General features: G+C 64.1%; 215 protein-coding genes and 1 tRNA gene (2 of these 216 running past the window's edge). 108 read left to right on the forward strand and 108 right to left on the reverse strand.

Going from position 1 to position 225472, the window contains the following annotated elements:
- Positions 1–1536, forward strand: the 3' portion of a protein-coding gene (locus MesoLj_RS03760) for a vWA domain-containing protein (protein WP_202325118.1). It extends 24 nt beyond the left edge of the window; only the last 1536 of its 1560 coding nucleotides appear in the window; its start codon lies beyond the left edge, outside the window; its stop codon occupies positions 1534–1536.
- A 1103-nt stretch (positions 1537–2639) separates the two neighbouring features.
- The gene (locus MesoLj_RS03765) at positions 2640–4043 is read left to right on the forward strand and encodes an RtcB family protein (protein ID WP_202325119.1); all 1404 of its coding nucleotides are present in this window, start codon (positions 2640–2642) and stop codon (positions 4041–4043) included.
- Positions 4044–4140: 97 nt separating this feature from the next.
- On the opposite strand, the gene hpaR is transcribed toward MesoLj_RS03765, so the two are convergent.
- Both hpaR and MesoLj_RS03775 read right to left on the reverse strand, forming a co-directional pair.
- Positions 4141–4536, reverse strand: coding sequence for a homoprotocatechuate degradation operon regulator HpaR (hpaR, locus tag MesoLj_RS03770; RefSeq protein ID WP_244735508.1), 396 nt, complete (start codon positions 4534–4536; stop codon positions 4141–4143).
- A 200-nt stretch (positions 4537–4736) separates the two neighbouring features.
- On the reverse strand, positions 4737–5012 hold the full coding sequence (locus MesoLj_RS03775; protein ID WP_140770834.1) for a hypothetical protein: 276 nt from the start codon (positions 5010–5012) through the stop codon (positions 4737–4739).
- Between MesoLj_RS03775 and MesoLj_RS03780 the strand changes: the two genes are divergently transcribed.
- The 3 genes from MesoLj_RS03780 (at position 5011) to MesoLj_RS03790 (ending at position 7689) form a co-directional block, all read left to right on the forward strand.
- Positions 5011–5865: a MetQ/NlpA family lipoprotein gene (locus MesoLj_RS03780; protein WP_202325120.1), complete on the forward strand. Its 855-nt coding sequence runs from the start codon at positions 5011–5013 to the stop codon at positions 5863–5865. The genes MesoLj_RS03775 and MesoLj_RS03780 overlap by 2 nt on opposite strands.
- Before the next feature lie 89 nt (positions 5866–5954).
- Positions 5955–7052 (forward strand): methionine ABC transporter ATP-binding protein, encoded by a 1098-nt coding sequence (locus MesoLj_RS03785; RefSeq protein ID WP_202325121.1) that lies wholly within the window; start codon positions 5955–5957, stop codon positions 7050–7052.
- Positions 7033–7689: a methionine ABC transporter permease gene (locus MesoLj_RS03790; RefSeq protein ID WP_202325122.1), complete on the forward strand. Its 657-nt coding sequence runs from the start codon at positions 7033–7035 to the stop codon at positions 7687–7689. Before MesoLj_RS03785 ends, MesoLj_RS03790 begins: the two co-directional genes overlap by 20 nt.
- A gap of 268 nt (positions 7690–7957) precedes the next feature.
- Here the strand turns inward: MesoLj_RS03790 and MesoLj_RS03795 are convergent, their stop codons facing one another.
- From MesoLj_RS03795 to MesoLj_RS03810, 4 genes are all read right to left on the reverse strand, one after another.
- Positions 7958–9073: an aminomethyltransferase family protein gene (locus MesoLj_RS03795; protein ID WP_244735286.1), complete on the reverse strand. Its 1116-nt coding sequence runs from the start codon at positions 9071–9073 to the stop codon at positions 7958–7960.
- Positions 9074–9142: 69 nt separating this feature from the next.
- Positions 9143–9919 (reverse strand): ABC transporter substrate-binding protein, encoded by a 777-nt coding sequence (locus tag MesoLj_RS03800; RefSeq protein WP_202325124.1) that lies wholly within the window; start codon positions 9917–9919, stop codon positions 9143–9145.
- 123 nt (positions 9920–10042) lie between these two features.
- Complete coding sequence (locus MesoLj_RS03805; RefSeq protein ID WP_202327163.1) at positions 10043–11785, reverse strand: hydantoinase B/oxoprolinase family protein; 1743 nt, start codon at positions 11783–11785, stop codon at positions 10043–10045.
- A 16-nt stretch (positions 11786–11801) separates the two neighbouring features.
- Complete coding sequence (locus MesoLj_RS03810; protein ID WP_202325125.1) at positions 11802–13886, reverse strand: hydantoinase/oxoprolinase family protein; 2085 nt, start codon at positions 13884–13886, stop codon at positions 11802–11804.
- A 220-nt stretch (positions 13887–14106) separates the two neighbouring features.
- On the opposite strand from MesoLj_RS03810, the gene MesoLj_RS03815 reads away from it, so the two are divergent.
- The 7 genes from MesoLj_RS03815 (at position 14107) to MesoLj_RS03845 (ending at position 25333) form a co-directional block, all read left to right on the forward strand.
- A complete protein-coding gene (locus MesoLj_RS03815) occupies positions 14107–14934 on the forward strand; it encodes a ferredoxin--NADP reductase (protein WP_056573788.1) in 828 nt (275 codons plus the stop codon).
- Positions 14935–15453: 519 nt separating this feature from the next.
- A complete protein-coding gene (locus tag MesoLj_RS03820; RefSeq protein WP_244735287.1) occupies positions 15454–16602 on the forward strand; it encodes an efflux RND transporter periplasmic adaptor subunit in 1149 nt (382 codons plus the stop codon).
- Complete coding sequence (locus MesoLj_RS03825) at positions 16602–19760, forward strand: efflux RND transporter permease subunit (protein WP_202325127.1); 3159 nt, start codon at positions 16602–16604, stop codon at positions 19758–19760. The genes MesoLj_RS03820 and MesoLj_RS03825 overlap by 1 nt, the downstream gene beginning before the upstream one ends.
- A gap of 88 nt (positions 19761–19848) precedes the next feature.
- Complete coding sequence (gene deoC / locus MesoLj_RS03830) at positions 19849–20904, forward strand: deoxyribose-phosphate aldolase (RefSeq protein ID WP_056573791.1); 1056 nt, start codon at positions 19849–19851, stop codon at positions 20902–20904.
- A gap of 76 nt (positions 20905–20980) precedes the next feature.
- Entirely contained in the window at positions 20981–23353 is a 2373-nt protein-coding gene (locus MesoLj_RS03835; protein WP_202325128.1) for an aldehyde dehydrogenase family protein, read from the forward strand.
- Between the two features lie 189 nt (positions 23354–23542).
- Positions 23543–24274, forward strand: coding sequence for an SDR family oxidoreductase (locus MesoLj_RS03840; RefSeq protein WP_140770858.1), 732 nt, complete (start codon positions 23543–23545; stop codon positions 24272–24274).
- 213 nt (positions 24275–24487) lie between these two features.
- Positions 24488–25333 carry a fumarylacetoacetate hydrolase family protein gene (locus tag MesoLj_RS03845; RefSeq protein ID WP_202325129.1) on the forward strand — a complete coding sequence of 282 codons (846 nt, stop codon included), beginning with the start codon at positions 24488–24490 and terminating at the stop codon, positions 25331–25333.
- 223 nt (positions 25334–25556) lie between these two features.
- On the opposite strand, the gene MesoLj_RS03850 is transcribed toward MesoLj_RS03845, so the two are convergent.
- From MesoLj_RS03850 to MesoLj_RS03880, 7 genes are all read right to left on the reverse strand, one after another.
- Positions 25557–26555 carry an ABC transporter ATP-binding protein gene (locus tag MesoLj_RS03850; RefSeq protein ID WP_056573804.1) on the reverse strand — a complete coding sequence of 333 codons (999 nt, stop codon included), beginning with the start codon at positions 26553–26555 and terminating at the stop codon, positions 25557–25559.
- Between the two features lie 16 nt (positions 26556–26571).
- Positions 26572–27627 (reverse strand): Gfo/Idh/MocA family protein, encoded by a 1056-nt coding sequence (locus MesoLj_RS03855; RefSeq protein WP_202325130.1) that lies wholly within the window; start codon positions 27625–27627, stop codon positions 26572–26574.
- A 1-nt stretch (position 27628) separates the two neighbouring features.
- Positions 27629–28096 (reverse strand): DUF4304 domain-containing protein, encoded by a 468-nt coding sequence (locus MesoLj_RS03860; RefSeq protein WP_202325131.1) that lies wholly within the window; start codon positions 28094–28096, stop codon positions 27629–27631.
- Positions 28093–28932: a carbohydrate ABC transporter permease gene (locus MesoLj_RS03865; RefSeq protein ID WP_010912697.1), complete on the reverse strand. Its 840-nt coding sequence runs from the start codon at positions 28930–28932 to the stop codon at positions 28093–28095. The genes MesoLj_RS03860 and MesoLj_RS03865 overlap by 4 nt, the downstream gene beginning before the upstream one ends.
- A gap of 10 nt (positions 28933–28942) precedes the next feature.
- A complete protein-coding gene (locus MesoLj_RS03870; protein WP_202325132.1) occupies positions 28943–29872 on the reverse strand; it encodes a carbohydrate ABC transporter permease in 930 nt (309 codons plus the stop codon).
- Between the two features lie 352 nt (positions 29873–30224).
- Positions 30225–31484, reverse strand: a complete 1260-nt coding sequence (locus MesoLj_RS03875) for an ABC transporter substrate-binding protein (RefSeq protein ID WP_202325133.1) — start codon at positions 31482–31484, stop codon at positions 30225–30227.
- A gap of 117 nt (positions 31485–31601) precedes the next feature.
- The gene (locus tag MesoLj_RS03880; protein WP_202325134.1) at positions 31602–32552 is read right to left on the reverse strand and encodes an N-acetylmuramic acid 6-phosphate etherase; all 951 of its coding nucleotides are present in this window, start codon (positions 32550–32552) and stop codon (positions 31602–31604) included.
- A gap of 198 nt (positions 32553–32750) precedes the next feature.
- Here MesoLj_RS03880 and MesoLj_RS03885 point away from each other — a divergent pair, with 198 nt between their 5' ends.
- The 6 genes from MesoLj_RS03885 (at position 32751) to MesoLj_RS03910 (ending at position 39873) form a co-directional block, all read left to right on the forward strand.
- Entirely contained in the window at positions 32751–33632 is an 882-nt protein-coding gene (locus MesoLj_RS03885; protein WP_140770867.1) for an N-acetylglucosamine kinase, read from the forward strand.
- A complete protein-coding gene (locus MesoLj_RS03890; protein WP_202325135.1) occupies positions 33629–34411 on the forward strand; it encodes a GntR family transcriptional regulator in 783 nt (260 codons plus the stop codon). The genes MesoLj_RS03885 and MesoLj_RS03890 overlap by 4 nt, the downstream gene beginning before the upstream one ends.
- Positions 34408–35442 carry an SIS domain-containing protein gene (locus MesoLj_RS03895; RefSeq protein WP_202325136.1) on the forward strand — a complete coding sequence of 345 codons (1035 nt, stop codon included), beginning with the start codon at positions 34408–34410 and terminating at the stop codon, positions 35440–35442. The genes MesoLj_RS03890 and MesoLj_RS03895 overlap by 4 nt, the downstream gene beginning before the upstream one ends.
- Positions 35439–36611 (forward strand): N-acetylglucosamine-6-phosphate deacetylase, encoded by a 1173-nt coding sequence (gene nagA / locus MesoLj_RS03900; protein WP_202325137.1) that lies wholly within the window; start codon positions 35439–35441, stop codon positions 36609–36611. Before MesoLj_RS03895 ends, nagA begins: the two co-directional genes overlap by 4 nt.
- Before the next feature lie 10 nt (positions 36612–36621).
- Positions 36622–37737, forward strand: coding sequence for an NAD(P)/FAD-dependent oxidoreductase (locus MesoLj_RS03905; RefSeq protein ID WP_202325138.1), 1116 nt, complete (start codon positions 36622–36624; stop codon positions 37735–37737).
- A gap of 72 nt (positions 37738–37809) precedes the next feature.
- Positions 37810–39873 (forward strand): ABC transporter ATP-binding protein/permease, encoded by a 2064-nt coding sequence (locus tag MesoLj_RS03910; RefSeq protein WP_202325139.1) that lies wholly within the window; start codon positions 37810–37812, stop codon positions 39871–39873.
- A gap of 16 nt (positions 39874–39889) precedes the next feature.
- Here the strand turns inward: MesoLj_RS03910 and MesoLj_RS03915 are convergent, their stop codons facing one another.
- The 5 genes from MesoLj_RS03915 to MesoLj_RS03935 form a co-directional block, all read right to left on the reverse strand.
- Positions 39890–41404, reverse strand: coding sequence for a malonate--CoA ligase (locus MesoLj_RS03915; RefSeq protein ID WP_202325140.1), 1515 nt, complete (start codon positions 41402–41404; stop codon positions 39890–39892).
- A gap of 168 nt (positions 41405–41572) precedes the next feature.
- Positions 41573–42316, reverse strand: a complete 744-nt coding sequence (locus MesoLj_RS03920) for a GntR family transcriptional regulator (protein ID WP_202325141.1) — start codon at positions 42314–42316, stop codon at positions 41573–41575.
- Between the two features lie 454 nt (positions 42317–42770).
- Complete coding sequence (rpe, locus tag MesoLj_RS03925; protein ID WP_140770885.1) at positions 42771–43448, reverse strand: ribulose-phosphate 3-epimerase; 678 nt, start codon at positions 43446–43448, stop codon at positions 42771–42773.
- A 210-nt stretch (positions 43449–43658) separates the two neighbouring features.
- Positions 43659–47513, reverse strand: coding sequence for a DUF7929 domain-containing protein (locus tag MesoLj_RS03930; RefSeq protein WP_202325142.1), 3855 nt, complete (start codon positions 47511–47513; stop codon positions 43659–43661).
- Between the two features lie 10 nt (positions 47514–47523).
- The gene (locus MesoLj_RS03935) at positions 47524–49761 is read right to left on the reverse strand and encodes a hypothetical protein (RefSeq protein ID WP_202325143.1); all 2238 of its coding nucleotides are present in this window, start codon (positions 49759–49761) and stop codon (positions 47524–47526) included.
- A gap of 212 nt (positions 49762–49973) precedes the next feature.
- On the opposite strand from MesoLj_RS03935, the gene dnaK reads away from it, so the two are divergent.
- The 9 genes from dnaK (at position 49974) to MesoLj_RS03980 (ending at position 57616) form a co-directional block, all read left to right on the forward strand.
- Positions 49974–51890 carry a molecular chaperone DnaK gene (gene dnaK / locus MesoLj_RS03940; RefSeq protein WP_056573851.1) on the forward strand — a complete coding sequence of 639 codons (1917 nt, stop codon included), beginning with the start codon at positions 49974–49976 and terminating at the stop codon, positions 51888–51890.
- A 225-nt stretch (positions 51891–52115) separates the two neighbouring features.
- Positions 52116–53246, forward strand: coding sequence for a molecular chaperone DnaJ (dnaJ, locus tag MesoLj_RS03945; RefSeq protein WP_202325144.1), 1131 nt, complete (start codon positions 52116–52118; stop codon positions 53244–53246).
- Between the two features lie 149 nt (positions 53247–53395).
- Positions 53396–54001: a phospholipid N-methyltransferase PmtA gene (pmtA, locus tag MesoLj_RS03950; RefSeq protein ID WP_140770892.1), complete on the forward strand. Its 606-nt coding sequence runs from the start codon at positions 53396–53398 to the stop codon at positions 53999–54001.
- A gap of 382 nt (positions 54002–54383) precedes the next feature.
- Complete coding sequence (locus MesoLj_RS03955; protein WP_140770896.1) at positions 54384–54980, forward strand: NADPH-dependent FMN reductase; 597 nt, start codon at positions 54384–54386, stop codon at positions 54978–54980.
- A gap of 11 nt (positions 54981–54991) precedes the next feature.
- Complete coding sequence (pyrF, locus tag MesoLj_RS03960) at positions 54992–55675, forward strand: orotidine-5'-phosphate decarboxylase (RefSeq protein WP_202327164.1); 684 nt, start codon at positions 54992–54994, stop codon at positions 55673–55675.
- A gap of 172 nt (positions 55676–55847) precedes the next feature.
- Positions 55848–56135, forward strand: a complete 288-nt coding sequence (locus MesoLj_RS03965) for a DUF1330 domain-containing protein (RefSeq protein ID WP_056573865.1) — start codon at positions 55848–55850, stop codon at positions 56133–56135.
- 240 nt (positions 56136–56375) lie between these two features.
- Positions 56376–56696 carry an ArsR/SmtB family transcription factor gene (locus MesoLj_RS03970; RefSeq protein WP_202325145.1) on the forward strand — a complete coding sequence of 107 codons (321 nt, stop codon included), beginning with the start codon at positions 56376–56378 and terminating at the stop codon, positions 56694–56696.
- Complete coding sequence (locus MesoLj_RS03975; RefSeq protein WP_202325146.1) at positions 56693–57157, forward strand: SRPBCC family protein; 465 nt, start codon at positions 56693–56695, stop codon at positions 57155–57157. The genes MesoLj_RS03970 and MesoLj_RS03975 overlap by 4 nt, the downstream gene beginning before the upstream one ends.
- A 42-nt stretch (positions 57158–57199) precedes the next feature.
- On the forward strand, positions 57200–57616 hold the full coding sequence (locus MesoLj_RS03980; RefSeq protein ID WP_202325147.1) for a GFA family protein: 417 nt from the start codon (positions 57200–57202) through the stop codon (positions 57614–57616).
- 117 nt (positions 57617–57733) lie between these two features.
- Here MesoLj_RS03980 and MesoLj_RS03985 read toward each other — a convergent pair whose 3' ends face one another.
- The 10 genes from MesoLj_RS03985 to MesoLj_RS04030 all read right to left on the reverse strand — a co-directional run bounded on the left by MesoLj_RS03985 (position 57734) and on the right by MesoLj_RS04030 (position 69103).
- Positions 57734–59002, reverse strand: a complete 1269-nt coding sequence (locus tag MesoLj_RS03985) for a low temperature requirement protein A (protein ID WP_202325148.1) — start codon at positions 59000–59002, stop codon at positions 57734–57736.
- Between the two features lie 97 nt (positions 59003–59099).
- Positions 59100–60542, reverse strand: coding sequence for a class III lanthionine synthetase LanKC N-terminal domain-containing protein (locus MesoLj_RS03990; protein ID WP_202325149.1), 1443 nt, complete (start codon positions 60540–60542; stop codon positions 59100–59102).
- A 40-nt stretch (positions 60543–60582) separates the two neighbouring features.
- Positions 60583–60876 (reverse strand): hypothetical protein, encoded by a 294-nt coding sequence (locus MesoLj_RS03995; protein WP_140770904.1) that lies wholly within the window; start codon positions 60874–60876, stop codon positions 60583–60585.
- A gap of 214 nt (positions 60877–61090) precedes the next feature.
- Complete coding sequence (locus tag MesoLj_RS04000; protein ID WP_202325150.1) at positions 61091–62167, reverse strand: D-alanine:D-lactate ligase-like protein; 1077 nt, start codon at positions 62165–62167, stop codon at positions 61091–61093.
- Positions 62168–62259: 92 nt separating this feature from the next.
- Positions 62260–63141 (reverse strand): SMP-30/gluconolactonase/LRE family protein, encoded by an 882-nt coding sequence (locus MesoLj_RS04005; protein WP_202325151.1) that lies wholly within the window; start codon positions 63139–63141, stop codon positions 62260–62262.
- Positions 63141–63779, reverse strand: coding sequence for a 2-dehydro-3-deoxy-6-phosphogalactonate aldolase (locus MesoLj_RS04010; protein ID WP_140770910.1), 639 nt, complete (start codon positions 63777–63779; stop codon positions 63141–63143). The genes MesoLj_RS04005 and MesoLj_RS04010 overlap by 1 nt, the downstream gene beginning before the upstream one ends.
- The gene (locus tag MesoLj_RS04015; RefSeq protein WP_202325152.1) at positions 63776–64729 is read right to left on the reverse strand and encodes a 2-dehydro-3-deoxygalactonokinase; all 954 of its coding nucleotides are present in this window, start codon (positions 64727–64729) and stop codon (positions 63776–63778) included. The genes MesoLj_RS04010 and MesoLj_RS04015 overlap by 4 nt, the downstream gene beginning before the upstream one ends.
- Positions 64726–65493 (reverse strand): SDR family NAD(P)-dependent oxidoreductase, encoded by a 768-nt coding sequence (locus MesoLj_RS04020; RefSeq protein ID WP_202325153.1) that lies wholly within the window; start codon positions 65491–65493, stop codon positions 64726–64728. Before MesoLj_RS04020 ends, MesoLj_RS04015 begins: the two co-directional genes overlap by 4 nt.
- 256 nt (positions 65494–65749) lie before the next feature.
- Complete coding sequence (locus MesoLj_RS04025) at positions 65750–67099, reverse strand: putative bifunctional diguanylate cyclase/phosphodiesterase (protein WP_140770915.1); 1350 nt, start codon at positions 67097–67099, stop codon at positions 65750–65752.
- Between the two features lie 210 nt (positions 67100–67309).
- The gene (locus MesoLj_RS04030) at positions 67310–69103 is read right to left on the reverse strand and encodes a GtrA family protein (RefSeq protein ID WP_202325154.1); all 1794 of its coding nucleotides are present in this window, start codon (positions 69101–69103) and stop codon (positions 67310–67312) included.
- Positions 69104–69267: 164 nt separating this feature from the next.
- Between MesoLj_RS04030 and MesoLj_RS04035 the strand changes: the two genes are divergently transcribed.
- From MesoLj_RS04035 to gshB, 3 genes are all read left to right on the forward strand, one after another.
- Positions 69268–70272 (forward strand): glycosyltransferase, encoded by a 1005-nt coding sequence (locus MesoLj_RS04035; protein WP_202325155.1) that lies wholly within the window; start codon positions 69268–69270, stop codon positions 70270–70272.
- A 4-nt stretch (positions 70273–70276) separates the two neighbouring features.
- Positions 70277–70651, forward strand: a complete 375-nt coding sequence (locus tag MesoLj_RS04040) for a GtrA family protein (protein WP_202325156.1) — start codon at positions 70277–70279, stop codon at positions 70649–70651.
- Between the two features lie 157 nt (positions 70652–70808).
- A complete protein-coding gene (gshB, locus tag MesoLj_RS04045; protein WP_140770924.1) occupies positions 70809–71762 on the forward strand; it encodes a glutathione synthase in 954 nt (317 codons plus the stop codon).
- A gap of 90 nt (positions 71763–71852) precedes the next feature.
- On the opposite strand, the gene MesoLj_RS04050 is transcribed toward gshB, so the two are convergent.
- On the reverse strand, positions 71853–72926 hold the full coding sequence (locus MesoLj_RS04050) for a glycosyltransferase family 2 protein (protein WP_202325157.1): 1074 nt from the start codon (positions 72924–72926) through the stop codon (positions 71853–71855).
- A gap of 169 nt (positions 72927–73095) precedes the next feature.
- Between MesoLj_RS04050 and MesoLj_RS04055 the strand changes: the two genes are divergently transcribed.
- The 7 genes from MesoLj_RS04055 to efeO (MesoLj_RS04085) all read left to right on the forward strand — a co-directional run bounded on the left by MesoLj_RS04055 (position 73096) and on the right by efeO (MesoLj_RS04085) (position 82082).
- Entirely contained in the window at positions 73096–74214 is a 1119-nt protein-coding gene (locus tag MesoLj_RS04055; RefSeq protein ID WP_202325158.1) for a glycosyltransferase, read from the forward strand.
- A 196-nt stretch (positions 74215–74410) separates the two neighbouring features.
- Entirely contained in the window at positions 74411–75943 is a 1533-nt protein-coding gene (locus MesoLj_RS04060; RefSeq protein ID WP_202325159.1) for a YifB family Mg chelatase-like AAA ATPase, read from the forward strand.
- Between the two features lie 338 nt (positions 75944–76281).
- The gene (locus MesoLj_RS04065; RefSeq protein WP_202325160.1) at positions 76282–77700 is read left to right on the forward strand and encodes an aldehyde dehydrogenase family protein; all 1419 of its coding nucleotides are present in this window, start codon (positions 76282–76284) and stop codon (positions 77698–77700) included.
- A gap of 215 nt (positions 77701–77915) precedes the next feature.
- Positions 77916–78761, forward strand: a complete 846-nt coding sequence (efeU, locus tag MesoLj_RS04070; protein ID WP_202325161.1) for an iron uptake transporter permease EfeU — start codon at positions 77916–77918, stop codon at positions 78759–78761.
- Complete coding sequence (gene efeO, locus MesoLj_RS04075) at positions 78758–79933, forward strand: iron uptake system protein EfeO (protein WP_202325162.1); 1176 nt, start codon at positions 78758–78760, stop codon at positions 79931–79933. Before efeU ends, efeO (MesoLj_RS04075) begins: the two co-directional genes overlap by 4 nt.
- A complete protein-coding gene (gene efeB / locus MesoLj_RS04080) occupies positions 79930–81228 on the forward strand; it encodes an iron uptake transporter deferrochelatase/peroxidase subunit (protein WP_202325163.1) in 1299 nt (432 codons plus the stop codon). The genes efeO (MesoLj_RS04075) and efeB overlap by 4 nt, the downstream gene beginning before the upstream one ends.
- 38 nt (positions 81229–81266) lie before the next feature.
- Entirely contained in the window at positions 81267–82082 is an 816-nt protein-coding gene (gene efeO / locus MesoLj_RS04085) for an iron uptake system protein EfeO (protein ID WP_202325164.1), read from the forward strand.
- 90 nt (positions 82083–82172) lie between these two features.
- Here the strand turns inward: efeO (MesoLj_RS04085) and MesoLj_RS04090 are convergent, their stop codons facing one another.
- Positions 82173–82826: an outer membrane protein gene (locus MesoLj_RS04090; RefSeq protein WP_140770941.1), complete on the reverse strand. Its 654-nt coding sequence runs from the start codon at positions 82824–82826 to the stop codon at positions 82173–82175.
- Positions 82827–83012: 186 nt separating this feature from the next.
- On the opposite strand from MesoLj_RS04090, the gene MesoLj_RS04095 reads away from it, so the two are divergent.
- Positions 83013–83528: a GNAT family N-acetyltransferase gene (locus tag MesoLj_RS04095; RefSeq protein ID WP_244735288.1), complete on the forward strand. Its 516-nt coding sequence runs from the start codon at positions 83013–83015 to the stop codon at positions 83526–83528.
- Between the two features lie 68 nt (positions 83529–83596).
- On the opposite strand, the gene MesoLj_RS04100 is transcribed toward MesoLj_RS04095, so the two are convergent.
- The 5 genes from MesoLj_RS04100 to MesoLj_RS04120 form a co-directional block, all read right to left on the reverse strand.
- Positions 83597–85768 carry a malate synthase G gene (locus MesoLj_RS04100; RefSeq protein ID WP_202325165.1) on the reverse strand — a complete coding sequence of 724 codons (2172 nt, stop codon included), beginning with the start codon at positions 85766–85768 and terminating at the stop codon, positions 83597–83599.
- A gap of 268 nt (positions 85769–86036) precedes the next feature.
- The gene (locus tag MesoLj_RS04105) at positions 86037–88079 is read right to left on the reverse strand and encodes a hydantoinase/oxoprolinase family protein (RefSeq protein ID WP_202325166.1); all 2043 of its coding nucleotides are present in this window, start codon (positions 88077–88079) and stop codon (positions 86037–86039) included.
- A 288-nt stretch (positions 88080–88367) separates the two neighbouring features.
- On the reverse strand, positions 88368–88994 hold the full coding sequence (locus MesoLj_RS04110; RefSeq protein WP_140770946.1) for a CDGSH iron-sulfur domain-containing protein: 627 nt from the start codon (positions 88992–88994) through the stop codon (positions 88368–88370).
- 121 nt (positions 88995–89115) lie between these two features.
- Positions 89116–89487, reverse strand: a complete 372-nt coding sequence (locus tag MesoLj_RS04115) for a hypothetical protein (protein ID WP_140770948.1) — start codon at positions 89485–89487, stop codon at positions 89116–89118.
- A gap of 124 nt (positions 89488–89611) precedes the next feature.
- On the reverse strand, positions 89612–89860 hold the full coding sequence (locus MesoLj_RS04120; protein ID WP_244735289.1) for a DUF1127 domain-containing protein: 249 nt from the start codon (positions 89858–89860) through the stop codon (positions 89612–89614).
- Between the two features lie 228 nt (positions 89861–90088).
- Here MesoLj_RS04120 and MesoLj_RS04125 point away from each other — a divergent pair, with 228 nt between their 5' ends.
- Complete coding sequence (locus MesoLj_RS04125) at positions 90089–91606, forward strand: winged helix-turn-helix domain-containing tetratricopeptide repeat protein (protein ID WP_202325168.1); 1518 nt, start codon at positions 90089–90091, stop codon at positions 91604–91606.
- 12 nt (positions 91607–91618) lie between these two features.
- On the opposite strand, the gene MesoLj_RS04130 is transcribed toward MesoLj_RS04125, so the two are convergent.
- The 3 genes from MesoLj_RS04130 to cysK (MesoLj_RS04140) all read right to left on the reverse strand — a co-directional run bounded on the left by MesoLj_RS04130 (position 91619) and on the right by cysK (MesoLj_RS04140) (position 94633).
- Positions 91619–91975 (reverse strand): hypothetical protein, encoded by a 357-nt coding sequence (locus MesoLj_RS04130; RefSeq protein WP_140770954.1) that lies wholly within the window; start codon positions 91973–91975, stop codon positions 91619–91621.
- A gap of 68 nt (positions 91976–92043) precedes the next feature.
- Entirely contained in the window at positions 92044–93531 is a 1488-nt protein-coding gene (locus tag MesoLj_RS04135) for a pyridoxal phosphate-dependent decarboxylase family protein (RefSeq protein WP_202325169.1), read from the reverse strand.
- Positions 93532–93544: 13 nt separating this feature from the next.
- Positions 93545–94633 (reverse strand): cysteine synthase A, encoded by a 1089-nt coding sequence (gene cysK / locus MesoLj_RS04140; protein WP_202325170.1) that lies wholly within the window; start codon positions 94631–94633, stop codon positions 93545–93547.
- 249 nt (positions 94634–94882) lie between these two features.
- Here cysK (MesoLj_RS04140) and MesoLj_RS04145 point away from each other — a divergent pair, with 249 nt between their 5' ends.
- The 5 genes from MesoLj_RS04145 (at position 94883) to MesoLj_RS04165 (ending at position 98439) form a co-directional block, all read left to right on the forward strand.
- Positions 94883–96865, forward strand: a complete 1983-nt coding sequence (locus tag MesoLj_RS04145) for a transcriptional regulator (protein WP_202327166.1) — start codon at positions 94883–94885, stop codon at positions 96863–96865.
- A 100-nt stretch (positions 96866–96965) separates the two neighbouring features.
- On the forward strand, positions 96966–97145 hold the full coding sequence (locus MesoLj_RS04150) for a hypothetical protein (protein ID WP_056576321.1): 180 nt from the start codon (positions 96966–96968) through the stop codon (positions 97143–97145).
- 77 nt (positions 97146–97222) lie between these two features.
- The gene (locus MesoLj_RS04155; protein ID WP_202325171.1) at positions 97223–97603 is read left to right on the forward strand and encodes a YkvA family protein; all 381 of its coding nucleotides are present in this window, start codon (positions 97223–97225) and stop codon (positions 97601–97603) included.
- A 118-nt stretch (positions 97604–97721) separates the two neighbouring features.
- Positions 97722–98195 (forward strand): DUF2127 domain-containing protein, encoded by a 474-nt coding sequence (locus tag MesoLj_RS04160; protein WP_202327167.1) that lies wholly within the window; start codon positions 97722–97724, stop codon positions 98193–98195.
- Between the two features lie 70 nt (positions 98196–98265).
- Positions 98266–98439 carry a hypothetical protein gene (locus tag MesoLj_RS04165; protein ID WP_202327628.1) on the forward strand — a complete coding sequence of 58 codons (174 nt, stop codon included), beginning with the start codon at positions 98266–98268 and terminating at the stop codon, positions 98437–98439.
- A 24-nt stretch (positions 98440–98463) separates the two neighbouring features.
- Here MesoLj_RS04165 and MesoLj_RS04170 read toward each other — a convergent pair whose 3' ends face one another.
- From MesoLj_RS04170 to MesoLj_RS04225, 12 genes are all read right to left on the reverse strand, one after another.
- Positions 98464–99003 (reverse strand): cytochrome b, encoded by a 540-nt coding sequence (locus MesoLj_RS04170; RefSeq protein ID WP_202325172.1) that lies wholly within the window; start codon positions 99001–99003, stop codon positions 98464–98466.
- A 188-nt stretch (positions 99004–99191) separates the two neighbouring features.
- Entirely contained in the window at positions 99192–99500 is a 309-nt protein-coding gene (locus tag MesoLj_RS04175; protein WP_023777710.1) for a UBP-type zinc finger domain-containing protein, read from the reverse strand.
- A gap of 63 nt (positions 99501–99563) precedes the next feature.
- A complete protein-coding gene (locus MesoLj_RS04180; protein ID WP_202325173.1) occupies positions 99564–101261 on the reverse strand; it encodes an FAD-dependent oxidoreductase in 1698 nt (565 codons plus the stop codon).
- A 150-nt stretch (positions 101262–101411) separates the two neighbouring features.
- Positions 101412–101496, reverse strand: a tRNA-Leu gene (locus MesoLj_RS04185).
- A gap of 140 nt (positions 101497–101636) precedes the next feature.
- Positions 101637–102257, reverse strand: a complete 621-nt coding sequence (locus tag MesoLj_RS04190; protein WP_140770970.1) for a 2,3-bisphosphoglycerate-dependent phosphoglycerate mutase — start codon at positions 102255–102257, stop codon at positions 101637–101639.
- 41 nt (positions 102258–102298) lie between these two features.
- Positions 102299–103120 (reverse strand): 4-hydroxy-tetrahydrodipicolinate reductase, encoded by an 822-nt coding sequence (dapB, locus tag MesoLj_RS04195; RefSeq protein WP_202325174.1) that lies wholly within the window; start codon positions 103118–103120, stop codon positions 102299–102301.
- A complete protein-coding gene (locus tag MesoLj_RS04200) occupies positions 103117–104973 on the reverse strand; it encodes an ABC transporter ATP-binding protein (RefSeq protein WP_140770973.1) in 1857 nt (618 codons plus the stop codon). The genes dapB and MesoLj_RS04200 overlap by 4 nt, the downstream gene beginning before the upstream one ends.
- Before the next feature lie 162 nt (positions 104974–105135).
- Positions 105136–106161 (reverse strand): glucokinase, encoded by a 1026-nt coding sequence (locus tag MesoLj_RS04205; protein WP_202325175.1) that lies wholly within the window; start codon positions 106159–106161, stop codon positions 105136–105138.
- 188 nt (positions 106162–106349) lie between these two features.
- Positions 106350–107444 (reverse strand): penicillin-insensitive murein endopeptidase, encoded by a 1095-nt coding sequence (gene mepA, locus MesoLj_RS04210; RefSeq protein WP_202325176.1) that lies wholly within the window; start codon positions 107442–107444, stop codon positions 106350–106352.
- Between the two features lie 62 nt (positions 107445–107506).
- Positions 107507–108409 carry an SDR family oxidoreductase gene (locus MesoLj_RS04215; RefSeq protein ID WP_202325177.1) on the reverse strand — a complete coding sequence of 301 codons (903 nt, stop codon included), beginning with the start codon at positions 108407–108409 and terminating at the stop codon, positions 107507–107509.
- Positions 108406–109560 carry a tRNA epoxyqueuosine(34) reductase QueG gene (gene queG, locus MesoLj_RS04220; RefSeq protein ID WP_202325178.1) on the reverse strand — a complete coding sequence of 385 codons (1155 nt, stop codon included), beginning with the start codon at positions 109558–109560 and terminating at the stop codon, positions 108406–108408. Before queG ends, MesoLj_RS04215 begins: the two co-directional genes overlap by 4 nt.
- The gene (locus MesoLj_RS04225; protein ID WP_202325179.1) at positions 109541–110233 is read right to left on the reverse strand and encodes a glutathione S-transferase family protein; all 693 of its coding nucleotides are present in this window, start codon (positions 110231–110233) and stop codon (positions 109541–109543) included. Before MesoLj_RS04225 ends, queG begins: the two co-directional genes overlap by 20 nt.
- Before the next feature lie 160 nt (positions 110234–110393).
- Here MesoLj_RS04225 and MesoLj_RS04230 point away from each other — a divergent pair, with 160 nt between their 5' ends.
- A complete protein-coding gene (locus MesoLj_RS04230; RefSeq protein WP_056573971.1) occupies positions 110394–111200 on the forward strand; it encodes an undecaprenyl-diphosphate phosphatase in 807 nt (268 codons plus the stop codon).
- A gap of 100 nt (positions 111201–111300) precedes the next feature.
- Here the strand turns inward: MesoLj_RS04230 and MesoLj_RS04235 are convergent, their stop codons facing one another.
- Both MesoLj_RS04235 and rsmI read right to left on the reverse strand, forming a co-directional pair.
- The gene (locus MesoLj_RS04235) at positions 111301–111678 is read right to left on the reverse strand and encodes a YraN family protein (RefSeq protein WP_172347700.1); all 378 of its coding nucleotides are present in this window, start codon (positions 111676–111678) and stop codon (positions 111301–111303) included.
- On the reverse strand, positions 111671–112573 hold the full coding sequence (rsmI, locus tag MesoLj_RS04240; protein WP_202325180.1) for a 16S rRNA (cytidine(1402)-2'-O)-methyltransferase: 903 nt from the start codon (positions 112571–112573) through the stop codon (positions 111671–111673). The genes MesoLj_RS04235 and rsmI overlap by 8 nt, the downstream gene beginning before the upstream one ends.
- A gap of 167 nt (positions 112574–112740) precedes the next feature.
- Between rsmI and MesoLj_RS04245 the strand changes: the two genes are divergently transcribed.
- Genes MesoLj_RS04245 through MesoLj_RS04255 form a run of 3 tightly spaced genes read left to right on the forward strand, consistent with a single transcriptional unit; the run spans position 112741 to position 113805 of the window.
- Positions 112741–112926 (forward strand): hypothetical protein, encoded by a 186-nt coding sequence (locus MesoLj_RS04245; protein ID WP_140770986.1) that lies wholly within the window; start codon positions 112741–112743, stop codon positions 112924–112926.
- A 7-nt stretch (positions 112927–112933) separates the two neighbouring features.
- The gene (locus MesoLj_RS04250) at positions 112934–113122 is read left to right on the forward strand and encodes a hypothetical protein (protein ID WP_202325181.1); all 189 of its coding nucleotides are present in this window, start codon (positions 112934–112936) and stop codon (positions 113120–113122) included.
- Between the two features lie 17 nt (positions 113123–113139).
- The gene (locus MesoLj_RS04255; RefSeq protein ID WP_202325182.1) at positions 113140–113805 is read left to right on the forward strand and encodes a hypothetical protein; all 666 of its coding nucleotides are present in this window, start codon (positions 113140–113142) and stop codon (positions 113803–113805) included.
- On the opposite strand, the gene MesoLj_RS04260 is transcribed toward MesoLj_RS04255, so the two are convergent.
- From MesoLj_RS04260 to rph, 5 genes are read right to left on the reverse strand one after another with little or no spacing between them, the layout of a single operon-like run.
- Complete coding sequence (locus tag MesoLj_RS04260) at positions 113747–114070, reverse strand: low molecular weight protein tyrosine phosphatase family protein (RefSeq protein WP_202325183.1); 324 nt, start codon at positions 114068–114070, stop codon at positions 113747–113749. The genes MesoLj_RS04255 and MesoLj_RS04260 overlap by 59 nt on opposite strands.
- A gap of 3 nt (positions 114071–114073) precedes the next feature.
- Positions 114074–115252: a radical SAM family heme chaperone HemW gene (hemW, locus tag MesoLj_RS04265; protein WP_202325184.1), complete on the reverse strand. Its 1179-nt coding sequence runs from the start codon at positions 115250–115252 to the stop codon at positions 114074–114076.
- Entirely contained in the window at positions 115249–115911 is a 663-nt protein-coding gene (gene rdgB / locus MesoLj_RS04270) for an RdgB/HAM1 family non-canonical purine NTP pyrophosphatase (protein WP_140770994.1), read from the reverse strand. Before rdgB ends, hemW begins: the two co-directional genes overlap by 4 nt.
- A complete protein-coding gene (locus MesoLj_RS04275) occupies positions 115911–116321 on the reverse strand; it encodes a VOC family protein (protein ID WP_202325185.1) in 411 nt (136 codons plus the stop codon). The genes rdgB and MesoLj_RS04275 overlap by 1 nt, the downstream gene beginning before the upstream one ends.
- Positions 116322–116336: 15 nt before the next feature.
- Positions 116337–117053 (reverse strand): ribonuclease PH, encoded by a 717-nt coding sequence (gene rph / locus MesoLj_RS04280; RefSeq protein WP_140770998.1) that lies wholly within the window; start codon positions 117051–117053, stop codon positions 116337–116339.
- 179 nt (positions 117054–117232) lie between these two features.
- Between rph and hrcA the strand changes: the two genes are divergently transcribed.
- From hrcA to MesoLj_RS04310, 6 genes are all read left to right on the forward strand, one after another.
- Positions 117233–118315 (forward strand): heat-inducible transcriptional repressor HrcA, encoded by a 1083-nt coding sequence (gene hrcA / locus MesoLj_RS04285; protein ID WP_140770999.1) that lies wholly within the window; start codon positions 117233–117235, stop codon positions 118313–118315.
- A gap of 39 nt (positions 118316–118354) precedes the next feature.
- Positions 118355–118552, forward strand: a complete 198-nt coding sequence (locus tag MesoLj_RS04290) for a hypothetical protein (protein WP_013892036.1) — start codon at positions 118355–118357, stop codon at positions 118550–118552.
- A 98-nt stretch (positions 118553–118650) separates the two neighbouring features.
- On the forward strand, positions 118651–120018 hold the full coding sequence (locus tag MesoLj_RS04295) for a PQQ-dependent sugar dehydrogenase (RefSeq protein WP_202325186.1): 1368 nt from the start codon (positions 118651–118653) through the stop codon (positions 120016–120018).
- A 135-nt stretch (positions 120019–120153) separates the two neighbouring features.
- Complete coding sequence (locus MesoLj_RS04300; RefSeq protein ID WP_202325187.1) at positions 120154–120771, forward strand: LysE family translocator; 618 nt, start codon at positions 120154–120156, stop codon at positions 120769–120771.
- Positions 120772–120950: 179 nt separating this feature from the next.
- Positions 120951–121931 (forward strand): cysteine synthase A, encoded by a 981-nt coding sequence (gene cysK / locus MesoLj_RS04305; protein ID WP_140771005.1) that lies wholly within the window; start codon positions 120951–120953, stop codon positions 121929–121931.
- 340 nt (positions 121932–122271) lie between these two features.
- Positions 122272–122898, forward strand: a complete 627-nt coding sequence (locus tag MesoLj_RS04310) for a glutathione S-transferase family protein (protein ID WP_202325188.1) — start codon at positions 122272–122274, stop codon at positions 122896–122898.
- Between the two features lie 104 nt (positions 122899–123002).
- Here MesoLj_RS04310 and MesoLj_RS04315 read toward each other — a convergent pair whose 3' ends face one another.
- The 6 genes from MesoLj_RS04315 to MesoLj_RS04340 form a co-directional block, all read right to left on the reverse strand.
- Positions 123003–124247 carry an RNA polymerase sigma factor gene (locus tag MesoLj_RS04315; protein WP_202325189.1) on the reverse strand — a complete coding sequence of 415 codons (1245 nt, stop codon included), beginning with the start codon at positions 124245–124247 and terminating at the stop codon, positions 123003–123005.
- A gap of 7 nt (positions 124248–124254) precedes the next feature.
- Positions 124255–124623 carry a YciI family protein gene (locus MesoLj_RS04320; protein WP_140771022.1) on the reverse strand — a complete coding sequence of 123 codons (369 nt, stop codon included), beginning with the start codon at positions 124621–124623 and terminating at the stop codon, positions 124255–124257.
- A 346-nt stretch (positions 124624–124969) separates the two neighbouring features.
- Positions 124970–126682 carry an SDR family oxidoreductase gene (locus MesoLj_RS04325; protein WP_202325190.1) on the reverse strand — a complete coding sequence of 571 codons (1713 nt, stop codon included), beginning with the start codon at positions 126680–126682 and terminating at the stop codon, positions 124970–124972.
- Positions 126683–126762: 80 nt separating this feature from the next.
- Positions 126763–127236 (reverse strand): thiol-disulfide oxidoreductase DCC family protein, encoded by a 474-nt coding sequence (locus MesoLj_RS04330; RefSeq protein ID WP_202325191.1) that lies wholly within the window; start codon positions 127234–127236, stop codon positions 126763–126765.
- 179 nt (positions 127237–127415) lie between these two features.
- Positions 127416–127556, reverse strand: coding sequence for a hypothetical protein (locus MesoLj_RS04335; RefSeq protein ID WP_013892047.1), 141 nt, complete (start codon positions 127554–127556; stop codon positions 127416–127418).
- Positions 127553–127915, reverse strand: coding sequence for a hypothetical protein (locus MesoLj_RS04340; protein WP_202325192.1), 363 nt, complete (start codon positions 127913–127915; stop codon positions 127553–127555). Before MesoLj_RS04340 ends, MesoLj_RS04335 begins: the two co-directional genes overlap by 4 nt.
- On the opposite strand from MesoLj_RS04340, the gene ku reads away from it, so the two are divergent.
- Together ku and ligD are read left to right on the forward strand one after the other, a co-directional pair.
- A complete protein-coding gene (gene ku / locus MesoLj_RS04345; protein ID WP_202325193.1) occupies positions 127914–128783 on the forward strand; it encodes a non-homologous end joining protein Ku in 870 nt (289 codons plus the stop codon). The genes MesoLj_RS04340 and ku overlap by 2 nt on opposite strands.
- A gap of 8 nt (positions 128784–128791) precedes the next feature.
- On the forward strand, positions 128792–131290 hold the full coding sequence (gene ligD / locus MesoLj_RS04350; RefSeq protein WP_202325194.1) for a DNA ligase D: 2499 nt from the start codon (positions 128792–128794) through the stop codon (positions 131288–131290).
- A gap of 11 nt (positions 131291–131301) precedes the next feature.
- Here ligD and MesoLj_RS04355 read toward each other — a convergent pair whose 3' ends face one another.
- Positions 131302–131976 carry an ArsR/SmtB family transcription factor gene (locus MesoLj_RS04355; RefSeq protein WP_140771032.1) on the reverse strand — a complete coding sequence of 225 codons (675 nt, stop codon included), beginning with the start codon at positions 131974–131976 and terminating at the stop codon, positions 131302–131304.
- A 172-nt stretch (positions 131977–132148) separates the two neighbouring features.
- On the opposite strand from MesoLj_RS04355, the gene MesoLj_RS04360 reads away from it, so the two are divergent.
- Positions 132149–132481 (forward strand): NIPSNAP family protein, encoded by a 333-nt coding sequence (locus MesoLj_RS04360; RefSeq protein ID WP_140771034.1) that lies wholly within the window; start codon positions 132149–132151, stop codon positions 132479–132481.
- The gene (locus MesoLj_RS04365; protein ID WP_202325195.1) at positions 132478–132822 is read left to right on the forward strand and encodes an antibiotic biosynthesis monooxygenase family protein; all 345 of its coding nucleotides are present in this window, start codon (positions 132478–132480) and stop codon (positions 132820–132822) included. Before MesoLj_RS04360 ends, MesoLj_RS04365 begins: the two co-directional genes overlap by 4 nt.
- A 20-nt stretch (positions 132823–132842) precedes the next feature.
- On the opposite strand, the gene mbfA is transcribed toward MesoLj_RS04365, so the two are convergent.
- The gene (gene mbfA, locus MesoLj_RS04370; protein WP_140771036.1) at positions 132843–133826 is read right to left on the reverse strand and encodes an iron exporter MbfA; all 984 of its coding nucleotides are present in this window, start codon (positions 133824–133826) and stop codon (positions 132843–132845) included.
- A 177-nt stretch (positions 133827–134003) separates the two neighbouring features.
- Between mbfA and MesoLj_RS04375 the strand changes: the two genes are divergently transcribed.
- Both MesoLj_RS04375 and MesoLj_RS04380 read left to right on the forward strand, forming a co-directional pair.
- Positions 134004–134324 (forward strand): hypothetical protein, encoded by a 321-nt coding sequence (locus MesoLj_RS04375; protein WP_056576330.1) that lies wholly within the window; start codon positions 134004–134006, stop codon positions 134322–134324.
- 313 nt (positions 134325–134637) lie between these two features.
- Positions 134638–135615 (forward strand): threonine/serine dehydratase, encoded by a 978-nt coding sequence (locus tag MesoLj_RS04380; RefSeq protein ID WP_202325196.1) that lies wholly within the window; start codon positions 134638–134640, stop codon positions 135613–135615.
- A gap of 423 nt (positions 135616–136038) precedes the next feature.
- On the opposite strand, the gene MesoLj_RS04385 is transcribed toward MesoLj_RS04380, so the two are convergent.
- The 4 genes from MesoLj_RS04385 to MesoLj_RS04400 are packed head-to-tail and all read right to left on the reverse strand — an operon-like array spanning position 136039 to position 139752.
- On the reverse strand, positions 136039–137175 hold the full coding sequence (locus MesoLj_RS04385; protein WP_140771042.1) for an ABC transporter permease: 1137 nt from the start codon (positions 137173–137175) through the stop codon (positions 136039–136041).
- On the reverse strand, positions 137172–138092 hold the full coding sequence (locus MesoLj_RS04390; protein ID WP_202325197.1) for an ABC transporter ATP-binding protein: 921 nt from the start codon (positions 138090–138092) through the stop codon (positions 137172–137174). Before MesoLj_RS04390 ends, MesoLj_RS04385 begins: the two co-directional genes overlap by 4 nt.
- Positions 138089–139042 carry an HlyD family secretion protein gene (locus tag MesoLj_RS04395; RefSeq protein WP_202325198.1) on the reverse strand — a complete coding sequence of 318 codons (954 nt, stop codon included), beginning with the start codon at positions 139040–139042 and terminating at the stop codon, positions 138089–138091. The genes MesoLj_RS04390 and MesoLj_RS04395 overlap by 4 nt, the downstream gene beginning before the upstream one ends.
- A complete protein-coding gene (locus tag MesoLj_RS04400; RefSeq protein WP_202325199.1) occupies positions 139039–139752 on the reverse strand; it encodes a CerR family C-terminal domain-containing protein in 714 nt (237 codons plus the stop codon). Before MesoLj_RS04400 ends, MesoLj_RS04395 begins: the two co-directional genes overlap by 4 nt.
- A gap of 90 nt (positions 139753–139842) precedes the next feature.
- Between MesoLj_RS04400 and MesoLj_RS04405 the strand changes: the two genes are divergently transcribed.
- Genes MesoLj_RS04405 through MesoLj_RS04415 form a run of 3 tightly spaced genes read left to right on the forward strand, consistent with a single transcriptional unit; the run spans position 139843 to position 142119 of the window.
- Entirely contained in the window at positions 139843–140316 is a 474-nt protein-coding gene (locus MesoLj_RS04405; RefSeq protein WP_140771049.1) for a CYTH domain-containing protein, read from the forward strand.
- Complete coding sequence (locus MesoLj_RS04410) at positions 140313–141257, forward strand: CHAD domain-containing protein (RefSeq protein WP_202325200.1); 945 nt, start codon at positions 140313–140315, stop codon at positions 141255–141257. Before MesoLj_RS04405 ends, MesoLj_RS04410 begins: the two co-directional genes overlap by 4 nt.
- A gap of 55 nt (positions 141258–141312) precedes the next feature.
- On the forward strand, positions 141313–142119 hold the full coding sequence (locus MesoLj_RS04415; protein WP_202325201.1) for a YiiX/YebB-like N1pC/P60 family cysteine hydrolase: 807 nt from the start codon (positions 141313–141315) through the stop codon (positions 142117–142119).
- Positions 142120–142138: 19 nt separating this feature from the next.
- Here MesoLj_RS04415 and MesoLj_RS04420 read toward each other — a convergent pair whose 3' ends face one another.
- Entirely contained in the window at positions 142139–142939 is an 801-nt protein-coding gene (locus MesoLj_RS04420; protein WP_202325202.1) for a helix-turn-helix domain-containing protein, read from the reverse strand.
- Between the two features lie 114 nt (positions 142940–143053).
- On the opposite strand from MesoLj_RS04420, the gene MesoLj_RS04425 reads away from it, so the two are divergent.
- From MesoLj_RS04425 to MesoLj_RS04435, 3 genes are all read left to right on the forward strand, one after another.
- On the forward strand, positions 143054–143914 hold the full coding sequence (locus MesoLj_RS04425) for an SMP-30/gluconolactonase/LRE family protein (RefSeq protein ID WP_202325203.1): 861 nt from the start codon (positions 143054–143056) through the stop codon (positions 143912–143914).
- A gap of 109 nt (positions 143915–144023) precedes the next feature.
- The gene (locus MesoLj_RS04430; protein ID WP_202327168.1) at positions 144024–144404 is read left to right on the forward strand and encodes a nuclear transport factor 2 family protein; all 381 of its coding nucleotides are present in this window, start codon (positions 144024–144026) and stop codon (positions 144402–144404) included.
- Positions 144383–145009 carry a DNA-3-methyladenine glycosylase gene (locus tag MesoLj_RS04435; protein WP_202325204.1) on the forward strand — a complete coding sequence of 209 codons (627 nt, stop codon included), beginning with the start codon at positions 144383–144385 and terminating at the stop codon, positions 145007–145009. Before MesoLj_RS04430 ends, MesoLj_RS04435 begins: the two co-directional genes overlap by 22 nt.
- Positions 145010–145119: 110 nt before the next feature.
- Here the strand turns inward: MesoLj_RS04435 and MesoLj_RS04440 are convergent, their stop codons facing one another.
- The 3 genes from MesoLj_RS04440 to MesoLj_RS04450 form a co-directional block, all read right to left on the reverse strand.
- Complete coding sequence (locus tag MesoLj_RS04440) at positions 145120–145395, reverse strand: helix-turn-helix domain-containing protein (RefSeq protein WP_202325205.1); 276 nt, start codon at positions 145393–145395, stop codon at positions 145120–145122.
- A 292-nt stretch (positions 145396–145687) separates the two neighbouring features.
- The gene (locus MesoLj_RS04445) at positions 145688–146389 is read right to left on the reverse strand and encodes a phosphatase PAP2 family protein (RefSeq protein WP_202325206.1); all 702 of its coding nucleotides are present in this window, start codon (positions 146387–146389) and stop codon (positions 145688–145690) included.
- Between the two features lie 27 nt (positions 146390–146416).
- Positions 146417–146755 (reverse strand): hypothetical protein, encoded by a 339-nt coding sequence (locus tag MesoLj_RS04450; protein ID WP_140771065.1) that lies wholly within the window; start codon positions 146753–146755, stop codon positions 146417–146419.
- Between the two features lie 171 nt (positions 146756–146926).
- On the opposite strand from MesoLj_RS04450, the gene MesoLj_RS04455 reads away from it, so the two are divergent.
- On the forward strand, positions 146927–148318 hold the full coding sequence (locus tag MesoLj_RS04455) for a sensor histidine kinase (RefSeq protein ID WP_202325207.1): 1392 nt from the start codon (positions 146927–146929) through the stop codon (positions 148316–148318).
- Entirely contained in the window at positions 148315–148977 is a 663-nt protein-coding gene (locus tag MesoLj_RS04460; RefSeq protein ID WP_140771069.1) for a response regulator, read from the forward strand. Before MesoLj_RS04455 ends, MesoLj_RS04460 begins: the two co-directional genes overlap by 4 nt.
- Positions 148978–149163: 186 nt before the next feature.
- Here the strand turns inward: MesoLj_RS04460 and MesoLj_RS04465 are convergent, their stop codons facing one another.
- On the reverse strand, positions 149164–149820 hold the full coding sequence (locus MesoLj_RS04465) for a hypothetical protein (protein WP_202325208.1): 657 nt from the start codon (positions 149818–149820) through the stop codon (positions 149164–149166).
- 271 nt (positions 149821–150091) lie between these two features.
- On the opposite strand from MesoLj_RS04465, the gene MesoLj_RS04470 reads away from it, so the two are divergent.
- Positions 150092–152095, forward strand: a complete 2004-nt coding sequence (locus MesoLj_RS04470; RefSeq protein WP_202325209.1) for a PhoX family protein — start codon at positions 150092–150094, stop codon at positions 152093–152095.
- Between the two features lie 218 nt (positions 152096–152313).
- Complete coding sequence (locus MesoLj_RS04475; protein WP_172347739.1) at positions 152314–152538, forward strand: hypothetical protein; 225 nt, start codon at positions 152314–152316, stop codon at positions 152536–152538.
- 21 nt (positions 152539–152559) lie between these two features.
- Here the strand turns inward: MesoLj_RS04475 and MesoLj_RS04480 are convergent, their stop codons facing one another.
- The 3 genes from MesoLj_RS04480 to MesoLj_RS04490 all read right to left on the reverse strand — a co-directional run bounded on the left by MesoLj_RS04480 (position 152560) and on the right by MesoLj_RS04490 (position 155001).
- Complete coding sequence (locus MesoLj_RS04480; RefSeq protein ID WP_202325210.1) at positions 152560–153240, reverse strand: GNAT family N-acetyltransferase; 681 nt, start codon at positions 153238–153240, stop codon at positions 152560–152562.
- Entirely contained in the window at positions 153237–153725 is a 489-nt protein-coding gene (locus MesoLj_RS04485; protein ID WP_202325211.1) for a MarR family winged helix-turn-helix transcriptional regulator, read from the reverse strand. Before MesoLj_RS04485 ends, MesoLj_RS04480 begins: the two co-directional genes overlap by 4 nt.
- Positions 153726–153813: 88 nt before the next feature.
- Positions 153814–155001 (reverse strand): flavin-containing monooxygenase, encoded by a 1188-nt coding sequence (locus MesoLj_RS04490; RefSeq protein WP_202325212.1) that lies wholly within the window; start codon positions 154999–155001, stop codon positions 153814–153816.
- Between the two features lie 434 nt (positions 155002–155435).
- Here MesoLj_RS04490 and MesoLj_RS04495 point away from each other — a divergent pair, with 434 nt between their 5' ends.
- Complete coding sequence (locus tag MesoLj_RS04495; protein ID WP_202325213.1) at positions 155436–156473, forward strand: phosphatidylglycerol lysyltransferase domain-containing protein; 1038 nt, start codon at positions 155436–155438, stop codon at positions 156471–156473.
- Between the two features lie 231 nt (positions 156474–156704).
- Here the strand turns inward: MesoLj_RS04495 and MesoLj_RS04500 are convergent, their stop codons facing one another.
- From MesoLj_RS04500 to MesoLj_RS04510, 3 genes are all read right to left on the reverse strand, one after another.
- Positions 156705–157484: an ABC transporter permease gene (locus MesoLj_RS04500; protein WP_140771084.1), complete on the reverse strand. Its 780-nt coding sequence runs from the start codon at positions 157482–157484 to the stop codon at positions 156705–156707.
- The gene (locus MesoLj_RS04505; RefSeq protein WP_140771086.1) at positions 157481–158407 is read right to left on the reverse strand and encodes an ABC transporter ATP-binding protein; all 927 of its coding nucleotides are present in this window, start codon (positions 158405–158407) and stop codon (positions 157481–157483) included. Before MesoLj_RS04505 ends, MesoLj_RS04500 begins: the two co-directional genes overlap by 4 nt.
- A 172-nt stretch (positions 158408–158579) precedes the next feature.
- A complete protein-coding gene (locus tag MesoLj_RS04510; RefSeq protein WP_202325214.1) occupies positions 158580–159536 on the reverse strand; it encodes a quinone oxidoreductase family protein in 957 nt (318 codons plus the stop codon).
- Between the two features lie 60 nt (positions 159537–159596).
- Between MesoLj_RS04510 and MesoLj_RS04515 the strand changes: the two genes are divergently transcribed.
- The 3 genes from MesoLj_RS04515 to MesoLj_RS04525 all read left to right on the forward strand — a co-directional run bounded on the left by MesoLj_RS04515 (position 159597) and on the right by MesoLj_RS04525 (position 162572).
- Entirely contained in the window at positions 159597–160085 is a 489-nt protein-coding gene (locus MesoLj_RS04515; protein WP_202325215.1) for a MarR family winged helix-turn-helix transcriptional regulator, read from the forward strand.
- Positions 160086–160204: 119 nt separating this feature from the next.
- Complete coding sequence (locus MesoLj_RS04520; protein WP_202325216.1) at positions 160205–161566, forward strand: cytochrome ubiquinol oxidase subunit I; 1362 nt, start codon at positions 160205–160207, stop codon at positions 161564–161566.
- A gap of 1 nt (position 161567) precedes the next feature.
- A complete protein-coding gene (locus MesoLj_RS04525) occupies positions 161568–162572 on the forward strand; it encodes a cytochrome d ubiquinol oxidase subunit II (protein WP_202325217.1) in 1005 nt (334 codons plus the stop codon).
- A 38-nt stretch (positions 162573–162610) separates the two neighbouring features.
- Here MesoLj_RS04525 and MesoLj_RS04530 read toward each other — a convergent pair whose 3' ends face one another.
- On the reverse strand, positions 162611–165199 hold the full coding sequence (locus MesoLj_RS04530) for an ATP-binding protein (RefSeq protein ID WP_202327169.1): 2589 nt from the start codon (positions 165197–165199) through the stop codon (positions 162611–162613).
- A gap of 246 nt (positions 165200–165445) precedes the next feature.
- On the opposite strand from MesoLj_RS04530, the gene MesoLj_RS04535 reads away from it, so the two are divergent.
- From MesoLj_RS04535 to MesoLj_RS04545, 3 genes are all read left to right on the forward strand, one after another.
- Positions 165446–165718, forward strand: a complete 273-nt coding sequence (locus MesoLj_RS04535; RefSeq protein WP_095775628.1) for a DUF4242 domain-containing protein — start codon at positions 165446–165448, stop codon at positions 165716–165718.
- A gap of 43 nt (positions 165719–165761) precedes the next feature.
- Positions 165762–165986, forward strand: coding sequence for a hypothetical protein (locus MesoLj_RS04540; RefSeq protein ID WP_244735290.1), 225 nt, complete (start codon positions 165762–165764; stop codon positions 165984–165986).
- A 72-nt stretch (positions 165987–166058) separates the two neighbouring features.
- The gene (locus tag MesoLj_RS04545; protein ID WP_140771098.1) at positions 166059–166559 is read left to right on the forward strand and encodes a hypothetical protein; all 501 of its coding nucleotides are present in this window, start codon (positions 166059–166061) and stop codon (positions 166557–166559) included.
- A 265-nt stretch (positions 166560–166824) separates the two neighbouring features.
- Here MesoLj_RS04545 and msrA read toward each other — a convergent pair whose 3' ends face one another.
- The 4 genes from msrA to MesoLj_RS04565 form a co-directional block, all read right to left on the reverse strand.
- Positions 166825–167550 carry a peptide-methionine (S)-S-oxide reductase MsrA gene (gene msrA / locus MesoLj_RS04550; RefSeq protein WP_140776422.1) on the reverse strand — a complete coding sequence of 242 codons (726 nt, stop codon included), beginning with the start codon at positions 167548–167550 and terminating at the stop codon, positions 166825–166827.
- A gap of 427 nt (positions 167551–167977) precedes the next feature.
- Positions 167978–168277 carry a hypothetical protein gene (locus MesoLj_RS04555; protein WP_202325219.1) on the reverse strand — a complete coding sequence of 100 codons (300 nt, stop codon included), beginning with the start codon at positions 168275–168277 and terminating at the stop codon, positions 167978–167980.
- 84 nt (positions 168278–168361) lie between these two features.
- Complete coding sequence (locus tag MesoLj_RS04560; RefSeq protein ID WP_202325220.1) at positions 168362–169066, reverse strand: DUF1223 domain-containing protein; 705 nt, start codon at positions 169064–169066, stop codon at positions 168362–168364.
- A 142-nt stretch (positions 169067–169208) separates the two neighbouring features.
- Positions 169209–170333 carry a TadE/TadG family type IV pilus assembly protein gene (locus MesoLj_RS04565; RefSeq protein WP_202325221.1) on the reverse strand — a complete coding sequence of 375 codons (1125 nt, stop codon included), beginning with the start codon at positions 170331–170333 and terminating at the stop codon, positions 169209–169211.
- 207 nt (positions 170334–170540) lie between these two features.
- Between MesoLj_RS04565 and lepA the strand changes: the two genes are divergently transcribed.
- The 5 genes from lepA to MesoLj_RS04590 all read left to right on the forward strand — a co-directional run bounded on the left by lepA (position 170541) and on the right by MesoLj_RS04590 (position 176035).
- Positions 170541–172346 carry a translation elongation factor 4 gene (gene lepA / locus MesoLj_RS04570; RefSeq protein WP_056574126.1) on the forward strand — a complete coding sequence of 602 codons (1806 nt, stop codon included), beginning with the start codon at positions 170541–170543 and terminating at the stop codon, positions 172344–172346.
- Between the two features lie 509 nt (positions 172347–172855).
- Entirely contained in the window at positions 172856–173656 is an 801-nt protein-coding gene (locus MesoLj_RS04575) for a hypothetical protein (protein ID WP_202325222.1), read from the forward strand.
- Positions 173653–174861, forward strand: a complete 1209-nt coding sequence (locus MesoLj_RS04580; RefSeq protein WP_202325223.1) for a hypothetical protein — start codon at positions 173653–173655, stop codon at positions 174859–174861. The genes MesoLj_RS04575 and MesoLj_RS04580 overlap by 4 nt, the downstream gene beginning before the upstream one ends.
- Positions 174862–174891: 30 nt before the next feature.
- The gene (locus MesoLj_RS04585) at positions 174892–175188 is read left to right on the forward strand and encodes a hypothetical protein (protein ID WP_244735291.1); all 297 of its coding nucleotides are present in this window, start codon (positions 174892–174894) and stop codon (positions 175186–175188) included.
- Between the two features lie 331 nt (positions 175189–175519).
- A complete protein-coding gene (locus MesoLj_RS04590; protein ID WP_202325224.1) occupies positions 175520–176035 on the forward strand; it encodes a hypothetical protein in 516 nt (171 codons plus the stop codon).
- A 336-nt stretch (positions 176036–176371) separates the two neighbouring features.
- On the opposite strand, the gene MesoLj_RS04595 is transcribed toward MesoLj_RS04590, so the two are convergent.
- From MesoLj_RS04595 to MesoLj_RS04605, 3 genes are all read right to left on the reverse strand, one after another.
- Positions 176372–178012 carry an ABC transporter substrate-binding protein gene (locus MesoLj_RS04595; RefSeq protein ID WP_202325225.1) on the reverse strand — a complete coding sequence of 547 codons (1641 nt, stop codon included), beginning with the start codon at positions 178010–178012 and terminating at the stop codon, positions 176372–176374.
- Between the two features lie 429 nt (positions 178013–178441).
- Positions 178442–178945 (reverse strand): protein-export chaperone SecB, encoded by a 504-nt coding sequence (secB, locus tag MesoLj_RS04600; protein WP_140776400.1) that lies wholly within the window; start codon positions 178943–178945, stop codon positions 178442–178444.
- A 283-nt stretch (positions 178946–179228) separates the two neighbouring features.
- Positions 179229–179729, reverse strand: coding sequence for an FxsA family protein (locus MesoLj_RS04605; RefSeq protein ID WP_202327170.1), 501 nt, complete (start codon positions 179727–179729; stop codon positions 179229–179231).
- 198 nt (positions 179730–179927) lie between these two features.
- On the opposite strand from MesoLj_RS04605, the gene MesoLj_RS04610 reads away from it, so the two are divergent.
- From MesoLj_RS04610 to MesoLj_RS04625, 4 genes are all read left to right on the forward strand, one after another.
- Positions 179928–180635 carry a Tim44/TimA family putative adaptor protein gene (locus tag MesoLj_RS04610; RefSeq protein ID WP_140776454.1) on the forward strand — a complete coding sequence of 236 codons (708 nt, stop codon included), beginning with the start codon at positions 179928–179930 and terminating at the stop codon, positions 180633–180635.
- Between the two features lie 126 nt (positions 180636–180761).
- On the forward strand, positions 180762–181862 hold the full coding sequence (mltA, locus tag MesoLj_RS04615; RefSeq protein WP_202325226.1) for a murein transglycosylase A: 1101 nt from the start codon (positions 180762–180764) through the stop codon (positions 181860–181862).
- Positions 181859–182389, forward strand: a complete 531-nt coding sequence (locus tag MesoLj_RS04620; protein WP_202325227.1) for a Smr/MutS family protein — start codon at positions 181859–181861, stop codon at positions 182387–182389. Before mltA ends, MesoLj_RS04620 begins: the two co-directional genes overlap by 4 nt.
- Before the next feature lie 25 nt (positions 182390–182414).
- Complete coding sequence (locus MesoLj_RS04625) at positions 182415–182783, forward strand: helix-turn-helix domain-containing protein (RefSeq protein WP_172347765.1); 369 nt, start codon at positions 182415–182417, stop codon at positions 182781–182783.
- 91 nt (positions 182784–182874) lie between these two features.
- Here MesoLj_RS04625 and MesoLj_RS04630 read toward each other — a convergent pair whose 3' ends face one another.
- The 4 genes from MesoLj_RS04630 to MesoLj_RS04645 form a co-directional block, all read right to left on the reverse strand.
- The gene (locus MesoLj_RS04630) at positions 182875–183120 is read right to left on the reverse strand and encodes a hypothetical protein (protein ID WP_202325228.1); all 246 of its coding nucleotides are present in this window, start codon (positions 183118–183120) and stop codon (positions 182875–182877) included.
- Positions 183121–183554: 434 nt separating this feature from the next.
- Positions 183555–184175 carry a transglutaminase-like cysteine peptidase gene (locus MesoLj_RS04635; protein ID WP_202325229.1) on the reverse strand — a complete coding sequence of 207 codons (621 nt, stop codon included), beginning with the start codon at positions 184173–184175 and terminating at the stop codon, positions 183555–183557.
- A 159-nt stretch (positions 184176–184334) separates the two neighbouring features.
- Positions 184335–185612 carry a polyhydroxyalkanoate depolymerase gene (locus tag MesoLj_RS04640; protein WP_202325230.1) on the reverse strand — a complete coding sequence of 426 codons (1278 nt, stop codon included), beginning with the start codon at positions 185610–185612 and terminating at the stop codon, positions 184335–184337.
- Between the two features lie 283 nt (positions 185613–185895).
- Positions 185896–186264 (reverse strand): septal ring lytic transglycosylase RlpA family protein, encoded by a 369-nt coding sequence (locus MesoLj_RS04645; protein ID WP_056574162.1) that lies wholly within the window; start codon positions 186262–186264, stop codon positions 185896–185898.
- 309 nt (positions 186265–186573) lie between these two features.
- On the opposite strand from MesoLj_RS04645, the gene MesoLj_RS36600 reads away from it, so the two are divergent.
- Positions 186574–186708, forward strand: coding sequence for a hypothetical protein (locus tag MesoLj_RS36600; RefSeq protein ID WP_274609171.1), 135 nt, complete (start codon positions 186574–186576; stop codon positions 186706–186708).
- Between the two features lie 353 nt (positions 186709–187061).
- On the opposite strand, the gene MesoLj_RS04650 is transcribed toward MesoLj_RS36600, so the two are convergent.
- From MesoLj_RS04650 to tauA, 8 genes are all read right to left on the reverse strand, one after another.
- Positions 187062–187859 (reverse strand): ATP-binding cassette domain-containing protein, encoded by a 798-nt coding sequence (locus MesoLj_RS04650; RefSeq protein WP_202325231.1) that lies wholly within the window; start codon positions 187857–187859, stop codon positions 187062–187064.
- 10 nt (positions 187860–187869) lie between these two features.
- Positions 187870–188646: an ABC transporter permease subunit gene (locus MesoLj_RS04655; RefSeq protein ID WP_202325232.1), complete on the reverse strand. Its 777-nt coding sequence runs from the start codon at positions 188644–188646 to the stop codon at positions 187870–187872.
- Positions 188643–189803 (reverse strand): FMNH2-dependent alkanesulfonate monooxygenase, encoded by a 1161-nt coding sequence (gene ssuD / locus MesoLj_RS04660; protein WP_202327171.1) that lies wholly within the window; start codon positions 189801–189803, stop codon positions 188643–188645. The genes MesoLj_RS04655 and ssuD overlap by 4 nt, the downstream gene beginning before the upstream one ends.
- A gap of 89 nt (positions 189804–189892) precedes the next feature.
- Positions 189893–190846 carry a sulfonate ABC transporter substrate-binding protein gene (locus MesoLj_RS04665; protein WP_202325233.1) on the reverse strand — a complete coding sequence of 318 codons (954 nt, stop codon included), beginning with the start codon at positions 190844–190846 and terminating at the stop codon, positions 189893–189895.
- A gap of 233 nt (positions 190847–191079) precedes the next feature.
- Positions 191080–191268, reverse strand: a complete 189-nt coding sequence (locus tag MesoLj_RS04670; RefSeq protein WP_202325234.1) for a hypothetical protein — start codon at positions 191266–191268, stop codon at positions 191080–191082.
- Between the two features lie 28 nt (positions 191269–191296).
- A complete protein-coding gene (locus MesoLj_RS04675; RefSeq protein ID WP_202325235.1) occupies positions 191297–192157 on the reverse strand; it encodes an ABC transporter permease subunit in 861 nt (286 codons plus the stop codon).
- Entirely contained in the window at positions 192154–192927 is a 774-nt protein-coding gene (locus tag MesoLj_RS04680; RefSeq protein ID WP_202325236.1) for a taurine ABC transporter ATP-binding protein, read from the reverse strand. The genes MesoLj_RS04675 and MesoLj_RS04680 overlap by 4 nt, the downstream gene beginning before the upstream one ends.
- Positions 192928–193159: 232 nt before the next feature.
- Complete coding sequence (gene tauA, locus MesoLj_RS04685) at positions 193160–194173, reverse strand: taurine ABC transporter substrate-binding protein (protein WP_202325237.1); 1014 nt, start codon at positions 194171–194173, stop codon at positions 193160–193162.
- 586 nt (positions 194174–194759) lie between these two features.
- Between tauA and MesoLj_RS04690 the strand changes: the two genes are divergently transcribed.
- The 6 genes from MesoLj_RS04690 to MesoLj_RS04715 all read left to right on the forward strand — a co-directional run bounded on the left by MesoLj_RS04690 (position 194760) and on the right by MesoLj_RS04715 (position 200915).
- Complete coding sequence (locus MesoLj_RS04690; RefSeq protein WP_202325238.1) at positions 194760–194915, forward strand: hypothetical protein; 156 nt, start codon at positions 194760–194762, stop codon at positions 194913–194915.
- Between the two features lie 169 nt (positions 194916–195084).
- Positions 195085–195561 carry an RrF2 family transcriptional regulator gene (locus MesoLj_RS04695; RefSeq protein WP_202325239.1) on the forward strand — a complete coding sequence of 159 codons (477 nt, stop codon included), beginning with the start codon at positions 195085–195087 and terminating at the stop codon, positions 195559–195561.
- A gap of 25 nt (positions 195562–195586) precedes the next feature.
- The gene (locus tag MesoLj_RS04700) at positions 195587–196945 is read left to right on the forward strand and encodes an FAD/NAD(P)-binding protein (protein WP_202325240.1); all 1359 of its coding nucleotides are present in this window, start codon (positions 195587–195589) and stop codon (positions 196943–196945) included.
- 253 nt (positions 196946–197198) lie between these two features.
- Positions 197199–198638 (forward strand): pyridoxal-phosphate dependent enzyme, encoded by a 1440-nt coding sequence (locus tag MesoLj_RS04705; RefSeq protein ID WP_140776365.1) that lies wholly within the window; start codon positions 197199–197201, stop codon positions 198636–198638.
- Positions 198635–199816 (forward strand): trans-sulfuration enzyme family protein, encoded by a 1182-nt coding sequence (locus MesoLj_RS04710; RefSeq protein ID WP_202325241.1) that lies wholly within the window; start codon positions 198635–198637, stop codon positions 199814–199816. The genes MesoLj_RS04705 and MesoLj_RS04710 overlap by 4 nt, the downstream gene beginning before the upstream one ends.
- A 130-nt stretch (positions 199817–199946) precedes the next feature.
- Positions 199947–200915 carry a GlxA family transcriptional regulator gene (locus tag MesoLj_RS04715; protein WP_202325242.1) on the forward strand — a complete coding sequence of 323 codons (969 nt, stop codon included), beginning with the start codon at positions 199947–199949 and terminating at the stop codon, positions 200913–200915.
- A gap of 42 nt (positions 200916–200957) precedes the next feature.
- Here the strand turns inward: MesoLj_RS04715 and MesoLj_RS04720 are convergent, their stop codons facing one another.
- Entirely contained in the window at positions 200958–201422 is a 465-nt protein-coding gene (locus MesoLj_RS04720; RefSeq protein ID WP_202325243.1) for a DUF6678 family protein, read from the reverse strand.
- Positions 201423–201610: 188 nt separating this feature from the next.
- On the opposite strand from MesoLj_RS04720, the gene MesoLj_RS04725 reads away from it, so the two are divergent.
- The 3 genes from MesoLj_RS04725 to MesoLj_RS04735 are packed head-to-tail and all read left to right on the forward strand — an operon-like array spanning position 201611 to position 204552.
- Positions 201611–202906, forward strand: coding sequence for a M24 family metallopeptidase (locus tag MesoLj_RS04725; RefSeq protein WP_202325244.1), 1296 nt, complete (start codon positions 201611–201613; stop codon positions 202904–202906).
- Positions 202903–203583: an isochorismatase family protein gene (locus tag MesoLj_RS04730; protein ID WP_140776353.1), complete on the forward strand. Its 681-nt coding sequence runs from the start codon at positions 202903–202905 to the stop codon at positions 203581–203583. The genes MesoLj_RS04725 and MesoLj_RS04730 overlap by 4 nt, the downstream gene beginning before the upstream one ends.
- An 18-nt stretch (positions 203584–203601) precedes the next feature.
- On the forward strand, positions 203602–204552 hold the full coding sequence (locus MesoLj_RS04735) for an alpha/beta hydrolase (protein ID WP_202325245.1): 951 nt from the start codon (positions 203602–203604) through the stop codon (positions 204550–204552).
- A gap of 3 nt (positions 204553–204555) precedes the next feature.
- Here the strand turns inward: MesoLj_RS04735 and dnaQ are convergent, their stop codons facing one another.
- From dnaQ to MesoLj_RS04760, 5 genes are all read right to left on the reverse strand, one after another.
- On the reverse strand, positions 204556–205284 hold the full coding sequence (gene dnaQ, locus MesoLj_RS04740; protein ID WP_202325246.1) for a DNA polymerase III subunit epsilon: 729 nt from the start codon (positions 205282–205284) through the stop codon (positions 204556–204558).
- Between the two features lie 217 nt (positions 205285–205501).
- Positions 205502–206089, reverse strand: coding sequence for a dephospho-CoA kinase (coaE, locus tag MesoLj_RS04745; RefSeq protein WP_202325247.1), 588 nt, complete (start codon positions 206087–206089; stop codon positions 205502–205504).
- On the reverse strand, positions 206086–206928 hold the full coding sequence (locus MesoLj_RS04750) for a shikimate dehydrogenase (RefSeq protein ID WP_202325248.1): 843 nt from the start codon (positions 206926–206928) through the stop codon (positions 206086–206088). The genes coaE and MesoLj_RS04750 overlap by 4 nt, the downstream gene beginning before the upstream one ends.
- Positions 206921–207520 carry a Maf-like protein gene (locus tag MesoLj_RS04755; RefSeq protein WP_202325249.1) on the reverse strand — a complete coding sequence of 200 codons (600 nt, stop codon included), beginning with the start codon at positions 207518–207520 and terminating at the stop codon, positions 206921–206923. Before MesoLj_RS04755 ends, MesoLj_RS04750 begins: the two co-directional genes overlap by 8 nt.
- A 142-nt stretch (positions 207521–207662) precedes the next feature.
- A complete protein-coding gene (locus tag MesoLj_RS04760; protein ID WP_140776340.1) occupies positions 207663–208484 on the reverse strand; it encodes a pyruvate, water dikinase regulatory protein in 822 nt (273 codons plus the stop codon).
- 403 nt (positions 208485–208887) lie between these two features.
- Between MesoLj_RS04760 and hemE the strand changes: the two genes are divergently transcribed.
- The 3 genes from hemE (at position 208888) to rho (ending at position 211937) form a co-directional block, all read left to right on the forward strand.
- Positions 208888–209919: a uroporphyrinogen decarboxylase gene (gene hemE / locus MesoLj_RS04765; RefSeq protein ID WP_140776338.1), complete on the forward strand. Its 1032-nt coding sequence runs from the start codon at positions 208888–208890 to the stop codon at positions 209917–209919.
- Positions 209919–210455, forward strand: coding sequence for a protoporphyrinogen oxidase HemJ (hemJ, locus tag MesoLj_RS04770; protein WP_140776336.1), 537 nt, complete (start codon positions 209919–209921; stop codon positions 210453–210455). Before hemE ends, hemJ begins: the two co-directional genes overlap by 1 nt.
- 216 nt (positions 210456–210671) lie before the next feature.
- Positions 210672–211937, forward strand: coding sequence for a transcription termination factor Rho (rho, locus tag MesoLj_RS04775; RefSeq protein ID WP_081294988.1), 1266 nt, complete (start codon positions 210672–210674; stop codon positions 211935–211937).
- Between the two features lie 71 nt (positions 211938–212008).
- Here rho and MesoLj_RS04780 read toward each other — a convergent pair whose 3' ends face one another.
- Positions 212009–214027, reverse strand: a complete 2019-nt coding sequence (locus tag MesoLj_RS04780; protein WP_202325250.1) for a thioredoxin domain-containing protein — start codon at positions 214025–214027, stop codon at positions 212009–212011.
- 65 nt (positions 214028–214092) lie between these two features.
- Here MesoLj_RS04780 and mnmE point away from each other — a divergent pair, with 65 nt between their 5' ends.
- The 7 genes from mnmE (at position 214093) to MesoLj_RS04815 (ending at position 222177) form a co-directional block, all read left to right on the forward strand.
- Positions 214093–215424 (forward strand): tRNA uridine-5-carboxymethylaminomethyl(34) synthesis GTPase MnmE, encoded by a 1332-nt coding sequence (gene mnmE, locus MesoLj_RS04785; RefSeq protein ID WP_202325251.1) that lies wholly within the window; start codon positions 214093–214095, stop codon positions 215422–215424.
- Positions 215425–215897: 473 nt separating this feature from the next.
- Positions 215898–217787, forward strand: coding sequence for a tRNA uridine-5-carboxymethylaminomethyl(34) synthesis enzyme MnmG (gene mnmG / locus MesoLj_RS04790; RefSeq protein WP_202325252.1), 1890 nt, complete (start codon positions 215898–215900; stop codon positions 217785–217787).
- A complete protein-coding gene (gene rsmG, locus MesoLj_RS04795) occupies positions 217784–218416 on the forward strand; it encodes a 16S rRNA (guanine(527)-N(7))-methyltransferase RsmG (RefSeq protein WP_202325253.1) in 633 nt (210 codons plus the stop codon). Before mnmG ends, rsmG begins: the two co-directional genes overlap by 4 nt.
- 54 nt (positions 218417–218470) lie before the next feature.
- Complete coding sequence (locus MesoLj_RS04800) at positions 218471–219271, forward strand: ParA family protein (protein ID WP_080680503.1); 801 nt, start codon at positions 218471–218473, stop codon at positions 219269–219271.
- Positions 219272–219350: 79 nt separating this feature from the next.
- Complete coding sequence (locus MesoLj_RS04805; RefSeq protein WP_140776326.1) at positions 219351–220238, forward strand: ParB/RepB/Spo0J family partition protein; 888 nt, start codon at positions 219351–219353, stop codon at positions 220236–220238.
- Between the two features lie 490 nt (positions 220239–220728).
- A complete protein-coding gene (locus tag MesoLj_RS04810; RefSeq protein ID WP_202325254.1) occupies positions 220729–221355 on the forward strand; it encodes a DUF1326 domain-containing protein in 627 nt (208 codons plus the stop codon).
- Positions 221356–221388: 33 nt separating this feature from the next.
- Complete coding sequence (locus MesoLj_RS04815) at positions 221389–222177, forward strand: DUF2182 domain-containing protein (protein ID WP_202325255.1); 789 nt, start codon at positions 221389–221391, stop codon at positions 222175–222177.
- A gap of 26 nt (positions 222178–222203) precedes the next feature.
- On the opposite strand, the gene holA is transcribed toward MesoLj_RS04815, so the two are convergent.
- Positions 222204–223247, reverse strand: a complete 1044-nt coding sequence (gene holA, locus MesoLj_RS04820; protein ID WP_202325256.1) for a DNA polymerase III subunit delta — start codon at positions 223245–223247, stop codon at positions 222204–222206.
- Between the two features lie 427 nt (positions 223248–223674).
- On the opposite strand from holA, the gene MesoLj_RS04825 reads away from it, so the two are divergent.
- On the forward strand, positions 223675–224907 hold the full coding sequence (locus tag MesoLj_RS04825) for a 3-methyl-2-oxobutanoate dehydrogenase (2-methylpropanoyl-transferring) subunit alpha (protein WP_172347792.1): 1233 nt from the start codon (positions 223675–223677) through the stop codon (positions 224905–224907).
- Between the two features lie 3 nt (positions 224908–224910).
- Positions 224911–225472: the 5' portion of an alpha-ketoacid dehydrogenase subunit beta gene (locus tag MesoLj_RS04830; RefSeq protein WP_202325257.1), read on the forward strand. It continues 452 nt past the right edge of the window; 562 of the gene's 1014 nt are visible here — the first part of the coding sequence; its start codon is at positions 224911–224913; its stop codon lies beyond the right edge, outside the window.

Here is a 225472-nt window from a genome sequence, read left to right on the forward strand (position 1 = left end):
ACGAGTGCAGGAAAGCTGCTCCCGCCGGCTGACGCCAGAAACCATGAGGGTGCCCGGGCTTACCGCCTGTCGCCGCATCAGGCTCTGGCGCAGCTGGCGGCGACGGGCACGTTCAACGCGACCTTCTATGCCGAGCCGCGCGAGCAGCTGGACGAGGTGCTGAAGCTCGCCTGGCAGGTCGAGCCGGGGTTCCTGGCGCGCACCGCCGTCCATGCTTTCGAGCAGGGCTACATGAAGGATATGCCGGCATTGCTGCTGGCCGTCCTTTCCGCGATGCAGGGTGACGAGTTCAACCGGGCATTCGGGCGTATCGTCAGGAACGGCAAGATGCTGCGCAACTTCGTGCAGGTCATGCGTTCGGGCGCCACCGGGCGCAAGTCGCTCGGCACGCGGCCGAAGCGGCTTGTCCAGGCGTGGCTCGAGCAGGCGGCCGACTTCGAGATCATGCGGGCCGCGGTCGGCAATGATCCGTCGCTGGCCGATGTCGTCAAGATGGTTCACCCGAAGCCGAAATCGGCCTCGCGTGAGGCGCTTTATGGCTATCTGATCGGCAAGCCGCATGACGTGGCCATGCTGCCGGACGTGGTGAAGGCGTTCGAAGCGTTCAAGCGCGATCCGTCGCTGCCTGTGCCGGACGTGCCGTTCCAGATGCTGACCTCGATGCCGCTGTCGCGCGAGCATTGGGTGCAGATCGCGGCGACGGCCGGATGGCAGATGCTGCGCCAGAACCTGAACACCTTCGCCCGCAACGGCGTGTTCGAAGTGGACGGGTTCGGCGAGACGCTGGCGGCGCGTCTTCGTGATCCCGAGGAGATCCGGCGCGCCCGAGTGTTCCCGTATCAGCTGATGGTGGCGTTCACCATGGCCGGTACTGACGTGCCTAGCGTGGTCGGGGACGCGCTGCAGGATGCGATGGAAATCGCGCTCGGCAACGTGCCCCGGATCAAGGGCAAGGTGGTCGTGTGTCCGGACGTTTCGGGCTCGATGAGCTCGCCGGCGACCGGCTACCGCAAGGGCGCGACGTCGGCCGTGCGTTGCATCGACGTGGCTGCCCTGGTGGCCGCCGCCATGCTGCGACGCAACCCGACGGCGAGGGTCCTGCCGTTCGAGAACGATGTGGTTGATATCAGCCTCAACGCTCGCGATACGGTGATGACCAACGCCGCCAAACTTGCCGCCATCGGTGGCGGCGGAACCAACTGTTCGGCTCCGCTGGCACGGCTGGTGCGTGAGAAGGCTGATGTCGACCTGGTGGTATTCGTGTCGGACAACCAGTCCTGGGTGGACGCCTCGGCGCATGCGCATCAGGGGACGGCGACGATGCAGGAATGGCAGAAGCTCAAGGGGTTGAACCCTGGAGCCAAGCTGGTCTGCATCGACATCCAGCCCTATGCGACGACGCAGGCCAAGCCGCAGGCCGACATCTTGAATGTCGGTGGCTTCTCCGACCGCGTCTTCGACGTGGTGGGCACGATGCTGTCCTCGGGCGGCGACCCGGACCATTGGGTGCGCACGATCGAGGCGGTTGAGATCTAGACAATGGTCCCGGCGGTGCGTCTGCCGGGACCGACTGAACACGTATCAGGGCATGACGAATGCCGATGGAACTACAGGCTATTCACCTCCAGGTCGCGGGTTCGAATCCCGTCGGGTCCGCCACTATGGACCCGTAGCTCAGCGGATAGAGCGGGACGTTTCGTCAAACCTTGTCGTCATGCCCGACGACTTTTTTACGCGACTTCGGTCGCAACTGGACAGAAAGGAACCGAGCACAAGGCGTGACGAATGCCTGTGGAACTACATCCTAACTTTCGGGTCGCGGGTTCGATTCCCGCCGGAGCTGCCAATCGGCTCCGTAGCTCAGTCGGTAAAGCAGAAAGGCAGTTTCACAACAGACTTGTCGTTACACCTTGCAAGAAACAGCCGCGGCGAATGCCCGATGGAACTACAGCAACACGAAACGGGATGCTCCGTGAGGTTCGACTCCTCACCTTGCAGGCGCTCTCTGGCACGAGCGGGACTCCCGAGGTTTCATCATCTTTTTGTCGCCGCGGCGACGCGAATACATGGCGAATGCAGGCAGGACTACAGGTAGCGCGCCCGCCGAAAGGCGGGAGGTCGGGTGTTCAAATCACTCTCCCGCTCTGCGGAGCGGGGTGGCGCAGTCACCGTCTTGCCAACTCTTGTCGCCAGCCGATTGAACAGGGCGAATGCCTGCGGGAATATTTTGGTATCTGGCGGTTCGAATCCGCCCGTCGATCATCGATCGATCGGTTTCCCGCATCGACTTGTCGCCGACCTAGAGAAGAAAGATGAATGGCGAATGCAGGCAGGACTACAGGGATAGAGCGTCCACGGCGAAAGTCGTGGAAGGTCGGATGTTCAAACCATCCCTTCCATCCCAGGATGGATGTAGCTCAGTCATTGTCTTGCCGACTCTTGTCGCCAGCCAATTGAACAGGACGAATGCCTGCGAGACTACAGGTAGACGCAGCTCGCTTCAGACAAGCGGGTGCCGAAAGGCGTGAGGGTTCGTGTCCCTCCTTCGCAGCTTCGCGAAGTGGCGGAAAAGATGTCTCGTATTCCCTTGTCGTCCGTCCGCAATACGCAGTGCTTGATATGGACCGAAAGTGAAAGACATGACCGAGATTTTGAGTGGACAGGATTTGATCAACGCCGGCATGCCGCAGGGCAAGTGGTTCGGCAAGGCGCTGGCCGCCGCCAATGCGGTGCTGGAAAGCGGCGGATCGCAGGGCGATGCGCTGGAGGCCGCGCGCGCTTTCGCGCCGCCGCCGGCGCTGCCGTTGCAGTCGGCTGCCGCCATGCCGCTGCATCTGAACATCGAGGCCGAAACGCCTGACGAGGCTGCAAATGTCGAGGCGGTGACGCGCTCGATGGCCGAGTTGATGCGCACGCCGGTGATCCGCGCCGGCGCCATCATGCCGGATGCCTGCCCGGCCGGTCCGTCGGGCACGATTCCCGTTGGCGGCGTCGCGGTGTCGGAGGCGATCCACCCCGGCATGCATTCGGCCGACATCTGCTGCTCGATGGCGATCTCGGTATTTCCCGGTGTGGCGCCAGCCGCCTTGCTCGATGCCGTTCATGGGGTCACCCATTTCGGACCGGGCGGGCGTCCGCGTGGCCAGCAGATCCGGCCGGCCAAGGAGGTCTTCGAGCGTTTCGAGGCCAACCCCTTGCTGCGCGACCTGACCAGTGCGGCGATCGAGCATTTCGGCACGCAGGGTGACGGCAACCATTTCGCCTATGTCGGCACGCTGAAGTCGAGCGGCGAGACGGCGCTGGTCACCCATCACGGCTCCCGCTCGCCGGGCGCGCGGCTCTACAGCAAGGGCATGAGGATCGCCGAAGGTGTCCGCAAGATGCTGTCGCCGGAAACCTTGCCGCAGAACGCCTGGATTCCCGCCGACACGCGGGAAGGCGATGAGTATTGGGAGGCCCTGCAGACGATCCGCGCATGGACCAAGGGCAACCATGTGCTCGTCCACGATCTAGCGGCCGAAAAGCTGTCGGCGAAGGTGTCGGACCGATTCTGGAACGAGCACAACTTCGTCTTCCGCCGTTCGGATGGGCTGTTCTACCACGGTAAGGGCGCCACGCCGGCCTTCGACAACTGGGCCGACGACGCGACCGACCTGACGCTGATCCCGCTCAACATGGCGGAACCGGTGTTGATCGTGCGCGGCAAGAACGCCGCGCATGGGCTTGGCTTCTCGCCGCACGGCGCCGGGCGCAACTTTTCGCGCACCCAGCACCGGCGCATGCAGGCGGGACGCAGCGATGAGGATATCTTCGCGGAGGAGACGAAGGGCATCGATGCCCGTTTCTTCTCCGGTGTGACGGATATTTCGGAACTGCCGAGCGCCTACAAGAACGCGGCCTCGATGCGCCGCCAGATCGAGTATTTCGGCCTGGCGGAGATCGTCGACGAAGTGTTGCCCTATGGCTGCATCATGGCCGGCGATTGGGAAGCCAACGCGCCCTGGCGCAAGAAGCGGGAAGCGCGCCAACAGCAGGGCCGCTAGCAGGAAAATGGATGCGGGCTGAAAGGCCCGCATCCGCCGTCCTCCATCGTGTTTCGATGAAACAGATCGCCGACTTCCGCTATTTCCTTAAACGGCCTCAGCTCTCGGCTTCGATCAGCGTATCCAGCAGATCAAGCAGCTGCTGCAGACGCTCGTGACCAAAGCGGTGCTCGATGTCGTCGTAGATGACGCGGCGCTCGGGCGACAGAGCGCGGATCAGGGCGGAACCGGCAGGCGCGATGGTCAGCACCACGCGGCGGCCATCGCCTTCAGCCTTGTTGCGGGTAATGAATTTTCGGCCCTCGAGCGCCTTGATGATACGGGTCAGGCTGGGCGGCAGCACCGAGGCGCGATCGGCAAGCTCGGTCGCCTCGACCGGGCCAGCCTCGCTCAGCACGCGCAGCACACGCCATTGCTGTTCGGTCACGTCATGCGCCGCAAGCATTGGACGAAACCGCGCCATCACCGCTTCGCGGGCGTGCAGAAGCGCCATCGGCAAGGAACGACGGGAGTTTTCCGGCAGCAAGTGACGTTTTCTCCAATGCTGACTGCGACCAGCGGCAGGCTTTGCCAGCAGGCTGTTCTCAAAGCCCGTCACCGTCATCCCGTATCGTCGCCTTAGGCAGGATGCAAGGTTTGACTTCGGCGACTTCACTTGTACTTAATGCGTTAATTACAGCAAGTGAAGCTCCCCTACATGCGCCGACGCTTTTCGAGATTGTGCGTGCCGTCGATGCGGGCGTCGTCCACATCAACACCTATGCCCACAGGATCGCAGCGCGGTACCGCCGCGGTCGGTTCGGTGGTGTCCTGTGCTCCCTTCCCTGGAATTTTTGAGAGAATATTCCCGGCTTCGCCGAGAACAGCGAAACACGTTCTTTGATAAAACCGATAGAATTTCTGAGGATGTGACCAAGCTTGGGTAATCCGCCTTGGCACCATGACTTCACAACCGCAGAGATCAATCATGCCCGATGTCAACAACACTTTGCCATCTTCCCTTTGGTCAATCATCAACCGGCGCGGTGGCCTGGCTCTGCTGTTCGCATCGGCCGTCGCGGTCGGCAGCCTGATGGCGCCGCATGCGGCCTTCGCCGAAGACAAGAAATCGATCAAGGTCGGCATCATCAGCGGCGAGGATGAGGATGTCTGGCGCGTCGTGGTCGCCCAGGCGGCCGAAAAGGGCCTGACCGTCGAGACCGTGGTGTTCAACGACTACACCCAGCCCAACGAAGCGCTGGAGCGCGGCGAAATCGACGCCAACGCCTTCCAGCACCAGCCCTATCTCGACAACCAGATCAAGACGCAAGGCTATCATATCGTGCGTGTCGGCTACACCGGCGTCTGGCCGATCGGCCTCTATTCGAAGAAGTATACGAAAGTCGCCGACCTGCCCGAGGGCGCGGTCATCGGCGTACCGAACGACCCGTCCAACGAAGGCCGGGCACTGCGCGTTCTGCAGAACGAGGGCGTGATCAAGCTGAAGGACGGCACCGGCATCCTGGCCACCACCGCCGACATCGCGGAGAACCCCAGGAAGGTCGAGATCAAGGAGCTTGACGCCGGCATCGTCGGCCGCTCGGTCGAGGATCTCGATGCCGCCGTGGTCAACACCGACTGGGCGCTGAAAAGCGGCCTGACGCCGGAAAACCGCATCGCCCAGGAGCCGATATCCGACAATCCGTACCGCAACTTCATCGCGGTCAAGGTCGGCAATGAGAACGAAGCCTGGGTGAAGACACTGGTGGCTTCCTACCAGAACGACGCGGTCAAGGCCGAATTCGACAAGGTCTACAAGGGCACCGGCCTCAGCGCCTATTGATCGCCGGACGTCCAGTTCGAGAGCAAAAGCGGTCCGCGCTTGAGCGCGGGCCGCAATTGCGTTTTGCGATGGCGAGAACAGGGAACCGCATGAACCAGCATATCACGGCGTCCGGGGAGATCGCCGATCCGACCCACGCCCGACCCGACGCGCCACAGGACGTGGTGCGCCTTGTCGATTTGAAGCGCCGCTTTGGCGCCACCGCGGCGCTCGACGGTATCTCGCTGACGGTGCGCAAGGGCGAGATCCTCGGCATTATCGGCCGCAGCGGCGCCGGCAAATCGACGCTGATCCGCTGCCTGAACGGGCTGGAGCGGCCGGACTCCGGCGAGGTGTTCATCGAGGGCCGCGAAATCAGCCGGCTCGGCGAACGCGACCTGCAGCCGCTGCGGCGGCGTATCGGCATGATCTTCCAGCATTTCAACCTGCTGTCGGCCAAGACCGTGGAGGACAATGTGGCGCTGCCGCTGAAGATCGAGGGCCGGCCGAAGGCCGAGCGTCTGGCACGGGCGGCGGAGCTGCTCGAGCTCGTCGGCCTGTCGGACAAGGCCAAGGCCTATCCAGCATCGCTGTCGGGCGGCCAGAAGCAGCGCGTCGGCATTGCCCGGGCGCTGGCCGCGCGGCCGGCGCTGTTGTTGTCGGATGAAGCGACCTCGGCCCTCGACCCGGAGACGACGCGCTCCATTCTCGCGCTGCTGAAAGATATCAACCGGAAACTTGGCCTGACCATCCTGTTGATCACCCACGAGATGGAGGTGATCCGCTCCATCGCCGACCGCGTGGCGGTGATCGATGCCGGGCGCATCGTCGAGGACGGGCCGGTGTGGTCGGTGTTCGCCGAGCCGCGGTCCAACGTCACACGCAGCCTCCTTGGCGCCATTCGGCCGCAACTGCCGGCCGAGTTGTCGGCGCGCCTGCTGCCGGCGGCCGGCGCGGAGACGATCCTGCGTGTCGATGTGGCTGGCGAGGTCGCGCGTGGACCATTGCTGTCCGACCTTGCCACTTCTGTTCCGGGCTCCTTCCGCCTCGTCCATGGCGGCATCGACCATATCCAGCAGCAGCCCGTCGGCACGCTGTTCCTCTCTGTTCCCGGCAGCGACGCAAGCCACCTCGCTGAAATCATCACATTCCTGAAATCCCGCCAGGCGCGGGTGGAGGTGCTTGGGCATGTCGCCGATCCTGTTTGAGCTTCTGCTGCGATCGATCTGGGAAACGGTGCTGATGACGGCCGCCTCCGGCCTTATCTCGCTGGTCTTCGGCCTGCCGCTCGGGCTGGCGCTGATCGCCACCGAACGCGGCGGCATCGCCGAAAGCCTGTGGGTCAATCGCGTGCTCGGCGCCGTCATCAACGGCTTCCGCTCGGTGCCATTCATCATCCTCCTGGTGGCGCTGATCCCGCTGACGCGGCTGATCGTCGGCACTTCGATCGGCACCTGGGCGGCCATCGTGCCGCTGTCGATCGCCGCCACACCCTATTATGCGCGCATCGCCGAAGTGTCGCTGCGCGAGGTCGATCACGGCCTGATCGAGGCGGCGCGCGCCATGGGCGGCAACCGCTGGACGATCATCCGCGAGGTGCTGGTGCCCGAGGCGCTCCCCGGCATCGTCGCCGGCTTCACGGTGACGCTGGTGACGCTGATCGGCGCCTCGGCCATGGCCGGCGCCATCGGCGCCGGGGGCCTCGGCGACCTCGCCATCCGCTACGGCTATCAGCGCTTCGAGACGTCGGTGATGATCGCCGTGGTCATCGTGCTGATCATCCTGGTGTGCGGCATCCAGTGGGCGGGGGATCGTCTGGTGGCGCGGCTGGATCGACGGGGGTGATGATTCGGCAAAACACTTGGGAGCCTTCCCCAACTTCGTCATCCACGGGCGGAGCAGCCGCGAAGCGGCGTCGCGGAGACCCGAGGATCCATGCCGCGACCTGTGCCGAGGGTGCAACGGAGCAGAATTCCGCACCGTAGTGACGCGTGGTAGTCCCGGCATGGATCCTAGGGTCTACGCCGCGTCGCTTCGCTCCTTGCTTCGCCCCAGGATGACGAAGCATCGGCGTTTCGCCTAATCGCCGAGGCAACAGCCGAGGCGACCGAGGCTAGCCCCGCAACCTCGTCCCCTCAGGGTCGAAGAACGGGATCGGCGCCACTACCGCGCGAGTCCGCACACCATCGATATCGACGCTGAGTTCGGTGCCGATGGCCGTGAAGGGTAGCCGCAGATGCGCCGTCGCCAGTACCTTGCCAAGGGAATAGCCGTGGTCGCTGTAGGTGACGATGCCGGCATCCTCGCCTTCGGCCAGTACACGCGCATCTGTCGCGGCCGGTCTGTCGCCGTCCAGGATCAGGCCGGTCCAGCGTTCGTCGAGGCCCTTGTCGCGGATTTTGAGCAGCGCCTCGCGGCCGATGAAATCGCCCTTGTCGAACTTGATCCAGCGGTCGAGGCCGACATGGAACGGTGTGCGGCTCTCATCCATGTCGATGCCATGCGCCGGATAGGCCTTTTCCAGGCCAAGCGTGAACATCGCCAGCACGCCATAGGGTTGCAGGCCGAAGTCGGCTCCTGTCCGCATCAGCACGTCCCAGACAGAGACCGCCTCGTCGGCCGGGACAAACAATTCGAAGCCGAGTTCACCGGTCACGCCGGTGCGCGAGATCAGCACCTTTGTCTCGCCGACGCGCCCCGAGGTGAACGCCCAGCGCTTCAGGCCGTCCAGATCGGCATCGGAGACCAGCGCCTTCAACAATTCGCGCGAGCGTGGACCCTGGATGGTCGGGAAGGCGATCGCGGCGGTGATGTCGGTGACATAGGCCTTGCGCCCCTGGGCATGGTGCTGCAGCCAGGGCAGCATCTTCAGGCGGTTGACCGAGCCGGTGACCAGCATGAAATGCTCCGGTCCCAGCCTGAACACGGTGAGGTCGTCCATGATGCCGCCATCCTCGCGGCAGACCGTGGAGTAACGGACCTGGCCCGGTTTCATCGCCGCGGCGTCGTTGACGATGACATGGTTGACCAGCGCCTCGGCGTCCGGCCCCTTGATATCCATCTTGCCCATGGTGCTGAGGTCTTGCACGCCGACATTCTTGCGGGTGTTCAAATGCTCGTCGGCGATGCCGGAATAATATTTGGCCGAGATGAAATCACCGCCGACCCGGCCCATGGTCGCGCCCAGCCCGACGATGCTGCTGTAGAAAGGGGAACGCCGCTCAGCCAAGGATATCTCCATCGTTCATAAAAAATCGGCAGCGCCGGGTGGCGCCGCCGAGGTCGATTGGTGCCGGGATTAACTCCCGTAGACGTCGAACGAAAAGTACTTGTCGTTGATTTCCTTGTACTTTCCGTTGGCGCGCAGCGCGTCGATGGCGGCATTGAACTTGTCGGCCAGTTCCTTGTTGCCCTTCTGCAGCGCGATGCCGACGCCGGGTCCGTGAATGGCCGGATCGGCCGTCAGCGTGCCGAGCAGCTTGCAGCAGGCGCCGTCCGGTTTCTTCAGCCATTCGGTCAGGATGATCGAGCCGTCCATCATCGCATCAAGCCGGCCATTGGCCATGTCGGTGCGGGCATCGTCGCCGGTCGGGTAGGCCTTGACGGTCGAGCCCGAATATTTCTGCTCGGCGAATTTCTGGTGGATGGTCGCGGTCTGAACGCCGAGCGCCTTGCCTTTCAGATCGTCCGGCGAGGTGCCCGCAATGGTGGAATCCTTCGGCACGGCGATGGCCGGCGGCGTCTGGTAGTATTTGTGGGTGAACTCGACCTTCTCGGCCCGTTCCGGCGTGATGGTGATGTTGATGATGGCATCGAACTTGCCGGCTTGCAGCGCGGGAATAGAGCCGTCGAAATCCTGCACGGTGAATTCGCACTCGACCTTCATTTCGGCGCACAGCGCCTTGCCGAGATCGATGTCGAAGCCGCCCAGCGTGCCGTCGGCGCTGGCGTAGTTGAAGGGCGGATAGGCGCCCTCGGTGCCGATCCTGAGCTTCTTGTCCTGGGCGGAAGCAGCACCAGCAGCAAGGGTAAGGGCGACGGAAGCGGCAAGCACGAAACGACCGAAAAGACGCATGTTCCAGATCTCCGTTGACTGCAGAAGTCTACGGGCTTTCGTGCAACCGGCGGTGACGGAAACGACATGTGCTGCGGCGATCACGGCGCTGTGACCGCTCTGCGCCATGGCGTATGGCGGTGTTTAGCCGGCGCGCTGCCTGTCCGTGGCCTTGCGGTCAATTGTCAGACCGTCCGCCGACAGGACCACGCCGAATTTTTGGGCAGCTTCCTCAGAGGTGTAGTACCCCAGCGCCACGTCGCGCTGCACCTGCTCGGCGTCACGCTCGCGCGGATCACCATAACCGCCACCGCCCGGGGTGCCGACGCGCACGCGGTCGCCGGCCTTGAGCGGGATGTCCTGCTCCTTGGAGAGATGCGGCGGCACATGTTCCTCGCCATTGCGGAAGACGGTCACCGTGTTGACCGCGCCATCCCCGCCGCCGAGCGCGCCTTGCGGGCCGAAGCGGCCGTGATCCATGACGAAGGAGGCGCGCGCGTCACCACGAAGGATCTCGACCTCGTAGGCGAGGCCGAAACCGCCGCGATGCCTGCCGGCGCCGCCCGAGCCTTCGCGCAAGGCATAGTGGCGATAGAGCAAGGGAAAAGCCTGCTCCATGATCTCGACCGGCGGCGATTTGGAAATGCCGATGGTCGAGCAGCCATTGGTCAGGCCGTCATGGCTCGCATTGCCGCCATAGCCGCCGCCGGAGATCTGGTACATGACGTAATCGCGGCCACGCACGGGATCGTTGCCGCCAAGCGCGAAATTGCCGCTGGAGCCGGCGGGCGCCGCCGTCACCTTGTCCGGCAGCGCCTGCACCATGGCCGCGAACACCGCCTCGGCGATCCGCTGCGAGACTTCCGCCGCACAGCCAGAGACCGGGCGCGGGTATCTCGCGTCGAGGAAGGTGCCTTCCGGCCGCTTGACGATCAAGGGTTCGAAGGCCCCGGCGCTGATCGGCACATCCGGGAAGATGTGACGCATGGCGAGATAGACCGAGGACAGTGTCGTCGCCAGCACGCTGTTCATCGGCCCGGCGCAGGGCTTTGACGAACCGGCGAAATCGAAGGTCAGCGTATCGCGCTGCTTTTCGACGGCGAGCGCGATGGTCAGCGGTTCGTTGACCACCCCGTCGGAATCGACAAAGGCTTGGGAATGATAGGTGCCATCCGGAATGGCCGCTATGTTGGCGCGCATCTGCTCGGCGGCGCGGCGGCGCAGTTCGGCAATCGCCTCGACAACCGTTTCGTCCCCGTAACGATCTAGGATTCCATTGAGCCGGTCCTGGCCGATCAGCAGCGCCGCGGCCTGCGCCCTGATATCGCCGATGCGCTGGTCGGCGACGCGGATGTTGGAGCAGATGATGGCGTAGATCTCGGGATCGAGCACGCCCTTCTTGAACAGTTTGACCGGCGGCAGCCGCAGGCCTTCCTGCTCGACCGCGGTGGCGGAGGCGGAAAACCCGCCCGGCACCGAGCCGCCAATATCGGGCCAATGGCCGGTGTTGGACAGCCAGCAGAAGATTTTCCCGCCCCGGTAGACCGGCATGGCGAAGCGCACATCCATCAGGTGCGTGCCGCCGAGATAGGGGTCGTTGACGATGTAGATGTCGCCTGGCTCCGGCGCCAGGCAGCGGCCATCGGCGATCATCTCGATCACCGTTTTGGTCGAATATTGCATGACGCCGACGAACACCGGCAGGCCCTGGCTGCCCTGTGCGATCAGCGAACCGTCGACCGCCGAATAGATGCCGTCGGAGCGGTCATTGGCCTCGGCGATGACCGGCGAGAAGGCGGCGCGGGAAAAAGTCAGGTCCATCTCGTCGCAGACCTGCTGCAAGGCGGCCTGGAGAACCGAAAGCGTGATGGCGTCGAGCTTTGCCATATCAATGTCAGGCATCTCAGGCCTCGCCAATGTCGATGATGATGTTGCCATCGGCATCCGAGCGCGCTCGGTCGCCGGGCTCAAGCACGGTCGTGGCATCCATCTGTTCGAGGATCGCCGGTCCTTCGATGGTGGCATCGAGCGGCAGTTTTTCCCTGATATAGACCGGCGTGTCGTGCCAGCGCCCGGCATACCAGACCGGGCGGATCTCTCGCCGTGCCTCGTCCAGTGTTTTCGCGCGCCCGGCCGGATCGATCAGCCGCGACAGGTCGATCGCCGGCCGCACGCCTGTCACCGAGGTGTTGAGGTTGACAAGGTTGGCACGGATCTCCGGCAACTCGACCTTGAAGCGGGCGAAATAGGCTTTGTCGAATAGGGCCTGCAGTTCGTTGCGGCTGACTGTCGAGGACGGCAGCGGCACGTTGATGATGTGGGTCTGGCCGACGAACTGCATGTCGGCGGAGTGGGTGACGCGGATCGTCTCCGGCTTGACCGCTTCCTTGCCGATCAGCTCCTCGCCTTCGTTTCGGTGCCGTTCCAATACAGCGTAAAGTTGGGTTTCATCAAGCACGGCCACGGGCTGGTTGACGGTGTTGACGAAGTCGTGGCGCAGGTCCGCGACGACGCAGCCGAGCGCGTTGGTGATGCCGGGGCGCGCCGGCACCAGCACCTTGGGCAGGCCGAGTTCGCGCGCCAGCGCCGTGGCGTGCAGCGGACCGGCGCCGCCGAAAGCGAACAGCGCGAAATCGCGCGGGTCATGGCCGCGCGACACCGAGACCATGCGGATGGCGCCGGCCATCTTCATGTTGCCGAGCCTGAGCACCGCGCCCGCCGCCTCGACGCCGGACAGGCCCGTCGCCTTGCCGATCCTGTCTTCGAAGATGCCGGTGACGCGCTCCACGGTGACCGGGTTTTCGACGGCCAGCAGCTTCTTCGGCGCCAGCCGGCCAAGCACGAGATTGGCGTCGGTGATGGTCGGCTCCAGGCCCCCGCGCCCGTAACAGATCGGGCCGGGATTGGCGCCGGCACTTTCCGGGCCGATCTGGATCAGGCCAGCGGCATCGACGCGCGCGATCGAACCGCCGCCGGCTCCCACCGTGTGCACCGCCACCATCGGCACGTGGATCGGCATGGCATATTCGATCTCGATCTCGTTCGAGACCGCCGGCTCGGCGTTGCGGATCAGCGCCACGTCGGTCGAGGTGCCGCCCATGTCGTAGGTGACAAGGTTTTCGAAGCCGGCGCGCTTGCCCGTATAGGCAGCGGCAATCACCCCGGAGGCCGGACCTGACATGACGGTCTTGGCCGATTCACGTGTGACGAAGCGGGCCGAGATCATGCCGCCATTGCCGTTCATGATCAGGAAGTCTCTGATATAGCCCCTCGCGGCCAATTCCTTGCGCAGCCGCTCGACATAGCGCTCGAGGATCGGCTGCACCGAGGCGTTCACGGAGGCGGTGACGCCGCGCTCGAATTCGCGTGCTTCCGACAGCAGCGCATGGCCCGTGGTGATGTAGCCGTTCGGCCAGAGCTCGGCGGCGATCTCGGCGGCGCGCCGCTCGTGCGAAGGGTTGGCGTAGGCGTGCAGGAAATGGATGACAAGGGATTCGCAGCCGGCCGCGATCAGCGTCTTCACCGCTTCACGCATCCCGGCCTCGTCGAGCGGCGTGCGCACCATACCCGAAGCCTCGACGCGCTCCGACACTTCGAGCCTGAGATTGCGCGGGATGACGGGAACGAAGGTGCCGGTCATGCCATAGGGTTGCGGCCGTGTGCGCCGGCCAAGCTCGATCACGTCGCGAAAACCGCGCGTGGTGATCATGCCGGTCCTGGCCAGCCGGCGTTCGAGCACCGCATTGGTGGTGGTGGTGGTGCCATGCACGATGAGGTCGATGCCGCCGATCGGAAATCCGGTGGCGCCGAGTGCCGAAACCACGCCGAACGCCTGGTTGTCGACCGTGGTCGGGGTCTTGGCGATGTGCACCTTGCCGCCGTGCTTGCCGTCGATCAGAAGCAGGTCGGTGAAGGTTCCGCCGACATCGATGCCGGCCACGACGCTGCCCAGGGAATCCGGCGGCTGCACCGAAAAATTCTCTTTCATTGTCGAAACCCGAAATGCTGGGACTACGGATACGGCACAGTTTGGAAAGGTGTTTCGCGACGGTATCTTGACGCAAATATCGTTTGTATACTAATAAATTCCGGACACAAGAGCTTACCGCCTTGGAGTGTGCGAGCAGCACGCCGGAACCTGAACGGTTCGGGCGCGCAGGAAAAGGTTTGGCGCCCGCGTCCCCGGTTGGGCCAGAAAGTTGGATTTGATGAACACCACATCCGCCTTCAACACCGCCGGCGCCCGCCCGCTTCAGTTTCCGATTCCGGCCAATGTCTATGCCGAAACCGTCGTCTCGGTGAAACACTACACCGACCGGCTGTTCTCGTTCCGCATCACCCGTCCGCAGTCGCTGCGCTTCCGTTCCGGCGAGTTCGTCATGATCGGCCTGCCCAATGCCGAGAAGCCGGTGTTCCGCGCCTATTCGGTGGCAAGCCCGGCCTGGGACGAAGAGCTGGAGTTCTTCTCGATTAAGGTGCCGGACGGCCCGCTGACCTCGGAACTGCAGAAGATCCAGGTCGGCGATACCGTCATCATGCGCCAGAAGTCGACCGGCACGCTGGTGGTCGATGCGCTGACGCCCGCCAAGCGGCTGTTCATGATCTCGACCGGCACCGGCATCGCGCCCTTCGCCAGCCTGCTGCGCGATCCCGACACCTACGAGAAATTCGATCAGCTGATCCTGACCCACACCTGCCGCGACAATGCCGAACTCACCTACGGCCAGGAGTTGGTCGCGGCGCTGGAAAGCGATCCGCTGATCGGCGAACTGACCGCCGGGCGCGTGACGCTCTACAATTCGACGACCCGCGAGGAGTCGGCCTGCATGGGCCGCATCACCGCGCTGATCGGCTCCGGCAAATTCTACGCCGACCTCGGCATCGAGAAGCTCAATCCCGAGACCGACCGCATCATGATCTGCGGCTCGATGCATATGCTGAAGGACGTCAAGGAACTTGCCGAAAGCCTCGGCTTCCAGGAAGGTTCGCTCAGCCATCCTGCGACTTTCGTCGTCGAGCGCGCCTTCGTCGGCTGAGGCCTGCTGCCCCCTTTAGGACGTGCTGCCTTCCAGGCTAATGCCTGATGTGGGATAGCCTGCTGCAACAGGTCGGACCGCTCGATCCCGACCGAAAGCACTGCCAGAGCGCGCCTGTCGGCGCATACCGTCATATCTGATTTCAGGCCAGGCACGGTCGTGCCCGGAACGGCAATGTCGACCGCCTGCCGCGTCGCCCGGGCCGGCATGGCCGTGGGCGATTGAGACGCTCCTCGAGCCCTGGCTCGGACGAACCATGGAAGTCACTTTATTGCGATGCAGCATTCAAGGCGGCCTCACGCATCCTTGAATGCCGCAGCGCAACATGACCGACTTGTAACCTGACAGGGCCGGGCCATCGGGACTACTGTCCCGGTGATCGACGCGGTCGATCCTAACCACCCAACCATCCTGAAAAGGCTTGATATTCTTGCCAGCCAGGTGGACGGCACCATGAGCATTTCATCAGCACAGCAAACCAGTCGCAAACGGCCGAAACGCTCCCGGAGCATCGTCCTGTTGACCACACTCCTCCTGCTCGCCGGCGGCTACGGCCTATGGCGCAGCCACGCCGACGGCGTAGCAAGAGCAGCCACCCAAACGGCGCAACCCTCGCCCAAGGTCCCGGTCACCGTGGCCACGGCAGAGAAGACCGATTTCCCGCTTTATCTCTATGGGCTCGGCACGGTGACGCCGCTGAACAACGTCAACATCTCGAGCCGCGTCGCCGGCGTCGTCAACCAGGTTCCGGTCGAGCAGGGGCAGATGGTCAAGCAGGGCGACCTGCTCGCCGAGATCGACCCTCGTCCCTATCAGGCGATGCTCGACCAAGCGAAGGCCAAGGAGGCGGAGGACGAAGCGACGCTTAAGAATGCGCAGGTCGTCCTCGATCGCCTGTCCACGCTCCTGAAAAAGACGTTCGAAACCCAGCAGGATGTCGATAACCAGCAGGCTGTCGTCACCACGACCGCCGCCACGATCGAGGGCGACAAGGCAGCGATCGAGGCTGCACAGCTCAACCTCGATTTCACCCGGATCACGGCGCCGCTGACCGGCAAGACAAGCTTCCGCACCATCGATCCGGGCAACATCGTGCAGGCCGGCCAGAGCCCCGGGCTTTTCACGGTCGTGCAGCTGCAGCCCATCTATGTGTCGTTCACGCAGCCGCAGGACGAGGTTTCGACCATCAACAAGGTTTTCGCGGCCGGCCCGGTTGCGATCGATACGCTTGGCGCGGACATGAAGACCGTGCTGGCGAGCGGCAGACTGGAAGCGATCCAGAACGCGGTCGACCAGGCTTCCGGCACGATTTCGCTCAAGGCGACGTTCACGAACCAGGACAATGCGCTGTGGCCGGGCCTGTCCGTCAACACGCGCATACGCATCGGCACGATGGTAGGCGCGATCGTGGTGCCGGACGAAGCCGTCCAGCACGGCCCTGACGGGCTCTTCGCCTATGCCGTCGGCGACGACGGCAAGGTCCGTCGGCAAGCCGTCAAGACGGGTCCTTCGGACGGCGGGCAAACGGTCGTCACCGACGGCCTCGCCGCCGGACAGCGTGTCGTGGTTGCCGGCCAATACCGGGTGGTCGATGGTGCAAACGTCGATCCAACGCCGGCTCCAGGCGGCGGACAGGCGCACAACGGCGCTGCCGGAGGTGCAAGCTGATGGCACAGATCGGTGTTTCCACGCCTTTCATCCGCTATCCCGTCGCCACGTCGCTGTTGATGATCGGCGTGCTGTTCGTCGGCGTGGTCGCCTATATCAACCTGCCCGTCGCGGCGATGCCGAACGTCGATTTCCCGACGATCCAGGTGTCTACCAGCCTGCCGGGCGCCGACCCGATCACAATCGCATCGTCGGTGACCCAGCCCCTCGAGACGCAGTTCGCGCAGATACCGGGCATTGCCGAAATGACATCGAGCAGCCTGTCCGGTTCGAGCCAGGTCACCCTGCAATTCGCGCTGGACGTCGATATCGCATCGGCCGCCGGGCTGGTGCAGTCGGCCATCAACGCCGCCGGCGGACAGCTGCCGAAGAACCTCCCCAATCCACCCACCTACAGGGAGGTCAATCCGACCGATTCGCCGATCATGCTGATCGGCGCAAGTTCGACCGACTTGCCACTGACGACGTTGAGCGACGACGTCTACACCAAGCTGGCGCAAGTGATCAGCCATGTCGACGGCGTCGGCCAGGTGCTGGTCGGCGGCCAGCAGACGCCTTCGATCCGTGTCCAGCTCGATCCGGCCAAGCTGGCGGCAAGGGGCCTGTCGCTGGAAGCGGTGCGCACGCCGCTGTCGATCGGCACGGTGGACCTGCCCAAGGGCAACATCCAGGGCGAGGTGCGCTCCTTCACCATCTTCTCCAACGACCAGATGACGGCGGCCGATGACTGGAACAACGCCATCATCGCCTATCGCGATGGGGCGCCGGTGCGGGTCAAGGATGTCGGCCGGGCCGTGCTCGACGCGCAGGACTACACCCAGGCGGGCTGGACCGACACGACACGCGGCGTCGTGCTCGTCATTTTCAAGGAGCCGGGCGCCAACATCATCGACACGGTCGACAAGATCAAGGCGGAGCTGCCGATGCTGACCGCCTCGATGCCGGCCTCGCTGAAGCTGCAGGTGCTTTCCGACCGCACCCAGACCATCCGCGCCTCGGTGGCGGACGTGCAGTTCACGCTGATGCTCACCATCGGGATGGTGGTGATGGTGATCTTCCTGTTCCTGCGCAATGTCTGGGCGACCGCCATCCCGGCCTTCACCGTGCCGCTGGCGCTGCTTGGCGCATGCGCCCTGATGTGGTCCGCCGGCTACAGCATCGACAATCTGTCGCTGATGGCGTTGACGATCTCGATCGGCTTTGTCGTCGACGACGCCATCGTCATGCTGGAGAACATCGTCCGCTATATCGAGCACGGCGAGAAACCGATGGATGCCGCGATCCGCGGTGCCAGCGAGATCGGCTTCACCATCATGTCGATCTCGATTTCGCTGGTGGCGGTGCTGATCCCGCTGCTCCTGATGAGCGGCATTATCGGCCGCCTGTTCAAGGAGTTCGCGGTGACGCTGGCCATGACCATTCTGGTCTCGGCCTGTGTCTCGCTGACGCTGACGCCGATGCTGGCTTCGCGCTTCATCAAGCCCGCCAACGAGGAACATCACGGCAGGCTCTACCGGTGGAGCGAAAGCGTCTTCGACGGCATGCTGCGCGCCTATGAGCGCGGCCTCGACCGGGCGCTCGGGCATCGTTTCATCACGCTGCTGGTGTTCCTGACCTGCGTGGGCCTTACCGGCTATTTCTTCACGCTGGTTCCAAGCGGCTTCTTCCCGCAGCAGGACACCGGCCTGATTTTCGGCCAGGTGATCGCGGGCCAGGACGTCTCCACCGGCCAGATGCAATCCTACATGGCGCAATTTGCCGGGATCGTCTCTAGGGATTCGGCGGTGGCGCATTTCGCGGCATCGACGGGCGGCAATGGCAACACGCAGAACACCGGCCGCATGTTCATCCAGCTGAAGCCGCGTGACGAGCGCGACGTTTCGGCCGACCAGATCATCCGGCGGCTGCAGCCGAAGCTGTCGGCCGTCCAGGGCGCGCGCCTGTTCATGCAGGCCTCGCAGGACGTGCGCGTCGGCGGCAAGCTGTCGGCCTCGCAATACCAGTATGTGCTGGAAAGCAGCGACCTCGACTCGCTCGATGACTGGGCGCCCAAACTGTTGACGGCCTTGCAGCGCCTGCCCGAATTGCGCGACGTCTCGACCGACCAGATGAGTTCCGGCACGACGCTGACGCTTCAGGTCGATCGCGACCAGGCCGCCCGCTACGGCTTGACGGCGAACGATGTCGACAACACGCTCAACGACGCCTTCGGCCAGCGCCAGATCGCCCAGTACTTCACGCAGCTTTCGACCTACGACGTGATCCTGGAGGTGCTGCCGTCGCTGCGCGGCAACCTCAAGGCGCTCGACCAGATCTATCTGACGACATCGAGCGGGTCGCAGGTGCCGCTCTCGGCCATCGCCAAATGGACGACGAAACCGGTGCAGCCGCTGGTGATAAATCACGAAGGCCAGTTCCCGTCGGTGACGATCAGCTTCAACCTGGCGCCCAATGTCGCGCTCGGCCAGGCCACCGCGGCGATCGACAGGGCCGCCGCCGAGATGCGGCTGCCGGCGACCATCCAGACCAACTACACGGGAACGGCACAGGCCTTCCAGCAGTCGCTGTCTTCAGTGCCGGTGCTCATCCTCGGCGCGCTGGTGGTGGTCTATTTGATCCTCGGCATCCTCTATGAAAGCTACGTCCATCCGCTGACCATTCTCTCCACCCTGCCCTCCGCCGGGCTTGGCGCGCTGGGCACGCTGCTCGTCTTCCATATGGAGTTCAACCTGATCGGGCTGATCGGCGTCATCCTGCTCATCGGCATCGTCAAGAAGAACGGCATCATGATGGTGGACTTCGCCATCGCGGCGGAAAGGGACCAGAACCTCAGTTCCCTGGAATCGATCCGCCAGGCCTGCCTGCTGCGCTTCCGGCCGATCATGATGACCACCATGGTCTCGATGCTGGGCGCCCTGCCGCTGATGCTGGAGAATGGCACCGGGGCGGAGATCCGCCAGCCGCTCGGTTATACAATGTTCGGCGGACTGCTTGTCAGCCAGGCGCTGACGCTCTTCACCACGCCGGTGATCTATCTCTACCTCGACGACCTTTCCCATTGGCTCACCTCATTCGGCAAGCATGAGCCGGAGCATGCCGAACCTGAACTTATCGAGGCTGAAATCGGCATGGCGGCGCGCAAGCTGGCGGCCGAGTAGGCTTGCGTCGGCGCGCGGGCCGACATCAGCTTGTGGCCTCGGTCCAAACGATCGTGTAAGTATCGCCCTAAACGAGAAAGGGCAGGAAATGAGCAACACGATCCGCGAAGCCGAGCCCGGCACCAGCGCGTCGAAAGTGACGCCACTGCCGGCCCGCGCCGCCGCCAACACCCCGATACCGCCGGATCATCGCATCGCGCGCAATCCCGGCATGAAGCTCGATCTCGGCTTCATGGAATCGGTTCGCAGCGTCAATCGCTCGGCACTCGAACGGCGCGTCGCCAGCCTGACCAAGCGGCGCTCGATCAAGGCCGACAACCAAGCGGCGTGGCTGCTGCGCGCCATTGCCTGCATGGACCTGACGACGCTGAATTCCAATGACACCGAGGAGCGGGTGCGGCGGCTCTGCGCCAAGGCGATCAACCCGCTGCGCCGCGACATCGTCGAGGGCCTCGGCATTTCGGGCGAAACCATCCGGCCTGCGGCTGTCTGCGTCTACCATCCCTTTGTCGCCACCGCCGTCGACGCCGTGCGCGGCACCGGCATCCATGTCGCCGCCGTCTCCACGGCCTTTCCGCATGGCCTTGCGCCGCTGTCGACGCGCCTGCAGGAAATCGAGGCTTCGGTGCGCGACGGCGCCGACGAGATCGACGTCGTCATTCCGCGCGGGCTGGTGTTCGGTGCCAAATGGCGGGAGCTCTACAACGAGATCGTCTCGATGCGCGCCGCCTGCGGTGACGCGCATCTGAAGGTCATTCTCGGCACCGGCGACCTCGCCACGCTGCGCAATGTCATGCTGGCCTCGATGGTGGCGATGATGGCGGGCGCCGATTTCATCAAGACCTCGACCGGCAAGGAAAGCGTCAATGCGACGCTGCCTGTCGGGCTGGCCATGGTGCGCGCCATCAGGGCCTATTTCGAGGAGACCGGCTATCTCATCGGCTTCAAGCCGGCCGGCGGCATCTCCACCGCGAAAGCCTCGCTCGACTGGCTGGTGCTGATGAAGGAAGAACTCGGCCGGCCGTGGCTCGAACCCGAGCTGTTCCGCTTCGGCGCGTCGAGCCTGCTGACCGACATCGAGCGCCAGCTGGAGCACCATTTGACCGGGCATTATTCGGCCAATCACCGCCACGCGATGGCTTGAGCACCCAACTACCCCCACCCCGATCGGCTTCGCCGATCGACCCTCCCCACAAGGGGGAGGGTAAAGGAGGCACCGCATGAACATTCTCGACCGCTATCACGCCATGGACTACGGCCCGGCGCCTGAAGCCCGCAACGAGGCCGATGCGTGGCTTGCCGCGCGCGATTTCGGCAAGGCGCTGTTCATCGACGGTGCCTGGAAGGCCGCGTCCGGCGGCAAGACTTTCGAGACCAGCGAGCCGTCTTCCGGCAAGCTGCTGGCCAAGATTTCGGACGCCAGTGCGGCCGATATCGACGCGGCGGTCGCGGCAGCCACCAAGGCATTGCCGAAATGGAGCGCCAGTTCAGGCTACCAGCGCGCCAAGGTGCTCTACGCGATCGGCCGCGCCATGCAGCGCCACCAGCGCCTGTTCGCCGTGCTGGAGACAATCGACAATGGCAAGCCGATCCGCGAAAGCCGTGACATAGACGTGCCGCTAGCGATCCGCCATTTCATCCATCATGCCGGCTGGGCGCAGGCGCTGGACAAGGATTTTCCAGGCCATAAGGGCGTCGGTGTCGTCGGCCAGATCATCCCGTGGAATTTCCCTCTGCTGATGCTGGCGTGGAAGATTGCACCCGCACTTGCCGCCGGCTGCACCGTGGTGCTGAAGCCGGCCGAGTTCACGCCGCTCACCGCAATCCTGTTCGCCGAGATCTGCGAACGCGCCGGCGTGCCGAAAGGTGTCGTCAACATCGTGCAAGGCGGACCCGAAGCGGGGGCTGCCATCGTCAATCATCCCGGCATCCAGAAGATCGCCTTCACCGGCTCCTCGGAGGTCGGCAAGATCATCCGCAAAGCCACGGCGGGATCGGGGAAAAAGCTGTCGCTGGAGCTCGGCGGCAAATCGGCCTTCATCGTCTTCGAGGATGCCGATCTCGACAGCGCCGTGGAAGGTCTGGTCGACGGCATCTGGTTCAACCAGGGCCAGGTCTGCTGCGCCGGTTCGCGGCTGCTGGTGCAGGAGGGCATTGCCGAAGCCCTGATCGCCAAGGTCAAGACGCGGATGAGCAGGTTGCGCGTCGGCAGTCCGCTCGACAAGAACACCGATATCGGCCCGCTGATCGACATCACACAGCTCGACCGCGTCAAGGGACTGGTCGCCGAAGGGGCGAAACAGGGCGCCGTCTGCTGGCAGCCGGACGCGGCGCTGCCGTCCTCCGGCTATTACCATCTGCCGACGCTCGCGACTGGTGTTTCGCCGGCTAATATCCTTGCCCAGGAAGAGGTGTTCGGGCCGGTTCTGGCGACCATGACCTTCCGCAACACCGAGGAAGCGATCGAACTCGCCAACAACACGCGCTATGGACTGGCGGCCTCGGTTTGGAGTGAGAATGTCAATCTGGCTTTGCACGTGGCGCCGCAACTGAAGGCCGGCGTCGTCTGGGTCAACGGCACCAACATGTTCGACGCTGCCTGCGGCTTTGGCGGCTACCGCGAGAGCGGCTTTGGCCGCGAGGGCGGGCGCGAAGGCATGTTCGAGTATCTCGCGGCAAAGCTGCCGCTCGGTCCGGTCATCAAGGCCGCGACTGTCTCGGCGCAACCGGTCGAGCAAGCCGACGGCTTGGCGATAGACCGCACGGCGAAGCTGTTCATCGGCGGCAAGCAGGTACGGCCGGACGGCAATTATTCGCTGGCTGTCGCCACCGCCAAGGGCAAGCTGGCCGGCGAGGTCGGGCTCGGCAGCCGCAAGGACATTCGTGACGCCGTTTCGGCCGCACGCGGTGCCAAGGCCTGGCCGGAGGCGACCGCCTATAACCGCTCCCAGGTGCTTTACTATCTTGCCGAGAACCTGTCCGGCCGCACCGATGAGTTCGCCGCACGCCTCGTGCAGCTCACAGGCGTGACGGCCAAGGCGGCGCGCGAGGAGGTCGAGCAGTCGATCGAGCGGTTGTTCCTTTATGCCGGCCTTGCCGACAAGTTCGAGGGCCGCGTCCACCAGCCGCCGGCTCGCGCCGTGACGCTGGCCCTGCACGAGCCGGTCGGCGTCGTCGGCATCGTAGCACCCGATGCCTCGCCGCTGCTTGGCCTGATCTCGCTCATCGCCCCGGCGCTCGCGATGGGCAACACCGTGGTCGCCGTGCCGTCCGAACGCTATCCGCTGCTCGCCACCGACCTCTATCAGGTGATCGAATATTCCGATGTTCCGGCCGGCGCCATCAACATCGTCACCGGACGCAGCGCCGAGCTTGCCGGCGTCCTGGCCAAGCATGACGATGTCGACGGGCTCTGGGTGTTCGCCGATGCCGAGACCTGCGCCAGGGCGGAAGCCGAGTCCATCGGCAATCTCAAGCGCGTCTGGAGCGGCAATGGCCGCAGCCTGGACTGGGCATCCGACGAAGCGGCCGGCGATGCTTTCCTGCGCCGCGCCATCGAGGTGAAGAACGTCTGGGTGCCTTACGGCGACTGACATTTCCGTGCTGTCGCAATGGTGATCGCGTTCGGGCTTGACGCCCGAACACATGTTCTTTAACGAGAAAAAACATCTTTATCTGTAAACTGACGGCGGCCCAGGCTGCATGGTGATGCCTTACTGGCACACGACGCCGTGGCAGGACGCCGGTAAATCCGGATGATCCAGAGGAGCGAGGAGAAAAGCATGGCGGATCTGGCAGGCAAGGTCGTTGTCATCACGGCGGCGGCACAAGGCATCGGCAAGGCGAGCGCACTGGCCTTCGCCAAGGCTGGAGCCACCGTCCATGCCACCGACATCAACGAGGTGCTGCTCGCCGAACTCGCCAAGACGTCCGGGATCAAGACCCGCAAGCTGGATGTGCTGAACGACGAGGCCGTCAATACGGCCTTTGCCGAGATCGGCCGCGTCGACGTGCTGTTCAACTGCGCCGGCTTCGTCCATTCCGGATCGATCCTCGAGATGAAGGATGGCGATCTCGATTTCGCGCTGAACCTCAATGTCCGCGCCATGGTTCGCACCATCCGCGCCGTGCTGCCCGGCATGCTGGAGCGCGGCGATGGCGCCATCATCAACATGGCCTCGCTGGCGAGCTCGACCAAGGGCGTGCCGAACCGGTTCGTCTACGGCCTGAGCAAGGCCGCGGTCATCGGCCTGACCAAGGCGGTCGCCGCCGATTATGTCGGCAAGGGCATACGCTGCAACGCCATCTGCCCCGGCACGGTCGAAAGCCCGTCGCTGCAGGACCGCATGCATGCGCAGGGCGACTATGAGGCCGCCCGCGCCGCCTTCATCGCCCGCCAGCCGATGGGCCGGCTCGGCACGCCGGAGGAAATCGCCGACCTCGCCGTTTACCTGGCCGGCGCGACCTATACGTCCGGGCAGGCCTACAATATCGACGGCGGCTGGTCGATCTAGCGCGATCAAGCAGGCGGTCGGCAAGCGGAGAATCGCGGCGCTTATCGAAGATCGGGAAGTCTGAAAATCCGGCTCGCGGGCCCGTTCAACAGATGTCCGCGCTTGCCGGTTCTCAGGTCGATGGCTAGGGTCCGCCGGGCTCCTCAAGGAAGCCATCGCCTCGGCGGAGAATTTGCAAAAGGCCGCGAGGCCGCAACCAGGAGAAGGATTTAGATGAAACTGCTGCGCTATGGCGAGGTGGGGAGCGAACGTCCCGGCCTGCTCGATGCGGATGGGATGATCCGCGATCTCTCCGCCCATGTCGCCGACATTGCCGGCACGGTGCTGCATCCGGCCTCGCTGGAGATGCTGGGCAAGCTCGATGCAAAGTCGCTGCCGGCGGTTTCCGGCAAGCCGCGCCTCGGGGCCTGCGTCGCCGGCACCGGCAAGTTCATCTGCATCGGCCTCAACTATTCCGACCACGCCGCCGAAACCGGCGCCACGGTACCGCCGGAACCGATCATCTTCATGAAGGCAAGCTCGGCCATTGTCGGGCCGGACGACGACGTGCTGATCCCGCGCGGTTCGGTGAAGACCGACTGGGAAGTCGAACTCGCCGTGGTGATCGGCAAAACGGCAAAATATGTCAGCGAAGCCGATGCGCTGGATTATGTCGCCGGCTATTGCGTCGCCCACGACGTCTCCGAGCGCGCCTTCCAGGCCGAACGCCAGGGCCAGTGGACCAAGGGCAAGAGCTGCGACACGTTCGGTCCGACCGGCCCGTGGCTGGTGACCAAGGACGAAGTCGCGGACCCGCAGAACCTCAAAATGTGGCTGACCGTCAACGGCAAGACCATGCAGGACGGCTCGACCAAGACCATGGTCTATGGCGTCAAATATCTGGTGTCCTACCTCAGCCAGTTCATGTCGCTGCATCCCGGCGACATCATTTCGACAGGCACGCCGCCCGGCGTCGGCCTCGGCATGAAGCCGCCGGTGTTCCTGAAGGCGGGCGATGTGGTGGAACTGGGCATCGAGGGCCTGGGCCAGCAGAAGCAGACGTTCAAGGCTGATTTGTAGCCGCGGCAGTTCTTCCCCTTCTCCCCTTGTGGGAGAAGGTGGCCTCGCGAAGCGAGGTCGGATGAGGGGTGCGCGAAGGATCTCTGCTTGCAGAAGTCAAGCGCCTGAAGTCTTTCGGCCTTTTCACGCCTCACTCCGCTGGAACACCCCTCATCCGTCTCGGCGCTACGCGCCGATCCACCTTCTCCCACAAGGGGAGAAGGTAAGAGGCGTTGGCGCCAGATTACTTCAGCACCTTCCCATCAGCGCCAAACCGATAGGTCTTGGCCGGATCCGGCGTCGCATAGAGCGTCGCGCCCGGTTCGGCGTCATAGACGCCGAAAATGCGCACCGTGATCAGCCCGGCCTTCTCGCAGTCGAGATAGAGATTGGTGTCGGCACCGAGATGCTCGGCATGCACCACCGTGCCCTTCCAGGCGCCCGATTTCGGATCGACGGTCAGATGCTCCGGCCGAACGCCGATGGTCTTTGCGGTTTCGCCGAGGCGGGCGCCGTCGATGAAATTCATCTTCGGCGAGCCGATGAAGCCGGCGACGAACTCATTTGCCGGCGCATTGTAGAGTTCCATCGGACCACCGATCTGCTCGATCCTGCCGGCGTTCAGCACCACGATCTTGTCGGCCAACGTCATTGCCTCGACCTGGTCGTGAGTGACGTAGATCATCGTCGCCTTCAGCCTGCGGTGCAGTTGCGCGATCTCCAGCCGCGTGTTGACGCGCAGCGCGGCATCGAGGTTCGACAGCGGCTCGTCGAAGAGGAACAGCTTGGGCTCGCGCACCACGGCGCGGCCGATGGCGACGCGCTGGCGCTGCCCGCCGGAGAGTTCGGCCGGCCGCCGCTCCAGATAGGGCTCCAGCGACAGCATCGATGAGGCGATGCCGATGCGGCGGTCGATCTCGGCCGCGGGTGTGCCGGCCTGCTTGAGGCCAAGGCCCATATTGTTCTTCACCGTCAGATGCGGGTAGAGCGCATAGGTCTGGAACACCATGGCGATGCCGCGCTTGGCCGGTGGCGTGACCGACACATCCTCGCCGTCGATCAACACCCGGCCGGAGGTCGAATCCTCCAGCCCGGCGATGACCCGAAGCAAGGTCGACTTGCCGCAGCCCGACGGGCCGACAAAGACGACGAATTCGCCATCGGTCACTTCGAGGTCGATGCCTTTCAGCACCTCGACCGGCCCGAAGGCCTTCTTCACATTCTCGATCTTCAGCGAGCCCACGGCTTCGTTCCTGTCGTTAGAGTTTGACGGCTATGCCGCTGCCCACGCTCTCGTCGGCGGCAAGGCAGACGGCGAGCGACTTCACCGCGTCGTCCATGTGTTTGGTGAGATCCAGATCCTCGCGGATCGCCTTCAGCACGAAGGCCTGTTCGAGATCGCAGAGGTCCTGGTGGCCGGGTTCGCCTTCCATCGACAGCATCTCGTCGGCTTTGGCGAACTTGCCGTCCGGGCCGGTCGCCGCACTGTGCAGGCGAATGGTCGAGGTCTTGGTGTGGGTGTCGATGTCGTCCGACTTCACACCTTCCTTCATGACGATCGACACACAGCCCTTCGGCGAAATGACGTCCTTCACGAAGAAGGCGGTCTCCGAAATCATCGGGCCCCAGCCGGCTTCGTACCAGCCGACCGAGCCGTCATCGAACAGAACCTGCAGATGGCCGTAATTGTACATCGACGGCGCCACCTCCTCGGTCAGCCGCACGCCCATGCCGCGCACCTCGACCGGCCTGGCGTCGGTGATCTGCAGCATGACGTCGAGATAGTGGACGCCGCAGTCGACGATCGGCGACGTCGTCTGCATCAGTTGCTTGTGCGTCTCCCAGGTGTGGCCCGAAGACTGCTGGTTGAGGTTCATGCGGAACACGTAGGGGCCGCCGAGCTTGCGCGCCTCGGCGATCAGCCTGATCCAGGACGGGTGATGGCGCAGGATGTAGCCGATCACCAGTTTCCTGCCGTTGGCTTGTGCCGCCGCGACGACGCGTTTGGCGTCGGCCACCGTCGTTGCCAGCGGCTTTTCGACAAAGACGTGGCAGCCGGCCTCGAACGCCTTCACCGCATAGTCGGCATGGCTGTCGGAATAGGTGGCGATGCAGGCGACATCGGGCTTTTCATCGCGCAGCGCCTCGTCGAAGGAACGCCTGATGCCATAGCCCGACAGCCCGTCCGGCAGCGGCACGTCGGAGCGGTTGATCAGCGCAGCGATCTCGAAGCCCGGATTGGTGTGATAGGCCAGCGCATGGCTGCGGCCCATATTGCCGAGCCCGGCGACGACGACACGAAGAGGTTCAGCCATTTCAATCTGCCTTTTCTCGGCTACGGGCTTTGATATCCACCATTACATGTGGCTCGCATTCATCGGCGACCTGCAGGGCAGTCAGCTCGCTTTCGCACCGTGCCAGGAGCCCAAAGCCGTAGGTGTCGACGCCATCCCTGACAATCGACTGCCTCTGATCGTCGGGCAGCCCGTACTCGAGATTCAGCGCCTGGGTGAACGCCTTCGACCGGGTATCTTCCATCTGGGAATTGACGCGCCAACGTATGTGGCAATTGTGTTCCTTCGGCCGGCGTTCCAGCCCAAGCCGCCTAAACCAGACAGCGGCGTTGAGATAGAATTGCGGCCCCCAGGAAGACTTCTGAAGGTTCAGCAAGCAGATCGTCTCCGGCCACTCCCGGTAGAAATTCGTGGCGCGAACGCCGCGAAATCCATAGTGGCTCGCCGTCTTGACGAGAGCCTGTGAGATGATCTCTCGACCGTCGCTCACTTGACGGCTCCGGAGGTGATGCCGCGGATCAATTGCCGCGAGAAAATGACGTAGAGGATCAGCACCGGCATGATCGCCAGCGAAAGTGCTGCCAGGATGGCGTTCCAGTTGGTGACGAACTGGCCGAGGAAGAGCTGCGCGCCGAGCGTCACCGTCTTGGTCTCCTCCGACGGCGCCAGGATCAGCGGGAACCACAGATCGTTCCAGATCGGGATCATGGTGAAGACGGCGACGGTCGCCATGGACGGCCGCACCAGCGGCAGCACCAGGCGGAAGAAGATGGTGTATTCGGACAGGCCGTCGATACGGCCGGCATTCTTCAGGTCGTCGGAGACCTGCTTCATGAATTCCGACAGGATGAAGACGGCGAGCGGCAGGCCTTGCGCGGTGTAGACCAGGATCAGCGCCGTCAGCGTGTTGACCAGCCCGCTCGCCACCATCAACTGGAGGATGGCGACGGTGCCGAGCCGGATCGGTATCATGATGCCGAGCGCGAGATAGAGCCCCATCAGCGAATTGCCGCGGAAGCGGTATTCCGACAGGGCGAAGGCTGCCATGGCGCCGAATAGAAGCACGAAGAACAGCGAGGCGACGGTGACGACGAGGCTGTTCTGGAAATAGTGGATGAAGTCGCCCTGGCCGATCACCGTGGTGTAGCCGATCAGGTCGAAGGTTTTCGGCGTCGGCGGCGTCAGCGGCGCGCCGAAGATGCCGGCGCGGGACTTGAACGAATTCATGATCACCAGGATCACCGGAAACAGCGCGATCGCCGTGTAGGTCAAAAGGATCGCGTGGGCGCCGATGGTGCGGGGCAGTGAACGGGTGGCGGTGCTCATCTCCTGGCCCTCAGAACTGGTAGCGACGCAGGCGCGTCTGGACGAGGAAGAGGTAGACGCAGACGCCGCCGAGGATGATCAGGAACATCATCGTGGCGATCGCGGCGCCCATGTTGGGATCGCCGACCTGCAGCTGGAAACCGAAGAAGGCGCGGTAGAGGAAGGTGCCGAGAATATCGGTCGAATAGTTCGGCCCGGCGAGCGCCCCTTGCGCGGTGTAGATCAGGTCGAAAGCGTTGAAATTGCCGACGAAAGTGAGGATCGAGATGATGCCGATCGACGGCAGGATCAGCGGCAGCTTGATCTTCCAGAACTGCGACAGGCCGGTGATGCCGTCGCATTCGGCCGCCTCGATAACCTCGTCGGGAATCGACAGCAGCGCCGCATAGATCAGCATCATCGGGATGCCGACGAACTGCCACACCGAGATCAGGCTGAGCGCGGTCAGCGCGTATTGCTCCTTGCCGAGCCAGGGCGTGAACAGGCTTTTCAGGCCGACCAGGTCCAGCATGTGCGGCGCCACGCCCCACAGCGGCGACAGGATCAGCTTCCAGGCAAAGCCGACAATGACGAAGGACAGGATGGTCGGCACGAAGATCGCCGTGCGGTAGAAGGCCGCGAACCGAAGTTTCGGGCTGGATAGAAGTGCGGCCAGCATGACGCCGATCGGGTTCTGCACCAGCATGTGGATCATGAAGAACCAGGTGTTGTTCCTCAGCGCGTTCCAGAAACCAACCGACCAGTTGGGATCGCCGAACAGGGTGCGGAAGTTCGCCAGTCCGACGAAGACCTGGTGCTGCTCGATGTTGCGGAACAGCGACAGCTGCAGCGTGCCGGCGAGCGGCAGGATCATGATCGCCGTGTAGACGAGCACGGCCGGCGCCAGGAAGACGGCGATGTGCCAGCGAAACGGTCTTTTCGGTCGTATTTCTGCGGCCATGAGTTCGGTTCCCGCCGTCTCTCGGTTCCAGACGATGTTGATGCTAGAGCGGTTCACCGTTTCACGGAAACGCCAAACCGCTCTATCTTTTTTGTACGCAATTCCGGACGGAAAACCGCTTCACACTTTTCCTGGAATTGCTCTAGATGATGCCTCGATGCACGGCCCATCCATCCTTGCCCGATACGGCAAGAACAAAGGCCTGCGACTGATCAGCTAGCCTTCCCAAGGAGATCAAGGGTAAGGCCGCGAGGCTGTGCCGACAATCGCTATCTGAATAGGTGCACCCTGGGAACCAGGATGTTCCGGAACCGGCCAGGCATGCGCCCAGCCGGCTCCGTTGCCTGAGCTCTTACTTCGCCGGCTTGTACCAGCTGTCGAGGCCGGCCTGCAGCTTCTTGGCCGCATCTTCCGGCGTGACGGTGCCGTTGATGACGTTGGCTGACTGGACCCAGGTCTCGTTCTCGAGGTTCGGCGTGCCGCGCGACAGGATCTGGTAGGTCGAGCGGATCGTCGACTTGCACTTGCCGCGCCAGGAAACGAATTCCTGCGCCAGCGGATCTTCCATCTTCACCGGCGAGGAGTTCAGGCTGAAGAAGCCCGGCAGCGCGTTGGCGTAGATGGTGGCGAAATCCGGCGAAGCCACCCAGGACAGGAAGGTCTTGGCCGCGTCCGCATGCTTGGAAGCCGCATTCAGGCCCATGCCGATATCGGTATGGTCGGAGATGTAGCAGGTGTCACCGGCCTTCTCGACCGGCGGCGGGAAGGCGCCCATCTTGAACTGGGCCTGGGTGTTGAACAGGCCGATCTCCCACGAGCCGGCCGGGTAGATGGCGGCGCGGCCGAGCGTGAACAGGTTCTGGCTGTCCGGATAGGTCTGCGCCTCGAAGCCGTCGCCCAGATAGGGCTTCCATTTGGCCAGTTCCTCGAAGGGCGCGACCCATTCCTTGTCGGTCAGCTTCTGCGTGCCCTTGATCAGCGCCGCGCGGCCGTCCTCGCCCTTCCAGTAGTTGGGGCCGATGTTCTGGTAGCCCATGGTCGCGGCTTCCCAGAGATCCTTGGTGCCCATCGCCATCGGGATGTAGGTGCCGTCGGCCTTGATCTTGTCGAGCGCGGCGAAGAACTCGTCGCGGGTCTCCGGCACCTTGATGCCGAGCTTGTCGAAGGCGTCCTTGTTGTAGATGAAGCCGTGGATGACCGAGGCCATCGGCACGCAGAAGCTCGCCTTGCCGTCATCGGTCTGCCAGGCGGACTTGGCCACCGGCGAGAAGTTTTCCATGCCGGGCAGCGCGCTGAGGTCGGCGAGGTTGCCCTTCTTGAACAGTTCGAGCGACTTGTCGAACGGGCGGCAGGTGATCAGGTCGCCGGCCGATCCGGCGGCGAGCTTGGCGCCGAGCGCGGCGTCATATTCGGTCGGAGCCGATGGTGCGAACACCACCTTGATGCCGGGGTTCTTGGCTTCGAAGGCGGGGATCAGCTTGTCCTTCCAGATGGACAGGTCGTCGCCGCGCCAGCTTTCGATGTTGAGCGTTACGTCCTCGGCGTGAGCCAACCCGGCCGAGCCGAGAATGCTGGTGCCCAGAAGCATTGCCGTCAGTAGTTTCGTTGTCATGCTCAGTCTCCCTGTTGACCTTTTTCAGGTTCGGTTTTGATGAGAACAGGGGCTTTTGGCCCCTTGCTCCCCTCGCAAGCCCGGTTCACCCCGATGGAAAACGGGATGAAACAGGCTCTATTTCTCTGTTCGAGCATGATCTTTTCCGGAAAGCGGTCTCCGCTTTTCGGGATCATGCCCCAACGCGGAAAGGGCCGGCCGCAGTTTCTGGCCAGCCTCTTCCAGTATCTTCTGCGCCGCGGCGGCGCTGTCGGCGCCGGCGGCGAGCAGAATTGCGGTCTTGACCGCGCCGCCGCTTTTCTCGAGCAGCCCGGCCGCTTCGTCCTTGCCGCGCCCGCTGATGGCGGCGACGATGCGCGCGGCGCGGTCGCGCAGCTTGATGTTGTCGGCCATCAGATTGACCATGTAGCCGTCATGGACATGGCCAAGATGGACGGCGGTCAGGGTCGACAGCATGTTGAGCGCGATCTTCTGGGCGGTGCCGGCGCCCATGCGCGTCGAGCCGGCGATCACTTCCGGCGGCGTTTCGAGCAGGATTGCGGTTTCGGCCTGGCGAAGCAGGGCCGAGTCCCGGTTGTTGGCGATGCCGATGGTGGCCGCACCGCGACGGGCGGCTTCTTCGATCGCGCGCACCGCGTATGGCGTGGTGCCGCTGGCGGAAAGCGCGATCAGGCAATCGCCGGCGCCAATACCGGCATTGGCGACAGCCGTCGCGGCCTCCTCGACATCATCCTCGGGGCCGCCCGCCAGCGTCCTGAAAGCCTCATCGCCGCCGGCGACCAGGATGGCGATGCGGTCGCGCTGGATGCCGAAGGTGCCGGGCAGTTCCAGCGCATCGGCCAGCGCCATCAGGCCGGAACTGCCGGCCGCGGCATAGGCAAGCTTGCCGCCGCCGTTCAATCGGCCCGCAATGATCTCGGCTGCCTTGGCGATGGCGGGAATGGCATTGCGGACGGCTTTCGCGGCCTCGATCTGCGCATCGGCCAGCGAAACAAGGATGGCTTCCGGTGCCTGGATATCCAGCCCCTCGGCATTCCTGTGAAGCGCTTCGGTGCGCGTTTCAGCCATCCGTGTTCCTCCAATACCAGAACAATACCAAAAAAATACCACTTGTCCACATGCATTAACGAATTCGCGGACAGGAAATCGGTGAGCCGACGAAATGTCTAGATTTTTCAATAAAATACGGCTTAATCTTTTTGAAACGGAAATTAAGCCTTGGCTATTGGTATTTTATTGGTATTATCGGCCCGGAGGAGAAATCGCGTGAATTTCGTGCTCGGTATCGATGGCGGCGGCACCAGCTGCAGGGCCGCCCTTGCAACAGCGGACGGTACGGTCGTCGGTCGCGCCAAAAGCGGCGCCGCCAACATTCGCACCGACCTCACCGGGGCGCGGTCGAACATCGTCGATGCCGCGCGGCAGGCTTTCATCGCCGCCGGGCAGGATCCCGAGCTGATCCCGCAGACACCGGCCATTCTCGGCCTTGCCGGCGCCAACGTCGGCACCTACCGGCAGCAGCTCGAAGCGATCCTGCCGTTCAGCACCAGCCGCGTCGAGACCGACGCCGAAATCGCGCTGGAAGGGGCGGTGGGCTCTGGCGACGGGGCCATGGCGATCCTCGGCACCGGCACCGCCTATATGGCCCGCAAGGGCGGCAGATCACGGGCGATCGGCGGCTGGGGATTTCAGGTCGGCGACCAGGGCAGCGGCGCCCGCATCGGCCGCGATCTGCTCGAACAGACGCTGCTTGCCCATGACGGCGTGCGCGCGGCTTCGCCGCTGACCGACGCGATGATGGCCATCTTCCGCAACAATCCCGAGGACGTGGTGGAATTCACCACCAATGCCAAGCCCGGCGATTTCGGCGGCTTCGCGCCCAAAGTGTTCGAGCACGCCGAGAAGGGCGATGCCGTCGCCAACTGGATCGTCGACAAGGCGGTCAGCGATGTCGAGGCTTCGCTCGGCGCGCTCGGCCTTTCCGACGACGCGCCGCTTTGCCTGCTCGGCGGGCTGGCGCCGCTCTACGCGCCACGGCTGTCGCCACGTTACCGGACGCTGCTCAAGCCGCCGCTCGACGATGCGCTGGGCGGTGCCGTGCAGATGGCGGTCAGGCTTTTCGCCAAGCCAGTGGAGGCGGCCCGATGAGCGATGCCGCCGACCAGATTTTCGCCACGCTGAAACAATCGTCGCAAAGCGGCGCGCCGCTCTACCTGCAGCTCAGGAAAAGCATCGAGGATGCGGTCAACCGTGGCCTGATCGGACCCGGCGACGCACTGCCCTCCGAGCGCGACATCGCCACCAAGGCCGACATTTCGCGGGTCACCGTGCGCAAGGCGGTGCAGGATCTCGTCAAGGGCGGCATTCTAGTGCAGCGCCATGGCTCCGGCACTTTCGTGGCGCCACGCATGGAGCGCGTGGAGCAATCGCTGTCGCGGCTGACCTCCTTCACCGAGGACATGGCGCGACGCGGCATGGCGGTGCGCTCGGCCTGGCTCGACCGCGGCCTCTATGCGCCCTCGCCCGACGAGATGATGGTGCTCGGCCTGTCGTCGAACGAACTGGTGGCGCGCGTGGCGCGCCTGCGCATCGCCAACGACACGCCGCTGGCGATCGAACGCGCCTCGCTGTCGGCCAGCGTGCTGCCCGACCCGGCGGGCATCGGCTCCTCGCTCTATGCGGCGCTGCAACTGACCGGCAATCGCCCGGTTCGGGCGGTACAGCGCATCTCGGCCGCCAATCTCGGCGACGGCGATGCGCGCCTGCTGGAAGTGCCGCCGGGTATTGCCGGCCTGCATATCGAACGCATTTCCTACCTGGCGAGCGGCAAGGTGATCGAGTTCACCCGCTCCATCTACCGGGGCGACGCCTATGATTTCGTTGCCGAACTGCGGCTGACAGGGCCGAGCGAAGAGGGCCGACCATGACCTCCAACACCACACATATGCAGCGCGAGATCGAGGAGATCCCGCAGGCCGTCGCCCGACTGCTCGACGGTTCGGGCGCCATGCTCGCCGAGGCCGGGCGCGGCATCCGGGAACGCGACCCGCATTTCGTCGTCACCGTGGCGCGCGGTTCGTCCGATCATGCCGCGACCTTCATGAAATATGCCGTCGAACTGACCGCGGGCCTTGCCGTCGCCTCGGTCGGGCCGTCCATCGCCTCGATCTACGGCCGCAAGCTTAGGCTCGACGGCTCAGCCTGCCTGGCGATCTCGCAGTCAGGCAAGAGCCCCGACATCGTCGCCATGGCCGAGACCGCACGCGCCGGCGGCGCGCTGACCATCGCCGTCACCAACACCGCCGATTCGCCGCTGGCGCGGGCCTCGGACTATGCGATCGACATCCTGGCCGGCCCCGAGCGCAGCGTCGCGGCGACCAAGACCTTCGTCAATTCCGCTGTCGCCGGTCTCGCCCTGATGGCGCATTCCACCGGCGACGAGGCGCTTCTCAAGGCACTTGCCGGCTTGCCCGAGCATTTCGGCAAGGCGATCGCCTGCGACTGGATGAGCGTGCTCTCCGAAACCATCGAGAAGCAGAAATCGCTGTTCATCCTCGGCCGAGGACCGTCGGCGGCGATGGCCAACGAGGCGGCGCTGAAATTCAAGGAGACCTGCGGCATGCATGCCGAGGCCTATAGCGCGGCCGAAGTCATGCACGGCCCACTGGCGCTGATCGGCCCCGACTTTCCGGTGCTGGCGCTGGCCGCGCGCGATGCGTCGGAGCCCTCAATCGCGGAGGCGGCCGACGGCCTGGCGGCCAAGGGGGCGCCGGTGTTCGTCACATCAGCTCTTGCCAACCGCGCCGCGCGCCTGCCGCATGTCGCCACCGGACACCCGCTGACCGATCCGCTGACGCTGATCGTCTCGTTCTACGTGTTCGTCGAGGCTTTCGCGCGCCACCGCGGCCTCGATCCCGACACGCCGCGCAACCTTCGCAAGGTGACGGAGACCGTATGAGCGACCGTTTTGCCCTGACAGGCGCCCGCATTTTCGACGGCGATAACTGGCATGAAGGCTCGGCGCTTGTCGTGCGCGATGGTCTTGTCGAGGCCGTAGTGCGCCAAGGTGCCCTGCCCTCGGACGTCCGTGCCGTCGACGCCGGCGGCGGCATGCTGGTGCCGGGCTTTGTCGACATCCAGGTCAATGGCGGCGGCGGGGTCATGCTCAACGACCACCCCGATGTCGCCTCGATCGAAACCATCTGCCGGGCGCACGCGCCATTCGGCACGACGGCGCTGCTGGCGACGCTGATCACCGACACGCCCGCGATCACCGCGGCCGCCATCGCTGCCGGCGAAGCAGCAGCGCTGCAAAAGGTGCCAGGCTTCCTCGGCCTGCATCTCGAGGGCCCCCACCTGTCGATCGCGCGCAAGGGCGCGCATGATCCGGCGCTGATCCGGCCTATGACGGACGCCGACCAGGCGATGCTGATCGCGGCGCGGCAGAAGCTGCCGGTGCTGCTGACCACGGTCGCGCCGGAATCCGTCGAACCGGCGCGGGTCGCGGCATTGGCGAAGGCCGGCGTCGTCGTCAGCCTCGGCCATTCGGATACCAGCTATTTCAAGGCAAAAACCTTCGCCGAGGCGGGCGCCAGCGTGGTCACCCACCTGTTCAACGCCATGAGCCAGATCGGTAACCGCGAGCCTGGACTGGCGGGCACGGCGATCGATGTCGGTACCTTGTCCGCCGGGCTCATCGCCGACGGCATCCACGTTCATCCCGCGACCATCCGGATCGCGCTCGATGCCAAACAGGGACCGGGCAAGATCGTGCTGGTCACCGACGCCATGGCGACGATCGGCACCGACATGACCTCGTTCACGCTCAACGGCCGCACCATCTACCGCAAGGACGGGAGTCTCAGGCTTGCCGACGGAACGCTGGCGGGCGCCGATCTCGACATGATCTCGGCGATCCGGTTCATGCACGGCGTCGTCGGCGTCGAACTCACGGAAGCCCTGCGCATGGCCTCGCTCTACCCGGCGCAGGCGATCGGCCAGTCGCATCGGCTTGGCCGATTTGCCAATGGCACGGCGGCGGATGTCGTTGCACTGTCCGACGATCTTGGCATAGGACGCGTCTGGATCGGCGGCAACAAGGTGTTCGAGGCCGGCGCTCCACGCTGAGAGCAAGGCCATGCAGACGATCGATTGTGTCGTCGCCGGAGCAGGCGTCGTCGGGCTTGCCATCGCCAGGGCGCTTGCCTTGTCCGGGCGCGAGGTGGTCGTGGTCGAACAGGCCGAGGCGATCGGTACCGTCACCAGTTCGCGCAACTCCGAAGTCATCCATGCCGGTCTTTATTATGCACCGGGAAGCCTGAAGGCCCGGCTCTGCGTCGAAGGGCGGCGGTTTCTCTATGCCTACTGCGCCGAGCACGCCGTCGCCCATGCGCGCACCGGCAAGCTGATCGTTGCCAGCGAGCCCAGCCAGATGGACGGGTTGCGGAAGATCGAGGCCAATGCCCGACGCTGCGGGGTCGACGATCTCCGGTTCCTGACGCGCGGCGAAGCCGGGAGCCTGGAACCGGCGCTGGCATGCGCGGGCGCGCTGTTGTCGCCGTCGACCGGCATTGTCGACAGCCATGCGCTGATGCTGTCGTTGCGCGGCGACGCCGAGGCGGCCGGCGCGTCCTTTGCTTTCCTCACCACTGTCGCCGGAGCGACGATCGAGGCCGGCGGGATCCGGATCGAAACGCGCGATGCCAATGGCGAGACCTTCGCCCTGGAGGCGGCCACCTTCGTCAATGCCGCGGGTCTCGATGCGCCGGCCGTGGCCGGCCGGATCGACGGCTTCCCAGGGAATCTCATCCCCCGGCAGTGGCTCGCACGCGGGAATTATTTCGCCCTTCCAGGCCGATCGCCGTTTTCGCGGCTGATCTATCCGGTTCCGGTCGAGGGTGGCCTTGGTGTCCATCTGACGCTCGATCTGAGCGGCAGTGCGCGTTTTGGGCCTGATGTCGAATGGATCGAGCGCGTGGATTATACAGTCGATCCCGGCCGAGGCGCTGCCTTCTACGAGGCGATCCGGCGTTATTGGCCTGATCTTGCCGACGGTGCCCTGCAACCGGCCTATGCCGGCGTCAGGCCGAAGCTATCCGGCCCGGGTCAGGCGGCAGCCGATTTCATGATCCAGGGGCCGGCCGATCACGGCGCTGGGCGGATCGTCAATCTGTTCGGCATAGAGAGCCCCGGTCTGACCGCGAGCCTGGCGATCGCCGGCCATGTCGTGGAGCTGCTGCATAAGCGATTATAAGCGCCGCCGGGAATTCGTCCGCTCAGGCTGATGTCATGAAACCTTTTGATTTCGAGGTCGTTGTCGGGGCGTATGTCCGAGGCGAAACCCAGATCGAGACCGACCGACGGCATAAAGCCGCGCGCCGCCCCGAAGCGGCGACGGCAAAAGCCGCGCGACGAGAGCCCGCGCGCGGAGGAGGAGAGCAAGAAGAAGCCGGGCGACAAGAAGGCACCGATCGTCGAAGCGGCCGCGCCCGACATCGCCGGCGAAGCTCCGCCGCCGGAAGCCGTCGAACCCGACCCGGAGTTGACGCCCGAGGAAGCAGAACAGGCGCGCAAGAAATATCTGCTGAAGCGTTTCTGGATCAGCGGGCGCGGCTATTGGGGACGGCATGGCGACAGGCTCGGCTGGCCATTGTCAGTCGGGCTGCTGATCCTGATCGTCGTCAATGTCGGCTTCCAGTACGGGATCAATGTCTGGAACCGCTCGATCTTCGACGCCATCGAGAAGCGCGACGCCCATACCGTCTATTTCCTCAGCGCCGTGTTCGTGCCGCTGGTGCTAGGCAGCATCAGCCTTGTCGTCGCGCAGGTCTGGCTGCGCATGACCATGCAGCGCCGCTGGCGCGCTTGGCTGACGACCTCGGTGATAGCGCGCTGGCTCGCCAACGGCCGCTATTATCAGCTGAACCTCGTCAAGGGCGACCACCAGAACCCGGAGGCGCGCCTGTCTGAAGATCTGCGGGTCGCCACCGAGTCACCCGTCGATTTCGTCGCCGGCGTGATTGTCGCCACCCTGTCGGCCTCGACCTTCATCGTGGTGCTGTGGACAATCGGCGGCGCCTTGAGCTTCCCGTTAGGCGGCTCGACCATCACCGTGCCCGGCTTCCTCGTCATCACCGCGGTGATCTATGCCGCGATCACCTCTACCTCGATGTTCGCCATCGGCCGCGATTTCGTGCGGCTGTCCGAGGAGAAGAACCAGACGGAAGCCGAATTCCGCTACGTGCTGACGCGCGTGCGCGAAAACGGCGAGAGCATCGCCCTGCTCGGCGGCGAGGAGGAAGAACGCAGCGGCATCGACAGAACCTTTGCCGGCGTGCTGAAGCGCTGGGCGCAACTGACCGGCCAGCACATGCGCACGGCATTGGTGTCGCAGGGCTCGAGCCTGTTCGCGCCTGTCGTGCCGGTCCTGCTCTGTGCGCCAAAGTTCCTCGAAGGGTCGATGTCGCTCGGCCAGGTCATGCAGGCGGCCTCCGCCTTCGCCATCGTGCAGAGCGCGTTCGGCTGGCTGGTCGACAATTATCCGCGCCTCGCCGACTGGAACGCCTCCGCACGCCGCATCGCTTCGCTGATGATGTCGCTCGACGGGCTGGAACGTGCCGAGCAGAGCGACGAGCTCGGGCGCATCAAGCGCGGCGAGACCAAGGGCGACGCCATGCTCAGCCTCGACGATCTCTCCGTGACGCTCGACGATGGCACGTCCGTGGTCAAGGAGACGGAGGTCGCCGTCGAACCGGGCGAGCGGGTGCTGGTCTCAGGCGAATCCGGTTCGGGCAAGTCTACGCTGGTGCGGGCGATCGCCGGCCTGTGGCCATGGGGGAGCGGCAGCGTCAATTTCCATCCCGACAGGCGGTTGTTCATGCTGCCGCAACGGCCCTACATCCCGTCCGGCACGCTGCGCCGGGTGGTCGCCTACCCCGCGGCCGCCAACAAGTGGAAGCTCGACCAGATCAAGGCCGCCCTCGACAAGGTTGGCCTTGGCCACCTCGCCGGCCGGATCAAGGAGGAAGCGCCCTGGGACCAGACCTTGTCGGGTGGCGAAAAGCAGCGGGTCGCCTTCGCGCGGCTCTTGCTGCATCGCCCCGACATCGTCGTCCTGGACGAGGCGACCTCGGCGCTGGACGAAAAGAGCCAGGACCAGATGATGGCAACGGTGATCCGCGAATTGCCTGAAGTCACGATCCTCAGCGTGGCGCATCGCGCCGAACTCGAGGCCTTCCACACCCGCAAGATCACGCTCGAGCGGCACAAGGGCGGTGCGAAACTTGTCAGGGACATCGACCTCGTGCCGCGCAACCGCAAACGCGGCCTGCTCACGCGCGCCTTGTGGGGCTCGGGCACGACGACCGAAAAGCCGCGCAAGGCGAAGTAACGGCGCGCGCCCGCCACTACGATGCGTAGAGGTCCTTGTACGTGTCGCGCAGAATATTCTTCTGCACTTTGCCCATGGTGTTGCGCGGCAATTCGTCGACGAAGATCACCTGCTTCGGGTGCTTGTACCTGGCCAGGCGACCGGCGATGGCACTGAGAATTTCGGCCCCGGTGATCCGCGATGCCGGCGCCCGCACGACGACGGCCGTGACACCTTCACCGAAATCCGGATGGGCGACGCCGATGACGGCGCTTTCGCTCACTCCATCAAGCGCGTCGATCTCGCTTTCGAGTTCCTTGGGATAGATGTTGTAGCCGCCCGAGATGATCAGGTCCTTGCCGCGGCCGACGATATGGACATAACCGTCGGCGTCGACCATGCCGAGATCGCCCGTGATGAAGAAGCCGTCGGCACGGAATTCCGCCTTGGTCTTTTCCGGCATGCGCCAGTAGCCGCCAAACACGTTCGGACCCTTGACCTCGATCATGCCGACCTCGCCTTGGGCCAGCGGCTTGCCGCTATCGGGATCCGTGATGCGCAGCGACACGCCGGGCAGCGGGAAGCCGACCGTGCCGGCGCGCCGTTCGCCCTCATAGGGGTTGGACGTGTTCATGTTGGTCTCGGTCATGCCGTAGCGTTCGAGGATGGCGTGGCCGGTGCGCTCGCGCCAGGCCTTGTGCGTATCAGCCAGCAGCGGCGCCGAGCCGGACACGAACAGGCGGATGTTCTTCGCCGCCTCGCGGTCCAGCCCGTCCTGCTGCAGCAGCCTGGTATAGAAGGTCGGCACGCCCATCAGCGCCGTGGCGCGCGGCAGCAGTGAGACGATGCGGGCCGGATCGAATTTCTGCTCGAACAGCATCGAGGCGCCGGCCATCAGGATGACATTGGTTGCGACGAACAGGCCATGCGTGTGGAAGATCGGCAGCGCATGGATCAGCACATCGCCTGATGTGAAGCGCCATTGGTCGACCAGCACGCGCGCATTCGACGCCAGGTTTCCGTGGCTGAGCATGGCGCCTTTCGAACGGCCGGTCGTTCCCGACGTGTAGAGGATCGCCGCGAGATCGTTCTCGCCGCGCTCGACATCATGGAAATCGGAGGATTGCCGCGATGCCTGGTCCGTCAGCGATCCCCGGCCGGTGCGGTCGAGCGTGACCACGACGGCACCGGATGGCGCGGCCATCCGCTCGATATCCGCCGATTTCGCCGGATCGCAGACGATGACCCGAGGCGCTGCATCCTCGAAGAAATATCCAAGCTCGGTCAGCGTGTAGGCCGTGTTGAGGGGCAGGAAGACGGCACCGGCGCGCACGCAGGCGAGATAGAGCAGCATCGCCTCCGGGCTCTTCTCGACCTGCACCGCGATCCGGTCGCCGGGCTCGACATGCAATTGCAGGAGCGCGTGCGCGAGTTGCGCCGACCGCGCCAGCATGTCGCCATAGCTGAGCGAGCGCCCATCATCGGTTTCCATCAACAGGCGCCCGGGCGCCGGCATCCGGGACCGGAACGCATCGAACAGATGATTGGTCATGAAATTTTCCTGCTGTGATGGCAATGGCGGCGCCGGCAATGCCCTTGGGGCGCGCAGAGTTCGCGTTTCCGGGCCATGTCGTCAAGACCGCAAACGGCGGTCCGGCGCGGCGCATCCGCCGAAAAAGCCGCGAACGATGGCAACAAGCTCCGCCAAGGGAAATGATCGTTAACGCCGAGCGCGCTCGGCCGAAGCAGCGGGTTTTGAGACTTCGCCTTGCTTGAAGCGCTCCATGCATATGGAAGCGGTCAGCTGGTAATGATCGATCAAGGCCTGGACGGCGCCGTCGGCATTGCCGTCCAACGCGTATTCGGCGATCCGCCGGTGTTCCCCGAAATCGTCGCGCTGGATGCCCTCACCGTCAGTGGCCATTTGCCGGTAGCGATAGGCGTGATCGGAAAGCTGATCGCAGAAACCCACCAGCCAGTGCGACCGGCAGGCCGAGATCAGCACACGGTGGAAGGTGCGGTGCAATTTTTCCCAGTCCGGATCGAGCGACAAGAGATTTTGCGGCGAATGTCGTGAGGCGCGACCCAGGCGATGCAGCGCCAGCACCAGTTGTTCCTCCCAGTCGGTGGTGCGGTGGGCAATGGATTCGCGAAGCGCGCGTTCCTCGAGCCAACAGCGGGTGCGCGTCAGCTCCTCGAGCTCCGTCGCGCTGACCGGCATGATGAAAAAGCCACGCTGATCGTGACGGCCAAGGAGTCCCTCGGAGGCAAGGCGATTAAGGGCTTCACGGACAGGGGAGGCACCGGCGCCATATTTGGAAACTACCCACTCGACCCGCAGTTTGCTTTCGGCTTCCAGAGCGCCGCCAAGAAGATCATCCCGCAATTGGTGATAGACCGTACTGGCAAGCGTACTCTTGGGTCCTGTGCCGTCGTCGTTGAGGTTGGCAGCGCCGTATGTCAAATTCGACTCCTTGTCCCCATGTCTGTCTGGGCAATTCGAGTCCGAAAAAGAATCCTTCCGTACATGTACCCTACAGTGCCTTCGTCAAGAGGCTCAAGCACAAGATGCCACCCTTGTACTTAAGCACGAAGGAATATGACGTTATCCGCTGCCTGATCGGGGGAATTCGCGCGCCTCTACAACCAATGGAAACTTAACATGTTTTGTATGCACGCAGGATCATCTGTTTCTTGTGTGCCCGTGCGAGCATCTTTTCTGTCGCGCGCAAAAATAGCGCACGGCTCGGCCGGCTGATGCCTCCTGTGCCGATCTGATTCGGGCAAACCGGGCTCCTGAAGAACACTGCCCGCGCAACGGCTGTCAGCCAACCGCCCTGTTGGATTCGAAGCGGGATGATCGTAGTGCGTCGAGCAATTGAGAGCGGTTCGCCGTTTCCTTGAAACGGTCGACCGCCCTAGCCGGCGGCGTTGTCGGCCGCTGTCCTGATCGCCTCGATGTTGGCACGGTACGCCTCGACGCTGCCGCCCTTGAAGATCGCCGCGCCGGCCACCAGCACATCGGCACCGGCTGACGTGACCAAAGGGGCCGTTTCGGGCGAAACGCCGCCGTCGATCTCGATGCGGATCGGCCGGTCGCCGATCAGCGCCTTGACCCTTCTCACCTTGTCGACGATCCCCGGGATGAAGGCCTGGCCGCCGAACCCCGGATTGACGGTCATGATCAGGATCAGGTCGAGCCGGTCGAGCACATATTCGATCATCGTTTCCGGCGTCGCCGGATTGAGCGACACGCCCGCCTTCTTGCCGAGGTTCCTGATGGTCTGTAGCGAGCGGTCGAGATGCGGCCCGGCCTCCGCATGCACCGTCATGCCGTCACAGCCGGCCTCGGCGAAGGCGGCGAGATAGGGATCGGCCGGCGCGATCATCAGATGGCAGTCGAAAAAGGCCTTGGTGCGGTTGCGGATCGCCTTGATCACCGGTGGACCGAAGGTGATGTTGGGGACGAAATGGCCATCCATGACATCGAGATGGATCCAGTCGGCGCCAGCAGCGGCGACGGCTTCGACCTCGTCGCCAAGCTTCGAAAAGTCCGAAGCCAGCACCGATGGTGCGATCAAGGTCTTCTTGCTCATCTCGCGGCCTTTCCGGGCGCCCTTTTCATATCGTTCACCCTGGATCGACTGCCTAATGCCCGGCGGATGACTTGTCGAGGGTGCAGGCACGGGGGCTCCACAGGCTTGGTGGCGTTGCGGCATCTCGCAGTCAATTCCCGCTTGCCGGGACATACGAAGAAACCCGCCGGATTGCTCCGGCGGGTTACAGGTCTGGCGTCGAGCAGACGGCTACTGCTGCTGGAGCTTCAGGATCCTGTTTGGTGCCGGTTCCTGCTGCTGCTCAGCCTGCGGCAGGCGCCGTGGCAGGACCTGCTGCAGCAGCAGGCCCGGGTTGAGCTCCAGCGACGGCTGCCCTCGCATCGGCCGGCAGTTGGGATAGCGTCCGACCGTGCCTTCCGGGCAGCGCCTCTTGAAGATCGGCTGGCACTGACCATTGATCATCTGCGAGCCCGGTGCGCATTCCGTCTGTTGCCTGGGCTTGCGGCATGCGCCGTCGATCACCTCGGTCCCGCGCGGGCAGACACACTCGCCGCGCTTGTTGTGGACCTGGCCGCGTATGTCGCACTGCTCCACCTGCGGCTGCTTGCGCCGGCAGGCATTGCCTTGCACCTCGGTACCCCGCGGGCAGACGCAATCGCCGTTGGCGTCGTGGACCTGGCCACGGATGGTGCACTGGTCGGGCTTCGGCCGGACCGGACGGCAGGCGCCGTTGCGCACCTCGGTGCCTTGCGGACAGACGCAATCGCCACCGGCATTGCGGATCTGGCCGGGGATGCGGCACTGCTGAGGCTTCGGCCGGGCCGGGCGGCAGGCGCCGTTACGCACCTCGGTGCCTTGCGGGCAGACGCAATCGCCGTTGGCATCATGGATCTGGCCACGGATGGTGCACTGCTCGGGCTTCGGCCGGATCGGCCGGCAGGCGCCGTTGCGAACCTCGGTCCCTTGCGGGCAGATGCAGTCACCATCGGCATCGTGGACTTGGCCACGGATGGTGCACTGCTCGGGCTTGTCGGTCCTGACGCAGGCGCCGTTCTCCAGCGCCGTGCCGCGCGGGCAGATGCAGCGCCCGTCCTCGGTGCGGATCTGGCCTTCGAGCAGCACGCAGCGCTTCGGTGGCGGCGGCGGTGTCGGCAGAATGTTGGTGCCGCCGCCGGTGCACTGGCCGTTGCGGAAAGTGGTGCCTTCCGGGCAGACGCAGCGGCCGGCGTCGTTCATGACGAAGCCAGGCGAGCACTGGTTCTTCACCTCATGCGTGATGGTGAAGGGGTGGCACGCATAGGCCTTGCCGCGATCGCCCTGCACATTGGTCGCATCCTTGGACAGCACGTCACCGCCGCCCTGGACCCGCGTGTCGGGAGACAGGACACCAACGCAGTTCTGGCCATTGACGTTGCCCTGCAGATTGGCAAGGCGCCCGTCGTCGGGAATGACCACGGTAACATGATGCGACTGGCTTTCGCCGGCGCCGAGCGTCAGGGTGGCTATGCAGGACAGAGGCAGGGTTGCCGGTTCGGGCGAGCAGCCGAAGGGCGGGTCGATCGAGGTGATCTCAACGCCGTCCAGCCGGCCGAGGCCTTCCACGCCGATCGCATCACCGATGCGAACCGGGCCGGAGAAGGGGCTCGTCCCGTCATTGGATATGGTGATGTCGAACGAGCAGGGCTGGCCGAGCCGGCATTCGCGATCGCCGGTCTTCTCGACACGGATGGTCGAGGAGCCGCCGCCCTTGGCGCAGGCCTGGCCAATCGGGTAGACGACATCGTCGCCTTGCGCCGGCCCATAGGAGCCGCGCGCGCAGTTCTCGAACTCGCCATTGGCCGAGACCGTCACGTCGAAGTGGCGGCTGGTTCCGGGTGCCATGACGGCACCGGGAATCTGGCACGACAGCGTGTTGGCCGGAACCGGTCCGCACGCCCATTCCGCGCCGTCTGGGGTGACGGTCTGGATCTGGACGGGCGCGCCGCCCGACACCAGCGTGGCGGCATCGTTGACCCGCACCGGACCGGTGGGGGCCGCGGTGCCGGCGTTGGAGACGGTGATGCGGCAAGACACGGCCGCGGCACCTGCCAGCGAGCCGCTGCACACCTTGGTGATGCGCAGGCCGGGCTGGCCGCCATTGGGACGACGGATGCGTTCCTTGGCGCAGGCCTTGTTGTTGGTGAGGTCGACCTCACCGGGAATGGCCTTCACCTCGGCGCAATTCTCGACCGTGTCGGACCGGTAATCGGCCGGCATGACCGCCTTGACGAAGATCGGCGTCGAGGCGCCCGCGGGCAGCGCGATGCCGGGATTGTCGCAGCGGAACTGGCCGGGGCCGTTCGGGCCGCATGTCCAGGGCGGGCTCGGCCCGAAGGTCGAGGAGGCCGGCGCGCCGCCGGGATAATTGTCGATCACCGTCAGCGGCCCGTTATAGGTCGACGTGCCGTTGTTGATGATGTCGATCACGAAGAAACAGACGCCGTCGGCCGTGCAGATTTCGGTGCGGGCACGCTTCTTCAGGATCAGGTCGACCTTCTTCTCGACCGGCGGCTGGCAGTCGCGGTCACGATCGCCACGGCGGCAGATCGGGATCGAGGCGCAGCCACGGTCGTTCGACTGGCTGCCGAACAACGGCTTGCCGCTGGCGGCATAGTTGTAGGTCGCGCAGTTGCGCAGTGCACTGCCTTGCCAGCCCCCCGCCGGCCTGAAGCCGAGCTTGAGGTCGACAAAGGCCCCCGGATTGAGCGTGGTCACCGGATAGGTGCAGGTCATCGGGGTTGTGCCGGGCACGCAGACCCAGGGCGGATTGGGCCCTGAGCTCAGCGTCGAGCCGGCCGGCAGCGTCACTTCGTCCAGCACGATCTTGCCGTTGTAGGGCGCGGTGCCGACATTGGTGACCCTGATGGTGAAATCGCAGCCGCCGGCCATGGTGCAGCGCGCGACATCGGCGTGTTTCTCGACCTTGAGGTCCGGTTCCTTGTCCCTGGGCGGGCACCGCTGGTCGCGCGGGATGACGATGTCGATGGTCTGCGTGCAGCACAGGCCCCAGCCCTCCTTCGGTCCGGCATAGGTCTCGATGCCGGTGACGATGAGGTGGATGACGTCGCCGGGCGATGCACCGACGATCTTCCAGTTGAGCACACCGCCGCCCGGAGGCACCAGCTGGGTGTCGGGAATGATGGTGATGCCAGGCGTGGTGGTCGACACCTGCACCCACTTGCCGCCCATCTCCGGCCCAACCGGCATGTGGTAGATGAAGGCGCCGCCGCCGGGCACGCAATCGACCGTGCCGCGTTCCACCTTGAAGCATTCCTTGCCGGGAGGCGGTGGCGGCGGTTCGCACTTGGTGACATCGATCTTGATCGAGGTCTTCACGCCGGTCTTGTAGTCGCCATCGTCAGGCTTGCTCGGATCCTGCGACGGGATGATGGTCCCGGTGCCGGCTCCGTTGCTCACCTTGATCAGGCCCTGGTTGTCGATGATCGTCGGCGAGGGAAACGCCGCATGGTCGATCCTGGCCGTGATCTGGAAATTGATGACGCGTTCGTTGGCGGCCCCGGCGCCGTCGAGATCGGCGGCGGAGAGCCGGAAGTCGGACACCGTTGCGGTATCATTGGGACCCGCCGTATTGCTGATCGTCGCGGCCGGCAGTGGTCCGCCGGAGGAATCCGTGCCGTCGCCGGACACGTTGACGTTGACGATCGAAAGGCCGTGCGGAAGCTGGTCCTTGAACTCGATCTTGAGTTTCCTCAGCAAGTCCACAAGGCCCGGATCGGCAAAGCCCTGCGGGTCACCACGCAGGCCGAAGCTCAGGGAGTAGACGACATAGTCGCAGCCTCTCTGGGTGCCTTTCTTGGTGAAGAAGGGGACGACCCGTTCCGGCCTCGGATTGACGACGCGCGAATTGTCGAGGTCGAGCCTCAGTTCCGGTGTGACCGGAGCGGCGTCTTCCGCGTGGCTTGCGAGAGGGGTGAGCATGGCGACCGCGATACCGGCCGCCATCAGCCAGCGCGCGCCGCGCCTGGCGTATGACAGGGGTTTCATGATCGTCTCCATGACGGTTGAGTTGTCCTGCGCGAGCGGGGAGAGTGCGAGATTGTTCATCTTCCCCTCCTCAACGTTCGCAGCTGACGGCTGGGGTGCGGAGCGGCAAGGTCATCTTGCAGCAAGGGTAGTAGCCACCCTTGTCCTTGTCGGACTTCCTGTAGAAGCAAAGTCCAACATCCACTCTGTCGCCCGGATAGTGGCCGGTGATGTTGATCGTGTACGGCTTGCCGGGCGCATGCGACATGGGTGTGGTCACCCCGACGCCTGGCGTCCTGGACTGGGCCTTGATCGAATCGCCGCCGAAGCCGGCATGGTCATGGAGATAAAGATCGGCCTCGAGGCCCGAAGGCGTGCAGTAATACTGGACGTCTTCAACATCGAGACAGGGAGGCAGGTTGCCGGGCGGTGGGAAGTCCGGCGGGTAGAAGGGTGGCAGATAGCCGCCCGGGATTTCTTCATAATAGCCGGCGCGGCCCTCGCAGGGGTGCCAGACGGCGACGTCGCCGACATGGCCTTCCACCTCGGGATCCTCGAAATAGCCGTCGAAATCGACGAACCAGGAGCCGAAGGGCGGCACGTTGGCCGGTTTGACCAGGTCCTTGGGCGTGACCTGCACGCCATGCACGGCGAGCGGGCCGCCAGCGGCGAGCTGTTCGGCGAGCGTCGGATTGTCGCGCAATTTGTCGCCGGTGTTGACCAGCGTCTGCGTGCAGACCGAAGTGTCGAGATTGCCGTCGGCGTCATAGCCGTATTGCAGGTCGAGGCCGCCGGCCGACTGCCGGTTGCCCTGCGGGAAGCCGACCGCGTATTCCTGCGGCACTTCCACCCAGACCGATTCCGTTGCCGGATCGTCCGGATTTTCTCTGAAGTAGCGGATGACCTCGCCCTTGCCGGAATCGGCGAAGCGGCTGTAGTCGTAGCGGTTCTCGATCGGGCCGCGCTGGGCGAGATACATGAAGCCGCTGTTGTCGAAGGCGATGTCGGTGACGGCGTAGTCCTTGTCGGCCTTGACCGTCAGCTCCCAGCGCGGGTCGCCGGCAAAGGTGCCGTCTCGGGCGATGCCGACCGACCAGATCTCCGATTTTTCGCCGACCGAGTAATAGAGCCGGCCGCCATGATAGGAAACGGCCCAGACACGGCGCTCGTCCTGGGTGTAGCCCCAGGTCTCGGGGTCCTCCGTGTCGAAGGCCGCGCCCTGTATGTCCATCACCGCACCATCGTCGGCGACGGGAGCCAGGCCATGTGCCGGCCGCCCGGCGACGCCATGATCGTAGGTGTCGATCAGCCTGCCATTGGCGTCTATGCGATGGATCAGGCCGGTGTCGAGGTCGGAGGCGAAGAACTGGCGGTGGTTGGGATCGAAGGTGATATTGCCGATGCCGGGACCGCTGTTGGTGTCGATGTCGGCGAATTTGGCGACCTGGCCGGTGATACCGTCGATCTTCCAGATGGTGCCCGGCCCGCCACCATTTTCGGTGCCGAACTGGCCATCCATGAAGGTCGCGCCTGCCGTGCCGCGGCGCTGCCGCTCCGGCCTGCCATCCTTGTCGGCGTCCGGCGTGACGATCTCGATGCCGTGCAGCGAGGTGGCCGCGGCGTAAAGGTTGGGAATGCCCGACGGGACACCATCGCGCACGCCGTCATCATAGGTGAGGCCGAACACCTCGCCGATCTGGCCTGCCGTCACCTCGAAAGGCGGCGGCGTGAAGACGAGCTGGCCCGATGCCGGTCCACCCAGGTGCGAAACGTCGAACACGCGCAAGGTGGCGCGCGTGGTGTCGATGAAGGTTTCGTCGACCGGATCGACGCCGGGCGGCAGGCCCTCGTCGAAATTGGGGATGACGGTGCCGGGAAAGCCGGTGACCGCCATCGAGCCTGGATAGATGATCTGGGTGTCCTGCGCCCGGGCGGCGCCGCCGAGCCAGAGGCCGGCGGTCAGGGCGAATGCAAGAACTCCGCCGGTTGTCTTGATCAGGCGGCGCAAACGGCTGGCGCGAGAAGACACTGACAGGCCGCGATCGCAAGACATAGAACTCCCCCCGAAGTCTACGGGAGGAATCTCCGGCTGCGCCGCGCAAATCAGGGCAGGGCGCGGCGGTCCGGCACGTTCTTCCCTGATCGAATTGTCTGCTTTCCTCTTCATTACGATACGCCTGCTCTTACCTAGGGTCAACGGAATCAGCGGAAAGCCCAGCGCGTCGACCCCGTCCCGAAGGCGGTGGTCGCGCCGAGTTCCTGTTGTTCCGGGAGACCGCGGAGCCTCTCGGTTGCTGGTCATGGGGACTTCCTTTCCGGGCCGCACCATGCGGCACCTGGACGTCAGTCGTGGACGGAGGTGGAAAGGTTCATGGAAGCCTTGCGCAGAATGCTTGCGCCCGATGCCGCCTGTTCTTATATACGCGCCAAGCCGTCCGGCGCCGGGACACCGGTTGCCGAACGGGATTTCTTGTGAACAGGGGCTTTCGTCGGAACGCCTTCACGGGTCCTGAAAGCCTGCTTAGCGGAGAGACTAGAAAAATGGCAAAAGTAATCGGTATCGATCTCGGCACCACAAATTCCTGTATCGCCATCATGGATGGCAAGGAGCCTAAGGTGATCGAGAATGCGGAAGGCGCACGCACGACGCCTTCCATCGTCGCCATCTCGGGCGACGGCGAACGTCTGGTCGGCCAGCCGGCCAAGCGCCAGGCGGTCACCAATCCTGAAAATACCATCTTCGCGGTCAAGCGCCTGATCGGCCGCCGCTATGACGATCCGGTGACGGAGAAGGACAAGAAGCTTGTCCCCTACAAGATCGTCAAGGGCGACAATGGCGATGCCTGGGTCGAGGCCGGCGGCAAGAAGCAGTCGCCCTCGCAGATCTCGGCCATGATCCTGCAGAAGATGAAGGAAACGGCGGAAGCCTATCTCGGCGAAAAGGTCGAGAAGGCGGTCATCACCGTTCCGGCCTACTTCAACGACGCCCAGCGCCAGGCGACCAAGGATGCCGGCAAGATCGCCGGCCTCGAAGTGCTGCGCATCATCAACGAGCCGACGGCGGCAGCGCTTGCCTACGGCCTCGACAAGAAGGACGGCAAGACCATTGCCGTTTATGACCTTGGCGGCGGCACGTTCGACATCTCGGTGCTGGAAATCGGCGACGGCGTGTTCGAGGTGAAGTCGACCAATGGCGACACCTTCCTCGGCGGCGAGGATTTCGACATGCGCCTGGTCGAGTACCTGGCGGCCGAGTTCAAGAAGGAACAAGGCATCGACCTGAAGAACGACAAGCTGGCCCTGCAGCGCCTCAAGGAGGCGGCTGAAAAGGCCAAGATCGAGCTGTCCTCGACGACGCAGACCGAAATCAACCTGCCCTTCATCACCGCCGACGCGACCGGCCCGAAGCACCTGACGCTGAAGCTGACGCGCGCCAAGTTCGAAAGCCTGGTCGAGGATCTCGTCCAGCGCACCATCGAGCCCTGCAAGGCGGCGCTCAAGGATGCCGGCCTGAAGGCCGGCGAGATCGACGAAGTTGTCCTGGTCGGCGGCATGACCCGCATGCCCAAGATCCAGGAGATCGTGAAGCAGTTCTTCGGCAAGGAGCCGCACAAGGGCGTCAACCCGGATGAGGTCGTCGCACTCGGCGCCGCCATCCAGGCCGGCGTGCTGCAGGGCGACGTCAAGGACGTGCTGCTGCTCGACGTGACGCCGCTGTCGCTCGGCATCGAGACGCTGGGTGGCGTGTTCACACGGCTGATCGAGCGCAACACCACGATCCCGACCAAGAAGAGCCAGGTGTTCTCGACCGCCGAGGATTCGCAGTCGGCGGTGACCATCCGGGTCTTCCAGGGCGAGCGTGAAATGGCGGCCGACAACAAGGCGCTTGGCCAGTTCGACCTGGTCGGCATTCCGCCGGCGCCGCGCGGCGTGCCGCAGATCGAGGTCACCTTCGACATCGACGCCAACGGCATCGTCAACGTTTCGGCCAAGGACAAGGGCACCGGCAAGGAGCACCAGATCCGCATCCAGGCTTCTGGCGGTCTTTCGGACGCCGACATCGAGAAGATGGTCAAGGACGCCGAGGCCAATGCCGAGACGGACAAGAAGCGTCGCGCCGTGGTCGAGGCCCGCAACCAGGCCGAGGCGCTGGTGCATTCTTCCGAGAAGTCGCTGAAGGAATATGGCGACAAGGTCTCGGAAGCCGAACGCACGGCGATATCGGATGCGATCGCGGCGCTGAAGACCGCGGCCGAGGGCGACGACGCGGCCGACATCGAGGCCAAGAGCCAGGCACTCGCCGAAGCTTCGATGAAGCTTGGTCAGGCCATGTACGAGGCCTCGCAGAAGGAAGCGGCGGAAGCCGACGCCAAGGCGGACGCCGCCAAGGACTCCGATGTGGTCGATGCCGATTTCGAGGAAATCGACGAGGACGACGACAAGAAGAAGTCGGCCTGAGCCGCCCGACGGCAAAAAATAGAGCGGAAAGCCCGGCGTAAAGCCGGGCTTTTTTGCAACCCTTGCCGAAAAAGTGCAGGACCCTCCTGAAAAAACGACAGAAAAACCCGGACAGGCGCATGCCAGCACTGGCATCCGGGCGGCACCGATCCTAAATCGAGACAACGTGCCGGCAAACGACGCAACAATGCATCAAGACGTTGAGCATCCGGACAGCGGGAAAAAATGAAAGCTGATTTCTACGAAACGCTGGGCGTGCAAAAGGGCGCCGACGAGAAGGAGCTCAAGAGCGCTTTCCGCAAGCTCGCCATGCAGTTCCATCCCGACCGCAACCCCGGCGATCATTCCTGCGAGCACAAGTTCAAGGAAATCAACGAAGCCTACGAGACGCTGAAGGACCCGCAGAAGCGCGCGGCCTATGACCGCTTCGGTCACGCCGCCTTCGAGCAGGGCGGCATGAATGGCGGCGCGCAAGGCTTTGGCGCCGGCGGCTTCGCCGACATCTTCGAGGATATTTTCGGCGACATGATGGGCGGGCGCCAGCGCCGCTCGTCGGGTGGCCGCGAGCGCGGTGCCGACCTGCGCTACAACATGGAAATCTCGCTGGAAGAGGCCTTCGCGGGAAAAACCGCGCAGATTCGCGTGCCGGCCTCGATCTCCTGCTCGGAATGCTCAGGCAGCGGCGCCAAGCCCGGCACCCAGCCCGTCACCTGCTCGATGTGCCACGGCCACGGCAAGGTGCGCGCCACGCAAGGCTTTTTCTCGATCGAGCGCACCTGCCCGCAATGCCAGGGCCGCGGCCAGACCATCAAGGATCCGTGCCCGAAATGCGCCGGCCAGGGCCGTGTCACCGAGGAGCGCTCGCTGTCGGTCAACATTCCGGCCGGCATCGAGGACGGCACCCGCATCCGCCTGGCCAATGAGGGCGAGGCCGGCCTGCGCGGCGGGCCTTCGGGCGACCTCTATATTTTCCTGGCGGTGAAGCCGCACGAATTCTTCCAGCGCGATGGCGCCGATCTCTATTGCAAGGTGCCGATCTCAATGACGACGGCAGCCCTTGGCGGCTCCTTCGAGGTGACGACGCTGGACGGCAGCCAGACCAAGGTTAAGGTGCCCGAAGGCACCCAGAACGGGCGTCAGTTCCGGCTCAAGGGCAAGGGCATGCCGGTGCTGCGCCAGCCCAATGTCGGCGATCTCTATATCCAGACCGCGGTCGAGACGCCGCAGAACCTTACCCGCCGCCAGCGTGAGTTGCTGGAGGAATTCGAACAGCTCTCCTCGCAGGAGAATTCGCCCCAATCGAGCGGGTTTTTCGCCCGCATGAAGGATTTCTTCGAATCCTTCGGCGAGCGTTGATCGAGCAGAAATGGCGCGTGGTCGGATGAAACGCGCCGAATCCCGAAGCGCGACGAAATCTATCTTATCCACGACATGCGTCTTGCCGTACCTTGCCTTGCGTCAACCAGGTGTTAAGTAGCTTGCGGGGAGCGTTGAGGAGAGCTTGCATGACACGTGGTCACGGACTGCGGAAGGCGCTTGCCGAGAAGTTCGACGACGAACTCAAATTCTTCAAGGGCTGGATCGACAAACCGAAGACGGTCGGCTCGATCGTTCCGACCAGCTCGATCACCGCGCGCAAGATGGCCTCGATCGTCAATCCCAGGTCCGGCCTGCCGGTGCTCGAGGTCGGCCCCGGAACCGGTGTCATCACCCGCGCCATCCTCGCCCAGGGCGTGCGGCCCGAAAACCTCTACGCGGTCGAATACAACACCGATTTCGTCCGCCACCTGCGCCGCCTCTACCCCGGTGTCAACGTCATCGAGGGCGATGCCTTCAACCTCAACGCCACGCTTGGCGAGCGGAGCGGGATGATCTTCGATTCCGTCGTTTCCGGCGTGCCGTTGCTCAACTTCCCTGTCGCCCAGCGCATTGCCTATATAGAGAGCCTGCTTGACCGTATTCCCGCCGGGCGTCCGATCGTGCAGCTGACCTATGGCCCGATGTCGCCGATCCCGGCCGGGCGTGGCGACTATACGGTCAAGCATTTCGATTTCATCATCCGCAACATCCCGCCGACGCAGCTGTGGATCTATCGACGGGAAGCGCATTAGTTCCTCGGCCAAAACCGTTCGAGGATCACTAGCGCTGGCTGCATACCTTGGCGATTGGCAGAGACATCAATCATTTCGTCATCCACGGGCGGAGCAAGGAGCGTAGCGACGCGGCGCAGACCCGAGGATCCATGCCGCGACTCCCGGGGCGGCCGCTGCGGTGCAGAATTCTGCTCCGCTGCACTCCACAGCCAAGGTCACGGAATGGATCCTATGGTCTGCGCCGCGTCGCTTCGCTCCTTGCTCCGCCATAGGATGACGAAGTCAGAGGGCCTCGGCCAATACCACCCACACAATCCCTCAAATCGGTTTCGATTTTTCAGCTGCGGCGCGTTGATTTGCTCGTACCTTGGCTGTACCTGTCCGGGAACAAGGATGGCCAATGGCAGTGATCGCGAGAATCCTCGTCTTCGCCGGCTCGAACCGGACGGGCGCCTATAGCGGCAGGACCGCCGACGTGGCGCAGAAGGAACTTGCGGTGCAAGGCGCCGAGGTGACCCGCATTTCGCTCGCCGATTATCCCCTGCCGATCCTCGACGAGGACCTTGAGAAGGAAAAGGGCGTTCCGGAAAACGCCGTCAAGCTCGGCCGTCTGATCGCCGCGCATGACGGGCTGCTGATCGCCACGCCGGAATACAATGGCTCGATCCCACCGCTGCTCAAGAACACGATCGATTGGGTTAGCCGCGTGCGCCGCGATGGTGGCCGGCCGGTCAGGCCGCTTGCCGGCAAGGTGGCCGCCCTCTGCTCCTCCTCCAACGGACACTTCGCCGGCATCCGCTGCATCAACCATCTGCGCGCCGTGCTGGTGCGCTGCCAGATGGAGGTGGTGACGCCGGAATGCTCGGTGCCCGACGGCGACGACGCCTTCGCGGAAGGCGGCAATTTTCGTGACGAGAGACTGCACAAATCGATGGAGCATCTATGCCGCACGCTGATCGAAACCTCGCGCATGCTGTCCACGCGGATCGAGGCGTGATCGCCGCATCCATGCAGGAAAGACTGATCGTCGGTCTCGACGTGCCGACCGTGAGGGAAGCCGAGCAGGCGGTGCGCGAACTCGACGGCGTCGTCTCCTTCTACAAGATCGGCTATCAGCTGGCCTTCGCCGGCGGATTGGACTTCGCCAGGGAACTGGCCAGCGGCGGCACCAGGATCTTCCTCGACATGAAGCTGCTCGACATCGACCACACCGTGGCCAAGGGCGTCGAGAACATCGTCAAGATGGGCATGACCATGCTGACCATCCACGCCTATCCGAAGGCAATGCGCGCGGCGGTGGAGGCGGCACGCGGCAGCGACCTTTGCCTGCTTGCCGTCAGCGTGCTGACCTCGATGGACGAGCAGGACATGATCGATGTCGGCTATGAATATGACCCGCACACGCTGGTGCTCAGGCGCTCGGAACAGGCGCTGCACGCAGGCATGGGCGGCATCGTCTGCTCAGCCGCCGAAGCTGAAGCCGTGCGCCGCATCGTCGGACCGGACATGGCGGTGGTGACGCCCGGCATCCGGCCAGCAGGCAGCGACCATGGCGACCAGAAACGCGTGGTGACGCCGGCGCAGGCGATCCGCAACGGTGCCAGCCATCTTGTTGTGGCTCGGCCGATCGTCGCGGCGGCCAACCGACGCGAGGCGGCCGAAGCCATTCTGGAAGAAATGCGCTCGGCCTGAGGATCAGCTCCAAGCTTCGCCCCGGCGGCGGCGTTTTCCGTGCTTCCGATGCTCCCCCGCTTTGGGTACGCTGCGCCTGTCACCCTGCGGTGACCCAGGAACACCACGAGCCGTTTCGGAGCGATTCTTAAGACCGGTCCTCGCTTGACGGACAGAAACTCGGAGAAAAAGCATGCCCAAGGGATATTGGATCGCCCGCGTCGATGTGCGCGATGCCGAAGGCTACAAGGACTATGTCGCCGCTTCAAAGCTGGCCTTCGACCGGTTCGGCGCCAAATTCCTGGCGCGCGGCGGCGCGCATGAAAAGGCCGAAGGGCCAGGGCGCGGACGCAACGTGATCATCGAATTCGAATCGCTCGCGGTCGCACATGACTGCTATCACTCGCCCGAATACCAGCGCGCCGTCGCCATCCGCCAGAAGGTCGCCGACGGCGAGATCGTGCTGGTCGAAGGCATCTGAGGCCCCGTCCCGTCAGACTGGGAGCCGGAGCGATCCCGGCGAAGTCGTCAAGGCGCGCCGTGCTTGGCCCAAGGGCGGGGCCCACCCCGAAGCCCACACGTCATCCGTGACAGCGCGGGCCATCCGGCAATCGAGGTCAGCGTCCGAATAGCCTCGCCGAGCATGGCGAGGCGGGAACGACTGCGGATTGACATGCAGGTATTTACCTGCATATTATGACCTCACAACAGATTGAGACCGATGGACGCCGACAAGGTTTTCAAAGCGCTGGGCGACCCGACACGCAGAAGGCTGCTTGACCTTCTCTGCGAGAGGAACGGGCAGACGCTCGGCCAGCTTTGCGAGCATCTGGACATGGCAAGGCAATCCGCCACCCAGCACATCGACCTCCTGGAGGCGGCCAATCTGGTGAGCACGGTCAAGCGCGGCCGCGAGAAGCTGCACTTCATCAACCCGGTGCCGCTGCACGAAGTCTACGAGCGCTGGGTGCGAAAATTCGAACGGCAGCGGCTCAGCCTGCTGCACGACCTGAAGCAAGAACTCGAAGGAGAGGGCCAATGACCCGAGAGACGACCAGTTTTGTCTACGTGACCTACATCCGCTCGACGCCGCAAAAAGTGTTCGAGGCCATAACCAAGCCAGACATCGCACGGCGCTACTGGGGTCACGAGAACGTCTCGGACTGGAAGGCGGGATCGAAATGGGAACACATCCGCGCCAATGACGAGCGCACCGTCGAACTGGTCGGCAAGGTCGTCGAAATCGAGCCTCCGACCCGTCTGGTGATGACCTGGGCGAACGCCTCGCAGGCCGACGACCCGTCGAAATACAGCCGGGTGACGTTCGGCATCGAGGAATATGACACCATGGTGCGGCTGACCGTCACCCATGACGAACTCGAAGCCGACAGCGGCATGGCGAAAGGCGTCAGCCAAGGCTGGCCGGCCGTGCTGTCCAGCCTGAAATCCTTCCTCGAAACCGGCAGCGGCATCGACCTTTTCGCCAAGCCGAAATCGGCCTGACGTGCTGCGATATCGTGCGGACCAGGCCAGCGGAGAACGACAATGACCAAGCGCTATAGAGGCGGCTGCGCGTGCGGCGCGATCCGCTATGAGACCAGCGGCGAGCCGATCTTCCAGAACCATTGCCAATGCCGCGATTGCCAGAGGCGCGCGGGTACGGGCCACGGATCCTACCTGACCTTCGGCCGGCGCGCCGATATGGCGATTACCGGCGACGCGAGCACCTGGCGGGTGGCCGCTGACAGCGGCAACGAAAAGGTCCACGCCTTCTGCCCGACCTGCGGAACACCGGTCTACCTGACATTCGTCGCCATGCCGGAACTGATCGCCGTTCCCGCGGCCAGCCTCGACGACCCCGGCGATTTCAAGCCGCAGGCCGTCACCTACACGATCCGCGGCCAAGGCTGGGATGTCGTCGATCCTTCCTTGCAGGCATTCGAGCGAATGCCTGCGGGATAGCCCGGTACAGTCCGGCTAGAGCAATTCCAGGAAAAGTGTGTAACGGTTTTCCGTCCGGAATTGCATAAAAACAAATAGTTAGAGCGGTTCTGCGATTCCGTGAAACGCTGAACCGCTCTAAGTCACCGTCGAATGCCCGTCGCTGGCCAGCGCTTCCGCCTGGTGGCGATGCCCGAGCGTTTCGTAGCCGACGACGGTGACGGCCGGCGCCAGCATCAGGATGACAAGGCAGATCGCCATATCGACGCCGGCAAGCGCAGCGAGGATGGCGAGCCCCACGACCGCCGCCGTCGCGACCAGCAGCCAGATGTGGAACGGGTCGAAGCGCCTGACGAGATAGGTGTAGAGCGCATAGATCGCCGCCAGGAAGACACTGACGGGAATCGCGGTGGCAAGCAGCGTCGCAAGCGGGCCGACATGCGCCTTGTGCTCGATGAAATAGGCCGCGACATGCAAGCCTGCGCCGGTCGCGACGATGGCGGTGACGATCAGCATCTGGCCATAGCCCCAGACGAAAGCGCGGTTGCGGTGGGCGTGCAATATCGGCGCGGAGGGCAGCATGTAATAGACCCACCACATGCCGAAGGTGAGCCCGGTGCCGGCGATGCAGACCAGGGCCGCGTCCAGGGACCAGCCCTGTTCCTCAACCACGGCCGACAGGCTCGCGAGTGTGCCGACAACCCCTTCCCCCAGCGCGATGATGGCGAACAGGCTGTAACGCTCGGCCATGTGGTGCGCATGCCACGGCGTGCCGCCATCCCTGCGTTCGGCAATCACCGGCCCCGCCAACTCGATGAGGCCGAGGATGACGGCCAGTATGATGCTGGTGCCGACCGGGAAATCGACAACGATCTGCACCACCCAGCCGATCTGGGCAACCGCGATTGCCTTGACATAGGTAAGGCAGGCGCGGCGCCGGGCGGGATCCTGTCTCGCGGCGCGCAGCCACTGGAAGATCATGGCCAACCGCATGATCACATAGCCCAGCACCATCACCGAATTGTCGAGATGCTCGCCGTGCTCGATGGAAGCGAACATGCGCGGCAGGCCGACGGCCAGCACCAGCACGCCAATCATCTGCACCATGGTGACGAGGCGGAAGCCCCAATCGTCGGTGTCATAGGCAGAGGAGAACCAGGAGAAGTTGATCCAGGCCCAGCAGATGGCGAAGCTGGCGAAAGCAAAGCCGAGCAAGGCCGAGGCGTAATGGCCTTCGGCCAGTGCGTGGGCTAGCTGCGAGGAGGCAAAGCTGAACGCCGTCACGAAGGTCAGATCGAACAGAAGTTCGAGCGGGGTGGCGACACGATGCCCTTCATGCGGATCGCGCCCGGTCATGCGCCTGATGTGATGGTGCAGGGTTTCAGGGATGACAGGCGTGGTTATCATTGCGCGGCCTTGGCTGGCGAATGAACGCTTGGACCAAGCCGATGTATAGCGGCGGATCCTTACTTACCACATGCATTCATCTCGCTTGTCCACAGGCTTATGGGACGGGCTCGAGACTTCGATCAACGGCGCCAACCGTTGGAAGTCGATGCGCCAACCCGCCAAGACAGTCCAGTGCCGCAGCCGCCGACGGCCGCTTCGCCGGCTCAGCGTCGGTCAAGTCCTCGATCAACCTGCAAATCGGGGGCGGGACATCGCTCCTGACCGTCGTGACTGCAACCAGCGGCCCGCTGGATGTCGGAATGCGATTGGTTAGCAATTGGTGGAGAAGAACTCCCAGCGCATAGCAATCCTGAGTGGGATCGACCGTCGGAGCAGTCAACCATTCAGGAGATATGTACCCGAGCGAGCCCCATGGCAAAGCCCCTACCGTCTGGGTGCGTTCCGCGCCTTCGAAATCGATAGGCCGCAACTTGCCACTTGCATCAACGATCAGATTGGACGGCTTCAGGTCGCGCCAGACCCAGCCTTTGGAATGAATTGCTTCAAGCAAGCCCGCGGCCGCGATGGCCAGTTCCAACATTGGTGCCAAGTCAAGCAAAGGTTGTTCTGGGGACAGGACTGCCGCTAGCGGATTGCCTTCGATAAACTCTAATGCAAGATAGAGGTTCGGGCCATCTTCGAAGAAGGCATGGATTGCCGGAACTGCGACCGTGTCGGCAAGGGCGATGAGTACTTCGTGTTCTCGCGTCAGTCGGCTGCGTCCGTCGCTGCCGTCCCAGTCAGACTCGCCAGCCGCACGACCTTCCTTCAGGATGCAAGCCCTTGCGGGGATATCCGCTAGGTCGATGGCGCGATAGACACCCCCCTTGCCGCGTTGGGATATCGGCTCGTAAGCTCGAAAACGTGTCTTCAGCAGGCCAGCCGTTCGGACGTCAGGGAGGTTCAGGCTAACAAGCCCCCTTGGCAGTACGGCCCAGTCGGGATTCACCATTCGATTGTCTGGGGTCAACGAGCCATCAGGCTTAAGCACAGCATTCGGGCCGCCCGCGTTGCCATCAATCGGACGAGACTTGAATGCTCCGTAGCGCGTGTAGACATTGCTTCCCGGCGAGATCCGACGTTCGTATGGGACAGCAGGTCCGACAAACTCGCGAGTCGCCTCATCCAGGGCCTTCGCGATTCTGCAAGCCTCCTCATCATCCTTTGGATAGATCGTCAGGAACTTGCCAATCTGCGTATAACCGAAGAACAGACCGCAATTAAGCTTGCGCAGGTCGCCGAGCGTGCGTGGCCCCTTGAAACAGGCATCGTTGCTGGCGAGGAAGTGACCAACGGCCTTCAGGACGTTCGAAGCCGTTACAATAGTTGCCGTTACATGTATCTTCCACCCTTGATCGGGAACCATGTCCATTACGGCATGGCTGGACCGCCAAAGTGAACCTTCTGATTCATGCGGAAGATACTGGGCACAAAGCTTTACCCAGTCATCTTCCGCCGCCCGAAAAGGGCGCGTCTCGACGCCATGCGCAGACAGCACGAAGCACCTATCTCGAGCAGGAAATGGAGTAAGATGTAAGTCAGAGTATGGTAGTGCCAACCGTCGTTACGGTAACAGTGCAGGAGCTTGTTGTCACAGTTGCAGTTGTCGTAATAGTCCAAGTGGTACCGTCTTCGGTCAATTTCTCTTTTACAAACATCCGGCTAAGTTCCTCCGGGCTATCTGCAAATTCTGCGAGAACACCTTCCCAGTCCGCTCTCTCGACAACACCTTTTTCACGGTATTTTCGAGATGCTTCGCTGGCTTTACCTGACAACTCAAGAGCAAAAAGAGGATCTGTAATTGCACGATGTACAACGGCATGAACCTTCATTGGATATCTCCTAATATAAATATTACGCCGCACGTTTAGCGTGCTCTAATCCACTAAATCCAAGATTAAAAAAATAGTTAAAATTCTAACGGTGGATTAATATTCATATTCATTCTTGTTGACGGCTTCGTGTCAGAGCGATCGGCCCAGATACAATGAAGCATAGCATTGGAAAGCTTGGAATGAAGGGGAAGAAGGCGCTGACGTTCCGACCTCAAGCACGTCGGGACGACTTCACGACAAGCCGTTTAACGGCGGTTTCGGCCATGGCTTCCGACAAGCTCATGCCCCAGCGCGTGCGGCAGTAGTCGCGGAAGTCGAAGCAGGGCAGGCCGGGACAGACCTCGAACTCGATGAGATGGACGGTATCGTCGGGCTCGACCCTGAAATCGACAGAGAACACATCCCTGAGGCCCAGTCCGCTCATCAGCCGTTCGGCAATGGCGCGGATCTTGCGGTCGGCTGCCGACAGGCTGGCGCCGACGGGTTCCAACTCCGGCTCGACATAGGTCCCCGCATCCTTGGCCGCCTGGCCGGTGTCGCCATAGAGCGCCATGGAGTCGGCCATGGTCTGGAAATCGCCGCCGGAATCGACGAAGAAGATGCCCAAAGCCTCTACGCCCGTTTCAGGATTGAGGCCGAGGAAGCTCGCACGCACGTTGCGGCCGGCAACATAGGGCTGGACGACGACATCGTCGCGATAATGGGAAAAGACACGCCGGCTGAGTTCCAGCGCGTGAGCGAGTTCGGAAACGCGCGAATCCGGCCATATGCCGATCTTGGCGCCAAGCCGGTTTGGCTTGACGAACCAGCCGGCGGCGGAAGCCGGCGGCTCGACCAGCCATTTGCCATCCCGGGCAAGGCCGGCCTGCGGCACCGGCAGGCCGAGCGCGCCTAGCACGGCGCCGGAGCGGAACTTGTCCTGGCACAGCGCGAACAGCGCATCGTCGGCGCCAATCGTGCGCAGCCCATTCAACCGCGCCATCGCGGGCACCGCGCCGCCCCGGAAATAGGCGACGCCGTCTGTCAGCGTCCAGACCAGCGTCGTATCGGGATCAGCCTTCGCCAGCACCGACGCCGCATCGTCGAGCTCGACCGCCGTGAACGCAAGGCCACGCTTGTCGCATGCGGCAGCGAGCAGGCCGAATTCCGGCGCCAGGTCGGTTGACTGCGCCAGATAGGACGAGATCTCGATGGCGCGTTCCTTCGGGTAGCCATCCGCGACAAGCCTATCGAAACAGGCCTTCTCCGGCTCATGGACGAGGATCAGCGTCGGCGTCTTGTGCGGCATCGAATGCTCCGGGCGAAATCAGGCGCTACAATCGCACGGCCTTTTCAATCGGCTTGCGGGAAACCGACCGGCGCGGGCGGTTGTGTGACAGGTCAGGCTATCAGCACGCGCGGCTCGAACCGGCCATTGACGGGAATGTCGAGCAGGAAAGTCATGCCGCCCTGCAGGTCGAGCAGGCGTTGCTTCTCACTCTTGCCAGACCAGGCCGACGTGACCGCCAGGCGATCGGCGTTCTTGCCGACGAAGGCCGGACAGGACGGCTGTGTCACCGGCATGGCGACCGTGCGGACGAGCTTGCCGTCGGGTCCATAGGCCTCGATGACACTCCCGCCCCACACGGCATTCCACAGGATGCCGTCGCGGTCGAGCACCGAACCGTCGATATAGCCCTTGGCGGAACGGTGATCGACGAAGATCTTCGGCTCGCCCACCGGCAGGCCGGTCGCCGGGTCGCAGGCGACACGCATCAGCAATCCGGTCGATGTGTCGGTATAATAGGCAAGCGCGCCGTCGGCGGAAAAGCAGATCGAATTGGAGACAGTGATATCCGAAAACAGGCGGCGCAGTTCGCCCTTGAAGAACCAGTAGATCGAGCCGGCGCCCTTTTCCTCGCCCTTGCCCATCGTGCCGGTCCACAGCGCGCCGCAGGGATGGACGCGCGAATCGTTGGAGCGGGTGACCGGATTGTCGGCTTCGATCGGCGTGTGCAGCGTCATCTTGCCGGTCGCGACATCGCGGACATGAAGCCCGGTCTCGGTGGCGATCAGCTGCCGCTTGTCGTCGATGATGGCGATGGCGCTCGCCATCTGGCCCAGCTCATGGACCTTGGTCTCGCCGCCGGACAGCTGCTTCTCCAGAAGCTGGCCGTTGACGATGTCGAACCAGAACAACGCATCGGTGGCGGGATCGTAGCTCGGTCCTTCGCCGAGTTGGCAGACATGGTCGGAAAAAACAGAAACGATCGCTTCAATCATCATGCGTCTCCGAACACCGCATCCCAGGCCGCGACGGCGGCGTGCGCACGCACTGCCACATCGTCGACGCTCATGCCGGGCTTGAACAGGCTGGAGCCAAGGCCGAAGACCGTGACCCCGACCGCCTTGTAGCCGGCAAAATCCTTCTCCGAAACGCCGCCGACCGCGCCGACCAGGGTCTGTGCCGGCAGCACCGCCCGGATCGCCGAAATGCCACCCGCCCCGAGCACGCTCGCCGGAAAGAATTTCAGGGCCGAGGCGCCCAGCCGGATCGCCTGGAAAGCCTCGGTGGGCGTGAACACGCCTGGCATCGTCACCATGCCGTGGTGCATGGCACGCGCCATCACCTCGGCATCGATGTTGGGGCTGACCAGGAGCCGCCCGCCGGCCTTGTGCAGGCCGTCGACATCGGCCGCCGTCAGAACCGTGCCGGCGCCGACCAGGGCCGACTTCGGCAGCACTTCGACAATCCTGGCGATCGACGAGAAAGGCTCGGGCGAGTTGAGCGGCACTTCGATCGCCTCGATGCCGGCATCGAACAGCGCCTGCCCCATGGCAATCGCCTCTGTGGGTTTCAGGCCGCGCAGGATGGCGACCAGTCCGCGCTTGAGTTTCGGAAAGGCTGCGGTCTCGGTCATGCCAAGGCTCCGGTTGTGGCGATCATGCCGTTCTCGCGCGCGGCCTCGATCAGGCCGGCGCGCACCGCTTCGTCCGCATCGACCGTGCGAAAGGCAAGTCCTGCAAGGTCGAGTGCTGACGAATAGAGCGAAGCGAGCGCGCCGGACGCGATCAGCACGATCGGCGCATGGCCGGCGCCATAGCGGCGCTTCGCCGAGGCGATCTCGCCGCCGATCAGAAGCCCGGACAGGCAGGCCGCCGCATCTTCCGACTTCAGGTCCTGCAGGAGCCCGGCGGCACGGATGGCAAACAGCTTCGAGGTGACGTCGCCGCCCTCGCCAAGCGCCCGTTCGCACCATTGCCGGAAGAATGGGTTGTCCACCGCCACCGGAGCCGGGTGCTCGCCCAGCGAATGCTTGAGGATGGAATGCGCCGCCAGCACCGAGAACAATTCGCCTGTCGGCCAGGTGCCGAAGCCGGCGACCGCGCCATCCTCGACCACGACCCATTTCGAGTGCGTGCCCGGCATGCAGGCGAGATGTCGCCCCTTTGCCGGCAAACCAGCGCCGGCAAGCTGTGTTTCCTCACCGCGCATGACATCCGGCGCGTCAGCCAGACGCTGGGCGAGGCCCGGCACGATGCGGATGTCGCGGCGCCTGTCCTCGATGCGGGCCGCACCGCGCAGGATGGAGCCGATCGGCGCCGGGACGGACACATAGGGCGCCTCGATCCAGCCCTGGCGGGAGCCGGCCATGCCGCAGATGATGACGGGCAATTTTTCCGGTGCCCCCATGGCGCCAAGGTGACCCTCGAGGACGTTGGAGAACCCCTTTTCGCGCGCCGTGATCAGGCCGTCATCGCCGCGACGTTCGGCGAGTACCTTGCCGCTGCCGTCGATCAGCCATGCCCGAAGCCGGGTGGTGCCCCAATCGAGCGCCGCTACCGCGGGAGCGTTGCTGGCTGGGCTCACAGGAAGCCTCCGTCGACGATCAGCATTTGCGCGGTCAGCATGCGCGACGCGTCCGAGGCCAGGAACAGCACCGTGCCGACCATGTCGTCCGGGCGCATGACGTCCTTGATGCACTGCTTGGCGACATGGGCGGCAAGCGCCCCTTCGGTCACCCAGCGTTCCTGCTGCCGTTCGGTGATCACCCAGCCGGGCGCGACGGCGTTGACGCGGATACGGTCGGGCCCGAGCTTGCCGGCCAAGCCCTTTGTCAAACCGAGGATGCCCGCCTTGGCGGCGGTGTAGGCCGGCATGTCGGGGTGGTTGATGAGGTAGGATGTCGAGGTGAAATTGATGATCGAGCCGCCGCCGGCCCGCTTCATGCCCGGCGCCACCGCCTGCGCGGTGAAGAAATGCGGCCTGAGGTTAATCGCCTGGTTGTTGTCCCAGAACTCCACCGTCACGTCCTCGACGGCGTGGCGCTCGTCCCACGCGGCATTGTTGATGAGCACCGTGACATCGCCATGCGCCTCGGCCGCCTTGGCCGCGGAGGCCCGCAACGCCTCGATGTCACGCAGGTCGGTCTTGAGGTAGAGCGGCCGCCGGCCGAACTCCTTCTCGATGTGGTCGGCAAGCAGCGTGCTCGGGCCGTCGGCGATGTCGATGAAGGCGACGTTGGCGCCCTGGCGCACAAACCCCTCGGTCAGGGCCGCGCCGATCCCGGACCCGCCGCCGGTGATCAGCACCGAGGCTCCCCTGAGGTCGGCAAAATCCGCCGATGGCATCATGTCTTTTCTCTCCTCGCACATGACCCCGAAAATCGGATCGATTTTCGGAAAAGGCTCATGTGCAAACCAAAACTGCTGCAGCGTCCTTTACGCGTGCTGAAGGACGCGTGGCGCTGCAGCCTGACCGGCGCGCATCCTAGCCACGCAAGTCGCGCGGGCAAGGGCGAAAAGCTGGATTTGGGGCTTATGTCAGACAAAACGACAATGCGCCGCATTCGGCGCAATGTCGCGATGGTCGGCCGAACAGAGATCCCGGTCAGATCGCCTTGGCGCGCAAGGCACCACGGAAGGAATCGCGGAGATAGCCGAGCGTGGCGTCGGCATCGACCGGCCTGCCGAACAGATAGCCCTGCCCGCCGGCACAGCCGAACTGGACCAGGCGGTCGGCCTGCGCTTCTTCTTCGATGCCTTCGGCGACCACGTCCATTCCGAGCCCCTCGCACATGGCCAGAATGGCGCGGATGATGTGTTCGGACGGCCGGTCATCGAGAATGGAGGAGACGAAGGCGCGGTCGATCTTGAGCTTGTCGAAATGGAATTCGCGCAGGCGCCCGAGCGAGGACTGGCCGGTGCCGAAATCGTCGAGCGAGACGCGGATGCCGACGCGGCGCAGATCCTCGACGATCTGTGCCGCCGAGGCCGGATCGTTCATCAGGCCGGTCTCGGTGATCTCGATCTCGAGGCGGCGCGGGTCGAAGCCGGTGCGGTCGAGGATCGCCAGTATGTGCAGGCCGGTGTTCTGGTCGACGAGCTGCGAGGGCGAAAGGTTGAAGGACAGGAACAGGTCATTCGGCCAGCTCCTGGCCGCCTCGGTCGCCTTGCGCAGCACCAGCTGCGACAACGGGCCGATGATGCCGCGTTCCTCGGCGATGGGGATGAAGACCGTCGGCGGCACCGCGCCGAGGTCGCGATCGGTCCAGCGCGCCAGCGTCTCGAAGCCGATTGTGCGACGCGTGGTGAGATCGACGATCGGCTGGAAATGCGGCTCAACCTCGCCGGCCGAGACGGCACGGCGAAGCGCCTGCTCGATGCGGGTGACGCGCTTGGCCGCCTCTTCCATTTCACGCGTGTAGACCACGACCCGGCCTCGGCCAGAGCGCTTGGCGTGGTAGAGCGCCGTTTCGGCCTTGTTGATGAGGATCTCGGTGGTCTCGTCGCCGGAATAGAACAGCGAGCAGCCGACCGAGGCCGACAGCCTGGCGGTGCGTTCGCCGACATCGTAGGGCGCCGACAGGATCTCGATCAGCATGCGGGACTTCTCCGCCGCCGCCTCCTCCGAGAACACCAGCGGATAGAGGAAGGCGAATTCGTCGGCGCCGATGCGGCAGACCGTCGAGTGGCCGTCCATCGAGGCGCGCAGCCGCATGGCGACCTGGATCAGGATGTCGTCGCCGGCCTTGTGGCCGAACAGGTCGTTGATCGGCTTGAAGCCGTCAAGGTCGAGAATGCCGACGGTAAACGGCGCGGGATCGTCGGCGCGGTCGCTGATCAGGCGATCGACCTTGTCGAAGAAGCGGCGATGATTGCCAAGCCCGGTCAACGGATCGGTGAAGGCCAGATCCGTGCTCTCCCTATTTGCCTGACCGGTGCCAAACGGAGTTTGCATCGGTGTCCCTGTTTTTGACGTCGGAATTTATTTCCGAGACTGGCAGCAAACCCTTTAGGAAACGTATCCTGAAAACCAATTTTTCGCCGCCAGCGCATGATCCCGGAAAATGGATCCGGGTTTCACCGGCGATCTTGCCCAAACAGACAGCCGGATGCCTTCGGGAGGTCGACCACAAAGAGCATCAGGCCATTGTTTTCACGCGGATTTTCAGCCGCTTGATTTGACGCGGTAGAGTTCAAGTGGCGTGCCACGGGTTCCCGCCACCGGCTCCAGCCAGTCCGGCACGCTGCCACGCATCAGACCGGCCAGGAAGCCGTCCGGCGCCTTGGCCGCGAACAGCCGGCTCTCCGTGTTGCCGCGGCAGAGCGCGACAAGGCCGACATGGTGGCTTTCGACGATGGCTTTCGCGTCGGCGGCCGAGCCCAGCAAGGCATCGAACACGAGCAGGTTTCCGGCGACGTTGCGATGGTATGGACCGGCGAAAACGCGATGACCGGTGAAGGCGAGGATCGGCGAGCCAAGATTGGAGATGGCAAGGACCGTGGTGGGGGGCATCGCGCCGAGTGCCGCGAACGAAGCCTTGCTGTTGCAGGGCGCATCGATGCTGGCGTCGCCGGCAGGTGCACCGGTCTCGAAGGCGCTCGATGCGGCTTGAGCGGCGCCCGACCAGATCGCATTGACCGAGATCAACCAGGCGGCGGCCATCCTGAGCATCGAGCCGCTGGACGGGCTGGTCTCGGCCTGCTGCCGCCATTTGGCGATCCAGGCCGAAAGCGGGATCACCGCGAAGGCAATGGAGAAGGTCGAGCCGCGTACTTCCCAGGCGCTGACCAGGACCGCGACGATCAGCAGCGCGCCGACGAGGCTGTCCTGCCGCCGCCAGCCGCCATGGCCGAGGCGAAGCGCCATCAGCACAATCGCCACCAGCGGCGTGGCAAAACGCGCCACCACCCTGGCCGGGTCATCGGAGACAAGCTGGACGATCGACTGCGCCTCCTCGATATGGCCGAGCCACATCTGCTGCAGGCGTGGGTCGAGATGGGCATAGGGCGCCGCCAGGCATTGCGGGAACAGCAGCACCACGACCAGAGCGAGCGTGACGGCAAGCAGGCCTAACGAGATCAGGCGCCGGGCAGCCGTTGCGTTCGCGGCCCTCAAGGAGGCGATCGCTGCCAAACCGGCTCCGGCAAGCCCGGTGACCGCGAATTGCACGACCGAGAATGTGTCGCACTGGGCCTGGCCCCAGGATGAAACCGGGATGGTGGTGACGAAGACAAGGGCCGAGACGCCGGCGACGCCTAGGCCGAAATCCCTTGCGATCAGCCTTTCGCCGTCACCCACGGCGAGAAAGAGCAGCGCGACGACGGCGCCGAGGGCTCCGGCATAGGGAGCGCTTTCCATGCCGATGGCCAAGGTCAATGTCGCGCAGATGCCCGCGACAAAGGCCGCCGATCGGCGCGTCGGCGCCTCCAGCAGCAGGGCGAGGCTCGCCAGGGTCAGCATCAGCTGGACATTGTGATGATCGAGCGCACCGGGCGAAAAAATACCGATGTAGTACAGGGCCGCGCCACCGACCACGGCGGCGGGCAGCACGGCGTGCGCGTCGGCGAAAGCGCGCGCGGCGCGGATGATGAAGAACATCGCGAGAAAGAATTGCAGCGCAGGCCAGACTATTTGCACGATCTGTTCGGCCAGGGCGGTGCTGCCCGTCAGGACCGACACGGCGAGGATCGCAAGCGCCAGAGGCGCATCGAGCAGCCGCGACCAGTGCATGACGAAGCCGCCTTCCAGCCCCATCCTGTACTGGTGCAGGTCGAACCAGCCCTGGCCGGCCAGCAGATCGCGGACTTCAACCAGTTGCAGCAAGCTGTCATTGTCGCCCGCCGGATTGGCCAGTTGCGGAAACCCGGCACAGGCGTTGAGAGCCAGCAGCAGCAAGGCGGCGAGCAGCGCGAACGCGATATCGGACTTCCCCGCGGAAGTTCCCCTTGCTGTGCCCATCCCGATCGCCCTTGGCGGGAATGCCGGGCCCTTCCAGGCCAATCGACACTCATGAAGTCGGTCTTAAACCTAGCCTTAACGGCTTCAATAAATAGTAAAACCGCCTGGATGAGGCCGGTTTCCGGCGCGCGGCCGTGTGGTCGACAAGGCATTCGGAGACGAAAATGCCGCAAGACCACGAACCTGTCATCGCCGTGCTCCTGCCTTGCTACAATGAGGAGCTGACCATCGCCGAGGTGGTGCGGCGGTTCCGCGAAACGCTGCCGGCCGCCACCGTCTATGTCTATGACAACAATTCGAAGGACCTGACGGCGCTCCGCGCCCGAGCGGCCGGTGCCATCGTCGTGCGCGAGCCGCGCCAGGGCAAGGGCAATGTGGTGCGTCGCATGTTCGCCGACATCGATGCCGACATCTATCTGATGGCCGATGGCGACGGCACCTATGCGCCCGAGGACGCGCCACAGCTGATCAACACGCTGCTGACCGAACGTTCCGACATGGTGGTGGGCACCAGGCGCGGCGTCTCCGACGATGCCGGACGGGCCGGCCATGCTTTCGGCAACCGTGTCTTCAACGGGCTCTACAAATGGCTGTTCGGCAGCGATTTCACCGACATCTTCTCCGGCTACCGTGTCTTCACCCGGCGCTTCGTCAAGAGCTTTCCAGCCGTATCCGGCGGCTTCGAGATCGAGACCGAAATGTCGGTACACGCCTCGCAGCTCAAATTGCCGGTCAGCGAAATCGCGCTCGACTACGGCCGCCGGCCGGCCGGGTCGTCGTCGAAACTGTCGACCTTTGGCGACGGCACCAGGATCCTGTGGATGTTCGCCATGCTGATGAAGGAGACGCAGCCGCTGCGCTTCTTCGGCGCCTTTTCGCTGTTCTTCCTGGCCTCGAGCCTGTTCCTGATGGCGCCGGTGCTGGTCGAGTTCGCTGAAACCGGCCTTGTCCCGCGCATACCGACCTGGGTGCTGTCGGTCGGTTTGCTGCTCTTGTCCATGCTTGCGGCGGTGACCGGGCTGATCCTTGATTCGGTGTCGCGCGGGCGGGCCGAACAGAAGCGCATCTTCTATCTCTCCATGCCTTCAGGCCGTGCCGAGCGTCGCACCGGCGCGATCGCGCCCGCCGCGGCAAAGGTCGCGCCGGGCAAGACACCCCGGGCAGCCTGAGGCGGTGAGCCGCCTCGTCCGCTTCGTCTTCGCCGGCGGCATCGGTTTCGCCGCCGATGCGGCGGCGCTCTGGCTGCTGCTCACCTTCACACCGCTCGGGCCCTTCGCCGCCCGAGTGCTGTCGATAGGCTTCGCGCTCTGCGTCACCTGGCAGATCAACCGGCACCTGACCTTCGCGCCCTCGCGCCGCGGCATGGCACGAGAAGGCGCCCGCTATGGCGGCGTCGGCATCGCCACCAGCATCGTCAACTACCTCGTCTATTCCGCGATCCTGCTGGCGCTGCCGGCAGCGCCGCCGCTTGCAGCCCTCGCCATCGCCTCGCTGGCCGCCATGGCGCTGTCCTTCCTCGGTTATTCAAGGCTGGTCTTTGATCGTTGATGCATGCCGCCCGAAAGTGGCTTCCGTCTGGGACAACGACATGCATGAAGCCAATGTCTAAAGCGCGTCGCAAGGATGCGCTTTAGATCGCTGGCCCGATTGGCAGAAGGCGCCGCGACCCTTATATCGCTCTCGTCGACTGCGCTGGGGACCTGCCATGAAGTTGAAAATCGCCGTCCAGATGGACCATATCTCCGCCGTGTCGATCGCCGGCGACACGTCTTTCGCACTGTCGCTGGAAGCGCAGCGGCGCGGCCACCAATTGTTCCACTATACGCCCGACCGGCTGTCGCTGCGCGACGGCAAGGTGTTTGCCCGCATCGAGGAGATGCAGCTGCGCGATGAGAAGGGCAATCACTATTCGCTGGGCGAAAAGGTGCGCACCGATCTCTCCGAGATAGACGTCATCCTGCTGCGCCAGGATCCGCCCTTCGACATGAACTACATCACCACCACGCATATACTGGAGCGCATCCATCCGAAGACGCTGGTCGTCAATGACCCGGCCTGGGTGCGCAACAGCCCGGAAAAGATCTTCGTCACCGAGTTTGCCGACCTGATGCCGGAAACGCTGATCACCAAGGATCCGCTGGAGGTTGCCGCCTTCCGCAAGGAGTTCGGCGACATCATCGTCAAACCGCTCTACGGCAATGGCGGCGCCGGCATCTTCCATCTGCTGGAAGCCGACCGCAACCTCGCCTCGCTGCTCGAAATGTTCGGCCAGCTGTTCCGCGAGCCCTATATCGTGCAGCGCTACCTGAAGGATGTTCGCAAGGGCGACAAGCGCATCATCCTGATCGACGGCGAGCCGGTCGGCGCCATCAACCGGGTGCCGGCCGAGCACGATTCCCGCTCCAACATGCATGTCGGCGGACGCGCCGAAAAGACCGAGTTGACGGAGCGCGAGCGCGAGATATGCGCCCGCATCGGGCCATCGCTCAGGGAACGCGGCTTCATCCTGGTCGGCATCGACGTCATCGGCGACTACATGACCGAGATCAACGTGACGTCGCCGACCGGCGTGCGCGAAGTGCAGCGTTTCGGCGGCGCCGACATTGCCAGCCTGTTCTGGGATTGCGTGGAGGAGAAGCGGCGGAAGTCGGCCGTGTAAGGTGTGTTGTTACGGAGGACTTCGGTGAGCCCAGAGAAGCATCGAAAGATGCTCTTTATCGAATAAGACTGCTGAGCAGCGGCCATCACATCAAACTCTGTCCCGGAAGCGCCGAGGCCTCAGTTTCGGGGGAAGGAGACCGATAAGTTTGGTCTGCAATTTTCGCCGTGGTGTTGCCCAGTCTTTCAGCAGAAAACCCGCATCGGGGTTCTTTTCCAGCAATGCAAAAGCCGCAGACAGTCCGATCAAGTCGACCAAGGTCCTGCGCATTGAGTGGCGGGAGATCAAATGCTCCAGTCCCGGCGCCACCTCGCACCAACGATTGGCCAGTGCCCGCCGTATCGCCCTTTCGGTATCAGGCGACATCCTACCGAGGTCAACTCCGCCACCCAGGACGCGCCCGTCCGCCCAGCCATTGCCGCCGTGAAGTCGATAACTGCCAAGAACCCGCTCGATCCTCACGGTTCCCCCAATCATGTGGGCAGCACGAGCCATATAACCATCGGCACCTATCCTAATTTCGTCCGGATCAGATGGACGCATGATTTCAAGCGGAGCTCGACGAAACATCATCCCCGATGTGGTTGACCAAAACCAACCCACAGTACCTCGATCAATAAATAACAATGTTGGGTCAGCTTCCGTATCGACATGCAGGTAACCGCTCATTTTCGGCATCGATCGCGGGTCATTCAGGTGGAATACGGGATGACCGCCAGCAAGCAGCTTGCCGGCCGCATCTATCAACACTTCATCGGAGCTCGAGATCGCCGCGATACGGGTGTGACTGAGATGGGCTGTCGCATGGTATTCTATGAAGTCGGGATGCCAGGCATCGTCACCGTCGAGAAAGGAGATCAGAGGTCCGGCTGTCGCGTCGAGCCCAGTCATTATTGTTGCCAACTGCCCGCCATTTTGCGGTCGGGGCAGAAAGCGGAAACGACTGTCGCCAAGCTGGGACAGACACTCTTCAATCCTTCGGCGGGAACCGTCGGTCGAAAAATCATCGACCACCACGCACTCGAACGCAGTGTACGTCTGCGCCGCTACGGATCGGATCGCAGTGTCGATGAATGCCTCTTGATTGAAACAGCCTACGCAAACGGATACGGTTGGTAGTGCGATGTGAGAACCAGCCCCGCTTGGGAGGATGCTTTCTTCCACGAGGCGCTCCTTCGCAAATTTGACCGCTGAGATATTCAGTCGATCAGATGGCGATACTTTCTTTGCGAAATTTCTCTCTGCCGTCTTCCGTACCCATGATCGCAATTGCCGCATGTTGACTCTAAAGCACGGGTATCGCCCTCCTACCAGATTCGAGATTGTCAGAGCTATGCTGCGTCATGGCCGCAACCTCAGAAAAGGGCACCCTTCTGCGAAATCGCAACCTGCTCTTCAGGCAAGTTTGCTGTCGGACGATCCGTTCATATCCTATTCGGGAATGTCCGGTACGCCCCTCGGATTAGCAAGTCATATGCCTCTTCTTCCACGCGGCCACCGTGCCTGGTTTCTCATCTCGCCAACCTGGTCCATCGAAAACAGTTCTAGCGTCAAAACCATCCGCACCTATGCCGTTCTGCATAGACTTAGGAACCCCCGTCACTCGCTAATCTTCCTGTCCAACACGCAAGCCGAGGCTGATCTGTTGAATCAGTCCGGCGAGGCCGCCGTCCTGCACAACAAGACTTCAACAACCTCCGAAAACGTATTCAGGCCTCTCGATGACGTCCCTGTAGAGTTTGATGCAATCTACAATGCGCAACTGGCTCCGTGGAAGCGCCATGACTTGTCTCTTGGCATACCGCGTTGCGCATTTGTGTTTTATCGAGATAAAATCGAGTCCTCTACGAAGGAATCGGAGAGAGCACGAATAGATCGGCACAGGGAACTCGCGCCGCATCACGTCTTTATCAACGCGTTTGACGGCACCGGCAAGCCTGTCCGATTGACATCAGCTCACGTGAACACGCATCTAAATCGTGCAGCCGTGGGACTTTGTCTCTCTGAAGTGGAGGGACCAATGTTCGCCAGCACGGAATATCTTCTCGCGGGGCTTCCTGTGGTCACCACGCCGAACCTTGGCGGCCGAGACCTTTATCTGGATGACGAGTATTCGCTTACAGTTCCACCCGATCCTCGATCCATCGCGGAGGCTGTCTTGGCGCTGAAAGAGCGACGAATTCCCCGGGCTTATATTCGTTCGCAAACTTTGAAACGAGTTGAACGAGACCGCGAGCGGTTCATAGACCTTGTAAATGAGATTTTTCTGGAAAGCGGCTCCTTGCACCGGATCGCCATGCCTTGGCCTTTCCGATACCCTGTCATGGAGTGGCTTCCACCGCAGATCGCAATCGATCGATCCCTTTCCGGTGCGGTCGATGCCTTCGTCACCGCTCAGACGGCAACAGCCTCGGATTGCCAGAGGAACTGGTCGCCCTCTCAATGCGGTTGAGAGCAAGCGGAAGCAGCCCGTTTTCATTTCGTATTAACCATGTTCCGCTTTTGCAGCCGGATACAACCTGATTGCAACCAGTACGCTTCCGTGTTCCTGTAATGTTCTTGATTTGATCAAGGAAGTGTGGTTGTCTTCCCGAAGGGCCATTCTTAGCCAATCGGTTGGGTTGCGGCCGTATCTGGGGGCAGGGAAAATGGTGGCGCGGGTTCGCACGGTCGCTTTCCAGGGCATCGAGGCCGTGCCGGTCGACGTGCAGGTGATGATCGCGCCCGGCAAGGTCGGCATGCAGATCGTCGGCCTGCCCGACAAGGCGGTGGCTGAAAGCCGCGAGCGCGTGCAGGCGGCGCTTCATGCGTCGGGCCTGTCGATGCCGTCGAAGAAGGTAACGGTCAATCTGGCGCCCGCCGACCTGCCTAAGGAAGGCAGCCACTATGATCTGCCGATCGCGCTTGGCCTGATGGCAGCCCTTGGCGCCATTCCGGGCGACATGCTGGCCGGCTATGTCGTGCTCGGCGAACTCTCGCTCGACGGTACGATTGCCGCCGTCGCCGGTGCCTTGCCGGCGGCGATCGGCGCCAATGCCGAAGGCAAGGGGCTGATCTGTCCGTTCGCCTGCGGGGCGGAAGCAGCCTGGGCCGGCAAGGACTTCGACATTTTGGCGCCGCGTAGCCTGATCGCCATTGCCAACCATTTCCGTGGCACACAGGTGCTGTCGCGCCCCGAGGCCGGTATCCACGCCTCGGCGCGCGATCTGCCCGACCTCGCCGACATCAAGGGCCAGGAGACGGCCAAGCGGGCGCTGGAAGTGGCGGCCGCCGGTGGCCACAATCTCTTGATGGTCGGGCCGCCGGGCTCGGGCAAATCAATGCTGGCGCAGCGGCTGCCATCGATCCTGCCGCCGCTGGCGCCGAAGGAATTGCTGGAAGTCTCGATGATCGCCTCGGTGGCGGGCGAGCTCGGCGAAGGCAAGCTGACCGACCGGCGGCCGTTCCGCGCCCCGCACCATTCGGCCTCGATGGCGGCGATGGTCGGCGGCGGGTTGCGCGCACGCCCGGGCGAGGTGTCGCTGGCGCATCACGGGGTGCTGTTCCTCGACGAATTCCCGGAATTCACGCCGCAGACGCTCGACGCGCTGCGCCAGCCGCTGGAGACCGGCGACTGCATGATCGCGCGCGCCAACCACCGCGTCACCTATCCGGCGCGCATCCAGCTGGTGGCGGCGATGAATCCGTGCCGCTGCGGCATGGCCGGCGAGCCTGGCTATCGCTGCCTGCGCGGCGACCGCTGCCGTACCGACTACCAGGCGCGCATTTCCGGTCCGCTGCTCGATCGCATCGATCTCAGGATCGAAGTGCCGGCCGTCTCGGCCAGCGACCTGATAAGGCCCGACCGGGCGGAGAAGAGCGCTTCCGTGGCGCTGCGCGTCGCCCGTGCGCGCACCATCCAGCGCGAGCGTTTCGAGCGGCTCGGCGTGACCAGCGCCACCACCAACGCCCATTGCGCGCCGGCCGTCATCGAAGACATCGCCATGCCCGACGCCGCCGGCCTGTCCCTGCTCAGGGACGCCAGCGAGAAACTCGCCTTTTCGGCAAGGGCCTATCACCGGGTGCTGAAAGTGGCGCGCACGCTGGCCGATCTCGACGCCAGCGAGACCGTCGGCCGCATCCATCTGGCCGAGGCGATCTCCTATCGCATGAGCTCGGAGCGGGTGGCGCAGGCAGCGTAGTCGGCGTAGTACCGTTCCTCTTGAAGCCGGTGACTACCAGCATGGTTGTCGGAATGCGACGCTTCCCCAAGCGAGAGCATCCCGTTCCCGCCAGGCGGCCAACGGCCGCATGCGCGGTCGAGAGCCTTGACGAGGTCGCACCCGTTCCGCCGGCCCGATCTCACGAAACAATCCGGAAACAAGATTCAATAGTGCAGAAAAACTAGCGAAAAGAATGGGTAGCATCGTTCGTCCATGGCGGTGAGGCCGCTGTGGATGCCTCGTCTGGGGCACCAAAACCATGACGAAGACGGCCAGCCGGTGCTCGCCTCTTCGACAGTGGGCGCCGGGGGGAAGATATGACGATCCATACCAATGCCAACACGCTGCTCTACATCAACGGTCGCTGGCGGTCAGGGCACTCGCCGAGCCTTCCTGTCGTAGATCCGGCCACCGAGGCTCGCATCGGCACCTTCGCCACGGCCGGCGTGGGAGACCTCGATGATGCTGTCGCCAGCGCGGAGCAAGGGTTGTCCATATGGCAACGGACGAGCGCTCTCGAACGGTACCAGACGCTGACACGGACAGCCGAGCTGTTGCGCCGACGCATCGAGCCCATCGCACGGTCGATGACAATGGAGCAGGGAAAACCGCTCGCCGAGGCACGCGCCGAAGCCGCCGCGGCCGCCGCCCTGATCGACTGGTTCGCAAATGAGATCCGCAACGGCGCGGCGGCGACGGCGACGCGCCCGAGAACGGAGACCTTCGCGCAGGCCGAACCGATCGGACCCTTGGCGGCGTTCGTGGCGTGGAGCTTTCCCCTCGGGCAGGCCGCACGCAAGGTATCGGCCGCCCTAGCCTGCGGCCGCTCGGTGGTCCTGGCGGGGCCGGACGCGGCCCCGGCCAGTTGCGCCGCCTTGGTCACTGCTTTCGCGGACGCCGGTCTGCCTGCCGGCGTGCTGAACCTGGTTTACGGCCCGCAAGCGGAAGTCGCACCATACCTGGTCACACATCCCGCCATCGAGCGGGGCTCATTTAGCGGCCCTGCCTCGCTCGGTGCGCGATTGGCGGATTTGGCAGGCACCCACGGGAAGCGACTGGTATTGGAGCTCAGCGGACAGGCGCCAGCTATCGTCTTCGACGATGCCGATATCGGTCTCGCGGTGAATTTGCTTTGCAAGGCGAAGTTCCGGAATGCGGGGCAGTCGCGCTTCGCCCCCACGCATATCCTGGTGCAGGACTCCGTCCACGGACGTTTCCTCGACGATTTCATCGAGGCTATGAAACGTATCCCGGTCGGAAACGGATTTCAGGACGGTATCGAGATGGGGCCCCTGACGGGCGAACATCGCATCAGGACCATGGAGGCCGCGATCTCCAATGCTCAGGCACGGTCGGCCGTCGTGGTGGCCGGAGGGCATCGGATGGGCAATTTCGGATATTTCTTCTGGCCTACCGCCTTGACGCAAGTAACACCGGAAGCGGGCTCGATGGATGCCGAGCCCTTCGGGCCGATCGTAGTGATAAGCCGTTTCGATCGATATGAGACCGCAATTGAAGGGGTGAGCCGTCTTCGCCCCATGGCACTGCATGCCCATACGACGTCGAAGACCACGACCGGCAACATCAGACGCGATGTCGCCAGCGACTTCCTGTTTTTCAATCAGCGTGACAATCGGGCCCTCTCGACGCCGCTCGGCGATATCATTGGCGGCGCCGGGCATGACGACACGTTGGAAGGCTACGCGCAGGCGAGGTTGATAAACCAGTCGGCCTGACCACGCCCCCGCGGACGCAATCAAGATCCCTCCCATCCGTGCGCCGCGATCACGTCCACTTCTCGCTGATGTGATCGCGCCTCCCTTGTGCCGCCGCGGCGGTCGAGAATAAAAGCTGACCGCTCCGCACAAGTTTTCGGTTCCCTCATGGAAAGCGGCAACTTCGGCGGATGCAGCCTCCAAAAAGCCTCCTCGTCGGCGTGGCTGGACAGACAATGCTGGTACCGTTCCTGATCATGTTCCGCGAGGGCGTCGAGGCGGCGCTTATCGTCGGTATCATCGCCAGCTACCTCAAGCGCACCGGCCGTGGCGCCTGGATGCCGGTGGTGTGGATCGGTATCTTCCTGGCGCTTGCCTTCTCGCTTGGCGTCGGCGCGATCCTGCAATTCGCCAGCGTCGAGTTTCCGCAGAAGGCGCAGGAACTGTTCGAGGCCGTCATCGGGCTGGTCGCCGTCTGCGTGCTGACCTCGATGGTGTTCTGGATGCGCAAGGCGGCCCGTTCGATCAAGGCGGAGCTGCACAATTCCATCGACGCGGCCTTCGAGACGCCATCGCGCAAAGGCTTCGGCCTGATCGCCATGGTCTTCCTGGCCGTGGCGCGTGAAGGTGTCGAGTCGGTGTTCTTCCTGCTCGCCGCCTTCCAGCAGGAAAACAGTCTTGCGCCGCTGGCGGCACTTGCCGGCGTGCTGCTGGCGGCGGCTGTCGGCTACGGCATCTATGCCGGCAGCGTGCGGCTCAACCTCAGGCGCTTCTTCGGCTGGACCGGCGCCTTCATCCTGATCGTCGCCGCCGGCCTGCTCGCCAATTCGGTCAACGCGCTGCATGAGGCCGGCCTGTGGAACCATGGACAGACGATCGTCTTCGACGCCAGCGGCGTGCTGCCTATGGACAGCCCGCTGGGCTCGGTGCTTTCAGGCATTTTCGGCTATATCGACGCGCCAACGGTCAGCGAGATCGCCATCTATCTCGGCTTCCTCCTGCCGTCGCTGTGGCTCTTTCTGGCCAACCGGCCGGGCCTGCAATCGGCAACGGCCTCCAAGCAAGGGCGGCCGGCGACATGACCGCGACGCCGCAATCCCCCGTATTGCCGCGCACGGCGGTCCGCATCGGCCTGGCGCTTTCCCTCATGCTGCTGGTCGTGGCTGCCGCCGCCTTCACCTATGCGACACGGGTCGCGCAGGAAGGACGCCATCTCGCGGCATCGGCGACCTCGGTGGCGATCACCGGAAAATCCTGCGAGCCCAACGAGCTGAGCGTCGCCGCTGGTCGTCATGTGTTCCAGATCGAAAACCGCTCCGACCGCGCCGTTGAGTGGGAAATCCTCGACGGCGTGATGGTGCTGGAAGAGCGCGAGAACATCGCGCCGGGCTTCACCCAGACCTTGGCGACGCGGCTCGAGCCCGGTGATTACGCCATCACCTGCGGTCTGCTCTCAAACCCGCGCGGCAGGCTGCACGTTCTGCCGGCCGCCAATGCCGGCGCCGCACGGAAACCTGATCTTGCCGCCTATATCGGCGCGCTCGCCGAATACAAGGTGTTCCTGGCGACCGAGACCGATGCCTTCGTCCAGGCGGCCGGCACCTTTGCAGACGCGGTCAAATCGGGCGATCTGGCGGCGGCAAGGACGCTCTATCCGCCGGCAGAGATCGCCTATGCGCATCTCGCGCCGGTGTCGCCGCTGTTTTCAGACCTCGACGCGGCCATCGACGCGCGCGCCGATGCTTTCGGCCAGCGTGAGGCCGATCCGGATTTCGGCGGCCTGCATCGCCTCGAATACGGGCTGTTCAGCCAGGGCGGCACGGACGGCCTCGCTCCGGTCGCCGACAAGCTGGCGGGCGACGCGGCGCTGCTGAAGACGCGCATCCACGATCTGCGCATCATACCCGAAAGCATGGTCAGCGGTTCGGTTGCGATCCTCGAGCGGCTTGCCGCTCCAGGTCCCGACTTCGGCGACAGCCCCTACGCCCATGGCGACCTCACCTCCTTCGAGGCGGCGGTGACGGGCGTGCGCAAGGTATTCGACCTTCTGCGTCCGATCGCGGCCAAGAGCGCGCCCGAGATCGTGACGTCGCTCGACAAGGATTTCACCGTGCTGGGGGACATGATCGCGGTGCGCCGCGCCGGAGCCTCCGACGCGCTGTCCGATCCCGCCAAGGCCGAACTCGGCAAGGCGGCAACCGTGCTCGCCGGCGACCTCACACGATTGCGCGAAACCATGGACCTGACCCAATGACAGCCGGGGGAAAACCAGACAAACCGAACGCGGCCTTCTCGCCCTCGCGCCGGTCCGTGCTGATCGGCGCGGTCGCCGGGGCGCTCGCTCCGCAGGCCGCCGTGGCGGCCAGCGCCGGCAGCGTGACCAATGCGCCGGAGAGCGACACGATCGACCAGCGGCAGCCCTTCCATGGCGAGCACCAGCCGGGCATCGTGACGCCGCGGCCCGCGGCCGGCCTCGTTGCCTCGTTCGACGTGCTTGCCCAGAACCGCGCCGGACTGCAGCGGCTGCTGCGCACGCTGACCGAGCGCACGGCCTTCCTGATGGCGGGCGGAACGCCGCCCGTGCTCGACCCGAAGTTTCCCGCCGCCGATTCCGGCATCCTCGGTCCCGTGGTGACGCCGGACAATCTGACGATCACCACCTCGCTCGGCGCGTCGATCTTCGACGATCGTTTCGGCCTGCGCGCGCTCAAACCGAGGCATCTCGTCCGGATGACCTCCTTCTCCAACGACGCCCTGCAGGAAGAGTTCTGCCACGGCGACCTGTTGCTGCAGTTCTCGTCGAACACGCCGGACACCAACATCCATGCGCTGCGCGATATCGTGAAGAATACGCCTGATACACTGCTCCTGCGCTGGAAGCAGGAAGGTTCGGTGCCTGTGCGGCCGCCGAACCCGGGAAAGCCCAAGCAAAGCGCCCGCAACTTCCTCGGTTTCCGCGATGGTTCGGCCAATCCGGATTCCACCGACGACGAGCTGATGAAGCGGATCGTCTGGGTGCAGTCCGGCAGCGCCGAGCCGGCCTGGACGTCAGGCGGTTCCTACCAGGTGGTGCGCCTCATCAGAAATTTCGTCGAGCGCTGGGACCGCACGCCGCTGCGGGAGCAGCAGACGATCATCGGCCGCCAGAAGGCCAGCGGCTCGCCGCTGGAAGGCGGCACGAGCGAGGCCGATGTTCCGCACTTCGCCAGCGACCCCCAGGGCAGGACCACGCCGCTCGACGCGCATATCCGGCTTGCCAATCCGCGCGACGCCGAAGCGCAGAAGCACCTGATCCTGCGCCGGCCCTTCAACTATTCGAATGGCGTCAGCAAATCCAACCAGATGGATATGGGCCTGCTGTTCATCTGCTACCAGGCCGACCTCGAACAGGGTTTTGTCGCCGTGCAGACCCGCCTCAACGGCGAGGCGCTCGAGGAATACATCAAACCCTTTGGCGGCGGCTATTTCTTCGTCCTGCCGGGCGTGCAGGACGATCAGGATTATCTCGGCCGGTCACTGCTCGAAATGGCCGCTTCGACGCATGCCTGAACCCCGAACCCGCTTCACACCATGAGAGGATATATCCGATGAGAACCCTGCTTGCCGCCTCCGCAATCGCGCTGCTGACCGGCCTCGCGCCGGTGCACGCCGCCGTCTCGCCGCTCGATCTCGTCCAGCCGATCGCCGACTACAAGCTCTACGTCCAGGGCAAGATCGAGACGCTGGTGACCAGCACCAAGGCGTTTACCGACGCGGTCAAAGCAGGCGACCTCGCCAAGGCCAAGGCGCTTTATGCGCCGGCCCGCGTCAACTACGAGACCATAGAGCCGATTGCCGAATTGTTCTCCGACCTCGATGGCGCCATCGATTCGCGCGCCGACGACCATGAGCAGAAGGAAAAGTCCGCGGACTTCTACGGCTTCCACCGCATCGAATACGGCCTGTTCAGCCAGAACACCACGGATGGCCTCGGTCCGCTGGCCGAAAAACTCGACGCCGATGTGCTCGACCTGCAGAAGCGCGTCGCCGGCCTGACCGTGCCGCCGGAAAAGGCCATCGACGGGGCGGCCGGGCTGCTCGAGGAGGTGGCGTCCAGCAAGATTTCAGGCGAGGAAGACCGTTACAGCCACACCGATCTGTGGGATTTCCAGGCCAATATCGACGGCGCCCAGAAGATCGTTGCCCTGGTGCATCCGCTGGTCGAGAAGGAAAACCCCACCTTGATCAAGACCGTCGACGACAATTTCGCCACCGTCGACGCCATCCTGGCCAAGTACAAGACATCGGATGGTTTCGAGACCTACGACAAGCTGTCGGACGCCGATCGCAAGGCGCTGGCCGGCCCGGTGACGGCGCTGGCCGAGGATTTGTCCAAGCTGCGAGGGACGCTGGGATTGAACTGAGGGTTCGCGCGGGGCCGCGGATCGAAATCGATCGCGGCCCAGACCGTCGGGCAGTGCGGACATCAAGCGCCGGCGTTGCGTGGCCGGGAGTCAGAATTTGTAGGCAACGGCAGCGCGAACGACGCTGAAATTCGTCTTCACCTCATAGGACGCGAACGGGTCAAACCCGAAATCCTTCTTGCCAAGGTCGACGTAAAGATATTCCGCACGGACCGTCCAATTGTTGTTGAAGGCATATTCGGCACCGCCGCCGACCGCATATCCGGTCTGGAACTTGCTCTCGGCCGCCGCGAAGACATGCTCATCAATTTTCACATTGCCCATCGCAACGCCGGCTGTGACATAAGGAAGCCAGCGATCAAAGGCGTAGCCGACGCGGCCTCGGATCGTTCCGAAGGCATCCAGTCTCGCTTCAGCGCCGAGGCCGCCACCATCGACGCCCGGCGAAAATTCTTTCTTGAATCCCAAATAGTTGATGTCGCCTTCAACACCGAGAACCCATTGACCGTACTGATAGTTGACGCCGACCAAACCGCCACCGGTGAAATTCCCGATGTCAGCCGAGCCGAGAATGCCGGTGTAATCTCCGTCGACTTTGCCGAAGGCGCCGCCGGCGTTTGCACCGACATAGAAGCCGGTCCATGAATATGGGATATCCATGGCAGCCACCGGTTGAACAATGTCTGCCGCTTTGGCCCCAGTGATGGTCATGCCTGCAAGCAGGAAACCTAAAACAAGTCGCATGGATCGCCCCCAAGCCGAGTTGTCGTCACCACTATCATGGTAAATGTACGCTAAAATTCCCGGAAAGCTGTATCAAATATGGCCACTCTTCTGACTAAATTAGTGATTGCCAATACGCTGCACTCGTGAGGCCAGCGCCTGACGGGTCGCGTAGTCTCACGATGATGCACTCACCGGGGGGTTGGGATGGTTTCGATTTTGCCGGCGCGCGGCACCGAGGACTTCGAGACAATGGCCGGGCTTTGCCGCAAGCTTGCGCTATGGGATGCCGAAGCGGTGCAGCCTTACGGTGTCTCGGCAGAAGACGTGATGGCGATTTTCCATCCCGAAACGAGCGGCGGCGGATTGGCGGCGAAGTTCGGCGCGCCGGATGCCATGGCGTTCATCGCGCGATCGGAGAACCAGCCGGCGGGTTGCCTCGCCTTCGACCGGTTCGACGACGAGACGGCGGAGGTTCATAGGTTCTTTGTCGATGAATCGTTTCGCGGAAAGGGGATTGGCCGTGCCCTGATGGGGGCCGCGCTGGGGGAGATCAGGAAGGGCAGGAGCCGGACAGTGCTGATCCACACGACGTTCTACATGACGAGTGCGGTCGCCGTGTACGAGTCGTTCGGCTTCAGGCCTTGCCCGCCCTTTCGCGAAACCCCCGAGCATGTCAGGCATACCGACGTCTTCATGTCGCTCGCGATCCGATCCTCATAAAGGGGATGAGGAACGCTGGCGCTTCCGCCCGTGCTCGGCCAGTGCGTAATCTCTTCTGGACCTTTTGTTCAGGCCCGCTCTTTCGCCTTCAGTTCCAGCCGCCGCGCGTGCAGCACCGGCTCGGTGTAGCCATTCGGCTGGCTGGTTCCCTTGAACACCAGGTCGCAGGCGGCCTGGAAGGCGATCGAGGTGTCGAAATCCGGCGCCATCGGCCGGTAGAGCGGATCGCCGACGTTCTGGCGGTCGACGATGGCCGCCATGCGCTGCAGGGAATCGCGCACCTGGATTTCCGAACACACCTTGTGGCGCAGCCAGTTGGCGATGTGCTGCGAGGAGATGCGCAGCGTGGCGCGGTCTTCCATCAGGCCGACATCGTTGATGTCGGGCACTTTCGAGCAGCCGACGCCCTGGTCGATCCAGCGCACGACATAGCCCAGAATGCCCTGCGCGTTGTTGTCGAGCTCGCGCTGGATCTCGTCGGGAGTCCAGTTCGGCCGCACCGCCACCGGCACCGAAAGGATGTCGTCGAGCTTCGCCTTCGGGCGGCTCTTCAGCGCCGCCTGTACGGCATGCACGTCGACCTTGTGGTAGTGGGTCGCATGCAGCGTCGCCGCGGTCGGCGACGGAACCCAGGCGGTGTTGGCGCCGGCCCTGGGATGGGCGATCTTCTGTTCCAGCATGGCCGCCATCAGGTCCGGCATCGCCCACATGCCCTTGCCGATCTGGGCATGGCCGGCCAACCCGCATTCGAGCCCGGTGTCTACATTCCAGGCCTCATAGGCGGAAATCCAGGCGGCCTGCTTCATGTCGCCCTTGCGGATCATCGGCCCGGCTTCCATCGAGGTGTGGATTTCGTCGCCGGTGCGGTCGAGGAAGCCGGTGTTGATGAACACGACGCGTTCCCTAGCCGCGCGGATCGCTTCCTTGAGGTTGACGGTGGTGCGCCGCTCCTCGTCCATGATGCCCATCTTGATGGTGTTTTTCGCCATGCCGAGCAGCGCTTCGACGCGGTCGAAGATCTCGACGGCGAAGGCGACCTCTTCCGGCCCGTGCATCTTGGGCTTGACGACGTACATCGAGCCGGCGCGGGAGTTGGCGCGGCGGCCCTTCGGTCCAACATCGTGCAGCGCGATCAGCGCCGTCAGCGCGGCGTCCATGATGCCTTCCGGCACCTCGTTGCCGTCGCGGTCCAGGATCGCTGGATTGGTCATCAGGTGGCCGACATTCCTGACCAGCATCAGCGAGCGGCCGGGCACGGTGAGCTGGCCGCCGGCGGGCGCGGTGTAGGCGCGGTCGGGATTGAGCTTGCGGACAAAACTCTTGCCGCCCTTGGTGATCTCCTCGGCGAGATCCCCCTTCATCAGGCCGAGCCAGTTGCGGTAGACGACGACCTTGTCCTCGGCATCCACCGCCGCGACTGAATCCTCGCAGTCCTGGATGGTGGTCAGCGCCGATTCCAGGATGATGTCGGCGATGCCCGCCGGATCGGTGCGACCGATCTGGTTGGCGCGGTCGATCACGATCTCGATGTGCAGCCCGTTTTTCACCAGCAGCACGGCATCGGGATTGGCGGCATCGCCACGATAACCGACGAATTGCTTGGGATCGGCCAGCGTGGTGCCGCCGGCGCCGGCGCCGAGCTTCAGCGCGCCATTGGCCACCGACAGCCCGTTGACGCCTGCCCATTTGCCCGAGGTGAGCGGCACCGACTGGTCGAGAAAATCCTTGGCCCAGGCAATGACCCTGGCGCCACGCGCCGGATTGAAGCCCTTGCCTTTTTCCGCGCCGCCTGTCTCGGGAATGGCATCGGTGCCGTAGAGTGCATCGTAGAGCGAGCCCCAGCGCGCATTGGCGGCATTGAGCGCATAGCGCGCATTCATCACCGGCACGACCAGCTGCGGCCCGGCGACGACAGCGATTTCCGGGTCGACATTCTCCGTCGACACGCTGAAGGCCGGCCCCTCGGGGAGGAGATAGCCTATGTCCTTCAAGAAGGTCCTGTAGACGTCCATGTCGACGGGCGCGCCATTGTCGCGGTACCAGCCGTCGAGCTTTTCCTGCATGGCGTCGCGTTTTGCCAGAAGCGACCGGTTCTTCGGAGCGAGATCGTGGACGATGGCCGAAAGGCCGTTCCAGAACGCATCGGCGGCGATGCCGGTGCCGGGCAAGGCCTCGCCAGCCACAAAATCATGCAGCTCGCGGGCAATCCGCAATCCGGCGATCTCGACGCGATCGGTCATCAGGCTACTCCAGATGAAAGGCTTTGCGGGGCGTTTGGCATGTTGAGTTTGCCGGGTCAATTCAGCTTAGGGTGAAGGTGCCGTATTTAGGTAAGGTTGGCGAAGCGCCGATCTCCCCCCTCGAGGGGGAGATGGCCGGCAGGCCAGAGGGGGTCGCCCGACATAAGGCGCTAGCCTCTTCTGTTCAAAGCAGGAGGTCGCGTCCCGTCGAACCGACCCCCTCTGTCGCCTTCGGCGACATCTCCCCCTCGAGGGGGGAGATCAGCCGCTACACCGCGATCCTTGGCCGTCCCGAGGCCACCGCCACCACATGCGCCTCGATGAACATGCGCTGGGCTTCGACCGTCGAAACACGGAACTCGGTCGCGACGTCGATCTCCGCGTTGTCGGTACCTGCGTCCCGGGCGCGCTCGGCGACAATCGCCCGCACATCGGCCTCGGCCGCCGCGATCGCCGCCGCCTCGTCGAGGAAATCGCGCACCGTCTCACCCGAGGCAAGCCGGAACAGCCCTTCCTTTGGCTGGCTGACCCGCGCTTCGGCCGAGACCCTGACCTGGCCGACGACGGCGCCGAGCGCGTTGGCGACATCGGTGTCTTCCGGCACCACGCAATCATTGCCGACCAGCGGCGCCAGGCCGGCATAGTGCAGCGGCGCCGAGGCGCCGAGGCCGATGACGGGGCGGTCGAGCGCGACGCTCAGCCGGGCGATACCGGGATGGGCGTCGACGGCGCGCTGCACCAGCGCGTGCGCCACGGTCGCGGCGCCATCGAGCCCGTCCTCGGCGAAAGCGGTTTCAAGGATGTATTCGGCCGACCAGCGTGTCAGCGTCACCAGCACCCGCTCTGAGATCACCTCCGGTGACGCCGCTATAGGTTGGCCACGGCCGTCGCGCTTGCGGGCAAACAGGTCGGCGCCAAGGCGGGCGGTGGCGGCATCCCAGTTGGCCTGCTTGCCAAGCACATGCGCCGCGTCCGACGGGGTGAAGCCGCAAATATGCACCAGCCCGCGCGAGACCAGCCGGTTCAAGGTGGCGTTTTGGGCATTTGACGTCAGCAGCCGGTCGAGGGCGAGCGGGGTCGCGCCGATCGCCTCGTAGAGCCGCGCTTCCGGGGCGGTCAGCCCGGCGGCGAGCCTGTCCGGCACGCCGGTGCGAACCGCGAAGCGGCCGTCCATGCGGCCGGTGTTCGGCGCGCGCAGCTGACGCTCGAGCTCTGACGTCACCGCCTCGCCATGCGCCATGCCGGCCAGCGCCAAAGGCACCAGGCGGCGCGGCCCAAGCAGGATTTTCGGGTTGAGCGCGCCATCCTCCAGCGCCACTTCGGAATCGCCGCCCAGACCGAAAGTGCGCATGGCAACGGCCTCGACCATGGTGCGGAAGCCGCCGACGGTGGCGCCTTCCGGATCGAGCCGCGGCCGGCCGTTGTCGAGCACGGCGACGTCGGTGGTGGTGCCGCCAATGTCGGACACCATGGCATTGTCGAGCCCAGTCATGTGGCGGGCACCGACCAGGCTGGCGGCGGGGCCGGAGAGAATGGTCTCGATCGGCCGCTGGCGGGCGAACGCCGCCGAGACCAGCGCGCCGTCGCCGCGCACCACCATCAGCGGGGCGGCGATGTTGCGCTCTGCGAGAAAGCCTTCGGTCGCCGCCACCAGCCGGTCGATCATCGAGATCAGCCTGGCGTTGAGCAGCGTGGTCAGCGCCCGGCGCGGGCCGCCGAGCTTGGCCGACAGTTCGTGGCTTGCCGTGACCGGCAGGCCGGTTTTCTCGCGGATCAGTTCGCGGGCGGCAATCTCGTGCGCCGGATTGCGGGTGGCGAAATAGGCGCAGACGGCAAAGCCCGACACCGAGGCACCGAGCTCCGGCAAGGCGGCCTCAAGCCCGGACAGGTCGAGCTTGGCGGCATTGCCGTGGACATCGTGGCCGCCCGGGCAAAACACCACCGGATCGGTGCCGAGCGCCGTCTTCAGCCCGTCACGGGCGAGGTCGGCCTCGGAGAAGCCGATCATGACCAGCGCGACGCGGCCGCCCTGGCCCTCGACCAGCGCATTGGTGGCGAGCGTCGTCGACATCGAGACCAGCTTGATGTCAGCCGGATTGGTGCCGGCCTTTTCGAGCACCGCGTCGACGGCGCCGGAAATGCCGACGGCCAGATCGTGCCTGGTGGTCAGTGACTTGGCCTTGGCCAGCACCTTGCCCTTGTTCGGCCCCTGCTGCGGGCCTTCGGTTTCAGACCACAGCACGGCATCGGTATAGGTGCCGCCGGTGTCGATGCCGAGGAACAGGGGTTTTGGCTTGGTCTTGGCGGTCATTTTTTTGCAGGTCCGGAAGGGCAAATTTCTCTGGCCCAGCCCTTAGCCGATACGGACTTACGGATAAAGGCGCGAGCGCTGGGCCAGCGTAATCTCCGCCCTTCGAGGGGGATGTCGCCGAAGGCGACAGAGGGGGTCGGTTCGACCGGATGCGACGACCTTCTAGCCTTGAAAAGAAGGATGCCAGCGCCTCACGCGCCGACTTTCTGCCGCAGGAGGTCGCGTCCCGTCGAACCGACCCCCTCTGGCCTGCCGGCCATCTCCCCCTTGAGGGGGGAGATTCCTACCTTAGCCCACAAATCCAACCTTCTTGTGCGACCCGTCGCAAAACGGCTTGTTGGCCGAGTGGCCGCAGCGGCACAGGAAAGCGACCGTCGTGCGATCGATCGTATGGCCGGTGCCGGTGACGATCTCGAGATTGCCCTCGAGCTTGAGCGGGCCGTTTTTCGTCGGGGTGACATTGAGCGGGCCATTGCGCGCTTCGAGTGCCGGCGCTTCCTTTAACGGCGGCTCGCCGGTGGCGGTGAAGCCGGCCTTGATGTGGCTGTTGTCGCAGAACGGCTTGTTCTGCGAGGCGCCGCAACGGCAGAGCGTGGCGCGATGGAAGGTCTCGTCGCCCAGGACGATTTCGGCGTGCACGGCCAGCGGGCCGTTTTCACGGACGCGCACGGTGTTGACCACCGGCGGCTGCTCCTGCGGGCCACCATCCTTCCTGATGTAGGTGATAGCGCCCGATGGGCAATTTTCGGCCAGTGCAACAATCTTTTCGACGCTGGCCGCCTCTGGGTGGATCCACTGCCCCGGCGCATTGGGCACGAAGACATGCGGGTCGCCGAGCACGCAATTGCGCGAATGGATGCAGCGCTTGCCGGAAAATCCGACGTCGATTTTGTCGCTTTCGACCATGCCGGCCATCGCGGTGCTCCTGTTGCCTGGAGCACGCCGCGTTTCAAAGGAAGCCGCGCGGCGTGCTCGGGGTGATCGTCTCGGCGCAGGCTAGGGCGCCAACAGGAAAACCGTCAAGCTGGCAAACCGGTCAGGGGACGAGATTGATCTCCTCGGTCTCGCCGCCGCTGCAGGTGTAGCAGCAATCCTCGCATTTTTCCTTGTTGCCGGGGCCGACGCCCCAGTAGGTGCCTTCGTCGCCATCGACCCAGGCGCCGTAGCAGATCGATTCGCCCTCATTGCAGGAGATCGGCAACGACTTGGTCTCGCCGTCGTCGAGATAGAAGTCCTTGCCATCGCCAGGCCAGACATAGTCCCGGTCCTGGCTGTAAAGCTCGATGCGCATGGCGTTGGGATGGCTATTCTTGATGGCAAAGGTGACGTCGCCGGCATGGGCGGACGGTGCAAACAGGACAGCAAGCGAAAACGCGGCGGCAAGCCGGCGCGCGGACGTGAAAGACATGGAAACCCCCGATGAAGAATCGGCCCTGACGGCCGATCGGGGTTATGCCATGACGCGGGCGGGCGCTAAAGGGATGATGGTGACAATTCCTGACTTAATCCGACGCCGGATCTCAAGACTTCGCCTATCGCTGCCAGAACGGCAGCTTGGCGATCTCATCCTCGACCTCTCGTCTGGTCAGGCCGATATCATCGATCAGATGCGGATTGACCTCCGAGATTCGCTTGAGGTCCCAGCGATAGCGCGTCCGTTCGCGCCAGATAGCGATGGTGTTTCGCAGAGTGACAAGGCCATAGCGACGACGGGGCGCCTGCCCGACGGTGGTTCCCCGCCCTACGGCCGGATGCGGGGCCGATGCAAAGCTATTGGTCATGGCAACCTCCATGTGGCTTGGGAGCCCAAACGGTTTGAGAATGGGCAACCCTCGAACTGAAAGAGGCTGAATTCTGCAGGATACGGACGGCGCCGTAATTAAAGCCCGCCAAATAGTTCTCAAAAGTTCCAAATGGCTCTAACCCTTTGTTTTGGCGTCATTCCCCCGGGAAAGCGCATCGCGTTTTCCGATAAACCGCCTCACGCTTTTCCCGGAATTGCTCTATAGATGCGCCTCATGCAGGGATCGCGCTTTGCCTTTGGTCCGTTCGTGCTTGATCCGGGTGCGGGAACGCTGCTTCGGAACGACGATCCCGTTGCCGTCGGCTATCGCGGGCTGAAGCTGCTCGCGGCGCTCGTCGGACGGCCAGGCGAAATCCTGGAGAAAGCCGAATTGATGGATGCGGCGTGGCCGGGCACGGCGGTCGAGGAAGGCAACCTCACCGTCCAGATCGCACAGCTGCGCAAACTGCTCGGGCCGCCCGCCGACGGCGGCGAATGGATATCGACGGTTCCGCGCGTCGGCTACCGCTTCACGGGCGCCATCGAGCAGCTCGACCGCGCGAAGCGAAAACCCTTGCCGCTGCCCGACAAACCATCGATTGCGGTGCTGCCTTTCGTCAACCTCGGCAACGATCCCGAGCAGGAGGCCTTCGCCGACGGGTTGACCGAAGATTTGATCACCGACCTGTCCCGGGCCCCGGGCCTGTTCGTCATCGCGCGCAACTCGACCTTTGCGTACAAGGGCAAGGCGATGGACGTGCGCGCGATCGCCGAGGAGCTTGGCGTGCGCTACCTCCTGGAAGGGAGTGCGAGGCGCGCGGCGGGGCGCGTGCGCATCAACGCACAGCTGGTCGACGCGCTGAGCGGCGAGCATCTGTGGGCGGAACGCTTCGATCGCGGTCTGGACGATATCTTTGCCGTCCAGGACGAGGCCACGGCCAAGATCGTGGAGGCGCTGCTCGGCAGGCTGCGCGCGCCACCGGCACGCAACCGCCCCACAAACCTGGAGGCCTACGATCTGTGCGTGCGGGCGCGCAAGCTGATCGACGATTCACCGCAATCGGCACGGGAAGCGCATCTGATGCTGACGCGCGCGGTGTCTCTCGATCCGGCCTACGCCGAGGCCTATCGCTGGCTTGCCATGAACCACTGGATGGGATGGGTGCATTGGGGTGAGCCGGTCGAACCCAACCGCCGCATTGCCCTGGACCTGGCGCGCAAGGCCGTGGCGATCGACCCCAACGATGCCGGCTGCCACTGGGTGCTCGGCAATCTGCTTGCCTATGAGCGCAGCTTCGAAGAGGCCGATGCCGAATTCGCCAGGGCGTTCGAGCTCGACCCGAACGAGGCGGACGCCTGGGCGACACTGTCGGACATCACGACACTGGCCGGGCGGGTCGAGGAAGGCCTTGAGCAGATCCGCAAGGCGTTTCGGCTGAATCCATTTCCGGCAAGCTGGTACTATCTCACCCTTGGCCAGGCGCAATATGCGGCGCGCGACTACGAGGCCGCCGTCGAGACGCTGCGCCGGGACGAGACCTACCGGACGAGCTCACGCCGTTTCCTGGCGGCAAGCCTGGCCCAACTCGGCCGGCTCGACGAAGCGCGCGCCGAGGTCGAGCTGTTCCTCGTCGGCAACCCGCATTTCACAACCCGCCACTGGGTCTGGACGGAGCCCTTCCGCGACACCGCAATGCTCGAGCATTTCGTGGACGGTTTCCGCAAAGCCGGGCTGCCGGACTGACGTGCCGGTCGATCACGGCACCAGATCGATCGTCTCGGTCGAGTGTTCCACGCAGATGAAGCAGCAGTTGTCGCAAGGCTGATCGTTGTCCGGCCCGACGCCGGCGGAGATCTGGTCGTTGCCGTCGACCCAGGCGCCATAGCAGATGCGCTCGCCCTGATTGCAGGACAGCGGCACCGATTTCTGCGAGCCCGGATCGATCAGGAACACCTTGTCGTTGCCCGGCCAGACCGTCTCGCGGTCGCGGCTGAACAGCTCGACCGCAACCGCGCGGCTGTGCAGGTTCTTGACGAAGAAGGCCATGTCGGCGGCTTTGGCTGAATTGGTGAAGACCAGCGCCACGAGCACGGCCATACGAAAGAGCGTCACGGTCTGGCCTCCCGAATCATTGCCGCAGAATCGCATGGCCGCCCGTGCCTGTCGCTCGCGTTTTCTGACTATTTCCCGGAAGGCCCCTGCGCCGTGATCTCCCGCCCCAGCCGCAGCGTCTCACCGACCAGAAGGTCGAGGTCGTCGCGCCTTGTGCGATGGTTGGCGATCGCCACGCGCAACCAGTGCTCGCCATGCACTGTGGTGTCGGAGAGGGTGGCAATACCCTGTTCCTGCAGCCGCAGCATGATCTCGGTGTTGAGCGCCTTCAGCGCCTCGCCAGTGACGCCAGGCTGGTAGCGGAAGCAGACAATGTTGATGGTCGGCTGTATCGCCAGCTCCAGCAGCGGCTCGGCATCGATGCGTTCGGCGAGATAGAGTGCCTGCGCGATGTTCTGGTCGATCAGGCGGCCGAATTTGTCGACGCCATGCTCCTTCAGCGCCATCCACACTTTGAGCGCGCGAAAGCCGCGCGACGTCTGCAGGCCGTAGTCGTGCAGCCATTCGCCGGAGGCTAGACCGCGCGGCATCGATTCCAGATATTCCGGCGTCACCGCGAAGGTCCGGCGATGCGCGATTGCGTCCCTGACCAGGGCGCAGCCGACCTCGAATGGCGCGTGCAGCCATTTGTGCGGATCGAGCGCGACCGAATCGGCCCATTCGATGCCGGCAACGCGATGCGCGTTCTCAGGCGCAATCGCAATCAGCGCACCGATGCAGCCGTCGACATGAAACCACAGGTCTTCCTCATGAGCGAGTTTGGCCAACGCCCGCAGATCGTCGATCGCCCCGGTGTTGACCGTGCCGGCATTGCCGATGACGCAGGCCGGTCTGAAACCCGCCGCGCGATCCTCCGATATGGCTGCTCGCAGGGCCGGTATATCGATGCGCAACCCGGCGTCGGTCGGGATCCGGCGCAGCGCCCGGTTGCCGAGGCCAAGCGCTTCCATTGCCTTGCGATGGCAGGAGTGGATCTGGTCCGAGCCATAGAAGCGCAGCGGCTTTTCGATCGCGGCGACGCCGTGCTCGCGCACGTCGATGCCGGCCTTGGTGTTGCGCGCCACCGTCAGCCCGATGATGTTGGCCATCGAGCCGCCGCTGACCAGCGTGCCGGAAGCGGAAGCGGGAAAGCCCAGCATCTGTTTGCACCAGTTGACCACCTGACCGTCCATCAGCCCGGCGGCGTGGTTGCCGCCGCCGAGGTTGGAGCCCTGGATTGCCGCCAGGAAGTCGCCGAGCGCACCGGTGAAGTTGCTCGAGCCCATATACCAGGCCCAGAAACGCGGATGGACGTTGCCCATCGGGTAGGACATCACGGTGCGCGAGACCTCGCCATAGACAGCGGCCAGCGGCGCGGGGAAGCGCGGCAAGGGTGCCGCGAAGGCTTCTCTCACATCCGCCGGCATTTCCCGCCAGGCCGGCCGGTCCCTGACATGACGCAGATAGTCGACGGCATCGTCGATGACCTGGTGCGACAGGGCCTGGACAGAGGCCCAGTCGGCGGGGTCAAGCGTTTCCTCGGCCACCAGCCCAAGGGTCTCCTGCGCGATATCCATGACCGGGCTCCCGTCAAGCCGCCGGGAACTGGCAGCCAGGCGTCGAGCGCGACAGCGCCATCTCGTCGGCATCCATCTCGGCCTCGATGCCGTCGAACAGCGGCGTCGACATGTAGCGCTCGCCGGTGTCGGGCAGCATGCACAGGATCACCGATCCGGGCGCTGCCTTCTCCGCGACCTGCCGTGCCACGGCGAAGGTGGCGCCACCGGAAATGCCGGTGAAGATGCCTTCCTTCTGCGCCAGGGCCTTGGCCCATTTGATGCCCTCGGGCCCGGCGATCGGCATCACTTCGTCATAGAGGCTGGCGTCGATGGCTTCCTGCAGGACATTGGGGATGAAGTCCGGCGTCCAGCCCTGGACAGGATGCGGCTCGAAAGCCGGATGGCTGGCGGCTGGCGCCCCATGCGCGCCGCGCTGCTGCGTCTTGCCGCTGCCGACCAGCTGGGCGTTGGCCGGTTCGCAGAGCACGATGCGGGTGTCCGGCCGCTCGCGGCGCAGCACGCGCGCCACGCCGACGACGGTGCCGCCAGTGCCATAGCCGGTGACGAAGCAATCGAGCCGCGACCCGGCGAAATCATTGACGATCTCGCGCGCCGTGGTCGCCTCGTGGATGGCCGCATTGGCCGCCGTCTCAAACTGGCGGGCGAGGAACCAGCCATTGGCCTCAGCCAGTTCAACCGCCTTCTTGTACATGCCGAAGCCCTTTTCGGCGCGCGGCGTCAGCACCACCTTGGCACCAAGCATGCGCATCAGCTTGCGGCGTTCGACGGAGAAGCTGTCGGCCATGGTGACGACCAGCGGATAGCCCTTTTGCGCACAGACCATGGCGAGCCCGATGCCGGTGTTGCCGCTGGTCGCCTCGACCACGGTCTGACCAGGCTTCAGCGCGCCGCTGCGCTCGCCCTCCTCGATGATGTTGAGCGCCAGCCTGTCCTTCACCGAGGCGCCTGGGTTGAAGAACTCGGCCTTGATATAGATCGTCGCATGGGCCGCCCCAAGATTGTTGATGCGCACCACCGGCGTGTCGCCGACAGTGTCGAGAATGCTGTCGAACAGGCGGCCGCGTCCGGCCGTGGTCCTGATTTTCTGCTTATTCAACATCGTTGATCTCCTCGATCGTGTTCATCTTCACAGGCCGGTTACAAACCGGCGGCTTGGGCGGCGAGGTTTCGAGACATGGCCGCGCTAGGACTGACGTGCCGACGATGCGGCAATAACGGTACCCGGCGTGGAAATTCGCCGCCGGATGCGCTGTGTCGTGTTTGGTGATACAGCAAAGGCCGGCGGATCAGCGTGGGAGCAGGCGTGGAAACGGACGTGGAATCCGCACCATCGAGGCTGGACGGCGACATGCCGCGCCTGTCGGTGCGCTTGCTCGGACCGCTGGAAATCTTGCGTAATGGGACGCCGGTAGCGCTACCGGCATCGCGCAAGCTGCGCGCGCTGCTCGCCTATCTGGCGCTGGCGCCGCACGCGGTTGGGCGCAGCCGCCTGTGCGAGCTGTTGTGGGACGTGCCCAACGATCCACGCGGCGAGTTGCGCTGGTACCTGAGCAAGCTGCGCGCGGCCCTCGACACGCCGGACCGGCGCCGGGTCGAGACACGGGGCGACACGGTGGCGCTCGATCTCGATGGCTGCTTTGTCGATGCGCTGGACGTCACCCGCGCCGCCGCGCAAGGGATCGGCACGCTCGACAGGGAGCGGTTGCGGGCGCTGTCAGAACTCTTCGCCGGCGATTTGCTCGACGGGCTGGACCTCGAGCGCAGCCCGCTTTTCGACAGCTGGCTGATCGCCCAGCGCCGGCGTTTCCAGGCGTACCACGCCGCTGTGCTCGAACAGCTTGCCGTAAACCATCCGGCGGGCTCGCCCGAAATGTCCATGCATCTCGACAAATGGGTCGAGCTGGCGCCGTTCGACACGCGCGCGCATCTGGCCTTGCTGTCCAGTCTGGCGGAGCGCGGCGCCATCGGCGCGGCCGAGGAGCATCTGGCTTCGGCGGCTCGCCTGTTCCAATCGGAAGAACTGGATTTCGCCCCGCTTCGCGCGGCCTGGCAGGCAATCCGTGACCAACAGTCCGGCAGCTCGCTCAAGGCGCAACCGGCCACACCATCGCAATTGGCAGTCCCATCGGATGCCGGCACGGTCGAGCCAAGCCAGGCCTCGCTGGCGGTGATGCCGTTTGTCGAGGAAGCCGGCGAGGGCACACGCGGCGGGCTTGCCGACGGCTTCACCCATGACATCATCACCCGCCTCGCCAAACTCCGCGATTTCTTCGTCATCGCGCGCGGATCGGTGTTTGCGCTGGCTGAAAAAGCCATCGCGCCGGAAGAAGCCGGCAGAAAACTTGGCGTCGACTATGTCGCCACCGGCACGGTGCGCAACGCGGCCGGCCGGCTGATCGTCAGCGTCGAGCTCATCGAGGTGCGCACGGCCAGGATCGTCTGGGCGGAGACCTTCGAGCGCCGGCCCGACGACATTTTTGCCGTGCTCGACGATATCGGCGACAGCATCGTGTCGTCGATCTCTGCCGAGATCGAAACGGTCGAGCGCAACCGCGCCATGCTGAAGGCACCCAATTCGCTCAACGCCTGGGAGGCCTACCATCGCGGCCTCTGGCACATGTACCGCTTCACGCAGGCCGAGAACGAGCAGGCGCGGCATTTCTTTGACAAGGCCTTGCAGCTGGACCCCACCTTTGCCCGCGCCTATGCCGGCCTGTCGTTCACCCACTGGCAGAATGCGTTCCAGCGCTGGGGCGACCGCGACCGCGAAAGCGCGCTGGCCTATGAGAGCGCCGGCCACAGCCTGCTGGTCGACGACCACAATCCGGCCGCGCACTGGGCGATGGGGCGGGCGCTGTGGCTGCGCGGCGAGCAGGATGGATCGCTCTCCGAACTAGGGCGGGCGGTGGATCTCAGCCCGAATTTCGCGCTCGGCCATTACGCGCTGTCCTTCGTCCACTCGCAATCGGGCGACCCGCGGGCGGCGATAAGCTCCTCCGACCATTCGCGTCATCTCAGCCCCTTCGACCCGCTGCTGTTCGGCATGCTGGGCTCACGCGCTATGTCGCATGTCCGGCTCGGCCAGTTCGAAGAGGCGGCCGAATGGGCGCTGAAAGCGGCGGCGCGGCCGAATGCACATACCATCATCCTGGCGATTGCCGCGCACTGCCTAGCGCTGGCCGGCCGGCTCGACGAGGCACGCGGCTTTGCCGCCGCCATCCGCAAGACATTGCCTGATTATCGCGCCGACGATTTCATCGGCACGTTCCGCTTCGATCCCGATGCCGAGGCGCTGTTCCGGCAAGGCGCAAGGCGCATCGGGCTCAGCTGATTTTCGCGCTGGAATTGCGTCCGTTAACGAAGTCGGAAGGAGTTGTTTAACCGTTCACCTCTATGTGACCTCCCGGGGGGTCCATGGCAAAGTGAGTATGATGAGCGACAGCCCCGACAAGCGCAGCAACGAATGGCGCGCCATTCTCCACGTACAGGCCCGCGTCGCCGTCCTGTTCGTTCCGGTTGTCGCCAGCCTGCTGATCATAGCCGCGCTTGCCGGCAACGAACGCAAATCCGTTCCCGATGTCGACCGCACCGTAACCGGGTCGGTGCGATAGACGGCACGACAGCCGGCCGCGAACGCTGCCGGTTGTGCGCTATTGGGCGCGTCGTCCTTTGGCGCTACAGTCATCCAATGGCTACAGCACTGCGCGAATGGGCCCGAGCGATCAAGCGCGACGTGCATGCGCTCTACCTTGCCGCGCGCGATCCCCGAACGCCGTGGTACGCCAAGGCGCTTGCTGTGTGTGTCGCGGGCTATGCCTTGTCTCCAATCGACCTGATTCCCGATTTCATCCCCCTGGTTGGTTACCTCGATGATGCGATCCTGGTTCCCTTGGGGGTCCTTGCCGTGGTCAAGATGATACCGCCCGAGGTCATGGCAGAGCACAGGGAGGCCGCCGCCCTCGCCGTTGACAGGCCCGTGAGCCGCAGCGCGGCGGTGATGATCGCCTGTATCTGGGCCGCCTCGGTCGCGCTGGCGGGATGGCTGGCGTATCGATACTTCGCCGGCTGATATTGAAGCCGCGCCCTGTAACGTGGAACAACGCGATTGCGCTCCCGAATGCGTCTTTGGAGCGACTCCATCGGCATGGGGTTTTCGTGGTTGGTTGTGAGGTGGGTTCTTGAAGCGCATCGATGAACACCGCATCCACCAGATCTTCAAAGTCAGCCTGTGGCTGAAGGGCGCGCATGCCCTGATCGAATGCATCGGCGGGATTCTGCTCTATGTCGTCACCACCGATACCATTGCCTCCTGGGTCAATGCCCTCACCGCGGAGGAATTGATCGAGGATCCCAACGACTTCATAGCTGGCCATCTGTCGCGGATGGCAAGTCATTTTTCGATCGCCAGCAAGGAGTTTTATGCCTTCTACCTGCTTAGCCACGGCCTGATAAAGCTTGCCTTGGTGGTCGGGCTTTTGAGAGGCAAGCTCTGGTCTTACCCTGCCTCGCTCGCGGCCTTGGGCTTGTTCATGGTCTATCAAGTCTACCGCTACTCATACACCCAATCATTTGGCCTGCTGGTCCTGACCGTCTTCGATGCGGTCGTCATGGTGTTGATCTGGCACGAGTGGAGGATCGAGCGGCAACACAAGCCGGCATGATGGTTGAGTTGCCGGCGGAACCCCACGCACTGTCGGACATTGTGTTCCAGGACAGCCCCTGGAGGACATGATGACCAGAGCTTTCGATATCAACGACAACACGGAAGAAAATCCGAAGCGCCCGCCGCAGCCTGAGACCGGTGACGACCTCAGGAAAAAGAAGGTCGAAGGAAAGGCCTTCCAGGTGAATGAAAACAGCGTCGACAATCCGGCATCCGCGCCGGTGCCGCCAAAGCGGGACTGATCGAAGGAAGACGGCGTGCACCAGTCAGGGCGTGCTTTCCGGCAGCATTCGCTTGAGCACGTCATCCCTGCGGATGAAATGATGCCACAGCGCCGCCGCCGCATGCACGCCGGCAAGGATGAGGATCGAATTGGCGCAGAGGCTGTGCAGCTCCCTGATGAACCGGGCCGTGTCGCGATCCGGCGAAACTGGCGCCGGGATGGTGAAAAGACCGAAGAAACTCAGGGCATCGCCCCTGTACCAGGTCAGCAAGATTCCAAGCACGGGAATGGCCATCAGCAGCGCGTAAAGCGCGAGATGCGCAACCTTGGCCGCCCATCGCTCAAGCGGTGACATTTCCTGCGGCAGGCCGGGCGTCCCCAGCGTCAGGCGCAGGCCGACACGGATGACGACCAGCGTGAAAAGCAGCAGCCCGAACGAAATATGCAGCCACCAGACGAGCGCGCGGCCGGGATCGCCGCGCGGAAAGAGCTCCTCCACATAGGTCAGGCCATAAAGGCCGATGACCAGCAGAAACACCGCCCAGTGAATGGCCTTCTGCGCGCTTGTATAGGTGGGGTGCATGCGAGGCTTCCAGTTTTGAATACTTCTAAACTAGCCGTGATCATGTCAAAGCTTTGTCGGGCGACGAGCCCGTTGGCCGTGCCCGGGCCACAGCTCATGCCTTGGACGACAAAAAGCCCGGACGAACCGGGCTTTTCGGATTCTGAATCGTCGGGCGGTTCGAGTTCCGCTTTCCGCCCGATGCGGCCTCAATAAAACCTTGGGATCGGGCCGTTCTGCGGCGTCGTGCGGTCGCCTAGGTCGAGAAAAACCTCGTCGACATAGCACCAGCCCCAGCCTTCCGGCGGATCGTAGCCCTCGATGATGGGGTGGCTGGTGGCGTGAAAATGTTTCGTCGCGTGGCGGTTGGGCGAGTCGTCGCAGCAGCCGACATGGCCGCAGGTGCGGCAGAGCCGCAGATGCACCCACCACGAGCCGCTCTTCAGGCACTCCTCGCAACCGAGCGCGCTCGGCGTCACGTCCTTGATCCCAGCCGCATGCTTGCATTCATCCGCCATCACACTCTCCTGGCCAGTTGAGGCTCAACTCTTCCTTTTTTTGCGCTTTTCCCGGGAAAAGCGTTACACACTTTTCCTGAAATTGCTCTCCGCGGCGTGGGTTCCGTCCTGCGCGAGATAGGCATGCAGCGCAGCCACCACCTGGGCGCCTTCGCCGACAGCCGCCGCGACGCGTTTGACCGAACCGCAACGCACGTCCCCGATGGCAAACACCCCGCTGCGGCTGGTCTCCATCAGGCCCCGCTCCGGTCCGAGCTCGGATCCGGTGCGGATGAAACCCTTGGCGTCCAGCGCCACGTTGCACTGCGCCAGCCAGTCGGTGTTCGGATCGGCGCCGATGAACAGGAAGAGATGGCGGATCGGGCGTGTCGTCTGCTCCCCGCTGACGCGGTTGCGCCAGCGCACGCTGGCAAGATTGCCTTCCTCGCCCTCCAGCGCCTCGATCTCGGTTTCGGTCAACACCTCGATGTTCGGCTGCGCCTTGATGCGCTCGACCAGGTAGCGCGACATCGAGGCATCGAGGCTGCCGCCGCGCGCCAGCAGCGCCACCTTGCGCGCATGGCTGGCAAGATAGACCGCCGCCTGCCCGGCCGAGTTGCCGGCGCCCACCAGCGCCACCTCCTGGTCGGCGCAAAGCCGCCCTTCGATGGGCGAGGCCCAATAGTGCACCGACGTGCCCTCGAACCGCGACAGATTGGCGACGTCGAGACGCCGGTAGCGCGCGCCACTGGCGATCACCACGCTGCGCGTGCGCACGGTCTCGCCGTCGCCGACATCGAGCAGGTAGCGGGCGCCTGAATTGTCGGCCGCGGCGCTCAGCAGCTTGGCTTCGTCCGGGATCACCATTTCGACGCCGAATTTCTGCGCCTGGTTGTAGGCGCGCGCCATCAGCGCCATACCGGTAATGCCCGTGGGGAAACCGAGATAGTTCTCGATGCGCGAGGAGGCGCCGGCCTGCCCGCCGAAAGCCCGGCAATCGAGCACGATGGTCGACAATCCTTCCGACGCCGCATAGACCGCCGCCGCCAGCCCAGCCGGCCCGGCGCCGACAATGGCGACGTCATACAGCGTGTCGGCATCGATCGGCCTGAGCAGGCCGATACAGCGGGCGAGGTCCTTCTCGCCGGGATTCATCAGCAGCCTGCCGTTCGGGCACAGCACGACCGGCAGATGGTGGGGATCGACGTCGAAGCGCTCGACCAGGGTTTTCGCGCAGGGATCGCTGGCGGAATCGAGCACACGGTGCGGCTGGCCGCTGCGGGCGAGGAAGCCTTGCAGCCGCAAGACATCGGCATTGCCTGATGGTCCGATGATGATCGGTCCGCTGGTCGCGCTTTCCAGGAGCCCGACGCGGCGCAGGATCAGCGCCCGCATGATGCGCTCGCCGAGATTGGCCTCCTGCACCATCAGGTCGCGCACGCGCTGAGAGGGAATGACAAACGCCTCGACAGGCTCGGCGGCCTCGGCATTGACCAGCGAAGGGCGGGCCGAAAGCTGCGCCAGCTCGCCGACGAAGCTGCCCGGACCATGCGTGACGATCGTCTCGCGCCGGCCGAGCCCGCCGTCCTGGGTGATATCAACCCTGCCCGACAGCACGACGATCAGGCCGGGCGCCACATCGCCGGCCCTGATGATGTGCTCGCCGGCGGCGTAGAAGCTGGCTTCGCCGAAACGGCGCATGTGGTCGATGTCGGTCTCGCTCAGCGTGGGAAACGCCTGATCGCGCCGGGCGCCGAAGATTGCGGTGCTGGATTGAGACATGGTTTTGAGCGTAGCGAAGCAGCCGCGCGGTTTGAAGCGGTTTGTTGGCGGACTGGCCGAAAGGGGAGGTTGCTTCAAAAAGAAAAAGCCCGGGCGAACCGGGCTTTTTCTTTGGGTTTCTGAACCATGGAGTGGCTCGAAACTGGAATTTGGTGCCCAGAAGAGGACTCGAACCTCCACTCCTTGCGGAACACGGACCTGAACCGTGCGCGTCTACCAATTCCGCCATCTGGGCTGGTGCGGGCTCATGTAAGCGGGCAAGCGATGGCTGTCAACGCGCTTTTTGGACCATCATCCCGAAAGGTGAATTCGGCTTCCACAAAAGTTCGCCCCCCAAGCAAAGGCCGCGGCCTCCGCTTGCCGGCTCATGATCCCTCAGCCGTCCAGTACTTCCTTCGACGCCACGGTCGAATCGGCGTTGAGCTGGTAGATGACCGGCACGCCGGTGCCGAGTTCCAGTTTGACGATCTCCTCGCCCGACTTGCCGTCCAGCGCCATGATCAGCGCGCGCAGCGAATTGCCGTGGGCGGCGACCAGCACGGTGCCGCCGCGCAGCACATGCGACTGCATGTCATGCAGGTAATAGGGCCAGACGCGGGCGCCGGTGTCCTTCAGGCTTTCGCCGCCGGGTGGCGGCACGTCGTAGGAGCGGCGCCAGACATGCACCTGCTCCTCGCCCCATTTCTTGCGCGCATCGTCCTTGTTGAGGCCGGAAAGGTCGCCATAGTCGCGCTCGTTGAGCGCCTGGTCGCGGATGGTCTTCAGGTCGCTCTGGCCGACCGCGTCGAGAATGTGCTGGCAGGTCTTCTGCGCCCGGATCAGCGCCGAGGTGAAGGCGATGTCGAACTTCAGGCCGCGCGCCTTGAGCTTCTGGCCGGCGGCCTTGGCCTCGGCGTGGCCCTGCTCGGTCAGGTCGACGTCGCGCCAGCCGGTGAACAGGTTCTTCAGGTTCCATTCGCTCTGGCCATGGCGCACGAGCACGAGGGTTCTCGACATGTTTGCTCCTTCAGATTGGCAAATTTGGCAGATTGGCCGCTTCAGCTCAGGCCGAGCACGTCCCGCATCGAATACAGTCCTGGCTTCTTGCCCCGTGCCCACAGCGCTGCCTTGACGGCGCCGCGGGCGAAGATGGCGCGGTCCTCGGCATGGTGGGACAGCGTGATGCGCTCGCCGGTGCCAGCCAGGATGACGCTGTGGTCGCCGACCACCGAGCCGCCGCGCAGGGTGGCGAAGCCGATCGTGCCGGTTTTTCGCACACCCGTATGGCCGTCTCGTGAACGTACGTCATTGCCGGCAAGTGCTATGCCGCGCCCGGCGGCGGCGGCCTCGCCCAGCAGCAGAGCGGTGCCCGACGGCGCGTCGACCTTGTGCTTGTGATGCATCTCCAGGATCTCGATGTCGAAATCGTCGGCATCGAGCGCGCGCGCCGCCTGTTCGACCAGCACCGCCAGGAGATTGACGCCGAGGCTCATATTGCCCGACTTGACGATCGTCGCGTGGCGCGCTGCAGCGGCAATCCTGGCATTGTCGTCGGCCGAGCAGCCGGTCGTGCCGATGACATGGACGATGCGCGCCTGCGCCGCATAGCCGGCGAACTCGACCGATGAGGCCGGCGTGGTGAAATCGAGCACGCCATCGGCCTTGGCGAAGACCGGCAGCGGATCGTCCGATATCGGCACGTTGATTATGCCGATGCCTGCCAGCTCGCCGGCATCCTTGCCCAGATAGGGCGAATCCGCGCGCTCGACAGCGCCGATGACGCGGGCGCCCGGAATGGTATGGATGGCGCGGATCAGGGTCTGGCCCATGCGGCCGGCTGCGCCCACCACCACCAGGCCCATATCGCCTGCTTCGCTCATGTGCTCCTCACAGCAGTCTTCTTCGCACGCGTGGCTCGGACCGGAGTTTGGATCGGCTTGCTGTCATCGACAAGCCCCAGCCCTTTCTTGCCCTGGATGCGGTGGAAGCGGGAATAGATGCTGTCCGGGTCGGCCATCAGCGTCGCATGGGTGCCTTCCTCGACCAACCGTCCCTCTTCCAGCACGATGATGTGGTCAGCATTGACCACCGTCGACAGCCGATGCGCTATGACGATGGTCGTGCGGCCTTCCATGACATGGGTCAGCGCTTCCTGGACGCGCGCCTCCGCCTCGTTGTCGAGTGCCGATGTCGCCTCGTCGAGCAGCAGGATCGGTGCCTGGCGCACGATGGCGCGGGCGATCGACACACGCTGGCGCTGGCCGCCTGAAAGGGTCGAGCCGCCTTCGCCGACCGGCGTATCGTAACCTTGCGGCTGCTGGCGGATGAACTCGTCGGCTGCCGCCTGTTTCGCCGCCTGCTCGATCTCGGCGTCCGTGGCCGACAGGCGGCCATAGCGGATGTTGTCGCGGATCGTGCCCTCGAACAGATAGGGCGCCTGCGCCACATAGGCGATCGACTGCCGCAGCGAATGCTTGGTCACCTTCGAGATGTCCTGGCCATCGACCTCGATGCTGCCCTGGTCGACGTCGTAGAAGCGCTGCAAGAGCGCCACCAGCGTCGACTTGCCGGAGCCCGATGCACCGACGATGGCCGTGACCTTGCCGGCCGCGGCGGTAAAGCTCAGGTCCCTCAGCACCGGCATGTCGGCGTTGTAGCCGAACGTCACATTGTCGAAGCGCACTTCGCCGGTGGTGACCCTGGCCTCGACAGCGTCGGGCGCATCGCCCTGTTTCGGCTCCAGGTCGAGCAACTCGTAGATCATGCGCGCATTGACCAGCGCCCGCTCCATCCCGACCTGCGTGCGCGCCAGGCGTCTTGCCGGGTCGTAGGCCATGATCAGAGCGGTGATAAAGGAAAACACCGCGCCCGGCGGTTGCCCAAGCACCAGCGCCCGGTAGCCGGAATAGGCAAGCACGGAGGTAATGGCGAGACCGCCCAGAATCTCGGAAATCGGCGACAGCCGCTCCGAGACGCGGGCAATCTTGTTGTTACGCTGCTCGGCCGTGTCCGCCATGATGCCGATGCGGCGCGCCAACTCGGCCTCCAAGGTGAAGGCCTTGACGATGGCGATGCCTTGCGTGGCCTCCTGCACGGATCCGTTCAGCCTAGAATTGATCAACACGGATTCCCGGTTGATACGCCGCAGTCGGCGGGTGATGTAGACGACGGCCCAGATCAGCGGCGGCCCGATCAGCAGCGAGCTGAGCGACAACACCGGATCCTGGTAGATCATGACGCCGACGAGAGCGACCAGTGTGACCGCGTCGCGGCTGATGGAGGTCAGTGTCAGCGACAGCAGGTCGCGAACGCCGCCGACATTCTCGCTGACCTGTGCCGCCAGCCGACCGGAACGCGTATCGTTGAAGAAGTTGACGCCGAGCTTCATCAGATGGTCGAAGGCGCGCTTCTGGTAGCGCGCGACCAGATTGTTGCCGATCTTGGCCAACGCGACTGCCTGGCCGTAACCAGCGAAGCCGCGCAGCAGGGAGGCTCCCATGAAACCGGCGCAGATCCAGACGAGCATATCGCCGCGCCGTTCGTAGAAGATCTGGTTGATCATCGGGGCCATGATCCACGCCGTGAAGGCAGTGGTGCCGGAAACAATCAGCAAGCAGCTGACGGCAACGACATAGGTCCAACGATACTCGTTGCCGTTTTCAGCGAGGATGCGGCGGAGCACCGCCGTGACCTCGCCAGGCCGGACTTTTTGTTTGGGGGCTTGAAGTGTCAAATCAGGAGCGCTTTGTGGTTTTCCGCCTCGTGGGATCGGGCTGCGAATTCGGCACCCCTCTTAACGTCATGAGGCCGGCTTGCCTATGCCCGCGGCTGATTAACTTCGTCGCGGGCGGCTCAAGCGCGCCCGCGGGGAATATAGGCACATCCAGTCGAAGAGCTAGGCTTGCCAGCGCCGGCCGGCGGTCTGGACGCCGAAAAGCGACGGGTTTCGGGCATAGGCGGCAAGGCCGAGAAGTGCCGCCAGCGGATGGGTGATGACGTAGACGGGCATGGTGCGCATCAGCGCGCTGTGCGGCGCCTTGTCCTCGAAGGCGGCGCGGAAATTGCCTTCCTTCAGCGCCGGCACGATCTTTTGCGCGATACCGCCGGTGAGGAAGACGCCGCCACGGCTCATGAACACCAGGGCAAGGTCACCCGCCGTGCGCCCGAGGCAGGTAACGAAGGTCTCCAAAGCTTCCTGCGCCACCGGATCGGTCTTGGCCAGTGCCGCGCCGGTGATCTGCGCCGGCGTGGTGAAGGGTGACGGTTTGCCGTCCGCCGTGGCCACCGCGCGATAAACGTTGACGAGGCCGCGCCCGCACAGGATCTGCTCGCCGGAAATGCGGCCCTCGAGCTTCTCTATATGCGGGAAAACCTCGAAATCGCGCGGCGTGCGCGGGCCGATGTCCATATGGCCGCCTTCGCCGGGCACCGGTATCCAGTGGCGCAGCGCATGGACCAGCCCGGCGACGCCGAGACCGGTTCCCGGCCCGAGCACGACGCGGCCGGCATTGGGCTCCGGCGCGCCGCCGCCGATCTTTTCCATATGCTCTTCGCCCAGCGCCACGACGGCCAGCGCCTGCGCCTCGAAATCATTGAGCACGACGATGTCGCTCAGGCCAAGACTGGCGAACATCTGCCTCGGCCTGACGACCCATGGGCAGTTGGTGAGCTCGATCTCGTCGCCATCGACCGGACCGGCCACCGCCAGGACCGCCGAATTCGGGCGGACCGACGAGCGGTCGAGAACGGCTGCCTGGATCGCCTCGTCGATGGTGTTGTAGTTGGCGGTCTGCACGATGGTCGGCTCGCCGGCCTCGGAATTGGCGTCGAGCACGATCGAGAAGCGCGCATTGGTGCCGCCAATGTCGCCGATCAGGATCGGGAACCGCAACGACGTGTCGGTATCGCTTACGCTTGGCATGCTCTGGTCCGTCCCCGGCGCCCCTCACGGCGTCTCGCCGTTCTTCCGTTGACTAGCGCATGAGTTTGAAAAGGGAAACGGTTTTCGAACCGGGTGATGCGCAGGGAAAGGTTCTGCGGCCAAACGGCCACTATTTCGCGGAAAATGCGATGCTAAACCGATTGAGACCGCCGATGCCGCCGCGACGATCAGTTCGCGGGCGGCCGTGGCCGTGGCACCGGCACGCCGACCTCGGGCGTCGCCGTGAAGGCGTTCAGCGCGCCTGGCAGGCCGGCTGTGCCGCTGGCCGTAGTGGCGGGCAACGACGGTGCTTCCGGTTCGGGCGTGGCGACCGCGACCGGCATGGCGCCGCCGTGATAGGTCGCCGCCTCGGCCGAGGCCGGACCGGGCGCGTCGAGCACGGCGCGGCATTCCTTGGGCAAGTTGGCCATCGTCATCACGTCGCGTGCCTTCGGCGCGTCCGGGTTCTTGTTGGGACGCCACGGTTCTTCCGTGAACCACCAGGCCAGCGGCTTGCCGCAACCGTCATCATCCGGCGTCGCCTCCTGCCCCTTGCAGTTGGGCGAACCCGGCTGGCAGCCGATGCGCATGTGGAAATGATAGTCGTGGCCCCAGAACGGCCTGATCTTGCGCAGCCAGGTGCGGTCGCCCTTGACTGTGTCGCAGAGCTTTTTCTTGATGCCCGGATTGACCAGGATGCGTTCGACCTCGGGGTAGCTCGCGGCGCGCTTCAAAAGCGCCGTATGCTGCGGCTTCCACAGCGCGTCCTTCACCAGATGCGTCTTCTCGTCGACCATCAAGGTGGCGCTCATCGATTCGCGCTGCGCGATCGACAGCGGCCGGCTGGGCATCGGCGTCAGCCAGATGTCGGCATCGAGGCCGATCTGGTGCGAGGCGTGGCCGGTCAGCATCGGACCGCCGCGCGGCTGCGAAATGTCACCTATGAGCAAACCTGGCCAGCCATCGGCCGCAGCGTCACGTGAAAGTTTCTCGATTACGGCGATCATCGCCGGATGGCCCCAGCGGCGGTTGCGCGAGGGGCGCATCACTTCCCAGTTCGGGCCATCCATGGGAATGGCGACGCCGCCGGCAAAACAGCCCTTGGAATAGAAGCCGATCGACTGCGCCGCGGTCGCTGCCGGCAGCTTTTCGGCGCCGAACAGGTCTTTTGCCCGTTCCTCGGAGCGTGCCGGCTGCGCGGCGAGACCGGTCAGGGCAAGCAGGCCAAGAGCGACCGCCAACCGTGACGACCTGCCGAAATATGGACGCATCGCTGAGTTCATGAAACCGGATCCCCACCGCAATCCCGAAACCGAATCATAGCACGTCGGCCGCCAGGCTTCGATCATCCGCGCTTCATCGGGCTGCGCGCCTCGCCGTCGCGCCAGTCGCCGCTTGCCCACATATGGTCGAAGGCGGCGCGGTAATCGGGAAAGCGAAAGCGATAGCCTGACGCCTTGATCGCCGCATTGGCGACACGCTTGTTCTCGCCATAGAAGGACCGCGCCATGGGCGAAAGTTGGGCGGTGTCGAAGGGAATTTCCGGCGGCGGCTCGACGCCCATCAGCGAAGCGGCGTAGGCAACGACATCCTGCGGCGGCGCCGGCTCATCATCGGTGACGTTGAAGATGCCGCCTGTGTTGCCCGCGATCAGTTGCCAGAGCGCGCCGGCAATGTCGTCGCAATGGATGCGGTTGAACACCTGGCCGGGCTTGACCAGCCGCCGCGCGGTGCCGTTTTCCAGATTGACCAGCGCGTTGCGGCCCGGGCCGTAGATGCCGGACAGGCGCAGGATCGCCACCGGCCGGCCGATATGCTCGCCGCACCTCAGCCACGCCTGCTCGGCCTCGACCCGCATGACGGAGCGTTTCGACACCGGCCGGCACGTGGCCGTTTCATCGACCCAAGCGCCGCCATAGTCGCCGTAAACGCCGACCGTGGAGAGATAGCCGATCCATTGCAGCGCCGGCATCCCCGCGATCGCGGCGGGGACGGCATTCAGCACGGGATCGCCTGCCTCTTCCGGGGCGACTGAAATCACCAGATGCGTCGTTTTCTCCAGCGCCTCGCCGATTTCGCCCGTCAGCGCGCCATCAAACAGCAGCGGTGCGATGCCGGCCTGGCGCAACGCATTGAATTTATCCTCTGACCGCGTCGTGCCAAGGATCGCAGCGGCATCCTTGCCGGCCCGGGCAAAAGCTTTGCCGGAATAGCCGGCGCCGAAGATGAAGACCTGTTTTTCGCTCATGCATGCGTCCTGTCTGGCCGCGCCAGGCGCCATTCCTCGCGCACGACGCCATCGCTTTCGGTGTTCAGGCCGCTCGCGGCCCGCTCGGCATATTCGGCATGAGACACCAGCCGCGCCAGCGCCCATATTGCCGCGCCGCGAACCAGCGGCGAGGCGTCGCCGAGCAGTGCACGGACAGGGCCGGCCAGCCCGGCATCGCCGGAATTGCCGGCTGCAATCAGCACGTTGCGGACAAAACGGTCGCGGCCGATGCGCTTTACCGGCGAACCGGAGAAGAAGGCGCGGAAGGCCGCGTCATCCAGCTGCAACAGCTCGGCGAGCGGCGGTTCGCGCAAATCGGCGCGCGCGGCGAGCTTTGCTTCGGAGGCTACCTGGGCGAACTTGTTCCAGGGGCAGGCGGCCAGACAATCGTCGCAGCCATAGATGCGGTTGCCGATTTTTTCGCGGAATTCATGCGGGATCGGCCCCTTGTTCTCGATGGTGAGGTAGGAAATACAGCGCCGCGCATCGAGCCGGTAGGGCGCGGGGAAGGCATCGGTCGGGCAGGCGTCGAGGCAGGCGCGGCAGGAGCCGCAATGGTCGATCTCGGCTCGGTCGGGCGTGAGTTCGGCCGTGGTGAAGATGGTGCCGAGGAACAGCCAGGAACCGTGCTCACGGCTGACCAGATTGGTGTGCTTTCCCTGCCAGCCGAGCCCCGCGGCTTGCGCCAGCGGCTTTTCCATCACGGGTGCGGTGTCGACGAAGACCTTCACGTCGCCTCCGGCGCGCGACACGATCTTGCCGGCGATCTCCTTCAGCCGGCCCTTCATCACATCGTGATAGTCGCGATTCTGCGCATAGACGGAGATGGCGCCCCGGTCGTGCCGGGCCTGCAGGTAACGCGGATCATGGTTGGGGCCGTAATTCATCGCCAGCACGACGATCGAGCGCACTTCAGGCCAAAGCGTGGAAGGTTCGCTGCGCCTTTCCAGCGTCTCGGCGATCCAGTCCATCGAGCCGTGAAAGCCGTCGGCGACGAATTCGGCCAGCCGCGCCGGCGCCAGCGGGATCGCATCGGGAGAGGTGACGGCAATGGCATCGAAGCCGGCGCGATGCGCCTCCGCGTCGATCAGCGCGCGCAGTTTTGCGGCGTCAGAAGTCGAGGTCCGCATAGTGCGACACCGGCGACAGGCCGCGCACGCGGTCGGTCAGGAGCGGCCGGAAGGAGGGCCGCGACTTTACCCTGGTGTACCATTCGCGCGCCGCGGCGTGTTCGCGCCAATCGATCTCGCCGAGATAGTCGAGCACCGACAGCGTCGCGGCGGCGGCGAGATCGGCATAGGTGACCCTGCCGCCGGCCAGCCAATGGCGGGTGCCGGCGAGCCAGTTGGTGTATTTCATATGCTGGCGGATGTTGGCGCGCGCGGCACGGATGGCGCCCGAATCGGGCGAACCGCCGCCGGCCGTTTCCGGCATGATCGGCTTCAGCACGCGTTCGCGCACCAGATGGCGGGTGACTTCGCTTTCGGCCTTGTTCAAGTACCAGTCGATCAGCCGGCGGATTTCGGCGCGCTGCATCGGGTCCTCGGCGAACAGCCGCTTCTCGCGCTTCAAGACGCCGCGCGTCTCGTCGAGATATTCCGAGATGACCGTCGCGCCGACGATCGGCACGTCGCCTTCAGCGAGCAGGATCGGCAGCGTGCCGGCCGGGTTCAGCGCCAGGAACTCCTTGCGCCGCGTCCACGGCTTTTCCTCGATCAGCGCCAGCTCCTCGCCATACTCGCCAAAGGCGAGGCGGACGAAGCGGCAAGTTGCGAACATGGGATGGTGGAAAAGCGTCAGCATGGTTCCGCGATGATAAAGCGCACTGGCGAATCGCCGGGCGCACCGGTAAGTCTTGGCCGCCCGGTTAGCGGGCCGTCAGGGTGTTGCGACCTATAGGGGCACTTCAACGCCATGACAAGCAAGCCGTTCTGTTAGCCGTCGCGCAAAAGCCGAGGTAGCCATGGAAAGCCAGACCTTCGTCGAAGCCCTGCTGCTCGGCCTGCTGGAGGGGCTGACCGAATTCATACCGGTCTCCTCGACCGGCCATATCCTGCTCGCCGGCCATTTCCTGGGCTTCCATTCGACCGGCAAGGCCTTCGAGATCCTGATCCAGCTCGGTGCGATCCTGGCGATCCTCAGCGTCTACTTCCGCCGCCTGTGGCAGATGCTGCTCGACCTGCCGCATGACAGGCTGACGAGGCATTTCGTCATCGGCATCCTGATCGCCTTCCTGCCGGCGGCGATCATCGGCGCGCTGGCGCACGACTTCATCAAGACGGTGCTGTTCGAATCGCCGAGGCTGATCTGCATCATGCTGATCATCGGCGGCGTCATCCTGCTGGTGGTGGACCGCATGAACCTGAAGCCGGTCTATCGCGACGTCGAGCGGTTCCCGACCAGGCTTTACCTGCAGATCGGGCTTTTCCAGTGCCTGTCGCTGATCCCCGGCACCTCACGCTCGGGCTCTACCATCGTCGGCGCGTTGCTTCTGGGCGTGGACAAGCGGGCCGCGGCGGAGTTTTCCTTCTTCCTCGCCATTCCGACCATGGTCGGCGCCTTCGCGTTCGACCTGTTCAAGAACCGCAACGTGCTGACATCGGCCGACCTGCCGATCATCGCCATCGGCTTCGTCGCCGCCTTCGTCACCGCGCTCTTCGTGGTGCGCTTCCTGCTCGATTACGTCTCGCGCAACGGCTACTCGCTGTTCGGCTGGTGGCGGCTGGTGGTGGGGATTGTCGGGTTGCTGGCATTGATGGTTTGGGGGTGAGGAGTGTTCCGCGCAGCGGACGGAAAGCCAATTGCTTGGCTTTCCGAACGACGAACGCCCTGAGCCAGCGAAGGGCGAGCAACGCCCGTCAAGTGCTCCCCTAACTCCTCCCATAAAACGCGTTCTCGACATGCACCGGCCAGTGCCATGGCAGCACCGCGACCATGTCGAAGCGCATCGACAGTCTGCCGTAATCCGCCTGGCGCGACAGCCAGATGTCGGCGGCCGCCTCGATGCGGCGCTCCGACTCATGGCTGATCGCCTCCATGGCTTCCATCAGCGTGCGCCGCGCCTTGACCTCGACGAACAGCACCAGGTCGCCGCGCCGCGCGATCAGGTCGATCTCGCCGAAACGGGTGCGGTGGCGGCGCGCGAGAATCCGGTAGCCCTTCAGCATCAGCGCGGCCGCCGCCAGCCATTCGCCGCGATGGCCGCGCCGATAGGCCTTTTGGCGGCTGGCGCTCGGCCGCTCAGCCACCGTCGCCTTCCCTGAGCTCCAACAGCCGACGGTAGAGCGCCTGTTTCTGGCCTCCGGTCATCTTCGCGGCTTCCGCCGCCGCCTTGGAAGCCGGCATTTCGGCGGCAAGCGACAACAGCAGGCGGTCGATATCCGCCGGCTCGTCCGCCTTGGCCTCGGCGGGACCGACGCAGACGACGACCTCGCCCTTCGGCGTGTCGGCCGCGGCATAGTGGTCGGCCAGCACCCGCAGCGTGCCGATACGCATTTCCTCGAAGGTCTTGGTCAATTCCCTGCCAATGGCAGCCTTTCGCTCGCCGCCCAACGCCTCGACCATGGCGCCCAGCGACTCGGCCAGCCGGCGTGGCGATTCAAAGAAGATCAGCGTTGCCGGTACGGCCTTCAGCGCTTCCAGCCGCGCCAGCCGCTGGCCTGATTTCACGGGCAGAAATCCGGCGAACAGAAAGGCGTCCGACGGCAGGCCGGACGCTGTCAGCGCGGCAAGCGGTGCCGACGGACCAGGGATCGGTACGACACGAATGCCGTGGTCGATCGCCTCGCCGACCAGCCGGTAGCCGGGATCGGAGACGAGCGGCGTGCCGGCATCGGAAATCAGCGCCACGCTCTGGCCGGCCTGAAGGGCCGCGATCAGCTTCGGCCCGGCCTCGCCGGCATTGTGCTCGTGATAGGCCGTGGTGCGGCGGCGGATGCCGTAACGGTCGAGCAATACGCGAGACACCCGCGTGTCCTCGCAGGCGACGATGTCGGCGGCGGCCAGCGTCTCCAGCGCGCGCAGCGTGATGTCGGCGAGATTGCCGATCGGCGTCGCCACCAGATAGAGCGCCGGCTGGAGCGGACGGGCCACGATCTCGGTCTGCCCGACCACATAGCTGCGCTTGCCCGTCTCATCAGTCACCGATGCCGTCTCCGTTCAGCCCTGTTTGGCTGCCAAATCCTGTTTGGCACGGCTGGTGCCGGCTTGCAAAACTCACGCCGATGTAAGGTAACCGCCATTCCTTCGCCACAGTAGGGAACGAAACCGGGTTTGGCAGATTTAGGCCCTGATTCCCAAGGGAGGACAGGATGGACAGCCTGAAGATACAGGACGCTTTCGCGCCCTACTATGCCGGCCGCAACAGCGCCTCCCTGCCCAGGGGCAAGCGCCTGCCTGCCGAGAACGACGCCAGCCTGACCAAGCGGGCCGCCAAGGCCTTGCCCACCAATGTCAGGCTTTCCGACAACAAACCAGACAGCACGACGGAGCACTGACCGAACGATGCCCAATCGCTTCGATATCTTCATCACCCGTCTTGAAACGAAAAGCGCCAGGGAAGGCGTGCCCCCGCATCCGATGAACGACCAGCACAGCGTTCGCCGGCAAAAGGCTGACGCCAAACCGGCCCGCAACGGAGAGGCGCATGCCGAGAAGGATCGCGGCAAGCGCCGTTTCAAGCACGACGCCTGACGAGATCGCTGACAAAATTGAAGCGCATCGCGACTGAAAAGCTGATTGGTCCGCGACTGTTGGCCCTTGCGGTCGGCATTGTCGCCTTCACGTCCTCAGCCAATACAAGAAACAACGCAGAGGCCGGCTCTTCATCCGCCGCGCAAAGCCCACGAACGGTCAAGTTCAGGGCAACGGCGGCCAGTGGCCTCTTTGGCAAGACACTCTCGCTCCGAGGGGTGCTGGTCGGCGAAACCGAGGAACGGGAATTCGCGAGAATTCGCTATCCGGCGTTCAATCAGCCTATTTCCAACCGGGACTGGATAACCGTCGAAGGTCTCTCCGCCGCCCATCTGCAACTGGACATTGATCCGCAATTCGCGATGCCGGGCATCCACCTGCATATGCGTTCAGACGATCCAGCCACATCACACTACATGTTCCACAAAGTCGGCGAACAATGGATCCAGGCGCCGCGGGCCACAAAGATCGACGTGTTTTCCTACGCGGGCTGTGGCCTCACCCAACAATCCTGGGAGGACGGCGGCGATTTTCACCATCAGGATTTCTTCTTTGAAGTCGACTCGGGTCCGGATTGCGCGGTGGCCGATGCTTCATCGCCAAGCGCGCGCGGCAAGCCATCTGTCACCCTAGATACCGAGAAACGCGCACCTCAAGCAGCCGGACCAGATCCGGATCCATAAATTCATAGTTATCAGGTATGTCGAGGCAGATGACCCTGGCCTTCTTCAGGCTGGCCTTGAATTTCTTCTGCAGCTTGTTGCGGTGCACCTTTTCCATGACGAAGATGATGTCGGCCCAAGCGACCAGCTCATGCGTCAGCGGCGTGTCGGCATCATGGTTGGTCCCCGCCGATGCGACCTCGATATCCCGGCGCGTTGAAAACACCTGCTCGGCGGTCGGGCTGCGCAAGCGGTTCTGGCTGCAGACGAAAAGGACGTTTTTCAAGGATCAGCGCGCCAGGTCGGCCACCACGGCGTCGAGTACGATCATGCCGGCCGGCGTGGCGCGCAGCCGCGCATTGCCGATCGGCGCCACCAGCCCCTCGCCCTGCAGCATGGACAGCCGCGCACTCGACAGGCCGCGCCCGGAAAACGCCTCGTAGCGCGAGAGGTCGATGCCTTCGGCGAGTCTCAGCCCCATCAGCAGGAATTCGTCGGCCTCTTCCGAGCGGGTCAGGATCTCGCCGCCGGTAACGCCATGGCCCTTGGCCTCGACAAGATTGGCCCAGGTTTCCGGCATCCGCTCGGCTATCGTCACCGTGCGGCGGCCATTCTCGACGAAGCGGCCATGCGCGCCGGGACCGACACCGACATATTCGCCATAGCGCCAGTAGGTCAGGTTGTGCCGGCTCTCGGCGCCCGGCCTGGCGTGGTTGGAAATCTCGTAGGCCGGCAGGCCGTGCGCGGACGTTATCTCCTGCGTCAGCGCATAGAGGTCGGCGGCGTGGTCATTGTCGGGAATGATGAATTTCTTCGCCGCATGCAGCGCATGGAAGGGCGTGCCTTCCTCGATGGTCAGCTGGTAGAGCGACAGATGGTCGGCGGCATGGCCGATCGCCTGTTCGAGCTCGGATGCCCAGGCTTCCGGCGTCTGGCCGGGCCGGGCGTAGATCAGGTCGAAGGACAGCCTTGGGAATATTTCCCGCGCGAGGCCGATGGCGTGCAGCGCTTCATCGACATTGTGCAGCCGGCCGAGGAAGCGCAGATCCTTGTCGTTCAGCGCCTGCACGCCGAGCGAGACGCGGTTGACGCCCGCCGACCGATAGCCCCGAAAACGTTCGGCTTCGACCGAGGATGGGTTGGCCTCCAGCGTCACCTCGATGCCATCAGGCACCGTCCAGTTCCTGGCCACGGCGTCCAGAACCCTGGCCACCGTTTCCGGCTTCATCAGCGACGGCGTGCCGCCGCCGAGAAAGATGCTGGTCACCTCGCGCGGCCCGGTGCGCTGGCGCATCGTCGCCAGTTCCGCCTCGAAGGCGGCGGCAAAGCGCTCCTGGTCGACCGGCTGGTGGCGGACATGGCTGTTGAAGTCGCAATAGGGGCACTTGGCCGCGCAGAATGGCCAATGGATGTAAACGCCGAAGCCCGGCGCCCGGTCGAGCGGCATGGTCATGCCGGATCCAGTCATGCCGAGCCCAATCCCGGCAAATTCAATCGCGCCTGGGCGAATTTCTGAAAAGCGCGGGCACGGTGCGACAGCGCCGTCGCCTGGCCCGGCTTCCAACCGTGTTTTTCCTCGGCACTCATCTCGCCGAAGGTTTTTTCGAAGCCATTGGGCAAGAACACCGGATCATAGCCGAAGCCAAGTTCGCCGCGCGGCGGCCAGACCAGCGTGCCTTCGGCCTCGCCGCGGTAATACTCGGCCTCGCCGTCGGGAAAGGCGAGGCAAATGACGGCGACAAAGCGGCCCTTGCGCTGTTCCGGCAGGGCAGCGCCGACTTCCTGCAGCGCCACTTCGGTGCGCTGCATGGCCATGGCGAAATCTCTGCTGCCGTCGGGAGTTTCGGCCCAGTTGGCGGTGTAGACGCCAGGCGCGCCGTCGAGCGCGTCGACGCAGAGGCCCGAATCGTCCGACAGCGCCGGCAGGCCGGTCGCCTCCGCCGCGGCCAGCGCCTTGATGTAGGCATTCTCCTCGAAAGTGGTGCCGGTCTCGTCCGGCTCCGGCAGGCCATAGTCCTTCGCCGACTTCGCTTCGAAGCCGAACGGCCCCATCAGATCGGCGAATTCGCGCAGCTTGCCGGCATTGTGGCTGGCGACGACGATCTTCTTTCCATCAAGAGAATGCATCAAAGGCCCCAGATTCTTGGCTCGGCAAACTCGATCGAATTGCCCGAGGGGTCGCGTATATAGAGCGAACGGCCGCCTTGCGGCCATTCGAATTCGCTTTCGATGGCTATTCTTTTTGCCTCCAGATGGGCTTTCCAGGCCACGATTTCCGCAGCGGTCGCCGCGAAGCAGAGATGACCTTCGCCGGCCGCGCCATGCGGCGGCACTTTCAGCCGGGCGTCCGGCGCCGGAGGTATTCTGGTCGCCTCGGCGTTGAAGACCAGCAGCACGCCCGGCCCGCAGCGGAAGAAAAGATGTCTGCCGTCCACCTTGCCGAGCAGGTCGAGGCCGAGCACGCCGACATAGAATTCTTCCGCCGCCGCCAGATCGGTGACGTACAGGGCTGATTCAAGGATGGCGGAAGGGGTCACCAGAAAATCGATGGCTTACGCCACCGCCATCTGCTGCAGGCTGACCAGGCGCTGGATGCCTTTCTTGGCCAGGCCCATCAATTCCGCGAACTGCCCTTCCGAGAAAGGCTCGCCCTCGGCGGTGCCCTGGATCTCGACAATGCCGCCCTTGCCGGTCATGACGAAGTTGGCGTCGGTGCCGGCCGAGGAATCCTCGAGATAGTCAAGATCGATGACCGGTTGGCCATCATGGATGCCGCAGGAAATCGCCGCGACATGGTCCTTCAACACCTTGGCGACGCTGGCCATCTGCCGGGCTTCCATCCAGCGCAGGCAATCATGGAGCGCCACCCAGCCGCCGGTGATCGAGGCGGTGCGGGTGCCGCCATCGGCCTGGATGACGTCGCAGTCGACGGTGATCTGCTGTTCGCCCAGCGCCTGCAAATCGACCACGGCGCGCAGCGAACGGCCGATGAGGCGCTGGATTTCCAGCGTGCGGCCGCCCTGCTTGCCGGCCGAAGCCTCGCGGCGCATGCGCTCGCCGGTCGAGCGCGGCAGCATGCCGTATTCAGCCGTCACCCAGCCCTTGCCGGAATTGCGCATCCAGCCCGGCACCTTCTCCTCGAGGCTCGCCGTGCACAGGACATGGGTGTCGCCGAACTTCACCAGGCACGAGCCTTCGGCGTGCTTGGAGACGCCGCGCTCGAAGGAGATGGCGCGCATTTCGTCGAATTGGCGTTTGGAGGGGCGCATTCGGGCTTCTTTCCAGTCATTTTTCGGAATCGTGGCCGGCTTTTAGACGCATGGGGGGCAGCGCGCAAAGGAAAACGGACCGGTGATCTGACACAGACACCCGGGATGATCCGACACAGACACCGGGTTGCGCCCACCGTGCCGAAGTCTATATCCTGAACAAGGAGGTTTTTGGCCGAATGACCAAGGCAATCGATCCGGGTTCGCAACCGCTTGCACTGCAATCACTCGACATGCGCTCACGCGACATCTTCCGGCGCATTGTCGATTCCTATCTCAGGGACGGCGAGCCGGTGGGCTCGCGCAGCCTGTCGCGCATCCTGCCCTCCTCGCTGTCGCCGGCCACCATCCGCAATGTGATGAGCGACCTCGAGCACCTCGGGCTGATCTACGCGCCGCACATCTCGGCCGGCCGCCTGCCGACGCAGGCCGGCCTGCGTTTCTTCGTCGACGCCTTCATGGAGCTTGGCGACCTTTCCGACGAGGAGCGCCGCACCATCGAGGCACAGGTGCGAGCCTCCGGCTCGGGCGCGACGCTGGAGCACATGCTGACCGAGGCCAGCCAGATGCTGTCGGGCATGTCGCGCGGCGCCGGCCTGGTGCTCGCCGCCAAGAACGAGGTGGCGCTGAAGCATATCGAATTCATCCAGCTGGAACCGACCAAGGCGCTTGCCGTGCTGGTGTCGCAGAATGGCGATGTCGAGAACCGCGTCGTCGAGCTGCCCGCCGGCATCACCCTCTCGCAGCTGCACGAGGCCTCGAATTTCCTCAACGCGCATATCCGCGGCCGCACGCTGGCCGAGGCGCGGACCGAGATCGCCCGCATCAAGGAAGAGACGCGAGCCGCGCTCGACACGCTGTCGCAGGACCTTGTCGAGAAGGGGCTTGCGGTGTGGGCAGGCGCCGAAAGCGGCCTGCCGGCGCGGCTGATCGTACGCGGGCGCGCCAACCTGCTCGAAAACGTCACCGCCCAGGCCGATATCGAACTGCTGCGGCATCTGTTCGAGGACATGGAGACGCAGGACGGGCTGATCCAGCTGCTCGATCTAGCCGAACAGGGATCGGGCGTGCGCATCTTCATCGGCTCGGAAAACAAGCTGTTCTCGCTGTCCGGCTCGTCGCTGGTGGTCGCGCCCTATCGCGATAAGGATGCCCGCGTCGTCGGCGCGCTCGGCGTCATCGGCCCGACCCGGCTGAACTACGCCCGCATCGTGCCGATGGTCGATTATACCGCGCAGCTGATATCGCGCATGTTAAGGTAGCGCCCCGGACAGAAGAGACGGGCAGCAAGGAGAAAAAGAATGGCGCTCGAAGAATTCAAGGCCCGGATCAGCCTGCTGCTCGAGGAGATGGTCAACCAGCCGGAAGACCAGCACGAAATCCAGGAACAGCTGCGCGAAAAACTGCGGGAGATGCGCGCCATGGGCCTGCCGCTGCCGGCGGATCTCGTCGCGCTGGAAAAACGCCTCGACGACGATTTTTACGCTGCCGGGACATAGACCGGAAACCGGTCTTTCGCTTCCTCGACGCATCGTATGAGGCGGAACCTCTGGACAGACCTACCGTTGGTTTCCTTCGCGACCAGATGGAGGACAAGATGATCCGATCGGCCGGCCTGGTGCTTCCAGCGCTCTTTCTCGCAACAGCGGCATTCGCACAGCAGGCGGACCAACCGGTGCTGAAAGGCCCAGCCGCCTTCGGCGACTGGCGCGCCGACAAGCCAGGTGTGCGTCGCCTGATCAAGCCAGAAGACCTGCCGAAGCCCTATGTCACCAAATCCGCCTCGAACAGCGCCGGGCTCGCCGACATGCCGGCAGGCGCGAAGCCGCAACTGCCGCCGGGGTTCTCGGCCGAGCTGATCGCGTCCGGCATCGACAATCCGCGCGTCGTGCGCATCGCGCCGAACGGCGACCTGTTCGTCGCCGACAGCGAAGCCAACCAGATCCGTGTCTACCGCCTGTCCAAGGACAGTGCCAAGCCCGTCGAGGACGCCATCTTTGCCCGCAATCTCAACCAGCCCTATGGCATCGCCTTCTATCCGCCGGGCAATGACCCGCAATGGGTCTATGTCGCCAACAGCGACAGGATCGTGCGCTTTGCCTACCGCAATGGCGAGCTGAAGGCCGCCGGCGAGCCGCAAACCATCGTCGACAGGATTCCCTCCAACCATCACTGGACGCGCGACATCGTCTTTTCGCCTGACGGCAAGGCGCTCTATCTGTCGGTCGGCTCGGGTTCGAACATCGCCGAGGACATGGGCAAGGCGCCGGATGGCGGCCTCGAAGCGTGGGTGACGTCGAAGCCACTTGGCGCGACATGGGGTTCCGAGGACGGCCGCGCCGACGTGCTGGCCTTCGACCCGGACGGCAAGAACGGCCGCATCGTCGCCACCGGCCTGCGCAACTGTTCGGGCATGACCGTGCAGCCGGCGACCGGGGCGCTGTGGTGCGTCGTCAACGAGCGCGATGCGCTCGGCGACAATGTGCCGTTCGAGTACGCAACATCGGTCAAGGACGGCGCCTTCTACGGCTGGCCCTGGTACTATATCGGCGACAATGAGGATCCGCGCCACAAGGGAGCGCGGCCCGATCTCGCCGGCAAGGCAACCATTCCCGATGTGCTGATGCAGGCGCATTCGGCGCCGCTCAACATCGCCTTCTACGACCGCCAGGATCTTCCGGCCGGCACCGGTTTTCCCCAGGACTACAGGGGCGACGCCTTTGTGGCCCTGCACGGGTCGTGGAACCGCGGCAACAGGACCGGCTACAAGGTCGTGCGATTGCTGTTCGAGGACGGCAAGCCGACCGGCGAGTACGAGGATTTCATGACCGGCTTCGTGGTCTCCAATGGCGAGGTGTGGGGCCGGCCGGTGGGTGTGGCGGTGGCGAGCGACGGTGCTCTGATCGTCACCGAGGACGGCAACGGCACCATCTGGCGCGTGACCTATGGCGGTGCCCGCTCCTGAAGGATCCTTGCCCGGCTGGCGCAGCTCTCCTCGCAGGGGGAAGGCCGCGATGTCTGGTGCAATGGATTCCGACCCCAGGGAATTCAACCGTGGCGCGCGCCATGCGATAAAGCTCTCCGATCCGAGACCGAAACCATGACCCTCACCGGCTTCCTCACCTACAGCGCCGCCCTTGGCATCGCCGCCGCCATCCCCGGCCCCGGCATCACCGCGCTTGTCGCGCGTGCGCTCGGCTCCGGCTTCCGCTCGTCGCTGGCGATGTTCTTCGGCCTGATGGTTGGCGACCTCACCTATCTTACCGCCGTGGTGCTTGGCCTCGCCTTTGTCGCGCAGACCTTCGGCATGGTGTTCCTGGTGATCAAATGGGCCGGCGTCGCCTATCTGGCGTTTCTGGGCTGGCGCTTCTGGACCGCCGGCATCACGCCCGAAACGGTTGAGGCCAGGAAGGGCAAGGGCGGACTGGTTTCGAGCTTTATCGCCGGCCTCACCGTCACGCTCGGCAATCCCAAGACGATGATCTTCTACCTCGCCATCACGCCGACCATCGTCGACCTGAAGACCATCACATTGGCGGACTACGGCATTCTCGCCGCGCTGACGGTCATCGTCCTGTTCGTCGTCCTGGTCCCTTACCTGGCGCTCGCCGCCAAGGCGCGCTGGTTCCTGAAATCGCCGCGCGCCCTGAAGGTGCTGAACCGTACCGCCGCCGGCTTCATGGTCGGCGCCGCGGCAGCGATCGCCGCCCGCCAGTAGCACCCTTTCAGCCAAAACATTCCGGTGCCAGGCTTTTCCGCGAAATGCTTTTCCGGGACGACGGCGTTTTAGACACAGGCCCCACTCGGATATTTCCGGCCGACAGCTTATGTTGCGCGGCTGAAAGCCCTATCTTGCCGGCTGCAATGCCACTTGCCTGAACTCCTGGGAGCGAAACCATGAACAAGCCCGTCACCTCCGCCCGCGCCCCCGGCCGCGGCCGCATCTACAGTTCCATCACCGACACGATCGGCGACACGCCCCTGGTACGGCTCGACAAGTTCGCCAAGGAGAAGGGGATCGTCGCCAACCTCGTGGCCAAGCTCGAATTCTTCAACCCGATCGCCTCGGTCAAGGACCGCATCGGCGTGGCGATGATCGAGGCGCTGGAGGCGGCAGGCAAGATTTCACCCGGCAAGACGACGCTGATCGAACCGACGTCGGGCAACACCGGCATCGCGCTCGCCTTCGCCGCCGCCGCCAAGGGCTACAAGCTGATCCTGACCATGCCCGAGACAATGTCGATCGAGCGTCGCAAGATGCTGGCGCTGCTCGGCGCCGAACTGGTGCTGACCGAAGGCCCGAAAGGCATGAAGGGCGCCATCGCCAAGGCCGACGAGCTGGCCGCGACGATCCCCAACGCCGTCATTCCGCAGCAGTTCGAAAACCCCGCCAATCCGGAAATCCACCGCAAGACGACCGCCCAGGAAATCTGGAACGACACCCAAGGCGAGGTCGACATCTTCGTCGCCGGCATCGGCACCGGCGGCACCATCACCGGCGTCGGCCAGGTGTTGAAGAAGCACAAGCCTTCGCTGCATGTCGTCGCCGTCGAGCCGGAAGCCTCACCGGTGCTGTCGGGCGGCCAGCCAGGCCCGCACAAGATCCAGGGTATCGGCGCCGGCTTCGCGCCAAAAATCCTCGACACCACGATCTACGACGAGATCGTCAAGGTTTCCAATGAGGATTCCGTCGCCAATGCACGCCTCGTCGCCCGCCTTGAAGGCGTGCCGGTCGGCATTTCGTCCGGTGCTGCCCTGCAAGCGGCAATCGTGGTCGGCTCGCGGCCAGAGAACAAGGGCAAGACCCTGGTCGTGGTCATTCCCGACTTCGCCGAACGTTATCTGTCGACGATCCTGTTCGAAGGGCTGGGGGCTTAGGCCTAACAGCTTGGTCATCCCAGGGCGGAGTGACGCGAAGCGGCGCGCAGACCCTGGGATTCATGCCGTGATCGCGGCCGAGGAGTGCCGCGGTGCAGGGTGAAGGTCTATTTTTGTACCGTCGCGGCGCTTTGAAGTCGCGGCATGGATCCTCGGGTCTGCGCCGCGTCGCTTCGCTCCTTGCTCCGCCCGTGGATGACGACGCGAAGGGCAGCGTCGTGACCCAATCTCGCTGGCCCGCTGAAAAATCCTTCCGTGGCGCCTGCCGCCCGGCTTGAGCGGAACCCTGCTTCCGGTTCATATCGCCCGGGCCTGCGTTGCGCAGGTCGGGGAGGATTTCATGTACAAGCTTTATACCCGTCCGGGCAGCGGCGGCTTCGTCGTCGAGGCCGCGCTGGCGCTGGCGAACGCGCCGTTCGAGCAGATCGACGTGCCGAAGTCCGACCGGCCCGATCCGGCCTTCCTCGACATCAGCCCGCTGAACCAGGTGCCGGTGCTGACCTTGCCGGACGGGCGCTCGATGACCGAATCGGCGGCGATCTGCATTCTGCTTGCGGAGCGCCATCCCGAGGCCAGCCTGGCGCCGGCGATCGACGCGCCGGCCCGCGTCGAGTTCCTGCGCTGGATGGCGTTCATGTCGTCGGTGCTCTACCCCGCTATCCTGCGGCTGTATTACGCCTATCGCTACACGGCCGACGCCGACGGCACGAAAGCCGTCAAGCAGGCGGCCATCGCCGAGATGGACCGCGGCTTCGCCGTTCTCGATGCCGCCTTGCGCGGCCGTGATTGGCTGGTGGGTGAGGCGATGTCGCTGGCCGACATCTATCTCGTCATGCTCGTGGCCTGGCATCCCGACATCGAAACCGCGCGGACAGCCTGGCCTGATATCGAACGCTTGTGGGCGAAGCTGCGCGAGCATCCACTTCTGAAGACGCTCAACACGTCGCACGAGATGTGGCCGGGCTAGAGCAGTTCACCGTTTCATGGAAACGGCGAACTACCCTAACTCTTTGTTTTGACGCAATTCCGGACGGAAAACCGTTCACACTTTTCCTGGAATTGCTCTAAGGGTCAGTTTCGCAGCGCTGCGCGTTTGCCTTGCAGGAACCGGCGCAGCGCCGGATCGCGTTCCAGGCCGATCGCCCTGTCATAGGCTTCGGTTGCCTGCGGCACCTGGCCAAGCCTGGCGAGGAGACCGGCCCGCGCCGCCCAGTAAGGCTGATACTCATTCAGCCGCTTGTCGTCACCCAGCACGTAAAGCGCCGCCAGCCCCGCCATGGCGCCCTCAGCCTCGGCGAGCGCCACCGCGCGATTGATCGCCACCACCGGCGATCCGGCGATCGAAAGCAACGCGTCGTAAAGTTCACGGATCGCCACCCAGTCGGTGCGGCCGGTCAGCCGTCGCGCCGCGTGGGCGGACTGTACGGCGGCCTCAAGCTGGTAGCGGCCGACGACGCCGCTCGTCGCGGCGTGGGACAGAAGCGCCTCCGCCTCATCGATGAGGGCGCGGTCCCACAGGTCGCAATCCTGTTCGGCCAGCGGCACGAAGTCGCCTTCGGCGCTACGCCGGGCGGCACGGCGGGCCTCGGCAAACAGCATCAGCGCGAGCAGGCCAAGCGCTTCCGGCTCTTCCGGCATCAGCGTGGCGACCAGGCGGCCGAGCCAGATGCCTTCGGTGGCGAGGTTGCGGCGCCGCGTCTCGGTGCCGGCCGGATCGGACCAGCCTTCGGCGAAGGCGGCGTAGATCGCCTCCAGCACGGCGTCCAGCCGCTCGCCGAGTTCGGCCCGCTCCGGAACCCGCAACGGAATGCCGGTTTCGCGGATGCGCGTCTTGGCGCGCACCAGGCGCTGGCCCATCGTTGCCGGCGAGACCAGGAAGGCGGAAGCGATCGTCGCGGCATCGAAGCCGAGGATGGTCTGCAGGATCAGCGGTGCCCGCACGCCCGGTTCGATCGCCGGATGCGCGCAGGCAAACATCAGCCGCAGCCGTTCGTCGGGCAGATCTTCGTCGGTCATGCGCGCCTCCATCTCCTCGGCGATCAGCTTGAGATGATCGCGGGCGGCCTCCCGAGTGAGCCGCCGGCGCACCGCATCGACACGACGCCGACGCGCCACGGCCAGCAGCCAGGCTTCCGGCTTCTCGGGCACGCCCGACTTCGGCCAGCGTTCGAGCGCCGCGGCAAAGGCATCAGCCAGCGCGTCCTCGGCCGCGGCCACGTCGCGCGTGCGCGCCGCGAGCCAGGCAACCAGCTTGCCATAACTCTGTCGGGCGGCGGCCTCGGCGGCCGCCCGGGCGATCTCCGGGCGACTGTCCATTACATCGTCATTTCTGTGGCATGTAGTCGGCCAATTCCCAGATCGGACGCAGTTCGACCGTGCCGGTGCTGGCCGCCGGACAGCGCGCCGCCCATTCGATGGCGGTGTCGATGTCAGCCGCCTCGATCATATAGAAGCCGGCAAGCTGCTCCTTGGTGTCGGCATAGGGGCCGTCGATCACATGGGTCTTGCCGTCGGCGATCCGCACCGAGGTGGTCGCCTGGGTCGGGCGCAGTCGCTCGCCGGCCAGCCATACGCCGGATTTCTTCAACGCTTCGGTATAGGTGGCATAGGCCGCGCTCATCTGCTGGAGCTGCTCGACCGGCGTTTTCGCCAGCGCGGCTTCGTCGCCATTGATCAAAAGTATGTATCGCATGGGTGTTCTCCCGTGGTTTGGACGGCCGCGTCCTTGCGGGGCCAGACGTATGTCGCGCGGCAGCGGCCGGTTTCGACAGGGCGCAGAAAAAATCTTTCGGCTCTGATCGGGCGCGGTGCAAGCCTTTCGTCATACCAGGGCGGAGCAGCCGCGAAGCGGCGTCGCGGAGACCCAGGTATCCATGCCATGGTGGGAGGTGGCGTGCGCGGCGGAGCCGAATTCTGCACCGCTGTGATGGTGTCGATGTCGCGGCATGGATCCCGGGGTCTGCGCCGCGTCGCTTCGCTCCTTGCTCCCCTAGGGCGACGAAATGACAAGCGTTTCCGCCAATCGCCGAGCCCTGCGGCTAGCTGGCAACGGCATCAGGCGACATCTTCGCGGCGTGAGAATCCACCGGCTCGAGCCAGCCGCGATAGCGCACGATCAATCCGGTGAACGGATGCGAAATCTCGACATGGAAACGGAAGCGGCCACTCTCGACGGTTTCGTAAGATGTGGACCGCGGGCAAAGCCACATCGGCAAAGGCAGGCCAAGAACGCTCCAGCCGCGCAGGACGAGCGACACCTTGGCCTCCTCGGCCACCAGCGCCATGGCGAAGGTCAGCGGACCGAAGCGCTCGCACAGCAGGCGTTGCCAGCGCCTTCGCCCCGCGAACTGGCGGCTGGAGAAGCTGTGCGTGCCGAATGTCCGCGTCCAGGTCTCTTCCTCCCCGTCGACGTCGAAGCTGACACGAACCGGGATGTCTTCGCTCGCCTTGGGAAACCCGACCAGCCATGCCGTCATCAGGCCAAGGATGTTTCGCCCGCGTTTGACGCTGGCACGGCCTTGCGCCATTTTCGTTTGGTCGTGCATCGCTCGGATTTCATCGGGCAAGCCTTGCCAGGCATCGCCAAGCAGCCTCGCATAGAGCGGTTTGTCCGGGCTGGCGGCGGTGTCGTCGCGAAAGCCGGGATAGATCGTCCGGCCCGCGAACAGGGCTTCGTAATCGGCAAGCTCGAGATCGTCCACGGCGGCGCGGGCACCTGCCGCCGGCACACGGCCGTCGAGTGCCTTGCGGACCAGCGCCTCGACCGCCATGGACGGGATCAATGGCCCGTCATCGCCTTCCGCCAGAAGATGCCATGAGCGCTTGACCGGCGTGCCGGCCCTGTCGGCACCCTCGGCCAGGACGAACATGCCGCCGCGATGTTCGCCCCAGCGCAGCCGGTTGGTCGCCCAATGCATCAACGGGGCAAGCGGCGACAGCGAGCCAACCAGCCCGATGCGCACCAGCCAGGCAAGGCCGATCAGGGCGCGGTGCAGGATTTCGGGAACCGGGCCGGCGCCCATCCAGATGGTTTTCGCCTGTGGCCACAACTCACCCAGCGCGCGCAGGTCCGGCACGTCGACCAGCGAAAACAGCGTGTTCTTCAGCGGCACCCGGCCAGGCGGCGCGATGGTGTAGCGCATCTGTTCGGTCAGCGGACGGCCTTGCGCCTTGCCGCCGTCGCGCACCAGCGCGACCGGCTGGCCGGCATAGCCCGCGATCGCCCGGATGACATTTTCGCCGACGCCGGCATAGGGCGACGGCGCGATACCGCCCTTGATCGTGTCGATGCGTGCCATGTCGCAGGACAGCCGGCGCACCACTGCCGCCGTCAGCACGGGAAAGCTGGAGACGCCGGACAGCACGAACAGCGCAGCCCGCCTGGCGGCTTCATCGAAGGCCGGCACGCCGGCAACGAAATCCGATCCGTCGGCGAGATCGAGATAGTTGACGCGGCCGGCGATACAGGCCTCGATCAGGCGATAGCGGCCCTCGCCATAGGCCTGGAACGGGCCGCTGGCGTCGACCAGCGTATCAGGACGCAGCGACGCCAGTTGCGCGGCGAGATCGCCGTCCCGGTCGAACGCGGCCGGCATCAGCCGGGCGGCGACCGCGCCACGGCTTGCGCACCAGGCCTCGGCCTTGGCCAGGGAGCGGCCGGCGACGATCACGGCCAGGCGGGGCTCGCTCTCCAGCAATTGGATGATGCGTCCGCCAAAGGTGCCATAACCGCCGACGATGAGAAGTTTCATGCACTGCTCCCCCCAGAGCCACGGTTGAGTTCATGCATGTCGTTGTCCCAAAACCGCCAAGCACTTCTGGGCGACATGCATCAGCCAATCATGCGACCGCGCAGTTCGGCCGACGGGACGTCGCAACTTTCCCTCCTGCCGAACAGGGCGTAGCGATTCTTGGCGACGCGATCATACAGCCAGTCGCGCAGCGGCCTCGGCAGCAGCGACAGCACCTTGGCCGCTCGCCACGGCCAGCCGAGTTCCGACATCACCGCGACAAAGCTGTCCAGCCGCGTGAAGGCCGCGCCATCGACAAGGACGAGATTGGTTTCGTATGTGTCCGTGCGCAGCCCATATTGCCGGAACAGCGCTTCGCCGAAGGGCGATTGAGCGGTGGCGAAGCGGAAGCGGCCCTGGCGATCGAGCCTGACCACCATGCGCACGAAGCCGGAGCACAGCACGCACACGCCGTCGAAGACGATCAGCGGATGGTTTGTATCGAAGGGTTCAGAGGGACGGCTTGGGTTGGGCCGATTGGACGGGGACGGACTTGACTGGGAAAGGTAGGTCACGCTGGCCTCGGCTGCTCGTGTCCGGAGACACTAAGCCAGCCGGAGGCGGCATCAAAGACGCGGCGTTGTCGCACGCCGCTCGTCGGCGAAAACCGGACGCTCAGCGCGATAGGTGGTGGCGCGGGAGTTGGCACCTGGCCGGCAGATCCGGCTGTTGTGGCGGCTCTCGAACGTCATGATCAGTGCGCGCCCAGCGAGGTGCCGCGACGGGCGCAAGCCGGACCCGGGCCGCGCATGTAGTAGCGCTCTGGCCGATAGGTCGGCGCGACGAATTCGCGAATGGCGGCGGCGTAGCCGATGAGGTGCGTTAGGAAGTTCATTTTACCCGTCCCTGTCCCGATTTTCGGATGTCCCTTCCGAATTGCGCGAATGATAGCATCGAGGCGTGAATAGTCGGTGAACGTGATGTTAATTTCTGGTCGAAAACCCGTTGCTTCGTGGCCGGAATGCGGCTGATTCGGGGTGTTTCCATGCCTTTTGTCGCCATTCCGCCGAGTGTGACTTTTGCATCACATATGTTTCGTTTGAATGTCGCCTGCGCGCGGTTCTGTTTCAACTTCCAGCCAACGCGGGAAATTTTCGTGCGCGGAGCCCCGGGCGATGGCTTGCGCAGCAGCGTGCGGTTGGAACTGGAATGGAACTTGCTCGTTCTCGACCTGTCACCACGGGAGTTCGTCATGGCACCACGTCCAGCCTGGAAGGGCTATCTGAAGCTTTCGCTGGTCACTTGTGCCGTTGAACTGACCAATGTCGTCACCCATACGGAGCGGGTCTCGTTCCGGATTCTCAACCGCAAGACCGGCAACACGGTGAAGCGCATCTATGTCGATGCGCAAACCGGCAAGCCGCTTGCCGATGGCGACGAAATCAAAGGCTATGAATTGGATGATGGCGATTTCGTCCATATCGAGGAGGACGAGATCGAGGCGGTGCAGATTGAATCGTCGCACACTATGAGCCTGGACGGTTTCGTCGACAAAGCCTCGATCCAGCAGATCTATCTCGATACGCCCTATTATGTCGCGCCGGCCGATAAGGTGTCGGAGGAAGCTTTCGCAGTGATCCGCGATGCCATGGCAGGCAAGAAGATGGCCGGGCTGGCGCGCATCGTGCTCTATAGCCGGGAACGCCCCGTGGTCATCGAGCCGCTCGGCAAGGGCATGGTGCTGACGACGCTGCGTTACGACAACACGGTGCGTCAGCCGGACAGCGTGTTCGGCGAGATCAAGGCGGTGAAGACCGACCAGGAGATGACCGATCTGGCCGAACTGATCATCGACAAGAAGAAGGCGAAGTTCGATCCATCGAAATTCGACGATAAATATGAGGACGCACTGCTCGAGCTGATCCGCGCCAAGAAGGCCGGCAAGAAAGCGCCCAAGGCCCAGGCGGCGCCCAAACCCTCGAACGTCGTCAACCTGTTCGACGCGCTGAAGAAGAGCCTTTCGTCGGATTCAGGCTCCACGAAAGCGTCGTCCGCGAAAACCAAACCGGCGGCCAAGCGCGCCAAGCCGAAAGCGGCCGCGCCCAAGCGCAAATCGGCCTGAGGGACCAAATGGCCGGTCTCGAGCAATATAACGCCAAGCGCGATTTCAAGAAGACCTCGGAACCGGCCGGCAAGATCGCGCGGACCGGGAAAAGCGAGGGCGGCATCTTCGTCGTCCACAAGCACGCGGCGACCAGGCTTCATTACGACCTTCGGCTGGAACATGACGGCGTGCTGTGGAGCTGGGCGGTGACACGTGGCCCAAGCCTGGACCCGCATGAGAAGCGGCTGGCCGTCCATGTCGAGGACCACCCGATCGACTATGCACCGTTCGAGGGCACGATCCCCAAAGGCGAATATGGCGGCGGCTCGGTCATCGTCTGGGACGAAGGGACATGGGTCCCCGAGACCGACCCGGCCAAGGCGATGAAGAAAGGCCATATCAGCTTCGAGCTCAAGGGCCACAAGCTGCATGGGCTGTGGCATCTGGTCAGGCTGAAACCGCGTCCGGGCGAAAAGCGCGACAACTGGCTGCTGATCAAGTCGGACGACGCCGCGGCGCGCCCGGGCGAGGATATACTGAGGGAGGCGCCGCAATCGGTGAAGTCCGGCCTGACGATCGAGGAGATCGGCGAAGGCAAGACGGCGAAAGACCGAGAGCCCGACGTCTGGCATTCGAACAAGCCGGCGGCCGGCAACGCAAAGGCGGCTGCCCGGAAACTCGACTTCATCGAACCGCAGCTGGCGACACTCGAAAGGGATGCGCCGCCGGGCAAGGACTGGCTGCACGAAGTCAAATTCGACGGCTATCGCATGCAGGCGCAGATCGCCGGAGCCGATGTGCGGCTCCTGACCCGCACCGGGCTCGACTGGACGGAGAAATTCGGCAGCGAAATCGTCACCGAACTCGCCGGCTTGAAATGCAGCGATGCCATCATCGACGGCGAGATCGTCGTGCTGGCCGACAGCGGCGTCTCTTCCTTCGCCTTGCTGCAGCAGGATTTGTCGGCAAAGCGGACAAATCGCTTCATCTACTATGTGTTCGACCTGATGCGCCTCGACGGCAAGGATTTGCGCGCCGAGCCGCTCATCGAGCGCAAGCAGGCCTTGCAGGAGCTGCTCGGCAAGCAGTCCGAGAACCCGGCGGTGCGTTTCTCCGACCACTTTTCCGAGCCCGGCAAGATCATGCTGGAGCATGCCTGCCGCATGGGGCTGGAAGGCGTCGTCTCGAAGCGAGCCGATGCGCCCTATCGCAGCGGGCGCGGCCCGACATGGGTGAAGTCGAAATGCACGGCGCGGCAGGAATTCGTCATTGGCGGCTATCTGCCGTCGGACAAGACCGGGCGCGGGCTGCGCTCGCTACTGGTCGGCTACTACGAGGCCGGCAAACTACACTATGCCGGGCGCGTCGGCACCGGCTTCTCCGCCAAGGGTGCGACGGAGCTGAAGAGGAAACTCGATGCGCTGAAGGCCAAGGATTCGCCTTTCGACAAGGCCGTGCCGAAGGGCAAGGGCCTGGTCTGGGTCAAGCCGGAGCTTGTCGGCGAAGTGGAGTTTCGCAGCTGGACCTCGGACCGTATAATACGCCATGCCTCGTTCCAGGGGCTGCGCGAGGACAAGCCGGCGGAGGACGTTGTGCAGGAAAAGCCCAAGGCAGCGACAGGCAAGGCCAAGCCGTCGTCAAGCGGCGCCGGCAAATCCGCCGGGGCGGTGACGACCACCGTCAAGCTCTCCCACCCCGAAAAGCTGTTGTGGCCCGACGAAAAAATCTCCAAGCAAGGTCTGCTCGAGCATTACGCGGAGGTCTGGCCGCGCATGGAGCAGTTCGTCGTCAACCGTCCGCTCAGCCTGGTACGGGCGCCGGACGGCGTCGGCGGCCCACGCTTCTTCCAGAAACACGCCTCGGCCGGGATGAGCGACAAGATCGCCCGGATGAAAGACCCGACCGACGGCGAGGAAATCCTGTTCGTCCGGGATTTCGATGGCGTCGCGGCGCTCGTCCAGTACGGCGTGGTCGAGATCCACATCTGGGGCTGCACGATCGACAAGCTCGAACAGCCGGACCAGATCATCTTCGATCTCGACCCCGATGAAGGCGTCGACGTGAAAGCGGTGCGCGAGGCAGCGCTCGACATCAGGGGCAAGCTCGACGAGCTGTCGCTGCCGAATTTCGTCAAGACATCGGGCGGCAAGGGCTATCACGTGCTGGTGCCGCTGAAGCCCTCGGCGGATTGGGATGCGGTAAAAACCTTCGCCCATGACTTCGCCAAGGCGCTCGAACAGGCCGCCCCCGACCGCTACACGGCGACGCTGTCGAAAAAGGCGCGCACCGGGAAAATCTTCGTCGACTATCTGCGTAACGGCCGCGGCTCGACGACGGTCGCACCCTATTCGTCGAGGGCCAAGAAGGGGGCTACCGTGTCGATGCCGGTGACCTGGGCCGAGATCGAGGCCGGGCTGGCGCCGAACGCGTTCCCGATCGGCGACAAGACGACGCTGAAACAGTTGGCGCAAGCCGATCCGTGGAAGGGGTTTTTCGAGCAGGGGAAGGCGTTGAAGCGAGGGTGAGCGCCGGCTAACTAGGCCAAAAACAGCCTCTCAAACGCCTGCTTGCCCGGCGGCGAGAAGATGATGGCGCGGCTGTCCTTTTCGCGGCGTGCCCATTTTTCCAGAAGGATCTTGTCGAGGATGGCCGCGCCCAGCGTGCCGGCGAGGTGCGAGCGGCGCACGCTCCAGTCGAGGCAGGCGCGGCAGACCGGCCGGCGCGGCCTGGGACCAACATCGATGCCGATGGCGGAAAAATGCGATGCCGCCGACGGACCAAGCCTGATCTCCCTCTCGTCACGCAGCAGGATGTCTTTCTCGACAAGGCGGTCGAGCATCGCCACCGCCTGCTCGCCGGCGAGGTGGTCATAGCAGACCCGGGCGACGCGCATCGCCGCGTCACGCGGACCCGGCCGCACGCGCTTGGGGCCAACGGCTTCCGCCACACCGGTGATGGCTTCGATCATGCCCGCGACCTGCGGACCGGCGAGGCCGTAATAGCGATGCCTGCCCTGGCTGGCCAAGGTCAGCAGCCCACCCTCCATCAATTTCGACAAATGCGAGCTGGCGGTCGGCAAGGAGACGCCGGCCTCCAGCGCCAGTTCGCTCGCCGTCAGCGCCGTGCCGCCCATCAGCGCGCTGAGCATGTTGGCGCGGGCCGGATCGCCGACCAGGCTGGCGATGCGCGCGATATCGGGTCCTTCACGCATAGTTTGATCCTTGTCGAAGCATTCTTGTGAGATAACCACTAATCTGGCTTCAGCTCAAGGAGCCGGCAACGCAAGCGACAATGGCTCCTGACACCAAACTGCCTAGCACATCGATCAACATGACGTTTAGACCGCGCTCGAAGCGTCGATGCAAGACCCCAGGGAGCCGACCATGACCATCACCTGCTTCATCCGCTATGAGATCGACCCGTTCGGCAAGGCCGCCTTTGAGGAATATGCCCGCAACTGGGGCCAGGCCATCCCGCGCTGCGGCGCCGATCTCATCGGCTATTACGCTCCGCATGAGGGTTCGGCGACGACGGCCTACGCCGCCTACAATATTGAAAGCCTGGCCGCCTACGAAGCCTATCGGGCCCGCCTTGCCGCCGATCCGGCCGGCAAGGCAAACTATGAGTTCGCCCGCCGCGAAAGATTCATCCTCAAGGAGGACCGCATGTTCCTGAAACACGTCTCCGGGCCCCATGCGAAGCTGGTGCTGCCGTGATCGCCGTCATCTTCGAGGTACAGCCCGCGGAGGGCCGGCGCGATGCCTATCTCGCTATCGCCGCCAAGCTGCGCCCCTTGCTCGCCGGCATTGACGGCTTCATCTCGATCGAGCGCTTTCAGAGTCTCGCAGACCCGAACCGCATCCTGTCGCTGTCGTTCTGGCGCGACGAGGACGCGGTGAAGGCCTGGCGCAACACCGAAGAGCACCGCCAGGCGCAGCAGGCGGGCCGCGGCGGTATCTTTGCCGGCTACCGTCTGCGCATCGCGCATGTCGTTCGCGATTACGGGCTGACCGAAAGGGACGAGGCGCCAGCGGACAGCCGGGCGGTGAATGGGTGAGTGGCTTGTCGCGGCAGCGCTCAAGCATTCCCGATCAGCACCCCCGCCGCGAACACCAGCGCGCCGCCCAGCACCACCTGGAAGGCGGCGCGCAGGAAGGGCGTCTGCATGTAGCGGTTCTGGACAAAGGCGATGGCCCACAATTCGAAGAACACCACCACTGCGGCAACCGCCGTCGCCGTCCAGAAATGCGGAATGAGATAGGGCAATGCGTGGCCCAGACCGCCGGCTGATGTCATGACGCCGGTGGTGATGCCGCGTTTTATCGGCGAGCCGCGGCCCGAGAGCTTGCCGTCGTCGGAAGCGACCTCGGTAAAACCCATGGAGATACCGGCGCCGATCGACGCGGCAAGCCCGACCAGGAAAGTCTGCCAGGTGTCATGCGTGGCAAAGGCAGCGGCGAAGATCGGCGCCAGCGTCGACACCGAACCGTCCATCAGGCCGGCCAGGCCGGGCTGCACATAAGTCAGGATGAACTGGCGCTGCTCGGCGGCGGCCTCCTCATCCTTCACATCGCCGGGCACATGCTTCTGCTCCAGCCGCTGCGCCAGTGTCTCGTGACCCTGTTCGGCTATGGCGAGATCGTCGAGAAGTTTTCGCGTCGAAGCATCGGTGGTGTGCTTTGCCGCCTCGACGTAGAACAGGTAGGCCTGCTGCTCCATCGCCTCGGCCTGGCGGCGCACATGCTCGATGCCGAGCGGCCTCACCAGCCAGTCGGGCTTGCGCTCGAAATAGCCTTTCACATGTTCGCGCCGGATCAGCGGAATGCGCTCGCCGAAACGCTTGCGGAAGAGTTCGATCAGGGCGTCGCGATGGCCGTCCTCCTCCTCGGCCATCTCCTCGAACACTTTTGCCGATTGCGGGAAGCTTTCCGCCAGCCCGTCGGCATAGGCCCGATAGATGCGGCCGTCGTCTTCCTCGGATGAAATGGCCAGCGCCAGGATTTCCTGTTCGGAGAGCGATTCGAAGGGGCGGCGGCCGAAGCCGAAAACACGGGAAAGCATGAGGAAAGGACCCTAGTTTAGAATAGTTCTAAACTAGGGTTTGCCACGCTCCGGGTCAATCGCGCCGAGGTCACGGGGTTCAAGAATTGTTGAAGCGCTCGAGCGGCCTCGATCCTTCTTTATTGACGAAGATTCACCTATATAGCTGAACCTAAGACAAGAATAAGGAGCATGCGCATGACGAAGCCGCATCCGCAGCATTTCGACCCGAAACCCGTTCTCGATCTCATCGCCGGCATCGAGGCCGATCTGCAGCGCCTGAAGGGTCTGGTCGAGCAGCAGATCGAAAAGTTCGACCCCGCCAACCCGCACAACAAGGCCCCCGACGGCAAGCTGACCGAGGAAGGGGTCGAGTGCTGCTACCGTATGTTCGATGAAGGCAAGTCGCGCTATTCGGTCGCCCAGCAGATGAAGATCTCCTTTGCCGCCGCTACCCATCGCTTCAACAACTGGCGCAAGCTCGGCGGGACCAAGAGGCAGCGGACGTTGCTTGGGTGAAACTGGCGAGATGTCGGCGGGACAGCGCCCCCCCTCTGGCCTGCCGGCCATCTCCCCCACAAGGGGGGAGATTAACAGCGTCACCGTCCCGCCCTTCTTTCTCCGCTGAAAAGTGGTGAAAGCGCCAATGACTGCCGATCTCCCCCACTAGTGGGGGAGATGTCCGGCAGGACAGAGGGGGGGCGCAGCCGAGGCAGGGGTGATCTCGCATTTCACGCATGACTCCTAGCTTTGTATCGGTCACATCTTTTCGGTGGCACCGCGCCGCCCTTTGCGTGCACCATGGCCGGATCACATCGCTACAGGATCCGCCATGACCACCCTTCCCGGCATCGCCGACATCCACGCCGCCGCGGCCCGCCTCTCCGGCCTGATCGTCGAAACCCCCTTGATCGAATCGCAGGAGCTGAACAAGCGCTTCGGCGGCCGCGTCCTGTTCAAGCCGGAGACGCTGCAGCGCACCGGCTCGTTCAAGTTCCGCGGCGCCTACAACAAGCTGTCGTCGCTGAGCGAGGCGGAACGCAGCCGGGGCGTCGTCGCCTTCTCCTCGGGCAATCATGCGCAAGGGGTCGCCGCTTCGGCCGCCATGTTCGGCGTCAAGGCGGTCATCGCCATGCCGGCGGACGCGCCGGCGATGAAGATCGGCAATGTCCGCAAGATGGGCGCGGAGGTGGTGCCCTTCGACCGCTTTCGCGATGACCGCATGACCGTGGTTCGCCCCTATATCGACAAGGGCATGGTGCTGGTGCCGCCCTTCGACGATCCTGCCATCATTGCCGGGCAAGGCACGATCGGCCTTGAACTCATGCGGCAGGCCAAGGCGCTCGGCGTCGGCCTCGACGCCGTCTTGATCCCCTGCGGCGGCGGCGGCCTGTCGAGCGGCATTTCGGTGGCGGTGAAGGACGCCTCGCCAGGCACAGCGGTCTGGGCGGTCGAGCCCGAGCATTTCGACGATACGCGCCGCTCGCTCGCCGCCGACGCCCGGGTTTCCAACGAAGCGGGCTACAGCTCGATCTGCGACGCGATCCTGACGGCCGAGCCGGGGGTGATCACGTTCGAGATCAACCGCAAGAACCTCGCCGGCGCCATCGCCGTCTCCGACAAAGCGACGGCACAGGCGATGCGCGATGCCATGGCCTATCTGAAGCTGGTGGTCGAGCCGGGCGGCTGCGTCGCGCTGGCGGCGCTGTCATCGGGCGAGATCGAACTGTCGGGCAAGAATGTCGCCGTGGTGCTGTCCGGCGGCAATGTCGATTTCGGCACCTATGCCGGGATCATGGCGGCCGCCTGAGAGCCTTGTCCTCCGCGCCATGCCCGTTATCGACGCATCTGCCATGCGGGAGATGCGGGCGCCCGGACGCCGTTTTACGATCCGGCCGTCGTCATTGGCGATCATGGTTCGTTGGGACAGGTGACAGGATGAAAAAGACCTACGAAAAGCCACGGCTGATGAAGCGCGAGAAGCTCTCGGTCGTGACCGCGGTCACGTGCACGATCTCCCATCCGTGCCCGTAGAGCGGTTCAGCGTTTCACGGAATCGCAGAACCGCTCTAACTATTTGTTTTTACACAATTCCCAAGGGCAAGCGCTACGCGCTTGTCCCGGGAAAACCGTTACACACTTTTCCTCGAATTGCTCTAAACGGCCCGCCGCGTAGCCCAGGTTGCGCGGCGGTGCCGCCAAGTTTTCCGGCGGGCTTCGTGCGAAGCGCCGGTCAGTCCAGCGTGCGCCTGAAGCGCAAAAGCGCGGTGCCGGCGAACACCAGCACGAACACGGCCAGCCAGCCGATCTCGGTGGCGATGGCGTGGAAGTCGGCGCCCTTCAGCATCACCGCGCGGGTGATGCGCAGGAAATGCGTCAGCGGGAAGATTTCGCCCAGCGCCTGGGCCCAACCCGGCATGCCGCGATAGGGGAACATGAAGCCGGACAGGAGCAGGGACGGCAGGAAGAAAAAGAAGGTCAGCTGCATGGCCTGCATTTGCGAGCGGGCCATGGTCGAGATGGTGTAGCCGAGCAGCACCAGCGAGAGCACGAAGACAAGCACCGATGACAATAGAAGCGTCAGGCTGCCGACGAACGGGATGTCGAACAGAAGCTTGGCCGCCACCAGCACCACCGCGACCTGCACCGCGCCGACGACGAGGAAGGGCAGCACCTTGCCCAGCATGATCTCGGCCGGGCTGGACGGCATGGCGAGCAGGTTCTCCATCGTGCCGCGCTCGGTTTCGCGCGTCAGCGCCATGGCCGTCATCATCACCATGGTCATCTGCAGGATGACGCCGAGCAGGCCGGGCACGATGTTGTATTGCGAAATGCCCTCGGGATTGTAGCGCTGGTGCACCACCACCTGCAGCTGCTGCCTGGCGTTCTCGGCGGCGGCGGCCTGCATGCCTTGCGCGCGCAGCAGCGCCTGGCTCGCCACCGTGCTCAGCGTGGAAATGGCGCCACTCGCCGCCGAGGGATCGGTGGCATCCGCCTCGATCAGGATCTGCGGATTGTCGCCGCGCTCGACACGTTTGGCGAAGTCGGCCGGGATGGTGACGACGAAGGAAACGTCGCCGCGCGCCATCAGGAATTCCGCCTCCTCGGCGCTCTGGGTGACATGGTCGAAACGATAATAGCCCGTCACCTGCAGCGCCGAGACCATGGCGCGCGTGTACTGGTCGTTGCTCATCGCCACCAGCGCCGTCGGCAAGCCCTTCGGATCGTTGTTGATGGCAAAGCCGAACAGCACCAACTGCAACAGCGGCACGCCGAGCATCATGGCGAAGGTGATGCGGTCGCGCCGCATCTGGATGAATTCCTTGATCAGCAGCGCGCCAAGCCTGGCGAAGGAGAAGACGCTGTTCATGCCATGTTGTCCTTCGACCCCGACATGAACTGGATGAAGACGTCCTCCAGGCTGGTTTCGCCCGGCGCGACCGTCACGCCCTCGTGCTCCTTCTCGACATCGGCAAGCGCTGCTTCGAGCTTCTTCCTGTCGGAACCGACGACATGCAGCGTCGCGCCGAAAGGCGCCACCTGGTCGACGCCGGGGCGGCCCTGCAGCTCTTCAGCCACCTTGGCCAGCCGCGGCCCCTGCACCACGAATGTCGTCAGCCCGGCATTCCTGACCACTTCGGCGACGGTGCCGGTGGCCAGCATCTTGCCGTAGGAGATGTAGCTGATGCGGTGGCAGCGCTCGGCTTCGTCCATATAATGGGTGGAGACCAGCACGGTGAGCCCGCCGCCGGCGAGACGATGGATCTCGTCCCAGAATTCGCGCCGCGCCTTCGGGTCGACACCGGCCGTCGGCTCATCGAGCAACAACAGCTTCGGCTTGTGCATGATGCAGGCGGCGAGCGCCAGCCGCTGCTTCCAGCCGCCGGACAGCGTGCCGGCCAGCTGGTTGCGGCGCGAGGTCAGGCCGAGTTCCTCCAGTGTCCTGGCGACATATTCCTCGACCGGTTTCAGCCGGTAGAGCCGCGCCACGAATTCGAGGTTCTCGCCGATCGTCAGATCCTCGTAGAACGAGAATTTCTGCGTCATGTAGCCGACTTCGCGCTTGATCCTGAGCGACTCCGTGCGGATGTTGAAACCCAGCACCGTGCCGTCGCCTTCGTCCGGCGTCAGCAGGCCGCACATGATGCGGATGGTGGTGGTCTTGCCCGAACCATTGGGGCCGAGGAAGCCGACGATCTCGCCTTCGGCGACCGACATCGTCACATGGTCGACGACGGTCTTGTCGCCGAACCGCTTGACCAGGCCGTGAACGTCGATGGCGTTCATCTCGCCGTTTCCGCGAGATCGACGTCGACGATCTGGCCGGGCTGCAGCGGGCCGGCATCGCCCTCCGGCCGTGCCTCGACCAGATAGACCAGCTTCTGCCGGTTCTCGAGCGAATAGATCACCGGCGGGGTGAATTCGGGATCGGGCGAGACATAGCTGACGCGCGCCTTCACCCCCGCGCCGCAGCCGTCGCAATGAACGTTGAGCAGGCTGCCGATCCTGACCGAGGAGAAGGCGGCCTCTGGTATGTAGACGCTGAGCTTCACCGCGCCGTCGGGCAGCATCGAGATGACCGGCGCGGTCGGGCCGGCGGTGTCGCCGGGATTGCGGATGACGTCGTTGACGCGGCCGGGCGAGGGCGCGGCCAGCGTGCGCTTGGACAGCCGCCACCGAGCCTGCTCCAGCGCTGCCTGCGCCTGCTTGACCTGATTGTCGGCGGCCTTGATCGTCTCGGGCCGGGCCGGCAGACCACCGACGGCGAGGTTGGCCTCGGCCTGGCCGACCTGGGCATTGGCGGTCTCCAGCGTCGCCGAGGCGGTGTCGTAATCGGCCTGGGTGCCGGTGCCGCGCTTGAACAGATCGGCGGCGCGGTCGTATTTGCGCTTCGCGTCGTCGGCCTGCGCCTTGGCCATGTCGACCTGCGCCTTGAGTGCAGCGATTTCTTCCGGCCGCTTGCCGACCTGCAAATCGGCGAGCTGCGCCTGGGCCTGGGCGAGGCTTGCCTCGGCCTGCGCCACCGCGATCTTGGCGTCGGCGCTTTCCAGCGTCACCACCGTCGTGCCCGGCGTGACGCGATCGCCGCGCTTCACGGCGACGGCCTCGACCTGCGCCACCTCGATCGGCGCCAGGAGCACATAGTCGCCCTCGACATAGCCGACGGCCAGGGGGGCGGCAGGGGCACAGGCCCCGAAAAGCTGCGCGGCGAGCGGCAGCGAACACAGAAAGCTCATGGTCTTTGCCCCTTCATCCTTGCCGCTTCCTCGATCTTTCGGGCGGCCAGTATGGCGCTGAGGTTGTCCGTCGTGACCGCCACGACCTTGGCGGCCTCGGCCGCGCCGATATCGTGCCAGCCCATGCGGCGCATCACCGCTTCGCGGCCGATGCGGAAATAGATGACCTGGCCGATCAGCGTGAACACGGTGAGCCGGGTCCGCTCGCTTTCGGCCGGCTCGCCGGTGGCCTGCTCCCAGATCAGACACAGCCTACGATGTGTCGGCTCGAACACGCCGTCATAGATGCGGTCGAGGGCTGCTGTCGGATGCGACAGTTCGCGCAGGACGAATTGCACGATCTCGCCGGCCTGCGGCTGCGCCACGATGAAGCCGACCATCCGCTCCAGCGCCCCGAAGAGCAGCAAACGCGCGGCCTCCGGATCGTTTGCCGCCGCGACCTGGGCGCTGCCCAGTGCCTGGCCGGCAACCGTCTGGATGGTTTCGACGATATAGTCGGCGGCGGCGGCGCGAAGGCCTTCCTTGCCGCCGAAATGATAGGCGATCGAGCCGATATTGGCCTGCGCCTCCGCCGCGATCTCACGGGTCGAGGTACCGTCGAAACCCTGCCGACCGAACAGTTTCAGCGCCGCCCGCACGAGTGCGGTGCGCGTCAGATCCGCCGGAGAGGTTTCGCGGCGCGGATTTTTGGCGTCGGGGACTTTGATCATGGCAAGACTTTAATCAATCGATTGATTAAAGTCAACTTGTGTTCGGAGTTGTCTTGCCATCGCCCGCGGCAAACGCTTAAGTGCGCGGCCATGGGCAAGGAAGTCGAGCGCAAGTTCCTGGTCTCCAGCATCGCATGGCGGGAGTTGGTCGAGGCGGATATCCGCATTCTCCAGTTCTATCTCGCCACGGCGCCTGGGCGGACCGTGCGCATTCGCATCAGCGACGGCGCTTCCGCCAAGCTGACGCTCAAATTCGGCAGCGGCGCGCGCGAGCGCGACGAGTTCGAATATCCAATCCCGCTCGCCGATGCCGTGGAGATGCTGGACTTCGCCATCGGACGTGTCATCGAGAAGACACGTCACCATGTTAGGCACCGCGGCTATCTCTATGAAGTCGACGTCTTTGGCGGTGCGCTCGCGGGACTTGTGGTGGCCGAACTCGAGACGCCGGAAGACGTGCCGGACGAAATGCTGCCTGACTGGCTCGGCCGTGAAGTCACCGGCGAGCAGAAATTCTACAACGCGTCGCTCGCCCTCGGGGGGATACCGGAGATCGCCGCATGAGCTTTCGTATCGATCCGCGCCTGCCGCTGACCGGCGAGGTCAGGCGCATCCTCGCCGAGGAAATTGGCAAGGCGCTCCTGCATCTGGATACGGCGCGCAGCCGGCCTGAGCAGGGACTGCATAAATGCCGCAAGCGGCTGAAGAGCGCTCGTGCCTTGCTGCGCCTGGTTCATTCCGGCGACGAAACATTCTGCACGACAGAGAATCAGTGCTATCGCAACGTCGCGGCGCTGCTTGCCGGCCCGCGCGAAGCGACGGCGCTGATCGAGACCATCGACCGGCTGGCGGCAGCTTTCCCCAAGGAGAGCGCCGATGGCGGGCTCGATGCCGTACGTGACCGGCTGATCGCCCGCCAGCACGATCTCCACGAAGGCGCCGGCCTCGAAGCTGCGATCGGCGCGGCGACCGCGGCCTGCCAAGACGGTATGAAGCGGATCGAAAGCCTCGACTTGCCCGACCAGCCGGAACAGGCGGCCGACGTGCTTGCCGAAGGCGCCCGGGTCACGCTGCGCCGTGCCAGGAAGGCGCTCGACAAGGCTGGCTCGCGCGGCGAGGCCGACGATTTCCACGATTTGCGCAAGGCGGCCAAGACGCATGGCATGCACCTCTCGCTGCTGGGCAGGCTCTGGCCGACGCCGATCAAGGCGCGGCGCAAGACGGTCGATGCACTGGGCGAGCGGCTCGGCGAACTGCATGATCTGTTCGTCTTGCGCGCGCTGCTCGAGGCCGACGACGAGCCGCTTGGCCCGCCCGAGGACACGAAACTTCTTGGCAAGCTCATGAAGCGCTCGGAGAAGAGTCTGAGAAAGTCATGTCTTGCCGAGGCGGCCGAACTGTTCGGCGACAGCCCCAGGCATTCGACGAAGAAGCTGGCCCGCAAGGCGCGCGATGATCTGGCCAGTCCGGCGCAGCGCGACGAGACGAGCGCTTCGGCCGGCTGACGAAGAGCCGGCACGCTGGCACTTCCCCGCCGGCGTGTGCTAGTCACGCTGCATCATGACCGAGCCCGGCGACACGCTCCTGGACCGACTTGGCCGCTGGCTCGCCGGCCGGTTGCAGCAAGAGTCCTCCGGCTATGAACCCTACACGCCGTCGGACCCTGAAACGCTGCGCCGCACGCTGGAACCCGGCGACATCCTGCTGATCGAGGGCAACCAGAAGATCTCGGCGGCGATCAAGTACCTCACCCAGTCGACATGGTCGCACGCGGCCTTCTATGTCGGCGACGCGCTGGCCGAACCGGGGGACGGAACAGAGCGGCGGCGGCTGATCGAGGTCACGCTCGGCGAAGGCTGCGTGGCGGTACCCTTGTCGCGCTACCGCACCTACAACACCCGCATCTGCCGGGCGAGCGGGCTGACGCCGGAGGACCGCGAGACGGTCGTCGCCTTCATGATCGGCAAGCTTGGCCTGAAATACGACCTCAAGAACATTTTCGACATGCTGCGCTATTTCCTGCCGACGCCGCCGGTGCCGGTGCGCTGGCGCCGGCGCATGCTGGCCTTCGGCTCCGGTGACCCGACCCGGGCCATTTGCTCCTCGCTCATCGCCGAGGCCTATGGCCGGATCCACTACCCGATCCTGCCCGAGATCACCCGTGCGCCGGGCCGCGCCTCGGCGCAGTCGAGCTATATGCGCAAGGAAATCCTGCACATTCGCCACCACTCGCTCTACACGCCGCGCGACTTTGACCTGTCGCCGTTTTTCCGCATCGTCAAACCGACGCTGGAATATGGTTTCGACTACCGGCAAATGGTCTGGGACGACAAGGCCGCCAGTGCGGAGACGAAAGCCGCCGAATAATGCATGTTTGGCAGTCCTTTCAAGCTGGAAGCGGGCGCCGTCCTTTTGCGGCGGGCTGCTCAGGCGTCCGCGCGCCGGCATCGCGCGGGTGCGGGCCGATCGGCATGATCGCGGGAAACGGCGTCGCTCCAAAGGCAAACGTCCATTTGTAGCCGGTGAGCCCGTCCTCGGGCGTCGTATGCTGGTCGTGGTGAGCCAGCAATTTGGCGCGCTCGGCAAGGTCCTCCGCTTCGCGCCGCACCATCTCGGCCGTCTCCGGCCGCATCCGCCTGGAGAAGCTGACGAAGGTCGCCTCCTTCTCGATATGGGTGATGGCCCAGCCGATGAAATTCTTGTTGGTCATCTCGAACAGCGACCTGAGCGGCCCCTCGAAATTCCACTGGATCGGCGTTTCGACCAGCAATCTCGCCGTGAGGCCCCGGCCGAGCGCGATCAGGCCGAGTTCTTCCAGGTCGCGCAGATAGAGGAACATCGAGGCCTCGCTCAGGCCTTGCGAGCGCATGATGCCCTCAGGCGTGAACTTTTCCGACAGCATGACGAAGACGAACAGCAGCGCCGGCCGCCCGGCGAGCCGGCGCTCGATCTCGGGCGCGATGTGGTTGACCGGGCCCGGCCCCCGGTTCATCGAGCCAAGCACGTTTTCCAGCTCGACGCCGGCTGCGGCGCAGATCTCGACCAGCCGGTCGAGCTTGCAGTTGCGCTCGTGGAAGATGCGCTTCACCGTCGGCTCGGAAACGCCCATGCGTTCGGCCAGCTCGCGATAGGTTACGCCCTTCGCCTTCAGTGTCCGCTTCAGCGCCTCGAAGATCAGACCGTTCATGGGATGCACCTCTTGCCGGCAATTTCGTATCGACTTTCGATACTAACGGTAATCAGGCTTTTCGAAAAGTATCGGAAATCCTAGCTCACCGCCTGTCAGCACAGGAGAACAGCCATGAAACACTTCATCATCTCAGCCTTGGTCGCCACCATCGGCATCGCGGCCGCACCAGCGGTCCAGGCCGGCGAACTCTGGCGGGCAACGGGCCTCGAACAACCGGAATCGGCACTGTTCGACGCCGCCAACAACCGCATCATCGTCTCCAATATTGTCGGTAACCCGGGCGATGCCGACGGCAACGGCTATCTCAGTGTGCTGTCCCTGGACGGCAAGATCGTCACCCAGCACTGGACCGAAGGCATGGACGCGCCCAAGGGCATGGCAATATCGGGCGGCAAGCTCTATGTCGCCGACATCACCAAGGTCCGCGTCGTCGATCTTGCCAGCGGCAAGCTGATCGCCAGCATCGTGGTGCCGAATGCCGTCTTCCTCAACGACATGACTGCGGATCAAACGGGCAAGGTCTATGTCAGCGACATGCTGGCCGACACGATCTACCGCATCGACGGCGACAGACCGGAGCTGTTCGTCAAGGACGCGTTGCTGGCTTCGCCCAATGGCGTCTTCGCCGATGGCGACCGGCTGATCGTTGCCTCCTGGGGAAAGGGCATCAAGCCCGACTTCAGCACGGCGGAGCCGGGCGGGCTGCTGTCGGTCGACCTCGCCAGCAAGGTGGTTTCGCCGCTGCCCGGTGCGCAGAAATTCGCCGACCTCGACGGCGTCATCGCCATTGGCGACACCATCTACGCCACCGCCTACATGACCGGCACGCTTTACCGCTACAAGGCCGGCGGAACTCCGGAAGCGGTGGCGCACTTCAAGCCGGGCAGCGCCGACATCGGCACCGACGGCAAGTCGATCCTCTATGTGCCGCTGATGAACGAGGGGGAGGTCGCAGCGCTGAAGCTCGATTGAGAAACGGTGCCTCGGGGCCGAACCGCGACCTTCGCTAACAGCCGTCGATGGACCCGTGGTAGGAAAGGTCCATCGACGGCGATGGAGGTTTGCCATGGAAGACTTTGCCATGGAAGACAGGGACATCCGGGCGGCCCTGGATCGCCACTGGGCGGCCTCCGACGCAGGTGACTTCGAGGCGGAACACCGGATCTACCGGGAGGACGCGGTGCTCGACTATCCGCAATCGGGCGAGCGCATCCGCGGACGGCGCAACATCCAGTCCTCCCGCGCCGCGCAACCGAACCGCAAGCGCTTCACCGTGCGGCGGATCACCGGCACGGGTGACCTCTGGGTCACCGAATATGTCCTGACCTATGACGGGCGGCCATCCTACACCGTCAGCATCATGGAGTTCCTGGACGGCAAGGTGGCCCGCGAGACCCAGTATTTCAGCGATCCATTCGAACCGGGAGCCTCGCGGGCACAATGGGCCGAGCGGATATTGTGAGCCATGCGGAAAATCATCCGCCGATCGCCCGCGCGGAGCTGCCGAACGAGACCGTCGCTCTCGCCCGCTTCCTGATCGGCAAGCTGGTGATGCGGGCGTTGCCCGAAGGCATTGTCGGCGGCCGCATCGTCGAGACCGAGGCCTATGTCGTGGGCGACGCCGCCGGGCATGGTTTCAGGGGAATGACCCCGCGCAATCGTTCGCTGTTTCTCGAGCGCGGCCACGCCTACGTCTATCTCGCCTATGGCACCTCCATGATGCTGAACGTCTCGAGCGAGGGGCAGGGGATCGGCACCGGTGTCCTGATCCGGGCGCTGGAACCGCTCGAAGGCATCGCGATCATGCGGCGGAACCGTGGCATCGAGCGCTTGCGTGACCTGGCGCGCGGGCCGGGAAGGCTGGCCTCGGCGCTGCGGATCGATCGTTCGCTCGACGGGCTCGACCTCTGCCGGAAAGGGCTTTTATGGCTCGCAGGCGATGCCCAGGACCCCGGCGAGATCGGGCAAGGCATCAGGATCGGCATTTCGAAGGATGCCGACCGCCCGCTGCGATTCTATCTCAGGGGCAGCCCGTTCGTCAGCGGTCCGAGATCGCTCAACCGATGAGACGCCGGCCAGCCGCCCTCCTTCGTTGAAAGGAAGCTGGACGCGAAGGAGCCGCGCCTCTCGCTTTCCCACTAGCTGCGCCCGCGCGTCGCGGATCGAGGCGGCATAGGTCACCAGCGGCCGCTTGATGCCGGCGGTGCCGCGGGCTTGAGGCGCACGCCCCTGCCGCCGCGCTCGCTGGCCTGGTTCTCGCCGATCAGTTCCACCCCGGCCTCGTCGAGCGCCTGGATGACCTTCATCAGCGTATCGACCACGCCCCGGACCACGCCGTCGCTCGCTTCCATGCGCTGGATGGTTGGAAGCGAAACGCCGGCGCGCTCGGCGAGCGTCTTCTGATCGATGCCGGCCAGGGCCCTTGCGGCACGCATCTGCGCGGCAGTGATCATCGGCCGCAACCCATGTCTGCGTCCGCGGAGATGACGCATGATGTTTCAAGCATCAGCGTCAATCCTTGTGACTTAAGCACCGTCGCCTGATTGTCCATTTTCGATACTTCCCGAGGATTGCAAGCTAGGATGTTGTCCATCTGAGGCAGGGGGGTAACGCGGTTGAACATTTTCAGGACTTTGGTGACATCGGCATGCTTGCTGTCAATGGCTCTGGCGCTGGCAGGATGTGGTGGACACCTGATCAACAGATTGATCTGAGGGCAAGCCCGAGCGGCGTGGCCAGGCGCCATCAGGTGTCGTCGCTCACCACCTTGCGCCGCTGCAGGATCCGCGCCACCAACCAGCATAGCATCGCCCAGGCGAAGCCCGCACACCAGCCCGCCAACACATCCGACGGCCAGTGGACGCCGAGATAGATGCGGCTGACGCCGACCAGCACCGTCGTCAGCACGGCGAGGGACAGGACGTATATCTTCGTCGCCCGGCCATGCAGGAAGCGCGCCGCGAGCGAACCGAGCGTGAGATAGGTCACCGCCGACAGCATGGCGTGGCCACTCGGGAAGGAAAGCGACGTCTCGCTGACCAGATGCGAGACGAGCTCGGGCCGCGGCCGATCGACGCCGACCTTCAGCAGGCTCGACAGAACCTGGCCACCCGCCACGGCGACAAAGATGAGAAGCGCGGTCCCAGGCCTGCGGATCAACAGCAGATAGATGATCGTTGCCGTCGTGATCAGCACCAGCACGCTGGCGCTGCCGAGGCTGGTGATGTCGCGCATCGCCCCCTCCAGCCATGGCGGGCCGATTGGGATACCGGGTTGGCCCGTCTGACGGAAGGCAAGCAGGATTTCGGTGTCGAAGGCGTGTGGCGTGGTGGCGCGCGCCACCTCCATCAACTCCTCGAAGCCCCAAAGCCCGCCGGCGATGACAAGGCCGGCCAGCAGGACCGGGAATTCGATCCGGTTAAGCAGGGTGCTTGCAGTGTCTTTCATCGGATCGGTACCGCAGCCTTCATTCGGTCATCGTCCCTGCAGATAGGGCCCGAGCGTGATCAGCGCCACGGCCGCGATCGCCAGCACGATGCCGGCGGCCTGCAGCGCGTTGACGCGCTCGCCGAAGAACACCAGCGCGACGACATTGACCGAGACCAGCTGAATGACGGCCGAGAGGCTGAAGGACACCGACATGCCGAACTCTCGGATCAGCCGCAGCATGATCAAGTTGCCCAGCGAATAGAGTGCCAGCGTCAGCAGGATCTTGCCGAGGCTCGGCGCCAGTCCCCATTGCTTGGCGGCGGTCGCCGCCAGAAGGAAGATCACCGTTGAAAAGCCAAGCTGCAGCAGTCCCGAAAAACTCAACGTCCGTCCCCTTAGAAGCGGCTGCCGCCGCGTGTGCCGCGGACCTTGTTTCCCAAGCGCCCCGAGACGTCAAGCGACCTCGTTCCAACTAAGGTCTTGGCAAGGGCAAGACTGAGGCTCAATGTGCCAATGTCGCCCAGCTGTCGATGGGGAGGGGGCGGTCAGGGGCTTATGATTCGTATTCTGCAGAATTTGGCGCGGCGCTGGAGCGAGCTTTCGCTAGCCCTGCAATTCCTCGTTGCCGGTGGGTTTGGCCTCCTGGCCGTCATGCTCGTCGTCGGCACCTGGGTAACGACGCAGATCCGGGACGGCGTCATGCGCAATTCGGCCGCCACGACAGCGCTCTATGTCGACAGCGTGATCGCGCCGCTGCTGCCGGACCTGCGCAAGAGCGAAGAGCTCAGCGAGGCCGTCAAGCAGGCGCTCGACGAGACGCTTGGCCAGGGTGCGCTCGGCAAACGCCTGGTTTCGTTCAGGCTCTGGCGGCGCGACGGCACGGTGCTCTATGCGAAGGACGCGGCCTTGATCGGCCGCCGCTTCAATCTGACCGACAATCTGCTGTCCGCTTTCCAGGGCAACGTCACCGCCCAATTCGATACGTTCGACGAAGACGAAAGGAAGGAACAGGCTGTCGGCGTGCCCTTGCTGGAGATCTACAATCCCGTGCGCGAACCCTGGTCCGGCAATGTGGTGGCCGTCACCGAATTCTTCGAGGTCGCCAGCGATTTCAAGGCCACGCTGGCTTCCGCGCTGCTGTCGAGCTGGCTGGTCGTGGCCGGCACCACCTTGACGGCTTTTCTGCTGCTGTCGGGCATCGTCCTGCGGGCCAGCCGCACCATCGACGATCAGCGCGGCGCGCTGCGCCACCAGGTGTCGGAACTGCAGGACCTGGTGACGCAAAACAGCGCCTTGCGGCAGCGTGTGCAGCGGGCGTCCCGCCGCGCCACCGCACTCAACGAAAGATATCTGCGCCGGATCGGCGCCGACCTTCATGACGGACCGGCGCAACTCGTGGCGCTGGCGGCTTTGCGCATGGACAGCCCGGTATTTTCGGACGACGGCCATACGACCGAGAGCCGTTCGACCGAGGTCGCGATGATCCGCAAGACGCTGGAGGATGCCATGCGCGAAATACGCGGTATCTGCACCGGCCTTGTGCTGCCGCAGATAGAGACGGCCGCCGCCAAGGAGATATTACGGCTGGCCGTCGACGAACATGAGCGCCGGACGGGAACCTCGGTGAGGCTTACCGTGCCCAAGCATTTGCCCGAACCCGGCGCCTCGGAGAAGATCAGCATCTATCGTTTCGTGCAGGAAGGGCTGAACAATGCGTATCGCCACGGGCGAGCCAAGGATCAGACAGTGCGTGCCGGGATGAAGAATGGCCGGCTTTTTGTTGAAGTGTCGGATAGCGGGCCGGGCTTCGACCCGGCGCGGGTCGAGGGGCTGGGGCTGGCCGGCCTGCGGGAGAGGGTCGAAAGCATTGGCGGCCAGTTCCAGACCTTGACCGGAGCACAAGGCACGCGATTGGTAATCAGTCTATCGGTTGAGGAGCAAGCATGATTGGCGCCATTCGAATCGCTATTGTCGATGATCATCCGCTGTTTCGCGAAGGCGTGACGCGCAGCCTGTCGGAGATCGGAGGCTTCGAGATCGTCGGCGAAGGTGCGACGGCGCAGGATGCCGAACGCATCGCCTCGACGGTCCAGCCTGACATATTGCTGCTCGACATCTCCATGCCGGGCGGCGGCCTGGCCGCGGTTACAAGCATCCTTGCCGACCACCCCGCCCAGAAGATCGTCATGCTGACCGTTTCGGAGGCCAATGCCGACGTCACCAAGGCCCTGAATGCGGGGGTGCACGGCTATATCCTCAAGGGTGTCGGATCGCGAGCACTCGCCGACATCCTGCGCAGCGTCACGGCCGGCGAGAGCTATCTTTCGCCGACGCTGTCGGCGCGGCTGCTGTCCGATCTCCAGTCCCCGCAGCCTGCCAATGGCGAGGCGGACCGGCTGCGGCAACTGACCGGGCGACAGACGGAAATCCTGCGGTTGGTGGCGGAGGGGCTCAGCAACAAGGAGGTTGCCTTGCGCCTGGAGTTGCAGGAGAAGACGGTCAAGCACCACATGACCGGGGTGCTGTCGAAACTCAACGTGCGAAACCGCACCGAGGCGGCCCTCATGATGCGCGAGTTGCGCGACCGAGACAGGAACCGCGCGTAGGCCATCGCGGAACCGCTCTAACTATTTGTTTTTACGCAATTCCCAAGGGCAAGCGCTGTGCGCTTGTCCCGGGAAAACCGTTACACACTTTTCCTGGAATTGCTCTAAAGCCAGACAAAACGAGGTCACCTCCGCCGGGGGCGGCGGAGGTGACGTGTGAAGCTGGTCGTTGCCTGTTGACCGGCCTCACAAGGCCTTGAGACGCCTGACATCGGCGGGCGTGGCCCGACGGTCGATTATCGTGCGGCCGAGCGCGTCGCGCATCCTGAAACGACCGTTCTCGATCTTTTCCGTCATGCCGTTGGGGTGCTCGACCGAGATCTTGCTGCCGTCCACGCTGACCTTGTCGCCGGTCGTGGCGTTGACATGGCTGGTGCCCGTGCTGCTCTGGCTGGCGCCCGATCCCGAGTTGCCGCTACCGTCATCTGTTCCGGAATTGCCGCCGTTTCCATTTCCGTTGCCGTTATTGCCACCGCTGCTGTTGCCGCTGTTGCCGCCGTTTCCATTTCCGTTGCCGCTGTTGCCGCCGCTGCTGTTGCCGCTGTTGCCGCCGTTTCCATTTCCGTTGCCGCTATTGCCGCCGCTGCTGTTGCCGCTGTTGCCGCCGTTTCCATTTCCGTTGCCGCTGTTGCCGCCACCGCTGTTGCCGTTGCTGCCACCGTTGCCGTTGCCGTTGCCGTTGTTGCCACCGCCATTGCCGCCCTTGGCGGCCTGTGCGGTGGCGGCATCGATTCCGGGGGCGGAGCCGTTCAGGGCGATTCGATAGGGAGCAATGGTCAACGGCAAAGCCGCCGCAGTGACGAGCGCCAGCCGGCAACAACGGGCCGTGATCGATCCGTTCATCCTGATCTCCGTCGATTGAGCCGGCGCGCCCACCCCAACGTTGCAACCAGCAACATCGCCGAAAGATGTATTGACCGGAAGCGACCTCCGACCGTTGCGTTTGTCCCCCAGGACCTTTGGAAGCGCAAGGTTGGACCAAAGTCCGAGGTCATGGATGACAACTGCCTCGCTCGGAGCGGTGGAACAGGTATGATGTCACGAAAATGTGATCAGCCGGCTGTAGGGGTCGAAAGCGACAAAAGCTCCAGCCACTCCAAAGCCAGAGGCCCTCATGACCGAACATCGCTCCCCCGACGCCAGATTCCGCACCAGCCTGCTCGAGGAAAACGAAGGACCGGCCATCAACCCGACCGACAACCGCACCATGGGCGAGATCATCGCCGCGCGGTTCTCGCGCCGGGGGTTCCTCAAGGGATCGCTCGCCGTCTCGGCGATCGCCGCCACGGTCGGCCCGCTGGCCATGATCGCCGCGGACGATGCCCGCGCCGCGGAAGGCTCGGCCTTCAAGTTCGACGAGCTCGAGGCCGGCATCGACGACAAGCATCATGTCGCGCCGGGCTATGACGCCGACGTGCTGTTGCGCTGGGGCGATCCGCTGTTTGCCGATTCGCCGGAATTCGACCCGACGAAGCAGTCGGCTGAGGCGCAGGCCAGACAGTTCGGCTACAACAACGACTATGTCGGCTATATCCCGATCGACGGCTCGGCCGAGCACGGCCTGCTGGTGGTCAACCACGAATACACCAACCCGCATCTGATGTTCCCGGGCATCGTTTCGATCGTCGAGAAGGACGGGAAGAAGAAGGCCGAGGTCGCTCCGCTCTCGAAGGAGCAGGTCGATGTCGAAATGGCGGCGCATGGCGGCACCATCGTCGAGATCCGCAAGGACGGCGGCAAATGGCAAGTGGTGCGCGACGGCAAGCTCAACCGCCGCATCACCTCCACCACAGAGATGGCGCTGTCCGGCCCGGTCGCCGGCCATGATCGCGTCAAGACCAATGCCGACGCATCCGGTACCAAGGTGTTCGGCACCATCAACAATTGCGCCGGCGGCGTCACGCCGTGGGGCACCTATGTGATGGCCGAGGAAAACATCCATGGCTATTTCTCCGGCGAACTGCCCGAGGGTCACAAGGAAGCCGCCAACTACAAGCGGCTCGGTATTCCCGAAGGCGCCTATGAATGGGGCGCGCATTACGACCGCTTCAACCTCGCCAAGGAGCCCAACGAACCCAATCGCTTCGGCTGGATCGTCGAGGTCGACGTCAACGACCCGACCTCGACCCCGCGGAAGCGCACCGCCATGGGCCGCTTCAAGCATGAGGGCGCCGAATCGATCGTTGCCAAGGACGGCCGCGTCGTCTTCTATCTCGGCGACGACGAGCGCTTCGACTATGTCTACAAGTTCGTCACCAAGGGCGCCTTCAACGCCAACGACCATGCCGCCAACAAGGACCTGCTCGACGACGGCACGCTGCATGTCGCCAAATTCGCCGAGGACGGCACGGTCGACTGGCTGCCGATCGTCTTTGGGCAGGGCCCGCTGACGGCCGAGAACGGCTTCGCCAGCCAGGCCGACGTGCTGATCGAGACACGGCGTGCCGCCGATCTGCTCGGCGCCACCAAGATGGACCGGCCCGAGGACATCCAGCCCAATGGCGTCAACGGCAAGGTCTATGTGATGCTGACCAACAATTCCAAGCGCAAGGCCGACCAGGTCGATGCCGCCAACCCGCGCGCCGAGAACGCCTTCGGCCACATCATCGAGATCACCGAGACCGACGGCGATTTCACCGCCGCCAAGGGCAAATGGGAAGTGCTGCTGAAATGCGGCGATCCCTCCGTCGCGGATGTCGGCGCCACCTTCTCGACGGCGACGACGGCCAATGGCTGGTTCGGCATGCCCGACAATTGCGCGGTCGATTCGGCCGGGCGCCTGTGGGTCGCCACCGACGGCCAGGGCCCGAAAGCCACCGGGCGCACCGATGGCCTGTGGGCGGTCGACACGGAAGGTGCCGCGCGGGCGACCTCGAAACTGTTCTTCCGCGTGCCGATCGGCGCCGAAATGTGCGGCCCGCTGTTTGCGCCCGACGACCAAACCGCCTTCGTCGCCGTGCAGCATCCGGGCGATGGCGGCGAGGATTGGGAAGGCTTTGGCCGCCCGTCCTACTACGAGGATCCGTCGACGCGCTGGCCCGACTTCAAGCCCGACATGCCGGTGCGGCCAGCGGTCGTCGCCATCACCAGGCAGGGTGGCGGCAAGATCGCGGTCTGATCTCGGGGCTCTGGTGGAGCAGGGATCTGCCGGTTGGCGTGGGTCATGGACGTCCGCGAGTGTCGTCATCCCAGGGCGGAGCAGGAGCGAAGCTCCGTCGCGGAGACCCCGGGATGACGAAGCGATGGCTGTTTGTGCCAATCGCCAAGGCTCAAGCCTCGGGAAAGACTGGTAATTTAGGAATGGCGCCCTAACTCCTCTCCCAGGAGACCGCCGCCATGTCGAAGTCAGTCTATGATCGTGGCCTGCTCAAGCCTGGCGAAATCGCCAGGCTGCAGCGCGTCTTTGACGAAGCCTGCCTGCGCCGCGACGCGCAGCCCGATTCGCCGGAAGCGCGCGAAATCGCCCTGACGCTGCTTGCGCTCCACAATGCCGGCATGGTCGACGAGGAGATGTTGATGGAAGCCGTCGGTTTCCGCCGGCTCGAACCGAAATCGGCGTGATGTCCGCGGTCGCGTCCAGCCCTATGCAGCGCGCTGAACGACGGCGACATTGATCGGGGTCCTCAAGCTGAAGCCGATGGACTCGTACAGCCTTATCGCGCCGGCGTTTGTGGCAAAGGCGTGAAGGTACGGGATTTCGCCGCGTGCGAAAATCTGGTTGGCCACGAACACGGACAGCAGCCGGCCAAGGCCGGTGCCGCGAAACTCGGGGTGCGCGCACACGCCGCTGAGTTCGGTATAGCCGGGCTGCTTCATGCGCTCGCCGGCCATCGCCACCAGCCTGCCCTCGACCTTCACGCCCCAGAAGGCGCCAAGGCTCAAGGCGCCTGATGTGAACGGACCAGGCTTGGTGAGCGACGCCAGGGCCAACATTTCGACAGCGTCCTCTGGCGTCAGGGGCTGGACGCGTTCATCCGGCACGGCCGGCGACGGCGCCTCGGCAATCATCTGGACGGCGTCGGCGGTCGAAATCGCCGCGAGACCCGGCGGAAGGGCAATGGTGTCGGCTTGCGCCATGATGACGCTCTCATCCGGGCCAACAAGCTCGCCAAGTGCCTGCAGGCTTGCGGAATCATCCGCGGCGGTGGCGGCAAAGAGGGCGATTGACGGCGAATAGCGCCTGGCGAGATCGCCGCCTTGCGCGAAGGCGCGATGCCGCGTCTCAAGCGCGCTCCAGACGGGCCGGTCGAGAACATGTTTCATTGCACGGCGCCCGTTTTGACACGACGGTCGAGCGGGGCCGTGGCCAGCCCATCCTCGATGGCGGCGAGTTGATCGAGAAGCGGTCCTGAAAGGTCCCGGCACAGATCCGCGACAGCGTTTTCGATGCGTGGCCACACATCCCGTTTCGCCACATCGACGAGCCGCTGACCCTTGCCCGTCAGCGAGACCACCCGCCGTCGCTGGTCATCCCGTGACTGAATGGCTTCGACCAGCCCCAGCTCGGCCAGCAGCGACACGCTCCGTGTCACGCCCGGCTGTGTCAGCCCGAGCGATTGCGCCAGCTCGCCGATGGCCAGGGGCCCGAGCCTGTCAAGAGCGGCCAGCAGGGGGTACTGGCTCGACTGAAGCGGAACCTCCAGGCCGTCGAGCAGCTGTTGCGCATCGGCCTGTAACTGTTCGCCGATGCGCTTCAGCCGGCTGCCGAGGCAGAGATAGCCAAGCGATCGGATAACGTCTTCCATCATCATTTCCCGCGATAGTTTGTAACATGTTATATAACATGGCATATAAAATGCAGGAGCGATATGCTTGTCGCCCGCCTCCGCGATCAAATCAGCGTGACGCGCCCGAGGGCCGGGAGGAGCCGGCGATGCGCCTGGCGATCGCCTTGCCCAATATGCTGGCATTGGCAAAGCAGCCGCGGATGCTCGGCCGCATGCCGGTGAACCACAGGCCTGGCAGTTTCGCATCGGCTTGCCCGCCGTTGAAGAGCGGGACGCCCTTGCCGTCGAGCACGCCGAGATTGCCGACCATGCGCTCCAGCCCGGTGCGATAGCCGGTCGCGGCAATGACGATATCGGGATCGACCAGGCTGCCATTGGCCAGGACCACGCCGTCGCGGGTGAACTCCCGTATCGCCGGCACGACGACGATCTTGCCCGATTTGATGGCGTCGACGGCACCATCATCCGCGGCGATCGCCGTGTAGTCCGAGGTCAGGCGGCTGGCGCCGCCCGACGGCGCGGGCGGCATGCCGAATTTGGTCAGATCGCCGAAAACCAGGCGCTGCGTCGCGGCGATCGCCGCATCGGCGACGCGCAGCGGCAAACGCGCCATGAGCGGCGAAAGCCGGTGCACGGCGATCTTGCCGATGCGCTTGGGCAGCAGCGCGGGCCCGTTGCGGGCCGACAGCCAAAGCGCCGCCGTATCCACGCCGGCCAGATGATTGAGGGCGTCGAAGCCCGAATTGCCGGCGCCGACGACCAGCACCTTCTTGCCGGCATAGGCCGAGGCGTCGCCAAAATCCGCCGAATGGATGATCCGGCCCGCGAAGGCCTGCATGCCCTTCCACTGCGGCGTGAAGGGCTCCCTGTCGCGGCCGGTGGCGACCACGACATGACGCGCCAGGCGCAAGCCGGCGCTGGTCCGCACGGCCCAGTGGTCGCCCCTGAACACGATGGCCTCGACGGCAACGCCGAACTCCACCGGCAGGCGGTTCGCCTCCCGGAAATCGTTCATATGGCGGATAACGACGTCCCTGTGCGGAAAGGCGGGAGTATCCCCGGGATAGGCAAGGCCGGGCAGCGCCGAGAGATCGCGATGGGTGTTGAGATGCAATTGCTGGTGCCGCCGGTGCCAGGGCTCGGCCAGCCGGCTCTCCTTTTCCAGGATCGCCGTCGGCACGCCGGCCTTGATCAGGGCATGCGCGACGGTCAGTCCGGCGGCGCCGGCGCCAATGACGATTGCAGGCTCGACCGCCACCAATTGCTCCACCATCGGTCTGGTTGTCGTATCAGCCATTCACTCTCTAGTCCCATTCAGCCGCCGCGCATTCCCGCAAGGCTCGCAGCAGGCTGTAACCGTTTGATCGCGCGCAGCCCCATATATGGGTGTCATCGCCGAGCCCTGCGCCGGGCCGCGGCCACGCTCCAGAACATTTCGTCGCCAAGCGGAAACGACTGGATCGCGGAAATGCGGCCAAAACAACAAGATGGAGCGGAATGCCCGCTTCTGTCCGAATACATCCAGCCCTATATGGCATATCGGCGGCATCGGCGATAATCAGGTCGCGGCAATGTGATTGATTCGAGTTCCGGGGGGCTGGCGGATCTCGTTACCGGCGCAGGAATTCGAAACCGCAAAGATTTCGGCTTCCCGCGAAAATCAAGACGCCGTGGCGCGTCTTGCGTGTCGACAGGCACGCCACGCCACAGACGGCACGCGGAATCTCGACCATGCCCTCCTTGCGGATCTATTTCGACAAAATCCTCGAGGGCGCCTCGCCCAAGGTCGAGCGCCAGGCGTTGACGCATGTCGAACGTCTGGCCCTGGTCCGCCGCCATGGCGACTTCTCGCTCGCCTATTCCACTGCCGTGCAGGGCAAGCTTTCCTATTTTGGCGATGCCGACGGCTACATCGCCTTCGGCACCAAGATGAAGCATCATTTCGCGCTCGGCGACCCGGTGGCGGCGCCGGCGCGGCGGGCCGACTACATCAGGCGCTTTGTCGAGACCGCCGGCGCCCCGTGGTTCGTGCAGATCGGCGCGGATACGGCACACGTGCTGGCCGGGCTCGGCTACAAGATCAACCGGCTGGGCATCGACACAAGCCTTGTCCTGCCCGAGCATGACTTTTCCGGCAAGCGCAACGAGACCGTGCGCTATTCCGAGCGCTGGCTGCTGAAAAAGGGGTTTTCGTTCGACGAGGACAAAAGGACCGTCTTCCTCGACGAGATCACGCGACTTTCCGACAATTGGCGCGGCGACCGCATCGTCAAGCGCTGGGAAATGGGCTTTCTGAACCGCCCCTTCTACGATCAACTCGGCACCGACATGCGCCGTTTCGTGCTGCATGGTCCTGACGGCGAGCTGGTCGCCCTGCTCGATTTCGATCCGCTGTTTCGCGACGGCAAGGTCATCGGCTATACCACCGCCTTCAAGCGCAAGCATATTGATGCCTCGCCGCACGCCGAGATCGGCCTGACCAAATTCGCGGTCGACCGGTTTCGCGAGGAAGGCATATCGGTGGTCACGCTTGGCCTGTCGCCGCTCGTCGACGTGACCCCAAGCGGATTTGCCGAAAGCGACTTCTGGCGCAACGCCTTCCAGCGCGCCTACGCCTCGCCCTGGATCAACCGCCGCCGGTTCAACCTGCAAGGCCAGGCTGCGTTCAAGCGCCGTTTCCACGGCGTGGAAGAGCCGGTCTACATCGCCTTCCGCGAGGGAACGTATATCGAGATGCTGGGGTTGCTGCGGCTGGTCAAGGCGATCTAGGGACGCAGCGCGCGGTCGGCCATGCCCTTCCTTTCGTCATCCTAGGGCGGAGCAAGGAGCGAAGCGACGCGGCGCAGACCCGAGGATCAATGCCGGGACTTCAACGCGCAGCCACGGTCCGAATTCTGCTCCGCTGCACCCTTCGACCCAGGTCACGGAATGGATCCTCGGGTCTCCGCAACGGAGCTTCGCTCCTGCTCCGCCCGTGGATGACGACGGTGGGGGGCCGCGTCAGTTGCGCAGCCGATACCCAGTCTTGAAGATCCAGGCGACAACCGCGATGCAGGCAGCCAGGAAGACCAGCGTCATGCCGAGGCTGATGCCGACCGAGACGTCGGCCTTGCCGAAGAAGCTCCAGCGGAAGCCGCTGATCAGGTAGACGACCGGGTTGAACAGCGTGATCGTCTTCCAGATGCCGGGCAGCATATGGATCGAATAGAAGCTGCCGCCGAGGAAGGTCAGCGGTGTGATGATGAGCAGCGGCACCAGCTGCAGCTGCTCGAAGCTCTTCGCCCAGATGCCGATGATGAAGCCGAACAGGCTGAAGGTCACCGCCGTCAGCACCAGGAAGGCGATCATCCAGAATGGATGCTCGATCCTGAGCGGCACGAACAGCGAGGCAGTGGCCAGGATGATCAGGCCGAGGATGATCGACTTGGTGGCCGCCCCGCCGACATAGGCGATGACGATCTCCAGATAGGAGACCGGCGCCGACAGCAGCTCGTAGATGGAGCCGACGAATTTCGGGAAGTAGATGGCGAAGGAGGCGTTGGAGATCGACTGCGTCAGCAACGACAGCATGATCAGCCCCGGCACGATGAAGGCGCCGTAGGCGATGCCGTCGATCTCGGTGATGCGCGAGCCGATCGCCGAGCCGAAGACCACGAAATAGAGCGATGTCGAGATGACCGGCGAGATGATGCTTTGCAGCACGGTGCGGAACGCACGCGCCATCTCGACCCGGTAGATCGCCCATACTGCGCGAAAATTAGGGGCTGCGCGCAGGTTCATGGCTCTCTCCTCACCAGATTGACGAATATCTCCTCGAGCGAGCTGTTTTGCGTGTCGATGTCACGGAACTGGATGCCGCCGGCCTCGAGATCGCGGATCAGCGAGGCGACGCCTGGCCGTTCGGCCTGGTTGTCATAGGTGTAGGTCAGTTGCCCGCCATCAGGCGACAGCTCCAGCGCATAGCGCGAGAAGGCTTCCGGTATGGCCGTCAGCGCATTGCGCAGCTCCAGCACCAGCCGCTTGCGGCCGAGCTTGCGCATCAGTTCGGCCTTGTTCTCGACCAGGATGATCTCGCCGCGGTTGATGACGCCGACACGGTCGGCCATGGCCTCGGCTTCCTCGATATAATGGGTGGTGAGGATGATGGTGACGCCATCCTCGCGCAGCCGGCGCACCATCTCCCACATGTCCTGACGCAGTTCGACATCGACGCCCGCCGTCGGCTCGTCGAGGAACAGGATGCGCGGCTCGTGCGACAGCGCCTTGGCGATCATCAGCCTGCGCTTCATGCCACCCGACAGCGTGATCGCCTTGGCGTCTTTCTTGTCCCACAGCGAGAGATCGCGCAGCACTTTTTCGACGAAGGCCGGGTTGGCCGGCTTGCCGAACAGGCCGCGGCTATAATTGACCGTCGCCCAGACACTCTCGAAGGCGTCGATGGTCAACTCCTGCGGCACCAGGCCGATCAGGCTGCGCGCCGCGCGGTAGTCCTTGCCGATGTCGTGACCGTCGACGGTGACGGTGCCGGTCGAGCGGTTGACGATGCCGCAGACGATCGAGATCAGCGTCGTCTTGCCGGCGCCATTGGGGCCAAGCAGCGCGAAGATCTCGCCGCGGTTGATGTCGAGATTGACTTCCTTGAGCGCGGTGAAGCCGGTGGCGTAGGTCTTGGAGACCCCGGAAATGGACAGAATGGAGGGCATGGGCTGAAAACGGCTGCCTGAAAGAGGTCCCCTGATATAGGCCGAATGTCGTTGTGTGCAACCGCAAGTCAAGGCGCTGCTGACAGTTCTGGACAGCGGTTGCGGGCGGCCAGAGCTCTTGCCTCGACGCAATCCCCGCTGGAAACCGCTTCATGCGTTTCCTGGAATTGCCTCAGCCCAGGGTGAACACTGTACGCCTTGTGCTGTCGTCCCTGGCCCATGCCTGCTCGACATCCGCCAGGGGCACGGGCGTGGTGGCGATCTGAAGGCCGGCCGGGACCACGGCGCGCAGCAGATCGCCGGTGCAGGCGATGAAGCGGTCGAGCGGTACGCTGCCGATGCCGCTACCCATCAAGGCAATCGCGGATGAACGGAGCACGGCACTCGGCAAGGTGATATCGGACCCGCTGACGGCGCCGACCTGGACGAAGCGGATCGGCACGGCGTCGGCTCCGGCCTTGGCGGCGGCGACCAGCAGACGCTCGGCGCTATTGCCCCAGAGATAGTCGATGACGACATCCACGCCCTCTCTGAACTGCCTGATGAAGCTTTCTTCAAGAGCCGCCCCGTCCTCGACGAGCGGGATGGTCACATCCGCCCCGAGCGCCGCGACCGCATCGAGCGCGGCTGCGTTGCGGGCAGTGGCGATGACTTTCTTCGCCCCGAGATGCCGGGCGATCTGAACGGCGAGACGGCCGGCCGTGCCGGTGGCGCCGTTGACCAGCACGGTTTCGCCCGGCTTGAGCTTCGCCCGCTCGGTAAAGGCCGCCCATGACGACATGCCGGGATTGGCGATGGCCGCGGCGGTGACGTCGTCCAATCCGTCGGGCAGCGACACGCAATGCGCTTCGGGCACGACGGTCTGTTCGGCCATACTGCCATTGGGCGCCCTGGGCAGCGCGAAATAGACCTTGCTTCCGTCCTCGAGCCGGCCGACGCCGTCAATGCCGACGACGAAGGGGAACCGGCCCGAAGAGCTGTAATGCGAGCCAGAGGCGCGGCTCTTCACGACATGGCTGATGGCGGCGGCGATGACCGTGACGCGGTTTTCGCCCGCCGCCGGGACCGGCTCGGGGAAGTCGCCATAGACAGGCGCTTGCCCAGCGCCTGGGACAATAGCGGCTTTCATGATGGTCTGCCTTTCTGGGATCCAATTTATGTGTATAATGCACATATAGGGAGATCCGGCATGTCGTCAACAAGAAACGTGCAAAATACACATATCGCGGATCAGCTGCGCCAGATTCACGGCGCTGTGCTCGATATTGTCGGCCTGATGAACCGGCCGCAACGCGACGAGTTGCTGATCAAGGCGGCCGGCATTCCGCTCGACCGGGCACTGTTCCCGCTGCTCGTCGGCATCGAGCGTTTCGGGCCGATCGGCGTCGTCGAGATGGCCGACCGTGTCGGGCGCGACTACACGACCGTCAGCCGCCAGGTCGCCAAGCTGGAGAGTCTGGGCCTGGTGCTACGCCAGGCCAGCGCCGCCGACCGGCGCGTGCGCGAAGCCGTGATCAGTCCGAAGGGCAAGGCGATGACCGACCTCGTCGATGCGGCGCGCGAGAAGATCGGCCACGCCATTTTCGAGACATGGGAGGCGCGCGACGTCGACGAGCTGGTGCGCCTGATGCGCAAGTTCGCGGATGCGCTTGGCAATGTGCCTGAGACCAGTCCTTAACCGGCGCATGAACCGGTAAAATTGTCCTGTGGCGTTCAGCCTCGCGGCAGGACGCCGCTTTGACCTGACCCTGCTTCGGGCCTATCCTTCATCAATACTTGCAGCAGCCGGAGCCCACCATGGACCCGCTCATATTGTCGCGCATCCAGTTCGGCGCGAATATTTCGTTTCATATTCTGTTTCCGACAATCACCATTGCACTTGGCTGGGTGCTGCTGTTCTTCAAGCTGCGCTACAACGCCACCAATGATTCCGCCTGGATGCGCGCCTATTTCACCTGGGTGAAGGTGTTCGCGCTGTCCTTCGCCATGGGCGTGGTCTCGGGCGTCACCATGAGCTTCCAGTTCGGCACCAACTGGCCGGGCTATATGGAAAAGGTCGGCAACATCGCCGGGCCGCTGCTGGCCTACGAAATCCTCACCGCCTTCTTCCTCGAGGCGGCCTTCCTCGGCATCATGCTGTTCGGCTTCCGCCGCGTCTCCAACCGCGTCCACACGCTGGCGACGGTGCTGGTCGCCGGCGGCACCACCCTGTCGGCCTTCTGGATCATCGCGCTCAATTCCTGGATGCAGACGCCGGCCGGTTTCGAGATCCGCGACGGTGTGGCGCACGCCGTCGACTGGTGGGCTGTCGTCTTCAACCCATCCATGCCTTACCGCCTGGTCCACATGCTGCTTGCATCGGGCCTGACCGTATCATTCCTGATATCGGGCCTGTCGGCTCTGCGTTATATCCAGGGCGACCGCTCGGAATCGATGTGGAAGGCGCTGCGCACCGGCGTCTTCACCGCGGCGGTCCTGATCCCGATCCAGATCTTCGCCGGTGACCAGCACGGGCTGAACACGCTGGAACACCAGCCGCAGAAGATCGCCGCCATGGAGGCCAACTGGAACACCGGGCCCAACGTGCCGCTGGTGCTGTTCGCGCTGCCCGACGAGGCGGCGAGGGAGAACAGGTTCGAGATCGCCATTCCCGACGGCGCCAGCCTGGTGCTGCGGCACTCGACCAGCGGCGTGGTGCCGGGGTTGAACGACTTTCCCGGCAACCACCCGCCGGTCTTTCCGGTGTTCTGGGGCTTTCGCATCATGGTCGGCACCGGCCTCCTGATGCTCGCCGTTTCCTGGTCGGCCGCCTTCTTCCTCAAGCGCCGGCACAGCTTGCCGAAGCCGCTCGCCATGCTGATGGTGCCGATGGCGCTGTCGGGCTGGCTGGCGACGCTGGCCGGCTGGTACACGACCGAGATCGGCCGCCAGCCCTGGCTGGTGACGGGCGTGCTCAGAACCGCCGACGCCGTCGGTCCGGTGGCGGGCAGCCATGTCGCGCTGACGCTCGCCGTCTACCTCATTCTCTACGTGCTGCTGCTGATCGCCTATCTCGGCGTGCTGGTGCACCTGGCGCTGAAGGCGGCCAAGGATGGCGACACCTCGCCATTGCCGGGCGTCATGAAAGCAGCGCTTTCACAGCCGGCGGCAGGAGAGTGACATGAGCTTCGATTGGCCAACCGCCCTCCCCCTCATCTTCGCCGGCCTGATGGGTCTTGCCATCCTGATCTACGTCATTCTCGACGGTTTCGACCTCGGCATCGGCATTCTGTTCGCGGCCGCCGAGGACACCGAGCAGGATACGATGATCGCTGCGATCGGTCCGTTCTGGGACGCCAACGAGACCTGGCTGGTGCTGGCCGTCGGCCTGCTGCTGGTCGCCTTCCCGATGGCGCATGGCGTCATCCTCACCGCGCTCTACATTCCGGTCTTCGTGCTTTTGGTCGGGCTGATCCTGCGCGGCGTCGCCTTCGATTTCCGCGCCAAGGTGCCGAGCGGTAAAAAGCATCGCTGGAACCGCATCTTCTTCCTCGGCTCGGTCATCGCCTCGCTGGCGCAAGGCTATATGCTGGGCGTCTATGTGCTCGGCCTCGATGTCGGCGTGGGCGGCATGGCATTCGGCGCGCTGGTGGCGTTCTGCCTGGCCGCGGCCTACGCGGCGATGGGTGCGGCCTGGGTGATCTACAAGACCGAAGGCGCATTGCAGAAGAAGGCGGTGCGCTGGCTGCGCACGGCGCTGGTGCTGACCGCGCTCGGCATGGCGGCGGTGTCGCTGGCGACGCCCTTCGCCAGCCCGCGCATCTTCGACAAATGGTTCGTCTGGCCGGAGATGCTGTACCTGTCGCCGCTGCCGATCCTGTCGGCACTGCTGTTCCTGTGGCTGTGGCGGCAGACCTTCCATCTGCCGAAGCCCGACGACCGCCATTCGCTGACGCCGTTCCTGACGCTGGCCAGCATCTTCGTGCTCGGCTTTGCCGGCCTTGCCTGGTCGTTCTACCCGTTCGTGGTGCCCGACAAGCTGACCATCTGGCAGGCGGCGTCGGCGACCGAAAGCCTGGCCATCATCCTGGTCGGCACCGTGGTGGTGCTGCCGATCATCATCTTCTATTCCTTCTATGCGTATAGGGTGTTCGGCGGCAAGGCGACGGATCTCACCTACGACTGATCCGCAGGCCTTCCCAACCGCCAAGGCATGGCGAAGGTTCAGATCAGCCCTGAGTCGCGCGCGGCCGCGGTCGCCTCGCCGCGCGACACGGCGTCCAGCTTGCCCAGCACCGCCGAGACATGGTGGTCGACCGTCTTGGGCGAAATGGCGAGATGTTCGGCGATGCGCTTGTTGGACAGGCCGCGCTCGATCAGCTGCAGCACTTCCATCTGGCGCTGGGTCAGGCCGGCGCTGTTGGCCCGGGTGGTGCGGCGCGGCCCCCTGGCAATGTGAATGACGCCGTTCTGCCGCATGATGTCGCGCACATGGCTCGCGACCGGTTGGGCGCCGAGCGCCTCGAGAATCTCCAGCGCCGTGCGCTGCGCGGCCTCGTCGCCCTGGGCGAGCGCCAGAGCGCGTTCGTAGGGGGCGTCGAGTTCCGCCCAGGCCGAGGCCGCGCCCCGCCAGTCACCGGCCAGCAGCATGCGGTAGGGCGCGGCCATGCCTGACGTGTCGCCCGGATCGGCATCGGGTGCCAGGAGCTGCCGCCAGCCGGCCAGTTCCGCGAAGACCGCCCGCGTCGGCGACAGGCCTTCGGCAAGGCCGATCAGGCGCAGCGCCTCGGCCTTGTCCGCCTCGCCGAGCCAGGCCCGTTCGGCAATCACCGCCGCATAGGGCAACAGCCGCTGCAGCTCGGCTCCCCTTTCCAGAAACTGCTTCATCTCGGCCAGAAGCGGCTCGGCCGAGGGGTCGCCGCGACGGACCCTAAGCCGCGACAGCGCCACAAGGGCCGGATAGCGCACCAGTGCGGTCGCCCTGTCGTTGGCAATCACATCCAGAGCCTCGGCGGCCGCCTCATTCCAGCATCCCTGGCGCAGCAGCAGCTGGGCCCGCACGCCACGCATGTAATCGCGCCACGTCGCGAGATCGTTCTCGACGCAATAGTCGATGCCGCGGTCAAGGAAGGATTGGGCCTGGCTGTAGCCCAACCGGTTCATCTCGCCACAAGCGCAATTGGTGAACGCGCGGGCCGCATGTTCCTGGAAATTCTGCTCAAGCGCGATTTCGAGGCTGCGGGCAAGATGCAGCCGGCTTGAGTCCAGGTCCAGCCACTGCTCGGCGGCACCGACATTGTTGAGCGCATGGCAGACGACTTCGGGCCTGTTCAGCCGTTCGGCAAGCTCGATTGCCCTGGCACCCAGCGACAAGGTCTCGTCCAGCCTTTCGGCCAGCATAGCCAGTTGCGAGAGGTTCGAATAGGCCATGGCAAGCTCGGCGCTGGCCGGTACGGTCTCCAGCAACGCGACCGCCTGGGCGCCGAACATGTCGGCGGCCTGCCGGTCGCCCACAAGATAGGAAAAGCGCGACAGCCATCTGAGGCTGTCGCCTTCCTTCAGCGTGTTGCCGAGCGCCTGCTGCAACACACGCGCCTGTTCCTGCGCCTTGATGGCCTCTTCGATGCGCGCGATCAGATGGCACTCGAAGGCATATTGCTCGTAAAGGCCGGCGCGCTCTTCCTCGGGCAAGGTGTCGGCCTGGCGCAAGGCGACCTCGTAATAGCCGGCGGCGTCGCGATGGGCGCCGACACGCGAGGCCTCCCGCGCCGCGATCGGCGCGAACTCGCGCACCGCCTCGAGATTATGCGCTTCCACCGCATGATGGACGAGGCGCGCGGTGGCGACATCCCTGTTTTCGAGCAGCGCCGACAGCGCACGCTGGTTGAACAGTCTCCGGGAACTCGTCGTCAGCATCATCTCGATGGCGCGGCGTGCGATCTCGTGCCGGAAGGCGTAGCCGTCGCCCAGATCGTCAAGCAGCCCATGCGATACGCATTCGGCGAGCTGACCGGCGGCGGCCACGCCGCACAGGCCCTGCAAGGCCCAGGCGTCGGCGCGTCTGGGAAACACCGACACCGCGTCGAGCATCGAGCGGGCGCCAGCCGACAACCGTTCGGCGCGCGCGACGACGGCGTCGCGCACGCTGGCAGGCGGCGTCATCTCATTGTCGGCGCATAAAAGCTCGGTGACGAAGAAGGCGTTGCCGGCCGTCGCCCGGTAGATGGCGTCGCCGTCGCGGCCGGCGGCAATGGCGAGCGAGAGCACCGCCGCTTCGCTCAGCAGCGGCACGTCGATCCGCACGACATTACCGGTGGGAATTTCGCCGAGCGCGCGACGCACGCGCATCTGTCCTTCGCTGCGGTCGGTGCGCGCCGTCAGGACGAGCAGGATGTGGGTGTTGGCGATGCGGCGGCCTAGAAAACGGACGAAATCGAGCGTCGCGTCATCCGCCCAGTGCAGGTCCTCGATGATCAGGAGCGTTGGCTGGGTCCTTGCCTCGAAGACTTCGAGCGCGTCGGAAAACAGGGGCAGCCTCTGTCCCTGCCGGGCATCGATCGCCTGCGGCATCGACCATCGCGCCTCGCGGGCGAGATCGTAGAGCGGCCCGAGCGGGTCCGGTATCGACAGATCCTCGCAGGCGCTGCGGAAAACGCGCACGCCGTCGCCAACGCCGCCGACGAAAGCCTCGACAAGGGCCGACTTGCCGGCGCCAGCCTCGCCGGACAGCGCCGCCACATGGCCGAAGCCACGCGTGGCCTCCGCGAGAAGTCCATCCAGCTGCTCCAGCTGTGCCTGCCGTTCCAGAAGCATCGTCATTCGCTCAACAGGGATGGTGTCCGGGCGTATCCCTGGACGTCCGCCACGAGCGTCCGGGACGATGACCGACAATGTGCCCCTCCCCACATTTTCGGTGCCACCTACCACATAACGTCGCCACTATAGGGAATCTTCCAACAAAAAAATAGGGAAAGGCTCCGATGCGCGCCCTTGGCGAGCGTGATCAATGTCCAGCCGCGCTCAAATCGAGCGTGAATCAACAGAAAAGGGAAACTTGATATGCCTCGCTATGTGGTACAACGCACATTTCCTGACGGCCTCAGCGTGCCGATGAACGATGCCGGCGCCGACGCGCTGGGCGGCGTCATCATGCGCAATGCGGAGAAGGGCGTGACCTGGGTGCAGTCCTTCGTGTCGCCCGACAAGAAGCAGAGCTTCTGCATCTATGACGCGCCCTCGCCGGAAGCGATCCGCAGCACGGCCCAGAAGAACGCGCTGCCTGTCGACAAGATCACGGAGGTGCGGGTCCTTGACCCTTACTTTTACCGTTGATCCCTCCGATGGGCGTCAAACTGCCCTTCGCGGCGGTGGCGAAATGCCTGACGAAGCGCCCGGCGAGGTGCCGGCGGCTTCGAGACCCCTCGGACGACGGCCGTTACTGGGCCGGCTTCCCTGGCGGCTTGCCTCGCTGCTGCTCGCACCATTACGCAAGGGGCGGCGCCGGTTGCCACCGCAGGACAACTATCTGAGACGCGACATCGGCTTGCCGGAGCTCGAGGAGCTGCCGCAGTACTGGGATTTCACCCGGTCAGACCACTGAAACGCGCAGCCATCCGACGTGCCGGCGGCGGGAGCGGCTGCTCCCGCGCACCATCAACAACGAGGAGAGAAAATGAACATTCATGTGTGGACCAAGCACCTCATCAACCTGTCGATCCTGTCGATCGCGGCCACGGCGGCGAATGCCCATGACACAGGTACGCTGGACGAGAAGGTACGGGCGGCCAACGGCCGTTTCGAGAATGTGGCGATGGCCACCGCCGAAGGCTATGCGCCGATCCCTTGCGCCAGCGGCATCACCGGCGGCGCGATGGGCATCCACTATGTCAACGCGGCCTATCTGAAGGACGATGCCGTCGATCTCGCAAAGCCGGAGGCCGTCATGTACGAGCCGATGGCGGACGGCACGCTTAAACTGGTGGCGGTCGAGTACATAACCTCGAAAGGCCCGGCCTCGCTGGAAGGGCAGCTGTTCAATTTCAACAGCGCGCCCAATCGCTATGGCCTGGGCGCCTTCTACGAGCTGCATGTCTGGGCCTGGAAGAAGAACCCGACCGGCACCTTCGCCGACATGAACCCCGATGTGTCGTGCGACGCGATGAAGGCCATGTAGGCGCAAATCTCCCCCCTCGAGGGGGGGCAATTGCATATGAGTTTTTACGAAGAGGACCCCCACCCTAACCCTCCCCACAAGGGGGAGGGAACGCTGCCGCGCGCTACGCTTTGGCGTCGAACTTCTACAGATTACCGAGTGCAGCGCCGGCGCGAGTCTCCCTCCCCCTTGTGGGGAGGGGTTAGGGGTGGGGGTACGTGCCGGGCAAACCTTCGGGAAGTTTCATATGCGATTGCCCTGCCCCTCGAGGGGGGAGATCACGCACTCAGTTGCTCGCCGACAACACCAGCACCGGCTTCTCGCTGTACAGCGCCGGGAACAGTTGCTTCAGGTTCGCCACCTTGGGCAGGTCGTTGTAGACGATGTAGGGATAGGTCGGGTTCAGCGTCAGAAAGTCCTGGTGGTAGTTCTCGGCCGGGTAGAAGGTCTTGCCGGTCTCGATCGTGGTGACGATCGGCGCCCCATACAGCTTGGCCTTGTCGAGCTGGGCGATGTAGCCCTGCGCGATCTTCTTCTGCGCATCGTTTTCGGCGAAGATCGTCGAGCGGTACTGGGTGCCGGAGTCCGGTCCCTGGTAGTTGAGCTGCGTCGGATTGTGGGCGACCGAGAAATAGACCTGCAGCAGCTGGCCGTAGGTCACCTTCGAGGGATCATAGGTGATCTCGACGGATTCGGCGTGGCCGGTGCGGCCGGTGCCGACCGTCTCGTAGACGGCGTCATCCTTGGCGCCGCCGGTGTAGCCGGAGACGGCCTGGCTGACGCCCTTGACGTGCTGGAACACGCCCTGCACGCCCCAGAAGCAGCCGCCGGCGAAGATCGCCTTCTCGCTGCCCGAGGCCGCCTTTTCGTCCAGCGCCGGCGGCGGGATCACCACGGCGTCTTCCGCCGAGACGGCCGGCGTCAGCCAGAAGGCGGCACCGGCGGCCGCCAAGGCGAGTGCGGCGAGCGCACTCCTGGCAAAGCCGGTCGAACGGGTCTTGATGTCGGTCATGGTTGCACTCCTCATGGCTTCCATTGGGTTCAGTCTATTGGATCAGGTACGTTGGCGCGATGCACGAGTTGCGGCAGAGCCTCACATTCGTGTGGCCGGGCGCATGTCCTCGCCATCCATGCCCTGGCGATTGACGGAAAAATCCCATCGTTTCGTCATCCACCGGCGGAGCAAGGAGCGCAGCGACGCGGCGCAGACCCGAGGATCCATGCCGGGACTCCAACGTGTCACCACGGTGCAGAATTCTGCTCCGCTGCACTCCTCGGCTAAGGTAACGGCATGGATCCCAGGGTCTCCGCGACGGAGCTTCGCTCCTGCTTCGCCCAGGGATGACGACGTTGGGGAGGCTCCGGCTAATCCCCAATGTCAGCGATGATCCATCGAAGAAGGACATCTTGCTGCCCGTCAAATCCTCTGTGACGCGCTACTAGTTGGCCGGTTTCATGGCGTCCGCCGCCGGCTTCATCGCGTCGGCCGCGGGCTTCATCGCATCAGCGGCGGGCTTCATCGCATTGGTGGCCATCGGGTCGGCAGGCTTCATCGCGTCGGTCGCCGGCTTCATGGCATCGGCTGGCTTCATTGCATCCGTGGCCGGTTTCATGGCGTTGGTCGCCATCGCATTGGCCGGCTTCATGGCATTGGTCGTGTCGTCGGCACGGGCGCCGGCGACGAAGACGGCGGCCGAAAGCGCGAAAGCGAGCGCCGGCAGGGTCAGGTACTTGGTCATGGGAGTCTCCTTGGGTTTTGGCGCGCGGAAGCGGGCCGGGTGATGCGTTGCCGTGTTCCGCGGCCCCGCGCGATAAAAGGATGATCAGTTGGTCGCGGCGGCCAGGATCGGCCCGCCGCCGGGCGATTGCACCAGCACGGCGGTGCTCAGGCCACCGGCCGCGGCGGGCAGCGCGTAGGCGGTGGCGTCGCCGGTCCAGTTGCCGAGCTTTTCCAGAGCATGCACGACATTGGCATGAGGCAGTGTGCGGCCGGTGTTTTCGCCGCGCGCGACCGGCACCTGCACGACGCCCTTGGCATAGCGCACCAGCCAGACATCGGCCTTGCCGCCTGGGGCGGCGCCGGCACCGATCGCGACCTTGCCGCCCTCGAACGACAGCGACGGGCCGCCGGTCTTGCCCGTTGCCTTGATCAGATGCTCGATCTCGCCCTGCGCGGCGCCGACGACATCGGCATGGCCGTTGACCACCACTTGCGGCGTGAACGGGCCGTCATGGCCGAGCGACGGTTCGTAGGAAACCTGGCGCTGGGTGAATTCCTGTTTGCCGAACGTGTCCTTCCAGCCGAGATAGTCCCAGTAGGTGACGTTGAAGGACAGCGCCAGCACGCCGGGCTGGTCCTTGACCTTGATGAGGTTGGCGTTGGCCGGCGGGCAGGACGAGCAGCCCTGGCTGGTGAACAGCTCGACCACGGTGAGCGGCTGGGCGGCGGCGGCACCGAGCGCGGCAGCGAGCGCAAGCGCGCCCAGGCTGGACAGTGCGGCGAACCTTGGGGCTGAGAATCTCGGCATCGGCTTGCTCCATGGGGGCGGCGCTTGGACGCGCCGGTCATTCCCCATTTCGCTTGCACCTGCCGCTTCGTTACAGCGCTCACCGGTTTGTGATGAGGCGCGATCGTCCTTCGCCCGTGAGGGAGAAGGACGATCAGGGTCGTTACTGCGTCAGCGCCGTCTCGGATGGCCGCTGGTTGAAGGCGCACTTGCCGGTGACATTGTAGAAGAAGTCGGCATTCGTATAATCCGCCGGAAGCGAGTTACCGCCGTCTTCCCAAGCCTGGTAGCTGGTCTCCGCGCAAGGCACGACGGAAAAGATGTCGATCAGCTTGCCCGAGGCAACCTCGGTCAAGGGCGTGGGTGTGGTGCCCAGATAGAGGTGGTTGGAGGTCGTGGTGTCGTTCGATTTGAACGTCGCCTTGTTGCCGCTCGTGACATCCATCTGCAGGGAGAGCTGGCCCATCTGGCTGACGTCGACGGCGGCGCCGGCGCCGGTGGCCGGCACGTTGGTGGTGGCGCACGTGATCTGGAAATAGATCGTCTGTTTGCTGTTGCTGTCGTATTCGGGGGTCACTATCGCGCCCGTCGGCGGGTTGGTGAAATTGGATGTCGAGCCCACGGTGGTGCAGGTCTGCTTCTGGACCACGGTCGGCGTCGAACCATTGATAAGCGATATCGTCGTGGTGCCGTAGCCCTTCTGTTCCGTCATGGAATAGGACTTGCTCCCGACCTTGTACGAATAGGTGTAGGGCGCGTAGACGTAGCTGGCCGTCATCAGTTTCTGCGCCGTCGACCCGCCGAAATTCGTGCCGTAAAGCGTCACCGTCTTGTTCCAGTAGCCCGACACCTTGTCGACCTTGAACGTCGCCTGCACTAGGCTGGGCGCCTTGTTGACCCCCGATTTGACCGCGACCGGCACGCTGTCGATCCTGGCGATGGTCATGAAATTGGTCGGCATGGCGAAGCTGGCCGACGTCTGCGCCGCGACGGTGCCGTCGGAGGCGACGTTGAAGCTCACCAGCGTCGCGGCGCCCTGGCCGTTGTTGGCGGCGAAATTGTCCTGCAGCGCCTGCTGGCGGTCAGTCAGCGTCGTGGTCGTCGGCAGCGTGGTGATCGCCAGCGTCGCGGCATCCAGCGCGGCCTGCATGCCGGAGCGGGTCTGGACCGCATCGGTATAGTCGACCGAGAAGCCGACGGCGGTGATCAAGGGCACCAGGCTCAGGAAGAACAGCGGCATCATGGAGCCGCTGCGGGAACGGGCAAACCTGTCTGCAATTTTCTGCATTTCTTTACCCCCAAGGACATTAGTGGCCGTGCAGATACCACGCAGCCGGCAAACCAAGGTCTAACGGGATCGATCAAAGTTTATGCATTTGCGGTCGCCTGACCGATATTGTCGATTTTCCGGCGCCTCTCACCGCTTTGTGACCGCCGGGGCAGCCCTTGGGCGCCAAGCCTTGCCGCCGCTTGCCGCCCCTGCTAAAGCGCGCGCATGAGCACGCCCCTCGACCACATCCGCAATTTCTCCATCGTCGCCCATATCGACCATGGCAAATCCACGCTCGCCGACCGCCTGATCCAGCTGACCGGCGGGCTGGAGCTGCGCGACATGAAGGAACAGGTGCTGGACTCGATGGATATCGAGCGCGAGCGCGGCATCACCATCAAGGCGCAGACGGTGCGGCTGAAATACCGCGCCAACAATGGCGAGGACTATATCCTCAACCTCATCGACACGCCCGGACATGTCGACTTCGCCTATGAAGTGTCGCGGTCGCTGGCCGCCTGCGAGGGCTCGCTGCTGGTGGTCGACGCTTCGCAGGGGGTCGAGGCGCAGACGCTCGCCAATGTCTACCAGGCGATCGACAACAACCACGAGATCGTCGTGGTGCTGAACAAGGTCGACCTGCCGGCCGCCGAGCCCGAGCGCATCCGCGAGCAGGTCGAGGAGGTGATCGGCATCGACGCTTCCGGCGCCGTGCTGATCTCGGCCAAGACCGGGCTTGGCATTCCCGATGTGCTGGAAGCCATCGTCCACCAATTGCCGCCGCCGCGCGAGGGCGACGCCACCGCGCCGCTGAAGGCCATGCTGGTCGACAGCTGGTACGACGCCTATCTCGGCGTCATCGTGCTGGTGCGCATCATCGACGGCGTGCTGAAGAAGGGCCAGACCATCCGCATGATGGGCACCGGCGCCAAATACCTGGTCGAGCGCACCGGCGTGTTCACGCCCGCCCGCATCAATGTCGACGAGCTCGGCCCCGGCGAATTCGGCTTCTTCACCGGCTCGATCAAGGAAGTGGCCGACACGCGCGTCGGCGACACCATCACCGAGGACAAGCGCCCCACCGCGCATGCCTTGCCCGGCTTCAAGCCGGCGCAGCCGGTGGTGTTCTGCGGCCTGTTCCCGGTCGACGCCGCCGATTTCGAGGATCTGCGCGCCGCCGTCGGCAAATTGCGCCTCAACGACGCTTCCTTCTCTTATGAGATGGAAACCTCGGCCGCGCTGGGCTTCGGCTATCGCTGCGGCTTCCTCGGCCTGCTGCACCTCGAAATCATTCAGGAGCGGCTGGAGCGCGAGTTCAACCTCGACCTGATCGCCACGGCGCCGAGCGTCGTCTACCGGCTGCTGCTCAATGACGGCTCGGTGAAGGAACTGCACAACCCGGCCGACATGCCCGACGTGGTCAAAATCTCGGCGATCGAGGAACCGTGGATCCGCGCCACGATCCTGACCCCTGACGACTATCTCGGCGGCATATTGAAGCTTTGCCAGGACCGGCGCGGCATCCAGGCCGACCTCTCCTATGTCGGCAAACGCGCCATGCTGACCTACGACCTGCCGCTCAACGAAGTGGTGTTCGACTTCTATGACCGGCTGAAGTCGATCTCCAAGGGCTACGCCTCGTTCGACTATCACCTCACCGACTATCGCGAGGGCGATTTGGTGAAGATGTCGATCCTGGTCAATGAGGAGCCGGTCGACGCGCTCTCCATGCTGGTGCACCGCACGGCGGCGGAAAAGCGCGGAAGGCAGATGTGCGAGAAGCTGAAGGAGCTGATCCCGCACCACCTCTTCAAGATCCCGATCCAGGCCGCGATCGGCGGCAAGGTCATTGCGCGAGAAACCATCTCGGCCCTGCGCAAGGACGTGACTGCCAAATGCTACGGCGGCGACGTCTCGCGCAAGCGCAAGCTGCTGGACAAGCAGAAAGAGGGCAAGAAGCGGATGCGGCAGTTCGGCAAGGTGGATATCCCGCAGGAGGCGTTTATCCAGGCGCTGAAGATGGGCGATTGAGGGGCGGGTGGCGCGTAGAGCGCGCTAAGCCGGCAACAGGCTCCGCCAATGCGGGATACCTTTCCTGTTATGGTGGAGGAAACGCCGCTTAAGATTGGTGTGCCTGTGGTCTATGGAACGCTCTAAGGTCTGGGCGGCTCCTGTTGCTGAGGTTCGCGACCGGTGCGAGGCTGCCCAACGGTGTCTTGCTGACGGTTGCCGCCGTGGTCATGCGGTAAGCATGTTGTTCTACCATGATGCCATGGTCGCCGCGATCATCGCGCGCAATGAAAACCAAGGCCGGGAGATCACCCGGGAAGCGGCAGAGCGGGCCGTGCGCGCTCGCCCTGTGGTTTCGTGCTGTTGGGCGTGATGGCCGCGGTGCTGTTTTTTCGCCGAGAGCGGCGGGCGGGGGTATGAAGCGGAAGTACTGTTGCTCTACAATCAGGCCAACAAGCGCATGCCCAGTTCGGCAAGGTGGATATCCCGCAAGAACTGTTCATCCAGGGCTTGATGGGGATTGAGGACACATGCCCAAACTTACCGGCGGTCGGCCTGCCTTCAGAAAGTGGGTGGACGGGCACGCCGCCCCGAAATGGGGGCTGATGCCTCTTACCCATGTTACGAAAGGCATTGTTGCCGAAGACATCATAGAGTCGGGCACTGTAGCCGCAAGCGACTGCGATGTCTTTAAGGAGCCATTGGCATACCTCTTCTACGGCCGGCCGGCATACCGTGTTGCTGGCGATGGCGTCATTAAGGTCGAGGCGGCATGCCCCTTCTGTTTCGTGTTTGATGCAGCGCTTATTTCCAAAGCAAAAGCTATTTTCCCATTCGACACTGGGGCATTTTCAAAACGACTGTATAGTCGAATCCTCATAGAAGAGATGGCTATTGAAGATTTTAGCTTGGAAACAGATACCAGCCGGCCTGACCGAATTATAGCTGCCGTTTTCGAGAGCCGACGAGGATATTTCGAGGGAGATACCTCGAAGATCAATGCTTCAAAAGCTGCCGAGCCATGGGATTTCCATGCGCGCGCTTATCTAGATCTATTAGCATCGCCAGGACGTAACGAACCCGACGACAGGGTGTGCTCCATCGAGGTAATCTTTGGCGAGTCGATACCTCTGAGGGGCAACTTACTGGCGGCCGTTGTTCCTCATACTCTTTGGAATGACGACAAACGAGCTCCTTGGCTGGAAAAGTTAGTACAAAGTGGCGTAGGGATTAGCCCCTATATTTTCGTACCCGGACGCCATCCCGACTACTATCAGGCGCAACTCGAAGTAGCGGTTAGAGAACTATACGTATCGTGGGGTGCCTTATGAGCGCGTCGCGGGACTTCTTTGCAATTGGTTGCCTCCCTTTTCAAGGCGATCATATCGGCTTCGCTCTTCCCATCTTGAGAAGCCCGAGAAATCCAAATGCCAATTTTGTTCAAGAGGCGGATGAGTATACCGGTAATATTACGAGATTCTTAGAGATTGAGGAGGTTTTGGAGGGGATCGTATTTGCAGCCAGCGAACTCGTGGTCAAGGTTGGCGATGAGCAAGTATTGGCCTTTGTCACAGAGAATAGATCAGCTCATATCGGTACCGTTGGCGTTATTTCACCTATATTGCGATCGTTCATCTCGAGATTCCCAGACCGGCATTCTATCGTTTTGCAGGTGGCAGAACTTATTGGAGATCAGCAGGAAAAGAAGCGTGCACGCGTCGTGATGCGCGAAGAGGTGGCTAAGACAGCAGGAGCCCGCTCTGCTCGTGCCTACTATGAAGGCTCCGCTCTTCGGTCGGCGGTTTGGACTAATCTCTTGGCTGCGGCTCCAAGCGCAGAGGTTGCGAGACGCATCCTGAGCGTGCGCGCACGCTTGGGAGCTTCAGTGGACGCAAATGGTGACTTGAAACTTGATCTAGAGGTTCTTGGCGCATCCGACCGAGCGTTAATCGATGAAGAGAAGCTCAAAAAGGCAATTCTTACTGAGTTTTCAATAATAGCCGAGCAAGACGACAGCTACAGACCGGCTATGGCCAATGCCAACGACATCCAGACAGGTCGCGTTAGAGAGTTACTAATGAGGGTGCGCCACGCGCCCCGGCAGGAAGAGAGAATAGCAATTCTTATTAATGGTATACTCGAAAATCAATCAGTCGGCACTTCCGCACTTTTACAGTACGGAAAGGACCGGGCCAAGTTTGCGAATAGTGCGCTGGAAAAGATTAGAGAGCACCTTAACACCTCGGATTCTAACGAGAATCGCGAATTGTCTGCTGCGAAGTTAGTCGCTGGCCTCTACGGGATGCAATATCCAGCAAACCGAGGTAACTTCCTGCTTTATTTTGCAAAATATTTAGCAAAATGGCCACTAATAAATAGAGAACTGAGATATCGACTAGAAAGAACTCGCAGTATATTTGTTGAATATCTTAGACCTACGATAAACGATTACCTTTCCGGCACATCGAAAGTCGAGAGTCCTGATTTTGATTTACCCTTATTTGTCTCTCTACTTGGAGACAAGTCGCGTAAATGACCGCGATTGTTGCACCTTGCTGCCTCTCACATGCGCTCCACTTCGGATACCGCCGCCGCCGGGTTCATGACCTTCCTGGCCGGCGAGAGCCTGCTGCTATCAGGCAATGCGGCGGGGCTGGTCATGGTCAGCGCATCAAACACTTTTGCGCTGTGGATGCGGCTCACCGCGCTCGTGGCCGCCATGCTATTTGTCGTCTCGGCTGGCATGATCCTGTGGGGCGCGCCCTTGCTGCCGATTTCGGCGCCGCTGCCGGCGGTAGGCTATCCGTTCCTGGTGCTGACTTTTGTCGGGTGGATCCGCACGTTGGTGAGGGAGGGGCGGTGAGGGGAGCGCGCCTTTCCTTCTCCCCTTGTGGGAGAAGGTGGACCGGCGCGCAGCGCCGAGACGGTTGAGGGGTGTTCCAGCGGAGTGAGGCGGCGGTGTTTTCTCGTTCGATCTGTTGTCGACGTCGCGTCAAGCTGGAGCACCCCTCATCCGTCTTGCCGCTTCGCGGCAATCCACCTTCTCCCGCAAGGGGAGAAGGCAGAAGCGTCAGCGCTGACCTCTCAGAATAGCGTGGCCCCGCTCTCCATCACGCATTCGTCATCAGGCTGCGCGTCGACCCAACACTGCTCCCTCTCGACACCTCATCCGCTTTCCGTCTCAATCTCCACCCATGTCCGCCCCCGTCGAAATCCGCAACAGCGCCTCCAGCAACACGTTCGCGATCATCGCGCCTTTCATCGGCGCCGCTGTGGCCGGGGTGTTGGCGTTTCGGGCGCTTTCATCCGACACGGCGCGCGGCCCGGTGTTCCTGCTGATTTTATTCGCCGTGGGCTGCCTCGGCTGGGGGCTGTTCAAGGCGAGCAGCGGGTTCGACAGCGGGGTTCAGGTGACGCTGGATTCCAGGGGTTTTCGCGACAGGCGCGCCGGCGATGTGCTGGTGCCCTGGGAGACGGTGCGCAGCGCCGGGCTGGTGCATGGCAACCATGGCGGGCCGACGCTGGTGAATTTCGAGCTGACGGGCAAGCTGCCCGAAGCGATCCAATATTCCAACGCCAATGCGCTCAACCTGATGCTGCCGGGGGGTGGCAATACGGTGCATATGGAGATGTCGTCGCTCGATATTTCGGAAGGCGACATGATGGCGGCGATCCGGAGGCTGGCGCCTCATGTGAAGGTTGGCCGGTAGAACTGGTTTGGGGTGCTTGAAGCTGGGGTTTGTGCTTCGATCTGAAGCGTTGGCGCAGCTGACGGTGAAGGTAGGCGGCAGGCTCGGAGCTGCTGTCCTTCCCCCCTTGTGGGGGAAGGTGGATCGGCGCGTTAGCGCCGAGACGGATGAGGGGTGTTCCAGCTTGACGATACCGTCAAAAGTCACATGACCAAGGCCTTAAACACCAACGCCTCACTCCGTCACGCACCCCTCATCCGCCTTGCCGCTTCGCGGCAATCCACCGCCCTGGGCGAGTCACGGGCCTCGCCCGCCCTTCGGGCCCCACAAGGGGAGAAGGCAAGAAGCGTCGGCGCCTCAGCTTTCAATCCAAACCTTCTCAAAATGCTGCTCCAGCGCCTGGTGCTGCTCGCAGCCCTCGACCCCCTTGCGGTAGGTCCTGTACACCGAGCGCCAGTAGGGTTGGATGATGATGCCGGAATCGCGCAGATTCTTCTCGATGCCGGCCATGATCTCCTTGCGGGCCTTGGCGTCCGGCGTGGCGAGCGCCTTGTCGAGCAACTCGTCGAACTCCTTCGAAGCGTAGGCGCTTTCGTTCCAGGCGGCGCCCGATTTGTAGGCGAGCGCCAGCACCTGGACGCCCAGCGGCCGTCCCAGCCATTCGGTGCAGGAGAAGGGGTATTTGCTCCAGTCGTTCCAGAAGGTGGCGGCGGGCAGCACGGTGCGCTTGATCTTGAGGCCGGCCTCGCGCATCTGCGCCGAGATGGCGTCGGCGGTGCTCTTCTGCCATTCGACGTCGACCGAGATCAGCTCGTACTCATGGTCCGGCTTGCTGGATTCGGTCAGCAGCTTCTTCGCCGCCACCACGTCGCGTTTCGCGGGGCCGATATCGGCATATTCGGGGTGCATCGGCCCGACATGGTGGTTGTCGGCGGGTTTTCCCCGCCCATCGAGGCCGAGCTTGAGCACGGCGGCATTGTCGACGGCGAGTTGGGCGGCGCGGCGCAGCTTGACGTCCTGATAGGGTGCGTTGCCGACATTGAAGCGGGCGACGATGGTGGAGCCGGTGGCGATCTCGGAATTCTTCAGCCCCATCTTGTCGGTCTGCGAGACGGCATCGGAGGCGGTTTCGTGGTCGGTGTCGATCTCGCCGGATTCGAAGGCCGACAGCATGGCGTTGGGGTCGGAGCCGTAGTCGATCCACTGGATGCCATCGAGGTAGAACTCGCCCTTCCACCACGGCTTGTCCTTGCGTTTCACCTCGGCGCTCGTTTCGGCGTCCCATTTCACCAGCTCGCAGGGGCCGGTGGTGATCGCCAGCGCCTTCATGGGGTCGCCGTCACCCTCATAGGAGCGGTGCATGATCAGCGCGGGATAGTCGGCCATGCCGGCGATCAGCGAAATGTCGGGCTTCGGCAGGTTGAGTTTTATCGTGTAGTCGTCGACCTTCTCGATGCCGCCGTCGACCACCTTCTTGGTATCGGCATTGACCAGCGCGCCCATGCGTGCGGCGACCGAATTGCCGGCGACGCCGGCCTCGCACCAGCGGTTGAGGTTGTGGACGACATCGTCGGCGTTGAAGGTGTCGCCGTTCGACCAGGTGATGCCCTTGCGCACATGCAGCGTCAGAGTTTTGGCGTCGTCGCTCATCTCCCATTTTTCCAAGAGCCAGGGCTCGAACGAGAAATCGGTGTTCCAGCGCACCAGATATTCGTTGCAGTGGCGGGCGACGTTGGACATTTCGACGCCGTCGAAGGTGCGCGGGTCCTTGAAACCCTTGACGTTCATGGCGACGCGCAAGGTGCCGCCCTTCCTGGGTTCGGCGGCGCGGGCGGGCGTCGCGGCGATGCCGCCCAGGGCGAAGGCACCGGCGGCGCTGACGCCGAGGCCGGCCATCAGCGCCAGATATTCGCGGCGGCTGATGCCGCCCTTCTTGAAATCGTCGGCGACAGGTTTGGCCCGCGGGTGCAGTTTGCGGTCGGTCAGCATGAATTTCATCGTCGTTCCCTCTTTTGTTGGGCGTCCCGACGAATCGCCAACACGGGGGCGGCTGCGACCGCCGGGACGCCTTTGCCTGAAGGCGCGATGATAGGGCTGGGTGACGTCGGGGAGTGTTCGGGAATCCGCAGGAGTTGTGCGGTGCTCCGCAAGGGGAGGGTGAGCCGCTCGCGACTTCGTCATCCACGGGCGGAGCAGCCGCGTAGCGGCGTCGCGGAGACCCGAGGATCCATGCCGCGACCTTTCTGACGGGATGCAACGGTGCAGGATCTGAACCGTGGCGACGCATTGGAGTCCCGGCATGGATCCTCGGGTCTGCGCCGCGTCGCTGCGCTCCTTGCTCCGCCCGTGGATGACGAAGGGAGGGGCGCCGCCAACAAAAAACCCGGCTCAAGGCCGGGTTTTTTAGAACATTCGTTCAGCCCGAAATCAGCTGACCTGGACCTTCGAGGACGCGGCCTGGTCCTCGGCGATCTTCTGCTGGAACATCTGCGCGAAATCGATCGGGTCGAGCATCAGCGGCGGGAAGCCGCCATTGCGGGTCGCCTCGGCGATGATCTGGCGGGCGAAGGGGAACAGCAGGCGCGGGCATTCGATGAACAGGATCGGCAGCATGTGTTCCTGCGGGAAGCCCGAAATGGCGAAGACGCCGCCATAGACCAGCTCGACGTTGAACAGCACTTCCTGGTCGAAGGAAGCCTTGGCGTTCAGCGTCAGATTGACGTCGAACTGCTTGTCGGAAAGCGGGTTGGCGTTGACATTGACGTTGATGGCGATGCCGGGCGCCTTGTCGCGGCCGCGCAGCGAGTTCGGCGCGCCGGGGCTTTCGAAGGACAGGTCCTTCACATACTGGGCCAGGACGTTGAGCGAAGGCTGCTGCCCCGCATTGCCGTTTCCGTTGGCGCCGACCGGCGCGTCATCATTGCTGGCCATGAGCCTTTTCCTTTTGCCTGGGCAGCGTTGCTGACCGAATTGAAATCGGGCGTTCGCTACCATGGCCGGCATGACAAGACAAGGTTTGCCACCTTGCTTCTCACCTCGTCATTCCAAGGCGAAGCAGCCGCGCAGCGGCGTCGCGGAGACCCTGGGATCCATGCCGTGACCGTGGCCAAGGAATACGGCGGCTCAATGCTCACAACGATGCGGCTGGGTGACTATCCTCCACCGCAGCGGCGCTCAGAGGTCGCGGCATGGATCGAAGCGCCGGATGGCCGACCTAATCGTCCTTCAGGCGCCGCCACGGCGAATTGTGATCCGGGCCGCGCTTGAAATCGTCCTCGCGCGAATAGTCGCCGTCGTCGAGGTCGATGACCTTGTCGCGCGGGCGGCCGCGGAACCCGCCGGTCGAGAAATCGGTGGCGACGACAATGCGGCCCTTGAACCGGCTCCAGGCAAAGTCGCGCACCGGCGGCAGGAACAGCAGCAGGCCGATAATGTCGGTGATGAAGCCGGGGATGATCAACAGGATCGCCGCCACCACGATCATGGCGCCATGGGCCAGCTGGCGGCTGGGATCATGGCCGGCATCCATCTCGGTGCGGATGCGGGTCATGACGCCGAAACCCTGGTGCCGGAGCAAAAGCACGCCGGCGATGCTCGAGGCCAATACAAGGCCGACCGTCGCCAGCGCGCCGACCTCACGGCCGACGATGACGAAACCGGCGATTTCCAGCAGCGGGAGCGCGAGGAGGAAGAGGGGAAGCAGCGAAATGCGCAAGTCTTTACCGACCATTCGATTGTTTTGCCCGCTGGCGACCAATCGCCGCTGGCACGGAGGCTGTTAGATAGGTATGCCTGCCTTTGATTTGAATGATTGCACCTTGCGTTCTATATGCTTTGAATGTTGAACGCTATGCGACCGCGGCCTGTTGGCCGGATGGTCCGGCCTAGAGGCAGGGATTGATTGGCGGAAGATATGGGCTTCTTCGACTTCGGCACGATTTTCTTCCTGATCGCGGCGGTGGTGATCTTCTTCCAGCTGCGCAACGTGCTGGGCCGTCGGACCGGTAGCGAGCGGCCGCCCTTCGACCCCTACACGGCGGCGCGCACCGACAAGGACGCCACCCAGAAACCCGAGAATGTCGTTTCGCTGCCGCGCAAGCGGCTGCCGGGCGAACCGGCGCCGGCCGATGCCTATACGGCGATCGACGCCTTCGCCAAGCCCGACACCGATCTCAACAAGGGCCTGCGCACGATCAAGGACAATGATCCGTCCTTCGACCCGAAGGGCTTCGTCGACGGCGCCAAGATGGCCTATGAGATGATCGTCATGGCCTATGCCGACGGCGACCGCAAAACGCTGAAGAACCTTCTGTCGCGCGAAGTCTATGACGGTTTCGTCGCCGCGATCGGCGAACGCGAGGCCAAGTCGGAGAAGATCCAGTCCTCTTTCGTCGGCATTGACAAGGCCGACATCGTCTCGGCCGAGATGAAGGGCGGCGAGGCGCATGTGACGCTGCGCATCATCAGCGAGCTGATTTCGGCGACGCGCGACAAGGCGGGCGCCGTCATCGACGGCGATCCGGAAACCGTGGCCGAGGTCAAGGATGTCTGGACCTTCGCCCGCGACACGCGCTCGCGCGATCCGAACTGGAAGCTCGTCGCCACCGAAGAAGAAGACTGAGTCCCGATGCGTGTCGCCCAAAAGTGCGAAGCGGTTTTGGGACAACGACTTGCATCAAAACCAAGCCTCGAAGCGCGTCGCATGACCCTTTTCGAACACGACGCGCTTTAAGGCGACGGGGCTCCGGTGTCGCTATCGCCTCTCTTCATCGAAAAATCCTTTGACGACCTGCCCGGCTGGGGCGACGACGACCAGCTGCCGGCCTTCGAGGCTTTTCGCCGTTCCGCCTTCCATGCGCCGGTAAAACCCTATCGCAGCGGCGCGCTCGGCGTCGATTTCGGCGCCTTCACGGCGGCTTATGCGGCGGCGCGCACCGCACCGCCCGTGAACCGGTCGGAGGCGCGAAGCTTCTTCGAGCGCCATTTCGTGCCGATGCTGGTGCGGCCCGACACCGGCGCCGGCCTCGTCACCGGCTTCTACGAGCCGCAAGTCGAGGCGTCGCCGGTGCGCACGGAGCGGTTTGCCATGCCGCTGCTGTCGCGCCCGGCCGATCTCGTCGATGTCGACGACGCCAACCGGCCGCAGGGGATGGATGCCTATCTCGCCTTCGCACGCCGCACGGCGGACGGACCGGTCGAGTATTTCGACCGTGGCGCGATCGAGCGCGGGGCGCTTCAGGGCCAAGGGCTGGAAATCGCCTGGCTGGACGACAAGGTCGATGCCTTCTTCATCCATGTGCAAGGCGCGGCGCGGCTGGCCATGACCGATGGCCGGCTCCGCCGCGTCACCTACGCGGCCAAATCGGGCCAGCGTTTTACCGGGCCGGGCAAGATCCTGAGCGAGCTGGGCGAAATCCCGCTGGCGCAAGTGACGATGCAGTCGATCCGCGCCTGGTTCAAGGCGCATCCCGGGCGCATCGACGAGATCCTGTGGCAGAACCGCTCCTACATCTTCTTCCGCGAGGCCGATGTGGAGGACGCAGCTCTCGGCCCGATCGCAGCCGCCAAGGTGCCGCTGACGCCGGGCCGTTCCGTCGCCGTCGACCGGCTGCTTCATACATTCGGCACGCCCTTCTACATCGACGCGCCGACGCTCACCGCCTTTGACAAAAGATCGTTCCGGCGGCTGATGATCGCGCAGGACACCGGCTCGGCCATCACCGGGCCGGCGCGGGGCGATCTCTTCGCCGGCTCCGGCGACGCTGCCGGCGAGATCGCCGGCGTGGTGCGCAACGCCGCCGATTTCTACGCGCTGGTGCCGCGCCCGCTGGTCGGGGGCGCCGGATGAGCAAGCGTTCGGACAAGCTCAGCGAGGACGACCGGGTGCTGTGGAACCTGGTGGCGCGCACGGCCAAGCCGCTGAAGGGCAGGGCGGCCGTCGACATTCCGGATATCGCCGCCGACGCCATGCCGACATCGCCGCAAGCGGCGCAGCCCGCCGCCAATGCGCCGGGCGCGGCAAAGCCGAAGGCGCAGCATGTCACGCATCGCCTCGACGAGCCGACGCTGGACAAATTGTCGAAGGGCCGGCTGCCGATCGAGGGCCGCGTCGACCTGCATGGGATGACGCAGGACGAGGCCTATTCGCTGCTGTTCTCGTTCCTGCACCGGGCGCATGCCGGCGGCATCCGCTATGTCCTGGTCATCACCGGCAAGGGGTCGTCCTCCGGCGGCGACGGCGTGCTGCGGCGTGCCGTGCCGGCCTGGCTGTCGACGCCGGCATTCCGGCCGCTGGTCTCCAGCCATGACCATGCCGCCCGCAACCATGGCGGCTCGGGCGCGCTCTACATCCGGCTGCGGCGGGTGCGCTCATGAAAGCTGAAGCCGTGAGGCCGGGCGCATGACGCCGTTCGGCGAGCGGCTGCGGGCGCTTCGCGCCGAGCGCGGCGTCACCCAGAAGGACATGGCGGCGGCGATCGGCATCAGCGCCGCCTATCTGTCGGCGCTCGAGCATGGCAGGCGCGGCGCGCCGACCTGGACGCTGATCCAGAAGATCATCGGCTATTTCAACATCATCTGGGACGACGCCGAGGAGCTGGCGCGGCTGGCCGAAGCCTCGCATCCGCGCGTGAAGCTCGACACGTCGGGTCTCAACCCCGCCGCCACCGAGCTGGCCAATCTTCTGGCCGAGAACATCGAAAAGCTCGACGAAGCGGAGCTGCGCCGCATCACCGCCTCGATCCGCGCGGCGCTGGGCCGGCTGAAGTAACCGGTTTTATCCGGATTCCGCGACGGCCGGGCCGCCGCCTGGTCGCAAAACAGTGCCCGCCGGCAATGGCCAGCGGGCAGCTGTGGCGAGATCAGTTCTTGCCGGCCGTGCTGCCGTTGGGGTTGCCGCCGTTGGTTCCCGGGCGGTCATGGTCGCCACGGCCACCGTTTCCACCACCCAGGCAGTCAGACGCGCCGGCAGTGCCACAACAGCGGCCGGCCCAGAGGTCATTGAGGTTGGTGTGGGCGCAGCTGACCGTCTGGTCGGCCATCGCGGATCCGCCCAGGGCCGATACGGCGGCGACGGCGAGAAGGGTGTTTCGCAGGAAAGCAGTCATTTGAAGTCTCCATGATTGGGTTTCGTCATTCACGGCTGTGTGTCGCCGGGCGAACGAAAATGGTTCACGGAGAGATGGAGAAAATTTTCGGGAGAGATGCGCGAGGTGCGTTCGCGACGCCTCGCAACGGAGCGGGCAGCGGAGATCTACGAGATCGGCGGAGCCTCCTCACTTTCGTCATCCACGGGCGTAGCGGGAGCGAAGCGGACGCGCAGACCCGAGGATCCATGCCGCGACTTGCGAGCGCCGCAGCGGTGAAGAATGTAGCGATGCTCGGATGAAGATGGCCGGCGCCTGTTTCTGCGCCGCTGTGTTCTATGTTGGCGTCACGGCATGGATCCTAGGGTCTGCGCGCGTCGCTGCGCTCCTTGCTCCGCCCTAGGATGACGAAGCGCTGGGGGTGGCGCTGCCCTAATCGAGCCGCGGCCCAACCCTTACTCGACCGACCCCACCAGGACCTGCTGGCCGCCGCGGATCGAGACCCAGCGGCCGGTGTTGTCGATCGCCTGCCGCTTGAGGAAGCGGTAGCCGGTCTGGTCCCAGGCCCTGACCTTGTCGGTCAGGTTGTCGAGCACGTAGTCGCCCTTGTCGGTGCGCACGGTCAGCACCGAATGGCCTTCGCCGTCCGGTTTGCGCACCACGGTGATGAGAAGATCGGCAAGCGAGATGCCCGAGCGGGACAGCTGGCGCCGCTTTTCCAGAACATAGTCCTCGCAGTCGCCGACGCCCTTGTCGGGATAGGCCCAGACCTCGTCCTTGCCGTATATGTCCATGTCGCTCATCGGCTTGACGGCGGCGTTGACCCTGGCGGTGACATTGATGAGCTTGCGCATCAGCCCGTCGGTCATCCTGGCTGGTGCCAGGTTGCTCGGGCGGATCGAGCATTCGCCGGGGTGCAGCTTACAGAAATCATAGTGGCCGATCGGCTGCGAGGTGATGCCCCCGGTCGCCATCGCTCCGGCAGCCAAAGCCGGTGCGATCCAGCTTCCTGTGGCTGCCAGACCGGCCGCAGCCACGCACACGCGCAGCCTTCTCGCCATTGTTGAGGAATTCATTGTCCCCGCTCACCCTGTTGTTAACGAAACGTTAAGGGCGATTGACAGTCCGTGTCAATTACGACGACGAGCTGATTTGCAGCATGGTTACCCGCGGGGAGGGACAGCGGCACTTGTGCAACAGAATCGGCCCTGAAGCCGATTTTGTCGCGGAATTGCCTATCGCTTGGCGGTGCGGACCAGCTTCGGCTTCACCGCGACGCGGTTCTGGCGGCCATAGCTGGTGATGAAGTCGACGATGCGCGGCACGATCTCAGAGCGGAAGCGCGAGCCGTTGAAGACGCCGTAATGGCCAACCGCCGGCTGCATGTAGTGGGCCTTCTTGTCGGCCGGAATGTTGACGCACAGGTCCTGCGCCGCCTTGGTCTGGCCGAGGCCCGATATGTCGTCATTCTCGCCCTCGACCGTGAACAGGGCGACGTTGCGGATGACCGACGGGTCGATACGGGTGCCGCGATGCGTCATCTCGCCCTTGGGCAGGGCATGGCGAACGAAGACGGTGTCGACGGTCTGCAAATAGAACTCCGCTGTGAGGTCCATGACCGCCAGATATTCGTCATAGAAGTCGCGGTGCTTCTCGGCGTTGTCGCCATCGTGCTTCACAAGGTGCATGAAGAAGTCCTTGTGGGCGATGATGTGGCGGTCGAGGTTCATGCTCATGAAGCCGGACAGCTGCAGGAAGCCCGGATAGACCTCGCGGCCGAAGCCCGGCACCGGCCACGGCGCGCGCATGACGACATTGTCGCGGAACCAGTCGATGCCCTTTTCCTCGGCCAGGAGATTGACCGCGGTCGGGTTGCGGCGGGTGTCGATCGGCCCGCCCATCAGGGTCATGGTCGAGGGCACGAAGGGGTCGCCTTTCGCCTCCATCAGCGCCACCGCCGCCAGAACCGGCACGGAAGGCTGGCACACCGCCATCACATGGGTGTCAGGCCCCAGCGCATGGAACATGTCGACGATGTAATCGATATAGTCGTCGAGATCGAAACTGCCGTCGGCCAGCGGCACCATGCGGGCATCGACCCAGTCGGTGATGTGGACATCGGCGTAGGGCAGCATGGCTTCCACCGTGCCGCGCAGCAGCGTGGCATAATGGCCCGACATCGGCGCCACGATCAGAAGCTTCGGATCCGGCTTGCGGCCGGCGGGCACCGCGCGTTCGAAGCGGACGAGATTGCAGAACGGCTTCGACCAGACGGTCTTTTCGGTGACCTCGACGCTCTTCCAGTCGACGACGGTCTTGCCGAGGCCGAAGGCCGGCTTGCCATAGCGGCGCGTGGTGCGTTCGAACAGTTCGGCACCCGCCGCGACCGAACGGCCCCAGGGCGTGTGCGAAATCGGATTGAGCGGGTTGGAGTAGAACATCCGCACCGCGTCGGCATAGAGCCGGGCCGGCTGCAGCGCCGCATGGTTCAATTCATAGAGCTGATAGAACATCGACAACCCCGCTGCTGCCTGCGACCGAAGGGACGACGAGCAGCGCCGAGCCTCAAATGTCTCGCGGCGAAGTTAACAACTAATTGCTGCGATGCAATACGTCACGTGGCGTGACCAATGGTTCTTTCGTCCAAAGGCTTGCAAATCCGCCCGGAATGGCGGAGCCGGCTCAGTGTGCGCTGCCGAAATGTGTAGGAAATATGTCGGGTTGCCGGACACCCGACCATGATCCCGAAAACTGGTTCAGGTTTTCGAAGGAGATCATGGTCCAGGGATAATCACATCAAACGCGTGCCATGCAGACCGAGGTGTGGCCGGAACCGATGAAGCCGAGCTGGCCGGCGGCGCCCTTCGACAGGTCGAGCACGCGTCCGCGAATGAACGGGCCGCGATCATTGATGCGCACGATGACGCTTTTGCCATTGTTCTGGTTGGTGACCCGCAATTTGGTGCCGAATGGCAAGGTGCGGTGGGCGGCGGTCATCGCCGACGGGTTCATGCGCTCGCCCGATGCGGTTTTCGAGTGCAGCGCGTACCAGGAGGCGCGGCCGCACTGGCCGGCGGCGGCGGTCGCCGAAGTGGCGGAAGCGCCGACCATCAGGCCAGCAGCGATCGTTACCGCGACAAGCGCGGTCTGGTTTAGGTTCTTCATCTTTAAGGGGTGGCTCCGTTTTTGACAGACCCCAGCCGTTAGGTGCCGAATAAGGCAGGAAATGCGGCAGTGATCTGTCAGTTCCGTGGCGAGATCACACGTTTGGAGTCACCAGGTAACAGTCTGTCAGGGATATTCCGGCGCAATTTGATCCATTTTCGATGATCTCCGGGCCGACATCCGAGATCGTTTTGACAAGATACCGGATTAATATCCAAGTAGATTCCGAGGTGATTATGCCACTTCCTTTGGCTCTTTCATCACGGTCGCGACACGACCAACGATCGACTTGAAAAGCGAGATCCGTCAATGAGACTGACCAAAAATCTGCTGGCCTTGATTGTGCTGGCCATCGGTGCGCTGTGGTCGCTGCAAGGCATCGGCGTGGTCGGCGGCAGCTTCATGACCGGCCAGCCGCACAATGGTTCTATATCGGCATCGTGACCATGCTGGTCGGCCTGGCCGGGCTGGTGTGGGCGAACCGGTAGGGGGTGAGAACCGTGAACGAGCGCATTCAAGATTGGCCGAGCCACCCTCAACTTCGTCATCCTAGGGCGGAGCAGCCGCGAAGCGGCGTCGCGGAGACCCTGGGATCCATGCCGCGACATCAGCCGAAGGGCGTAGCGGTGCAGAATGATGAATCGTGGCGGCGCTCTGGAGTCCCGGCATGGATCCTATGGTCTGCGCCGCGTCGCTTCGCTCCTTGCTCCGCCATAGGATGACGAAGGGGTGGGGCGCTTTCGCAAAAGCTCCCCGCCGATCAACCCAAGCGGCCAGCCAATGCCTTGCCCCAAGCCCTAACCGAACAGCCGGTCCAATATCGTGCCCTCAAGCCGGGCGAGCTCGGCGGAACCGCGCCGGCGCGGCCTTTCCACCGGCACATCCAGATCGAGCGCGATCTTGCCGGCGCTGATCACCACCACCCGGTCGGCGAGCGCGACCGCTTCGGCGACATCGTGCGTGACCAGCACGGCGGTGAATTTCTGGGCGAGCCAGATGCGCTCCAGCAATTGCTGCATCTCGATGCGGGTCAGCGCGTCGAGCGCGCCGAGCGGCTCGTCGAGCGCCAGGATCTGCGGGTGGCCGACCAGCGCGCGGGCCAGCGCCACGCGCTGCTTCTGGCCGCCGGACAGCACCGAGGGCCATTCGTCAGCACGATCGGCGAGGCCAACCTCGGAGAGGATATCGAGAGCGCGCTGCGTTGCGTCCGCGCCGGAAGCGATGCCGGTCAGCCCGACCTCGACATTTTTCACCACGCTGGCCCAGGGCAGCAGACGCGGCTCCTGGAACATGAACCGGGTGCGGCTGTGGCCCTCTTCCCCGGCGCCCAGCGTCAGCGATCCCGATGTCGGCCGGTCGAGCCCCGCCAGCAACCGGAGCAGCGTGCTCTTGCCGCAGCCGCTCTTACCGATGACGGCGACGAACTGCCCGGCCGGCACCTCGAGATCGATGCCGTCGAGCACGATCTTGTCGCCGAAGCGCTTTCCCACGCCCTTGAAGGCGAAGGCGTGCCGTCCTTCGACCGCTATGGCCGGGCGCGCCGGCGCCGGCGTGGCGATGAAGGATCGGGCGGCGGTCAGGCTGGCAGCGGTCATCGACAGCATCTCATCCGTTCTGGAAAGCCGGATGCCAGCCGAGCGACAGCCGCTCGAGCAGGCGGGCGAGGCTGTCGGCGAGCTTGCCGAGCAGCGCGTAGATCAGGATCGACAGCACGACGACATCGATCAGCAGGAATTCGCGCGCCTGCATGGCCATGTAGCCGAGGCCGGAACTGGCCGAGATGGTTTCGGCGACGATCAGTGTCAGCCACATGATGCCCAGGGCATAGCGCAGGCCGACGAAGATCGCCGGCAGCGCGCCGGGCAGGATAACGCGAAAGAACAGCGCGCGCCGGTCCATGCCGTAGACGCGGCCCATCTCGACCAGCTGCGGGTCGACGCTCTGGATGCCGAGCAGCGTGTTGACGTAGATCGGAAAGAACACGCCAAGCGCCACCAGGAACAGTTTTGCCTCCTCGTCGATGCCGAACCACAGGATGACGAGCGGGATCAGCGCCAGATGCGGAATGTTGCGGATCATCTGCAGCGTGGTGTCGGTCAGGCCGCGGCTGAGCCGCGACAGGCCGTTGGCAAGGCCAAGCGCGAATCCGATCGAGCCGCCGATGGCAAAGCCGCCAAGAGCGCGTGCCGTGGAAACACCGATGTTGCGGATCAGCTCACCCGACAGCGTCAGGCGCCAGAAAGCCTCGGCAACGGCGCTTGGCGCCGGCAGCACATTGGCCGGCATGACGCCCGCGCGCGACGCGGCTTCCCAGCCGGCAATCACCAGGACCGGCAACACCCAGCCGATGGCGTTTGCGTGGAGGCGCGCGGAAAGGCTCATGAAGAGGCCTGCAAGCGGGCGGCACCATGGAAGCCGACCGAGAATTCATTGGCGATGTCCTGGTGCGCCCGCTGCCGCCTGGTGCCAAGCCCAAGGCGTGGGAACAGAAGCTCGGCGACGCGGTAGGCTTCTTCCAGATGCGGATAACCGGAGCCGATGATGGTATCGATGCCGATCGCCTGGTATTCGCGGATCCGCTCGGCGACCTTCTCGGGCGTGCCGACCAGCGCGGTGCCGGCGCCGCCGCGCACCAGGCCGACGCCTGCCCACAGATTGGGCGAGACGACCAGCTTGTCGCGATGGCCGCCATGCAGCTCGGCCATGCGGCGCTGGCCGACCGAGTCCATCTGGTTGAGGAAACGCGCCTGCGCATTCTCGATCTGGGCGTCGGTGACGTGGCTGATCAGCCGCTCGGCGGCGCGCCAGGCCTCGTCCTCGGTTTCGCGCACGATGAAATGCAGCCGGATGCCGAAACGCAGTTTTCTACCACGCAGGGCTGCCTTTTTGCGCGCAGAAGCGAGCTTCTCGGCCACCTGTGCCGGCGGCTCGCCCCAGGTCAGGTACATGTCGACGAGGTCGGCGGCGAGATCCTGGCCGGCGTCGGACGAGCCGCCGAAATAGAGCGGCGGCCGTTCCTGCAACGGCAAAAGGTCGAGGCGGCCATTCTCGACGCGGTAATATTTGCCGTCGAAATTGACGCGCTCGCCGGATACCAGGCCGCGCCAGATGGTGAGGAATTCCTGCGCCTGGGCGTAGCGCTCGTCATGCGGCAGGAAGACGCCGTCGCCGGCGAGCTCGGTCGGATTGCCGCCGACCACCACATTGAGCAACAGCCGGCCATTGCTCAGCCGATCGAGTGCCGCGGTCTGGCGCGCGGCGAAGGTCGGCAGCGTCACACCGGGCCGCAGCGCGACCAGGAATTTGAGTTTTTCGGTGAGCGTCGCAAGTCCTGTCGCGGTGATCCAGGAATCCTCGCAATTCTGACCGGTCGGCAGCAGCACGCCGGGAAAGCCGAGCCGGTCGACCGCCTGCGCGATCTCCTTGAAATACCCGAACTCCGGCGGCCGCTGCTGTTGCTCGGAACCAAGATAGGAGCCGTCGCCATGGGTCGGGATGAACCAGAAGAAATCGAGCGGCGCGGTGCCGGCTGTGGTCATGTCTGACGCAGTCACGGGCGGATCTCCTGGAGATATCGGCGGAAACGACAAAGGCGCCGGACGTTTCCGCCCGGCGCCGTGCGAGAAAATCAGTTGCCCGGCGCGGTCCACACCGCGTCGGAGATCCGAACCGCCTTCGGGATCAGGCCGAGCTTGTAGAAGCGGTCGGCTGTCGCCTGCTGGCCGGCGGTGATCTCGTCGGTGATCGGAAAGATGCCGAATTTGGTGCGGTTGGCGGCAATCGTTTGTGCGTCGAGCGGCACGCCGGTGACCTCATGCAGCGCCTCGGCCACCTTGTCGCGGTTCTGGTCCGCCCATTTCGCCGCCTCGCCGAGAGCGGCGATCGTCGTGGTGATGATCTCGGGATGCGCCTTGGCGAAATCCTTGTTGGCGAGGAAATAGGTGTTGACCTTGAGCACTTCGCTGGAGCGGGCCAGAACACGCGGCTGATAACGCGTTTCGGCGATTGCGAAGAAGGGATCCCAGACCGCCCAGGCATCGATCTGGTCGCTGGCGAAGGCGGCGGCGGCATCGGCGGGGCTGAGATAGACCGGCGTGACCTGATCGAAGGGGATGCCTGCCTTTTCCAGCGCGGCGACCAGCAGATTATGCGCACTGGTGCCCTTGCCGACGCCGACGCGCTTGCCCTTGAGGTCGGCGACCGACTGGACCGGCGACGCCGGCTTGACGAAGATCGCCTCGCCGTCGCCATTGGACGGCAGTGCCGCCGCGTAGACAATGTTGGCGCCCGCCGACTGGCCGAAGATCGGCGGCGCGTCGCCGGTCCAGCCGGCGTCGATGGCGCCGACATTGAGCGCCTCGACCAGTGGCGGGCCAGCGGTGAATTCGACCCATTTGACGGTGACGCCCTTGTCGCCCAGCGCCTTTTCGATGACCTGCTGCTGCCGGGCGATCACCGGCAGGCCGGTTTTCTGATAGCCGATGCTGAACTGCTTCAGCTCCTGCGCCGCGGCGCCGAACGACAGGACAACCGTCGCGGCCACAAGGCCGATGCCGAAAGCGCGCCTCGTCAAATTGAACATGATCCCTCTCCTTCGCTGCGGATCGGCGCCGGGACCCATGTCCTCGCCGGTTGGAAGAGAGATCAGGCTAGGTAGTTCTATAAATTTAGTAGAGGAACGATTTTGCGAGTTGGCGCCGCGGTGTGGAAATATCTTCTGCGGCAACCCCAACGTTCGCCATCCTTGGGCGAAGCGACGCAGACCTCAGGATGACGAAGACGCGAGGGCTGGCGCAAAGTCTCGCCGCCACCTCTTCACTGCGACCAGTACTGCCAGGCCCAGTAGAAGCTCTCGTCGCGCGGCGGCAGGCGGTCGCGTCCGGCCTGGAACGGGACCGGTGCCGGCGATCGCGGGGTGTCCTCCTTCGTCGCCTTGTGGTCGGAGGCAAGGCCCAGCAGCCAGTTGCCGAAATGGGCGAACAGCACGGCGGTGGAATGGGTCATGGTCATTCTCTCCTGCACTTGCGGTTGGTCACTCCCGTCCCGCCCACGGGACGAGCGCGCGCTCGATCCTGCGGATGGTGAATTCGAGCACGAAGGCTATGGCCGCGATCACCAGGATGCCCATGATCACCACGTCGGTGACCAGGAACTGGGCCGCGGACTGGATCATGAAGCCAAGTCCGCGCGTCGCCGCGACCAATTCGGCCGCGACCAGCGTCGACCAGCCGGCACCGAGCGCGATGCGCAGTCCGGTCAGGATCGAGGGCAGCGCGCTGGGCAGGATCACGTGGCGGACCACCTGGCGCCTTGTCGCGCCAAGCGAACGCGCCGCGTTGATGCGCTCCTGCGAGACGCCGCGAACGCCCGAGGCGGTGGACAATGCCACCGGCGCCAGCATGGCGATGGCGATCACCAGGATCTTCGACGGCTCGCCGATGCCGAACCAGATGATGACCAGCGGCAAATAGGCGAGCGGCGGGATCGGCCGCAGGAATTCCAGCAGCGGATCGAAAATGCCGCGGCCGACAGTGCTGATGCCGATGGCGAGACCCACCGGCACACCGACGAGGATCGCCGCGACGAGTGCTGCGAACACGCGGCCGAGACTGGCGACGACATGCTGCAGCAGCGTCGCGTCGACGAAACCATCCCTGATGACGACAATGAATTTGTTCCAGACGGCGACCGGCGAGGGCAGGAATACCGGCGACACCAGCTGCAGGCGGGCCGACAGCGCCCACGCCGCCAGCACCACCAGTATGGTGACCGCGCTGACCATGCGCGCCGAAACGCCCCTGCGTTTCGGGCTTGGCCGCGACCACGGCACCGACAGGCCGTCGGCCTCTTCGGTCCTCGGGGCGGGGCGTTCGGTGTAGGAGGAAATGGTCATGCCGCCTCTCCCTCGAAGATCGCGTCGGTCAGTTCGCCGCGCGCCGCGGCGAAGGCGGGATCGGCCTTGATCGTGCGGATGGCCTCGCCCGAGGCGTAGCGCCTGGAGAAGCCGGGTTCGAAAGTGCGCACCACGCGGCCGGGGCCGGGCGCCAGCACGACGATGCGGGTGGCGAGCACCAGCGCCTCCTCGATGCCGTGGGTGACCATCAGCACGCCGGCATGGCTTGCCGTCCAGAGATCGAGCAGTGTCGTCTGCATGCGCTCGCGCGTCAGCGCATCGAGCGCGCCTAGCGGCTCGTCGAGCAGCAGGAATTGCGGTTCGGCGGCAAGCGCGCGGGCAAGGCCGACACGCTGGCGCATGCCGCCGGAAAGCTCCCAGATGCGCTTGTCGCCGGCACGCTCAAGCTTCACCAGCGCCAGAAGCTCGTCGGCGCGGCGCGCCCGCTCGGCCGGCCTGACACCGCGCAGGCGCAGCGCGAAGGCAACGTTCTCGCGCGCCGTCAGCCAGGGAAACAGCGCGTCGTTCTGGAACACCACGGCGCGATCCGAACCCGGTGCCGTGATCGGCTGGCCGTTGATCGTGGCCGTGCCGCGCGCCGGCGCGACGAGGCCGGCGGCGACATTGAGCAGCGAGGTCTTGCCGCAGCCGGAGCGGCCGACAAGGACGACGAAATCATCCTTGGCGATGTCGATCGACACCCGTTCGACGGCGGGTGCCGGCTGGCCCTCATAGTGGATCGAGACTTTGTCGAGCACGAGATGCGGCATGGGGGCCTCTCAGAGCATGATCCCGAAAAGTGGCGTCCGGTTTTCGCGGACAAACGGTTTCCGTTTGTCCAGAGATCATGGTCAAACGAATGGGAAATCCGACTGCCCCGGAACGGCTCCTCGTCAGCAGGTCCGGGGCAGGCAGCACGCGGCGTCAGGGAAGGAGCGCGCGAGCCATTTGAGCGCCGCCACATGCCCGCCAGGACATGCGGGGACGCTTCATCACTTGAGTTCAGTTCGAGGCCAGCGCCTCGGTGACGTATTTCGATGTCACGTATTTCGAGTAGTCCGGAAGCACGGCGTCGACCTTGCCCTGCTCCTTGAGGAAGGCGGATGCCGCCGCGACCGCCTTGACCGTGCCGCCGCCGAGGAACTTGTCGGAGGCCTGCTCCTCAAGCGTCGGGAAGACGTAGCCCTTCAACAATTCGGGTACCTCTTCGAGCTTGGCGCCGGTGAGCTTGGCGATCTTGCCAGCCTCAGGCGACGAAACCGACCAGGCGTCCGGCTTAGCGAGGTACTCGGCATAGGCGGCGCCGGTCACCTTGACGAAGTCGCGCACCGCTTCCGGGTTCTTCTCGGCAAAATCGGTGCGCACGATCCAGGCGTCGAAGGTCGGCGCGCCCCAGGCGGCGACCTGCGAGGAATCCAGCACGACCTTGCCTGTCGTCTTGATCTGGCCGAGTGCCGGATCCCAGACATAGGCGGCATCGATGTCGCCGCGCGCGAAGGCGGCGGCGATTTCCGGCGGCCTGAGGTTGAGAATCTCAACCGACTTCGGATCGACATTCTCATGCTTGAGCGCGGCGAGCAGGCTGTAATGCGTGGTCGAGACGAAGGGCACGGCGACCTTCTTGCCGGCGAGGTCGGCGACCTTCTCGATGCCGGCGCCGTTGCGCGCGACAAGCGCCTCGGACGGCCCGATCAGGCCGACGACGAAAATCGTCTGGATCGGCAGCTCGTGGCTGGCCGCCGCCGCCAGCGGGCTCGAACCGACATAGCCGATGTCGACCGAGCCGGAAGCGACCGCGGCGATGACATCGGCACCGGAATCGAATTTGCGCCAGTCGATGGTGGCCTTGGTGGCCTTCTCGTAGGCGCCGTCGGCCTGCGGCACTTTGGAGGGCTCGACCACCGTCTGGTAGCCGATGGTGATCTTCAGGTCCTCGGCCAGGGCGGGGCCGAGGAAGGCGGCGCCGGCAAGGGCTGCCGACGACAGAAGGAGAATGCGTCGCGAAATGGTGGACATCAAAGGGCTCCATGAAAACAGAGAAAACCGGATTGCCCTATGATAGTCCGCTAATTCTATCGGCCTTGTAGAGTTAAATCCTTCCAACGAAGGCGGGTTTGTTGGAAAAAATCTGCCGGTAGCGGAAGGCCAGAGCGCATAGGGCGGCTGCAGCCCGCTGGCGCTGCTCCGATGACAGACCGCTGTAGGAGCAGGAATGGCGCTCCGCGAACCTTCCAACCTTCGTCATCCTATGGCGGAGCAAGGAGCGAAGCGACGCGGCGCAGACCATAGGATCCATGCCGTGACATGTAAGCGTCGCCACGGTTCAGAACTTTGCACCGCTGCACTCTTCGATCAACGTCACGGAATGGATCCTCGGGTCTCCGCGACGCCGCTTCGCGGCTGCTCCGCCCGTGGATGACGAAGTTGTAGAGGCTCCGGCACTCGACTGCTGTCTGTGCCGTTCACGCACGAATGATAAATTCTTACCCAGGCCAACATCACGCAAATCCATGCCTCAAACAGCTACGGAATTGACAAGCCGTTCCGCGTGTTCGAGGGTAAGTATAGTATCCTTATCGACATGAGGGAATTGGAGGCGACGATGAGCGGGCACCCCACCACCATGATCGCTCGCGGCATGCATCGGCTGTCGGCGGCGCGTGCGTCGGCGCGCGACACGACCGGCCCGACTGGAGCCATCCGTCGCTTTGGGGCCGTCGATGTGCATTTCTGTGCTCTTAATGGCACAAAAGCCTGACAAAATGGCCAAAACGGCTTGAAAACAAAGCAAAATCAACAGTTCTCGGCTTGTATATCATGTCACTAGAATTTATGTGTCATGGATGCTTGGACGCGGCGGGGAGGCACGCCAGGCGTTTCGCAACGGATGGCTTCAAGCCATCGCATGACAGAGAAACGTTCGGTTTATGCTCACCAAAAAAGGCAAGTACGGCCTCAAGGCGCTTGTACACCTCGCGCAGATGCCGGCCGGGCAGCTCGCTTTCGTCAACGACATCGCAACCGGCAACAACATCCCGAAGAAGTTTCTTGACGCCATCCTGGGCGAGCTGCGCAATGCCGGTTTCGTCCAGAGCCGCAAGGGCAAGGATGGCGGTTACCGGCTGGCGCGCCCTGCCGAGGAGATCAAGGTCGGCCACGTCGTGCGCGTCCTCGACGGGCCGCTGGCCCCAATTCCATGCGCCAGCCGCACACAATATCAGCGCTGCGAAGACTGCAACGAGGCGACATGCCAAGTCCGACACGTGATGCTGGAGGTCCGGCAGGCGATCGCCGAGGTGCTCGACCAGCGCAGCCTCGCCGAAATGCGCGATATCGGCCTCGACGAGCTTCCAGCCGCGAGGGAGATCGGCGATCTTCCGGTCGCGGTGAAGGTCCAGGCCTGACGCTTCGCATAATGCAGGAACGCGCATGAGCGGGCGTGCCAATTCGATCATCCCCAACTCGATCATCATTGTCGGCGGCGGCGCCTCGGGCGTCGTGCTGGCCGCGCATCTCCTGAAATCGCCCAATCCGGATCTGCGTGTCACGCTGGTCGAAAAGCGCCCGCATTTCGGCCAGGGCATCGCCTATTCGACGCTGCTGTCGGCGCATGTGCTGAATGTGAGTGCCGCCGGCATGAGCGCCTATGCCGACGACCTCGGCAATTTCTGGCGCTGGCTGCAGGCGCGCGGCCTGGTGAGCCAGGAGCAGACGCCACAGACACCATTCTACGCGCCGCGCAGCATCTACGCCCGCTATCTCGGCGAGCTGCTCGACGAACTCGAAGCGCGCGAACAGCCGACCGGGCGGCTGCGCCTGATCCACGAGGAGAGCCTGTCGATCACGCCGACACCGTCCGGCGTCGAGGTGGCGCTCGCCAACGGCACCAGCGTCGTCGCCCATCTGGCGATACTCGCCACCGGCCATGACGAACAGCCGGCGCAAGGCCATGCGATCCGCATGGGCTCGGAAGCCGACACCGCGCTCGATCCGCACAGCCCCGTGATGGTGCTGGGCACCGGCCTCAGCATGGTCGACGCGTTCCTGGCGCTGGAACAGCGCGGCCACACCGGCAAGATCATCGCCGTTTCCCGGCGCGGCCTGCTGCCGTCGCCGCACCGCAAGGGCAATCCGATCAAGCTCGACGTCGCCGACATCCCGCTCGGCACCCAGCTTTCCTATTTCGTCGGCTGGTTCCGCGACCTGATCCGCGAGAACCAGAAGGCCGGCATCGACTGGCGCGACGTGGTCGACGGCCTGCGTCCCTTCAACCAGAAGATCTGGCAGAACTGGCCGGCTTCCGCCAAGCGCCGCTTCGTCGAGCACACCAAGGCCTGGTGGGACATCCACCGCCATCGCATGGCGCCCGAAGTCTACGCCAAGGTGACCGAGGCCGTGCAATCCGGCCGCATCCGGCTTGTCGCCGGCCGCGTCGTCGGCATCGTGCCGGGGAAGACCTTCACCGTCGACGTCCAGTCGCGCCACAGCCAGCTGGTCGAGACTTTTGACGTCGCCCGTATCTATGATTGCTCGGGCATCGTGCGTGACATTTCGACCTCCTCGAACAGCGTGGTGCGCTCGCTGGTCGATCGCGGGCTCGCGCGGCCGGACCCGATGCGCATCGGTCTCGACGTGTCGCCCAATTGCGAGATCATCGCCAGCGACGGCACGGTCTCGCGAAAGATCCTCGCCGTCGGCCCGCTGACGCGCGGCACCTTCTTCGAGATCGACGCCATTCCGGATATTCGCGTGCAGTGTGCAAGGCTGAGCAAGCAGTTGCTGGGGTGAATGGCTGATGGGGTTGCGCTCTACGGCGCCCCCCTCTGGCCTGCCGACCATGCTACAAACTGGAATTTCATTCCCCGTCTGGCCGTCTGATTGGCACGATCTATCTTCTTTCCAACTGTAAACGGCTGGAAAAGAAGCTACGCTGCCGCTCTGCCGGCTCAATCAAAGAAATAGAGCATGATGTCGCCCGAAAACCGCTCACACTTCGGCATCATGCTCTGGGCGGTCGCTTGATCGATCATGGAGCATCTGAATGAGCGAGCAGAAGGTCGCCGCGCCTGACAGCGGTCCCTCGGAAAGTGCAACGTCCCGCCTGCGGCCACCTTACAAATCGGTTCTCGACCTGATCGGCCAGACGCCGGTTGTCGAGCTGACCAAGTTCGACACCGGCAAATGCCGGCTGTTCATCAAGCTTGAAAGCCAGAATCCCGGCGGCTCGATCAAGGATCGCATCGCGCTGTCGATGATCGCCGCCGCCGAAAGGCAAGGCAAACTCAGGCCGGGCGGCACCATCGTCGAGGCGACCGCCGGCAATACCGGCCTCGGCCTTGCCCAGGTCGGCATCCCCAAGGGCTACCGCATCGTGCTGGTCGTGCCCGACAAGATGTCGCGCGAAAAGATCCAGCACCTGCGCGCGCTGGGCGCCGAGGTGCGCATGACGCGTTCCGATGTCGGCAAGGGCCACCCCGAATATTACCAGGACATGGCCGAGAAGATCGCGGCGGAGGTGCCCGGCGCCTTCTACGCCAACCAGTTCGCCAATCCGGCCAACCCGCTGGCGCATGAAACGACCACCGGCCCGGAGATCTTTTCGCAGCTCGACGGCAATGTCGACGCGGTGGTCGTCGGCGTCGGCTCGGGCGGCACGCTGACCGGGCTTGGCCGCTACTTCGCCAAGGTATCGCCAAAGACCGAAATGGTGCTGGCCGACCCTGTCGGCTCGGTGCTGGCGCCCTTGATCAAGACCGGCAAGATGGAAGAGGCCGGAAGTTGGACGGTGGAAGGCATCGGCGAGGATTTCGTGCCGCCCAATGCCGATTTGTCGCTGGTCAAGAAGGCCTATTCCATCACGGACAAGCAGAGCATGCTGGCGGTGCGCGACCTCCTGTCGCGCGAAGGCATTTTGGCCGGCTCGTCGTCGGGCACGCTTTTGTCGGCCGCACTGCGCTATTGCCGCGAGCAGACGGTGCCGAAGCGCGTCGTCACCTTCGTCTGCGACAGCGGCAACAAATACCTGTCCAAGGTGTTCGACGATTTCTGGCTGGCCGAGCAGGGGCTGGCCGAGCACGAGCAGCATGGCGATCTGCGCGACCTCGTCATGCGCTCGCACCGCACCGGCGACACCGTTTTTGTCGGCCCGGACGAAAGCCTGCTCAACGCCTATGGCCGCATGCGCCGCTCGGACGTTTCGCAGCTGCCGGTGCTCGACAATGGCAAGCTCGTCGGGATCGTCGACGAGAGCGATATCCTGGCCAAGGTGGACGGCCCCTATGACGGGCGCTGGGAGCGCTTCAACGGCCCGGTGCGCACGGCCATGACCTCCAATCTGCATACTCTGCAGGCCAGCCAGACGCTGGATGCGCTGCTGCCGGTGTTCGACCGCAACGAGGTCGCCATCATCTTCGACGGCGAAGAGTTCGTCGGCCTGATAACCCGCATCGACCTGATCAACCATCTGAGGCGCGCACGATGACCAAACATACCCCGCCGGCCGGCAAGAACCGCCTGGCCTTCTCGACGCGCACCATCCATGGCGGCCAGAGCCACGACCCGCTGACTGGCGCGGTGATGGTGCCGATCTATGCCACCTCGACCTACGGCCAGCAGTCGCCCGGCGTGCACAAGGGTTTCGAATACGCGCGCAGCCAGAACCCCACCCGCTTTGCCTTCGAGCGCGCCGTGGCCGATCTGGAAAGCGGCACGGCGGCCTTCGCCTTCGCCTCCGGCCTGGCGGCGATCTCGACAGTGCTGGAGCTGCTCGATTCCGGCGCCCATATCGTCGCCACCGACGACATCTATGGCGGCTCCTTCCGGCTGATGGAGCGGGTGCGCAAGCGCTCGGCCAATCTCCAGGTCAGCTTCGTCGACTTCACCGACCTTGCGGCGGTAGAGGCCGCGATCCGGCCTGAAACGAAACTGCTCTGGGTCGAGACGCCGACCAACCCGCTGCTGCGCATCGTCGACCTCGAAGGCGTCGCGGCGCTGGCCAAGCGCAAGGGGGTTCTCACGGTCGCCGACAACACGTTCTGCAGCCCCTATATCCAGCGGCCGCTGGAACTCGGCATCGATATCGTCGTCCACTCCACGACAAAGTATCTCAACGGCCATTCCGACATGGTCGGCGGCGTGGCCGTTGTCGGCGACAACAAGGATCTCGCCGCCCAGCTGAAATTCCTGCAGAACGCCATCGGCGCCATCTCGGGCCCGTTCGACAGTTTCCTGGCGCTGCGCGGCCTGAAGACCTTGGCGCTCAGGATGGAGCGGCATTCCGACAACGGGCTGAAGATCGCGCAGTGGCTGGAAGCGCGAAAAGATGTGCGCCGGGTCATCTATCCCGGCCTCGCCAGCCACCCGCAGCATGCGATCGCCGTCCAGCAGATGCATGCCTTCGGCGGCATGATATCAGCCGTGCTCGACCGCGATCTTGCCGGGACGAAACGCTTCCTCGAGCGCACGCAGCTGTTCACACTCGCCGAAAGCCTCGGCGGCGTGGAAAGCCTGATCGAGCATCCGGCGCTGATGACGCATGGCTCCATTCCCGCCGAGAAGCGCGACGAGATCGGCATATCGGATTCGCTGGTCAGGTTGTCGGCCGGGATCGAGGATGGCGATGACCTGATCGCGGATCTGGAGCAGGCGCTGGGGGGATAGAAGCGGCGGCGCTCTCGTAGGAACCAGCCAATCTCCAAAGCCAGCGCTGTCCGGCGCCGACGTTTCATGGTTGTCGATCGGCATCACCCCAGGTTGACCTCGCGCGCCATTCGCCCGAGATGTAGCGCCCATGGCGACGCGCGAACCCGAAAAACCCACCGAGCCCCTGACTTTCGCGGTGCTGGTGTTCCCCGGCTTTCCGATGATGGCGTTCAGCTCCGTCATCGAGCCGCTGCGTGCCGCCAACATATTGGCGAAGCGGGAGTGCTACCGCTGGATCATCGTCGGCGGCACGAAAGGGGCCGTCGAGGCCTCGAACGGCGTCGTCATCCAGCCCGGTTTCCATGCCGAGGATGCGCCGAAGGTCGACCGCATCGTCGTCTGCTCGGGCGGCGACGCCGATCATCTCGTCGCCGAGGACGCGGCAAGCTGGATCCGCAAGAGCCTGCGCAATGGCGCCCATATCGGCGCGGTGGCGGATGCCGCGTTCTTCCTTGCACGGGCCGGCCTGCTCGATGGCCATGCCTGCACCTTGCACTGGACCAGCCAGGCCGCCTTCACCGAGGCCTTCCCTACGATCGAGCTCAGGCGCGACCTCTATGTCATCGACCGCAAGCGTTTCACCTCGGCCGGCGGCATCGGCAGCCTCGACATGATGCTGGAGATCATCACCCGGGACTATGGCGCCGAACTTGCCGCCGGCGTCGCCGAATGGTTCGTGCACAGCCAGTTGCGATCGAGCGTCGACCGCAAGCTGATGCCGCTCAGGCTGCGCACCGGCGTGCAGAACGAACTGGTACTGTCGGCCATCGCCATCATGGAGGACGCGGTGGAGGAGCGGCTCGGCATGACGGAGCTGACGGCCCGGCTCGGCGTATCCTCCGACAAGCTCGAGCGCTCCTTCCGCTCCGAACTCGCCATCTCGCCCAATGGCTACTACCGGCGCCTGCGGCTGAAGCGCGCCGCCGACCTGCTGGCGCATTCGACGCTTGCCGTGCGCGACGTGGCGCTGGCCTGCGGCTTTGCCTCGATGTCGAGTTTTGCCCGGGCTTTTCGCGAGGAGCATGGGCACCCGCCGAAACTGGCGAGGAGGCATTAGGGCCTTGCCCCCGCAGCCCAAGATCGGCGAAATGTAGCTTGGCTACTTCAGATGGCCGACGACGCGCAAACCTTGTTCGGTAGCTTCAAGGGGGAAGCGTTTGCCGGTAGCCTCGATCACTTTGCGAATAGCGTCTATGTCTTGTGGAAGAAGCGCCGGGGGCACATTGTTTGGTCTCGTCTTCATCACAATCCGCCGAAATTCAATCCACTCTATCTCGACCAACGGGTGGACATTCAAGGGCCATAAATCCACGTAGGCATGGGGTGGGTATAAACCAGGGAACACCGGTGACCATTCCTCGCTGTCGCCAACAAATTTGACTGCGATTCCCTTGATATCAACGCCAGAGTTTTCCAATGCTTTGAACAAAGTGCGCCATTTTGTATTGGACATGAGCGAAGCCGAATATTTCTGCGTAACTTCTTTCTTAGCTCTGAGCCGTAGCGCATTCATGTCTATCGCCGGTTCTCTTCTTTTTGGCACGATTTGAGCTCCAATAGTCATGGATATATTCGCTGAGTTGAAATGCCTCCACAATACCGATGAATGGCCGGACCGTCTTTGATCATGTGTGATTGGCTTTAACCGAGGTTGCGGCGGCATTCCGCACAACAAACGCGGTATTTCGCACAATCCATCCGCCCCGGCTGCGCCATGCTCCGACCTTGCAATCCACCCAAGGCCAGGCACCCATGAGCATCGTCGTATTCGACCCCGACAGCACCGAAGACGTGGACTTCAAGGACCGCATGCGCCACCCGGCGGCGGCCGATCCGGCCGGCGGCATGTGGCTGTCGGACACCGAGCCGTCCTTCATCGATGCCGACGCTCTGCGAAAGGGTCGGCTGGCCAAATTGCGCGGCTGGATGCGCGAGGCTGGTTATGGCGGCGTCGTGCTGTTCGACCCCTACAACCAGCGCTACGCCACCGGCTCGCGCAACATGTTCGGCTATTTCCTGCGCAACTCGACCCGCTATTTCTTTATCCCGACCGAAGGGCCGATCGTGCTGTTCGAATACCCGCAGAGCTACCATGTCTCGATGGTGCTCGACACGATCGACGAGGCGCGTCCGTCCAAGCTGGTCTGGTCGTCTGTCTCCGGCCGTGACGACGAAACCGCCGGGCCGTTCGCCGACGAGATCGCCGAGCTGTTGAAAAAACATGGCGGCGGCTCGATGAAGCTCGGGCTCGACCGCTGCAGCCATCTGCAGGCGCTGGCGCTGGAGAAGCGCGGCTGCGAGGTCCGCGACTGCCAGGGCGAAATCCTGGCGGTGCGCGCGGTGAAGACGCCGGAGGAGGTGAAATGCCTGCAAGTGTCGATGGCCGGCGCTGAAGCCGCGGTCTATGCGGTGCGCGAGGCGATCAAGCCCGGCGTTTCCGAAAACGACCTGTTCGCCATCATGTATGGCGAGGTCATCCGCCAGGGCGGCGAATTCATCGAGACGCGGCTCCTGACATCAGGCCAGCGCACCAATCCGTGGTTCAACGAAGCCAGCGGCCGCAAGATCCGACCCGGCGAACTGCTGGCGCTCGATACCGACACGATCGGCTGCTACGGCTACTATTCCGATTTCTCCCGCACCTTCCGCTGCGGACCGGGCAAGCCGACCGCTTACCAGAAGTCGCTCTACCGCATGGCGCATGACCAGGTTCAGCACAATATCTCGATCGTCAAACCCGGCATGGCTTTCCGCGAAATCGCCGAGAAGGCTTGGAAGATCCCGGACCGTTTCGTCGACCAGCGTTATACTTCGGTGATGCACGGCGTCGGCATGCATGGCGAGACGCCGTTTATCGCGCATGCCATGGATTACGAGACCTATGGCCGCGACGGCCATATCGTGCCAGGCATGGTGGTGAGCGTGGAAAGCTATATTGGCGAGAAGGGCGGCCGCGAGGGCGTCAAGCTGGAGGACGAGATCCTGATCACCGACACCGGGACGGAGCTTCTGTCGCGCTTCCCCTATGAGGATGAGTTTCTGGCGTGAAGGCTCCCATCGCCATCAAGCGCGGCACCGTGGCCGCGGTCTTCATCGACCTGCAGGAAGAGCACCGGCAGGACCCGCGCTATCTGGTCGAAGGCTTCGCCGGGATCCTGGCCAATGTCCAGCGCCTGCAGGAAGCGGCGCGCGCAAACCACGTGCCGCTCCAGCACTGGGCCTATATCGTCGACCTCGACAAGCAGGACCGGCCCTTTCATCCCGTCGGCGCCGACGGCAAATCGGCTTTCTCCGACAAAAGCGATCCGCTGACCGAAATCTGCCATGAGGTGGCGCCTGCCGCTGGCGAGGCGCTGCTGGTCAAGGCCGAGGCCAGCGCCTTTCGCACTGGCTCAGCCGCCGATCGACTCAAGGCCTCCGGCATCGAATGGCTGGTCATCGCTGGTGTGTGGACGGAGGCCTGCATCGACGCATCGGTAAAGGATGCGGTTGCGAAAGGTTTTCGCGTGCTGCTGGTCAAGGATGCCTGCGGCAGCGGCAGCGCGGCCATGCACCAGACCGGCATCCTCAACCTTGCCAACCGGCTCTATGGCGGCGCTGTCACCGACACGGACGGCGCCTGCCGGCTGCTGGCCGGAGAGGCGGTCTCCGCCTGGCAGGTCGAGGGCTCGGTGCCGCTGCGCTTCGGTTTCGATAACGCAGCCGCCCTCTACGCGGATCTGTGACAGGTTGGGCAGGCTGACATGACCGGCCGCGGCAAGTACGAAACACGGCTCGATCCAGCGCTGTGGGCCTACATCGACCGCGTCAACGCCTGGTATCCGCCCGAGATCACCGGCCTGCCGATCGACAGGCAGCGCGCGGTTTATGACAGGATGTGCCGGGCCTTCCATCAAGGGCGCCCGACAGCGGTCAAGGTCAGCGACGGCCTGGTCGCCGCGCCGAGCCACGACATCCCGATCCGCCACTACCAGCTCGGCGGCAGCCCCGCGCGCGCCATGGTGCTCTATTTCCATGGCGGCGGCTTCATCCTTGGCGGGCTCGACAGCCATGACGACATCTGCGCCGAGCTCTGCGCCGGCACCGGCTTCGACGTGCTGTCGGTCGACTACCGGCTGGCGCCCGAGCATGTCCATCCCGCCGCCTTCGACGATGCGATGACCGCTTTCACATGGGCGGTGGCGACGTCAGACCTGCCGCTCGTGCTGTGCGGCGAGAGCGCCGGCGGCAATCTGGCCGCCGCGGTGGCGCACGCGACGCGCCAACACGCCCGGACCGCGATCGGCCAGGTGCTGATCTATCCCGGTCTCGGCGGCGACGAGAGCAAGGGTTCCTATGTCGAACATGCGGAGGCGCCGCTGCTGTCCGTCGGCGACATCGCCTTCTACCGCGACGTCCGCTCGGCCAAGCCGCAAGCGCCAGACGATCCTACCTTCTCGCCGCTGCGCGACAGCGACTTTTCCGGCCTGCCGCCGACGGTGGTCATCACGGCCGAGTGCGATCCGCTGTCATCCGACGGCGAGACCTACCGCGACCGCATCCTGGCCGCCGGCGGCAAGGCATGGTGTCATGAGGAGAAGCGCCTGGTTCACAGTTTCCTGCGCGCCCGCACCACGGTGCCCGCAGCCGCCGAGGCATTCGCGCGCATCATCGCGGCGGCTGGCGCGCTGGGCCGGAGCGAATGGCCGTACTGAAGGCTAGGACGACGTCGCGGTATTTGATTCGGGTGACGTCGCCTTCAGCCAAAGCGCCTTTTCGCCAAGCGTGGCGACCATGGCGGCATGCGCCGCGCGCTCCGCGTCGGTCAGGCGCGGCAGCAGCGGCCTCGCACGCTCGGCGACGATGATCTCGATGTGCCTGACATTCTCGCCGCCTCGCGCCGGTGCTGTCGAGCTGTCGAGGACGAGGGCGGCCTGCTTGCCGCCGATCAGCTCGATATAGACCTCGGCCAGCAATTCGGAATCGAGCAGCGCGCCGTGCTTGGTGCGCTTCGTGTTGTCGATGCCGTAGCGCCGGCAGAGCGCGTCGAGCGAATTGGGGCCCATCGGGTGCTTGCGGCGCGCCAGCGCCAGCGTATCGACGACGCGGCCGGGATCGACGACGGGATGACCGAGCCGGCCGAATTCGACATTGAGGAAGCCGATATCGAAGGTCGCGTTGTGGGCGACCAGCTTGGCGCCGTCGGTGAAGTCGAGCCACGCCTGCGCGATCTCGGCAAAGGTCGGCTTGCCCGCAAGGTCGGCCGCGCTGATGCCGTGCACGGCTTGCGCTTCCTCATGGATCGCCCGGCCCTGCGGGTTGATGTAGTGGTGGAAGGTCCTGCCGGTCGGGAAACGGTTGACCAGTTCGACGCCGCCCAGCTCGATCACGCGATCGTCGCGCGAATCAAGGCCGGTGGTTTCCGTGTCGAAGATGATCTCGCGCATCGAATCAGTCGCTCCAAAGGAGCAGAATCACGAGGCCGGAACAAAATGGCAATGCCTCTTTTCCCTTCTCCCCTTGTGGGAGAAGGTGGATCGGCGCGTTAGCGCCGAGACGGATGAGGGGTGTTCCAGCGGAGTGAGACGTTGGCGTTCCCTGGAGCACCCCTCATCCGTCGCCTTCGGCGACACCTTCTCCCACAGGGGAGAAGGAAAGGAAGCGTCAGTGACACCCGATCAACTCCGCAATGATTGCATCGACCTGGGCACGCGCGGCATCCAGACCCTGGCCGGTGTCGATGATGAAATCCGCCAGCTTGCGCTTCTCCTCATCCGGCACCTGCTTGGCCAGGATGGCCGCCAGTTTCTCTTCCGTCATGCCCGGCCGCGCCAGTACGCGCTGGCGCTGCACTTCGGCGGGCGCGGTGACGACGACGACCTTGTCGACGCGACCACGGCCGCCGGTTTCGAACAGCAGCGGGATGTCGAGCACCGCGATCGATTCGCCAGCGTTACGATGCCTGGCGAGGAAGGCGTCGGCATCGGCGCGGACCAGCGGATGGATGATGGCTTCCAGCTGCTTCAGCGCGGCGGCATCGCCAAGGACGCGCGCGCCGAGCTTTACGCGGTCGACCACACCGCCAACCGTGGTGCCGGGAAAGGCGGCCTCCACCAGAGGCGCCGCCGCGCCGGAATAAAGGCGATGCACCGTCTCGTCGGAATCGTGGACCGGCACGCCGGCCTCGGCGAACATTTTTGCCGTCGTCGACTTGCCCATGCCGATCGAACCGGTAAGGCCGAGCACGATCATGGTTTCGGCACCAGATCTGCGACGATGAGCGCGCGCAGCTCGGCCGTGACCTGAGGCCTGACGCCGAACCAGTGTTCGAAGCCGGGCACGGCCTGGTTGAGCAGCATGCCGAGGCCGTCGACCGTTTTCACCCCCCTGGCGCGCGCGGCGGCGAGCAGCGGCGTCTCCAGCGGCACATAGACGAGGTCGGTGACGACGGCATGGTCCGGCAGCAAGGCCGGATCGGCGGAGAGGCCTTCATTGCCGACCATGCCGAGCGCGGTGGTGTTGACCAGCAGGCCGGCGTCGGCCAGCAATTCGTCGGTCGCCGCCGTGCCGTGCGCCGAAACGCCGGCGCCGAAACGGTCGCGCAATTCCTGTGCCCGGGCCAGCGTGCGGTTGACGATGCGGATATCGCTGACGCCACGCTGCTTCAGCGCCTGGATGACGGCGCGCGACGCGCCGCCGGCGCCAAGCACGACCGCGGGTCCGGTGTTCGCCCACCCCGGCGCGTAGTCATCCAGGTTGGCGGCAAAGCCGTGGCCATCGGTGTTGCCGCCCCACAGGACGCCCTCCTCGAACCACAGCGTGTTGACGGCGCCGATCTCCTCGGCCGCCTGGTCGCGGCGAGCGGCGAGCGCAAAGGCGGCTTCCTTGTGCGGGATGGTGACATTGCCGCCGCGAAACCCGTTTGCCTGCAATGTCGCGATGAATTCGGCGAAATCCTGCGGCGCCACGTCGATGGCCTGGTAGCTGCCGTCAATGCTGTGTTTTGCCAGCCAGTGGCCGTGAATCTTCGGCGAGCGCGAATGCTTGATCGGATGGCCGGTGACGAAGGCCTTCTTCATTGCCTCAGCCATCGATGGCTCCCAGTGTGCGCAGTTCCGCCAGCAGCGGCAAAAGCGGCAGGCCGACAATCGTGAAATGGTCGCCTTCGATCTTCTCGAACAGCTGGATGCCTTCACCCTCGATCTGGTAGGCGCCGACGCTGGCCAGCGCCTTGGCGCCGACACGGGCAAGATGCCGGCCGATGAAGCCGGGGTCGAGCTTGCGCATGGTCATGGAGGCGATACCGACATGGCGCCACAGCACCTTGCCGTCACGGACCAGCACGGCGGCGCTGTTGAGCTGGTGCGTCCTGCCCGATAGCGCCAGGAGATGGCGGCGCGCACCCTCCATGTCGGCCGGCTTGTGGAACACCTCGTCGCCGAGCGACAAGGTCTGATCGCAGCCAAGCACCAGCGCGCCGGGCCGGCGCTCGCTGACCTCGGTGGCCTTGGCCTCGGCCAGCACCAGGGCGACATCCTCGGGCGAAACCCCGCTGTCCTGCAACGGTGCCTCGAGCGCGCGCTCATCGACTTCGGCGGGCACCGCCTCGATGTCGAGCCCGGCATTGACGAGCATCGCCTTGCGGAACGGGCTGCCGGAGGCGAGGATGATTTTTTCGGTCATGGTTTGTGCCTGGGTATTGTGGTTGGGATGCTGACTGAGTGGCGCGCATTCAACCGCCGCACCCCTTGGCCACCGTCACGGCATGCCGTGACCTTCAAGCTTCGCGGCGGTGGGGTGCCATCACCGCGCAGCCCGGCCCCAATTATCTGTTCTTCCCTCTCAGGGCAACGATCGCCGCGGCCGTTTCCTCGATCGAGCGGCGGCTGACATCGATCATCGGCCAGCCGTGACGGGTACAGATCTGTCGGGCGTAGGCGAGCTCCTCATTGATCGCCGCGCGGTCGACATAGTCGGTCGGCACGTAGGAGCTGCTGTTGCCGAGGATACGGTTCTGGCGGACATGCGAGATGCGCTCCGCGGTGGCGATCAGCCCGACGATCAGCGGTGTCCTGGCGGCGACCAGGCTTTCCGGCACCGGCACGCCAAGCACGATCGGTATGTTGGCGGTCTTGATGCCGCGATTGGCGAGATAGATGCTGGTCGGCGTCTTCGAAGTGCGCGAGATGCCGATCAGCACGACATCGGCATCGTCCATGTTGAGCGGCAACTGGCCGTCATCATGGTCCATGGTGAAGTTGAGCGCATCGATGCGGCGGAAATATTCGGCGTCGAGAACGTGCTGGGCGCCGACGCGCCGGCCGGCCGGCGTGCCGAGATAGGACTGGAAGACGGTGAGCACCGGTTCCAGCACGGAGACACAGGGCAGGCCCATGGTGGCGCAGCGCTCGTCGATGCCGCGCGCCAGCTTCTGGTCGACGACCGTATAGAGAATGATGCCCGGCTCCTCCTCTATGTCCTCGAACACCTTGGCCACCTGCTTTTCGGTGCGGATGAGAGGGTAGATGTGCTCGATGGCGCGCGCATCCTTGTATTGCGCCGACGCCGCCCGCCCGGCGGCGAGCAGCGTTTCGCCGGTAGCATCGGAAATCAGATGCAGGTGAAAGAAGCTCTGGGGTTTGTTCACAGGGATCACCTGGGGCTGTGGGCGGATGTGGATAAGGTCGGATGGAAAGACAGGACCGTGGGAGGCGACTGTATCAGATGCCGGTTTGTCCACAATTCGATCGTCTGTCAGCTTCACCGAGCGGCTGGGGACAAATCTGGGGACGGGTTCTTTTGCCTTCAGGCCATCCACAGGGCCGGGTTTTTGCGGGATGTTCCAAGGCTTTGACTCCAATGATAGATTCCGGACTGTCCCCAGAACACCGTAGCCGGGAGAGAGAAGCGCGCGACAATATGCTTGCTGGCTTTTTGCCTGGCGAAGCGGGACAGGTGACAACCACCACAACCAACAGACTCTTAGAATCAGAAGAATCTTAGATATAAGAATCTTTGATTATAGGAAGGCTGGGAGAGGCGAGCGTTCAATGCCCAAAAGCCGGATCATGCTGGACGTCCTGAAGGGCGAGGCAGTGTTTCCGCCTCCGCTCTGGATGATGCGTCAGGCCGGGCGCTATCTGCCTGAGTATCGTGAAACACGCAGGCGCGCCGGTTCGTTCCTCGACCTCTGCTACGATCCCGACCTCGCCGTCGAAGTGACGCTGCAGCCGATCGAGCGCTTCGGCTTCGATGCCTCGATTCTGTTCTCGGATATCCTTGTCGTTCCGCATGCGCTAGGTCGCGACGTGCGCTTCGAAGAAGGGCGAGGGCCGCTTTTGACGCCGATCTCGGTTGCCGAGATCATGGCTCTGGAAAGCGATGTGTTTCACGTGAATCTCGAACCGGTCTATGAGACGGTTCGCCGGTTGCGGACAAAACTGCCTGATGAAACCACCCTGATCGGCTTCTGCGGCGCGCCGTGGACGGTGGCGACCTACATGATTGCCGGCCATGGAACCCCCGACCAGGCGCCGGCGCGGCTGTTCGCCTATCGTGAGCCGGCGGCGTTTCAACATCTCCTGAAGGTGCTCGCCGATCATTCGGCGGCCTATCTGATCCGCCAGATCGAGGCCGGCGCCGACGTCGTGCAGATTTTCGATTCCTGGTCCGGCGTGCTCGACGATGCGTCGTTCGACCAGTTTTGCGTCTGGCCGGTGGCCGAGATCGTCAGGCAGGTTCGGGCGGTCCATCCCGATGTCCCGATCATCGGTTTTCCCAAGGGTGCCGGCGCCCGCTACCGGACCTATCGCCAGAAGACCGGCGTGACGGGGCTGGGGATCGATTGGACGGTGCCGCTGGCGGCGGCGAAGGACCTGCAGCGCTCTGGGGCTGTTCAGGGCAATCTCGATCCCTTGCGTCTTGTGGCTGGCGGCAAGGCGCTGTCCGATGGCGTCGAGACCATCCTGAAGGCGCTGGGAGACGGACCGCTGATCTTCAATCTCGGCCACGGCATCACGCCGGAGACACCGATCGCGCATGTCGAGGCTATGGTGAAACAGGTCAGGAGCGCGGTACGCTGATGGCTGATATGAACAACACCAACAGCACCGGCCAGGCGATGATGCGCATGATCATCAGCATCGGCATCCTGATTGTGCTGACAGCGCTTCTGTTTTTCGTCGCACCCGAAGGCTTCTACCCCTGGGCAAAGGCGATCCATATCCTCGCCGTCATCTCCTGGATGGCCGGCATGCTTTATCTGCCGCGGCTGTTCGTCTATCACGTCGATGCCGAGAAAGGTTCGGTGCAGTCGGAGACCTTCAAGGTGATGGAGCGGCGCCTGCTGCGAGGCATCATCAATCCGGCGATGATCGTCACCTGGGTGTTCGGGCTGTGGCTCGCCTGGAAAGTCTTTGGCTTCCAGGGCGGCTGGTTGCACGCCAAGATCGGCCTGGTGCTTCTGTTGTCCGGTGTTCATGGCTATCTGGCCGGCGCGGTGCGGAAATTCGCTGAAGATCGCAACGAAAAGTCCGCGAAGCACTGGCGGATCGTCAACGAGATCCCCACATTACTGATGGTCGCAATCGTGATCCTGGTTGTCGTCAAACCGTTCTGACGCAGGCCGCGCGAAAGTGGTCGCGGTTTATAGATAACGACATGCCGCGCTTCGGGCTTTTTCAGCCCGCAAAACGCGGCTTGCTCTTTCATCCGACCGACGATAAAAGACGGGTCTTCCTTCCCGTCATGCGCCGCCCCTCATTGTTTTCGGCCGCGCCCGGCATTTGTCGCATCCCGCCGATATTTTTTCCCAAAGCTCACCCAGAGTCCGTCTATGCAAGAAATGAAACTTACCGAATTCAAGAACAAGAAACCGCCAGAGCTGATCGCTTATGCCGAATCGCTCGAGGTGGAGAACGCCAGCGTCATGCGCAAGCAGGAGCTGATGTTCGCGATCCTGAAGAAACTGGCCGCCCAGGACGTCGAGATCATCGGCGACGGCGTGGTCGAAGTGCTTCAGGACGGTTTCGGCTTCCTGCGTTCGGCCAACGCCAACTATCTGCCAGGTCCCGACGACATCTATATTTCGCCGTCGCAGATCCGGCGCTTTTCGCTGAAGACCGGCGATACGGTCGAAGGGCCGATCCGCAGCCCCAAAGAGGGTGAGCGCTATTTCGCGCTGCTCAAGGTCAACACCATCAATTTCGACGATCCCGAGAAGATCCGTCACAAGATCCACTTCGACAATCTGACGCCGCTCTATCCGACCTCGCGGCTGAAGATGGAGATGGAGGTTCCGACCTCCAAGGACATCTCGCCGCGCGTCATCGACCTGGTGGCGCCGCTCGGCAAGGGCCAGCGCGCCCTGATCGTGGCGCAGCCGCGCACCGGCAAGACGGTGCTCCTGCAGAACATCGCCCACTCGATCACCACCAATCACCCCGAATGCTATCTGATCGTGCTTCTGATCGACGAGCGGCCGGAAGAAGTGACCGACATGCAGCGTTCGGTGAAGGGCGAGGTTGTGTCCTCGACTTTCGACGAACCGGCGGTGCGCCACGTCCAGGTCGCCGAAATGGTTATCGAAAAGGCCAAGCGCCTGGTCGAACATGGCCGTGACGTCGTCATCCTGCTCGATTCCATTACCCGTCTCGGCCGCGCCTACAACACCGTGGTGCCGTCATCCGGCAAGGTGCTGACCGGCGGTGTCGACGCCAACGCGCTGCAGCGCCCGAAGCGCTTCTTCGGCGCGGCGCGCAACATCGAGGAAGGCGGTTCGCTAACCATCATCGCCACGGCGCTGATCGACACCGGCAGCCGCATGGACGAAGTCATCTTCGAAGAGTTCAAGGGCACCGGCAATTCGGAAATCGTGCTCGACCGCAAGGTCGCCGACAAGCGCATCTATCCGGCCATGGATATCTTGAAGTCCGGCACCCGCAAGGAGGACCTGCTGGTTCCGCGCTCCGACCTGCAGAAGATCTTCGTGCTGCGCCGCATCCTGGCGCCGATGGGAACCACCGACGCGATCGAGTTCCTCATCGACAAGCTGAAGCAGACCAAGACCAACGCCGACTTCTTCGATTCGATGAACACGTAAGGCTCTTACCCTCCCCCTTGTGGGGAGGGCCGATCCGCGCAACGTGTGGGTCCAGCGCCGGGGTTGGCGATTCACTTTCGCCGCAACAGCCGCTCCAATTCCTCGGCATCTGTCACCGCCGGCAGACAGACCTGGCCGGTACAAAGCCATGCGCCCGGCCTGTTGGTTGGCGGGAAGATGCCACCGGGCAGGAGTGGTCGATTCGCCTCCGAACCAATCGTTGTGATGATGTCGACGCGGCGTGGGTCAGGGCATCGATTCGCAACCGGAACGAGCTTCGGATCTTCCGGCCTGTCCACGATGACCAGTTTCAGGGGCTCAATTGCGAGCGAACAGGCATTGACGATGCCCGCCTGGCCGTAGGCCTGATGCGCGGCGCGGCCGGCCGCGTGCTCGGCGACCTGCCAGGCCTTTTCCTGCAGATCGAGATCGCCAGTAACGGAGGCGAGCCGGACCAGCGCTTCGATGATCTGGCTGGTGGCTGACGGAATGGCCTCGTCGACATCGCCCCTGATGCGGATCGGCACGTCTGTGCTGTCCGAAGCGGTCAGATAGTAACCCGTCCCCGTGGCGTCGGCGTGCCAACGGTCGAGTTGCTCGACGAACCCGCTGGCCTGATCGATATAATTCCAATCGCCTGACGCTTCGAACAGCGAGATCGCGGCGTTGGCCATGGCGGCATAATCGCTCGACAGTGCGGGGAAGAGTTTTCTCGGGCCGAGCATGGAGTGCGGCAGGCGCTTGTCGTGGCTGGCCGCGACGATATGGGCAAAGGCCTTTGCCGCTGCTTCGATCCAGTCGGGCCGTTTCAGCGAGCGGCCGGCTCCTGCGAGCGCGGCTATCATCTGGCCGTTCCAGTCGGTGAGGGTCTTTGCATCCAGGCCCGGCCTGACCCGCTCTTCCCGGACCGCCAGAAGCCGCGCCTTGAGGGGGATCAATCGTTCGCGGTCGGCCACGCCCTGGGCTTGCTGGGCGCGGGTTTGGTGGACAACCGGCTTGCCTTCCCAGCCATGCGGGCTGGAAAGTGTGAAGTAGTTGAAAAACAACGAGGAATCGTCGCCCAGGACGGTTTCCACTTCCTCCCGGCTCCAGGTGTAGAAAAGACCTTCCTCACCATCGCTGTCGGCGTCCAGGCTGGCGGCGAAAGCGCCGCCGTCGACGCGCATTTCGCGCAGAAGCCACCCGACCGTCTCTTCGATTCGTATCCGGAACAAATCATTGCCGCTCGCCGCATAGGCCCAGTTGCAGAAGCGGACGAGCTCCGCATTGTCGTAGAGCATCTTCTCGAAATGCGGCACCAGCCATTCGGCATCGGTCGAGTAGCGGCTGAGCCCGCCGCCGATCTGATCGTAGATGCCGCCGCCGAGCATCTGTTCGAGGCTGATGAGCACGTCGTCGCGATGCGTGGCGTTGCCGTCGCGCAGCCAGGACAGCCAGAGCGTGAGCATGAATGGCGCGTTGGGGAATTTCGGGGCGCCACGCAGGCCGCCAAGGTCACGATCGATCATGCCGCCGATGCGGCCGGCGAGGTCGCTCAGTGTACCGCGGTCAAGGCTTTCCTTGGCGTGCGTGCCGGAGAGCCGCGCTTCGACATGGCCAGTCAGGCCGTCGGCGCTCTGGTTCAGGCTGGCGCGCTTTTCCCGCCAGGCCTTGTCGACCGCTTCCATCACCTGGGTGAATCCCGGGCGGCCATAGCGCGACTCGCGCGGGAAATAGGTGCCGCCCCAGAACGGCTTGCCGTCCGGGGTCAGGAACATGGTCAGCGGCCAGCCGCCTTGTTCGCCCATCGAGGACAAGGCCGCCATATAGATCTGGTCGATGTCCGGGCGCTCCTCGCGGTCGACCTTGATATTGACGAACAGACGGTTCATGACGGCGGCGACCGCGTCATTCTCGAAGCTTTCATGGGCCATGACATGGCACCAGTGGCAGGCGGCATAGCCGACGGAAAGCAGGATCGGCTTGTCGAGGGCCTTGGCTTCCTCGAGCGAAGCCGGCGACCAGGCCCGCCAATGGACGGGATTGCCGCTGTGCTGCTGCAGGTAGGGGCTGGCCTCGTCGGCAAGCAGGTTTTGCGCGGGCAATGTCACAATGGAACTCGGGTAACTCGGTTCAGCGTGTGGCGAAAGCTAGGGCGGTTCAGCAGAGCGGGCAAATGATTTCAGGCGATTCGATCGTAGCGCTGTCCAGCGGCCGGCTTCCGGCCGGCGTTGCCGTGCTGCGCATCTCCGGTCCGCAGACTCGATTCGTAGTCGAAACGATCGCCGGCGATATGGTTAAGCCCCGTGCCGCGGTTCTGCGCACGTTCAGGACACCGGATGGATCGGTGCTGGACAGCGGACTTGTCGTCTTCTTTCCGGGCCCGGCCAGCTTTACCGGAGAGGACGTGGCCGAATTCCATGTCCATGGCGGACGCGCGGTTGTGGCCAGAATGCTGGAGACGATCGTTGCTTTTGACGGCGTCAGGCACGCGGAGCCGGGCGAATTCACGCGTAGAGCCTTTCTCAATGGCAAGGTCGACCTGGTCGAAACCGAGGCGCTGGCGGATCTGGTCAATGCCGAGACCGAGGCGCAGCGCCGCTTTGCCATCCAGAATGCCGAGGGCGCTCAGAGCGCGCTTTATCTCGGCTGGCGCCGGCGGCTGATTCATGCGCGTGCCATGATTGAGGCCGAGATCGACTTTGCCGATGAAGACGATGTGCCGGGTTCCGTTTCGGATACGGTCTGGTCTGACGTGCGTGTGATGATCGCCGAAATCGATCGCCACGTCGCCGGATTTCGCACCGCCGAAATCATCCGTGAGGGGTTCGAAGTCGTCATCCTTGGTGCGCCGAACGCCGGCAAGTCGAGTCTGTTCAACGCCTTGGCGCGACGCGATGCAGCTATTGTAACGGATGAGCCGGGCACAACACGGGACCTGCTTGAGGTGTTGCTTGATCTCGATGGGATGCGCGTCAGGCTGACGGATACGGCCGGGCTGCGCGATGCGCCGGGCAAGGTAGAGGCAATCGGCATCGAGAAGGCGCGGGCCAAGGCGGATCGCGCCGATCTCTTACTGCTGCTCGAAGATAGTTTGTCTCCCCGAGGCGTCGGCCCGTTCGCGGGTACGGCACCTCTGCTGCGCGTTGGCACCAAACTCGACCTGCTGGATGAGCAGGCGGCTCGGGATGCGGCCGGCGGCTATGACCTTGTTATTTCAACCGTAAAGGGGACAGGCGTGGAGGCGCTGCTTGCTGAAATCGGCAGGCGCGCTGCGGAAGCTGCCGGTGATATCGGCGATGTTCTGCCATCGCGCCTGCGCCACGTCGAACTGCTCGGCGAGGCCAATCGCCATCTGCTTCGCGCCACCGATAACGGCGCCGCGGGCCAGGAACTGCGCGCCGAGGAGTTGCGGCTGGCGGCGGATCGCCTTGGCCGGATCGTCGGCGCCATCGATGTCGAGGATATGCTCGATGTGATCTTCGGGCAGTTCTGCATCGGCAAATGACTCACGTGAAACAATGAGTTGGGTCGGAGACTGGCTCGAGTGCTCGGCGCTGATAATTGAGCGGCGACATCAACAGGTTCGTCGTCCTAGGGCGAAGCAAGGAGCGAAGCGACGCGGCGCAGACCCTAGGATCCATGCCGGGGCTCCAATGCTCCGCAGCGGCGCAGGATTTGTTCCGCTGCACCCTGCATCCAGGGTCACGGAATGGATCCTCGGGTCTCCGCGACGCCGCTGCGCGGCTGCTCCGCCCGTGGATGACGAAGTTGGGACGCCTCGGCAATGCGCGGCCATGACTCACGTGAAACAGCTTCGACCGCTGTGACTCACGTGAAACATGGCGCTACGCTCGCCCTCCTCACAAGGGGGAGGGTAGGTAATCCTTTGTTTCACGTGAAACTTGCGGCGAAGTTTTCTTGACAGGCTCGCCCTGCGGGGACATGTGTCCCTCAATCTTTGAGTCCGGGACATTTGAAATGACCGATCACTATGATGTGGTTGTGGTGGGCGGCGGCCATGCGGGTTGCGAGGCGGCGAGCGCCGCCGCGCGCGCTGGTGCGAAAACCGCGTTGGTGACACTGCGCTTCGCCACGATCGGTGTCATGTCATGCAATCCGGCGATTGGCGGCCTCGGCAAGGGCCATCTGGTTCGCGAGATCGACGCCATGGACGGCCTGATGGGTCGCGTGGCGGACGCCGCCGGCATCCAGTTCCGCCTGCTCAACCGGCGCAAGGGCCCGGCGGTCCGCGGGCCCCGCACGCAGGCCGACAGGAAGCTCTATCGCCTTGCGATGCAAGAAGCGATTCGGCAGCAGAACGATCTCGAGGTGGTCGAGGCGGAGGTCCTGGATTTCGAGATCGACAATGGCAAGATCGCCGCCGTTCTGCTGGCGGACGGCAGGCGGCTGGCTTGCGGCGCCGTGGTCCTAACAACCGGTACCTTCCTGCGCGGCCTCATTCATATCGGCGAGAAGAAGATTGTTGCCGGCCGCATGAACGAGCAGGCGAGCCTGGGTCTGTCGGCGACGATGGACAGGGCAGGCTTCAGGCTTGGCCGGCTGAAGACCGGGACGCCGCCACGGCTGGACGGAAAGACCATCGACTGGGCTTCGCTGGACCGCCAGGCGGCGGATGAGGATCCGGTGCCGTTCTCGCTGATGACCGACCGCATCGAGACACCGCAGATCGACTGCGGCATCACGCGCACGACATCAGCCACGCATGAACTGATCCGCGCCAACCTTGGCCGCTCCGCCATGTATTCCGGCTCCATCGAAGGCGTCGGCCCGCGCTATTGCCCGTCGATCGAAGACAAGATCGTCAAGTTCGGTGACCGGGACGGCCATCAGATCTTTCTCGAGCCGGAAGGGCTCGACGACGATACGGTCTATCCGAACGGGATCTCGACCTCATTGCCCGAGGATGTGCAGCTCGATATCCTCAAAACCATTCCGGGGCTGGAGCGCGCGGTGATGCTGCAGCCCGGCTATGCCATTGAATATGATCATGTCGATCCGCGCGAGCTGCATCAGACACTGGAAACAAAACGCGTCGCCGGGCTGTTCCTCGCGGGACAGATCAACGGCACGACCGGGTATGAGGAGGCCGCCGGACAAGGCTTGCTTGCGGGGCTCAATGCGGCGCGGCGGGCGGCGGGCGGCGAGCACATCGTGCTCAGCCGCACCGAAGCCTATATCGGGGTGATGGTCGATGACCTCACCAGCCGGGGCATCAGCGAGCCCTATCGGATGTTTACCTCGCGTGCCGAATTCCGCCTTTCGCTGCGGGCCGACAATGCCGATGAGCGGCTGACGCCGCTGGCGGAGAGGCTGGGGATCGCTTCGGCGCGGCGGAGGCAACGCTATAGTGAGGTGATGCAGCGTCTCGACGCGGCGCGGGAGCTGGCCAATGCCCTGACCATGACGCCCAACGAGGCGGCGCGGCACGGGCTGGAGATCAATCGAGACGGCGTGCGCCGGTCCGCCTATGAATTGCTAGCCTATCCCAGCGTCGATGTCGCCTGGCTGGCCAGGATTGAGCCGAAATTTGCCGCGATCGATGCCAAGACCGCCGAGCGCCTCGAAACGGAGGCGAAATATTCCGTCTATCTCGACCGCCAGAAGACCGATGTGGCGCAGATTCGCCATGAGGAGAGCCGGCTGATCCCCGAGACGGTCGATTTCACCGGCGTTCCCGGACTGTCGAATGAATTGAAGCAGAAGATGCAGGCACGGCGGCCGCGTTCCATTGCCGATGCCCAGCGCATGGAGGGCATGACGCCGGCGGCGCTGGCGATCATTGTCGCCCATGTCCGGCATCATGAAAGCGCGCAAAGGCTCCAGCGCGAACAAAAGGATGTTGCGTGAGCTCTTTTTCCCTGGAGAGGCTGGAGGCGGCCGCCGGCCCGGTTTCACGTGAAACATTCGACCGCCTGGTGGCGTTCGAACAGATGTTCCAGAAATGGAACCGCAGCATTAATCTCGTCGCGCAGTCGACGTCGGGCGATGTCTGGCAACGCCATATATTGGACAGCGCACAGCTCGCCCGCATAGAACCCGGTGCTCTGCGTTGGGTCGACATCGGTTCCGGCGGTGGATTTCCAGGCCTTGTCATGGCTTTCCTGCTCGCCGAGCGCCCAGGGGCCAGTATCGATCTGGTGGAAAGCAACCGCAAAAAGGCTTCGTTCCTGCAGGCTGTCGTCGGCCAGTTCAACCTGCCGGCTCGGGTCGTGGCGCGCCGCATCGAGGACAGCCATGCGCTTGTTACGACGCCGCAAATCGTTACGGCGCGGGCTCTGGCCTCGCTTTCGGTCCTTCTCGACCTGTCGGCGCCGTGGCTGATGTCAGGCGCGCGCGGGCTGTTCCACAAAGGCCGGGATTATCGCGCGGAAGTGCAAGAAAGCGTTAACCGATGGTCCTTCGATCTGGTAGAACATCCCAGTGTGACGGACCGGCATGGCGTCATCCTTGAACTGTCAAATCTGCGACCTGTCTGATCTTCGACTTGTCGAGCTATCTGGCGACCCAAAATGAATTTCTGGCATAAACCCATGATGAAGAACGGCCCCCGAATCATCACCGTAGCCAACCAGAAGGGCGGCGTCGGCAAGACCACCACTGCCATCAACCTGGCCACCGCTTTGGCCGCGATCGGCGAAAAGGTGCTGATCGTCGATCTCGATCCGCAAGGCAATGCCAGCACCGGCCTCGGCATCGACCGCAAGGACCGGACCGTGTCGTCCTACGATGTGCTTACGGGCGAACTGGAACTGGAAGCCGCGGCCATTCCCACAGCGGTGCCTGGCCTGTCCATCGTGCCGTCGACGCTCGATCTGCTCGGCATCGAGATGGAGATCGCCTCGGCGCCCGACCGGGTGCTGCGGCTGCGCAATGCCTTGCGTGCGGCCTCGGCGCGTTCGGCCGGGTTCGGCTATGTGCTGATCGACTGCCCGCCGTCGCTCAATCTGCTCACGCTCAACTCGATGGCGGCCGCCGATTCGGTGCTGGTGCCGCTGCAATGCGAGTTCTTCGCGCTCGAAGGCCTGAGCCAGCTGCTGGAGACTGTCGAGCAGGTGCGCCGGTCGATCAATCCGGACCTCACCATCCAGGGTATCGTGTTGACCATGTATGATGGCCGCAACAATCTGGCCAACCAGGTGGTGCAGGATGTGCGCGAGCATATGGGCGACAAGGTCTACGAGACGATCATTCCGCGCAATGTGCGGGTGTCCGAGGCGCCTTCCTATGGCAAGCCGGCGATTCTCTACGATCTGAAGTGCTCGGGCAGCCAGGCCTATCTGCAACTGGCCTCGGAAGTGATCCGCCGCGAGCGCAAATTGCGCGCCGCTTGATTAGACCGGATGCATGATTAACAGCCGATTCGATACCGAAACGATCTGAACAATTATCTAAAATAGACTTGGAATAAAGATGAGCGAAGATCTCTCGAGGAAAAGACTGGGGCGTGGCCTGGCAGCACTGATCGGCGAGATCGATCGCCCGGCGGCACCGGAAAAGCCCGGCATGAGCGCCGATGGCAAGGTGCCTATCGAGTTCCTCAGCCCGAACCCGAAAAACCCGCGCCGGCATTTTGGCGACGCCGAACTGACCGACCTCGCCCAGTCGATCCGCGAACATGGTGTGGTGCAGCCGGTAGTGGCGCGGCCGTCGCCAACGCAGGCTGGGCGTTACGAGATCATCGCCGGTGAGCGCCGCTGGCGGGCGGCGCAGCGCGCCGGGCTGACCGAGATCCCGGTCATCATCCGCGAAGTCAACGACCGCACCGCGCTCGAGCTGGCGATCATCGAGAACGTCCAGCGCACCGACCTCAACGCGGTCGAGGAGGCGCTGGGCTACCAGCAGCTGATCGACGAGCACGGCTACACCCAGGCCGATCTCGGCAACGTCATCGGCAAGAGCCGCAGCCATGTCGCCAACACGCTCAGGCTGCTGAAGCTGCCGGAGGTGATCCGCGACATGCTGGTGGACGGCGCGCTGTCGGCCGGCCACGCCCGCACGCTGGTGACGGCGGAGGATCCGGCGGGTCTCGCCAAGCGCATCGTCGAGGAAGGTCTTTCGGTGCGCCAGGCCGAGGCGCTGGCCCAGATGCCGGCGGGTCCGACGCCGGCCAAGCCGAAGCAGGCGCAAGCCGCGCCGGAAAAGGATACCGACACGCTGGCGCTGGAAAAGCTGATGACCGATACGCTCGGCATGATCGTGGCCATCGATCACAAGGGCAAGGGCGGCGAGCTCCGCGTTTCCTATCGTTCGCTGGAGCAGCTCGATGAGCTGTGCCGCAGGTTGAAGCAGGATCGGTAATTAGCCGGCGAATTTCTTTTGAACTCAAGGTTTGAACTCAAGGGATGACACAGGGGCGGGCTGCCAGGCCCGCCCCTTTCTTTTGCGGCGTTGGTGATTGGCGAAATCAGCGAAGCGATCAATCTCCCCCCTCGTGGGGGAGATGCCCGGTAGGGCAGAGGGGGGCGCCGTAGAGCGCTACCTCGGTCATCCGCGGTGGCCGAGAACTCGCATCGCGATTGATCGAGAGGCCGGCGGGACAGCGCCCCCTCTGGCTTGCCAGCCATCTCCCCCACGAGGGGGGAGATCGACCAATCGCCTGTCGCCGGCCCTGCCACTCGCGGCTTGACAGTGCCGGGCAACGGAGTAGCCTGAATTAGATATGGCTTAATTATCTGCCCTAGCGTGCCGGTCAGTCGCGGTGAGGGCTATTTGCCATTCCTGCAAGTGTCGTGAAATGGCACCGCCTCGCCGACTATGCCGACGCGCCTGACGCAAGTGGGAGGTGCAAATGGCAGTCCGTTGGCAATTGTCCGGAAGTTACTTCGAAAATTGCAGCTGCGATGTCGTGTGTCCTTGCCTGCTGTCCACCAACGCGCAGCTGACATCGAAGCCGACGAGAGGCGTTTGCGACGTCGGTTTGGTCTTTCATATCGATACGGGCAATTACGGCGACGTTCGATTGGACGGACTCAGTGTCGCGATGGTTGCTCACACGCCGGGTCCGATGGCAAACGGCAATTGGACCGCGGCCGCCTATATCGACGAACGGGCCGATGACAGGCAGACCGAGGCGCTGGGTGCCATCTTCACGGGCGCCGCGGGCGGCCCCATGGCGGTGTTGGCACCCATGATCGGCACGAACCTCGGCGCCAGGAAGGTGCCGATAGACTACCGGATAGACGGCAAGAAGCGGTCGGCGGAGATTGCCGGCGTCATGCGGATGGCGGTCGAGCCGCTGCCGACAATGCGCGAGGACGGGCAGATGTGGGCGGCGACCGGCCATCCAGTCAATCCAGATTGGCTCGCCCTGGCGATGGGATCGGAAGGCAGTACATACACCGACCATGGCATGAGCTGGGACAATTCCCGCCGAAATGGACATTACGCCCCGATCAATTGGTCCGGCCAGCAGTAGCTGTTGGCCGGATAGCATGGAACGTGCTCGTCCATGGCGCCGACGTTGCAGCGATACATCCTTCTCGCGCTGCTGATCGCTATCGCGTCGGCGGCGTGGACCCTGCTTATCTGGCAGCGGATGGGCATGGACGCGGACATGCGCATGGAAATGGTATCACTCACCATGGGCATGAAGGCGCCGCTGTTTCTTGCCGTCTGGATGATCATGATGATTGCCATGATGTTTCCAACCGCCGCGCCCATGATCCTGACGTTTCACCAGGTCCAGGCCGGCAGACAGGGCCGGGGCGAGACCTTTGTCTCGAGCTGGGTGTTCGTGGCCGGGTACATGCTGGTTTGGGGCGTGATGGGCGCTATCGCCTTTGCCGGTGCGGCGGGTGCGCAGATACTTGCTGGGCGTGTGGGATTGTCGACGGCGACGGCCGCGCGCATCGGCGGCGCGCTGCTGATGATTGCGGGCGCCTATCAACTCTCGCCCCTGAAAGATCTGTGCCTCGCTAAATGCCGCACGCCGATCGGCTTCATCCTGACCGCATGGCGCGATGGCTACTGGGGCGCGGTTCGCATGGGCCTGGAGCATGGGCTTTTCTGCCTAGGCTGCTGCTGGCTTTTGTTTCTCGCCCTCTTTCCGCTCGGGATCATGAACGTCGCCGCAATGGCCGTGGTCACCTTGCTGGTCTTTGCGGAAAAGACCCTCCCGTCAGGAGAAGGAATCGCAAAGGTGTCCGGTGTCGGCCTGCTGCTTTATGGCGCGGCGGTGCTGGTCTTTCCACAGGCGCTGCCAACCTTTCAGCCGGTGGGCGCCATGATGATGAATTGACCAATGGGAGCAGGGAGCAGCGTCTCCTACCGCTGCCCCAGCCTCGCGCTTTCCACCGCAATCCCCAGCAGCGCCTGCCGTGCCAGCGCCACCGAGAGATCCGGTCGCCGCCGCGTCTGCAATACGGCGGTCTGCAGCCGGGTCAGCGCGCGGCTGAGCGCCTCGCTGCTCCAGCGCTCGAGCGCCTTTTCCACCAGCTTGCGTCGCGAGAAAAAAACCGGCGGGCGCGCGCCGGCGACGACCGAGGCGGCGTTGCGGCCGGCAGAATCCATCTGGCCGCGCATGACCTGGATCTGCTGCAATTGCCGCATCGCCGAGGACAGCACCAGGAAGGGCGGGCCGCCGGACTGGCAGTGGCGGGTGAAGGCGGTGTCGAAATCGCCGACCTTGCCTTCGAGAAGCGCGTCGACCGCCTCATCGAACGAGGCGCCGGATACGTCGCCCGACATCGCCCGCACCTCTTCCAGCCCGATCTCCTTCTGGCCGTGGGCATAAAGGACGAGCTTTTCGATCTCGCCGCGCGAAGCCAGCCGGTCGCCGCCGAGATTGCGGCGCAGTGCCTGGCGAGCCTCCAGCGTCATCGACATGCCGGCCTTGCGCAGCTCGTCATCGATGACCGTATCGATATCCCTCGCCTCATCGGCGTAGCACGGCAACGCCATGGCGTTGTCCGCGCCCTCGACCACGGCGCGCAGCCCAACGCCCTTCTTGAGATCGCCGGCCTCGATCAGGATGATGGCATCGCGCGCGGGTTCCGCCGTCAGCGCTTTCACGTCCTCGGCCAGCGCCTTCTGGCCGGTGGCATTGCGCACCCAAAGCAGGCGCCGGTCGGAAAACATCGGCACGGTGCGGGCCTCGTCGAGCAGGCGGCCCTCGTCGCGGTCGACCTCGGAACCTTCGAGCCTCACCACGGAGAAGGGATCGTCGAGCGGCAGGCCGGTCTTCTCGGCAAAGGCCTTCGCGCGCTCGGAAACAAGCCCGCGATCGGGGCCATAAAGCAGGACGATGGAGATGCGCGGATCGGGCCGCGCCAGCCAGGAATCGACCTCGAAAGCTTTCTTCTGTGCCATGGAGGGTGGTTAGCATGGCAAGGCGCCGGCGTGAACAGAGTTCGCTGTCCCGCTGTCTTCTCCATTCAGCCTGCTTTCTGGCTACCTGTAGGAAAGTTAAAGATGGCAAGGCTGGCGTTCCTTCACGCCCCCCTCTGCCCTGCCGGGCATCTCCCCCACGATGGGGGAGATTGGCAGCTTCAGCCGCATGCGCCCGACAGTGAATCGCCTTATCTGGCGAAAACCCCCGCGCAACCTTGCGCCTAATTGCGCGCCTCCCCTCAACATCGACAAGAAATTTCGCGGACATATCTTCATCTTGTACTCGGGAGGCTGGATCGGCCGGCGTCGCTGGCCCGATGCGAAAGGCCTGCCCGACGAATTCGCTCTGGTCTGGCGGCGCGGATGTGCAAATATCGGCGCCAGGCAACATTGGAGGACAAAGGTCATGGCCGATGCTGGGATGTTGCGATTTCACGTTCCTGAGCCGGAAGTGCGGCCGGGCGGCACGCCTGACTTCTCCAATGTGACCATCGCCAAGGCCGGCTCGGTGCCGCGCCCCGATATCGATGTCGATCCGCGCACCATCCGCGACATGGCGTTTTCGATCATCCGCGTGTTGAACCGCAATGGCGAAGCCGTCGGCCCCTGGGCCGGGCTGCTTTCCAATGACGAGTTGCTGGAAGGCCTGCGTCACATGATGACGCTGCGGACCTTCGATGCGCGCATGCAGATGGCGCAGCGCCAGGGCAAGACCTCGTTCTACATGCAGCATCTGGGCGAGGAGGCGGTGAGTTGCGCGTTCCGCAAGGCGCTCGAGCCGGGCGACATGAATTTCCCGACCTATCGCCAAGCCGGCCTGCTCATCGCCGACGGCTATCCGATGGTCACCATGATGAACCAGATCTATTCCAACGAGGCCGACCCGCTGAAGGGCAGGCAGCTGCCGGTCATGTATTCCTCGAAGGAACACGGCTTCTTCTCGATCTCCGGCAATCTGGCGACGCAGTATATCCAGGCGGTCGGCTGGGCGATGGCTTCGGCGATCTCGAACGATTCGAAGATCGCCGCGGCCTGGATCGGCGACGGTTCGACGGCGGAATCCGATTTTCATTCGGCCCTGGTGTTCGCCTCCACCTACAAGGCGCCGGTGATACTCAACGTCGTCAACAACCAGTGGGCGATCTCGACCTTTCAAGGCATTGCACGCGGCGGCTCCGGCACGTTCGCGGCCCGGGGGCTCGGTTTCGGCATCCCGTCGCTGCGCGTCGACGGCAATGACTATCTCGCCGTGCATGCGGTGGCCAAATGGGCGGCGGAGCGCGCGCGCAAGAATCTCGGGCCGACGCTGGTCGAATACGTCACCTACCGCGCCGGCGCGCATTCCAGCTCGGACGATCCTTCCGCCTACCGGCCGAAGACCGAATCCGACGCCTGGCCGCTCGGCGACCCGATCGTGCGGCTGAAGAACCATCTGATAGGGCTCGGCGTCTGGTCGGACGAGCGGCATGCGCAGGCCGAAGCCGAGATCCTCGACACGGTGATCGCGGCGCAGAAGGAGGCGGAAAGCCACGGCACGTTGCATGCCGGCGGCAAGCCGTCGACGCGCGACATGTTCGAGGGTCTTTATGCCGAGATGCCGCCGCATCTCAGGCGCCAGCGCCAGCAGGCGGGGGTCTGAGCCATGCCAAGACGGACCATGATCGAGGCCATCCGCGACGCCATGGATGTGTCGATGGGGCGCGACGAGAAAGTCGTCGTGTTCGGCGAGGATGTCGGCTTCTTCGGCGGTGTTTTCCGCGTCACCCATGGGCTGCAGGCCAAATACGGCAAGAGCCGCTGCTTCGACGCTCCGATCAACGAATCCGGCATTGTCGGTTCGGCCATAGGCATGGCTGCGTACGGTTTGAAGCCATGCGTGGAAATTCAGTTTGCCGACTACATGTATCCGGCCTACGACCAGCTGACCCAGGAGGCGGCCCGGCTGCGCTACCGTTCGAACGGCGATTTCACCTGTCCGATCGTGGTGCGCATGCCGACTGGTGGCGGCATTTTTGGCGGCCAGACGCACAGCCAGAGTCCGGAAGCCCTGTTCACCCATGTGTCCGGGCTGAAGACGGTGGTGCCGTCCAACCCGCATGATGCCAAGGGGCTGCTGATCGCGGCGATCGAGGATCCCGATCCGGTCATCTTCCTCGAGCCGAAGCGGCTCTACAACGGTCCGTTCGACGGCCATCACGACCGGC

The organism is Mesorhizobium sp. 113-3-9 (assembly GCF_016756515.1).
In the GTDB taxonomy this organism is placed as follows: domain Bacteria; phylum Pseudomonadota; class Alphaproteobacteria; order Rhizobiales; family Rhizobiaceae; genus Mesorhizobium.

Coding starts and splice junctions, on each gene's coding strand:
- efeO (WP_202325164.1), top strand. CDS start 81,267: ATGAGAACCCTGCTTGCCGCCTCCGCAATCGCGCTGCTGACCGGCCTC.
- MesoLj_RS04190 (WP_140770970.1), bottom strand. CDS start 102,257: ATGTCGAGAACCCTCGTGCTCGTGCGCCATGGCCAGAGCGAATGGAAC.
- MesoLj_RS03905 (WP_202325138.1), top strand. CDS start 36,622: ATGCAGACGATCGATTGTGTCGTCGCCGGAGCAGGCGTCGTCGGGCTT.
- MesoLj_RS04825 (WP_172347792.1), top strand. CDS start 223,675: ATGGCCGATGCTGGGATGTTGCGATTTCACGTTCCTGAGCCGGAAGTG.
- MesoLj_RS04115 (WP_140770948.1), bottom strand. CDS start 89,487: ATGTCTTTCACGTCCGCGCGCCGGCTTGCCGCCGCGTTTTCGCTTGCT.
- dnaK (WP_056573851.1), top strand. CDS start 49,974: ATGGCAAAAGTAATCGGTATCGATCTCGGCACCACAAATTCCTGTATC.
- MesoLj_RS03985 (WP_202325148.1), bottom strand. CDS start 59,002: ATGATAACCACGCCTGTCATCCCTGAAACCCTGCACCATCACATCAGG.
- rdgB (WP_140770994.1), bottom strand. CDS start 115,911: ATGCATTCTCTTGATGGAAAGAAGATCGTCGTCGCCAGCCACAATGCC.
- MesoLj_RS04025 (WP_140770915.1), bottom strand. CDS start 67,099: ATGCAAACTCCGTTTGGCACCGGTCAGGCAAATAGGGAGAGCACGGAT.
- tauA (WP_202325237.1), bottom strand. CDS start 194,173: ATGTCCACCATTTCGCGACGCATTCTCCTTCTGTCGTCGGCAGCCCTT.
- ku (WP_202325193.1), top strand. CDS start 127,914: ATGGCACCACGTCCAGCCTGGAAGGGCTATCTGAAGCTTTCGCTGGTC.
- hemJ (WP_140776336.1), top strand. CDS start 209,919: ATGGCTGATATGAACAACACCAACAGCACCGGCCAGGCGATGATGCGC.
- MesoLj_RS04805 (WP_140776326.1), top strand. CDS start 219,351: ATGAGCGAAGATCTCTCGAGGAAAAGACTGGGGCGTGGCCTGGCAGCA.
- hemE (WP_140776338.1), top strand. CDS start 208,888: ATGCCCAAAAGCCGGATCATGCTGGACGTCCTGAAGGGCGAGGCAGTG.
- MesoLj_RS04625 (WP_172347765.1), top strand. CDS start 182,415: ATGACGCCGTTCGGCGAGCGGCTGCGGGCGCTTCGCGCCGAGCGCGGC.
- MesoLj_RS04695 (WP_202325239.1), top strand. CDS start 195,085: ATGCTCACCAAAAAAGGCAAGTACGGCCTCAAGGCGCTTGTACACCTC.
- MesoLj_RS04465 (WP_202325208.1), bottom strand. CDS start 149,820: ATGAACGGATCGATCACGGCCCGTTGTTGCCGGCTGGCGCTCGTCACT.
- MesoLj_RS03825 (WP_202325127.1), top strand. CDS start 16,602: ATGGCACAGATCGGTGTTTCCACGCCTTTCATCCGCTATCCCGTCGCC.
- MesoLj_RS03765 (WP_202325119.1), top strand. CDS start 2,640: ATGACCGAGATTTTGAGTGGACAGGATTTGATCAACGCCGGCATGCCG.
- MesoLj_RS04580 (WP_202325223.1), top strand. CDS start 173,653: ATGAGCGCGTCGCGGGACTTCTTTGCAATTGGTTGCCTCCCTTTTCAA.
- MesoLj_RS04455 (WP_202325207.1), top strand. CDS start 146,927: ATGATTCGTATTCTGCAGAATTTGGCGCGGCGCTGGAGCGAGCTTTCG.
- MesoLj_RS04155 (WP_202325171.1), top strand. CDS start 97,223: ATGGCTACAGCACTGCGCGAATGGGCCCGAGCGATCAAGCGCGACGTG.
- MesoLj_RS03935 (WP_202325143.1), bottom strand. CDS start 49,761: ATGGTGCGGCCCGGAAAGGAAGTCCCCATGACCAGCAACCGAGAGGCT.
- MesoLj_RS04620 (WP_202325227.1), top strand. CDS start 181,859: ATGAGCAAGCGTTCGGACAAGCTCAGCGAGGACGACCGGGTGCTGTGG.
- MesoLj_RS04815 (WP_202325255.1), top strand. CDS start 221,389: ATGGCGCCGACGTTGCAGCGATACATCCTTCTCGCGCTGCTGATCGCT.
- MesoLj_RS03980 (WP_202325147.1), top strand. CDS start 57,200: ATGACCAAGCGCTATAGAGGCGGCTGCGCGTGCGGCGCGATCCGCTAT.
- MesoLj_RS04565 (WP_202325221.1), bottom strand. CDS start 170,333: ATGCAGAAAATTGCAGACAGGTTTGCCCGTTCCCGCAGCGGCTCCATG.
- MesoLj_RS04310 (WP_202325188.1), top strand. CDS start 122,272: ATGTACAAGCTTTATACCCGTCCGGGCAGCGGCGGCTTCGTCGTCGAG.
- MesoLj_RS04405 (WP_140771049.1), top strand. CDS start 139,843: ATGGGCAAGGAAGTCGAGCGCAAGTTCCTGGTCTCCAGCATCGCATGG.
- MesoLj_RS03775 (WP_140770834.1), bottom strand. CDS start 5,012: ATGATTGATCTCTGCGGTTGTGAAGTCATGGTGCCAAGGCGGATTACC.
- MesoLj_RS04250 (WP_202325181.1), top strand. CDS start 112,934: ATGCCCAATCGCTTCGATATCTTCATCACCCGTCTTGAAACGAAAAGC.
- MesoLj_RS04705 (WP_140776365.1), top strand. CDS start 197,199: ATGAGCGAGCAGAAGGTCGCCGCGCCTGACAGCGGTCCCTCGGAAAGT.
- MesoLj_RS04380 (WP_202325196.1), top strand. CDS start 134,638: ATGACCACCCTTCCCGGCATCGCCGACATCCACGCCGCCGCGGCCCGC.
- MesoLj_RS03965 (WP_056573865.1), top strand. CDS start 55,848: ATGCCCAAGGGATATTGGATCGCCCGCGTCGATGTGCGCGATGCCGAA.
- MesoLj_RS04120 (WP_244735289.1), bottom strand. CDS start 89,860: ATGACCAATAGCTTTGCATCGGCCCCGCATCCGGCCGTAGGGCGGGGA.
- MesoLj_RS04675 (WP_202325235.1), bottom strand. CDS start 192,157: ATGACCATTTCCTCCTACACCGAACGCCCCGCCCCGAGGACCGAAGAG.
- MesoLj_RS03835 (WP_202325128.1), top strand. CDS start 20,981: ATGAACATTCTCGACCGCTATCACGCCATGGACTACGGCCCGGCGCCT.
- secB (WP_140776400.1), bottom strand. CDS start 178,945: ATGGCCAGCAATGATGACGCGCCGGTCGGCGCCAACGGAAACGGCAAT.
- mbfA (WP_140771036.1), bottom strand. CDS start 133,826: ATGCTTTCCCGTGTTTTCGGCTTCGGCCGCCGCCCCTTCGAATCGCTC.
- MesoLj_RS04390 (WP_202325197.1), bottom strand. CDS start 138,092: ATGAACGCCATCGACGTTCACGGCCTGGTCAAGCGGTTCGGCGACAAG.
- MesoLj_RS04645 (WP_056574162.1), bottom strand. CDS start 186,264: ATGAAGAACCTAAACCAGACCGCGCTTGTCGCGGTAACGATCGCTGCT.
- ssuD (WP_202327171.1), bottom strand. CDS start 189,803: ATGACCACAGCCGGCACCGCGCCGCTCGATTTCTTCTGGTTCATCCCG.
- MesoLj_RS04715 (WP_202325242.1), top strand. CDS start 199,947: ATGGCGACGCGCGAACCCGAAAAACCCACCGAGCCCCTGACTTTCGCG.
- coaE (WP_202325247.1), bottom strand. CDS start 206,089: ATGATCGTGCTCGGCCTTACCGGTTCGATCGGCATGGGCAAGTCGACG.
- MesoLj_RS04540 (WP_244735290.1), top strand. CDS start 165,762: ATGCCTGACGAAGCGCCCGGCGAGGTGCCGGCGGCTTCGAGACCCCTC.
- MesoLj_RS04410 (WP_202325200.1), top strand. CDS start 140,313: ATGAGCTTTCGTATCGATCCGCGCCTGCCGCTGACCGGCGAGGTCAGG.
- MesoLj_RS04750 (WP_202325248.1), bottom strand. CDS start 206,928: ATGGCTGAGGCAATGAAGAAGGCCTTCGTCACCGGCCATCCGATCAAG.
- hemW (WP_202325184.1), bottom strand. CDS start 115,252: ATGACTGGATCCGGCATGACCATGCCGCTCGACCGGGCGCCGGGCTTC.
- MesoLj_RS04230 (WP_056573971.1), top strand. CDS start 110,394: ATGGAAAGCCAGACCTTCGTCGAAGCCCTGCTGCTCGGCCTGCTGGAG.
- MesoLj_RS04810 (WP_202325254.1), top strand. CDS start 220,729: ATGGCAGTCCGTTGGCAATTGTCCGGAAGTTACTTCGAAAATTGCAGC.
- deoC (WP_056573791.1), top strand. CDS start 19,849: ATGAGCAACACGATCCGCGAAGCCGAGCCCGGCACCAGCGCGTCGAAA.
- MesoLj_RS04720 (WP_202325243.1), bottom strand. CDS start 201,422: ATGACTATTGGAGCTCAAATCGTGCCAAAAAGAAGAGAACCGGCGATA.
- MesoLj_RS04495 (WP_202325213.1), top strand. CDS start 155,436: ATGCCCTCCTTGCGGATCTATTTCGACAAAATCCTCGAGGGCGCCTCG.
- MesoLj_RS04150 (WP_056576321.1), top strand. CDS start 96,966: ATGAGCGACAGCCCCGACAAGCGCAGCAACGAATGGCGCGCCATTCTC.
- MesoLj_RS36600 (WP_274609171.1), top strand. CDS start 186,574: ATGAGACTGACCAAAAATCTGCTGGCCTTGATTGTGCTGGCCATCGGT.
- MesoLj_RS04510 (WP_202325214.1), bottom strand. CDS start 159,536: ATGAAAGCCGCTATTGTCCCAGGCGCTGGGCAAGCGCCTGTCTATGGC.
- rho (WP_081294988.1), top strand. CDS start 210,672: ATGCAAGAAATGAAACTTACCGAATTCAAGAACAAGAAACCGCCAGAG.
- MesoLj_RS04300 (WP_202325187.1), top strand. CDS start 120,154: ATGACCCTCACCGGCTTCCTCACCTACAGCGCCGCCCTTGGCATCGCC.
- pyrF (WP_202327164.1), top strand. CDS start 54,992: ATGCAGGAAAGACTGATCGTCGGTCTCGACGTGCCGACCGTGAGGGAA.
- MesoLj_RS04585 (WP_244735291.1), top strand. CDS start 174,892: ATGCGCTCCACTTCGGATACCGCCGCCGCCGGGTTCATGACCTTCCTG.
- MesoLj_RS04055 (WP_202325158.1), top strand. CDS start 73,096: ATGCTGCGTCATGGCCGCAACCTCAGAAAAGGGCACCCTTCTGCGAAA.
- MesoLj_RS04590 (WP_202325224.1), top strand. CDS start 175,520: ATGTCCGCCCCCGTCGAAATCCGCAACAGCGCCTCCAGCAACACGTTC.
- MesoLj_RS04125 (WP_202325168.1), top strand. CDS start 90,089: ATGCGCCTCATGCAGGGATCGCGCTTTGCCTTTGGTCCGTTCGTGCTT.
- MesoLj_RS03910 (WP_202325139.1), top strand. CDS start 37,810: ATGTCCGAGGCGAAACCCAGATCGAGACCGACCGACGGCATAAAGCCG.
- MesoLj_RS04655 (WP_202325232.1), bottom strand. CDS start 188,646: ATGAGCCTTTCCGCGCGCCTCCACGCAAACGCCATCGGCTGGGTGTTG.
- MesoLj_RS04385 (WP_140771042.1), bottom strand. CDS start 137,175: ATGAACAGCGTCTTCTCCTTCGCCAGGCTTGGCGCGCTGCTGATCAAG.
- efeB (WP_202325163.1), top strand. CDS start 79,930: ATGACAGCCGGGGGAAAACCAGACAAACCGAACGCGGCCTTCTCGCCC.
- MesoLj_RS03810 (WP_202325125.1), bottom strand. CDS start 13,886: ATGAAAGAGAATTTTTCGGTGCAGCCGCCGGATTCCCTGGGCAGCGTC.
- MesoLj_RS03870 (WP_202325132.1), bottom strand. CDS start 29,872: ATGGCCGCAGAAATACGACCGAAAAGACCGTTTCGCTGGCACATCGCC.
- MesoLj_RS04035 (WP_202325155.1), top strand. CDS start 69,268: ATGCCGCAAGACCACGAACCTGTCATCGCCGTGCTCCTGCCTTGCTAC.
- MesoLj_RS03895 (WP_202325136.1), top strand. CDS start 34,408: ATGACCTCCAACACCACACATATGCAGCGCGAGATCGAGGAGATCCCG.
- MesoLj_RS04065 (WP_202325160.1), top strand. CDS start 76,282: ATGACGATCCATACCAATGCCAACACGCTGCTCTACATCAACGGTCGC.
- MesoLj_RS03780 (WP_202325120.1), top strand. CDS start 5,011: ATGCCCGATGTCAACAACACTTTGCCATCTTCCCTTTGGTCAATCATC.
- MesoLj_RS04485 (WP_202325211.1), bottom strand. CDS start 153,725: ATGATGGAAGACGTTATCCGATCGCTTGGCTATCTCTGCCTCGGCAGC.
- MesoLj_RS04415 (WP_202325201.1), top strand. CDS start 141,313: ATGACCGAGCCCGGCGACACGCTCCTGGACCGACTTGGCCGCTGGCTC.
- MesoLj_RS03915 (WP_202325140.1), bottom strand. CDS start 41,404: ATGACCAATCATCTGTTCGATGCGTTCCGGTCCCGGATGCCGGCGCCC.
- MesoLj_RS04245 (WP_140770986.1), top strand. CDS start 112,741: ATGGACAGCCTGAAGATACAGGACGCTTTCGCGCCCTACTATGCCGGC.
- MesoLj_RS04290 (WP_013892036.1), top strand. CDS start 118,355: ATGGCGCTCGAAGAATTCAAGGCCCGGATCAGCCTGCTGCTCGAGGAG.
- MesoLj_RS04030 (WP_202325154.1), bottom strand. CDS start 69,103: ATGGGCACAGCAAGGGGAACTTCCGCGGGGAAGTCCGATATCGCGTTC.
- holA (WP_202325256.1), bottom strand. CDS start 223,247: ATGGCACAGAAGAAAGCTTTCGAGGTCGATTCCTGGCTGGCGCGGCCC.
- cysK (WP_140771005.1), top strand. CDS start 120,951: ATGAACAAGCCCGTCACCTCCGCCCGCGCCCCCGGCCGCGGCCGCATC.
- dnaQ (WP_202325246.1), bottom strand. CDS start 205,284: ATGCGCGAGATCATCTTCGACACGGAAACCACCGGCCTTGATTCGCGC.
- MesoLj_RS04665 (WP_202325233.1), bottom strand. CDS start 190,846: ATGTTCAATTTGACGAGGCGCGCTTTCGGCATCGGCCTTGTGGCCGCG.
- MesoLj_RS03855 (WP_202325130.1), bottom strand. CDS start 27,627: ATGGCTGAACCTCTTCGTGTCGTCGTCGCCGGGCTCGGCAATATGGGC.
- MesoLj_RS04430 (WP_202327168.1), top strand. CDS start 144,024: ATGGAAGACAGGGACATCCGGGCGGCCCTGGATCGCCACTGGGCGGCC.
- MesoLj_RS04165 (WP_202327628.1), top strand. CDS start 98,266: ATGACCAGAGCTTTCGATATCAACGACAACACGGAAGAAAATCCGAAG.
- MesoLj_RS04525 (WP_202325217.1), top strand. CDS start 161,568: ATGAGCTTCGATTGGCCAACCGCCCTCCCCCTCATCTTCGCCGGCCTG.
- MesoLj_RS04170 (WP_202325172.1), bottom strand. CDS start 99,003: ATGCACCCCACCTATACAAGCGCGCAGAAGGCCATTCACTGGGCGGTG.
- dnaJ (WP_202325144.1), top strand. CDS start 52,116: ATGAAAGCTGATTTCTACGAAACGCTGGGCGTGCAAAAGGGCGCCGAC.
- MesoLj_RS03955 (WP_140770896.1), top strand. CDS start 54,384: ATGGCAGTGATCGCGAGAATCCTCGTCTTCGCCGGCTCGAACCGGACG.
- MesoLj_RS04435 (WP_202325204.1), top strand. CDS start 144,383: ATGGGCCGAGCGGATATTGTGAGCCATGCGGAAAATCATCCGCCGATC.
- MesoLj_RS04145 (WP_202327166.1), top strand. CDS start 94,883: ATGCCGCGCCTGTCGGTGCGCTTGCTCGGACCGCTGGAAATCTTGCGT.
- MesoLj_RS04460 (WP_140771069.1), top strand. CDS start 148,315: ATGATTGGCGCCATTCGAATCGCTATTGTCGATGATCATCCGCTGTTT.
- MesoLj_RS04105 (WP_202325166.1), bottom strand. CDS start 88,079: ATGACCGCCAAGACCAAGCCAAAACCCCTGTTCCTCGGCATCGACACC.
- efeU (WP_202325161.1), top strand. CDS start 77,916: ATGCTGGTACCGTTCCTGATCATGTTCCGCGAGGGCGTCGAGGCGGCG.
- MesoLj_RS03790 (WP_202325122.1), top strand. CDS start 7,033: ATGTCGCCGATCCTGTTTGAGCTTCTGCTGCGATCGATCTGGGAAACG.
- MesoLj_RS04060 (WP_202325159.1), top strand. CDS start 74,411: ATGGTGGCGCGGGTTCGCACGGTCGCTTTCCAGGGCATCGAGGCCGTG.
- mnmE (WP_202325251.1), top strand. CDS start 214,093: ATGATTTCAGGCGATTCGATCGTAGCGCTGTCCAGCGGCCGGCTTCCG.
- gshB (WP_140770924.1), top strand. CDS start 70,809: ATGAAGTTGAAAATCGCCGTCCAGATGGACCATATCTCCGCCGTGTCG.
- MesoLj_RS04475 (WP_172347739.1), top strand. CDS start 152,314: ATGTCGAAGTCAGTCTATGATCGTGGCCTGCTCAAGCCTGGCGAAATC.
- MesoLj_RS03975 (WP_202325146.1), top strand. CDS start 56,693: ATGACCCGAGAGACGACCAGTTTTGTCTACGTGACCTACATCCGCTCG.
- MesoLj_RS04000 (WP_202325150.1), bottom strand. CDS start 62,167: ATGCCGCACAAGACGCCGACGCTGATCCTCGTCCATGAGCCGGAGAAG.
- MesoLj_RS04650 (WP_202325231.1), bottom strand. CDS start 187,859: ATGACCGCTGCCAGCCTGACCGCCGCCCGATCCTTCATCGCCACGCCG.
- MesoLj_RS04325 (WP_202325190.1), bottom strand. CDS start 126,682: ATGAAACTTCTCATCGTCGGCGGTTATGGCACCTTTGGCGGACGCATC.
- MesoLj_RS04090 (WP_140770941.1), bottom strand. CDS start 82,826: ATGCGACTTGTTTTAGGTTTCCTGCTTGCAGGCATGACCATCACTGGG.
- MesoLj_RS03815 (WP_056573788.1), top strand. CDS start 14,107: ATGAACACCACATCCGCCTTCAACACCGCCGGCGCCCGCCCGCTTCAG.
- MesoLj_RS04515 (WP_202325215.1), top strand. CDS start 159,597: ATGTCGTCAACAAGAAACGTGCAAAATACACATATCGCGGATCAGCTG.
- MesoLj_RS04360 (WP_140771034.1), top strand. CDS start 132,149: ATGACCATCACCTGCTTCATCCGCTATGAGATCGACCCGTTCGGCAAG.
- dapB (WP_202325174.1), bottom strand. CDS start 103,120: ATGAGCGAAGCAGGCGATATGGGCCTGGTGGTGGTGGGCGCAGCCGGC.
- MesoLj_RS04530 (WP_202327169.1), bottom strand. CDS start 165,199: ATGCTTCTGGAACGGCAGGCACAGCTGGAGCAGCTGGATGGACTTCTC.
- MesoLj_RS04755 (WP_202325249.1), bottom strand. CDS start 207,520: ATGACCGAAAAAATCATCCTCGCCTCCGGCAGCCCGTTCCGCAAGGCG.
- MesoLj_RS04630 (WP_202325228.1), bottom strand. CDS start 183,120: ATGACTGCTTTCCTGCGAAACACCCTTCTCGCCGTCGCCGCCGTATCG.
- MesoLj_RS04215 (WP_202325177.1), bottom strand. CDS start 108,409: ATGAGCGAAAAACAGGTCTTCATCTTCGGCGCCGGCTATTCCGGCAAA.
- MesoLj_RS04725 (WP_202325244.1), top strand. CDS start 201,611: ATGAGCATCGTCGTATTCGACCCCGACAGCACCGAAGACGTGGACTTC.
- MesoLj_RS04010 (WP_140770910.1), bottom strand. CDS start 63,779: ATGACCGAGACCGCAGCCTTTCCGAAACTCAAGCGCGGACTGGTCGCC.
- MesoLj_RS04320 (WP_140771022.1), bottom strand. CDS start 124,623: ATGCGATACATACTTTTGATCAATGGCGACGAAGCCGCGCTGGCGAAA.
- MesoLj_RS04670 (WP_202325234.1), bottom strand. CDS start 191,268: ATGACCCATTCCACCGCCGTGCTGTTCGCCCATTTCGGCAACTGGCTG.
- MesoLj_RS04480 (WP_202325210.1), bottom strand. CDS start 153,240: ATGAAACATGTTCTCGACCGGCCCGTCTGGAGCGCGCTTGAGACGCGG.
- rpe (WP_140770885.1), bottom strand. CDS start 43,448: ATGAGCAAGAAGACCTTGATCGCACCATCGGTGCTGGCTTCGGACTTT.
- MesoLj_RS03875 (WP_202325133.1), bottom strand. CDS start 31,484: ATGACAACGAAACTACTGACGGCAATGCTTCTGGGCACCAGCATTCTC.
- MesoLj_RS03845 (WP_202325129.1), top strand. CDS start 24,488: ATGAAACTGCTGCGCTATGGCGAGGTGGGGAGCGAACGTCCCGGCCTG.
- MesoLj_RS04735 (WP_202325245.1), top strand. CDS start 203,602: ATGACCGGCCGCGGCAAGTACGAAACACGGCTCGATCCAGCGCTGTGG.
- MesoLj_RS04335 (WP_013892047.1), bottom strand. CDS start 127,556: ATGAACTTCCTAACGCACCTCATCGGCTACGCCGCCGCCATTCGCGAA.
- msrA (WP_140776422.1), bottom strand. CDS start 167,550: ATGACCGACATCAAGACCCGTTCGACCGGCTTTGCCAGGAGTGCGCTC.
- MesoLj_RS04800 (WP_080680503.1), top strand. CDS start 218,471: ATGATGAAGAACGGCCCCCGAATCATCACCGTAGCCAACCAGAAGGGC.
- MesoLj_RS04640 (WP_202325230.1), bottom strand. CDS start 185,612: ATGTTCTATCAGCTCTATGAATTGAACCATGCGGCGCTGCAGCCGGCC.
- ligD (WP_202325194.1), top strand. CDS start 128,792: ATGGCCGGTCTCGAGCAATATAACGCCAAGCGCGATTTCAAGAAGACC.
- MesoLj_RS04225 (WP_202325179.1), bottom strand. CDS start 110,233: ATGCTGACGCTTTTCCACCATCCCATGTTCGCAACTTGCCGCTTCGTC.
- MesoLj_RS04595 (WP_202325225.1), bottom strand. CDS start 178,012: ATGAAATTCATGCTGACCGACCGCAAACTGCACCCGCGGGCCAAACCT.
- MesoLj_RS04505 (WP_140771086.1), bottom strand. CDS start 158,407: ATGCCCTCCATTCTGTCCATTTCCGGGGTCTCCAAGACCTACGCCACC.
- MesoLj_RS04635 (WP_202325229.1), bottom strand. CDS start 184,175: ATGAATTCCTCAACAATGGCGAGAAGGCTGCGCGTGTGCGTGGCTGCG.
- MesoLj_RS03930 (WP_202325142.1), bottom strand. CDS start 47,513: ATGAACAATCTCGCACTCTCCCCGCTCGCGCAGGACAACTCAACCGTC.
- MesoLj_RS04355 (WP_140771032.1), bottom strand. CDS start 131,976: ATGCGTGAAGGACCCGATATCGCGCGCATCGCCAGCCTGGTCGGCGAT.
- MesoLj_RS04100 (WP_202325165.1), bottom strand. CDS start 85,768: ATGACCGATCGCGTCGAGATCGCCGGATTGCGGATTGCCCGCGAGCTG.
- MesoLj_RS04490 (WP_202325212.1), bottom strand. CDS start 155,001: ATGGCTGATACGACAACCAGACCGATGGTGGAGCAATTGGTGGCGGTC.
- rph (WP_140770998.1), bottom strand. CDS start 117,053: ATGCGCCCCTCCAAACGCCAATTCGACGAAATGCGCGCCATCTCCTTC.
- MesoLj_RS04520 (WP_202325216.1), top strand. CDS start 160,205: ATGGACCCGCTCATATTGTCGCGCATCCAGTTCGGCGCGAATATTTCG.
- MesoLj_RS04470 (WP_202325209.1), top strand. CDS start 150,092: ATGACCGAACATCGCTCCCCCGACGCCAGATTCCGCACCAGCCTGCTC.
- MesoLj_RS04205 (WP_202325175.1), bottom strand. CDS start 106,161: ATGCCAAGCGTAAGCGATACCGACACGTCGTTGCGGTTCCCGATCCTG.
- MesoLj_RS04500 (WP_140771084.1), bottom strand. CDS start 157,484: ATGAACCTGCGCGCAGCCCCTAATTTTCGCGCAGTATGGGCGATCTAC.
- lepA (WP_056574126.1), top strand. CDS start 170,541: ATGAGCACGCCCCTCGACCACATCCGCAATTTCTCCATCGTCGCCCAT.
- MesoLj_RS03805 (WP_202327163.1), bottom strand. CDS start 11,785: ATGGCAAAGCTCGACGCCATCACGCTTTCGGTTCTCCAGGCCGCCTTG.
- MesoLj_RS04175 (WP_023777710.1), bottom strand. CDS start 99,500: ATGGCGGATGAATGCAAGCATGCGGCTGGGATCAAGGACGTGACGCCG.
- MesoLj_RS04545 (WP_140771098.1), top strand. CDS start 166,059: ATGAACATTCATGTGTGGACCAAGCACCTCATCAACCTGTCGATCCTG.
- MesoLj_RS04340 (WP_202325192.1), bottom strand. CDS start 127,915: ATGACGAACTCCCGTGGTGACAGGTCGAGAACGAGCAAGTTCCATTCC.
- MesoLj_RS03865 (WP_010912697.1), bottom strand. CDS start 28,932: ATGAGCACCGCCACCCGTTCACTGCCCCGCACCATCGGCGCCCACGCG.
- MesoLj_RS04690 (WP_202325238.1), top strand. CDS start 194,760: ATGAGCGGGCACCCCACCACCATGATCGCTCGCGGCATGCATCGGCTG.
- nagA (WP_202325137.1), top strand. CDS start 35,439: ATGAGCGACCGTTTTGCCCTGACAGGCGCCCGCATTTTCGACGGCGAT.
- MesoLj_RS04440 (WP_202325205.1), bottom strand. CDS start 145,395: ATGATCACTGCCGCGCAGATGCGTGCCGCAAGGGCCCTGGCCGGCATC.
- MesoLj_RS04700 (WP_202325240.1), top strand. CDS start 195,587: ATGAGCGGGCGTGCCAATTCGATCATCCCCAACTCGATCATCATTGTC.
- MesoLj_RS04375 (WP_056576330.1), top strand. CDS start 134,004: ATGACGAAGCCGCATCCGCAGCATTTCGACCCGAAACCCGTTCTCGAT.
- MesoLj_RS04315 (WP_202325189.1), bottom strand. CDS start 124,247: ATGGACAGTCGCCCGGAGATCGCCCGGGCGGCCGCCGAGGCCGCCGCC.
- MesoLj_RS03840 (WP_140770858.1), top strand. CDS start 23,543: ATGGCGGATCTGGCAGGCAAGGTCGTTGTCATCACGGCGGCGGCACAA.
- MesoLj_RS04135 (WP_202325169.1), bottom strand. CDS start 93,531: ATGGATATCGCGCAGGAGACCCTTGGGCTGGTGGCCGAGGAAACGCTT.
- MesoLj_RS04560 (WP_202325220.1), bottom strand. CDS start 169,066: ATGCCGAGATTCTCAGCCCCAAGGTTCGCCGCACTGTCCAGCCTGGGC.
- MesoLj_RS04110 (WP_140770946.1), bottom strand. CDS start 88,994: ATGGCCGGCATGGTCGAAAGCGACAAAATCGACGTCGGATTTTCCGGC.
- MesoLj_RS03995 (WP_140770904.1), bottom strand. CDS start 60,876: ATGAAGGTTCATGCCGTTGTACATCGTGCAATTACAGATCCTCTTTTT.
- MesoLj_RS04095 (WP_244735288.1), top strand. CDS start 83,013: ATGGTTTCGATTTTGCCGGCGCGCGGCACCGAGGACTTCGAGACAATG.
- MesoLj_RS04555 (WP_202325219.1), bottom strand. CDS start 168,277: ATGACCAAGTACCTGACCCTGCCGGCGCTCGCTTTCGCGCTTTCGGCC.
- MesoLj_RS04680 (WP_202325236.1), bottom strand. CDS start 192,927: ATGCCGCATCTCGTGCTCGACAAAGTCTCGATCCACTATGAGGGCCAG.
- hrcA (WP_140770999.1), top strand. CDS start 117,233: ATGACCAAGGCAATCGATCCGGGTTCGCAACCGCTTGCACTGCAATCA.
- MesoLj_RS04295 (WP_202325186.1), top strand. CDS start 118,651: ATGATCCGATCGGCCGGCCTGGTGCTTCCAGCGCTCTTTCTCGCAACA.
- MesoLj_RS04005 (WP_202325151.1), bottom strand. CDS start 63,141: ATGATTGAAGCGATCGTTTCTGTTTTTTCCGACCATGTCTGCCAACTC.
- MesoLj_RS04710 (WP_202325241.1), top strand. CDS start 198,635: ATGACCAAACATACCCCGCCGGCCGGCAAGAACCGCCTGGCCTTCTCG.
- MesoLj_RS04395 (WP_202325198.1), bottom strand. CDS start 139,042: ATGAGCTTTCTGTGTTCGCTGCCGCTCGCCGCGCAGCTTTTCGGGGCC.
- MesoLj_RS04400 (WP_202325199.1), bottom strand. CDS start 139,752: ATGATCAAAGTCCCCGACGCCAAAAATCCGCGCCGCGAAACCTCTCCG.
- MesoLj_RS03785 (WP_202325121.1), top strand. CDS start 5,955: ATGAACCAGCATATCACGGCGTCCGGGGAGATCGCCGATCCGACCCAC.
- MesoLj_RS03970 (WP_202325145.1), top strand. CDS start 56,376: ATGGACGCCGACAAGGTTTTCAAAGCGCTGGGCGACCCGACACGCAGA.
- MesoLj_RS04535 (WP_095775628.1), top strand. CDS start 165,446: ATGCCTCGCTATGTGGTACAACGCACATTTCCTGACGGCCTCAGCGTG.
- MesoLj_RS04425 (WP_202325203.1), top strand. CDS start 143,054: ATGAAACACTTCATCATCTCAGCCTTGGTCGCCACCATCGGCATCGCG.
- MesoLj_RS03880 (WP_202325134.1), bottom strand. CDS start 32,552: ATGGCTGAAACGCGCACCGAAGCGCTTCACAGGAATGCCGAGGGGCTG.
- hpaR (WP_244735508.1), bottom strand. CDS start 4,536: ATGGCGCTTCTGCACGCCCGCGAAGCGGTGATGGCGCGGTTTCGTCCA.
- MesoLj_RS04445 (WP_202325206.1), bottom strand. CDS start 146,389: ATGAAAGACACTGCAAGCACCCTGCTTAACCGGATCGAATTCCCGGTC.
- MesoLj_RS04020 (WP_202325153.1), bottom strand. CDS start 65,493: ATGATGCCATCGGCGGATTTTGCCGACCTCAGGGGAGCCTCGGTGCTG.
- efeO (WP_202325162.1), top strand. CDS start 78,758: ATGACCGCGACGCCGCAATCCCCCGTATTGCCGCGCACGGCGGTCCGC.
- mepA (WP_202325176.1), bottom strand. CDS start 107,444: ATGAACTCAGCGATGCGTCCATATTTCGGCAGGTCGTCACGGTTGGCG.
- queG (WP_202325178.1), bottom strand. CDS start 109,560: ATGCGGACCTCGACTTCTGACGCCGCAAAACTGCGCGCGCTGATCGAC.
- MesoLj_RS04180 (WP_202325173.1), bottom strand. CDS start 101,261: ATGTCTCAATCCAGCACCGCAATCTTCGGCGCCCGGCGCGATCAGGCG.
- MesoLj_RS03800 (WP_202325124.1), bottom strand. CDS start 9,919: ATGCGTCTTTTCGGTCGTTTCGTGCTTGCCGCTTCCGTCGCCCTTACC.
- cysK (WP_202325170.1), bottom strand. CDS start 94,633: ATGTTGAATAAGCAGAAAATCAGGACCACGGCCGGACGCGGCCGCCTG.
- MesoLj_RS04575 (WP_202325222.1), top strand. CDS start 172,856: ATGCCCAAACTTACCGGCGGTCGGCCTGCCTTCAGAAAGTGGGTGGAC.
- MesoLj_RS04610 (WP_140776454.1), top strand. CDS start 179,928: ATGGGCTTCTTCGACTTCGGCACGATTTTCTTCCTGATCGCGGCGGTG.
- pmtA (WP_140770892.1), top strand. CDS start 53,396: ATGACACGTGGTCACGGACTGCGGAAGGCGCTTGCCGAGAAGTTCGAC.
- MesoLj_RS03890 (WP_202325135.1), top strand. CDS start 33,629: ATGAGCGATGCCGCCGACCAGATTTTCGCCACGCTGAAACAATCGTCG.
- MesoLj_RS04420 (WP_202325202.1), bottom strand. CDS start 142,939: ATGAACGGTCTGATCTTCGAGGCGCTGAAGCGGACACTGAAGGCGAAG.
- mnmG (WP_202325252.1), top strand. CDS start 215,898: ATGACCGATCACTATGATGTGGTTGTGGTGGGCGGCGGCCATGCGGGT.